This is a genomic window from Pseudomonas saxonica (assembly GCF_007858365.1).
In the GTDB taxonomy this organism is placed as follows: domain Bacteria; phylum Pseudomonadota; class Gammaproteobacteria; order Pseudomonadales; family Pseudomonadaceae; genus Aquipseudomonas; species Aquipseudomonas saxonica.
Genome location: NZ_VFIO01000007.1, coordinates 1 through 230686, shown reverse-complemented (window position 1 = coordinate 230686; position 230686 = coordinate 1). Strand labels below are relative to the sequence as shown.

Sequence of the window (230686 nt, the reverse complement as noted above, 5' to 3'; positions counted from 1 at the left end):
GAGCATCTCGCGAATGTCACGGATAACGTTCTTGTGAAGCTTTCCTGTCAACTCGGCAATCTCCGAGCTGCTCATGGTCACGGTGCGCGACACGTTTTCAGTTTCGACAAAACGTGTCGCGACACGTGAAGGGGTATTGACGAGATTCGATTGTGGATTCATTATTAACTCGCAGATTTAGCAATGAGCCGGGCCGTAATCCCGGCTTTTTTGTGTCTGAAATTCAGGCGACCTTCACTGACTCATCCATCACATCCAGGCTTTCTCGGATGTGGCTGATTTCGCGGCGAATGGTGGATTTGTCGAATTGGCACACCCGACCGTCTTGCAGGGCTTCGTGCACAGCGATGGTCAGGTCGGCAAACTCTTTGCCGACGCCAATCATTGATTTGGTGAGTTCTTGAGGTTTTGGAGCGTTCTTCGCGATCAAATCAAAACCAAACTCATGGGACAGAGCTATCAGCGGACGCATGTCGCCTGTGTGCAGCAAGATCCCGTACAGATGCTCAATCGTTAGGTGATGGGCATCGTTATCCGGGTTGGCACGCTGAAGTAGGCTCACATGCGCAACACCCATCTTTGCCGCCAGCGTCTTCGCCTCGTTATCCAGAACAGCGCCCTGGCAGGCCCGCAGAAAATCTTCCATTCGTAAAACCTCAATTCTGTTTCCGTGGCGCCCTGCCAAGGAGTCGGCGAAAATTTGTTCCGCAGCGCAGCTGTAGGAGTTGCTTTAAGCGGCGGTTTTTTGGGACGGAAACGGACGCTGCTCCAGCGCCGAAAGACTCCCGTCTTCGTTACAGGTCACGACTACATCGCGACCGACTCGGATAGCTTTGCTCAGAGCACCCTGGGTGCAGCCAAGCATCTGCGCAGCCTTGGTATGGCCGTGCTCTTTAGCGAAATCAGAAAGCGGGATACGACGCATGGCGACGCCCTCAACGTAATTACTAGCCATCAGTATGACCTCCGGTATTGTTTACAGTCAATACCGCCGATATTGGCTGGTTGAATACCGCAGGTAATAAGATTCACTAATGACTAAAGACTCTCGAAGACTCCCTCTTGCCGATTGGCAGCTGGAAGACAGTGACCGCCTGAAAGCAATTTTTCAGAAAAAACGCGGGCAGCTAAAACTCACCCAAGAAAAGATTGCGGCCGAGCTAGGCGACGGAGTGACGCAGGGTGCAGTGAGTCATTTCATGAACCGGCGGACAGCCTTGAGCCTGCGAGCTGCAGCAGTATTTGCTCGCATGCTTGAGGTTCCAGTGGCCGACTTCAGCCCTGTTTTGGCTGAGCAGCTTGAAAAGTTGAGTTCGTCCTTGACGCCTTCTCAGGGCTCATTCCCGCACAAAGATTCAGCACTAACTGCTCCCGCCAACACCCCCTTCCCTGCTGGTGATGATGTCGAGGCCGTAGAGGATAAATACGCCTTCATCCCTCAGTACGATGCAAGCGCAGCCGCTGGTCTGGGGAGTGAAAACCCGCACGTTGAGATTCGCACCACTCTTGCCTTCAAGCGTGACTGGTTGAGAGCGAAAGGGGCAAACCCACAAAACCTAATGGTCATCTACGCCGAAGGCGAAAGCATGTGGCCCACCATTAGCGATCGTGATGTGATGCTGATTGATAGGTCGAAAGTCGAGCCTACCAACAAACAAATTTATGTTCTGGTTGGTGCGGAAAAAGGCGCGATTGTGAAGCGCCTAATACAGACGCCAATCGGCGACTGGATTCTCCGCAGCGACAACAATGAATGCGGCGAATACCCAGATCGCGTTATTTCTCGAAGCGAGTTTAATGAGCATCGCATCCTCGGCCGAGTCATCTGGCGTGGCGGAGACTTGTAGGAGGCTCCATGCCCCTCACCAAGCCCAATCAAGAACTCAAGCGCGACCTGCGGGGTATCGCCTCAGACCTGAAGTGATCCGCCGCAAAGCTGAAGATGTGCGCCGTGTTTCAGGCTGGGGGGGATCGGCTGGCGGGGTATGCGGATGAGGTGAAGCCGGGAGGAATTATGCGCGCGGGAGGCTGACTAGGTAGCTTGAGCGTCTCAAAAAACGAATATTGGCCAAGACATTTTGCATAGATAAGATTCCTTTAAAGGTTTTTATTTTCCCATCAAGCAACACCTGCTTTCCAAATGCCATATCACTGCACTCAGCAGTTCATGGATGCGTCAAAGAAACAATTGTTGTGGTCGGCAGTCTAGTTGTAGTTCGCTTCGTTACCTGTGCCAGCTCTATCCACGGTAACTCATTCGATCCTAGGTACCGAAACAATGAGCATGGCTTATTGCATCATACAAATGCCGACGCCGTGCAGTCTGCATGAGTGCCAATAGCCACTATTACACCTAACGCTCTGATTTATAAGAATTTAGTACTCCCTCAACAATGGCACAGTTAATGCGAGACCTACGCAGACCTCGCCGACAGAGATTGGCGAAAAACATCCGTGATAGTGAGGCAGCAAATGAACGCCATTGATCTTTTGAAAGCCGACCATGAGAAAGTTAAAGCCATACTGACCCAGTTGAGCGAATCAACTGATCGCGCAGTCAAGACACGCTCCGATCTTCTAAAAAAACTTGAGATGGAAATTACTATTCATACTCAACTTGAGGAAGAAATCCTTTATCCAGCTTTTAAAGCAGCCGGCGGTAAAGACGAAGCGGAGATGTATTACGAGGCAAAAGAGGAGCACCGGACAGTCGATTCACTTGTGCTTCCCGACCTTAAAGAGACCGATCCAACATCACCTGAATTTGCAGGACGAGTAAAGGTGGTAAAGGAACTGCTTGAGCATCACATCGAAGAGGAGGAAACAGACATGTTTCCCAAAGCCAAAAAGCTATTAGGTCAGGCGAAACTCGAAGAGCTAGGTGAAGAAATGGTGACTATGAAAGCCTCTCTAAAAAAGACTCTTGCAGCAGCGTAGGTAATACTTATACAGAAACAACTCGAACATATGAGCCCGGCCCATCGCCGGGCTTCTTGTATCTCCCTTGCAATCCTCCACGCCCCGCCTAGAATCCAAACACCAAGTAGAGGGTCCAACCTCTCGGTGTTAGCCCGCCTGTTGCGCAGACGGGCCTTTTCTATGCGACAGATGCCCAGCCCGCCAGTTTCATGTTTCTGCCCTCAACCTCGACAGCGTTTCGCGCCTCTTGTGCGGAGACACCTCAGCTCACAAGCACAGCTCTACCCTGCTGAATCCATCGGACTTAGTGCGCGAGTACATAATTTTCTGCGCACTCATTAAAGATTCAAATGGTCTGTCCGACACATATAGTGGCACTTAGCCGTAATCTCGGGGAGCAGTAGATGGGAATCGTTCTGGCCATTTTGGTCGGCCTGTTTGGCCATAAATTGTTAAAAACAAATTTATTCGCTGGTAGATACACAGTAAGCCAAGCATTTTGGGGGTTTGGCGCGATTGGCGGAATTATTGTGCTCGGTATCGCCGGTTCCTACGTGTCGTATGTGTTGAGCGGGGACCAAAGCAGTGGCGCTGGCTGGACTTTGGCAGCCATTCGCGGCGTAGCCGTTCCGGTAGGTCTCTACGCCTTTGTCACATTCGTAGGGATATGGCGATCAGCCGCGAACTGTGAGACTTGGGTAAAGATCGTTGTCCGCTACTTCTCCGTATTCTTTCTCAGTACTGCAGCCGCTTGCGTGATGTGGGGCTGGTTCAATTTCCTCATTGCTGGCGGAGTTTACTGGTTGATGCAACGCTGGCAACGCAATCGCACCGTCAGCGTGACGTCGTAAAGCATTAAGCTCAAACGATTATAAGATCCTGATCAGAGCCCGCCTCGGCGGGCTTTTGACTGTCTAGCAGTTCTTGACCCAAATAAGCATCCTCCGCCCCCCCCCCACTCAATGGTGGCTGTGCGCCACGAATGGTAGAGTTCGGCATCACTTTAAGGAGCGGCACAATGAAAGGCTTCGGGATTTTCATTCTGATAGCGGGTTTCTGCTGGATGATATTCGCGCTGAACATGGATGTATCCGTTTCCACTGGTATGGGCAGAGTCAATAACCTCGGGCTTATGGCTGATCGCCAGGTACATACGATTGTGGGGGGAATGATTGCCTTGGCGGGCATCATGATGGTGATTTTTGGCGGCAAGGTATCGGTCTCGCCCGCTTCAATACCGGCTCAGACGGACACCCGACCCTGCCCTCTGTGCGCCGAAACCATCAAGAATGCAGCCATCAAGTGCAGGCATTGTGGCGCAGATATCGAGCAGGCTACGCGCTCAATTCCTGCTACAGGCTGGACAGTCCGCATACCTTGCCGGCCAGGTATGGAATTCGATGCAACACAGAAAATCGTCAGCGACGAAGGCCTGCCCTGCGAAAACCCTGATGGTGCAGTAGTGGTTATCGGCCCCTACGAGAAAAAAAATGAAGCCGTTGAGGTGCTAAAACTGATCAGAGTGAACCACTCCTTTTTTGGCGAGCTCTCATACAAAGGCTGATTTAGCCCAAAACAGACAATTCAAATTGCAGCCCGCTCAGTGCGGGCTTTTTTACGCCCGCTCAAAAATATATGACCGGAGGTATTGACCGGCATGCAATACCGGCGGTATTGTTTCTTCCATCGCAGCAGCACACCGCAGCGACCCGCTCTTTAACAGCCTGCGCAAGAAACGTAATACCAATAGACCGCATTGCCTCTACCGGCGACCGGCGATTAGACGGGTCAGATAGCCCGCCCACGACAGGAACACCCTGTACGGCTGATCGAAGGCGAAATGCCTTAACCGTATGAATGACCCGGCAAGCAGTGCGCTCCGCTCAATCCGGCGGTAATGGGATGGAATTTTTCACTGCTGCACCTGGGCAACCGGGTGCATTGGGAAAACCACCAACAAGGAGAAGGACCATGTTGATACTCACCCGCCGCGTAGGCGAAACCATCCGCATCAACGACGACATCAGCATCCAGGTGCTGAGCGTTAGCGGTCAGCAAGTGAAGATCGGAATCGTCGCGCCGGAAGATGTTGCGGTGCATCGGGAAGAGATTTGGAAGCGGATTCAGACGGAGCGCGAGACTGAAAGCGCGGCCTAAGTAGCAACAAAAAACCAGCGCCAACGACAGCCTGTCGCTAACTGCCCGATCCCTCACGGGAGGTCGCATCGATCTGAAACGCAGGCCGGAAGGTTCCCCGGACAACCGGCATGCCGGAGTAAGTTTAGGCAGATCACGCTCCGATGCGACCATTCATCAATCAAGGTTGAAGAAAATTTGAATTAGTAAGCGGCTAGCTCAGTCAAGAATTATGAACGCAGTAAATCTGACGAGGTAACAGCAATGACTATCCAAGCAGAGACACTCGTACAACTGACCGAAGAGTTACAAAAGCATGGCCTACAACTGGTTTCAGATGTCCATTTCACCCGCGCCCCGTATCGACAAAATCACCGCTGGATCTGCATCGTTGAGTAAAGCTTCATTTCGCTGACGGACTGGCTTGATAGCCAGCCGTTGGCACCTTAGCGAAATATTCCTTCCGCCCTACCCCCGAAATCACTCGCATGCATTCACTTCCGCGCCTAATGGCAACCAGCGGAACAGATGGGTGCATCCGAAATTTGTTGAATTCATACCGCCACTCTGGAGGCGACCATGCATCAAAGTATTCAATCGCGCCGCGACATTGTCGACGGCTTGCATCAGCGATCCCGCATCGCCACTAACGATTTCTTCAGGCTGATTGGGCGGCCGGCGCCGGTGGTCCCCTACCGGATGACAGTGAAGCCGGCGGGACGCGACTTCTTCCATGTGGTGGACAGCCGTACGGGTAAGGTCATGGGATTTCGCCGCCACCATAACGAAGCCTGCGCACTTGCTCGACGCCTGGAAGGAAGCGAATCATGACTGATTTTCTCGATACGCCAGAAGGGCCGGATTGGCTCCACGATGCAATCAATTCGCTGATCTGCGGCGACAATGTCACGGCGCCCCGAGCGCATCGCAAATCAGTTGCCCTGGTCACTCCGCAGTCGTTGTGGGAAGCGCTGGCCGAACACCTTGGCGCGCAGGAACACATCGCTCCGCTGCTGACCGACAACCGTGAGTATCCGATTGAGCGAATGATCTGCGAAGTCATCGCCGATGGCCGTCGAGCGCGCAGCCTAATTTATGACCTCGCCATTGCAGCGCTTGGACAGCCTAAAGGGAACCATCCAACTGCATTGCACGACGTCGCTGAAACGCTGATCCGACCTCACGCAAATGAGTATGGTCGGGCTCGCGCAGAAGAGCTGGACTCTGATCGCGCCGCTGACCTAGCGGAACAGCGTAAGGCAGATGCAGCATGACAGTCCGACAACGCGCCAGACGCTTCGTATTCTGGCGCAGCTCTTTCTTCGCACTCGGTACCTGCACCGCACTCATGTTGTTCGGCGCCCTCTCGGCGCCAATCCCTCAATAGCACAAATCTTTCGAAAGCTGCGCCAGTGCGCGGCAAGGAACTGTCATGTCCGCACAAAGCGTGGCGCCGGTGGCGCACGAACAAACCTTGCACATTCTCCCTAATGCTGCGACCAGTACCAGCGCTCTGGTGCTCGATGGCGACAGCTTGGACAAGATGATGCGCCTTGCCGACGTCATGGCCACCGGCCGCGCCACGGTACCGAAGCATTTCAACGGTAACTCGGCGGATTGCCTGGCGGTCGTCATGCAATCAATGCAGTGGAAAATGAACCCCTTTGCAGTTGCGCAGAAAACGCACCTGGTGAATGGCGTGCTCGGCTACGAAGCCCAGCTTGTGAATGCAGTTATCACCACCTGCGCACCGGTTCTGGATCGCCTGCACTACGAGTGGTACGGCACTTGGGAAAAGGTGATCGGCAAGTTCGACATCAAGACCAATAGCGAAGGCAAACAATACCGTCAGCCAGGCTGGAAACTCGAAGACGAGGAAGGCCTGGGCGTCAAAGTTTGGGCCACCTTCCGCGGCGAAGATGAGCCCCGCGTTCTTGAGTTACTGCTGGCACAGGCCCGCACCCGCAACAGCACGCTGTGGGCTGATGATCCTCGCCAGCAGCTGGCCTACCTCGCCACCAAGCGCTGGTCGCGCCTGTATTGCCCTGATGTGATACTCGGCGTGTACAGCCCGGACGAACTCGAAGAAGCCGCCCCGGTTATCCGCGATGTCTCGCCGCCTAAGGGCCGGGCCACCGCAGAGCTTCCACCCTACCCCGACGACAAGTTTGCCGAGAACCTGCCCAAGTGGCGCGTAGCGGTCGACTCCGGAAGGTCAGCACCTGACCACCTGATTGCAACCGTCAGCAGCAAATTCACACTGAGCGAAGAACAGATCGCAAAGATCAAAGCGCTAGCCCCCATTGAAGGAGAGCAAGAATGAAAATCCATAACGTCGCTCAGGGCTCCGAAGCCTGGCATGCGCTCCGCTCCAACTACCTCACCGCCTCCGAGGCGCCGGCCATGATGGGTGCTTCGAAGCAGATGAAGCGCACCGAACTGCTCAGCGCCAAAAAGACCGGCCTCGACCGCGATGTGTCGTGGTGGGTGCAGAAATACCTGTTCGACAAAGGCCACGAAGCTGAAGCGATGGCTCGTCCAATTCTGGAAGGTCGGATCGGCGAAGACCTGTTCCCCATTGTCGGAACTCACGGCGACCTGCTCGCCTCGCTCGACGGCTGCACCATGCTCGGCGAAACGCTGTTCGAGCACAAAATGTGGAACGAACAGCTCGCCGCCGATGTGCTGGCTGGGAACCTTGACCCGCACTATTACTGGCAGCTCGAGCAGCAGCTGTTGGTGAGCGGTGCCGAGAAAGTGATCTTCGTTTGCTCCGACGGCACAGAAGACAACTTCGTGTCGATGGAATACACGCCAGTGCCCGGCCGCGCCGCGACACTCGTTGCCGGCTGGAAGCAGTTCCAAGCCGATTTGCTCGACTTTACTCCGACCGAGGTCGTGCCCGAAACGGTTGGCAAGAAGCCGGATAGCCTTCCAGCGCTACGCATCGAAGTCACCGGCATGGTCACCGCCAGCAATCTGGAGCAGTTCAAGGTTCACTCGCTGGCTGTCTTCGCGTCGATTAACACCGAGTTGGAAACGGATCAGCACTTTGCCGACGCCGAGAAGACCGTCAAATGGTGCGGTGACGTCGAAGAGCGGTTGGCCGCGGCCAAACAACATGCGCTGAGCCAGACCGAAAGTATCGACGCCCTTTTCCGAACCATCGACGAGATCAGCGCCGAGGCGCGCGCAAAGCGCCTTATGCTCGACAAGCTGGTGAAGGCCCGCAAGGTGAGCATCCGCGAAGATATCGTCATGATTGCCGCGAAATCGTTGCAGGCGCACATAGACCAAATCAACACCTCGCTGGACGGAAAGGTCCGCATGCCGGTCGTTCCTGCCGACTTCGCCGGCGCCATCAAGGGTAAGAAATCGATCAGCAGCCTGCGCGACGCCGCCGACTCTGAGTTGGCACGGGCCAAGATTGCCGCCAGTCAGATCGGTGACAGCATTCGCGCCAACCTTGCCAGCTATGGCGAACTCGCCGTAGACCACACGTTTTTGTTCAATGACCTCCAGCAGCTTGTGTTGAAGGCCAACGACGATCTTGTGGCGCTGATAAAGGTGCGAATCGCTGACCATCAGAAAGCCGAACAAGTGACAGCAGAAGCCACTCGGACGAGGATTCGAAACGAAGAGCTGCAACGGATCGAGGATGAAGCCAAAGCCGCCGCCGTCGTCGAACCTGTAGTTCAGTCTGCACCTGTCGCGACGTCGGCCCCGACCAGAGCCGCTCTGGTATCACAGGCAGCCCAGAAGCCCACCGCAACGCAAACCACTCAAACTGTAGCGATGCAGGCTGACGTCTACGACTTAGATGCTTTGATCAAGGCTGTCGCCTTCGGCCAAGCCCCAATCTCGATGCTGAAAGTGGATTGGGAAAATCTCGACGCCCTTGTCACGGACCTGGGCGCCGAGTTCAGCATGGCCGGCGTGAGGCTGGTGAAGGTGGCCGCATAATGAGTAAACGTAAACCGCATAACCTCAAGGCCCGGATCGACCGATCATGCCGAGCACTGCTGGCCGCCAACCACGTCGCAGTAGTGAGCATCGACCCCAGCGGCCGCCAGGGCATGATCAATTACAAATCGCTGAAGAATATCGCTCCTGGGAAAATTGGGCAGGCTGTGTGCGGCATCGCCCACCGCTGGACGATCTACCTCAGCGCTCTCTGTATTGATGCTCGCGGTGAACGCTACAGCAAATCCATTGAGGTGGCGCCTGATGGTGTCTATCTCTCCGACCATCTGGAGGACGTAATCGAGCATTGCTACAAGCAACTGCGAGACGCAGCCAACCAAAACCAGATGGTGGCCTCGGGGTGGATCGCTATTCCAGAGTCGATATCGCTCGAAGAAGATCACGCAGCGCGGATCTTTGAAGCAGTCGGCGCCTGGAGCCAGCAAAAGGTTGCGGCATGAAACGCATAGTCCGCATCCAGCAACGCAAACGTCAAACATGGCTGGCACTGCCGGCCAGCGGAATTGAAGAGGTAGGCCATGGCCAAAACGGTACAGGAGCGCTCTGCCAAGGCTGCGCAGAAGCGAATAGCAGTACAGGAAGAAGAGCTGAGGCTTCGTGTCCGACCGGGTACTCGCCAAGCACTCGCTGACCTGATGAATTGGTCAGGCATTACTGAACAGGGAGAGGCTATGACGCTGATGATTCATCACCTCCATGCGCTGGGTTCCGCCAGTTGCCTGCCTCTGCTAAGCCCGCCGCGCCACGAAATCGAAATTTCGCAAAACGTGGCGCGGGAATTCCGCAATAAAAGCATGCTGGCCCTTCAGAAAGACCGTGGTGACGAGATCATCGAGCCTGACTAAACAGCTAGAGACCCTTTTCGAGCCTGCTCGAAAGATATTGCAAGTGGCCGGCCCTCTGCATTTCTGCCCAGTTATCGAAGTCAGTATTTGCATTGATGAACGCATCCCATTGGTCATCGGGTATTGCGGCAAAATCATCTGGACTATGGATTTTGAAACCGGACGCCGCAAAAAGAGAGTCGAGATCATCAAATTTGCTGTGAGCTGATACGAACTCGGGATTCAGCACATCGACCATCTTTACTTGATGCTTGCCGTCCAATTCCTTTGCATTTTTGATTAGTCGGTCGAGGCCACTGCGATCTATTTTTATTGGCATTTTTTCTCTCCTTGATCCGGCTCCATGCCGGTCACCCGTAATACCCCATATCAACGAAGCACGCCAGCCGGCGAGGTGCAGAAATGGTCGCTTACTACAACGAAATTGATCCATACGCCGCCCAGTGGCTATGAAACCTGATCGATGCCGGACACATTGCGCCCGGCATCGTGGATGAACGGAGTATTGAAGATGTCCTTCCAAACGAACTGCGTGAATTTACGCAGTGTCATTTCTTTGCAGGCATTGGTGTCTGGTCCCTCGCCCTTCGGCGTGCAGGCTGGTCAGATGATCGACCTGTTTGGACCGGTTCCTGTCCTTGCCAACCTTTCAGCTCGGCAGGCGCTGGATCTGGGTTTGAGGACGCACGGCACCTTTGGCCAACCTTCGCCTGGCTCATTAAGGAGTGCAAACCTGCAATCGTCTTTGGAGAGCAGGTTGCGAGCAAGGCTGTCGAACCTTGGGTCGACCTTGTACACGCTGACGTGGAAGCCTTGGGTTACGCCTTCGGGGCCGTCCCGTTTCCGTCTGCGAGCGTCGGTGCGCCGCATATCCGCGACCGACTCTACTGGGTGGCCGACTCCAAAAATGACCGATACGAATGGCCCGGGAAACTCAGCCAATCGTCAGGGCGGGATGGCCCTTCACACTTGCGCGCAATTGGGGGGGTGGCATACGCCAGTAGTTCGGGATCACAAGAACAGTGGGGGCAATGGAACGAATCCTCGGGATCTACCGCGACAGGTTTATTTAGCGGGCTGGAACACTCCCGACTCGACAATGATGCAAGCCAAGTCGAAACCGCCGGTAATTGGAAATCGAAAGCCGACAGATCCACAGATATCACTGGCGGATCAGGCATTCCATCTCGCGGGCTGGCCTACCTGCACAGCGACGGACGCGACCAAGGGCGGCAGTGTCAGTCCTCGACCGGGAATGATGGGGCTGAGCGAGACGGTGCCGCTGGCGGGCTGGCCGACACCAACTTGCAATGTGAAGAATCAGCCAACAACCAAACGGGGGCTGGAAACACTCGCGCGAGTGGCCAAGTCGTCGGGCCCAGCTCGACTAACGGCCTTTGGGCTAATGCTGACTGGCTTTTCTGCCGGGATGGAAAGTGGCGGGCAGTTGAACCCGGCACATTCCCGCTGGCTTATGGGGCTACCTCAAGAGTGGGACGATTGCGCGCCTACGGAAACGCCATCAATGCTGAAGCGGCGACGCAATTCATAGCTGCTTACGTAGAAATCTGAAAATCATCTTTCACTCTGCTGGGCATGACCCGGCACAGGACGAGTCATGCCTACAGAAAACCTGCCTGAACGCACGTTCATCGTGCTGAGCCTCAAACACACTCACCGCCGCCACAGGGCAATAACCCTCTGGCGCGCCAATGACAGCGGGTATTGCTGGCCGCTGGAGCGTGCCGGGGTCTACCCAGAATCATTGGTTCTGGAGCGATTGGGCTATTACAACAGCGGGTGTTCAAACATTGCGGTACCCACCGATCTGGTAAAGCGCTTGGTGGGCGACATTGAGTACGACACCAAAGAGTTCGGAATCTGCCTGCCCAACAAAGCCAACACGTGGAAGCAATTGCTGTCGGCAGTCATTCGCAAGCCAGTTTATCCGTCACGCCCAGAGTATCGCGGCGTTCGATATGCCAAGGAGGCAGCATGACGGCTTTACGCCGAACCGCCCGTTTAAACGGCGGCCCCATGCGGCCGCTGGATCTGCAAACAGTCTGCGACCAATGCAATAAGTCACGCGCCCACGGCAACCACACCAAATGCAGCAAGTTGCGTCAGGCCGAAGCGGTTGAGCGGCGCGCACGGGAGAAACAATGACCGCAAAGAACATCGGCGAGCGCATCGACGCCCGCTGCACCCGTTGCGGTGGCCGCAATATGCAAATCACCGAAGAACTTATCGGCTCAGGACACTACGAGGTACAGGCCGGCAAGATTAGCGCCGTGGCCTCTTCCGACTCACTTCAAGCCACAGGCCGCCTCTTTGGTCGTTGTCGTCAATGCGGTCACGACTGGGTATTCCGTAAGAATCCACTCACCTCTTAACTCTCCCAGCGCCCCGCACGGGGAAAGGAATCAGACATGGCAAAAGTTATTGCCCAGATCACTGCCCGCCTCCCTCGTTTGATGGAGGTAAGTGAGTACCGCAAATTACGTTACGCCGGGGGCAAGCCCAGCGTTCAACAGTTGAAAAAATGGATTGAGGAAGGCGAAATGCTGGGAGAGGTTAAAGGCGGGATGTATTTCGTCGATCTGCAAGCAGCGGTCATTGGTTCAACTGACCCGCTTCTGGCGAAGATGATGGAGGTGAGCTGATGGCTCCCCCGCGCGCGAGGACCTCGAAGAATCGCGATCTGCCTGCCAATTTGTACCCTAACGGCAAGTACTGGCAGTACAAAAACCCGGTAACTGGCAAGAAAGTCAGCATCAACAAGCCTATGAATGAGGCCATCCGCCTAGCCAAGGCCGCCAATGCCAAGCTGCTACCTCTGCTGACTGATGACGGGGCCTTGCTGGCCCTGCTCACGGGCGACACCGCCTCGCGCTTTGACAACCTGCTGGACCGTTTTGAGAAGGAATGGGTGACCAGTCGCGGCTATGCCGATCGCACTCTGCGAGAAATCCAGTTCAAGCTCGCACGTTACCGCGAAGATATGGGTGGGCTGCTGATGGGCCAACTGGATGTACTAACGATTGCCGAGTACCTGGACGGTTTTGAGAATAACGCTTACACCAAGCATCGCGGGCTACTGGTCCAGATTTTTGCTTTCGCGGTAGCCAAAGGTTTATGCGAGCGCAATTCGGCAGAGCTGACGCTGGTGAAGAAGGAGGCCGAGAAAAAGCGACAACGCCATACGTTGGATGGGCTGAACACAATTCTGAACTACAGCGGTACCCGGCCCTGGCTCAAACGAGCCATCCGCTTAGGGCTGCTGAGCCTGCAACGGCGCGAAGATATTGTGACGTGGCCGAAAACAGCCGTGGACCTTGAGCGAAACACCATCAAGGTATCCCCCGGGAAGACGCAGAACTATGGCACGCCAATTCACTTGGAAATCGTCATGGGACAAGCCCTTCGCGAGGTTGTATTGGAATGCGTCACCTCACCGGTGGTTTGCCCCTACTTGATTCACTACATCCCCAAAGCACGCAGGCGTAAACAGCTCGATACCAAACTGCACTGGAACGCGGTGACGCCGGACTATTTGACCAAGGCATTTAGCCAGGCGAGGGACGACTCAAAGGCTTATGACCACATTCCAGCAAATGAACGGCCGACCTTTCATGAGATTCGTGCGCTGGGTGCTTGGCTGTATGAGCAACAGGGATTTGCTCAGGATTACATTCAGGGTTTGATGGGTCATGCGGATGTGAAAATGACTGAGCATTATCAGTCTGGGCATGGGCCAGAGGCGGTGATTTATCACAAGGTCAAAGCCGACCTGAAACTGTAGCTCGGTGGTGGTTTGCCCAATGATTGCCCAAAGTTTTCCCAAACGAGAACAACAAAAAAGGGCCCACCTTTCGGTGAGCCCTTCTAGACCGCCCAGCAGAGCGGATTTTGTTTGGTAGGCGCGATTGGACTCGAACCAACGACCCCCACCATGTCAAGGTGGTGCTCTAACCAACTGAGCTACGTGCCTGCTGTGGGGTCGCATTCTATAGATTTGCGGAGGGGTGTCAACACCTTTTTTGCAGCTAACTCTATGAATAGTCGAATTATTTGTTTGAAGCGCAAAAAACCTCAATGGACAGTGGCTAGCCGCTGGTTTTCTTCTCAGGTAGCATCGGCCTCACTCGTAAAAAATATAAAACAGAGGCTGCAGAATGTCGAACACCCCCTACCCTCAGTCTTACTACGCGGCCTCGGCTAATTCGGCCCCTGAACGCCCTTTTTTGCAGGACGATATCGAAACGGATGTCTGTGTCATCGGTGCAGGCTACACCGGCCTCTCTAGCGCGCTGTTCTTGCTGGAGAGCGGTTTCAAGGTGACGGTGCTGGAAGCTGCCAAGGTGGGCTTTGGCGCTTCGGGTCGAAATGGCGGTCAGATCGTTAACAGTTACAGCCGCGATATTGATGTGATTGAGCGCACGGTAGGGGCTCAGCAGGCGCACTTGCTTGGGCAGATGGCATTTGAAGGCTCCAGGATTATTCGCGAGCGTGTCGCCACCTACAACATTCAGTGCGATCTGAAAGACGGCGGCGTCTTCGCAGCGATTACCAGCAAGCAGATGGGCCATCTCGAAGCGCAGAAAAAACTCTGGGAGCGTTACGGCAATACACAGCTGGAACTGCTGGACCAGCGCCGTATTCGTGAAGTGGTGGCCTGCGATCAGTACCAAGGGGGTCTGCTGGACATGAGCGGCGGCCATATTCATCCGCTGAATCTGGCGCTGGGTGAAGCCGCTGCGGTCGAGTCATTGGGCGGGACGATTTATGAACAGTCGCCCGCGGTGCGTATCGAACGCGGTGCCAGCCCGGTGGTGCATACGCCACACGGCAAGGTGCGCGCCAAGTTTATTATCGTTGCGGGCAATGCCTATCTGGGCAATCTGGTGCCTGAGCTGGCGTCCAAGTCCATGCCCTGCGGCACTCAAGTGATCACGACCGAGCCCTTGAGCGAGTCAGTGGCCAATAGCCTGTTACCGCAAGATTACTGTGTCGAGGACTGTAATTATTTGCTCGATTACTACCGTCTCTCGGGTGACAAGCGCCTGATTTTCGGTGGCGGCGTGGTCTATGGCGCACGAGACCCGGCCAATATCGAGGTAATCATCCGGCCGAAAATGCTTAAAGCCTTCCCGCAGCTCAAGGATGTGAAAATTGACTATGCGTGGACAGGTAATTTCCTGCTGACGTTGTCACGGCTACCTCAGGTCGGCCGCATCGGTGACAACATCTATTACTCGCAAGGGTGCAGCGGTCACGGGGTGACTTACACCCACCTGGCCGGCAAGGTGTTGGCTGAAGCCCTGCGCGGACAAGCTGAGCGGTTTGATGCCTTTGCAGACCTGCCGCACTACCCCTTCCCCGGCGGGCAACTGTTACGCACACCGCTTACAGCGCTGGGGGCGTGGTACTACAGCTTGAGAGACAAGTTCGGCTTCTAGGCAATAAGGGCTGGCGCACGTTGCGCCAGCCTCCGGTTCGTTATTGTGCAGCGCTGGTCAGCGTTTTGATGGCTTTGGCACCGGCCTGTTCCTGACCCGCACGGGATAAATCGTTGGCTGCCTTCAGCCAGCGTGCTTTATCTACCTGGGCAGGCAACTGATCAGGCGACAGAATCAGCACCGCCCACCCACCTGCGTCCTTCCAGGCGGACTCGAATGTATTGAAGTCCATCAACCGCCGACGCTCCATGCCTGCACGCAGCAGCACGGTTTGCTTGGCGCGGTTGTAGCCCACCAGCATCGCGTAACGCGGCTCGGACCACACGGTGCCGTCGCTAAAACGCAGCATGACCGGATGACCGGCTGCCACTTGGGTCAACAGCGCTTCGAGTGAGGTGTCCAGTGGATACACCACCAGCCCATAACCAGTGGCCAGTTGCTCCATATTGCCTTGCAAAGACGCCTCTGCGTCCGGCAGCTTCAAGGGCTTGACCAACAGGCCAGGGGTGACGCTGATCCGCTGTTCGCCGAGCATGCTGGCTAACACGTGCGGGCCGCTCTGATGAGCATTGCCCCGGTAAAAGGGCACGCCGTTGAGCTCGACCCTTTCAGGCAAATGGCGAATGCCTGGCGGCTCGACACTGGCGCATCCCACCATAACCAACGCAATTAATGACGCCAGCCAAAGTCGCACCGATCTCAATCCCGTCACTGCCTGCATGTTCCCTCGCTTTGAATAAGCGCCAGACCTGCGATCCGGCATGGCTGCAGATCATAGGACGGCCAACGGGTGAGGTATAGCCTTATAGGGCAGAGATTATGACGCCATAGAGCAAATCAGTTGGTGCAGCACGACCTTTGGTCAATAGACTGCAACACCACCCAAGCTAGACTGTCTCTTGCTTAATGTGTGTGCCCATTGGGGGCGAAGGAGGCACTGATGAGCCCGACATTAACCATTTTTTTGCTGATCTGCGGCTGGTTAAGCGTTGCCGGCGCGATGCTGTGGGGTTTAATGCGCATCAGCCGCCATCATCACCCGCAGGTGCAGCCAAAACCGAAAGTCAGCCTTGAAAAAGCGCCCGCCAGCCCGATCAACGCGCATTAAAAATGCCGTCTTCTGAGAGCAGTGCACAGGTCCCTACATTACGCTAGATCCGACAGCTGGATTAACGACTGCTCTGATGCCGGACGTAGCTTCGCGGAGCTCGTCAACTGCTACGGATCTTTATCGCGACCGCGTGATTTTGGGGCCCCCTTAAACCACGCGGGCCTGTGTGAGGGCACCAAACCGATCGCCGCCGTCGTTCCTCGTCAGCGGCTACAAGGGGTTCGTCACAGCAGCCTGACGTTTTTCACGTACCCGACGGGCCAGTATGTTCAGCGTTTCAACCGTCGCAGAGAACGCCATCGCCGCATACACATACCCTTTAGGGACGTGGGCACCAAAACCTTCAGCGATCAGCGTCATGCCAATCATGATCAAGAAAGCCAGAGCCAGCATCACCACGGTCGGGTTGTCATTGATGAACTTGGCCAAGGGCTCGGAGGCCAGCAACATCACCAGCACCGCCACGACCACTGCAATCACCATGATGGGCAAGTGCTCGGTCATACCCACCGCGGTAATAATACTGTCGATGGAGAACACCAAATCCAGCATCAGTATCTGACCAATCGCCGCCGCAAAGCCAAGCGTCACTTTTGACGACACACTCTCGGTTTTTTCTTCCGATTGCGGCGTCATGCTGTGATGAATTTCACTGGTGGCTTTCCAGACCAGGAACAAACCACCGGCTATCAAAATCATGTCCTTCCACGAGAAGGCCTTGCCCATCACTTCAAAGACAGGCGCGGTGAGCTGCACGATGTAGGCAATGGTGCCCAGCAGGCCCAACCGTAGAATCAGCGCCATACCGATACCGATTCGGCGGGCTTTGGTACGGTATTGCTCGGGCAACTTGTTGGTCAGGATCGAGATAAAGATCAGGTTATCGATGCCCAGCACGATTTCCATCACGATCAACGTGGCCAGCGCGACCCAGGCGGCGGGGTTCGTCGCCAGCTGTAAAAGATAGTCCATAGGTGTGTTCTGACTCTGGAGTGCAACAGGTTAAATGGCGTTCGAGGTTTCTTGGCTTTCGGGCTCAGGCTGCTTTTTTTCGATCAACCCGCCCGTTGCGTCGCTCAACGCCTGTTCCGCAGCCTTGTGGGTATCATCAATGGCCTGTTTGGCCGTTTCTGCGGTTTTGCTCAGCATCTGTTGCGCCGCTTTTTCAGCCTGATCACAACCACTGATCAGCAATAAGCCAGCGACCAGCAGGACCGCGACAGCTGTATTTTTAATGTTCATGGGGGTTTCCTCTTCAAAACGGCGGCCACTAGGGTGGCTCGCTAATAACGCGCGATTCTAGAGAGGCAAACAGTTCAGGAAAATTCGTATTTTCAGGCGCTATACTTCGTTTTTTACGAAGTGTTGTCCGTCCGATGCTCAATTACCGTCAACTCCATTATTTTTGGGTCGTTGCCAAGACCGGCAGCATTGTCCGCGCCTGCGAACAATTGAACCTCACGCCGCAAACCATCAGCGGGCAAATCAGCTTGCTGGAAGAGACCTACGGTCTGCCGCTGTTTCGTCGGGTCGGACGTCAACTTGAACTGACTGAAACCGGGCGCCAAGTGCTGCCATACGCCGAGCAGATCTTCCAGCTCGGTAGCGAACTGGAAACCATGCTGCGCATGGCACCCAAGGAGCAGCAGATTCTGTTTCGGGTCGGCGTGGCTGACGTGGTGCCCAAATCGATTGTCTTTCGCTTGATTGCACCGACCATGGCGCTGGATGAGCCCATTCGTATTACCTGCCGCGAAGACAAGCTCGACAGGCTACTGGGAGACTTGGCGATTCAACGTTTGGACCTGGTTATTTCCGACAGCCCGATGCCTTCTCACCTCGATATAAAAGGCCTGAGCCAAAAGCTCGGCGAATGCGGCATCAGCTTTTTTGCCACTGCGGCGCTGGCAGCTTTATATACGCAGAACTTCCCCCTCAGCCTGCAAGGCGCTCCCCTGCTGATCCCCGGCCCGGAAACCGTGCTGCGTAGCCGCCTTTTGCGCTGGCTGGCTGAACAAAAGATCCAGCCGCGTATTGTCGGCGAGTTCGATGACAGCGCCTTGATGCAGGCATTTGGGCATTCAGGGATCGGGGTCTTTATTGCCCCCAGCGTGATCGCTGAAGAGGTCATGCGCCAGTTCAACGTTGTACTGATCGGTCAGACCGACGCGGTGACCGAGTCGTTTTATGCCATCACCGTAGAGCGTAAAATCAGGCACCCCGGCATCATTGCGATTACCGAAGGTGCCCGGCGCGAGCTGTTTACGGATTAAGCGCAGGCGGCGGCGTGGGGTTTTGCCGTCATCAGCCACAACGCGAGCACAATCGACACCAGGATGAACCCCGCAGCGGCGAAGCCCAGATTGCCCAAGCCGTAGCTGTCGATCACGCGCCCGCCCACCATCGCGCCCAGGCCAATGCCAAAATTGGCCCCGGCAATGTTAAGCGACGCCGCAAAAGCAGGCGCATGCGGTGCGACTTTCATCAGGCGCACATGGCTGACCAGAAACAGGGCTGACTGGGTGATCCCCCACACGGCCATCGCGGCCGCCAGCCCCAGCGTTGAATGAATACTCGGTACCAGCGCGACCATTCCGCCGATCAGGAAAGCGCAAAACACCATCGAAGCGATCAGCGGGTGACGGTCGACCATGCGCCCGCCCAGCGAGTTGCCGATCAGGCCGACCGCACCAAAGCCCATCAAGCACCAGCCCACCACATTGCCGTCGAAACCCGCCAGCCGCTCAAGGATGTCCGCCAGATAGGTGTAAGCGGTAAACATGCCGCTGAACACCAACACTGACAGCACAATATGGCCAATCATCAGGGGACTGCGCAGCATGCCGAACTGTGAGCGCAAGGTAACGTGCGCTTTGACCACCTGAGTGGCGGGCAAATACATCCACAAAAGCAGTGCTTTGGCCAGCGCGACCACGGCCAGAATGCCGAACGCACTGCGCCAGCCCCACGCATCAGAAATCAAGGTGCCCACCGGGATACCAAAGACCGTCGCACAGACAATGCCAAAACCGATTTTGGCAATCGCACGCCCCGCATACTCGGGGCCTACGATATCCACCGCCGTTTCGCTGGCCAAGGCCCAGAACACCGGCAAACCCAGTGCCGGCAGTAACCGCGCGAAGGCCATGACCCAAATATTCGGGGCCAGTGCGGCCACGGTATTGGCGAAAGCAAACATCAGCAAAATCGCGATGAACAGACGCTTGCGCGGGAAGCGGGCGAAGTACGCTGTGAGAAACGGCCCCAATGCCGCCACCGTAAAAGCAAACAATGTAACCAGCAAACCCGCTTGGGGCACGCTGACCTCCAGGTCGCGGGCAATCGCCGGCAACAGGCCGACGATGATGAACTCGGTGGTGAGCACGGTGAAACCGGCCGCAGACAGCAGCAGGATGGGCAACAGCATGAATAACTCCAGAAACGGCGCTGCCAGCGAATGCCGAAAGGGGCTCGCTGACGAAGGTAAGAATGGATACGCGCAATAGTAACAGAATGATTCAACGCAAGAACATGCACTAAAAGAAGATCGATGGCAGGTGTGACAGATTGACTGCTGTAGGAATGCCCCTACATCACTATGTTAAAGTCCGCCCCCAAACATGAACGTTGTCACACTGACGCGCTCAGCGCACACGACTATCCTCGTCCGCTGACTCTGCTTTACTCAAAACGTTTTCCCAAGATCTGCGTGCATCAGCCTGCTCGTTTTGCTGATTCCCTGAGGTATTGCCATGCGCTATCCAAAACAACTAGAGATGCCCTTATGAGTGATGTTGCACCTACCCTCCTGCAAAAGCTGTCACGCACCAGTCTGGTCACCCAGATCGTGATCGGCCTGATCGCCGGCATTGTTCTGGCCTGGCTGGCACCGGCAGCGGCTCTGTCTGTGGCTTTTATCGGCAAACTGTTCGTCAGCGCTTTGAAGGCCGTGGCACCGATTCTGGTGTTTGTGCTGGTCATGGCCTCGATTGCCAACCACAAGCACGGCCAGGAAACCCATATCCGCCCCATTTTGGTGCTCTACCTGTTCGGCACCTTTGCCGCTGCCGTTGTGGCGGTGATCGCCAGCATGATGTTCCCGTCGCATCTGGTGCTGGCCACTGAGAACGTGACTATTTCCGCCCCGGGCGGGATTGGTGAAGTGCTGCAGAGCCTGCTGTTGAGTGTGGTCGACAACCCGGTCAGCGCACTGATGAACGCCAACTTTATCGGCATTCTGGCGTGGGCAATCGGCATCGGCATTGCCATTCGCCATGCCGGTGACACCACACGCACCGTGCTCAGTGACCTGTCCAACGGCATCACCCTGATTGTGCGCGTCATCATCCGCTTTGCACCCGTGGGCATTTTTGGTCTGGTGGCATCGACCCTCGCCAGCTCAGGCTTTGGCGCCCTGCTCGGCTACCTGCACCTGCTGGTGGTTTTGATTGGCTGCATGCTGTTTGTGGCGCTGGTGGTCAACCCGCTCATCGTGTTCTGGAAGTTGCGCCGCAACCCATTCCCGCTGGTATTTCTGTGCCTGCGTGAAAGCGGGATCACCGCATTCTTTACCCGCAGTTCAGCCGCCAACATTCCCGTCAACATGGCATTAAGCGAACGTCTGGGCCTGCATGAGGACACCTACTCGGTGTCGATCCCGCTGGGTGCCACCATCAACATGGCGGGCGCAGCCATCACCATTACGGTGTTGAGTCTGGCGGCCGTGCATACACTGGGGATTTCAGTCGATATTCCTACCGCCATATTGCTCAGTCTGGTGGCGGCTATCTGCGCCTGTGGCGCATCGGGTGTGGCAGGAGGGTCGTTGCTGTTGATCCCGCTGGCGTGCAGCCTGTTCGGTATCCCGAGCGAGATTGCCATGCAAGTAGTGGCAGTGGGTTTCATCATCGGTATTTTGCAGGACTCGGCCGAGACCGCGCTCAATTCGTCCACCGACGTTCTGTTTACCGCTGCAGCCTGCCTGGCCAAAGAAGAACGCAACTGAGGGTGTAGCGGCTGGCGAGGTACGCCGTACCTCGCCAGCCATTGCGAGCTAAATCAGAACGCGCCCATGTAGTCACGTTTGCCGATTTCGACGCCGTTGTGGCGCAGAATCGCGTAAGCAGTGGTCACGTGGAAGAAAAACTGCGGCAGGCCGTAGGTCAGCAGGTACGACTGGCCAGTGAAGCGTTTTTCTTTGGGTGTGCCCTGACGCGTGATGATTTCGATACCTTCCTTGCCGTCGATTTGCTCGGGCTTGATTGCATCGACAAAAGCCAACACCTTGCTGATCAGCGCTTGCAGGTCGGCAAAGGTCACTTCAGCGTCGTCGTACTTCGGCAGTTCGATTTCAGCCAGACGCCCCGAAACACCCTTGGCAAAATCAACCGCGATTTGCACCTGACGCACCAACGGGAACATGTCCGGCGCCAGACGCGCTTGCAGAAATACGCTTGGCTCGATGTTTTTGGCCGTCGCATGCGCTTCGGCCTTGGTCAGAACACCGCTCAGGGCGTTGAGCATTTGCTTGAACACAGGAACAGAAGCAGCGTACAGAGAGATAGTCATAAAGGTCTCGACAGTCTGTGGGCAGGAATGGAATGTGCGGCGATTATAGACATGCATTCCAACTTCTGGCGCACCGCTCTCCTCTCATCCTCCCATCTTTCATTAATCTCCGGTTCGCCTGACGCCTGACCTGGCCCCAGCCGCGGCATCACCACCCGCGCACCGGGCCGGCGATAGGCCGAGCCTTCAACCCTGATCACGGTGGCCAGTACCACCTCGTCCTTGTTACTGTCGGCCTCGTCCAATGCCTCGAGTACGCCACATAGTCACTCATCGCCGCCGCCCCCAATGTTTTTTAAGTGAATTGCCGTACCATCGACGGCAGTTTTTCCGCCATCCACCGCGCTACGCGTAATCGTGAAGGACAACAGCGTGAACAAAAAAACCGGTGTCCGGGCTCATCAGGCCGATCAGACCAAGGCGCGTATTCTCAAGGCTGCCATCACCGTGTTCGCCCGGGATGGCTACGCCGGTGGGCGCATCGAGCAAATCTCCAAAGAAGCCGAGTCCAACGACCGGATGATTTATTACTACTTCGCCAGCAAGGAAAACCTGTTCCTTCACGTGCTGGAACACACCTACGAAGCGTTCAATCAGGCCGAAAGCGGGCGCCGTCCAGACCTGAGCAAACCGGTGGAAGCCTTGCGCCAACAGGTGGGATTCTTTTGGGATTACTACGTGGCTCACCCCGAGTTCGTGGCCATTCTGACGATCGAAAACCTGCACAAAGGCAAGCACGCCAAGCAATCGCGTGAGCTGAGCCGGCTTTCGGCGACCACCGTCGGGGTGATCAAGCCGATTATCGAGGCAGGTCAGCAGCAAGGCCTTTTTCGCCTGGACGTCGACATCAATCACGTCTACTTGATGATCGCCTCGCTGTGCTACTTCTATAACTCCAACCAGCACACGCTCTCCTCATTTCTGGGCCAGAACCTCGCCGATCCTGGCCAGCAGCAAGACTGGCTGGCGTTCATCAGCGATCTGGTGATACGCGGTGTCAGGGTGCTGCCAATAGACACCGCCGATCAGTGAGTGCCAGGGTTGGCACGCAGGTGCGCAACCCTTTGTTCCAACCCTTGCCACGCGGGCTCGGCCGGGGCGAATCGCTGACGCAGATACGCCACCAGCTCACTGAGCTGGCGATTCGACAGACTGTCCTTGAAGGCGGGCATATAACCCAGGTCCGCCGTTGCCGGAACCGGAATGCCCTGCATGATGATTTTGAGCAGGTTGTCAGGCAGCGCGCTGTGCACATTGCTGTTATTGGCCAGAGACGGGCTGACCCCAAACAGCGTTGGCCCGGCCCCGTCGGCGTGACAGGCCTGACACGCCCCCTCGAACACTCGCTGGCCGTTGCTTAGCGACACGGCTTGCGCACTCGCCTGCGCTGCTTGCGGGGTCTCGACCGGCTCGGCCTGAGCCTGATCAGTAAGCGACGCCAGGTAAACCGCCATCGCCCGCCGATCGGTATCGGGCAGCTTGGCCAGCTCAGTGACCACCGGCCCCATCGGCCCAGCGGCCACACCGTGAGCATCGGAATAACCCGTGCTCAGGTAGGTAAACAGTTGATCCTCGGTCCAGGGCGTTGGCGCTTTGGACAAACCGTTCAGCGCTGGCGCCTCCCAACCATCCACCGTACCGCCAGCCAAAAATGCCTGACCGCCCTTTGCTGCGCCCATGAAATTGCGCGGCGAATGGCAGGCCGCGCAGTGGCCCAAGCCATTGACCAGATACGATCCGCGATTCCATTGCGCGCTGCGCTGCGGTTGCGCCTTGACCTCCCCCGAGCGCAGAAAAATCGCATTCCAACCCGCCATCAGCGGCCGCATGTTGAACGGGAATTGCATGTCGTTAGCCTTGGCTGGCTGACTCACCGGGTCTTGTGACATCAAGTAGGCATACAGGGCCTGCATGTCGGCATCGTCGATATTTCTGAAAGACGTGTATGGAAAAGCCGGATAGAGATGTTTTCCGTCCCGACTGATGCCCTCGCGCATGGCCCGCTCGAACGCCGTGTATGACCACTTGCCAATGCCTGTTTCCGGATCGGGGGTGATGTTGGTGCTGTACAGCGTGCCGAAAGGCGTTTGCATCGCCAGCCCGCCCGCATTGGTGACGCCGCCCGGCGTGGTGTGGCACACCGCGCAATCCCCCACCGCCGCCAGCAAACGCCCGCGCTCCAGAGTTGCGGCCGACCAGGTGCCGAGCGCCGGTGGCGCAATGGGGGCGATTTCCGCCCGCCACGGCAACGCCGTTGCCGCCATCCCGATCAGCGCACCGAACCCCGCCACCACAGGTGCAAACCACCATTTTGAACGCTTGGGTTTGGCCGCTTCAGGCGCTGGAGCCGCTTCACCTTCTGATTGCTTGAGTGCCGCCAATACCCGCTCGGGGGTGATCGGCAGTTCGCGAAAGCGAATACCGGTTGCATCGAAAATGGCATTGGCAATGGCCGCCGCACTGGGCACACCGGCCGATTCCCCGGCACCCATCGGTGGCTCCTGTTGACGCGGCATCATCATCACATCGATCTTCGGCACTTGCTTGAAGGTCAAAATGGGATAAGCGCCCCACTCTTTGCTGCTGACCGTCGACTCTTCAAACGTCACACGCTCTTTCAGCACGCGACTGGTGGCCTGAATGACATTGCCGTGGATCTGATGCTGCACCCCCGCCGGATTCACCAATATGCCCGCGTCATGACCGATCACCACCCGGGTCACCGAGACTTCGCCGCTGACCCGGTCGACCGCCACATCCGCCACCCACGCTGCCCACGCCGCGCCAAAGCCGGGGAATTTACTGTGGATATAGCGCGCGTACGCAAAGCCCCGACCGCGCAAAATAGTGTCTTGGCCGGGTGTCTGCATCGGTTCGGTGCGTGCTTGCCAACCAGCGCGCGCAGCCGTGGCCTTGACCAGCTCCGAGGCGCGCTCATCGTGCAAATAGCGCAAACGGTATTCGACCGGATCGACCTTGGCGGCAAAGGCCAGCTCATCGATATACGACTCGTGGGCAAAGGTATTGGGCAACGCCGACACACCGCGCATCCACGACGCCCGCACCATCGGCGCCATGTCGTTGATGGTGACGCGCATGTGTTCAAAGTCATAGGGCGGAATCGACGTCCGATCGCCCATTTCAAACATCGCCGCCACCGGCTCGACCCGCCCGGTCAGCAGCAAAGCCAGGGTCGGCGCACCATTGGAGGGATAACTGGTCTGGAAGTCATAGCCCGCAACCCCACCATCGGCATTGAGACCACCATCCACTTCCATCAATTGCGCCGAGCCTTTGGGCTCCCACACATGTTCCTGTTCACGGGTCAGTTGCACCCGCACGGGCAAGCCCACGGCGCGTGACAACAACACCGCATCGGCACACACGTCATCGGCACAGTTGCGCCCATAACAGCCGGCCGCTTCCATGCGAATAATTTCGATCTGTTCTTCCGGGTACTCCAGCAGCCAAGCCAGATCTGCGCGCAACAAGTGCGGGTTTTGCGTGCCTGACCATACGCGTATGTGCTCCGGGTGATAGTGCGCCAGCCCGCAGGACGGGCCGATGGAACCGTGAATCTGATAGGGCCACAGGTAGCTGCGAGGCATTCGTTCAGTGGCCTGCTCCAATGCCTGCTGCACATTGCCCTTGTCCAGAACAACACGCTGGATACGCGGGTTGTCACGAATGGCCTGCTCGACATCCGTCATGTCGGGGAGTTTTTGATTCCAGGGTTTCCACGTCACCGTGAGTGCCTGTGCGGCTTTTATAGCCTGCTCTTCACGCATCGCCACAACGCCCACAAAGTCGCCGATCACCACCACTTTGACCACGCCGGGAATATGCGCAATGGATGACTCGTCCACGTGCAACAAGCTTTTACCGACAAAGTCGCCACTGTCCAGCCCGGCATAGGGCGGGCGAATCACCCGCCCGTGAAGCATGTCGGGCAGGCGCATGTCATGCACGTAGGTCAACTCGCCAGTGGCCTTGGCGGGAATGTCTACCCGCGCCGAAGATTGGCCCACCAGCCGATAATCGTGCACTGACTTGAGCGGCGCATCGCCGGTAATACTCACCACGTGGTGCTCGCCGGCTACCAACTCGGCAAAGCTCAGGTGACGGCCATCACTGCTCTTGACCACACCGTTTTCAATCTGCAATGACTGCGCTTCGACACCCCACAGCCGGGCCGCTCGGGCCAGCAGAAAACGGCGTGCTTCAGCCGCCGCATTGCGCAAAGGCACGGCGGTAATTTGCAGCGTGGCACTGGCGATGGTTGCCCCCTGATTGGGTGCATTGTCCGTGTCACCCAACATCATGCACACCTGTTCCAGCGCCAGATCCAGCTCCTCCGCGACGATTTGCGCCAGCGCTGTGCGGACCCCCGTGCCCAGATCGACGTGGCCATTAAAGCCATACACCTGACCGTCATCGTTAACCGCAATAAATAGCCCCTGCTCCTTGGGCTTGAGCACCGGTACGCCGCCTTTAGCGACCGGCCCGGAAGGCGGCTGAATCTGATCCACCACCAGCAAAACGCCAGACTTGGCCAACAACTGATCACGGGTGAGCGTGGTAAGGGTCATAGTCATTATCCGTTCAAGGCTTTTGACGGGCGGCACGCATGACCGCTCGAACAATTTCGATATGGGTGCCGCAACGGCACAGGTTGGCTGACAGCTCGTTCAGCACCTGCTCTTCGCTGGGATGGGGATTGCGATCAAGCAGCGCCTTGGCCGTCATGATCATGCCGTTCATGCAATAGCCGCATTGCGCGGCCTGCTCATCGATAAAGGCTTGCTGAACCGGGTGCAGCCGCTCGCGACTGCCCAGACCTTCAAGGGTGGTAATCATTCGGCCTTCGGCACCCGACAGCGGGAACACACAGGAACGTGCGGCTACCCCGTCGATGATCACTGTGCATGCCCCGCACTCACCCAGGCCACAGCCGTATTTAGGGCCATTGAGCTGCAAATCGTTGCGCAATATCAGCAATAACGGTGTATCGGCCATGGCACTGACGACGACGCGCTGGCCGTTGACGTCGAGTGTTACCGTTTTCAGCGGCGCAAGGGTTTGATCGCTCATTCAAGGCTTCCCCAGGTAGCAATGTCCGCGCTGTGTTGTGCGGATCTTATTAAGTGTTTACTTCATGAAACGGGCGGAACAAAGCGCTGCACACGCAGAGACAAGAGGTTTATCGGTTTGATGAAGTAACTACTTAATCAAACCGGGAGCAAGAACGATGCCAAGCACGTCAATCAGCTTATTCGCTGCCGTCATCGACCATTTTTCGCAGTAGATACAGCATGGCGACCCGCTCAGCGGGGTTGAGGTTGGCCATGGTCAGTTCGCTCACTTGCAGTGCGTGGGGCTGGGTTTCGCGCACCAATTGCTCGCCGTCCTGAGTGAGGCTGACGATTACTTTGCGTTTGTCGTGTTCGGCAGGCGCCAGACTGATCAGATTGCGCGCCTGCAAACGCTCGACAATGCCGCGAATCGTGGCCTGGTCGACCGCAGTGGCTTTGATCAACTCACTTAATGAGCTGGGGCCGTGATTGTGGACTGCACACAGGGTAATGAACTGCACGGCGGTCAATTGTGAGTTGCCAATGTTCTGCTGAAAAATGGCCATATGGCGCTGGTAGGCTTTGCGCAATAAATGGCCCACCTGCTCGGAAAAATCGTAATTCATGAGGCTCTCAGGTTGCATGTCTGTTGGGAAATGGGGTGTGACCTTAACCTGCGCAGGCTCCTGCACATAGTGCGTAGCAGCTGACGAGCTCTGCGAGGCTGCGTTCGGCGGCGCAGCCGTCGTGAAACCGCTCAAGCCCAAACGCCAGGCAGATACAAAGCCCGGGCTTGGGAATTCAGATACATCGCGCGCATAGATCTTGCGACGATTGCATCGTCGAACGCAGCCTCGCAAAGCTCGTCAGCTGCTACGAGATTTGCGGTCGCGGCATTGGCATCTCGTTAACCACCCCGCCCGTGACCACAGCCACGTCATCCAGATACACGTCGCAATGACGCAGCGGAATGTCGAGGTGACACGGGGTTTTGCGGGTGCCACCCACTTCGGTATTGGGCCCGGTTGAAAACAGAAAATTACCTTCAAATGCCCGTGCGTCCATGCACATGCCATCATTTTTGTCGTGCAACCCCATGGCGGTCCATTGCGCACGCGGCTGCAAGCCCCAACCAATGTGGGAGATGCCATACACTTCAGGGTCATTGAAATACTTCAAGTAATCACGCAGGTATTCGGCTTCGAAGCCTCCGTGGATAGACGTAATGAACCCCTTGTCGATCTCCAGCGTTATTTGCTCGCGCGAGTAGTTTTTGAACGGCAGCACAATGTCGCCCACGTCGATCACCAGCACGCCCTGGGCGGTCTCTTCGTTGGGCCAGGAAAACAGAAATCCGCTGGGCCAGTGATCCCAACGGCCCGGCTCATCGGCAAAGCCATACTCAGTCACCGCCGGGTACTGACCCAGCAACGCCTTGAAGTCACTGCCCGCCCTGGAGCGCACGTGGATGGAGCGCGCTTGTTTGAGCAGCTTTTCAGCCGCCAGCACACGGGCCTTGTCCGCCAGGGTGGGCAACATGCGCGCCAGCACTTCCGGCGGCTCAACTGCCAGCAAGATGCGTGTGCCCGTCTTGAGAATCTGCTCCTGCTCCGGCGAATGCAGCAGCATCATGGTGTCCACGATCAGGTCTGCCGCTTCCAGCGCCCGCTGGGCGGCTATGTTGCCTGTCAGGGCCGTATCGCCACAGTAGGCCGTCATGTCATTGCCCATGGCCATTGGATGGTTGAACGAAGGCAGCTCCACGGCATACACCTTGGCCCCCAGCCGTTGAGCGGCCTCCATCGCCGCCCGCACGGTGCGCGGGTTGGAATAATGACTCTTGAGCACCGCAACGCTTTGGGTCGCATCCACTTTTGACAGTGACAACACGTGCTCAAACATTTGAGTCAACTCGCAGTCGCTTACCGGCATTCACTCATCCTCTCAATTGACTGGCTGCATAGGGCAACACCCTCACTCGCTCGCTCCGCAGAATTCAAGCGAGACGTTAGCCCCTCGAAACTAGAGCGTACACGCTATTTATGACTTCACGTAAATTATTTTTCCCTCTGGATTCAAACCCAAAGACTCCAGTAATTTCCTGCATTTAAAGGCTTTCACCCATTGAAAAGCTGGCGACTCAGTCAACATTTTTTTATCGAAGGGTCTATGCAGAATAAAAATATATAGCGTATACACTGTAAATATCTGGACGAAGCCGCACGCCTAGCGCCAGTCATTTTCAGAATAAAAGGAAGCCTTGCATGCCCACACAACAGAAAATCGCCATCGTCGGCGCCGGCCTGGGCGGTGCTGCCGCCGCCACGCTGCTGCAGAAAGCCGGATTCCAGGTCGATGTTTATGAGCAGGCCCCGGCGTTTTCCCGCATCGGTGCGGGGATTCACATGGGCCCCAACATCATGAAGATTTTTCGCCGTATGGGCATTGAGCAACAGCTCAGCGAGATGGGCTCGCACCCTGACTTCTGGTTCAGCCGGGACGGCGCCAGCGGCGACTACCTGTCGCGCATCCCGCTGGGTGAGTTTGCCCGCAAGGAATACGGCGCGGCCTACATCACCGTGCACCGGGGTGACCTGCACGCACTGCAAATGTCGACCATCGCCCCCGGCACCACTCACTTCAAAAAATGCCTGACCCGCCTCGAAGAAACCGACACCCACGTCAACCTGTTCTTCAGCGACGGCACCCGCACCCAAGCCGATATTGTCATCGGTGCGGACGGCATCAATTCGAAAATTCGTGAAGAGTTGCTCGGCGCAGAAAAACCGCTGTACAGCGGCTGGGTCGCCCACCGCGCCCTGATTCGCAGCGAAGACCTGACCCGCTACAACCTGAACTTCGAGAACTGCGTTAAATGGTGGAGCGAAGACCGCCACATGATGGTTTACCACACCACCGCCAAGCGCGATGAGTACTACTACGTTACCGGCGTTCCTCACGCCGCCTGGGATTTTCAGGGCAATTTCGTCGACAGCAGTCGCGAAGAAATGTTTGACGCCTTCCAGGGTTACAACCCGACCGTTCAGGCTCTGATCCACTCCAGCGAAAGTGTCACTAAGTGGCCGTTGCTCAATCGCAACCCGTTGCCGCTGTGGAGCCGTGGCCGACTGGTACTGCTGGGGGATGCTTGCCACCCGATGAAGCCACACATGGCCCAAGGCGCCGGCATGGCCATTGAAGATGCCGCCATGCTCACCCGCTGCCTGGAGGAAACCGGGCTGAGCGACTACCGCACCGCCTTCAACCTGTACGAAGCCAACCGCAAAGACCGCGCCTCGCGCGTACAAGCCGTCTCCAACGCCAACACCTGGCTGCGCACCCAGGAAGATCCGGCCTGGGTCTATGGCTACGACATCTACAGCCACGCGCTTGAATCGGAAGTGGTCGCATGAGCACGTTTATAGAGGGCGGCAACGTTCAGGCCAACGGCATTCGCCAACACTACTTGCGCTACGGCGGCCAGCAGAATGGCGCTAAACCGGTTCTGCTGCTGATACCCGGCATCACCAGCCCGGCGATTACCTGGGGGTTTGTCGCTGAACGCCTGGGCGCTCAATTCGACACCTACGTGCTGGATGTGCGCGGGCGTGGGCTGTCTTCAAGCGGACCTGAACTCGATTACAGCAGTGACGTGTGCGCCGACGACATCAACGCGTTTGCTCACGCCATGGGCTTTGACCACTACCACCTGGCCGGCCACTCGATGGGCGCGCGCTTTGCGGTGCGCAGTGCAGCGCAGCACCCCGCAGGCGTGAAAAGCCTGGTGCTGATCGACCCGCCGGTGTCCGGGCCGGGTCGTCGCGAGTACCCCAGCAAACTGCCGTGGTACGTGGACTCGATTCGTCTGGCTCAACAAGGCATGGACGCACAGGCCATGCGCGCCTTCTGCCCAACCTGGACGCTGGAGCAATTGCAACTGCGCGCCGAATGGCTGCACACCTGCTATGAGCCTGCCATTGTTCGCGCCTTCAATGACTTCCATGACGTGGACTTTCATCAAGACTTGCCCGCACTCACCGTCCCGACGCTGTTGATGGTGGCCGGGCGTGGCGGCGTGATTCAACCCGAAGACGAAGCCGAAATACTTGACCTGCAACCGCGAATCCAGATCGCACGCGTCGAAAACGCCGGGCACATGATCCCGTGGGATGACCTTGAAGGGTTCCTGACTGCCTGCATCGCCTTCCTCGCCCACCCTCAAAGGAGTCACCCGTGATCAAGCCTTACCGTATCGGCCAGATTGTGCCGAGCTCCAACACCACCATGGAAACCGAGATTCCGGCGATGTTGACCGCGCGCCAGTTGATCCGCCCCGAGCGCTTTACCTTTCACTCCAGCCGCATGCGCATGAAGCAGGTCCGCAAAGAAGAGCTGGCCGCCATGGACGGTGAGTCCGACCGTTGCGCCATCGAACTGTCCGACGCCCGAGTGGACGTACTGGGCTACGCCTGCCTGGTGGCAATCATGGCGATGGGCCTGGGTTATCACCGTCAATCCGAGAAGCGCCTGACCCGGGCCACGGCTGAAAATGACGGCAACGCCCCCGTGATCACCAGCGCGGGCGCCCTCATCGACGCACTGAAGGTGATGGGCGCGAAAAAAATCGCTATTGTCGCCCCCTATATGAAACCGCTGACCGAACTGGTGGTGGACTACATCCGCGAGGAAGGCTTCGAAGTGGTGGACTGGCGTGCGCTGGAAATCCCCGACAACCTGCAAGTGGCCCGGCATGACCCGGCCAACCTGCCCGGCATTGTCAGCGGCATGAACCTTGAAGGCGTGGACGTCATTGTGCTGTCGGCCTGCGTGCAAATGCAGTCGCTGCCCGTGGTGCCGCAAGTTGAAGCGCAAACCGGCAAGCCCGTACTGACCGCTGCCATCGCCACCACTTACGCCATGCTTAAGGCCCTCAATCTGGAGCCGATTGTTCCGGGTGCCGGGGCATTACTTTCAGGCGCGTATCAATAGGAGCTGAACATGTCTGAAGAGCTTAGTGCCGACGCCAACTATCAGGGCGTATGGGGCCAACGCATCGGTTTCGGTAAAAAATCGGCGCTGCTGATGATCGACTTTATGCAGGGCTACACCCTTGAGGGCGCACCCCTGTTCGCTCCCGGTGTGGTCAGTGCCGTAGCCGAAAGCGTCGAACTGCTGGCTTGCGCCCGCGATCAGCAGATACTGGTGGTGCACACCAACATTCGTTATCACCCGGGGCATTTTATCGACGGTGGCATCTGGGTTAAAAAAGCCCCGGTCATGAAAGACATGGTTGAGGGCAATCCACTGGCCGCCTTTTGCGAGGCCGTGCAGCCCACCCCGGACGAAATAGTGATCAGCAAGCAGTACGCCAGTTCGTTTTTCGGCACCAGTCTGGCATCCCTGTTGCACGCTCAAGGCGTCGACACCGTGGTGCTGGCCGGTTGCTCGACCAGCGGCTGCATCAGGGCCACGGCGGTGGATGCGGTGCAGCACGGATTTCGAACCATCGTTGTGCGCGAATGCGTCGGTGACCGTCACAGCGCACCTCATGAAGCCAATCTGTTCGATATCGACAGCAAATACGGCGACGTTGTCAGCAAGCAGGAGGCCATCAAGCAATTCAAAGTCAGCCAATAGATTGACCGGCGGACAGGGTAGTCCGCCACAGAACCGGGCCACAGAGCACTGGTCGCCACTACTGAGCAAGGGCCTGATTCTAGGCCTGCCCAGTCTTCTGACTCTGCCTTTGGAAGCCGCAGTACGAGCCTGCCAAAGCACTGATCGCGGCTACATACCATAACAATACGTCACCGCCAGGAGACACACATGCCCTCTGCAAATGCTGGTACTACCCTTGCGACCCCTGTTGCAGACCCGCTACAGGTGCTCTATCGCAAGATCACCTGGAAGCTCATTCCCTTTCTTTGCTTTTGTTATCTGGCCTCTTATCTGGACCGGATCAACATTGGCTTTGCCAAGCTGCAAATGCTCGGCGACTTGCAGTTCAGTGAAACAGCGTTCGGCCTGGGTGCGGGCCTGTTCTTTGTGGGCTATATCCTGTTCGAAGTACCGAGCAACCTGGCCCTGGAAAAAGTCGGGGCCAAAGTCTGGATCGCCCGGATCATGATCAGCTGGGGCCTGCTGTCAGCCTGCACCATGCTCGTCACCACACCGACCCAGTTCTATATCGTGCGCTTCCTGTTGGGCGCGGCAGAAGCGGGCTTTCTGCCGGGCGTGCTGTATTACCTGACCACCTGGTTTCCGACCCATCGGCGCGGGCGCATCATTGCCCTGTTCATGATCGGCATGCCCTTGTCCAGCGTCATCGGCGGGCCGCTGTCGGGCTGGATCATGGGGGCGTTCGACAACACGGCGGGCCTTCGCGGCTGGCAATGGTTGTTTATCCTCGAAGCGGTGCCCACCGTACTGCTAGGTATCTTGACGTTCTGGGCATTGCCCAACAGTCATCACTCGGTCAAATGGTTGAGCCCCGAAGAAAAGACCCTGCTCGAAACAGAGCTGCGCCTGGACGACGCCGAAGGTAAACACAGCAAACACAGCTTTCGCGACGGCTTCTTCAACCTGAAAGTCTGGATGCTCGGCGGTATCGATTTTTCCATTCTGCTCAGCGCCTACGCGATGGCCTTCTGGATGCCCACCTTCATCCGCAATGCGGGTGTGGCGGACAACTTCCATATTGGCGTACTGACTGCCCTGCCCAGCGCTGCCGCCGTGATTGGCATGCTGATGATCGGCGCCAGTTCTGACCGGCGCCGCGAACGCCGTTGGCATATCATCGTGCCGTTCCTGATTGGCGCGGCCGCGATGGCTGGCACCACCTTTTTCAGCCATAACGTGTTTGCCACGGTGTTGCTGTTCGGCATTGCCTCGGCGGCCATTATCGGCGCCGTACCGGTGTTTTTCAGTTTGCCGGCGACCTTCCTCAAAGGCCGCGCCGCAGCCACCGGCTTTGCCCTGGCCTGCTCGCTGGCCAATATTGCCGGGCTGGTGAGCAACTCATTGATGGGTATTGCCATCGACGTCACCGGCAGCGGCAACGGCGCGTTGTGGTTCTTCGCGCTCTGCCTGCTGCTGAGCAGCCTGCTGGTAATCGCACTCCCGGCGAAGCTGGTTAACCGTTAACCCAACACGCAAAAACCTCGTAGCAGCTGACGAGCTCTGCGAGGCTGCGTTCGGCGGCAAAGCCGTCGTAAAACCAGTAAGCCCGGTACGTCAGATGCAAAACGGCCAGCTTTTTTGCTATTCGTTACTCCGCACCCGCAGATCTTGCGACGATTGCATCGTCGAACGCAGCCTCGCAGAGCTCGTCAGCTGCTACGAGGCGACGAGTGATGTTATTCAAGTGCATGACAGTCGCTCTGGCGCACAAAAAACTCCACAATGGCCGCTGGCTATAAATGGAGAAGAAAAAATGGAAGCCCCTTCAAGTCAGTCCTCAGACAGCACCCTCCTCGACGACCTCAGCGAACCCCGGCTCGACGCCATCGAAATTCGCATTCTCGGCGCTCTGATCGAGAAACAAGCCACCAATCCTGAAACCTACCCACTGACGCTCAACGCGCTGGTACTGGCGTGCAACCAGAAAACCAGCCGCGAGCCGGTGATGAGCCTGACCCAGGGGCAAGTCGGACACAGCTTGCGCGCACTGGAAGGTCGGGGTTTTACCCGACTGGTGATGGGTAGCCGGGCAGACCGCTGGGAACATCGAGTCGACAAGGCGCTGGAGCTGGTGCCCGCACAAGTGATCCTGCTGGGCCTGCTGTTTCTGCGCGGCCCACAAACCCTCAACGAGCTGTTGACGCGCAGTTCGCGCATGCACGACTTTGAAGACACCGAACAAGTGCAGCACCAGCTCGAACGCTTGATCGCGCGCGATCTGGCACTACTGGTGCCACGCCAGAGCGGCCAGCGCGAAGATCGCTACATGCATGCACTGGGCGATCCGGCGGATATCGACACCCTGATGGCTGCCCGTCAGCAACCTGCAGAACGCAGCAGCGGCTCAAGTGTTTCGCTGGAGCGTTTTGAAGCGCTGGAGGCGCGCATTGCCGCACTGGAAGCGCGCCTGGCAGAGCTGGAGTAAACCTGCGAACGGGCGAGGAGACTCGCCCGCCACCTTGTCAGCTGCGAGCAAAGGCCACAGCCGCCTGAAACTGCTCAGGGGTGGGGCGAACGCCGGTATACAGCACAAACTGCTCTAGCGCCTGAATCGCGATCACTTCCAGACCGGTGATTACCTGCTTAGCCTGTGCACGCCCGCGCTTGATCAACGGTGTTTCGACAGGAATTGCCACCACGTCGAAAACAATCTCGGCGCGGTCTACCGCATCCTCCCCAAAAGCCAAATCATTCGCTTCAGCCCCGCCCGTCATACCCACCGGCGAAACGTTGATCAGCATTTGCGGCCTGTGTGCGCCCAATTGCGCCTGCCACGGGTAGCCACAACTCGTCGCCAGCGCGGTCCCGGTCTGCTCATTGCGTGCAACCACCAAACCGTTGCGATAACCGCCATCGCGCAAGGCGCTCGCCACGGCCTTGGCCATGCCGCCGCTGCCCAGCAGGGCAAAGGTCGTTTCTTTGGGTACCTGATGGTGCTCAAGCAACTGCGCGATAGCGATGTAATCAGTGTTGTAGGCCTTGAGATGCCCGTCGGTATTGACGATGGTGTTGATCGACGCAATCGCCTGCGCTGAGGCGTCCAGTTCATCCACCAGCGCGATGCAGGCTTCCTTGAATGGCATGGACACGCCGCATCCGCGAATCCCCAACGCCCTGATACCGGTCACGGCCCCCGTAAGGTCCTTGGTGGTAAAGGCCTTGTAGTAAAAATTGAGGCCCAGTTGCTCATACAGATGATTATGAAAACGCAGTCCGAAGTTACCCGGTCGACCCGACAGCGATATGCACAACCGGGTGTCTTTATCCGGATTCATTTGCATGCCCATCTCCTTTCTGAATGTTTTTCAATGATAGGGTTGGCTGGTACGTGAGGTGCAGCGCTTAAACGTGTCAGCCCCGCAAGACCTTACACAAAATTTACTCACGGGCTTCGCAGTTTTTTCCAAAACCGCTGTCTGATGGTTATCCCCGCACGCTTTATGCGGGCCGTGAAGTTCGAGGAATCGTCATGATGCGTACTCTCCCCGCAGTCGCTTTACTTATTGGCGCATTGGCTGTCACAGGCCCGGCTTCAGCCCATGGCGGCTGGGGTGCCGGCCCGGCCATTGTCGGCGCAGTAGTCGGTGCTGCCGTCATCGGCTCGGTGCTTGCCGGCCAGCAAGAACGTCCGGTGTATGTACAACAACAACCCGTCTATGTTCAGCCGCAACCCGTGTATGTGCAGCCCGCGCCCGTGTATTACCAGCCACAGCCGGTGTATGTACAAGCGCCGCAGCCGGTCTACTATCAAGGTCATTACGGTCGGCCGCAGCCGATGTACTACGGCCCGCCACGGGGCTACTACGGCCCACCACCTCGCTGGTAATCGGCTCGCGGGCTGAGGGCACAAATTCAACAAACTGGCATGAAAGTCGCTTGTGAATCTGCTAACCCGCTGCAAATGCGGCATTAAGTAACGCCCTGCAGCGGTATGCACCAAGACCACGACACGCAATAAAAACAAGGACGCCTGGTATGCCAACTCAAAACCCGCACCGCATTGTAGGCTTGTGCACCTCCAACAAGGTCTACAACACCCTGACGGAACTCAAGCAGCTGGAAGGCCATCGCAACGCAAAAATGTTGTCCCTGCTGGCCCAGCATCTTGTCCATCAGGGCCTGTTGAGCGAAGAGGACGTCATGCACATGCTTGACCAAGTGGTCGACTGATCCACACTGACATCAATGGCGACTATCACCCGCAATGATTTTTTGCACGGTGGCCACCGCCGTAAGCTAACCCCATTGTTAGCCGGAGGTGTCTATGCCCAACGTTCATGTCATGTCAGTCATTGGCAGCGCTGTTCCCGCCCCACTCAGGGCTGACGGCCTGCTCGCCTGTTGGTACGTCGTCAGCGATGGCGTTACCGTCAGCGGCCCCTTCTCTACCCGTGCTGCTGCCGAGGTCATAGCCACCAGCGAAACAGGTAAAACAACGCCACACTTAACACGACACTGAGCAACACGTTGCGGGTCCAGAGCATCAGCCCTATCGCGCATAGCCCCGCCAGCAGATAAGGGTTGCCTGGACTCAGGTTCAAGGTGTGATCCTTGATAAAAATGATCGGCCCGCAAATCGCCGTCAGCATTCCTGGTACAGCAAACCCCAGGAACTCCTTGACCCCGCGATTCAGGCGAATCGGCAAGCGCGGCTCCAGAAACAGGTAGCGGTTGAAAAACAAAATCAGTGTCATCCCGCCAATAATCACCCAGATCATGCCAAGTACCCTCCTACGCGCTTGCACACATAGCCCGCGCTCATGCCGGCAAGGCCCGCCAGAACAATGGCCGACTCCCAATGCCAATGGCTGAACAGCACCACGCACAGCAGTGAAACCGCCACGCACACCACCGTGGGAAGGTTGCGCACTATCGGGGTAATCAGCGCAATAAAGGTCGCCGCAATCGAGAATTCAAGTCCCAACTGATCCAGCCCCGGAATACTTTTGCCCAGCACCACACCCAGCAAAGTGAAAATATTCCAGCCTACGTACATGCACAGGCCCACGCCCAGCGCGTACCAGCGATTAAAGGTCTGACGGTCAAACGGGCTGACCAGCGCAAAAAACTCGTCCGTCAGCAAGAAACCCAGCCCTAGACGCCACTTGCCAGACAGGGGCGCCACCAACGGGCGCAGGTGCATGGCGTACAACAGGTGTTGCGAGGTCAACAGCAGCGTGGTCACCAAAATCGAAATCACACTGGCGCCGCCCTTGATCATGCCAATGGCCACCAACTGGGCAGCGCCGGCAAACACGAACAAAGACAAGCCCTGACTTTGCATCGGGGTCAGTTGGGCATCAATCGCCGTCGAGCCTGCAAGCAAGCCCCAGGGCGCGCACGCCAACGTTAAAGGAAGACAGGCAATCGCACCGCGGGTAAATGCAATGCGAGGAACAGTAGTAGGCATCTAAAAGCATCCGGGCAGTCAGCAGCGTCAAAGGGTCGCAGTTCGAGTGAAAAAAGTCTTGAACGATCGTGTTATTTCGGGAGTCGATGAGTGTAACCGCTGAGGTGCAGCGGTCTGACAGGTTTGACGGAAAACTGATCGTGGTCTTTAGTCAGCGGGCATACCCCACCTGTTTTCATTCACAGCCATCACGAGGAACCACCATGAAAGACCTGAAATCCGCCAAGGAAAGCAGAAAGGCCGATCTGCGGACACCTACGGCGCTGAGCGAAGAAGCCTGCATCAATATTGCGGCTGAAGTGAATGCTCTACTGGCAGACACCTTTGCCATCTACATCAAAACCAAAAACTTCCACTGGCACATGTCCGGCCCACACTTCCGTGACTTCCACTTGCTGCTGGACGAACAAGCCGACCAGATTTATGCCACAACCGATGCCATTGCCGAGCGCGTGCGCAAGCTGGGTCGCACCACCATTCGCTCGATCGGCCATATCAAACGACTTCAGCGCCTGCTGGACAACGACGCCGACTTTGTAACCCCGGAAGACATGCTGGCAGAGCTGCGCGAAGACAATATCCAGCTGGCCGGCTACATGCGTGAAACCCACGACATGTGCTCCGAGCTGGGCGACGTCGCCACCACCAGCCTGCTGGAAAACTGGATCGACGAAGCTGAAGAGCGCGTCTGGTTCCTGTTCGAGTCGTCACGCACCAAGTAACACTCGATTCGTGTAGCCCTGCGCGTGCGCCAAAGGCCTTCAGCAGCGGCTACACACATGAAATTTGTTTCACAGTCTTTGCAGGTAACGCGCGCTATATTCGCGTTGCTCATTTAATGAACCCTTCGCCCGCACCCTCCCCCGCGGGCTTTTTTTTGCCTGTCAAATGCCCTGTTTGAATACCAGTGCCTTCAAGCCGCACTCAGCATCGGCGTCAGGAAATTCCGGCGGGTTGTCCAGACGCTGTACAAACCTCAAGGCGGGGGCATCGACGGTGATGCCTTCAATCAGGAAGTCCGAACCCAACGCCGGATCATTCATGCAAGCCAGCACCGTGCCGTTCTCCGTCAGCAGTTCGGGCAAACGGCGCACCACGCGCTGGTAGTCCTTGGTCAACAGAAAGCTGCCTTTCTGAAAGGACGGCGGATCAATGATCACCAGATCATACGGCCCCATGCTTTTGACCTTGCCCCAGGACTTGAACAGGTCATGCCCGAGAAAGCTCACCTTGCTCATGTCGTGCCCATTGAGCCGGTGGTTATCACGACCCCGACTCAGTGCGGCGCGAGACATATCGAGGTTGACCACATGCTGAGCGCCCCCTTCGATGGCCGCGACCGAAAAACCGCAGGTGTAGGCAAACAAATTCAAGACTCGCTTACCCTCGGCATGGGCCCGCACCCAATCGCGGCCATAGCGCATATCCAGAAACAAGCCGTTGTTCTGCTTGCGGCCCAGGTCGACGCGATAACGCAACCCACCCTCGGTCAGCGTCCACTCGTCAATCGCCTCCCCCACCAACCATTCGGTATCACTTTGCAGGGTATAGCGATGCTGCATGACCAGCGTGTGCGCGCCACTGGCTTGCCACACGGGCTGCTGTGCAAGGTCAAGCAACAACTGCTTCAGCGCTTCAAGCTGCTCAGGTTCGGGCTCTTTGAACAGCGAAACCAACACCACGCCTTGCAACCAGTCCACCGTCAATTGCTCAAGCCCCGGCCAGCAACGACCACGGCCATGGAACAAACGCCGGGTTTCTGCCGGCGCAGCCTCCAGCGCGGTCGATAAATGCTGGGTGAGAGTGCTTAACGCTTCAGGAGTCATCGGTCGGGCCGGTCAATTCAAGGGGCCGGCATTTTACACAATTGCCAGGCACTGAGTGTTGCACGACCTTTCAGCGCCCGTTCAGTTAGCGCTCAGGTTCAGACTGCTACCCTTCTACCGCGCCGCCGTCTGTGCGAGAAACAGCCATCGGCTTAACGCCCAAAAAAAGATTATTTACATCAAATACATCGTGTAAACCCCCGCAAATACAGGAATTTCAAGCAATCTTGGTCCATACTCGGCAAATGTAACCCGATGTGTAAATCAACCTTCGGGTAGCAGCACTCACCCACCCTTTTTGAGTCAAACTGCGTGAAAATTCATCTTTCTATGTTAAGCCTGATTCTTGTTCTGACAGGCACCGCCGCTTCTTCAGTTGCCGCAGCGACTGAAAGCACATTAGCGCCCCGCGACACTTCACAACTGCACATTGCTTCAGGCAGCGCCATGCTGGTTGACCTGCAAACCAATAAAGTCATATTTGCCAGCAACCCCGACGTCGTCGTCCCCATTGCCTCGGTCAGCAAGCTAATGACCGCCATGGTGGTGCTGGATGCCAAGCAGTCGATGGACGAGTACATCTCAGTCAATATCAGCGACACGCCGGAAATGAAGGGCGTGTTTTCCCGCGTCAAGCTGGGCAGCGAGTTGTCGCGTCATGAAATGATGCTGATCACCTTGATGTCTTCGGAAAACCGCGCCGCCGCGAGCCTCGCCCACCACTACCCCGGTGGTTATGTGGCGTTTATCGCTGCGATGAATGCCAAAGCCAAGAGCCTGGGCATGATGAACACTCACTACGTAGAACCGACCGGCCTGTCGATGCACAACGTGTCCACGGCTCGGGACTTGAGCAAGCTGCTGTCGGCAGCCCGCAAATACCCGATGCTGAGCCAGTTGAGTACCACCAAAGAAAAAACCGTGGCGTTCCGCAAACCCAATTACACCTTGGGCTTTCATAACACCGACCATCTGGTCAACAAAGACAAGTGGAACATCAAGATCACCAAAACCGGCTTTACCAATCAGGCAGGCCACTGCCTGGTACTGGTCACCGAAATGGGTAACCGCCCGGTGTCGCTGGTGATTCTGGATGCCTTTGGCAAATACACCCACTTTGCTGATGCAGGGCGTATTCGTAACTGGGTAGAAACCGGGAAAAGCGGCAGCGTGCCCGATGTGGCCCTGCGCTATAAAGCGGATAAAAACCTGAAAGCCCGACACGAAGCCGGTAAATAAAAAAGCAGGCACTCGCTTTGGGGAGAGGGTTCAAAGCAAATGCCTGCGTACTGCTCTTTAGTGCGTCTCGGGCCAGCGCCCGGACGGGTTGAGAAGAACCCCGTCCAAGGACGGGGTTCCTGTCAGACGCTCACTCAGATCAGTTTTCCAGAGTGGCTTGTTGACCCCCATTGATAGGGATGCGTTTTGCTTTCGCTTCTTCTGGCACGACCCTCTGCAAGTCAATGCTCAGCAAGCCGTTGCTCAGGTTTGCGCCTTTGATCTCGATATGGTCATCGAGGCGGAAGGACAGTTTGAATGCCCGTTGCGCAATGCCCTGATGCAAGAAGGTCACGCCTTCTTCACTGCTGGTGTCGCGTTTGCTGCCGCTCACGGTCAGCACACCTTTCTCTACTTGCAGATCCAGGTCTTCTTGCTGGAAGCCTGCGGTGGCTACGACGATGCGATAGCTGTCTTCACCGCGTTTTTCAACGTTGTAAGGTGGGTACCCACCGCTCGAATCATTGCGAAGCGCGGTTTCAAACAAGTCACTAAAACGGTCAAAGCCGACAGAATTACGGAACAGTGGCGCCATGGAAAATGCGTTGCTCATAATTTAGCCTCCTGATTTCAGCGAGATTTTGTTTCTGCGACCCGGTTTCGGCATCGCTTAACCCCTAAATAGGGACCACCAAATCCATTTCAAGGGCTTTTTTTCAATTTTTTTTAATTTTTTTTTGCCCGCCTCAGGCAGCGTTCTGGGGCGGATTGTTGACCATATGACGGACTTTTTCGCAGTCGGTTTCACGGCGCATGGCATTGAACAACACCACCGCTTCGGGGTAGTTGCGGGTCAACATCGCCAGCCACTGCTTGAGCCGGCCCGGCGCTGACCGCGGGGTCAATTGCGCCTCGGCCTGCGCCCAGAAATCACGAATCATGGGCTGCAAATCGGCCCACGTCATCGGCACCACCTCTTCACCGGCACGTGCCGCCGCAATCTGGCGAGCCAGATCGGGGCGCGACACCAGACCACGACCCAGCATGATGTCTTCGGCCCCACTGATTTCGCGGCAACGGCGCCAATCTTCAACCGACCAGATATCACCGTTGGCAAATACCGGCACTTTGACCGCGTCTTGCACTTGGGCGATGTACTCCCAATGCGCAGGCGGCTTGTAGCCATCCATCTTGGTTCGCGCATGCACCACGATCTGGCTGGCACCGCCTTCGGCAAGGGCAATTGCACATTCATTAGCGCTGTCAGGCGTGTCAAAGCCCAGACGCATTTTCGCCGTGACCGGAATATGCGCAGGCACGGTGCGGCGCACTTGCAGCAAAATGGCGTGAAGCAATTCCGGCTCTTTGAGCAACACCGCACCGCCGCGGGATTTATTCACCGTTTTGGCCGGGCAGCCGAAATTGAGGTCGATCACCTCGCTGCCCAACTGGCAGGCCAGCGCTGCGTTATCGGCCAGACACGCTGGATCGGAACCCAGCAACTGCACGCGCAGCGGCACACCGGCGCGGGTTTTGGCACCGTGCTGCAACTCAGGGGCAAATTTGTGGATATAGGCTTCAGGCAGCAGCCGCTCGGTGACGCGAATAAATTCGGTCACGCACCAGTCAATACCACCGGTGCGGGTCAACACATCACGCAGGATGTTATCGACCAACCCTTCCATCGGCGCCAAGGCAATTTGCATGGGGACTCTCATAAAAAACGTGCGGCAGTTTACGGGGTTCTGCCGCGATTCGGAATCAGCGACTTGCTCGGGTCAGCGTCCTACGACAGCCGGCCCGTAGCCTTCCAGAAACTCGGCCGGTAAACGCTTGGCCTTGCCGCTGGACAATTCGATGCAAACAAACGTGGTTTGTGCCCGCAGCAAAGTTTTAGCGTCGCGGGGGCGAATCAACTGAAAGTGACGGGTCATGCGCAAGCGCCCATCGCATTCAACAATCCAGGTGGCCAGTTGCAACTCATCGCCCTCATAGGCGCTGGCGAGGTAGTCGATCTCATGGCGGGCCACGGCCATGGCGCGATCCAGACGCCGGTACTCGCTCAGGTCCAGCCCCAGGCGCTGCGAGTGACGCCAGGCGCAACGCTCAAGCCAGACCACATAAGTGGCGTTGTTGGCATGACCAAATCCGTCAATGTCCTCGGCCTGCACTTTCAGGTCAATGATGAACGGTGTTGCCAAGTCCCAGCTCATACCCTCTCTCCACATACCCATAAAGCGCGCAGTGTAACGCACACGGTCTGCGCAAAGGCACAGGGCATCTATTGATCAAGGGAAAGGGTCATGCAGGACGTAAACGACAGACAAACAAAAGGGCCATTCAATAATTGAATGACCCTTTAAAATCCCGCAAAGCGGGTAATCGTGGCGTCCCCTAGGGGACTCGAACCCCTGTTACCGCCGTGAAAGGGCGGTGTCCTAGGCCACTAGACGAAGGGGACACAAACCCTTCTAACAGTGATCAGCGCTGAGTGCTGATCGATTCAATGCCAGTGTGGCCCGGCATTGAACTGTAAATTGGTGGAGCTAAACGGGATCGAACCGTTGACCTCTTGCATGCCATGCAAGCGCTCTCCCAGCTGAGCTATAGCCCCGATTTATCGCCTGGCGGCGGAGCAACATCGAAATGCTGCTTCTGTGAAACTGGCGTCCCCTAGGGGACTCGAACCCCTGTTACCGCCGTGAAAGGGCGGTGTCCTAGGCCACTAGACGAAGGGGACATAAACCTTCTAACTGATCAGCGCTGAGTGCTGATCGATTCAATGCCGGTGTGGCCAAGCATTGAACTGTAAATTTGGTGGAGCTAAACGGGATCGAACCGTTGACCTCTTGCATGCCATGCAAGCGCTCTCCCAGCTGAGCTATAGCCCCAAACAGTCAGTGTTGCGTGTTGCTGTGTGGACGGGGCGCATATTAAGACCGGATCGGTAGGCTGTCAAACTTATTTTCAAAGTTTTTTGAAAAAAATCATCGTGAGAACAACCACTTACCCTCACACCCCCGAAAACACGGACTTTCGCAGACCTACTCACCCGTAGCAGCTGCCGCAGGCTGCGTCCGATTGCGCAGCGATCGTAAACCCTGAACTCGCGGACTTTCAGTAAAACTCCGGAATTAGAACTTACGACGGCTAAGCCGCCGGACGCAGCCTGCGGCAGCTGCTACGGGTGTTTCAACGCGTATCAGCCGATTGCGTTGAACAGCTTTTCCCACTCTTTGTTTTCTTTCTTCGACACGCCACCCAGCAGGTCAAGCGCCTGACGCAGACGGAAGCGGGTCAGGTCCGGCCCCAGAATCTCCATCGCGTCCAGTACCGACACCGAGCTGGCCTGACCCGTGATCGAAGCGAACATCAGCGGCATCGCATCGCGCAGCTTCAACTCAAGAGACTCAACCACCGTCTGAATACAGCCGGTGATGGCGTCTTTTTCCCACTGACGCAAGCTCTCCAGCTTCCACAAGATCAATTGCATCAACTGACGCACTTGCTCGTTGGACAGCTTCTTGTGCTCAAACAGCTTGGCATCCAGCTGCAAGCCACCCGAGAAGAAGAACCCGGCCAGCGGGGCAATCTGGCTGAACGTTTCGACACGGCCCTGCACCAGCGGTGCGATTTTCATCATGTACTCAGGGTTGAGGGCCCATTGCTGAACGCGGCTGGCGAACTCGTCCAGCGGCAAATCACGCAACCACTGACCGTTCAACCACGACAGCTTCTCGACGTCAAAGATAGGCCCGCCCAGCGACACACGGCTGAGGTCAAAGTTATCGACCATTTCCTGCAACGAAAACTTCTCGCGCTCGTCCGGCATCGACCAGCCCATGCGGCCCAGGTAGTTGAGCATTGCTTCGGGCATAAAACCCATGCGCTCGTAGAACGTGACCGATGTCGGGTTCTTGCGCTTGGACAGCTTGCTCTTGTCCGGGTTACGCAGCAGCGGCATGTAGCACAGCTGCGGCTGTTCCCAGCCAAAGTATTCGTACAGCAGGATCAGCTTGGGTGCCGACGGCAGCCATTCTTCGCCACGCAATACGTGAGTGATGCCCATCAAATGGTCATCGACCACGTTGGCCAGGAAGTACGTCGGCAAGCCGTCGGTCTTCATCAGCACTTGCATGTCCATGCGATCCCACGGGATCTCAACGTCACCACGCAGCAGGTCAGGCACCACGCAAACGCCCTCGGTCGGCACTTTCATGCGGATCACGTGGGGTTCGCCTGCCGCCAGACGCTGGGCAACTTCTTCTTTGGACAGCAACAAAGCACGACCGTCGTAACGCGGGGTTTCGCCCTTGGCCATTTGCTCGGCGCGCATCTGGTCAAGCTCTTCGGCCGTGCAGAAGCACGGGAAGGCGTGGCCCATGTCAACCAGTTGCTGGGTGTACTTTTTGTAGATGTCGCTGCGCTCGCTTTGACGGTACGGGCCGTGCGGGCCGCCAACATCCGGGCCTTCGCTCCAGGTAATACCCAGCCAGCGCAAGGCGTCGTAGATCTGCTGCTCGGACTCACGGGTCGAACGCAACTGATCGGTGTCTTCAATACGCAGAATAAATTCGCCGCCATGCTGCTTGGCAAAGCAGTAGTTGAACAAAGCGATGTAAGCGGTGCCGACGTGAGGGTCGCCGGTAGGCGATGGCGCGATGCGCGTGCGAACGGTGGTCATGGGCGGTCTCGAACTGGAGATAAAACAAAGGGCGAATGGTAACAGGCCGACCCGGCTTGGCTCCAGCGTGAGACTTGACCCAACTGCCACACGGTTGAAAAAAGCAGAAATAGCGTACTTGTATCGAGTTGATACAGGGAAAAGCTGCCGACAGCAGTGTTAATCTCAGGCCATTCTCGACTTTTCTTGGCTGGAGATAGGTATGTCCCGCGTTGTGCTGGTGCTGGTTGAAGCGGTAAACGATTACTTGCCCCTGCTGGAGCAGGCCGGTTTTGAACTGATTCGCGCGCCGACCCCGGCCAGTCGCGCCGAAGCCATTGCTACCCAAGGCGAGCGTATTGACGCCGTACTGACCCGCGGCCCGCTGGGCTTGTACGCCGCTGAAATCGCCGCCCTGCCCCACTTGAAAATCATTTGCGTGATTGGCGCCGGTTATGAACACGTCGACTTGCAGGCCGCCAGCAATCGCTCAATCACCGTGACCAATGGCGCGGGTGCCAATGCCCCGACGGTTGCTGACCATGCAATGGCGCTGCTGCTGGCACTGGTGCGCGGCATCCCCCAGGCGGACGCCAGCGTTCGACGTGGCGAATGGCTCAAGCCCATGTGCCCTACCCTTGAAGGCAAGCGGCTGGGCATTGTCGGCCTTGGCGCCGTGGGGCTGGCCATTGCCCGTCGTGCCGCCAACGGCTTTGACATGAGCGTCAGCTACCACAACCGCCAACCCCGGCCCGATGCGCCCTACACCTACCAGCCCAGTGTGCGCGAACTGGCAGCAGCGGTAGATTTTCTGATCGTGGCTGCCCCCGGTGGCCCGGCGACTCACCATCTGGTAGACCAGCAGATACTTGAAGCGTTAGGCCCACAGGGCTACCTGATCAATATTGGCCGTGCCAGCGTGGTCGACACGCACGCACTGGTTGCAGCCTTGACCGAAGGCCGCATCGCCGGTGCCGGACTGGATGTATTCGATGACGAACCGCGCGTGCCCGACGCGCTCAAACTGCTGAGCAATGTGGTCTTGACCCCACATATCGCCGGACAGTCGCCGCAAGCGGCCCAAGACACCGTGCAACTCGTGGTATTGAACCTGCAAGCGTTCTTCAGCGGCCAACCGCTGCTCACGCCCGTGCGCTTACCCGCCCCTCAGTAACGGAGCACGCGCTTGAAATTCAGCCTGCCGAAAATCGCCACCGCGCCCTTCTGCCCTCCCGAAGTCAGCGGCAGCATCCCTGTCGACCCCAGCGCGCCATTCTGGAAACGCGTTCTGCGCTTTGCCGGGCCGGGCCTGCTGATCAGCATCGGTTACATGGACCCCGGCAACTGGGCGACGGCGATCGAAGCGGGATCGCGCTATGGCTACAACCTGCTGTTCGTCGTACTGCTCGCCAGCCTGGCCGGCATGACCGTGCAATGCCTGTGTTCGCGACTGGGCATTGCCACCGGCCGCGACCTCGCGCAACTGTGCCGCGAGCGCTACAGCAAGCGCTCGGCGCGGGTGCAATGGCTGCTGGCAGAGATTTCGATCATCGCCACCGACCTGGCCGAAGTGCTCGGCTGTGCACTGGCCTTTCACTTGTTACTCGGGTGCTCGATGACCTTCGGCATCGCCCTGACAGCCTTCGACACCTTGCTTATATTGGCCTTGCAAGGCAAAGGCTTCCGCCGCCTGGAAGCCATTATGCTGGCGCTGGTACTGACCATCGTCGCGTGTTTCTTTGTCGAACTGGTGCTGATCAAACCGTACTGGCCGGACGTGTTCCAAGGGTTCAAACCCTCACTGTCAGCCATCAACGACGCGGCGCCGCTGTACATCGCCATCGGCATCATTGGTGCCACCGTCATGCCGCACAACCTGTACCTGCACAGCTCCATCGTGCAAACCCGCCTGACGGGCAAGGACTACGCCAGCAAACTGGACGCCGTGCGCCTGTCGCGCATCGACACCATGGGTTCACTGGCACTGGCACTGCTGGTCAACGCCTCGATCTTGATACTGGCGGCCGCCGCCTTTCACCACACGGGCCACACCGACGTTGTCGAAATTCAGGACGCGTACCGCATGCTCGACCCGCTGGTAGGCGGGGCCATGGCCAGCATCTTGTTCGGCGTGGCGCTGCTGGCCTCCGGACAAAGCTCGACCTTCACCGGCACCATCGCCGGGCAAGTGATCATGGAAGGCTATCTGGACTTGCGCATACCCTGCTGGCAGCGGCGCTTGATTACCCGCGGGCTGGCGTTGATACCCGCCTTTGTGGGGGTATGGCTGATGGGTGACGATGCCGTGGGCAAACTGTTGATCCTCAGTCAGGTAGTTCTCAGCCTGCAACTGCCCTTCGCGCTGTACCCGTTGATCCGCATGACCAGCGATAAAAAACTGATGGGGCCGTTTGCCAACCGCCTGCCAACACGGTTATTGGCGTGGTTTCTGTTTGCCGTGATCAGCACGGCCAATGTGTGGTTGATTGCGCAGATAGGTTCGATCTAAGGCCCTGAAAAGGCCGTTCTAACCCTCTCCCTCCGGGCATAGGTATCGACACATTTTTAGATACCTGACGATTAATGTGCCTGGAAGCTGATGAATGCTGCGGTATTGGTGTTTGCCAGATGGATCCGGTATTCAGAAGACGTAGCCTCGCGGAGCTCGTCAACTGCTACGGATCTCGGGATCTTGCGCGATCTGTTGACCTGGCTTTTGATCTATCAGCCCCCTTAAATCACGCTGGCCACACACAGGTTTTGCGCATTGACGCACCAAACCGATCGCAGCCTTCGTTCCTCGTCAGCGGCTACAGGAACTGCATGCGCAGCCAGGCTGTAGTCCATCAGATACAACTCGCACAATATCGAGCAACGTACTACATCAGGATTAGAACTTACGGATAGACCTCTGAGCTGACAATTCTTCTTACTGATGTGCCCTGCAACCTGGGGCCATATAACAACAAGAGGTGTCAGCGATGAACCCAGCTATCAGTCCCGTACGTATTGCCGTTGTGCAGTTCGACCCACAAGTGGGTACACAACACTGCCAAACCAATCTGCAAAACAGCCTGCAACTGGCCCAGCAAGCCGCCAAAAACGGGGCGAATCTGATTGTGCTGCCGGAACTGGCAAACACCGGCTACCTGTTCTCCAGCCGTCAGGATGCTTTCAAGCATGCCGAGGTGGTGTCTGATGGCCCAAGCGTGCGTGCCTGGATCGACTTTGCCAGGCAACATCAGGTGTATCTGGTCGCAGGGCTGGCCGAGCAGGAGGGTATGCAGTTGTTCGATACCGCTGTTCTGCTCGGCCCGGACGGATTTATCGGCAAGTACCGCAAAGCCCATTTATGGAACAAGGAAAAACTCTGGTTCACACCCGGCGATCTCGGCTTTCCTGTGTTCGAAACACCCATCGGGCGTATCGGCCTGCTGATCTGTTGGGACATCTGGTTTCCCGAAGTGCCGCGCCTGCTGAGCCTGCAAGGCGCCGACATTATTTGCAGTCTCAACAACTGGGTCTGGACACCCCCGCCGCTGTTCGATAACGCCGGAAAATGCATGGCGTCCTATCTGACGATGACCGCAGCCCACGTTAATAATGTGTTTATCGCCGCCGCCAACCGTATCGGCGAAGAACAAGGCGAGCGTTATCTGGGGTGCTCGCTGATTGCCGGCACCAATGGCTGGCCTATCGGCGAAGTCGCACCCGCCGATGAGCAAACGATTCTCTACGCCGACATAGACTTGTCGACCGCCCGCAGCGCGCCGATCTGGAACAATTTGAACGATTTGTGCCGCGACCGACGGGTGGATGTATATGAGTCGATGCTCGGTTATCACCAGCATCCTTGCTTGCCGCGTTGATGGGGGTGCAACCATGCAATCCTTATCTGAGAAAGCCCCCTCTGTATCGCCCTCTCGTTTACTGACCCTGTGGATTGTCACTGTATTGATGGTGGCGCTGGCGACCACATGGGTCGCATTGAACTACTCAAACAACGGTGCAGGCTATTGGCCCGGTTACAACGACATGATGGCGAGCCTGCCTTCACCCTTGGCCTGGTTGCGCTGGGTGCTCGGTGACATCAGTGAAGTAGCCTTTTACAAGCATGAACTCGCGTCGCTGGGCCTGTTGCTCGGCGGTGCGTTGGGTTACTGGGCCAGCCGTTACGCAGGGGCGTGGCAAGGTTTTAGCATCTGCTACGGCACAGGCCTATGGCCTTGGCTGGTCAGTAGTTCGCTGCTGGGGCTATTACTGAGCAATGCGCTGTGGGGCTGGACCCTGACCGCAGACACGTGGCAACCCACCTTTGCCGCTTTTGTGTCACTGCCTGCCGCCATGGTGCTGTTCTTTGGCGGCGGCTGGAAAGTCACGATCAACGGGGCAATCCTCGGTGCCTTGCTGGTCACACCGGCGTGCTTGCTCATCGTCAACTTTGTGTGCTTGCCGCTTGGCCTGCCCGTAGTGGTCGGTAATGTACTGGGCATGGCGGTGGGCAGCGTCTTGGCCTTTGTGCTGTGCCGTGCTGTTCCAGCTCTGGTCAGCCCCCGGCCGCACGTGACAGCAGACCCGCCTGCTATTTCCGAAAAAGCGCCTGACTACGGGGTGATCTGGACGATACGCCGCGTTCTGGCAGACTTTTCCGAAGCCCCGTTCTTTGGCAATGAGTGGGCCAGCCTGGGCATGCTGGCAGGTGTATTGATCGCGTGCGCATTGAACCCGCTCAGCCCTGCCTATGGTTCGGGCCTGCTGCTGCACATGGTCGCCGCTCAAGCCTTGACCTCGTTGGTCGGGATCATTGTGTGGCGTCATCAATGGCGAAAGCGCGGCTGGTATCCCACTTACGTGCCACTGGTCTCAGTGGTGCCCGCTGCCGTGTTGACCTATGGTGGCAGCGCCAGTGTCATGCTGTGCAGTGCGGTACTGGGCGCTTTGATAGCCCCGCCACTGGCGTGCGCCATCGCCCAGCGGCTGCCTTCATACCTGCACCCTTATATTGGTAATGTCCTGTCGATGGCGATCAGCACCTTGCTGATTATCCCCCTGATCGGCGTACTGATTGGATAAGCGTTAATCACCCTGCGTGGCAGGTTATGCCTGCCACGCCGCTGACCTGTGAGAACGAACATGTTGCGAGCAAAAATGTCCATTGCCACCTTGGGTGGCACCCTTAGCATGCAACGCACCACGCCTGGCGCAGGCATCACACCCGTTCTTGGCGGCGAAGCCTTGTTGGCTTCAACCCCAGCGCTCAAAGAGCTGGCAGATGTGCATGTCGAAAGCCTGAGCCTGCTCCCCAGTGCATCGATGGACTTTGACTTCCTGCTGACCGTTTTGAGCTGGGCCAAACGTCAGGTCGCACAAGGCGCGCAAGGCGTGGTGATCACTCAGGGCACCGATACGCTGGAAGAGACGGCCACTTTTTTTGAGTACCTGTGGGACCTCGACCAGCCCTTAGTGCTGACCGGTGCCATGCGCGGAGCCGACCAACCCGGTGCAGACGGCCGGGCTAACGTGCTGGATGCCTGCCGCGTCGCCCTGAGTGAAGACAGCGCAAAACGGGGTGTACTGGTGGTGATGAATGCAGAAATACATCAAGCCCTGACCGTTCGTAAAACCCACAGCCTGGCCTTGCAGGCTTTTGCCTCACCCAACGTCGGCCCTGCGGGAATGATCATCGAACATCGCGTCCACTTTTCAAGGCCTGCCGCTGCCCGCAAAACGGTGCCCTGGCCCGTGCGCACGACGCAAAAAGTCGCCCTGCTCGAAGCCGTACTCTCGGCCGACACCACTCTTGTTGAGCAGCTTGTACCGCTGGGTTATGAGGGTTTGGTCATCGCAGGGTTTGGTGCGGGGCACGTCAGCGAGCAATGGAGCACCGTGCTTGAACCGATTGCCGCTCAAATGCCCATTATCGTCAGCACACGCTGTGGTGCCGGGTCGACCGCATCCGATACTTATGGATTCAAGGGCGGCGAAATCGATCTGATCAACAAGGGCCTGCACATGGGTGGGTGCTTGTGCCCGCGCAAGGCCCGAATTCTGTTGTGGCTTCTGATTGGCAGCGACAGCGCTCACGAACTGTCGCGCTTTGTGTAATTACGGCTTCAGCAGCTGCTCATCCAGCCACCCCGCCACCCGCCCATGAATGCCTGCCACTTCCTCCAGCAGCCCGCTCATGCGCATGAAGTCGTGGGTCATGCCGGGTTCTTGCAGCAACAACACCGTATTGCCCGCCGCCATGAGTTTGTCGGCATACGCCAACCCTTCGTCATACAACGGGTCATACCCTGCCAGGTAGACCAGCGCCGGGGCCAACCCGCTCAGGTCTGGCGCCAGCAACGGCGAGATGCGCCAGTCATGCAGGTCAGCTTCATGACGGGTGTAGTGTCGATAGAACCAGTCCATGCTCGCGGTTTCCAGCAAGTAACCTTCTGCAAACGCGGCATGGGAGGCGCGCTTGCAGCTGCCATCGGTTACCGGATACAGCAGCACTTGCGCACGCGGTACGATGGCCACTTCCTGCGGGTCTCGCACTGCCAGAATCGACAAGACGGTACTCAAGGTGCCGCCCGCGCTGTCACCAGCAAAGGCCACCCGCGATGCATCCAGCCCATGTTTGGCGCCGTCACGCAGGAGCCAGTTGACCGCATCGCAGGCGTCATGCACGGCGGTGGGAAACACCCACTCCGGAGCTAGACGGTACTCCACGGCCATCACGGCAAACTGCCCCGCTGCGGTTAACCGGCGGCACAAGGCATCATGGCTGTCGAGACTGCCGATCACATAGCCACCGCCGTGGAAGTACACCACCACCGGCAAGGGGTTGATCTCCAGATCGGGGCGCCGATACAGCCGCGCCGCCAGGCTGACGTTGTCCCGCGCCGGGATACGCACGTCGTAGCTGTCGATCTCGGGCACCGGCACGTCAAACACGGGCGAGCTGAGTTCAAACTCGCTGCGGGCCTGTGCCGGGGTCATTTCATGCATCGGCTGGCTCTTGCCAGTCATGCGGCTGAATTCAGCCAGTTCCAAAAACGCTTCCAGTTCGGGTAATACCGACATTTCGATTTCCTTGTATTCAATGCAGCGCGCAGCCGTCGTAAAACCATTCAATCCGGTGCTGCCTGGCACACCGTGCTCTTAGCGTTTGCGACGATTGCATCGTCGAACGTAGCCTCGTTCTACTCGTCAACGGCTACAACAGCAGACCTGTGCGTCCAATAACACACATCCTGTAACCGCTGCCGAGGCACGAAGGCTGCGATCGGCGGCGCAGCCGTCGTAAACGGTGCTTGCCTGACACACCGTGCTCTTAGCGTTTGCGACGATTGCATCGTCGAACGTAGCCTCGTTCTACTCGTCAACGGCTACAACAGCAGAGCTGTGCGCCCAATAACACACATCCTGTAGCCGCTGCCGAGGCACGAAGGCTGCGATCGGCGGCGCAGCCGTCGTAAACGGTGCTACCTGCCACACCGTGCTCTTAGCGTTTGCGACGATTGCATCGTCGAACGTAGCCTCGTGCTACTCGTCAACGGCTACAACAGCAGAGCGTACGTCCAATAACACACATCCTGTAGCCGCTGCCGAGGCACGAAGGCTGCGATCGGCGGCGCAGCCGTCGTAAACGGTGCTACCTGCCACACCGTGCTCATAGCGTTTGCGACGATTGCATCGTCGAACGTAGCCTCGTTCTACTCGTCAACGGCTACAACAGCAGAGCGTTCGTCCAATAACACACACTCCGTAGCAGCTGACGAGCTCTGCGAGGCTGCGTCCGGCGGCGCAGCCGTCGTATATCCAGCACCTCTGTGTATCAGACGAACAGAAGGCTACGGATTTACAGGCGTTGCCCGTTCGCAGCCTTCGTGCCTCGTCAGCGGCTACGAGGATTGACGTTCAACCGCGTGTACAGCCAATAAGTCATCCAACTCCCCCAGTAAGGTCGTGTTACGCAGCAGGTCGTAATGCCCGCCGCTCAACACACCATGACTGGCACCCGCGCCGATTTGCGCCGCATGCACCCGACGTTCGTCTTCACGCCCGGCTACCCACCAGTGGTGCGCCGCCACTCGTGTGTGCGGCAAGGCGCATTGCCCCAACGCTAATTGCTTGAGGCGGGTGCCCACGGCGAATATCTGGCTCAATTCGGCCGCATCCAGCAGCCCGTGTTCGCCCAGTTGGCTGCGCGGCTTGGCCATTGCTGCGGCAATGGCCTCTTCGGCCCCCGTTTCGTCCACCACTGTCTGCGCTTCGTCTTGCGACAGCCCCAGCACAAAACGCAAGAAATCCTGCAAGTCTTCGCGCTCATCACTGGCTTGCGCGGTGCCCGCCACGTAGCTGTCGACCAAGCCGGCAAACGCAACGGTCTGGCCCTGGGCCTCCAGCGCTTGCGCCACCAACAGGGTCAACGCCCCGCCCAACGACCAACCCAGCAGGTGATACGGCCCACTGGCCTGTTGCTGGCGAATGCGTTCAGCGTATGCCTGCGCCATTGCCTGCAATGAGTCGTCCTGCCACTGCGGGTCGAGCAACATGCGGCATTGCACGCCATAGACGCTGCGGCGCCCGTCAAGTCGACGCGCCAGCGGCTCATAATCGAACACCGTGCCAAAGCCGGCGTGCAGACAGAACAACGGCGGCACATGGTTGACCCGGCTGTTGAGGGCCAACAAGGGATCAGGTGCCTGCGCACTGATCAGCGGCTCAAAACCGCTGAGTTCGGCAATACAGGGTTTTTGCATCAGATCGCGCAGTTTCAAGCTGATACCCAGCTGCGGCTGATTGCGCACCCGTGAAATCACCTTGAGCACCTGCAAAGAGTCACCGCCCAGTTCGAAGAAGTTATCGTCGATGCCCACCTGCTCCAGCCCCAACACCTCTTGCCAGATAACGGCCAAGGCGTGTTCCAGCGCGTTACGCGGTGCCCGGTACTGACCCTGCGCAAGCTGCGGCTCGGGCAAGGCCCGACGGTCGAGCTTGCCGTTGGCCGACAGCGGGAAACGGGCCAGCACAACGATCTGCGTCGGCACCATGTAATCCGGCAATTGACCTTGCAGGTGTTCTTTCAGCACCCGCTCCAGTCCGGCATTCGGGGCCGCCACCACATAGCCCACCAACTGTTTGCCGGTGACACCTTCCAGCACCTTGACCGCGGCATCCTGCACGCCCTCGCATTGACGCAAGCGCGCTTCGATTTCACCCAGTTCGATCCGGAAGCCACGAATTTTCACTTGCTGATCCAGTCGCCCCAGGTAATCGACCAAGCCGCACTCGCGCAGGCGCACCCGATCTCCGGTGCGGTACATGCGCCCGCCTTGGGCGTTGAACGGATCGGGCACAAAGCGCTCGGCACTCAACCCTGGCTGGCGGTGATAACCACGGGCCAGGCACTCACCGCCCAGATACAACTCGCCGCTGACGCCCACCGGCAACGGATTCATGTCGGCGTCCAGCACATACACGCCACGCCCGGCGACGCTGCGGCCAATCGGCGCGTACGCCGCCTCGCAGCATTCAGTCACCTCGGCACGCCAGAGCAACGGCGTGACCACGGTTTCAGTCGGGCCATAGCCATTGATCAGACGCTGAGGTTGCAGCGCTCGCTTGACCAGCTCAAAGCTGGCGTCCGGCACCGCATCGCCGCCAAAGCAGTAGGTATGAACCGCAGGTGGCGTGCCCTGTGTCAGCGCCACTTCGGCCAGTTGTTGCAAGTAGGCCGGCGGGAAGCACGCCACCGTCACCCGGTGCTCATGCAAGACCTGCAAGGTCTGCTCCGGCGTCCACAGCGTGTCGTCGCGAATCACCAAACTGCCCCCCGCCAACAGCACACTGAGCCAGCGCTCTTGAGCGCCGTCGAAGGCGAACGACATAAAGTGCAGCTCGCGGCTGGCCGAGGTCAGTTCATACAGATCAATGATGCCTTGACAATGCCGCGCAATCGGCTCGCGGGCCACCGCAACACCTTTGGGCTGGCCGGTGGAACCGGAGGTGTAAATCAGATACGCCAGCTGCCCGGCCAGTGCCTGGACTCGCTGCGGCTTGCCCTGAAGGTCGGTGAGTTGATCCAGCAACAGACGCGGCGTATCCGCGCTAAAGCGGACACGCTGATCCACATCACTGTTGCACAGCAGCAGGCTCGCGCCCGAGTCGTCGAGCATGAAGCCCAAGCGCTCGGCCGGGTAATCGAGATCCAGCGGCAGGTACGCCGCACCGGCCTTGAGCACCGCCAAAAAGGCCACGATGGTCTGTTCGGAGCGCGGCAAGGCCACCGCCACTATTTGCTCTGGGCCAATACCCTGCGCCTGCAACTGCATCGCCAGCGCATCGGCTTGAGCGTCAAGCGCGGCATAGCTCAGTTCGCGGCCGTCACAGAGCAACGCCGGGGCCTGGGGTTGGCGCACCACCTGCGCCGCAAAGCTGTGCAGCAGATCACGCACAGGCGCGGTGTCCTGCGGCAATTGAACCTGTGGCGCCGGCAGGCCGATATCACCGATCAGGCACGCGGCGTCCAGCGGCAATTGCGCCAGCAGGCCTTCCAGCTGGGCACGAATACGCTCCACTTGCTCGGCTGTAAAGCGTTCACGCAGGTACAGGTATTCCACCTCCAGCCCTTGCTCGGTAGCGCTGACCATCAAGTCCATCGGGAAGTTGGTCACGCCGCCACTGCCGACTTCGGCAAACGTCAATTCGCCGTCCTGCTCACCGCGCAAGGCGCGGTCAACCGGATGGTTTTCGAACACGATAATGCTGTCGAACAGCCCTTGGCCGCCCTGCCCGGCCCAACGCTGAATGTCCGCCAGCGGTGTGTGTTCGAAGTCGCGAATCGCCAGGTTGTAGGCCTGCAACTGACGCAGCCAGTCTCCCAGCGCTTGCTGCGGGTCGAGGGTCTGGATGACCGGCAAGGTATTGATAAACAGCCCGAGCATGTCCTGCGCTCCGGCCAGCTGGGTCGGTCGCCCGGCCACGGTTGCGCCGAAAGCCACGCTGCGCTGCCCGGTGTGACGCTGCAACAGCAGCAGCCATGCGCCCTGAATCAGCGTGTTAAGCGTGACCCGCTGACTGCTGGCAAAGCGCTGCAAACCGCGTGTCGCGTCGCTGTCCAGGTAGCTGTACAACACCCCGTGGCCGCTGCCCTCGGTATTGGCCGCATTGGCCAGAATCGTCGGTGTTTCAAGTCCGCTCAAACGTTCACGCCAGAAGCCTTCGGCGCTGCTCGCGTCTTGACGCTGCAACCAGTCGATATAGTCGCCATAGCGCCCGGTCAGTTCCGGCAGGCGTTGCTTGCCATACAGGCGCAGCATTTCACCCAGCAGGCGCGAGGCACTCCAGCCGTCCAGCAACAGGTGATGGTAGGTCCAGATCATCTGGAACTGGTTGTCGCCCAGACGCACCAGAGTAAAGCGCATCAGCGGCGGGCAGCTCAGATCAAAGCCACGGGCCTGATCGTCTGCGGCCAACGCCAGCAGCGCAGCCTCGGGGGCCGTGTGATCACGCCAGTCCAGTTCAACAATCGGTAACTGTGCGTGTCGATACACCGCTTGCAGCGGATCAGCCAAACCGTCACGCCACATAAAGGCGGCGCGCAGCACTTCGTGGCGTGCCAGCAGTGTGTCCCAGGCCGCGCGGAAACGCTCGACCTGCAAGCCCTCCACCGCCACGCTGAGCTGGTTGACATAGAGGTTCAGTTCCGGCGACTCGATGCAGTGGAACAACATGCCCTGTTGCATCGGCGACAGCGGGTACAGGTCATCCAGCTCGCTGCGATCCACTTGTACCGTCACCGGCACCTGCGCAAACGGCGCGGTGGCCACGCGGGCCTGCGCTTGCGGCTCGGCATTGACTGCCACGGCGGCCAACCCACGGATGGTCTGCGTCTCAAACAATTGCTTGGGGGTAAAGGCCAGCCCGCATGCCCCGGCACGGCTCACCGCTTGCAACGAGATGATCGAGTCGCCGCCCAGCTCAAAGAAGTTTTCGGTCACACCAATCGTGTCCAGCCCCAGCAGTTCCTGCCAGATGCCCACCAGCAACACCTCAGCCGGTGTCGCCGCTGGCACCCGATCCGCCACCTGACGATTGGCTTCGGGTTCAGGCAGTGCCTGCCGGTCGAGCTTGCCATTGGGGGTCAGCGGCAATGCCGCCAGGCACATCAGATGCGCCGGCAACATGTGCGCGGGCAAGCGGCTGCGCAGGTGGGCGATCAAGGCTTCGCGCAGTTGGGCCTCGTCGGCCAACGGATCGCGGGCCACGATATAGCCCGCCAATTGCCGGCTGACCGGGCCATCACGATCCACCACAAAGGCTTCGCGCACCCCCTCATGCTCCAGCAGGCAGGCTTCGATTTCGCCCAGTTCAATGCGGAAACCGCGAATCTTCACTTGCTGGTCGATGCGCCCCAGATACTCCACCACACCGTCTTCACGCAGCCGCGCCAGATCGCCACTGCGATACAACCGCGCACCCGGTACAAACGGGTCGGGTACAAAGCGTTCGGCGGTCAGCTCCGGGCGCTGGTGGTAGCCCCGGGCGATGCCTTCGCCACCCAGGTACAGCTCACCGGCAACCCCCACCGGCAGCAGTTGCAGGTTGGCGTCGAGTACATAGGCGCTGCGCTCGCCGACCGGACGGCCGATGGGCAGAAACGCCGAATCAAATTGCGTGTCGGGGTACGCGCACCAGATCAGCGGCGTGATCACGGTTTCGGTCGGGCCGTAGCCGTTGATGATGCGCGGCGGCTGCAACACCCGCTGCACTTCATCAAAGGCATGTTTGGGCATGCCTTCACCGCCTACGGTGTACGAACGAATCGGCAGAGTGCGCCCCGCTTCGCCGATGTAATCGGCCATCTGCAGCAGGTAGCTGGGAGTAAAGCAGGCAATGGTGATGCCGTGGCGCTGGATCTCTTCGCAGGTGCGTTGCGCGCTCCAGACTTCATCGTCACGGGGCATCAGCGCCGAGCCGAACACCAGCGGGGTCAACCAGCGCTCGTGGGCACCGTCAAAGCTGATGGAGGCAAATTGCAGTTCGCGGTCGTCCGGGGTCATGCCGTACAGCGCGCCAATCGACAAGCAATGCATGGCCAGCGGGCCGTGGGCGACGCTGACGCCTTTGGGCCGGCCGGTGGAGCCAGAGGTGTAAATCAGGTAGGCCAGATTGCGGGCATCGGTCAGGTTGACCGGGTTGCTTGAGGGCAGATGCCCCACCGCTTCGCGGTCCAGTTCCAGCACCGGCAAGCCGTCGATCTGTGGCACGGTATTGCGCAGCCATGACTGGCTGAGCAACAGCGCAATGCCGCTGTCCTGCATCAAATAGCTCAGGCGCTCGGCCGGGTAAGCCGGGTCGAGCGGCACATAGGCGCCCCCCGCCTTGAGAATCGCCAGCAGGCCAATAATCATCTGCGGTGAACGTTCCACTGCCAGACCGACCCGCACCTCAGGGCCAACACCCAGCTCTCGCAGGCGATGAGCCAGACGGTTGGCACGCTGGTTGAGGTCAGCGTAGGTGAACTGCGCGTGATCAAACATCAGCGCCAGCGCCTCGGGCCGGGTCGCGGTTTGCGCCTCGATCAGCTGATGCACGCACTGCTCGGTGACGGCCCCCGGCGCGGGGTTCCAGTCGTGCAGTTGGCGGGTTTGCTCCACAGCGCTCAACAGCGGCAATTGCCCGAGACTGACCTGCGGCGCGGCCACCATAGCGTGCAGCAGGCAGGCCAGATGCTCGCTCATGCGAGCAATGGCGGTCGGCTCGAAATGGCTGAGCAAAAAGCTCCAGGTCAGGCTCAGTTGACCTTCGCTGACCGCCGCCAATGTCAGCGGGTAGTTGGTGCGCTCATGATTGTCCGGCAGCGAGAAGCTCAAACCGTCCGGTGCGCCTTGCTGCAAGGCCTCGCTGATCGGGAAGTTTTCAAACACCAGCAGGCTGTCGAACAGCGGCTCGCCCGCACGACCGGCCCAGCGCTGTACATCGCTCAGGGCACTGAATTCATGCTCGCGCAGTTCAAGGTTGTGCGCCTGCAAGCGGCCCAGCCACTGGGCCACGCTTTCGGCCGCCTGCGGGCGAGTGATCACCGCCAGGGTATTGATAAACAGGCCCAGCTGGGTTTCAGCCCCCGGCAGGTCCACCGGGCGGCCTGACACCGTGGCACCGAACACCACGGTGTGCTGACCGCTGTAACGTTGCAACAACAGCGCCCATGCGCCTTGTACCAAGGTGTTGAGGGTGATGCTGTGCTGGCGGGCAAAGCGGTTAAACGCCTCGCTGCTCGCGGCATCGAACACCTGCCGATGATCGGCGTAAGCGCTGTTGTCCGAAAGCGTATGGGGAAGACTTTGGGCCAGCAGGGTCGGGTTCTCCAGCGTCGCTAACTGCGCGCGCCAGAAGGCTTCATCCGCCTGTGCGTCCTGCTCTTGCAACCAACCGATGTAATCGGCGAAGCGGCCTTGATGAGGGGCCACCTCGACGCCGGCATAGCGCTGCAGCACCTCGCCCAGCAGCAAGGCGTTGCTCCAGCCATCCAGCAATAAATGGTGGTGGGTGTAGATCAATTGCTGGCGCTGTTCGTCGAGGCGCACCAGCGCCAGACGCAGCAACGGCGGGTGGGCTGGGTCAAATTGCAAGCGCTCGCTGCGGGCCAGCAATTCCAGTTCGGCGGTCTGATCGGCTCGGCCGCGCCAGTCGAGTACGGTCAGCGGCAATTGCAATGAACGCTGCACCAGTTGCAGCGGTTCGCTGGCCCCTTGCGGCCAGTGGAAACCGCTGCGCAAGATCGGGTGGGCATCCAGCGTGGCTTGCCAGGCGCGTGCCAGACGGGCAGCGTCCAGGCCGGTGGCTTCAACGCTGAGTTGATTGACGTAAGCCCCCGCCTGCGGCTCATACAGGCTGTGAAACAGCAGGCCGTTTTGCATGGGTGACAGCGGATACACATCCTCAATCTGGCGAGGCGTGACCGGCAGTTGATCGAGCTGGGCCTGAGTCAGGCGGGCCAGCGGGAAGTCGGCCGGGGTCACGCCGCTGTGTTGCGGGTCAATGCAGTGCGCCACCAGCGCCTGCAAGTGCGCTTGAAAAGCCGCCGCCAGCGCTTCAATCACGGGCTTGTCGAAACAGTCCTGACTGAAGCTCAGGTCCAGTTTGAGTTCGCCGCCAAACACCTGACCGTCCACCGACAGCCAGTTGGCCAACGGTGAGTCCAGACTTTGCGCCGCGCCGCTGGCCTGCTGTGCCGGAACAAACAGCGCGTCGTCGCTGAAGCTCTGATCGAACTGCCCCAGGTAGTTGAACGTCACACGGGGCGCGGGTAACGCCGCCAGGCTGGCTTGCACCTCGGCATCGCCCTGAAAGCGCAACACGCCAAAGCCCAGGCCTTTGCCGGGAATGTCGCGCAATTGCTGTTTGATCGACTTGATCGAGGCGGCCATGTCCGCCGCCGGGGTCAATTTGACCGGGAACAAGCTGGTAAACCACCCCACGGTGCGGGTCAGGTCGAGGGTTTCAAAGACGTCTTCACGGCCGTGGCCTTCGAGTTGAATCAGCGCTGACGCCTCGCCACTCCAGTCGCACAGGGCGCGGGCCAGCGCCGTCAGCAACAGGTCGTTGACCTGCGTGCGGTACGCTGCCGGTGCGTGTTGCAGCAAGTGGCGGGTCTGCTCACGGTCCAGACCGAGGCTGACCACCTGCCGATGACGCAGCGCCTGACTGCCGTTTGCACGGGCATCGGGCAACGCGCCGCTGACGTCGTTCAACTGCTGCTGCCACCACTCAAGCTCTGCCGCCAGTTGTTCGCTGCTGGCGTAGGCGCTCAGTTGCGTCGCCCAGTCTTGCAGGGCGCTGGTTTTTTCCGGTAACGCCTGATCGGCGTAGGCTGCTTGCAGGTCTTCGAGCAGCACCCGCCACGACACGCCATCGACCACCAAATGGTGGATCACCAACAACAACCGCTGACCGCCGTTTTCATGGTCGATCAGCACGGCGCGCAGCAACGGGCCGTCGTGCAGCGAGAGGCTGCGCTGGGCTTCATCGCACAGCCCTTGCAAGGTGTCGTCGCTTTGCACCTGCGCCGTCCACAGCACATCCGTGGCGGCGGCGCTGTCCAGTGGCACATAGCGCGCCGTCCACTGCCCGTCCTGCTGGCGGAATTGCAACCGCAGGGCATCATGCTGTGCCAGCACTCGTTGCAGCGCGGTTTGCAGGCGCAGCAAGTCCAACGGTTGGCGCACGTCCAGCAACACCGACTGATTCCAGTGTTGGGGCTGCACGGTCTGGTTGGCAAAAAACCACTGCTGCACCGGGGTCAGGGTTTGCGTACCCACGACGGGGCCTTGGGCAATCTGCGGCGCGGCCTGCTGGCTGACCACAGCGGCCAGTGCGTGCAGTGTCGGTTGTTGAAACAGGTCGCGGGGCTGCAAGCGCAAACCGGCGCGACGGGCGCGGCTGACCACTTGAATGGAGATGATCGAATCCCCGCCCAGCTCGAAGAAGTTGTCCTGCCGACCGACCTGTTCGACACCCAGCACGTCTTGCCAAATGGCTGCCAGTTGCCGCTCGTTGTCGCTGCGTGGCGCTTCAAAAACACGCTGGCTGACGCTGACCTCAGGGCTCGGTAATTGCTTGCGGTCCAGTTTGCCGTTGGGGCTGAGCGGCATGTGGTCGATCAACATCAGGTGCGTCGGCACCATGTAGTCGGGCAAGGTGTGCAGCAGGTGCGCCTTGAGTGCTTCGCGCCATGCCGGCAGATCAAGCACGGCCTCGACCGGCACCAGATAAGCGACCAACTGGTTGCCCAGCGCCAACACCACGGCTTCCTGCACCTGCGGGTGTTCTTGCAGGCGCGCTTCGATTTCGCCCAGTTCGATGCGCAAGCCACGGATTTTTACTTGGTGATCAATTCGCCCGCAGTACTCGATGGCGCCATCGGCACGATAGCGGGCCAGATCGCCGGTGCGGTACAAACGCTCACCACGGCCAAATGGATCAACCACAAAGCGCTCGGCGGTCAGCGCCGGACGGGCATGGTAACCCCGCGCCAGCCCGGCACCAGCCAGGTAAAGCTCGCCGATCGCACCGCTGGGCAAGGGCCGTAATTCGGGGCTGAGGATATAGGTGCGCAGGTTGGCGATGGGGCGGCCAATCGGCACGTTGTCGCGGCCCTCTTCTACGCAGGTCCAATGGGTCACGTCGATGGCCGCTTCGGTCGGGCCATACAGGTTGTATAGCCGGGCCTGCGGCAGGCAGTTGAAGGTCTGGCGCTGCAAGGTCATCGGCAAGGCTTCGCCACTGCACACGATGCGTTGTAAGGACGTACAGCGAGCGGCTTCGTCGGCGCTGATAAAGGCTTGCAGCATCGACGGCACAAAATGCAGGGTGGTGATCGCTTGTTCGACGATCAGGGCCGCCAGTTGTTGCGGATCGCGGTGGGCGCCAGGGGCTGCGACCACCAAAGTGGCGCCGTGCATCAACGGCCAGAAAAACTCCCACACCGACACATCAAAACTGAACGGGGTTTTCTGCAACACCCGGTCTTCGGGAGTCAGGTCATAGGCCTGTTGCATCCACGCCAGACGGTTGTACAGCGCGCCGTGACTGTTGCCAGCACCTTTGGGCTTGCCCGTGGAACCGGAGGTGTAAATCACATAGGCCAGGTTTTGTGCGCACGCGGTGTTGGTCAGGTTGTCCGCACTGACATCGCTGAGCCAGTGGGCTGACGACTCAAGGCACCGGTGTGCCAGCCCAGCCGGCACAGGCAAAGCGGCCAGCAGGTGCGCTTGAGTCAACAGCAGGCTGATACCGCTGTCGTCGAACATATAGGCAAGACGTTCAGCCGGGTATTCCGGGTCCAGCGGCACATAGGCACCGCCTGCCTTGAGAATCGCCAACAGACCGATCACCAGCTCCAGCGAGCGCTCACAAGCAATACCCACCCGCACTTCGGGGCCGACGCCCTGCTCGCGCAATGTATGCGCGAGACGGGTGGCCCGCTGATTCAACTCGGCGTAAGTCAGGCGTTGCCCGGCAAATACCAGCGCGCAGGCATCCGGGGTGGCCGCCGCTTGTGCTTCGATATGCAGATGCACGCACTCGGGGCCGTGATAGTCCTGTTGTGTGGCATTGAGGCCATAGAGCGTGGCCTCGCTTTCGCCCGCCGAGAGCATCGGCAACTCGCCAATGGCGCACTCGGGGTTGGCCACAATCGCGCCCAGCAGGTTGCGCCAGTGGCGGGCCAGGGTGTCGATGCGCGCGGCGTCAAACAGGTCGGTGGCGTAGGTCAGGCTGGCCAGCAACCGCTCGCCTTCTTCGTGGGTGTCCAGTTGCAGGTCGAATTGAGCGGTGCGGCCTTGCCACTCCAGGCTTTCGACTTCAAGACCGGCGAGCATCCCGCCCAGCGCGCCGGGACGACTTTGCTGGTGGTTGAACATCACCTGAAACAGAGGGCTGTGACTCAGGCTGCGCTCGCCTTGCAGGGCATTGACCAGACGCTCGAACGGCACGTCCTGATAACCTTGGGCATCCAGCGAGCGGTCGCGGGTTTGCTCCAGCAAACGGGCAAACGGCAGGCGCCCGTCCAGCTCGGCGCGCAGTACCTGGGTGTTGACGAAAAAACCGATAAGGCCATGGGTTTCGGCACGGTTGCGGTTGGCCACCGGCACGCCGATACGCAGGTCGGTCTGGCCGCTGTAGCGATGCAGCAACGCCTGAAAACTGGCCAGCAACAGCATAAAAGGGGTCACGCCGCGTTGGCGCGCCAGCGTCATCAAGCCCTTGGCCAGTGCGGGCTCAAGCGCAAAGTCCAGCCGCGCGCCATGCTGGGTCGGTTGCGCGGGGCGCGAACGGTCGCCGGGCAGTTCAAGCACGGGCTGTTCAAGCACGGGCTGTTCCGTGCCCAATTGCGCGCGCCACCAGTCCAATTGGCGCTCCAGCTCGCCTGCCTCCATCCAGCGCCGTTGCCACAGCGCGTAGTCGGCGTATTGAATCGGCAAGGCCGGCAACTCGGCGCTGCGGCCTTGGGCATGGCCGGCGTAGAGCGCAGAGAACTCTTCGATCAGTACGCCCATCGACCAACCATCGGCGACGATATGGTGCAGGGTCAACACCAGCACATGATCGTCGTTGTCCAGTTGCATCAGGCTGACGCGCAGCAACGGGCCGTGTTGCAGATCGAAAGGTTGGGCGATGTCCTGCTCGACCTGACGCAACGCACAGGCCATGCGCTCTGGCGAGGGTTGATCGCGTAAATCATGCTGCGTTAAGCGCAAGGTCGAGCCGTGCAACTGTTGGCGCACTTGCCCGTCTTCTTCGGTGAAGCCGGTGCGCAAGCTGTGATGACGCTCCAGCAGCGCGTCAAAACTCTGTTGCAAGGCCTCGACGTTGAGCGTGCCGCGCAACCGCAGGGCGGCGGGGATATGGTAGGCCGCACCCTCGGGATCAAGCTGCCACAAAAACCACTGGCGCTGCTGCGCATAAGACAGTTCGCACGGCTCATTGGCGGGTGCGGTGGGCGGAATCGGCAGTTGACCAAAACTGACGCCCTGCTCCTGCATTTTTTGCAGAAATTCGCGGCGCTGCTGCGGCGCAAGGCTGGCGAAACGGTTGGCAATGCGCCAGGCGGTTGCGTTTTCCATCAGTTGATCTCCATCTCGTCGAGCAGCGATTCAAGCGCGCTCAAACGAACAGCGTTATCCGCAGGCGTTTGGGCCTGTGCCAAAGCGGCATAGGTGTGCAAGTCAGTGGCCTCGAACAGCGCACGCAGCGCCAGTTCGATGCCCAATTCAAGTTCGACCCGGGCACTGGCCTGAGCCGCGAGCAACGAGTGCCCGCCCAATTCAAAGAAGTTGTCGTCACGACCGACACGCTCGACCCCCAGCACGCTGGCCCAAATCGCCGCCAGTTGGGTTTCCAGCTCGCCCTCCGGGGCCCGGTAAGGTCGCTGCCATACCTCGGCGTCGGGCAGGGGCAAGGCTTTGCGGTCGAGTTTGCCGTTGCCGGTCAGGGGCAGTTCGTCGAGCAGCAGCCAATGGCTCGGCACCATGTAGTCCGGCAGGTCGACTTTGAGCGCCGCCCGCAGTTGCTCGCGCCACAGCAGCGGATCGACCGGCGTGTGATCCGCCACCACGTAGGCGCACAGCTGGTCTTGGTGCACGCTGAGTACCGCTTCGGCCACGCCGATTTGCTGCTTGAGGCAGGCTTCGATTTCACCCAGCTCGATACGGAACCCGCGAATTTTCACTTGCTGGTCGATGCGGCCCAGATACTCGATATTGCCGTCCGCCCGCTGACGGGCCAGATCGCCGCTGCGGTACAGGCGCTCACCGGCCATAAAGGGGCTGGCGACAAAGCGCTCGGCGGTCAGCCCGGCACGCCCGTGATAGCCCCGCGCCAGACCGGCACCGGCGATATACAGCTCACCCGCGCAGCCTTGCGCAACGGGCTGCAGCTGACTGTCGAGCAAGTACCAGCTGAGGTCGTTGAGGGGCCGGCCAATCGGGCTTTGCACCTTGGCATCAAGGTCGCTCGGGCTCAGCGCACGGAAGGTCACATGCACCGTGGTTTCAGTAATGCCGTACATGTTGACCAGGGTGGTCTGATGGCTGCCAAAACGCTCATACCACGGGCGCAGGCTGGACACTTCCAACGCTTCACCGCCGAAGATCACCCAACGCAACGCCAGCGGTTGCGGGCTGTTGCAGGCAACCGGCAGCAGTTGGCGGAAAGCGGTGGGTGTCTGGTTGAGCACCGTCACCTGTTCGTCGCACAGCAACTGGTGAAACGCCTGCGGCTCACGGCTGATGTAGTACGGCACGATCACCAGACGCCCGCCGGTGCACAGCGCGCCAAACAACTCCCACACCGAGAAGTCGAAAGCGTAGGAATGGAACAGCGTCCACACATCGCTCGGGCCGAAATTGAACGACCCCTGTGTCGCGCTGAGCAAGCGGGTGACGTTGGCGTGGCTCAACAGTGCGCCTTTGGGCCGACCCGTAGAGCCGGAGGTGTAGATCACATAGGCCAGGTTGTCGGCGTGGGTCAGGTTGCCAAGGTTTTGTTCGCTGAAACCGTCCAGCACCAGATGCTCCAGGCACAGGGTCTGCACGCCCACCCGTGGCGGCAGGTTTTCCAGCAAGTGCTCTTGGGTCAGCAACAGGTGAATGCCGCTGTCTTCAATCATGTAGCTCAAGCGTTCCGCCGGGTACTGCGGATCGAGCGGCACATAGGCGCCGCCCGCCTTGAGAATGGCCAGCAGGCCGACCACCAGCGGCATCGCCCGTTCGGTGGCAATGCCCACCCGCACGTCCGGGCCTACTCCCAGTTCGCGCAGTTTGCGCGCCAGCCGGTTGGCTTGCGCATTCAGCTCGCCGTAGCTCAGGGACGCGTGCGCACAACGCAAGGCCACGGCCTGCGGCTGTAGCGCCGCCTGTGCTTCAAACAGCTGATGCAGGTTGAGGCTTTGCACCTGAGGTTCCAGCACCGGGTTCCAGTGTTCGATCAAGCGAAGTTGTTCAGCGCTGTCGAGCAGCCCCAGTTCGGCAATTCGCTGCTGCGGCTCACTGACCACGGCGCGCAGCAGATTGAGCCAATGCCCGGCCAGACGCTCGATGGTGGCCGCGTCATACACGTCACGGGCGTAGGTCAGGCTGGCGCGCAGATGCTCGCCCTGCTCTTCGGTGTCCAGCGCCAGGTCGAACTGGGCGGTGTGCTGCTGCCAGTCCATGCGCTCCACGGTCAGCCCTTCGAGCACCCGTTCAACGCTGTCGCCGATGGCCCGCTGATGGTTGAACAGCACCTGAAACAGCGGGCTGTGGCTCAGGCTACGCTCGGGTTGCAAGGCGTCTACCAGTTGCTCGAACGGCAGGTCTTGATGGGCCTGTGCCCACAGCGACGAGCGCTTGACCTGCTGCAACAGGCTGGCAAAGGTTTGTTGGCCGTCGATCTCGGCGCGCAGTACCTGAGTGTTGATAAAGAAGCCGATCAGGCCTTCCGTTTCAAGCCGCCCGCGTCCGGCATTGGGCACGCCGACATTGATGGTCGACTGGCCGCTGTAGCGGTGCAGCAGCGTCTGATAGCTGGCGAGCAGCAACATAAACAGGGTCACATTGTGCTGCTGAGCCACTTGCCGCAGCCCGGTGGCCAACGCCGGTTCCAGCGCCAGTTCCAGACGCGCGCCGCGCTCGCTGCGAATCGCCGGGCGAGTCAGTTCGCTGGGCAGTTGCAACGGTGTGTGGTGAGTGCCCAGTTGCTCGCGCCAGGCGCTGAGCTGACGCTCGCCCTCGCCCGCTTGCAACCACTCACGCTGCCACGCCGCGTAGTCGGCATAGCTCACGGCCAAGGCTGGCAACCGGGCTGCCTGCCCTTGTACATGGGCCTGATACAGCGCACTGAATTCATCGACCATCACCTGCATCGACCAGCCATCGGCGGCGATATGGTGCACGGTCAGTACCAACACATGCTCGTCGGCCGCGACCTTGAGCAACAGCACCCGCAGCAGCGGGCCATTGCGCAGGTCAAAGGGCTGACGCATTTCTTCGGCCACCTGCGCCTCGATCTGCGCCGCGTCGGCGCTATCCAGCGTCAACTCACGCAGGGCCAGCGGCAGATGGGCGTGCAGCACGCCACGGGCCTGTTCGCCGTCCTGAACAAAGGTGGTGCGCAACGTGGCATGACGCGCTTGCAGGTCGTTGAAACTGTGCAGCAAAGCGTCGCGATGCAGCGTGCCCTTGAGGCGCAACGCTGCCGGGATGTTGTACGCGGCGCTGTCCGGGTCCAGTTGCCAAAGGATCCACTGACGTTGCTGGGCGTAAGACAGCACACCGGGATGGTCCGCCGCCAAGCGTTGCAACGGCGGTTGGCTGACGGCGCGGGGCTGCGCCGCACAGCGCGCAGCAAACTCGCTGAACACGCTGGTTTCAAACAGGCTACTCAGGGGCAATTCAATGGCCAGTTGCTGACGCACGCGGGACACCACTTGCGCCACCAGCAAGGAATGGCCACCCAGCTCGAAGAAATTGTCGTCGCGGCTCACCGCCTCCAGTTTGAGCACTTCCTGCCAAATCGCCGCCATCACGGTTTCGACCCCCGGCTGCGGGGCAATCACCTCGCGCTGCCAGTCTGCCGCTTGGGCCTTTGGGAGCGCCTTGCGATCCACTTTGCCGTTGGCATTGCGCGGCAGGCCGGGCAAGGCCAGCCATTGCAGCGGCACCATGTACTCGGGCAACTGGGCTTTTAGCCCGGCCTTGAGGTGTTCACGCAATGCGCTCCAGTCGCGGGCGTCATCGTCGGGCACGACAAAGGCCACCAGCGCTTTGCCGGTCGGCCCGTCCTGCACCACAACGGCGGCTTCGCGCACGCCATCCAGGTCACGCAGGCGCGATTCGATTTCTCCCAGTTCGATGCGGAAACCGCGCACTTTGACTTGCTGATCGATACGGCCCACGTATTCCAGTTGGCCGTCGACCCGGCGCCGCGCCAGATCGCCAGTGCGGTACAACCGTTCGCCCGCCTGTTGCGCAAACGGGTTGGGCAGGAACACCGCCGCACTGCGCGACGGGTCACTGAAATAACCGCGACCAACCCCCGTGCCGGCGACATACAGCTCACCCACCACGCCCGCAGGCACCGGCGACAAGCCGCCGTCCAGCACGTACAAACGGTTGTTATCGGTGGCCAGACCAATCGGCAAGTAAGCCCCGGCCGCCGACTCTGCATCCACGCGAAACAGCGCCACGTCGTCCGAACACTCTGCGGGGCCATAAGCGTTGACCAGACCGATCTGCGGGTGGCGCTGCAACCAGCGCCGCGCCAGTTCCGGCGGCATGGCTTCGCCGGTCGGGAGCATCCAGCGCAAGCTGTGCAATGAGCCATGCGCCTCGTCGAGCAGGCTGTGAATCAGCGACGGCACGCTCTCCAGCACGCTGATGCCGCGTGCGTCGACATGGGCCAGCAAGGCCGCCGGATCATGGGCGATGGCGTTGGGCACGATGTCGACCTGGGCGCCAAACAACGGCGCGGCGAGGAACTGCCACACCGATATATCGAAGCTTTGCGAGGCGGTCTGGGCGATCACGTCAGCGCTGGCGAGGTCAAAGTACGGCTTTTTGCTCAGTTGGTTATTGAGCATGCCCGCCTGTTCGACCATCACCCCTTTGGGCGTGCCGGTGGAACCGGAGGTGAAGATCACATAGGCCAGCGCGTTTGGCGCGGTATAGATCCCCGGCTGTTCGACTGAACAGGCACCGCTCTGCACCTCGTCCCAGACCAACAGCTGAGGACGCTGCGCCGGTGCCAGCAGCGCCAACATCTCCACAGCCTGATCGCGGCAGGCGCTGCTGGCCACCAGCGCAGGCACCTTGCCCAGTTGCAGCAGGTCGAGCAAACGCTGGGTTGGCAATTGCGGATCCAGCGGCAAGTACGCCGCACCCGCCTTGAAACTGCCGAGCATCATGCCGAGCAGCGTCAGGCTGCGCTCTGTCAGCAAGGCCACGGGCTGATCAACGCCAATTCCGACGCTTATCAAGGCCCAACCAAGCCGGTTGGCGCGGGTATCGAGATCGCTGTACGTCCACTGTTGCTCAAGGCAGGTGGCAACCACTTGGTCAGGATGGGCCGCCACCTGCTTTTCAAACAAGCGCACATAGCCCTGTTCCAGCGGGTAGTCACGAGCGGTGTGGTTACCCGCTTGCAACAAGGCGTCGCACTCGGCACGGGCAACTACCGGCAGGTCTGCGAACTGGCCCTCGGCATGTTCACCAATGGCCAACAGCAGGCGCTTGAAGTCAGCCAGCAAGCGCTCGGCGGTGGCGTCGTCGAAGAAGCGTTTGTCGTACGACAGGTGCAAGCCGAGCGCATCGCCGGGGTACACCACCACGGTCATCGGGTAGTTGGTGTGGGTGCGCGCGCTGTCTGACTTGGCGTTGATTTGCGCGGCGCCACTGGCCACGGCGCTTTCCACCGGGGCATTTTCATACACGAACAGGCTGTCGAAAATGTTTTGGCCTTTCTCCAGCGCGCTGCACGCCTGAATGTTCAGCAACGGCAAATGCTCGTGCTCACGCAGCGCCAGATTGTGCTCGAACAGTCCTTGCAGCCATTCACGCACGCTGACGTTCTGACCGGCACGGGGCAAACGCATCCGCAACGGGATGCTGTTGATAAACAGCCCCACGGTGTCCTGCATTTCCGGGCGATTGATCGGGCGACCCGCCACGGTAACGCCGAACAGCACTTCATCCAGACCGCTGTAACGCTGCAACACCAGCGCCCACGCAGCTTGAGTCAGAGTGTTGACGGTCAACTGGTAACGCTGGGCCAGTTCACGCAGGGCTCGGCCTTGCGTCACTTCCAGATCGGCATACACATCGCCGATCTCGGAAAAACCGCCCTGACGGCGCAGTGCACGGTCAAACGGCAGCGGCGTCGGCTGCTCAAAACCGGCCAGCTCGATGGCCCAGGCGTCCAGCGCCTCACGCTCGCCTTGCTCTTGCAGCCACTGGATAAAGTCGCGGTAGCGCGCCGCCGGGGCCAGAGTGCGTTCGCCGCTGTACAACGCGAAGAAATCTTGCAGCAGCAGCGAGCGGCACCAGGCATCAATCAGGATGTGGTGATTACTGAGGATGAACCAGTAATGCCCGGCGCTGCGTCGGATCAGACGCAGGCTGAAAGGCGGCGTGTCAAGCAGGTCAAAACCCTGCGCCCGGTCTTGCGCCAGCAAGGCTTGCAGCGCGGCCTCGTGTTCCGCTTCGGGGCGTTCGCTCCAGTCATGCACCTGCACCGTGGGGGCGGCGTCACGGTGGATGATTTGCAGCATGCGGCCGTCATCGTCGAGGCTGAAAGAGGCACGCAGGGCATCGTGCCGCTGGGCCACGGCGTGCCAGGCCGCCGTAAAGCGCGGCAGGTCGATTTCACTGTCGATGATGTAGCGGTCTTGCATGAAGTAGATGCCGGAACCGGGTTCCAGCAAGGTGTGCACCAGCAGACCTTGCTGCATCGGCGACAGCGGGTAGATGTCTTCGATGTCGCGGGCCGGCACCTTGAGCATGTCCAGTTGGGCCTGGGTCAGTTGCGCCAGCGGGAAGTCGGACGGGGTCATGCCGCCCTGTTCATGGTTTACGCAGTGTTCGATCAAGGCGCTCAGTTCACGCTGGTAGTCATCGACCAGCGCCTGAATAGTCGCCGCGTCGTACATCTGCTCGCTGTACGTCCATTGCAGGCTCAACTCGCCGCCATACACCTGCCCTTCGATGCTCAGCCAGTTGGCCAGCGGCGCCTGTTCATCCTGTGCCCGCCCGGCGCTTTCGGTGGCCGGGGTGAACAGCGCCTGCTCGTCAAACTGACGGTCAAACTGGCCCAGGTAGTTGAAGGTAATGCGCGGTGTGGCCAAGGCAGCCAGTTGCGAACCCACTTCGGCGCCCGCCAGATAACGCAGCAGGCCATAGCCCACACCTTTTTCCGGGACGCTGCGCAGTTGTTCCTTGATCGATTTGAGCGAGTCACCAAGGTCTGCGGTCGGGGTCAGTTGCACCGGGAACAGACTGGTAAACCAGCCCACGGTGCGTGACAGGTCGAGGTCGGCAAACAGCTCTTCGCGGCCGTGCCCTTCCAGCTGAATCAGGCTGCTGGCCTGCCCGCTCCAGCGGCAGATAACCCGTGCCAATGCGGTCAACAGCAGGTCGTTGACCTGGGTGCGATAGGTCGCCGGGGCCACTTGCAGCAGTTGGCGGGTCAGCTCGTGATTGAGCTTGAGTTCGAGGGTGCGACCGTCACGGCTGTGCAATCCGGCCTCGGCCCGGTCTTGGGGCAATGCGCTGGAGGCACCGACCAATTGCTGTTGCCACAGCGCAAGCTCATCCACACGGGCCTGTGCGGCGTCTGACAGGCGCGCCGTCCAGGCTTGATAGGCGCTGGTTTTGGCCTGCGGCGGTTGAGCGGGTGAGCTGTAAAACTGTTGCAGGTCTTCAAGCAACACGCGCCATGACACGCCATCGACCGCCAGGTGATGCACCACCAGCAGCAAACGCTGACTGTGATCCGGCAGATCGACCAACAGTGCGCGCAGCAACGGGCCGTTTTGCAGGTCGAGGCTGCGCTGGGCTTGCTCGCACAGACTGTGCAGTTCATCACTGGAGGCTGCCTGTTTATGCCACAACAGGGTATCGCCCGGCAGTTCGGCATAGGCTTGCTGCCAGCGGCCGGCGTGCTGCTCGAAGCGCAGGCGCAAGGCGTCGTGATGGCTTAACAGGGTGTGCAGGGCCTGCTCTAGCTGAGCCGCCTCAATGGGCTGACGCGGGTGCAGTAACAGGGACTGGTTCCAGTGCTGGCGAGCGGGCATCGGCTGGTCGAAAAACCACTGTTGCACCGGGGCCAATGCCACAGCACCGGTGGCGACTCCCTGATCAATCTGACTGTGGCTGCTCAATTGAGCGACACGGGCCAGGCTGCGGATGGTCTGGTGCTGGAACAGATCACGCGGGCTAAAGGCGATACCGGCCTGACGCGCACGGCTGACCACTTGAATGGAAATGATCGAGTCGCCCCCCAGGGCGAAGAAGTTGTCATCAACGCCGACCTGCGCCACGCCCAGCACGTGCTGCCAGATGTCGGCCAGGCACTGTTCCAGTGTGTTGTTCGGTGCCGCATAGCCTTGCTGCACCGCACTCAGGTCGGGCCGTGGCAATGCTTTGCGTTCCAGCTTGCCGTTGGGTGACAGCGGCAAGCGCTCAAGGCTGACCCAGTGACTGGGCACCATGTATTCCGGCAGCCCGGCTTGCAGGTGAGCGGTCAGCGCCGCTTGCCAATCCTCGGCGCTGGCCGGGTCTTCAAGCACTACGTAGGCCACCAGTTGCTTACCGTCGAGTACCAGCACCACGGCCTCGCGCACGGACGGCTGTTCGACCAGCCGCGCTTCAATTTCCCCCAGTTCAATGCGCAAACCGCGCAATTTGACCTGATGGTCGAGACGGCCCAGATACTCAATCACCCCGTCGACCCGCTGGCGCACGAGGTCGCCGGTGCGGTAAAGACGCTGCCCCGGATTGAACGGGCATGGCACAAAGCGCTCGGCAGTGAGTGCCGCGCGACGGTGGTAATTGCGCGCCAGCCCGGCACCGCCCAGGTACAACTCACCCGCCACGCCCACGGCCACCGGCGACAGGTCGGCGTCGAGCACCAGGGTGCGCAGGTTGGCGATCGGCAAGCCAATCGGCACGCTCGCGCTGCCTTCGTCCACACAGGTCCAATGGGTCACGTCGATGGCGGCTTCGGTAGGGCCATACAGGTTGTACAGCTCAGCCTTGGGCAACTTGCCGAACACCTGTTGCTGCGCATCCACCGGCAGCGCTTCACCGCTGCACACGATGCGCCGCAGACTGTGACACTGCTCGACGCCCGTCTCGTGAATAAAGGCCTGCAACATCGAGGGTACAAAGTGCAGCGTGGTGATGCGTTGCTCGCGAATGGTGTCGATCAGGCGCAGCGGTTCACGGTGCTCCCCAGGTTGCGCCAGCACCAGCCGTGCGCCGGTCAGCAACGGCCAGAAAAACTCCCACACCGAGACGTCAAAACTGAACGGGGTCTTTTGCAACACCGCGTCTTCGGCGGTCAGCGTGTAGGCCTGCTGCATCCAGCTCAGGCGGTTGACCAGCGCCGCGTGGGTGTTGCCTGCGCCCTTGGGACGGCCCGTGGAGCCGGAGGTGTAGATGACATAGGCAAGGTGCTGCGAATCCTGAGCAACCACCAGGTTGTCGTCGCTGTAAGCGTCGAGCCATTCAGTGTTCTGATCGAGGCAGATGACCGTGACCCCGGTCACCGGCAATTTTGTCAGCAGCGCAGTCTGGCTTAACAGCAGGCCAATGCCGCTGTCTTCAATCATGTAAGCCAGCCGCTCCTGCGGGTAATCCGGGTCGAGCGGCACATAGGCTCCGCCCGCCTTGAGGATGGCCAGCAGGCCAATGACCATCTCCAGCGAGCGCTCGACCGCGACACCCACCAGCACATCCGGGCCAACGCCCTGCTCGCGCAACGCGTACGCCAGTTGGTTGGCGCGGGCATTGAGCTGGGCGTAGGTCATGGCCTGTGCGCCAAATATCAGAGCGCTTGCCTCAGGCGTACGGGTGACCTGTGCTTCGATCAGCTGTTGCAGGCAGGTGTGGGTCGGGTAATCGACCTGAGTGCTGTTCCAGTCGTGCACCTGAGCCTGTACTTCACCGGCATCAAGCATCGGCAATTCGCCGACACGGCGCTCGCTGTTGTCTACCAGTGCGCGCAGCAGGTTGCTCCAGTGACGCGCCATGCGGGTGATGGTGCTGGCGTCGAACAGATCATTGGCATAGGTCAGCGCCGCGTGCAGACGGCCGCCTTTTTCGTAGGTGTCCAGGCTCAGGTCGAACTGCGTGGTGCGCCCTTGCCACTCAATCAGCCCCAGCTCCAGGCCCGACGCCGTGCTCACCGCTTCTATATCCGCCACGTTTGGCTGGTGGTTGTACATCACCTGAAACAGCGGGTTGTGGCTCAGGTTGCGTTCAAGCTTGAGGGCTTCGACCAATTGCTCGAACGGCAACTCCTGATGCGCCTGAGCACCGAGTGCGGTTTCTTTGACGGCGCTTAACAGCTCGGCCACTGAGGTCTGCGCAGTGAGTTGGGTGCGCAGCACCTGGGTGTTGACGAAAAACCCGATCAGCCCTTCGACTTCACGGCGATTGCGGTTGGCAATCGGCACCCCGACACGCAGATCACTCTGGCCGCTGTAGCGGTGCAGCAGAATATTGAAGGCCCCCAGCAGCAGCATGAACAGGGTCACTTGATGCTGCTGTGCCAGTGCTCGCAGTTGTTCGACCAACTCCGGCGCCACGGCGAACTCATGACGGGTGCCTTGATAACTTGGCATCGCGGGGCGCGGGTAATCGGCGGGCAACGCCATGACCGGGTGTTCATCACCCAACTGGGCTTGCCAGTACGTCAACTGCCGCGCCTGCTCACCCGCCTCCAGCCAGCGGCGCTGCCACAGGGCGTAATCGCTGTATTGAATGGGCAAATCAGCCAGTTGCGGGGTATGCCCGCGCTCAAAAGCGTCATAGCTGCGGATGAACTCGTCGATCAGCACATTCATCGACCAGCCGTCCGAGACGATATGGTGCAAGGTCAGCAGCAGTACGTGCTCGCACGGGTCCAGCTTGAGCAGCTTGATGCGCAGCAACGGGCCGCTGGCCAGATCGAAGGGTTGCAGCGATTGCTGCTGAGCCTGAGCGGCAACTGCCTGTTCGCGCTCGATCACGGGCAACAGGCTCAGATCCACCTGTTCGACCACAAGCGGGGCACTTAACGGCGCCTGTTCGAGGCTGTCATCCGGGTTCTGGCGAAACACCGTGCGCAGGGTTTCGTGGCGCTGCACCACGTGGGTGAAGGCTTGCTCCAGCGCGGCAATGTTCAGCGCACCCTTGAGGCGTACCGCACCCGGCAGGTTATAGGCGCCGCTGAGTGGGTCGAGCTGCCATAAAAACCACATGCGCCGCTGCGCGTAGGACAAGGCATGGCGGTCGGCCTGTGGCACATCGGCCGGGATGGGGAACTGCGAAAAGTCGATCCCTTCCGCACGCAGACCGTCGAGGAATAACTGACGTTTTTCCAACGGCAACTCGATGAACCGGCGGGCAAGTTTGAGGGACTTCTCAGCATTCATCTGGGGGCTTCCGTAGGTATTGGCTATCGAGCTTTGGCTCGGCTATCCCTACGGAACGGATGGGGTGGGGGGAAAATTAAAGCAATGCCCCCGTAGCAGTTGCCGAAGGCGACGTTCGATTGCGCAGCGATCGTAAAACCTGCGTGCGCGGTTTACCTGACGCACCGAGCGCTCTGGTTTTACGACGGCTGCGCCGCCGGACGTCGCCTTCGGCAACTGCTACGCCTTAAATTCAGTGCAACCTCACGACCCGGTGTATCAGATACATCGAGCGTCCAGCGCTTGCGACGACTGCATCGCCGATCGCAGCCTTCGTGCCTCGGCAGCGGCTACAGAGATCGCCCGTGAGTGTTCTTGTTCGCCTTAAATTCAGCCCTCGGCTTCTCGTTATACCAAGTGAATCCTGCCTATTTAGGTATTGTTTATGTCTGCCGCCGCCACGCTGGTCAACCACCTGCGCAAACGCCTGAGTAAACCCTCCGGTTATCAATTGTTCGACATTCAGCTCAAGCAACGTATTGCCTTGAGCCCTACCCTGACGCGCTTTGTGTTTAACGGCAAGGATGTGCCGCTCATGCGCACGTTGGCGCCTGACCAGCGCGTGAAGCTGTTTTTCCCGTCTGCCAGCGGCGCCCCACCCCAGTTGCCCAAACACGGCGACTGGCAGGCCGCACGCCGTGGCTTGAGCCCCGAGCAGACACCGGCGATGCGCACGTACACGATTCGCGATCTGCGCCCCGACACCGGGGAGCTGGACATCGACTTTGTCCTGCACGGCGAAACCGGCCCGGCCTCGCGCTGGGCAGTTCACGCCACACCGGGCGACTGCCTGCAAATCGTCGCGCCCAACGCGGCTTATCGCGATGATCCAGGCGGTTATGAATGGCTGCCCCCACAGGGCGTACGCAACGTGCTGTTGATCGGCGATGAAACGGCGTTGCCGGCCATCGCCGGAATTCTCCAGCAGTTGGCCGGCCAGCCCGATGCGCCTCAGGTGCAGGCCTTTATCGAAGTGCCTGAAGAGTCCGACTGCCTGCCCTTGATCTGCGGCCTGAATACCAAGGTGCACTGGATGCCACGTGCCAGCCTGAGTCAGCCACACGGCGCGGGCATGATCATGGCCGCGCGCGAACTGGCCAGCTTGCCTCCCACACCTGAGCAAATTCGCAGCGCCATCGCTCTCGACGTGCTGGACCTGGACACCCAGCGCCCCTGGGAACTGGCCAGCGCCAAGCAAAGCGAGTTTTATGCCTGGGTGGCCGGCGAATCCTCAGCCGTCATGGCCATTCGCTCGTTTTTTATCAATGATCTCGGGCTGGACCGCAAAGGATTGACCTTGATGGGCTACTGGAAACGGGGCCGTTCGCTGGAATGAATGTATCTGGAAACACTTCTTTACAACTCCGTCTTCGGGTTTTGTCTGTCTGATTCGTCCTACATGGATAAGCAATCGCTTCCCATTGGCGATTAGACACCCGCTCAGACGTGAGTTTGCCGTTCCCCATGTCCAAAAAGTCCCGTTCAAAGCTTTGGTTTCTGGTGCACAGCTGGCTGACACTGCCCATCTGGTTCTTTGTCTTGATTGTCTGTGTGACCGGCACACTGGCGGTGGTCAGTCAGGAAATCGTCTGGCTGGCCACCCCGCAAGCCCGTGCCACGCAGCCCTCTGATGATGCCCCCTTGCTGACCTATGATCAGGTGCTCAGCGCGATTCACGCGGCCGAGCCCAAGCTTGCGGTGCAGTCGATCAGCCGCCCCGACGAATCGCATTTTGCGCTGGTGGCCGACGTGGTGTACCCGGACGGCCGCTCGCCGTCGCTGTATATCAACCCGTACACCGGGGCGATTCAGGGCGAAAGCCCCAGCTTTGATTTCAAGGCTTTTACCCGCGCCCTGCACGGCTGGTGGCTGGTGCCGTTTACCAATGGCTATAGCTGGGGCTGGTACCTGGTGTCATTCCTGGGCCTGCCTTTACTCGGCTCGCTGATTACCGGGCTGGTGGTCTACAAAAAATTCTGGAAAGGCTTTTTTAAACCCAACTTGCGCTTTAAACACGGCGCGCGGATTTTTTGGGGCGACTTTCACCGCCTGTGCGGTATCTGGTCGATCTGGTTCATCGCCGTCATTTCCATCACCGGCCTGTGGTTTTTGATTCAGGCCATCCTGTTCGACAACCAGATTTCAATCTCCACAGCAGGCAATCCGCCGGTGGTGGCCCGTCAGGATGTACCGATCATGCCGGACGGCAAACCCGCACCGCAGATCAGCCTCGATCAAGCCGTGAACATCGCGGCTCAGAACATCCCCGGCCTTGAGGCCAGTTTTGTCAGCCTGCCGAGCAATGCCTACGGCCATATCGAAATCGGCGGCCCCGGCTGGTATCCGCTGCTGTACCAAACTGCCGATATCAACCCGTACAACGGCGCCATTGAAGGTTCGCGGATGATCGCCGACCGCTCCGGGCTGGAGCTGGTAACCGAATCGATGCGGCCGCTGCACACCGGCGATTTTGGCGGGTTGTGGGTCAAGCTGATCTGGTTCTTCTTCGGCCTGATCCTGAGCATGATGGTGCTCAGCGGCCTGCTGATCTGGACCAAACGTACGGCGTTGGCCACCGCTCACGCGCTTAAGCGCAGCCACAAACAGCCGCTCGTCCATAAACAAACGGTCACCGCCCGACACGAACACACCGAAGAGGCCAATGTATGAGCAAGGCAGTGACGGCAGCTCCCGCTTCCCGACTGGGCCGGCTGTGGCACAAATGGCGCTTTCACATCAACATCCTGCTGCTGCTGGTGCCGCTGGGTTTTATGCCCAAGTACTTTGCCGATGCCTCGTTATTTCGGGGCGACAGCGGCCTGGGCGAGCGCGACATCGGCACCGTGCAGGTCGGCCCCTGGAGCCTGCAACTGGCCGAAATGCGCAACGAAGCGCCCACCCCCGATGGCCCGGCCGGCTATATGAAAAGCTTTAACGCCGCGCTCTGTGAGACCTGTATCGAACAGGTCAAGGCCGCGTATCTGCGCATCGGCAAGCCGCGCAGTTTACGAGCCGCCGGGGTGATTTTCTTCGGCACGCCCTATCGCCTTGGCGCCACCTTGCCGATCCCGGAGCGCACCCAGGCTGACGCCGAACTGTGGATCACCCTTGAAGGGTGGGACGGCTCCATGCACCAGGCATCCATTCCCCTGAGTCAGGCGTCACCGGCCACGGTCGCCTGGCTGGCTCAACGAGGAGGCAAGTAATGCGTTCACACCTGTTTAAAACCCCTGTCATAGCGGCCGGGATGATTGCATTGATCGGTTTCAGCGCCGGCGCACTGGCCCATAACCCCATGTGTGAGTGCAAGGACATCGGCGGCGGTTTGATCCGTTGCTCCGGCGGCTTTTCAGATGGCAGCGGCGCGCCGGGGGTGACGCTGGATGTGATCGGCTACGACGAAACCATTCTGGTGGCGGGCAAGTTGGGCACAGATTCCAGCCTGACCTTCAAGCGCCCGGATGCCGAGTTTTATGTGCTGTTCGATGCGGGCCCCGGCCATATCGTTGAAATCGACCAAGCCGATATCGAGGGCTCATGAGTACTCATGTCGTGCGCCCGGCCGGTGCCGGGCATGAAACCCTGTATGTGCTGCTGTTATGCCTGTTGATTCTGTGCGTCGCCGGGTCAATTGTGGTCTGGCGCCATGAATCCGCGCAGGTGACGTCAGTGGCCGACCATCAACTGGATGCGCGCCGCGACCTGAACGCCGCCGAGCAAGGCATTTACGCCGATCTGCGGGTCACGCTGGATGAAATCCAGTTACTGCGTGAAGAGTCGAACATCCTGCCGAGCCCGGTGCAACTGGCCGAGGAGGGTTTTGCGCCGTTTGCCAGCGATGCCAGTTCGATCAGCCGGGGCAATCACGCCTGGCAGTTGCTGGGCGAGCAGGCCTATCTGGGCATCAGCCCCAATCCTGAGGTTGCGGGTTCTTTTTTGATGCGCCTCGGCGCTCAGCCCGACGTCTGGCTCAATCGCCAACCAGGCGTTAGCCCGCCCGCTGATTTAAGCGATGCCGCCTTGAGCCAGCACGGCTGGCAACAAGTGATCGCGCAATTCGATGCCGGAGTGACTCGTCAGCACCGGCACTGAACCCCTTTTTTGACCTGAGAGAAGACTGCTCGCCATGTCGATTTCATCTGTTGTGCGCCGCCGCACCCTGTTGCTGGCCGCCCTGCTCTGCGCCTGCCTCTGCCCCCTCGCATTTGCCGACACCCCGGCAGCACTGGCCAAGCCGCTGCGCATTGGTATCACCTTGCACCCCTATTACAGCTATGTGAAAAACATCGTCGGCGACAAGGCCGAAGTGGTGCCGCTGATTCCCGCAGGCTTTAACCCGCATGCCTACGAACCGCGCGCAGAAGACATCAAACGCATCGGTACGCTGGACGTCATCGTGCTCAATGGCGTCGGCCATGACGATTTTGCCGACCGCATGATCGAAGCCAGTGAAAAACCTGATATTGCCGTGATTGAAGCCAATCAGAATGTGCCGCTGCTGGCCGCCACCGGCACCGCCGCCCGGGGCGCAGGCAAAGTGGTTAACCCGCACACCTTTCTGTCGATCAGCGCATCCATTGCCCAGGTCAACAACATTGCCCGCGAACTGGGCAAGCTTGACCCGGCCAATGCCAAAACCTACACCGCCAATGCCCGCGCCTACGGCAAACGTCTACGTCAGATGCGCGCCGACGCCCTGGCCAAGCTGACTCAAGCTCCCAACGCTGACTTGCGTGTCGCCACCGTGCACGCCGCGTATGACTACCTGTTGCGCGAGTTCGGTCTGGAAGTCACCGCAGTGGTGGAACCGGCGCACGGGATCGAACCCAGCCCCAGCCAGTTGAAAAAAACCATCGACCAGCTGCGCGCACTGGATGTGAAGGTGATTTTTTCGGAGATGGACTTCCCTTCGACCTATGTGGAGACCATTCAGCGCGAATCAGGGGTCAAGTTGTACCCGCTGTCGCATATCTCCTATGGCGACTACAGCGCCGACAAATACGAAAAAGAGATGACCAACAACCTCAATACCGTGGTCAAGGCGATTCAGGAGTCCGGCGCATGACCGCTGCCGAATCGCTGTGTGTGAAAGCCTGCGGCCCCGCTGTCGAGTTCGATCAGGTGACGCTGACGCTGGGGCGCACGCTCATTCTGGATCAGGTCAGTTTCAGCATTGCCCCCGGCTCAGTGCATGCGCTGGTCGGCCCGAACGGCGGTGGTAAAAGCTCACTGATCAAGACCCTGCTGGGGCAAATGCCCCATCAGGGCCGCTTGAGCCTGAACTGGCCGGGCGAACCCGGGCTGATCGGGTATGTGCCCCAAGCGCTGGAGTTTGATCGCGGGTTGCCGATGACAGTCGACGACTTTATGGCTGCCATGTGCCAGCGTCGCCCGGCCTTTATGGGTTTGTCACGCAAGGTGGCCCCGGCCATCGGCGAGGCATTGGAACGCGTGGGCATGCAAGACAAGCGCAAGCGGCGCATGGGCGCTTTGTCCGGCGGTGAACGCCAGCGTGTGCTGCTGGCCCAGGGTCTGATCCCGGCCCCGCAATTGCTGGTGCTGGATGAGCCCATGTCGGCGCTGGATGAAGCCGGGGCACAGGTGTTCGAGCGCTTGTTGACTGACTGGCGTAACGCAGGCGTGACCGTGGTGTGGATCGAGCATGATCTGGCGGCGGTCAAACGTCTGGCCGAGCGCGTCACCGGGCTTAACCGCAAAGTCTTGTTCGATGGTTCACCTGAGCAGACCCTTAGCCCCGAGCGTTTGCTCAGCCTGTTCTCTACCCATCCCAAGGCCCTCGCAGGTGTTTACCCATGAGTTATGAAGCCTTTCGTTTGATGATTCAGGGCTGGGCCAGCGCCGGGTATCTGCCCGAGATTCTGGCCTATGGCTTTGTGGTCAACGCGCTGATCGCGGGTGTGATGATCGGCCCGGTGCTGGGCGGGCTGGGCACGCTGGTGGTGGTCAAACGCTTCGCGTTTTTCTCCGAAGCCGTGGGCCATGCCGCACTGACGGGCGTGGCCATCGGCATCCTGCTGGGCGAACCCTACACCGGGCCTTATGGCAGCCTGTTTGGTTACTGTCTGCTGTTCGGCATCTTGCTCAATTACCTGCGCAATCGCACCGGCCTGGCGCCGGACACCTTGATCGGCGTGTTTCTGTCGGTGTCGCTGGCGCTGGGTGCCAGCCTGCTGCTGATTCTGGCGGGCAAGATCAACGTGCACATCCTTGAAAACGTGCTGTTTGGCTCGGTGTTGACGGTCAACGGCAACGACTTGCTGGTGTTGGCGATTGTCGGCGCACTGGTACTGGGCCTGAGCCTGCCGCTGTACAACCGCATCATGCTGGCCAGTTTCAATCCGCAATTGGCGGCGGTGCGCGGGGTGGCGGTAAAGACTCTGGACTATCTGTTTGTGATTCTGGTCACGCTGATTACCGTGGCCGCCGTAAAGGTCATCGGGGCGATTCTGGTGGGTGCGTTGCTGGTCATTCCCGCGGCGGCGGCCCGTTTGCTCAGTCAGTCATTGAAGGGGTTTTTCTGGTTGTCGGTGCTCATCGCCACGGTCAGCACCCTGTGCGGGATCTTGCTGCCCATCGTCTTCGACCTGCCGATTCCGTCCGGTGCGGCAATCATTTTGATGGCGGGTATCGCCTTCGCCTTTGCTGCCATCGCCCGTGGCGTGGTGCCCAGCCTGAAAGGGAATATTGGATAAATGATCACTCTGCGCAAGTTGACCCTCGCTCTGGCCATCACCGGCCTGCTAAGCACACCGTTGCAGGCGGGCGAAACCACCCTCCTCGCCAGCCTGCCGATTACCTATGGCTTGAGTGACCTGCTGCTCAAAGACAGTGGTGTGAAGCTGCAACGTGCCGTACCGGCCAACCTGCCGGGCAGCCGCCAGAGCGCCTATTTCAGCGGTCGCGGCGCGCCCGCCCTGCACACGCTGGCGCAAAACGCCGATGCGGTGGTAGGCGTGCGTTCGCTATGGAGTGACGACCCGCTGTATCCGATGGCGCGGCGCAGCAATATCCGTATTGTTGAAATCGACGCCGCCCGCCCGGTAGACGGCAGCTTGCCGGGTATCGCTGTGCAGCCGGGCGCCAACCGCGATGGCCTGAACAGCCAGCCGTGGCTGGCGAGTAACAATATGGGGCGCATGGCGGATGTGATTGCGGCTGATCTGGTGCGCTTGGCGCCGGATGCAAAACCCAAAATCGAGGCCAATCTGGCGGCCCTCAAGCAACGCTTGCTCAAGCTCACGGCCGACAGTGAGGCGCGTCTGGCTCAGGCCGATAACCTGAGCGTGGTCAGTTTGTCAGATCGGCTGGATTATTTGATTGGCGGGTTGAATCTGGAGCGGGTTGAAGTGGCACACAAAGGCGATGAGCCGTGGACGCCGCAGGCGCTTGAAGCGTTGACCCGGACGCTGAAAGACAATGAGGTGGGGTTGGTGCTCGATCATCGTGAGCCGAGTGCTGAGGTGAAGGCTGCGATTACCGAGGGCGGTGCTCAGTTGGTGGTGGTAGGCGCGGAGGGGGAAGATCCGGTGGCTGAATTGCAGGGCACGATTGATTCAATCGTTAAGGTGTTGAATAAGGGTTGAGCTTGAAAAGCCCCTCACCCTAACCCTCTCCCAGAGGGAGAGGGGACTGATTTTGGTGAAGTCTCAGATTTATGTACTAACGCAAATCGGCCCCTCTCCCTCCGGGAGAGGGTTGGGGTGAGGGCCAACACTTAATGCGCAACCACCGCATCCATCTTCTGACGCAGGCTCAACGGCCTCATGTCCGTCCAGACTTCTTCGATATAGGCCAGGCACTCAGCCTTCAGGCCACTTTTGCCCACCGCGCGCCAGCCTTCTGGAATGGCCTTGTAATCCGGCCAGATCGAATATTGATCCTCGTGGTTAACCACCACTTGAAAGAGGATGTCGTCGCGGTCAAATACTGAACTCATGTGCGGGTCTCCGTCGCAGAAAGGGATATACAACTAACGTTTGGCCGGGGCCCGGAATTACAGGCGAGCAAGCGCCGCGGACAGCGCGTTGCCAAAAATGGCCGCAACTTCGTCGATTTCGCCTGCGGTGATGATCAGTGGCGGCAGGAAGCGCACCACGGCACCCTGTCGGCCGCCCAGCTCCAGAATCAGCCCGCGCTTAAGGCATTCGCGTTGCACCAAAGGCGCCAGACCCGCAAACACCGGTGGATGGCCCAGACTGTCAGGCGTGCCCGCCGGATCGACCAGCTCAACACCCAACATCAAACCGCGCCCGCGAATATCACCCAATTGCGGGAAGTCACGCTGCAAGATGCGCAGGTGCTCACTCAGGCGCTCGCCCATGGCTGCCGCGTGGTCGGCTACGTTGTGTTCCTTGAGGTAGCGCATCACCGCAGAACCCGCCGCCATCGCCATCTGATTGCCACGGAAGGTGCCGGCATGGGCGCCCGGCAACCAGGTATCGAGCCATTCGCGGTACACCACCACCGCCAACGGCAGGCTGCCGCCGATGGCTTTGGACAACACCACGACGTCAGGAATAATGCCCGCATGCTCAAAGGCAAACATTTTGCCGGTGCGGGAAAAACCGCTCTGGATTTCATCGACTATCAAGGCCACACCGGCCTGTTCGGTGATGCGGCGCAGGCCGCGCAGCCAATCCAGATCGGCCGGAATAACACCGCCCTCGCCCTGCACCACTTCTACAATCACCGCAGCGGGCAATTGCACGCCCGCTTCCGGGTCGGTGAACAGGGTTTCAAGGTAATGCAGGTTGGCCTGCACGCCCGCCTTGCCCCCCAGCCCGAACGGGCAGCGGTAATCGTAGGGGTATGGCATGAACTGCACGCCGTTGTTGAGCAACGCGGCGAGGGGTTTTTTCGGCCCCAGACTGCCCATCAGGCTCAAGGCCCCTTGGCTCATGCCGTGATAACCGCCCGAAAACGACACCACGGTGGTACGCCCGGTGGCGGTGCGCACCAGTTTTAGCGCCGCTTCCACCGCGTCGGTGCCGGTAGGGCCGCAGAACTGGATTTTCGCTTCGCGAGCCAACGCTTCGGGCAACAGGCCAAACAGGTCCTGCACGAATTGATCTTTGACCGGCGTGGTCAGGTCGAGGGTGTGCAGCGGCAAGCCGTCCGCCAATACCTGCTGGATCGCCTGGATCACTACCGGGTGGTTGTGCCCCAGCGCCAGGGTGCCGGCGCCAGCCAGGCAGTCGATAAAACGACGGCCTTCCACGTCTTCGACATACAAACCCGAAGCGCGCTTGAGCGCCAGCGGAATGCGGCGCGGGTAGCTACGGGCGTTGGACTCCTGACGGCTCTGGCGGGCCAGCAGCGCGGACTCTTCGAATTCATACAGGGTGTCGGCCGGACTGATCCTGACCGGCTGATCTTCAACAAGGCTGGTGGCAACTGACATTCCCGGGACCCTCAATACGCTGATGAGATTGACCAAAACTTTCCTGCTTTGGAAACGCATCAGCGCACTGAGGATTTAGCCTTGCGGGCAATTACCGCCCTGAGTCGGCCTGTAACTTGCTCTTGCGCACCGAACGGTAAGCCAGACCCAGCACCGCAAACCACACCGGCACCATGTACAGCGCCTCACGGGTGTCATTTTCCAGCGCCAGCAAGGCCAGGATGAACACAAAAAAGCCCAGGCAAACCCAGACCATCACCTTGCCACCCGGCATTTTGTACTTCGACGCGCGGTGCAGGTGATCGCTCTTTTTGCGATACGCCAGGTAGGACAGCAGGATCATGGTCCACACAAACATAAACAAGGTGGCCGAGACGGTGGTGATCAGGGTGAAAGCTTCCATCAGGTTGGGCACCAGATAGATCACCAGGGCACCGGCCAACAAGCAGATGCAGGAAAAAATCAACCCGTTGGACGGCACGGCCTGCTTGGACAGATGCTTGAATTGACGCGGGGCATCGCCCTCCACCGCCAGCCCGAAAAGCATACGGCTGGTGGAAAACACGCCGCTGTTGGCCGAGGACGCCGCTGAAGTCAGCACGACAAAATTGATGATGCCCGCCGCCGCTGGCAGACCCGCCAGCATAAACAACTCAACGAAAGGACTTTTATTGGCCACCACGTCGCGCCAAGGGGTCACGGCCAAAATCGCAATCAACGCACACACGTAGAAAATGATGATGCGCAGCGGAATCGAATTGATCGCCCGTGGCAAGTTGTGTTCCGGGTTTTTGGTTTCGGCGGCGGTAGTGCCCACCAGTTCGATGCCGACAAACGCAAATACGGCAATCTGGAAACCGGCAAAGAAGCCCATCAGACCATGGGGAAACATACCGCCGTCATTCCACAGGTTGCTCAGCGATGCGGTGTTGCCGGTCGGTGACTGGAACGACGTCACGACCATATACAGCCCGGTGCAGACCAGCCCGCAGATGGCGATGATTTTGATCATGGCGAACCAGAATTCCAGTTCGCCGAACATTTTCACGGTCAGCAAGTTGAGCGACAGCAGCACCGCCACACAGCCAATAGCCGGCATCCACAAAGGAATGTCGGGGAACCAGAACTGGGTATAACCGGAGATGGCAATGACATCGGCAATACCCGTGACGATCCAGCAGAACCAGTAGGTCCAGCCCGTAAAGTAACCGGCCATGGGGCCTAGCAGATCAGTGGAGAAATCAATGAAAGACTTGTAGTTGAGGTTGGATAACAGCAACTCGCCCATGGCCCGCATGACGAAAAACAGCATAAACCCGATGATCATGTAGACGAAGATGATCGCAGGGCCAGCCAAACTGATGGTCTTGCCTGAGCCCATAAACAGACCGGTGCCGATAGCACCGCCAATGGCAATCAGTTGGATATGACGGTTGGACAGACTGCGCTTAAGCTCCGGTTCATCCCCATCAGAATGGGGAGCAAGTGGTGCGTCATTCATTGTTTTCATACCTTGCAATGACTTTTACAAAATGTCATTAAACAGAAGGCATTGAATTAAAACCAGAAAAACGAGCGGCCTAAACGCCGCAGGGGGCAACGGGAACCCGTAGCAGTTGCCGAAGGCGACGTCTCCTGAGTCCTGAATTCGCGACGACTGCGTCGCCGGACGCAGCCTTCGGCAGCGGCTACGAGGGGGACGACAAGGGCATGCGCAGCTCCACCCGCAAGCCATCCGGCTGGCTGTCAAATTTCAATTCGCCGCCGCAGCGCTCGACAATGGCCTGCACGATCGCCAATCCCAACCCACAACCGTTGCTGTTGCCATTGCGCCAGAAGCGCTGAGTCATGTGCTGCAAGGTGTCTGGTGAAATACCCGGCCCGTGGTCGCGCACCACAAAACAGACCTGGCGCCCTTCCATGCGCACCGCCAGCTCCACCTGAGTCTCGGCAGGGGCATGGCGCAACGCATTGTCCAGCAGGTTACGCAAGGCCGCGATTGCCAGCACCGACGGCACCTCCAGCGGCGTTGTCGGCAAATCATCCGGCAGGCTCAAGGTGACCCGCTCGGCCGCGTCACTCGCGGCATCGTGTATCGCCAAACGGGCCACTTGCTCGGCCGAACATTGCACGCCGTCGTCGAACGACAGGCTACCTTCGACCCGGGCCAGTAACAGTAACTGCTCCAGGGTGCGGTGCAGGCGGTCGGCTCCGGCTTCGGCGTGGGCCAATGATTGTTCACGCGCTTTGCCGTCGGTCATGCGCGCCACTTGCAGGTGGGTTTTGATCGCGGTCAGCGGGCTGCGCAACTCGTGGGCCGCATCGCCAGTCAGGCGCCGCTCACGTTCAAGGGCTTTGGCGATACGCGCCAACAGTTGGTTCTGGGAGTCGAGCAGAGGTTTCAACTCGCTGGGCAGCGGGTCTATCTGCAAGGGTTGCAGCGAATCGGCATCACGTCGCATCAAGGCATCGCGCATGCGTTTAAGCGGCGCCAGCCCTTGGCCGATGCCCAGCCACAACAGGAACAAACAGACGATCAAGGCCATGCCCACCGGCACCGACGCGGCGAGCAGTACCGACAGGTTCAATGCCTCGCGTTCCACCTGGCGGTCAGCCGTGGTGATGCGTACATCGCCACGATCCAGCGTAAAGGTGCGCCACACGGCGCCATCAATCACTTGATCATGAAACCCGGTGGCTTCTGATTGCATCGGCTGGTCGGGATGGTTGTGACTGCGCGCCAGGATTTCACCGCGCAATGAGCTGACCTGACAGGCCATGCCGCCTGGAATGGTCAGTTGTTCGGCGCTGAAATGGGTGCCCTCGCCTTTTACCGGCAAAGGTGGCAGTTGCTCCAGCAAGCCCGCGACCATGCGCGCCGAAGCGACCAGCCGCTGGTCGAGGGAAAACATCATTTGCTGGCGCAAGTCACTGAGCATCCAGGCCGCCGCCAGTGCCCAGACGAGCACAAAGGCCGAGCCGATGGTCAGGCTTAAACGCAGGCGCATGCTCATGGTTGAGGAGGCTCAGTGCCGTCAGCATGACCGAGGCGATAACCCAGGCCGCGCACGGTCTCGACAATGCCGTTACCCAGCTTGCGCCGCAGGTGATGGATATGAACGTTCAGGGCATTGCTCTCCAGTTCGTCGCCAAAGCCATAAATGCTGTCTTTGAGTTGTTCGCTCGACAACACACGCCCGCGGTTATGCAGCAAGGCTTGCAACAACGCTTGTTCGCGGCGAGACAAGTCTACCGGTTTGCCCGCCAGCTTCGTCACCCGACTGCTGGGGTCATAGCTCAACGCGCCATGTTCGATCAAGTTGACGCTGCGCCCCGCTACGCGACGCAGCAAGGTGTGCAATCGGGCAGCAAGCTCACGCAGATCGAAGGGTTTGAGCAGGTAATCGTCAGCACCGGCTTGCAGGCCATCGACCCGGTCAGTCACCGAGTCCCGGGCCGTCAGCACCAATACCGGCAGATCAAAGCCTTGTTGACGCAATTGTTGCAGCAGCTTGAGACCGTCTTCATCGGGCAGCCCCAGGTCAAGCACCATGACATCGAACTGTGCGGCCTTGAGCATGGCCCGCGCCGCACTGGCGGTGCCAACATGTTCAACGGTCAGGCCCTGGGCGGTGAGACCGGCCACAATACCGCTGGCGATCAGTTCGTCGTCTTCACAAACCAGTACATGCATGCTGATACCCGCGTAAATGGCCCGATTAAAAGGCGATGGGATTAAGGGCAGATTATGCCGCCAATAGTCCGATAGTAGGACAGCGGACGCGTCAGGGGTTAATGATCGGTTAATCGCTGGCTTGCACTGTGGCCGCACTTGTTTTTGTTTAAGGTTGTTAAACATGCGTGTGTTGTTGACCTTGCTGCTGGTATGCCTGGCCAGCCTGGCCCATGCCGGGAGCGCGGGCGACCCCTTCGGCCAGCCAGATTTCCTGCCCGTCAAGAAAGCCTTTGTGTTCACCTCCCAAGCGCTTCCTTCGGGCGAAACCCGCCTGCACTGGAAAATCGCCGATAGCTACTACCTCTATAAGAAGCGTTTCAAGTTCGACGGCCTGGATCCGGCCCATCAGCCTGAGTTGCCCCAAGGGCTTGAGCACAGTGATGAGTTCTTTGGCGCTACACAGGTGTATCGCGATCAGGTTGAAGTGTTGATTCCGGCCGGCGCCAGCGGTGAGGTCAAGGTCAGCTGGCAAGGCTGTGCGGATGCCGGCCTGTGTTACCCGCCGCAAACTCAAGTGGTGGATCTGGGCGGCACGCAGGCCGGAGCTGCCACCGGGCAGGCGCAAGACCAGTCGCTGGCGTCCAGCTTGCAGCAACGCTCGCTGGGCTGGAGTTTATTGCTGTTCTTCGGCTTGGGCCTGTTGCTTGCCTTCACCCCCTGCACCCTGCCGATGTTGCCTATCCTGGCCGGCCTGGTGGTCGGTAGCGGTGCCAGCGCCGGTCGTGGTTTTGCCGTCGCGGGCAGTTACGTGGTGAGCATGGCATTAGTGTATGCAGGGCTTGGCGTGCTGGCCGCGATGCTGGGTGCCAACCTGCAAGCCATGTTGCAACAACCCTGGCTGCTGGGCAGTTTCGCGGCGCTTTTCGTGGTGCTGGCCCTGCCGATGTTTGGCTTTTTTGAGCTGCAATTACCCTCTGCCCTGCGTGACCGCCTTGAAACGGCCAGCCGCGGACGCAAGGGCGGCAGCTTGCTGGGCGCGGGTATTCTCGGCGCGCTGTCCGGTTTGCTGGTCGGCCCGTGCATGACCGCGCCATTGGCTGGTGCCCTGCTGTTTATTGCCCAGAGCGGCAATGCGCTGCAAGGCGCTCTGGTGTTATTCGTCATGGGCGTCGGGATTGGCGTGCCGCTGTTACTGCTGGTGACGGTGGGCAGTCGCTTCCTGCCCAAGCCCGGCGCGTGGATGGACTTGATGAAAGGTCTGTTCGGTTTCCTGTTTCTGGGCACTGCCTTGCTGTTGGTGCGCCCGGTGCTCGATGAGTCGCTGTGGGTCGGTTTGTGGGGCGTATTGCTACTGGTACTGGCCAACAGCCTATGGCAACAATCGACTCAATTTTTGCGCGCCAGCCCCCTGTTTAGACCGCTGAGTTTGCTGGCGGGTCTGTGGGGCGGCCTCTTAGTGGTAGGCGCGGCCGGTGGCAGCGCCGATGTCTGGCAACCGTTGCAGGTGTACACCGCCAAAACAGTCGCGGGCAGCAACGCAGCAACGGCCCACGATGCGTTTATCACCGTCAACGACCCTGCCAGCCTTGAGCGCGAGTTGAACACCGCCAAGGCGCAGGGCCAATGGGTACTGCTCGATTATTACGCCGACTGGTGCGTGTCATGCAAAGTCATGGAGAAACAGGTCTTTGGTCAACCGCAGGTGATGGACGCTTTGCAGGGTGTACGCCTGTTGCGTCTTGACGTGACCACCGATACTGTCGCCAGCCGCGAATTGCTCAGCCGTTATCAGGTGCCAGGGCCACCGAGTTTTATCTGGATCGGCCCCAACGGCGTTGAGCGTCGCGCGCAGCGGATTACGGGCGAAGTCAACGCCCAGACCTTTTTGAATAACTGGAACGCCACCCGGGAACGCCTCTGAATGCTGACACTGACCATCGGTTCGTTTGCGCTGGCAATCAACCATTTGCTGATGATACTGGCCCTCGCTCTGGCGACGCTGGTGGGCTGGCGAGTGGCCAAACGCGGCGGCGATAATCCGGAGTCAGTGCTATTCGGGCTGTTTATGCTCGGGTTAGTGGTTGCCCGCTGCGCTTTTGTTATCGCGTACTGGCACTTGCTCAAGGATGACCTGCTGCAAGTGCTCGACGTGCGAGACGGCGGTTTCCTGCTGTGGCCCGGATTGATCGCGGTGGTCGTGGGTGCGCTGATCATCGGCTGGCGTCGTCCGGGACTGCGCCGCCCACTGAGCTGGGGCCTGATCAGCGGCCTGGCGTTCTGGCTGCTGGCAACCTTCTCTTCCAGCCTCTATGAACAGGGTACGCAAATGCCGGAAATGGTATTGCGTGACGCCAATGGCGAGTCCGTGGAACTGAGCAGTTATCAGGGCGGCCCGTTGGTGATCAATTTGTGGGCAACCTGGTGCCCACCGTGTCGACGTGAAATGCCCGTGTTGCAAAAGGCACAGACACAGAATCAGGACATAACCTTTCTGTTCGTCAATCAGGGCGAAAGCATGCAAAGCGTCAGCACCTTCCTTGAAACACAAGGTCTGAACCTCAATAACGTGTTATTCGATAGCGGCGGCCAACTGGGCCAAAAAGTCGGCTCAATGGCCCTGCCAACCACTCTTTTCTATAGCCCGCAAGGCCGCCTTTTGAGCAGCCATCTGGGCGAATTGTCCGAAGCCAGTCTGGCCCGTGCGCTGGAAAGCTTTGACGCCCTTAATTCGAGGAATCTGCAAAAATGTTCAACCGCAAACTGCTGACCCTGGGCATCACCACCCTGCTTGGCGCGACCCTGTTGCAATCGCCGCTGCTGCACGCTGAAGAATGGCCGGCACCGATCAAAAAGATCGAAGCCAAAGGGGCAAAAATCATCGGCAGTTTCGACGCGCCGAGCGGCATGCGGGGTTACGCTGCGCAGTATCAAAACCGTGGCATGGCCTTGTACCTGACCCCGGACGGTAAAAACGTGCTGGTCGGCAACCTGTATGACGCGCAAGGCAATGACTTGAGCCTCGCTCCGTTGCAAAAGCTGGTGTACGAGCCAATGGCCAAGCAAGTCTGGGGTGAAATGGAGAAGAGCAACTGGATCGCGGACGGCAAGAAAGATGCACCGCGTATCGTCTACTTGTTCAGCGACCCGAACTGCCCTTACTGCAACATGTTCTGGGAGCAAGCGCGCCCTTGGGTCGATTCAGGCAAAGTGCAATTGCGCCACATTATGGTCGGCATCATCCGCGAAGACAGCCCGGCCAAATCCGCCGCGTTGCTGGCCGCCAAAGACCCGCAGCAAGCGCTGCATGACCATGAGAAAGCCGGCAAGGCCAGCACACTCAAGGCCCTGGACAAAATTCCGGCCGACGTTCAGGCCAAGCTGGACGCCAATGCGCAGTTGATGACCGAACTGAATGTGGCCGCGACCCCGGCGATTTTCTATCTGGATGAAAACGGCAACTTGCAGCAACAGCAAGGTGCGCCATCGCCGGATAAATTGGTGAAGATTTTGGGGCCCAAGTAAGGGTAAAGCGAAGATCAAAGCGAAGAGCACCCTCACCCTAACCCTCTCCCAAAGGGAGAGGGGACTGATTGGGGGATGTTGACTATCGGCTTCAACCTCAACGCCAAGCGCTGAATCCAAAACCACCCCAATCAAGCCCCCTCTCCCTTCGGGAGAGGGCTGGGGTGAGGGGCTGCTGACTATCGGCTTCAACCTCAACGCCAAGCGCTGAACCCCAAACCACCCCAATCAAGCTCCCTCTCCCTATGGGAGAGGGTTGGGGTGAGGGGCTGCTGACTATCAGCCTCATCCTCAACGCCAAGCGCTGAATCCAAAACCACCCCCAATCAAGCCCCCTCTCCCTCCGGGAGAGGGTTGGGGTGAGGGGCTGCTGACTATCAGCCTCAACCTCAACGCCAAGCGCTGAACCCGAAACCACCCCCAATCAAGCCCCCTCTCCCTCCGGGAGAGGGTTGGGGTGAGGGGCTGTGACTATCGGCTTCAACCTCAAAGCCAAGCGCCGAATCCCAAACCACCCCCAATCAAGCCCCCTCTCCCTCCGGGAGAGGGTTGGGGTGAGGGGCTGCTGACTATCAGCCTCAACCTCAACGCCAAGCGCTGAATCCCAATCCACCCCAATCAAGCCCCCTCTCCCTCCGGGAGAGGGTTGGGGTGAGGGGCGGTTGATTTACAACCCTTCCAGCTCCGCCATCAGATCACTCAGGCGATCGACCTTCTCCTCGTTGATTTCGCTGCTTTCCAGCCCTTCGATATAAAGCGCCAATTGTTCGACACAGCTGCACTCAAACATCGCCCGCAGCGGCACGTTGCGTTGCAATACCTTTTGCACCCGTGACGCGATTTGCGTGGCCAGTAAAGAGTGTCCGCCCAGTTCAAAAAAGTTGTCCCTCACCCCCACTCGCTCGACGTTCAATACGTCCGACCAGATGTCAGCCAAGGTCTGTTCCAGCGGCGAACGCGGCGCCAGATAGTCGTCACGTTGCTGTTGACCGATTTCTATCAACGGCAACGCCCGGCGATCCAGCTTGCCATTGGCGTTCAGCGGTAAACGCGCCAGCCACTGCCAATGCAAGGGCACCATGTACTCCGGCAGCTCAGCGCGCAGCCGCTGCTTGATGTGCTCCAGGCACTCGCTCTGACCCGGATCAGCGACCGCCGCCACCAGATAACCCACCAGGTACTTGCCGTTTGGCCCCTGCTGCACGCTGACCGCGGCATCACGTACCCACGGATGATCGTGCAGGCGCGCTTCAATTTCCCCCAGCTCGATCCGGTAACCGCGAATCTTGACCTGATGGTCGATGCGTCCGACGTACTCCAGCACACCGTCCATGCGGCGCCGCGCCAGATCGCCAGTGCGATACAAACGCTCACCCGGTGCGCCGAAAGGATGCGGCACAAAGGCGCTCGCAGTACGCAGCGGGTCACTGACATAACCCCGGCCCACGCCAGTGCCAGCGACACACAACTCCCCTGTCGCACCCAGCGGCACCAGTTGCAATGCCTCATCGAGCACGTACAAACGGTTGTTGTCAGTGGGCGTGCCAATGGGCAAATAACTGCCTTGGGTCGACGCTTTATCAACCAGGAAGAACGCCACGTCATCGGAGCACTCTGCCGGGCCATAGGCATTCACCAGTCCCATCTGCGGGTAGCGCAGCAGCCATTGCTGGGCCAGTTCGGGCGGCATCGCTTCGCCGGTAGGCAGCAACCAGCGCAGACCGTCGAGTGGCACGGTGTCTTCTGCCAGCATGCCCTGAATCAGGGACGGCACACTTTCCAGCACGCTGATACCGTGGGCATTGACGTGTGCCAACAAGGCCTGCGGATCATGGGCCAGGGCGTTGGGCACGATGTTGACGCTGGCACCGAACAAGGGCGCAGCAAGGAACTGCCACACCGAAATATCAAAACTTTGCGACGCCGTCTGCGCGATCACATCCCGCTCGCTGAGGTGCAGGTAAGGCACTTTGCTCAACTGGTTATTGAGCATGCCGCGCTGTTCGACCATGACCCCTTTGGGCAGGCCGGTAGAACCGGAGGTGTAGATCACATACGCCAGATTGTCCGGCTGGCTATACACCTGCGGATCGTGCTCGGCCAGCGTCTGGTCTTGTACCTCTTCCCAGACCAGCAAACGCGGACGGTTCGCGCAACCCGACTCATCCAGCAAGGCCTGGGCCTGCTCGCGGTAAGCCGCCGTACACACCAGCAATGGCGTGCGGCTCAATTCGATGATGCGGCTCAACCGCGCTTCAGGCAGGCCCGGGTCGAGCGGCAAGTAAGCCGCCCCGGCCTTGAAGCTGCCGATGATCATGCCCAGCAGTTCCAGGCCGCGCTCGGCCAGCAGCGCGACCGGCTGATCCGCTTTGATATCCGCGCCAAGCAAGGCATGGCCCAGTCGGTTGCTGCGCTGGTTGAGGTCGGCATAGCACCACTGCTGATCCAGACAGCGGGCTACCGTTCGTTGTGGGTGCGCCGCCACCTGCGCTTCAAACAGCTCGATATAACTTTGCTGCAACGGATAGTGGCGCTGGCTCTGGTTGCACCCGTCGAGCAAGAAGTGCCGCTCGGCTTCGCCCAACAAGGGCAGTTCAGCCATGTCGCCTTCGATGCCTGCCATCAAGGCCAGCAACAGGCGTTTGAACTCGGCCAGCAAACGCTCGACGCTGTCGTGCTCGAAGAAGCGCTGGTCATACGACAGGTGCAGACCCAGGTCATCGCCGGGGTAACACACCGCCGTCAACGGGAAGTTGGTGTGCGTGCGCCCCGAATCCGAAGTCGCGTTCAGGTGCTGGGCACGGTCCATCACCGAGATGTCCACGGGTGCGTTTTCAAACACAAACAGGCTGTCGAACAGCGGCTGCCCCTTGGGCAGCTCACTGCGCTCCTGAATCGTCACCAACGGCACGTATTCGTATTCGCGCAGCTCCATATTGTGTTCGAGCAACCCGCTCAGCCATTGCCGAACCCCCAGCGCCTGACCGTCTGCGGGCATTTTCACGCGCAGGGCCACACTGTTGATAAACAAGCCAACGGTCTGTTGCATCTGTGGCAACTCGACCGGCCGCCCGGCCACGGTGACGCCGAACAGCACATCGCGCTCGCCGCTGAAACGGCGCAGTACCAAGGCCCACGCTGCTTGCGCGAAGGTGTTGATGGTCAGCTTGTGCTGCTGGGCCAGCTCCCGCAGGCGCACGCCGTCTTGCACCTCAAGCCGGGTGTAGCAGTCACCCACCCGCATGCCGCCGCTGTCACCCGCGTGTTCACGCAGGAACGGACGGTCGCTGGGGATGTAGGTGGTCTGCTCGAAACCCTGCAAGTTGCGCTGCCACCAGGCATTGGCCTGTTGCAAATCCTGATGTTGCAGCCAGCCAATGTAGTCGCGATAGCGCGGCGGCGCGGCCAGTTGCGCGGCGCGTTGCTCGCCCAGCGCGCTGTAGATTTCGAAGAAGTCACTCATCAGCAACGAGCGGCACCAGGCATCAATCAGAATGTGGTGGTTGCTCATCATGAACCAGTAACGGGCTTCATCGACACGGATCAAGCGCAGGTGGAACGGTGCCTGATTGAGCAAATCAAAGCCGGCTTCGCGCTCCTCCTTGAGCAACGCTTGCAGACGTGGCTCGTGGCTGTCCTGTGGCTCGCCACGCCAGTCAAGGAAGTCGATGGCGGCGGCACCGGGCCGATGGATGATTTGCAGCATCTGTTCGCCGACATTCCAGCAGAACGACGCACGCAAGGCTTCGTGACGGGCAATCACCGCCTGCCACGCCTCGGCAAACCGCTGCGGGTCGAGGTCGCTGTTGATGCGGTAGCGGTCCTGCATGAAATACAGCCCGGTGCCGGGTTCGAGCAGCGTGTGCACGAGCATGCCCTCCTGCATCGGCGTCAACGGGTAGAGGTCTTCAATCTGTTGCGCCGCCACCGGCAGCGCGTCCAGTTGCACCTGACTGAGGCTCGTCAGCGGGAAGTCGGACGGGGTCAAACCGCCCGCGTCAGCGCTCAGGCAATGCGCAATGAGTGTTTCCAACTCGCTGATATAAGCGTTGGCCAAGGTGGCGATGGTCTGCGGAGTAAAGCGCTCGGCACTGAAGGTCCAGCGCAACTGCAATTGGCCGCCATAGACCTGACCGTCAATGCTCAGCTCGTTGGGCAAAGGGGCCAGCGGGTCGTGGGCGGCTCCCGTGGCTTCATCCAACGGGCGGAACAGGGCGTCAGCGCCAAAGCTCTGGTCGAACTGGCCGAGGTAGTTGAACGTCACCGCCGCTCCTGGCAGATCCGCCAGCGCCTGACGGGTGGGGCTATCGGTCAGGTAACGCAACACGCCGTAGCCCAGCCCTTTGTGCGGGATGCTGCGCAGTTGTTCTTTGATGGCCTTGATCGAAGCGCCCTGCCCGCCTTCTGCCTGCGGGGTCAGGCGCAGCGGGTAGGCACTGGTAAACCAGCCCACGGTGCGGCTCAGGTCGATGTCGTCAAACAGCGTTTCGCGGCCGTGGCCTTCGAGCTGGATCAACGCCGAAGGCTGCCCGGTCCAGCGACACAATACCCGCGCCAGAGCGGTCAATAACAGGTCATTGACCTGAGTGCGGTAAGCGCTGGGTGCTTGCTGCAACAGTTGCGTGGTGCGTTCAGCGTCCAGGTGCACGCTGACGGTATGGCCATGGCGATTTTGCCCGCCGCCGTGCGGGTTGTCACACGGCAAGTTCACCGGCGACCCGCTGAGTTGTTGTTGCCACAGGCTGAGTTCTTCGCGCAGGGAATCGCTGCTGGCATAGGCCTGCAACCGCGTGGTCCAGGCCCGCAAGGCGCTGGTCTTGCCCGGCAATGACGGCGGTTGCTGCTGCGCCAGTTGGCGATAAAGGGTTTGCAGGTCTTCGAGCAATACGCGCCAGGACACGCCGTCGACCGCCAAGTGATGGATCACCAACAACAAGCGTTGCTGACCCTGCGGGGCGTCTACCAGCACTGCACGTACCAGCGCGCCTTGCTGCTCATCGAGGCTGCGCTGGGCCTGCTCGAACAGGTCGAGGCTGTGTTGCAGATCCGTCACGGTGGCGTGGCTCAGCACGTTGCCTGCCCCATCCGCGCGGTAGTCGGCGCGCCATTGGCCGCCCACCTGATGGAAGCTCATGCGCAAGGCGTCGTGCTGCTGCAGCAAGGCGTTCAGTGCTTGCTCCAGCAGCGGAGCCTCCAGACGTTGCACAGGTTCGAGCAACAGGGTCTGGTTCCAGTGATGACGCTGCGGTATGGCTGTTTCAAAGAACCAGTGCTGGATCGGCGTCAGGCCGACCTCGCCGGTGAGTACCCCCTGTTCAGCGAGGGTCTGTTCGGTAAGGGTGGCGACACTTGCCAGCGCCTGCACGGTTTGATGCTGGAACAGATCACGCGGGCTGAAATGGATACCCAATTGGCGTGCGCGGCTGACCACTTGAATCGACAGAATCGAGTCGCCACCCAGCTCAAAGAAGTTATCGTCCAACCCCACCTGGCTCAGGTTCAGCACGTCACACCACACCTGCGCCAGACTCTGTTCCAGCGCATTGCTTGGGGCCACGTACTGTTGACGGTTGAGTTCAATATCGGGCGTCGGCAAGGCGCGCCGGTCCAACTTGCCGTTGGCGGTCAGCGGCATGCTGGCCAGCAACACCAGATGGGTCGGCACCATGTAGTCGGGCAGCTGGGTTTTGAGCTGACGCTTGAGGTCATCGCGCAAGGCTGCTTGCGCCTGCTCGTCGTGCTGCGCCGCGCTGCACACCAGGTACGCGGCCAATTGCTTGCCCCCGGGCATGTCCAGCGCCAGCACCACCGCTTCGCGCACCGCAGGGTGATCGAGCAGGCGGTTTTCGATTTCCCCCAGCTCGATACGGAAACCGCGAATTTTCACTTGATGGTCGATGCGTCCGACATATTCGACCAGCCCGTCAACACGCTGGCGTACCAGATCGCCGGTGCGGTACAGGCGCCCGCCGTTGCCGGCAAACGGGTCGGCGACAAAACGTTCGGCGGTCAGACCGGCACGCTGGTGATAGCCCTGAGCCAGACCGGCGCCACCGATGTACAACTCACCGACAGCCCCTTGCGGCACCAGCGCCAGGCCGGCATCGAGGATATACGCGACCCGGGCACCAATGACCTGTCCGATGGGCACACTGGTGGCGCCATCTTCCAGTTGTGCCGGGGCCAGACTGGCCAGCGGCATGACCACGGTTTCGGTCGGCCCGTAGGCGTTGAAAAACACCTCGGGGCTGAACGCGGCGCGAATGCGCTGCAAATGCTCCCCGGTGAGCGCTTCACCGCCGGTGATGCACATGCGCACGGGCAAGGTCTGCTCGCGACTGGCCAACCATTGCGCCAACTGGCTGCCATAGCTGGGCGTAAAGCCCAGAATGCTGACCTGTTGCTCGTCGATCAATTGGCAGATTTGCTCGGCATCCCATTGCCCTTGGGCTCGCAGCACCACCCGCGCGCCGCACAGTAAAGGCGCCAGCAAGCGCTCGGTGGCGGCGTCAAAATTGATCGAGTAAAAATGCAATTCGCAGTCATCGCTACGCATGCCGAAGCGCTCAATCACAGCTCGGCAATGCATGGCAATTTCGCCGTGGGACACCATCACGCCTTTCGGCTGCCCGGTAGAACCCGAGGTGTAAATCAGGTACGCCTGATGCTGTGCCAGGCTGATAAACGGCACTTCGCCGGTCGGGTAAGCGGCCAAGGTTTCTCGATCATCTTCAAGACAGCCGCGCACCACGCCAGCAGGCAACTCGCCCAAGGCTTCGAACAATGCGCGATGGCTTAGCAGCACGCCAATACCGCTGTCTTCGATCATGTAATGCAGGCGTTCGAGCGGGTACTCCGGGTCCAGCGGCACATAGGCGCCACCGGCCTTGAGGATCGCCAGCAGGCCGATCACCATGTCCAGCGAGCGCTCCAGCGCCAGCCCCACGCGCACCTGCGGGCCGACACCGCGTTCACGCAGCATCCAGGCCATCTGATTCGCGCGGCGGTCAAGCTCGCCGTAGCTCAGGTGCTGCCCGGCAAAAGTCAGGGCGATGGCGTCAGGGTCTGCCTGCGCTTGGTCGGCAAACAGACGGTGAATGCACAGGTCAAGGTCATGCCCGGCCGCAGATGGCGCCAGCCCGTCAAGCAAGCGCTGTTGCTCGGCGTCTCCCAATAACGGCAATTCACTGAGGCGTTGTTGCGGGTCGCCCAGCAAGGCTTCCAGCAGATTGCGCCAATGCTCGGCCATGCGCGCAATGCGCGGTTGGTCAAACAAGTCGGTGCTGTAGGTCAGGCAACAGCCCAGGCGATGGTCGAGGTCGGTGACTTCCAGATTGAGGTCGAACTTGGTCGCCCGCGCATCGTTGGGCAGAAACTCGACGGTCATGCCCGCCAACTGGCGGCTTTGCTGGAACTCCCAGCGCTGCACGTTGCACATCACTTGAAACAACGGGTTGTACGCGGCACTGCGCGGCGGTTGCAGCGCGTCGACCAGATGATCAAACGGCAAGTCCTGATGGGACTGGCCCTCGATCACGGTATTGCGCACTTGCTCGAACAGGTCGGCAACACGCATCTGCCCGTCCAGCTCACAGCGCAGCACCTGGGTGTTGAGGAAGGCACCGATCAGCCCTTCGCTTTCCGGGCGAATGCGGTTAGCCACGGGGGCACCGATGCGCAAATCGTTCTGACCGCTGTAGCGATGCAGCAGCACCGCCAATGTCGCGGTCATGGTCATAAACAGGGTCAGGCCGTGCTGGGCATTGAACGCCCGCACGCGCGCGGCCAGGTCATCGCTGAGGTCGAAACGGTACAGTTCACCCTTGTGGCTTTGCACCGACGGCCGTGGTCGGTCGGCGGGCAGCTCCAATAGCGGATGTTCGTTGCCCAGTTTTGCCATCCAGTAATCGAGCTGACGCTGACGCTCGCCCGACTCCAGCCACTGACGCTGCCACACGCTGTAGTCCAGGTATTGCACAGCCAGCGGGGCCAGCGGCGACTGGCGATCATCCAGAAAGGCTTCGTACAGTTCGGCCAGTTCGCGGGCGAAGATGTCCATCGCCCACCCTTCGGTGACGATGTGGTGCAAGGTCAGTACAAAGTAATGCTCACGCTCGCCCGCCTTGACCATGCAGGCGCGCAGCAACGGCCCGCTCTCAAGATCAAATGGCTGGTGCGCTTCGTGATCGGCCAGCGCGTGCAGGCGCTGCTGACGGGTCTGCTCGTCGAGGCTGCTCAAGTCCAGCCAGGCCATGTCCACACCGGTTTGGGCCTGGACGGTTTGACAGGCCACGCCGTCCACACTCGGAAAGGTGGTGCGCAGGGTTTCATGGCGCAGCAGCAGGGCTTGCAAGGCCGCCTCGAAGCGCCCGACATCCAGCAGGCCTTTGAGGCGCGCCATGCCACCGACGTTGTAGGCCGGGCTGTCGGGCTCCATTTTCCAGAGAAACCACATGCGCTGCTGGGAGTAGGACAAGGGCACCGGCTGGCTACGGTCAACGAGGCCGATCGATTGCTGGGTGTTGCGCTGCCCCGCCGCCTGAATCTGCGCGACCTGAGCGACAAACGCGCCCAGTTCGCTGGCTTCAAACAACGTGCGCAGCCCCAGCTCCACGTCACAGGCCTGACGCACACGGGAGACGATTTGCGTGGCCAGCAAGGAGTGCCCGCCCAGGGCAAAGAAGTCATCGCGCAGGCCGATGTGCGTCTGCCCCAGCACGTTGCGCCAAATCGCGGCGATCTGTTGCTCAAGCTCGGTGGCCGGCGCCACAAACTCGCTGACCTGCCACTGCGGCTCGGGCAAGGCGCGGCGATCCAGTTTGCCACTCGGGCTCAACGGCATCGCGTCCAGACGCAGTAACTGCGCCGGCACCATGTAGTCGGGCAATTGCGCGGCCAGTGCGGCCTTGAGTTCGTTGCTCTGCGTCTCTTCGGCCAGCGTGCACTGCAGCGCTGTGTAGTAGCCGATCAGTTGTGGCCCTGCGCCAGTGTCGCGAATGACCACGGCCGCCTGTGCCACGTGTGGCAATGCCAGCAGGCACGCTTCGATTTCCTGTGGCTCGACCCGAAAGCCACGCAGTTTGACTTGCTGATCGAGCCGCCCGAGGTATTCCAGCACGCCTTCGGTGTTCCAGCGCACCCGGTCACCGGTACGGTACAGGCGCGCGCCCGGTTCGCCCAGCGGGTCGGCAATAAAGCGTTCGGCAGTCAGCCCCGGACGCGCCAGATAGCCGCGCGCAAGGCCGCTTCCGCCAATGCACAATTCGCCCGGCACACCGATGGGCAGCGGATTGAGCTCGCTGTCGAGCACCCGGCACAACACGTTGCCCAAAGGGCGGCCGATCGGTGAGCGCTCACCGTCTTCAACACGGCAATGCCAATGGGTGACATTGATCGCGGTTTCGGTCGGCCCGTAACGGTTGTGCAACTGCGCGTTCGGCAGGTGCTGCAGGACGCGATTGCGCAGCTCGGCCGGCAATGCTTCGCCGCCGCTGAACACCCGACGCAAGCTGGTGCAGTGGACGCTCTGCGGTTCATCGACGAACAGGCTTAACAAGGGCGGCACAAAGTGCAAGGTGGTCACGCCAAACTGTTGCACCAACTGCGCAATGCGCTGGGGGTCGCGATGCTCACCGGGGCCGGCCAGCACCAGACGGCAGCCGGTAATCAGCGGCCAGAAGCACTCCCACACCGACACGTCAAAACTGATCGGGGCTTTTTGCATCAGCACGTCATCGGCTTGCAGCGCGTAGGTGGTTTGCATCCATTGCAGGCGCTCGCTCAGCGCGGCGTGAGTGTTGCCCACCCCTTTGGGCTGACCAGTGGAACCGGAGGTGTAGATCACATAGGCGAGGTTATCACCGTGCAGGTGCAAACCCGGTGCGTGGCTGGGCCAGTTATCGAGCTTGAGACAGTCCATCGCAATGGCGCTGACGCTGCTCAGGTGCGGCAAGCCGTCCAGCAGGTGGCTTTGCGTCAGCAACAAGGTGGCGCCGCAGTCTTGCAGCATATAGTTCAGGCGTTCTGGCGGGTAATCCGGGTCCAGCGGCACGTAGGCACCGCCCGCCTTGAGAATGGCCAGCAAACCGATCAGCAGGTGCGGCGAACGCTCGACTGCAATGGCCACGGGTACATCCGGCCCCACGCCCTTGTCCCGCAAGTAATGCGCAAGGCGGTTGGCCTGTGTGTGCAGACTGGCAACGTCGAGGCTGCCACCGTCCCAGACCAGCGCGATGCGCTCAGGGGTCAGCTGCGCTTGCTGCTCGAGTAAGTGCGGCAGCCAGTGCTGGGCCGACTCACAGGGTGCAGCCCCCCATTGCTGCTGTTCGGTTAACTGCTGCGCGCTCATCCCTTGTAAATCACCTAGGGCCTTCTCGCTGTCCTCGCTGACTTGGCGCAACAGGCTGACAAAGTGCTCGGCCAGTCGCTCAATCGTGGCGGCCTCGAACAGTTCATCGGCGTAATCAAAGGACAGTTTCAGGCGGCCCTGATGGTCTTCTTCGCTGTGCAGTTGCAGGTCGAACTTGGCTTCGCGGCTGTGCCAATCCAGCTCATCGGCCAGCAGGCCCGGCAAGCGGCGCAAGGCGCTGAGGTCGCGCTGTTGGTGGTTGAACATGACTTGGAACAGGCCATGCTCGCGGGCCTGGGGGAACGCTTCGAGCACTTGCTCAAACGGCACGTCCTGATGGCCTTGGGCATCCAGGGTGGCCTGACGGGTTTGCGCCAGTAATTGGGTGAAAGGCAAACGGCCGTGTAACTCCGCGCGCAGCACCAGGGTATTGATGAAGAACCCGATCAGGCCGTGGGTTTCCTGACGCCCACGGTTGGCGCTGGGCACGCCGATACGAATATCGCACTGGCCCGTGTAGCGATGCAGCAATGTTTGAAAGGTCGCCAGCAGCAGCATGAAAGCGGTGCTGTCGTGGGCCTGCGCGGTCGAACGCACGGCGTCGCACAGCGCGGCATCCAGTTTCAAGCTGTAGCGTGCCGCGCTGCGCCGCTCTAGGGCGGAGCGCGGATGGTCAGTGGCTAACGAAAGTACCGGATGCTCATCGCCCAGTTGTGTTTTCCAGTAATGCAGTTGGCGCTCCGCTTCACCTTGCGCCAGCCACTGACGCTGCCAACTGCCGTAGTCGGCGTACTGCAGCGCCAGTGGCGTCAGCGCCAGCGGCTGGCCGAGGCAGGCCGCAGCGTACAACCGGGAAAACTCGTCGATCAGCACGTTCAGCGACCAGCCATCGGCAATGATGTGGTGCAGGGTCAGCAGCAGTTGGTGGTCTTCATCGTCCAGCTTGAGCAGCATGACCCTGAACAGCGAACCGTTGTCGAGATTGAATGGAACCTGTGCTTGTTCTTCACGGATCTGTTGCGCACGCAGCTCACGCTCAGGGGCTGGCAGGTCGCGAAGATCGATGACGTGCAGGTCAACCTCTGCGGCCTTGTCGACCCGTTGCAAGGCGTGCTCGTCACGCTGATAAAAGCCGGTACGCAGGCCTTCATGGCGCTCAATCAAGTGCGTGAAGCTGCTGCGCATCGCGGCTTCATTCAGCTCACCGCGCAAGCGCAACGCGCCGGGGATGGTGAAGGCGCAGCTGTCAGGGGCCAGTTGCCACAAAAACCACAGACGGTTTTGCGCCAGCGACTGTGGCAGTTCGTCCTGCCGGTTCAGGTGCGGGATATTGCCTTGGGCCAACCCGCTGTCCTGTTGCAGTGCGCCGACCTGCGCGACGAAGGCGCCGAGGGTCGGCGCTTCAAACAACAGACGCAGATTAAGTTCGAGCTTGAGTTCTTCCCGCAAGCGGGCGATCACTTGGGTGGCCACAATCGAGTTGCCGCCCAACAGGAAAAAATGGTCATCGGCGGCCACTTGCTCGACGTGCAAATGCTCGCACCAGACCCAGGCGATCAGCGCTTCCAGATCACTGGCGCGATGCTGCGCAGCGGGCAGCGAGTCCGCTGGCTGCGGGGCCGGAAATTGCGCGTAAGTGTCGAGACTGCCATCGGCCAGCCGGCTGCGGCAGGCCGAGCGCTGCAGCTTGCCGCTGGAGGTCTTGGGCAGCGCACCGGGGTTGAGCAGCACGACCACGCTCGGGGCTTGCTGGCAAGCGTCGGCCACGGCCTGGCGAATGGCAGTGATCAGCGCTTCGGCAGGCAGTATTTTTTGCACGCTGCGGCTGATTTCTGCGGCGATACCAATGCCCTCCTCACCTTTGACATTGACCGCAAAGGCCGCCACCCGGCCTTTGCGCACGACGTCAACTTCACGCTCAATGACTTTTTCAATGTCTTGGGGGTACAGGTTGTGGCCGCGTACGATCAGCAAGTCTTTCAGGCGACCGGTGATGAACAGCTCGCCGTCACGCATAAAGCCCAGATCGCCGGTTCGCAACCAGGTTTCGCCGTCACGTTTGACGAACGTTTCGGCGCTGGCCTTCGGGTTACGCCAGTAGCCGTGGGCGATGCTCGGGCCGCTGGCCCAGACTTCACCGACAAGGTTGTCTGCCAACGCGTTAAGGCTGTGCGCGTCGACAATGCGTACCGCATGTTCTGGCTGGTGGGTGCCGCAACTCATGACCGCGCAGCCTTCGCCCGGCACGATACGGTTGTTGGCCAATTCCAGTTCGTTCAGGCACAAGGCCGGGATGCCCTTGCCACGCTGCCCGCCGGCAACAAACAAGGTGGCTTCGGCCAGCCCGTAGGAGGCGAAATAGCTGTCCGGGGTAAAACCGCATGGGGCAAATTTTTCGGCAAAGCGTTCAAGTGTGTCCTGGCGGATAGGCTCGGAACCTGAATAGGCCACCCGCCAGCGGCTCAGGTCCAACCCGGCCAGAGCGGTTTCACTGACTCGTTCGCTGCACAGCCGATAGGCGAAGTCCGGGCCGCCACTGATGGTGCCGCCGTATTCACTGATGGCTTCGAGCCAACGCAGTGGGCGGGTAAGGAAATACGCCGGGGACATCAACACGCACGGCACACCGCTGAAGATAGGTTGCAGTAAACCACCGATCAGGCCCATGTCGTGGTACAGCGGCAACCAGCTGACAATCACGTCATCGGGGTTAAGGTCGATGCCGAACCCCCGGCGGATCAGCACCTCATTGGCGACCAGATTGCCGTGGGTCACTTGAACGCCTTTGGGCAAGGCGGTGGAACCCGAGGTGTATTGCAAGAAGGCCACGTCATCAGCCTGCAAGGTAACCGGTCGCCAGGCCTGCACGGCTTCGGGTTCGATTTCGTCGACACAGAGCAAGTGCGGGGCATCGGTCGCGCAGAGCTCGCTCATCTGCAACAAGGACTGGCGCAAAGTGCTACAGGTCAGCAGCAGGCGCGGTTCGGCATCGTCGAGGATCGACAGCAAACGCTCTTGGTGATGACGTTTGCTCGACTCGGGTGGATACGCCGGCACGGCGATGATGCCCGCATACAGGCAAGCAAAGAATGCCGCGACGTAGTCCGGGCCGCTGGGAAACAGCAGCACCGCCCGATCACCCACTGCCGCATGGGCCTGCAAGGCGGCGGCGATGGTACGCGCCCGAAGGTCCAGGTCATGGTAGGTGAGCACTTGGTTGGCCGCCGGGTCATCGGCCAGAAAGCGCAGCGCCTGACGATCAGGGGTCAGGGCTGCACGTTGCGCAAGGGCTTGAGCCAGAGTGCCGGGGAGTTCGAACGCGTCCATCATGGGGTTTCCTGCCTGGGGTCGGCTTGAAAGAAATTCGGTGTGTTTGTAACGGCGGGTGGCGCTTACACAGACAGGCGAGCCTGTTGATTGCGCCAGCGCGTCAAATGCTCTTCGGCATAACGGCGCAGGCAGCGCAGCAGCGGCAATTCTTGCTGCACCAGAAAGAAGTGATGCCCTTCAAACAGGTCGAGGGAAAACTTGCTGCTGGTATCGGTTTGCCAGTCCAGCAATTGCTCGGCACGCACACTGTCCTGCTTGCCGCCAAAAACGTGGATGGGCATGGGCAACGGCGCACGTTGGCCGTAGCTGAAACTGCCGCACAACAGGAAGTCGGCGCGCAGAATCGGCAGCATCATCTGCATCAATTCGGCATTGGCCAGCACCTCTTCACCGGTGCCTTTGAGTTCGCGCAGGCGCTCGATCAATTGCTGATCGGTTTTAGCCACTGCGTATTCGCTGACATCGCGCCGCGACGGCCCGGCGGTGGCCGAAGCAAACAGCGCAAGCGGCGCAGGCAGCCCTCGCTCGCGCAGTGCATGAGCCAGTTCAAACGCCAGCAAGCCGCCCAGGCTATGCCCAAACAAGGCATAAGGACGGTCAAGTTCGGCACTGATTTCGTCCGCCAGTTGCGCCGCCAGACGGCGTATGTCGCTTTGCAACGGCTCGTCCATGCGCATGCCGCGACCGGGCAGTTCGAGCGGTCGCACGTGCAACCATTCGGGCATTGAACGACGCCAGCGGCTATAGGCCATGGCACTGGCGCCGGAGTAAGGCAGGCAAAATAAGCGCAGCATGATGGGCTCACTCATCCGCCATTGCTCCGACACTTGAATGCCACCTGTCCACGATCAAAAACATCCCGCCCTCCTGTGCCCACTCATTCGTCACCGGCTTGCATCACCGGCTGTAATCCATTGAGAACGGTTAACTCAGGCAAATAATTAGTCAGGGCAATAGTGGCATTTTGAATCTGGCTGAGACGGATGTGAGGCATGTCTCAATCTTCTGTCAGACACGGCATTAGTTCTTTTTCTCATTTGACAATCATTATCATTCAACCTAATTTGTTGCCAGCTGTGTAGGTGGCCTCACAAGGGCCCGCACTCATTCATTTGCAGCAGGTGATCTCCATGACGGAACAAGTGTCGACAAGCAGGTGCGACTCACCCTTACTTCAGGCCTTTGTTGATAATCGGATTATTCTGGTCAAAATCGCGGCACGCATTACCGGCTGCCGATCCAGGGCAGAAGACGTGGTGCAGGATGCTTTTTTTCGCTTGCAGTCGGCGCCGCAAATCACTTCTTCGTTCAAGGCTCAACTGAGTTACCTGTTTCAGATCGTGCGCAACCTTGCGATTGACCACTACCGTAAACAAGCCCTGGAGCAACGCTACTCGGGCCCGGAAGAAGAAGGTTTGAATGTGGTCATTCATGGCGCGTCGCCCGAGACTTCACATATCAATTTTTCGACGCTGGAACATATCGAGACTGCGCTGAACGATCTGCCCAGCCGTACCCGCTATGCGTTCGAGATGTACCGCCTGCACGGCGTCCAGCAAAAAGACATCGCCAAGGAACTGGGCGTTTCGCCTACGCTGGTGAATTTCATGATTCGCGATGCACTGGTGCACTGCCGCAAGGTCTCAGGCACGCAGGCGGATACCTTTGCCCGGCGCTGAACACCCGCGCCACCGAAGCGCTTTGGTCAGCGACTTGGCAAGCAATCATCGCTGACCAGCCACTCGCACTCAGCCCAGTACACGCCCCTCAAAAAAATCTTCGCGACTCTGCATCATCAAGGCCGCGCGCTTGTGCGGAAAATCGAATTCCTTGACGCAGTGATAGCCCTGCGATTGCATGTAGCTGATCATTTTGTCGTTATCGGCACGCGGTTCAGCCACCACGCGCTGGGTGCGCGGCTCATCCTCGAACAGGTAATGGGTCAGGGCCTGCATCCAGCTGGCCACTTTGTGCGGCCCCCGATGGGCCTGCTCACCCACCAGCATATGAATGCCCCGGTCGTAATCGCCTACGTCGTAGAACGGCGCAATACGATCTTCCTTGGCCCAATACGCTTCGAAATAAGCAAACGGCTGGTCATCGAAGCAGCCGATCAGGGTCAGCGTATGCGGGTCTGCAGCGAGTTTTTCGAGGTAGTGGCGATGTTGTTCCAAGCTGCCGCCCTCCTCCCAGAATGCCATTACCCGCGGGGTGTTTTGCCAACGGCTGAAGCGCTCAAGGTCGACGGCGATATCCAGCGTACGCAACGAGACCCACGCGCCGAGCTGCGGATCAAAGCGCCGGTACACTTCGCCTGCTGGTTTGGCCGGTCGCTGAGGGTGGTCGGCCCCTGAACGGGCAGTGGCTGGCAGTGGTGTCGATGAGGGAGATGTCATGGGCAAGGGCTCGCATTAGTCGTCAACAGATAGGCTGTGTGACGTGGGCCGCGCCTTGAAATTTAGGGCACCCTAGCGCCTGCGGTTGGCTCGGGTGTCACAACTTCGATTTGGTAAGGCGCAAAAATGGCCTTCAGTTGACCATTGTTGCGAAGAATTTCCATGAGCTGAGCAAACTGCTGGCCCTGGATCGGCGCTTGAGGTCGTAGTAACGCGTAATGGTGATAGATGTGATCGACGCGGTCAGACACCAAGACCTGGTTGCTGAATTGCGGTTTATTGTTCAGCAAGTCAACGAGGTGGGAACGGGTGATCAAGGCAATGTCCACACGCCCGCGCATGACCATCTGCAAGTTGCTCAAGTGGGAGTACGTCAGGCTTACATTGAATGTATCGGACAGGAATTTCGGATCGGTGTTGTAGCCGGCAAAGGCATAGTGATAACCGTTGAAGAGCGCCAGTCGTTTACTGCCCGGGTTATCAAAATAACTTTGCTGACGCCCCTCTTCCTGCTTGGCGACAAATACTTCGGCATCTCTAAGGCCCATATCCACAGGCGTTTGCGCTATTCCCTGCCATCCCCAGGCGGGATTTTCAAACAACACCATGTCCATTTTGCCTTGCTTGAACTCACGAAAGCGGCGCGCATTGGACGTAGGCACAATGACGAACCGAAAATCGCTTTGCAACGCGTTCAGGGCGGCCAGCAGTTGCGGTAACAGGCCGGTATCGACACCGATCTCGGGCCGGACCGTATACGGAGGGAAGTGCGCAGCTCCAACCCTGACTTCCTGGGCAGCCCAGACAGGTGTCAGCAGAGTTGCACCAAGAACCATCACTACGCCGCGGGCCATCCACATTGGCAGACACTTCAAAGCCGTGTACCTCTGGGGGTTGCCCATCACTGAACTTATTAATTGGCACACGACCAGAGAGTTGTGTGCCGAGGTAATTTAAGCGGGCACAGAATATCAAGCAAGCACTTGGCTGGCACACTGCAAATTAAGTAGGTGCAAGTCGATGCCTTGGCTACTCTCCACCACCAACGCCAATGCTGTTTAAGGAAGCTGCACATGCCTCACTGGCTGGTCATTGACCTGGAAGCGACAACCGATGATGGCGGCTGGCCTTTATCCGATATGGAAGTGATCGAACTCGGCGCCAGCGTGGTCACTCGCTCGGGTCGGGAAGTGGATCACTTCCAACGGTTTATCCGCCCCCAGCGGCGGCCGCTGCTGACCCCTTTTTGCCGTCAGTTGACGCGCATCAGCCAACCAGACATTGATAGCGCCGCCCCGATGCTGAAGGTGTGGCCGCAATTCGAACGCTGGCTCGGTCAACACCTGCCCAAGCTTGAAGGCTGGGCCAGTTGGGGCGACTACGACCGCAAGCAACTGGAACAGGAGTGGCAGCAAAAAAATCTGGACAGCGCGTTGGCCCGGCTGCCGCACATAAACCTCAAGCAGCAGTTTGCTCAGGCCCGCCAGCTAAAGCATGCGCTGGGACTCAACAGTGCATTGCAACTGGCCGGCATGCAGTTCAACGGGCAACAACACAGGGCGCTGGAAGATGCCCGCAATACAGCCCGTTTATTACCACTGGTTTTCGCGGTTTAGGCTCAAGGGCAAGCGTTATAAAGGGCGTGACGGGATATACCGGCTTCTGCATACTGGCCAGCCTTTTTGAGTCCATTGCGAGGAAGCGCCATGTTTAAAGTCAACGAATACTTCGACGGTACCGTCAAGTCGATTGCCTTCGCACAAGCCGATGGCAGTGCAACTATTGGCGTCATGGCCCCGGGTGAATATGAGTTCGGCACAGCAGAGCGTGAAATCATGCATGTGGTGTCGGGTGAACTGAGTGTGAAGCTGCCAGGCAGCGACGCGTTTGAAACGTTTAAAACCGGCAGCCAGTTCAATGTGCCCGCCAACAGCAAGTTTCAGCTCAAAGTGGCTGTTGATACGGCTTACCTGTGTGAGTACCGCTGAGAATTCCGACCCCTCCAGTACCTTGAGCAGACCATAAAAAACCCGGCTTTCGCCGGGTTTTTTGTGAGTCACGATAACGTGTTACTCAGCCGCAGGGGCTTCTGGCTTGCGGCGCTTGAGCGGCGCCATGCCGTCTTTGCTGACCAGCGACAGCGCGTCGGTCTTTGGACGGTTGGCGATTTTGCGCTTTGTCGGTGCCTTGGCGCCGGTCTTCTTCTTGGCGCCTTTGGCGTCGGTCTTTTTCTTCTTGACCCCTACCGCTTTACCCGACGCTTTGACGTTTTTAGGGCCGCCGTAGACGCCTTTGACTTCCTTGATCACGCGGCGCTCGAAGCTCTGCTTCAAGTAACGCTCGATGCTGGACATGAGGTTCCAGTCACCGTGACAGATCAACGAGATCGCCAGGCCATCATTACCGGCACGGCCAGTACGGCCAATACGGTGAACGTATTCGTCGCCGCTGCGGGGCATGTCGAAGTTGATCACCATATCCAGACCTTCTACGTCCAGACCACGGGCAGCCACGTCTGTGGCCACGAGGATTTTGACGCCGCCTTGCTTGAGGCGGTCAATGGCCAGCTTGCGGTCCTTCTGGTCTTTCTCACCGTGCAAGACAAAAGCCTTGTACTCCTGCGCCACCAGACGACCGTAGATACGGTCAGCCATGGCACGGGTATTGGTGAAAATAATGGCCTTCTGATAAGTCTCGTTGGCCAGCAACCAGTTCACGATTTGTTCTTTGTGCTGGTTGTGGTCGGCGGTGATGATTTGCTGACGCGTGGTGGCGTTCAGCTGGCTGACCTGATTGAGCTGCAAGTGCTCAGGGTTGGTCAGCACCTTGCCGATCATCTCGCGCAGGCCGGAACCACCGGTGGTGGCCGAGAACAGCATGGTTTGCTGACGGTTCGGGCATTCGTCGACCAGACGCTGAACGTCTTCGGAGAAGCCCATGTCGAGCATACGGTCGGCTTCGTCCAGCACCAGCACTTCAACCTCTTTGAGGTCAAGGTTGCCAGCGTTCAGTTGCTCCAGCAAACGGCCGGGCGTACCGATAAGAATGTCCGGCACCTTGCGCAGCATGGCGGCCTGAACCTTGAAGTCTTCACCGCCGGTGATCAGACCGGACTTGATGAACGTGAACTGCGAAAAACGCTCAACTTCTTTCAGCGTTTGCTGTGCCAGCTCGCGGGTCGGCAGCAAAATCAGCGCTTTGATGCTCACGCGAATTTTGGCCGGGCCTATCAGACGATTGAGGATCGGCAGGACGAAAGCAGCTGTTTTGCCGCTCCCGGTTTGAGCTGTAACCCGCAGGTCACGCCCTTCGAGCGCGAGCGGGATGGCCGCTGCTTGCACAGGCGTAGGCTCGACAAATTTAAGCTCGGCCACAGCTTTAAGCAGGCGTTCGTGCAGGGCGAAATCGGAAAACACGGGTGCTACCTCGAAGAAATACAAAAAATCAGCGGCATAGAGTAACGGTTTCGAGCGCGCAGGCCGAGTTACTTTGCACGAACGGCATGAAACAAATGGTTTTTTAGGCTCTTTAGTCCAATCGAGTGCCCTAAAACGCCCTGAAGTGCTCTAATTCCATCGTCATTTATTACTGAGATAACGTTTTAGCTTATGGATACTCAAGCACTCTGGGGCAAAATCCAGGACCTGTGGGCCTCTTTGGATCAACATCCCTGGATCACGGCCTTGATGGGACTGATCGTTCTGGTGGGCGTTGCCCTGCTCGCAGGCCACGTCGCACGCATCATTATTTTGCGCGTGACCAAAATCCTCGCTCGCCAGCCAGCCCTGCACTGGGTCAATGATCTGCGCGAGCACAAGGTTTTCGATCGCCTGGCGCAAATGACACCTTCGCTGATGGTGCAGTTTGGACGCAACCTTGTACCGGACATGAGCGACACCGGCCGGCACTTCTTGGGCAACCTGGCACTGGCCATCACTATTTTTGCGCTGACACGGGTTATATCGTCCCTGCTGGACGCTTTGCTCGACATCTATTCGCGCACCAATTACGCCAAGACACGCCCGATCAAGGGTTATATCCAGCTGGCTAAAATGCTGCTGTATGTGTTTTCGGCCATCATTATTGTCGCCACCCTGATCGACCGCTCGCCCATGTTGCTGCTGTCGGGACTGGGTGCCATGTCGGCGGTGATTTTGCTGGTCTACAAAGACACTCTGTTGTCGTTTGTGGCCAGTGTGCAATTGACCAGCAACGATTTGCTGCGGGTGGGTGACTGGATCGAAATGCCGCAGGTGGGTGCCGATGGTGACGTGATCGATATCACTTTGCACACGGTCAAAGTGCAGAATTTCGATAAAACCATTGTGTCCATTCCAACCTGGCGCTTGATGTCCGAGTCGTTCAAGAACTGGCGCGGCATGCAGCAATCCGGCGGTCGACGCATCAAGCGCAGCCTGTTTATCGACGCCGGCGATATTGGCTTTTTAAGCGATGCACAGGAACAACGTCTGGAGCAGGTACGCCTGTTGAGCGATTACCTGGTGCGCAAAAAAGTTGAGCTCAAGCACTGGAACGAAGCCCAGGGCAATGTCGCCGCCCTGTCCGCCAACCGTCGGCGCATGACCAATATCGGCACCTTCCGCGCTTATGCACTGGCGTATCTGAAGAGCCACCCCGATATTCAGCCGAACATGACCTGCATGGTTCGCCAACTGCAAGCCACACCACAAGGCGTGCCGCTGGAGGTGTACTGCTTTACCCGCACGACGGTATGGGACGAATACGAGCGTATTCAGGGGGATATTTTTGACTACCTGCTGTCACTCTTGCCAGAGTTTGGCTTGAGTGTGTACCAGCAACCCAGCGGCAATGACCTGCGCCAGGGCTTGCAGGCCAAGTCTCAAGCGCCGTTGGTGGTGACTGAACCGGTAAGCGAAGATTCTCGTAGCAGCTGACGAGTAATGCGAGGCTGCGTTCGACGATGCAATCGTCGCAAGGGTTAGCGACGGCTTCGCCGCCGATCGCAGCCTTCGTGCCTCGTCAGCGACTACAGAGGCACAAAGGCTGCGATCGACGATACACGAATAAAACCAAGTTCCCGTCTTCTAGCTGTTGAACTGGGGGTCGCCTGTCAGTTTGAACAACAGCTCAATCCCTTCTGGCCAGGCACCCACGCCACCCTCGGCATTGATGTGGCCAGCATTTTCCAGCCACACCAGTTCACTGCCCCACGCATCGCTAAAGGCGGTAGCCCGTTCGCGGCTCACGTAAGGGTCATTGGTGCTGGCCACGGTAATCGCATTAAAAGGCAGTGTTTTCAGCGGCATGGGGGTAAAGCCCGTGGTTCCAGCCGGGTAACTTTGCGCTTCGGTGTCACTGGGTGCCACCAGTAAAGCGCCGCGAACATGCTTGGTTTGCCCGGGGTACTCCTGCGCCCAGCGGGCAATCAATGCGCACGCCAGACTGTGCCCCACCAGCACCACCGGTCGCTCGCTTTTGCTGATCTTTTTTTGCAGGTTATTTACCCAGTCGGTACACACGGGGGTTTCCCAGTTCTCCTGTTTAACCCGGTGCAGCCCGCTGTAGCGCTTTTCCCAGTGAGATTGCCAATGCTCTGTTCCTGAATTGAACAGACCCGGCAAGATCAACACCCTGACTGTCATTCCGTCTCTCCTTGAAGGTGGTTGCTCGACTGGATTGACCTTAGACCCTGATAGCTCTGCGGTCTAGGCGACTGATCCAGACCGCCAGAGCAATCACCAGACCGCCAATCAGCAAACGCGCCAACGGCTCGTGCTGGTTCCAGATCAGCAGGTTGAGCAACAACCCTACCGGTACATGCAGGTTATTCATTACCGCCAGCGTTGCGCTGCTGACCATGCAGGCACCTTTGTTCCACCAATACATCCCCAACGCTGTCGACACCAGGCCCAGAAACACCAGCACGCCCCATTGCAACGGCGCATCGGGCAGAAAGTTGGCTTTGCCAAACAGCATGAAGGCCGGCAACACCACCGCCAGCGCACCCACATAGAAGAAGCCGAAACGCCGGTAGTGCGGCACGTCACTCGGGTAACGCGCCACCAACCTGCGGTACAAGACCTGACCGGCGGCATAGGTGAAGTTGGCCAGTTGCAACAGCAGGAAGCCCTTGAAAAAATCCGGGCTGATGCTGTCAAAGCGAATCACACCCGCCCCCGCTACCGCGACCAATGCTGCCACCAGCGCCCAGGGATTGAACCGACGGTTGAGTGCGTCCTCGATCAAGGTCACGTGCAATGGCGTAAGGATGGTGAACAGCAACACCTCTGGCACTGTCAGGACACGAAAGCTCAAATACAGGCACACGTAGGTGATCCCGAATTGAAGCGCCCCGATCAGCAGCATGCCGCGCATAAAGCCGGGTTCAACCTGTCGCCAGCGAGTCAACGGGATAAACACCAACCCTGCCAGCACCACCCGAACCAGTACCGCAAAGTAGCTGTCGACGTGACCCGCCAGGTACTCGCCAATCAGGCTGAAGGAAAACGCCTGTATCAGCGTGACAAATAACAAATAGCCCATGGATTTTCGTCCGTAAGTAGCGCAGATCGCGCGGCGCAAGCACCGGCGAGCCAAAAGGAATGTGCGCGACCTTAGCGGTTTTTGACGGCCAGTAAAATGATCGCAAAAAAAAACCCGATTCAGCGCAGGGGCTGATCGGGCAGGAGCACTCACTTAAAGTGCAAAGGGAGGTTCGATGCGCGAACCGCATGCTTGAAGGAGCAATGGACTGATTAAGCCAGCGTTCAATTATCTCCCGATTAAATAAGTGCTTAACTGATCAGAAATTTCGACATTCTGATTAGGAATAATCGCGGACTGATACAACTCAATGAGGCCTAGGCTATAGGACAACGCCTCGATAAAAAATACTGAAATTCTGCTACAACCTATCAAGAAAACTGTTTATAAAGTCACCACACAACAGGCAACCCCAGAGGATTCCATCGTGAAAGCGCCCCGTGTGACCCTTGATCAGTGGCGCACCTTACAAGCCGTGGTCGACCATGGCGGCTTCGCCCAGGCCGCCGAAGTGCTGCATCGCTCGCAATCGTCTGTCAGCTATACCGTGGCTCGCATGCAGGACCAGCTCGGTGTGCCGTTGCTTCGTATCGACGGGCGCAAAGCCGTGCTGACTGAAGCCGGAGGCGTCTTGTTGCGCCGCTCCCGACAACTGGTGAAGCAGGCCAGTCAACTCGAAGATCTGGCCCATCATATGGAACAAGGCTGGGAGGCCGAAGTACGGCTGGTGGTGGATGCCGCCTACCCCAATGCCCGGCTGGTTCAGGCGCTGACCGCTTTTATGCCGCAAAGCCGGGGCTGTCGTGTCCGCCTGCGCGAAGAAGTGCTTTCCGGTGTCGAAGAAGTCCTGCTTGAAGGCGTGGCTGACCTGGCCATCAGCAGTTTCAGCATCCCCGGTTATCTGGGGGCCGAATTGAGCGCTGTGGAATTTGTGGCGGTGGCTCACCCTGATCACCCGTTGCATAAACTGCAACGCGAGTTGCACTTTCAGGATCTCGAAAGCCAGTTGCAGGTGGTGATTCGCGACTCGGGTCGCCAACAGCCACGCGACATGGGCTGGCTGGGCGCAGAACAGCGCTGGACCGTTGGCAGTCTCGCCACTGCCGCCGCCTTTGTCAGCAGCGGGCTGGGTTTTGCCTGGCTGCCCCGCCACATGATCGAACGCGAGCTTAAAGACGGCACTCTCAAACCCCTGCCGTTAAATCAGGGCGGCAATCGCCATCCGCTGTTTTTCCTGTACTCCAACAAGGACAAGCCGTTAGGCCCGGCCACCCAAATACTGGTCGAGTTGCTGCGCACCTTTGATACCGCGCCGCTGAAAACCTGATCATCAGCTCTGTAACTATCACAAGGGTGGGCAGGAACATCGATCACGAATATCCTGTCCAAGGTTCGCCGGCTTGTATTGGCTGGCTCGTGAATTCCTATTTTCGTCGTGAGTGAGTTTCCTCACCCCGTTGCAACCACTGTTCAGGATTACTGACCCATGTTGAAAAAAATCGTCCTCGCTGCCGCAGGCCTGATCTTCGCTGCCAACCTGATGGCCGCCCCTGCGGTTAAAGCCCCGCACGTTCTGCTGGACACCAGCTTTGGCAAGATCGAAATCGAGCTGGACCCGGTCAAGGCGCCGATCAGTACCAAGAACTTTCTGGAATATGTCGACAGCGGCTTTTACACCAACACTATTTTCCACCGTGTGATCCCGGGCTTTATGGTTCAGGGCGGCGGGTTTACCAAGGAGATGGTCCAAAAACCGACCCGCGACCCGATCAAGAACGAAGCCAGCAATGGCCTGCATAACGTTCGCGGTACGCTGGCGATGGCACGCACTTCAAACCCGAACTCGGCCACCAGCCAGTTCTTTATCAACGTTGCCGACAACGCCTTTCTGGACCCGGGCCGCGACGCGGGCTACGCCGTATTCGCCAAAGTCGTGAACGGCATGGACGTGGTAGACCAAATCGTCAACTCGCAGACCACCACCAAACAAGGCATGCAGAATGTGCCGATCGACCCGGTGCTGATCAAGTCCGCCAAGCGTATCGACTGATAAGCCGAGTTTCGCAAGGAGCACGACCGGCCCAGCCCCTCACGGCCCTGTTAACGGGCCGGTCATACCACTAAAGGAGAGTCCGCGCAGCGGGCGTCAGTGAACATGCTTTATCGTCGTTTTGAAAAACTGATCGATATTTTCCGCGAAGCACCCACCGCCGCCCCGCCCAGCACTGTCTGGGCGTTTTACCTCTACTACCTGCGTCAGGTGTGGCCCATCTTCGCCGCCTTGCTGGTAGTAGGTCTGATCGCGGCCTTGATTGAAGTGTCACTGTTCAGCTACCTGAGTACGTTGATCGACCTGACTCAGGGCACGCCCAGTACCGACTTTTTCAAAGTCCATAGCGGTGAACTGATCTGGATGGCCGTGGTGGCGTTGATCATCCGCCCGGTGTTCTTCGGCCTGCATGACCTGCTGGTTCACCAGACCCTGAGCCCGAGCATGACCAGCATGATCCGCTGGCAAAACCACAGCTACGTGCTCAAACAAAGCCTCAACTTTTTCCAGAACGATTTCGCTGGCCGTATTGCCCAACGCATCATGCAAACCGGCAACTCATTGCGCGATTCGGCGGTGCAGGCCGTGGATGCCCTGTGGCATGTAATGATCTACGCCATCAGTTCGCTGGTGCTGTTTGCCGAAGCCGACTGGCGCCTGATGATTCCGTTGCTGACTTGGATCGCGTGCTATGTCGGCGCGCTCTATTACTTCGTACCGCGGGTCAAAGAGCGCTCGGTGGTGTCGTCCGATGCACGCTCCAAACTGATGGGCCGTATCGTTGACGGCTACACCAATATCACCACGCTCAAATTGTTCGCGCACACCAACTTCGAGCAGCAGTACGCCCGCGAAGCGATTATCGAACAAACCGAAAAAACCCAGCTGGCCAGCCGCGTTGTGACCAGCATGGACGTGACCATCACCAGCCTTAACGGCCTGTTGATTGTCACCACCAGTGGCCTGGCCTTGTGGCTGTGGAGCCAGTCATTGATCAGCGTGGGGGCCATTGCACTGGCCACCGGCCTGGTGATCCGGATCGTCAACATGTCCGGCTGGATCATGTGGGTCGTCAACGGTATTTTCGAAAACATCGGTATGGTCCAGGACGGTTTGCAGACCATTGCCCAGCCCGTGGCCGTGAATGACCGTGAAGGTGCACCGCGCCTGGAAATCAAACACGGCGAAGTGCGTTTCGAGCATGTCGACTTTCATTACGGCAAACGCAGCGGCATCATCAGCGACCTCAACCTGGTGATCAAACCCGGTGAGAAAATCGGTTTGATCGGCCCTTCGGGTGCTGGCAAGTCCACGTTGGTGAACCTGCTGTTGCGCCTGTATGACGTGCAAGGCGGCAGAATTCTGATCGATGGCCAGAACATCGCCGACGTGACACAAGAAAGCCTGCGCGAGCAAATTGGCATGATCACTCAGGACACCTCATTGCTGCACCGTTCGATTCGCGACAACTTGCTGTATGGCAAGCCGGACGCCACCGACGAAGAGTTGTGGGAAGCCGTGCACAAAGCCCGCGCTGACGAATTCATCCCGCAGCTGTCCGACGCTCAAGGCCGCACCGGCTTTGACGCGCATGTCGGCGAGCGCGGGGTCAAACTGTCAGGCGGGCAACGCCAGCGCATCGCCATTGCTCGCGTGCTGCTTAAAAATGCGCCGATCCTGATCATGGACGAAGCCACCTCGGCGCTGGACTCCGAAGTGGAAGCAGCCATTCAGGAAAGCCTGGAAACCCTCATGCAAGGCAAAACCGTTATTGCCATCGCCCACCGGCTTTCAACCATTGCGCGAATGGACCGCTTGGTCGTGCTCGAAAAAGGTCATATCGCAGAAAGCGGCACCCACGCAGAACTGCTCGCCCACGGCGGTTTGTATGCACGTCTGTGGCAGCATCAAACGGGCGGTTTTGTCGGCATAGACTGACAAAAGTGCGAGGGTCAGGCCTGCCGGTAGGGCAGCGCCGCCCTCGCCTCTTCGGCATACGCCAGCACACCGACCCGCTCACGATCCAGAAAATCACTGACCGCGGCTTTCAACCCTGGATGGCGCAAGTAATGCCATGAATGAGTGATCACCGGCTCAAAACCGCGTATCAGCTTGTGCTCACCCTGTGCGCCCGCATCAAAACGCTGTAGGCCGTGCGCAATGGCATAGTCCATTCCTTGATAGAAACACGTTTCAAAATGCAGCCGGTCAAACTCCCCCAGACAGCCCCAGTAGCGACCATAAAGACTGTCGCCACCCAACAGGCTAAATGCCATTGCCACGGGTGTTGCGCCTTGTCTGGCCAGTACCACACGAATGGACTCGGGCATGCGTTCAGCCAGCAGGCTGAAAAACGCTCGCGTCAGATACGGGGTCTGGCGGCGCACCGCATAGGTATTGGCATAACAGGCGTAGACGAAATCCCACTGCGCCTCACTGACCTGCTGACCTTCGAGCCACTCAAACTCAAAACCCTGCCCCGCCACCTGCTCGCGCTCCTTGCGCATCTGCTTGCGCTTGCGTGAACTCAGCGCATCCAGAAAATCCTGAAAGTCGCGGTAATCGCGGTTCTGCCAATGAAACTGACAGCCGATGCGTTGCAGCCACCCGGGTTGTTGCGCCAACGCTGTATCGGCCAAAGGGTCGGTAAAGTTGATGTGCGCACTGGATAAGCCTTCGATCTCCAGATAGCCCGGCAAGGCCGCCAGCAACTCAAGGCCGTCCTCGCTTCGCGCTGCCAACAACCGGGGCCCGCTGACCGGGCTAAACGGAACGGCCGTCAGCAGTTTGGGGTAATAGTCGATACCCGCCCGCTCACACGCATTTGCCCATTCGTGGTCGAACACATATTCGCCGTAGGAATGCCATTTACGGTAACTGGGCAACGCCGCGAGCAACTGACCGTTTTCATAATGCAGGAGGTGCTCGGGCTTCCAGCCCGAATGCGGGCCAAGGCTGCCGCTGTCTTCCAGCGCACTGAGGAAGGCGTGACGCAAAAACGGTTGTGCCAGCGGCACCAACGCATCCCATTCCTGGGCCGAAATGCCAGCAAGACTGTCCAGACGGTGTAACGGCATTGAAATCCCCAACCCACGCACAAGAGCGGCGATGGTAGCACCAGAACCCCAGAAGCCGATTGCGCCGCCTGCAACTATCGCGAAAACGACTCTTCCAGAGCGTTCGAATGCTGTCACAGACTTGCTATCAGATTGCCACTTTTTTGTCATATCCAGCCGCGATACTGGCGCCGCTTCTTAGAAGACAGGGTTATGAGCGGTCAGCCTGCCAACACGCTAGCGTCACGCTCAACCCCTTATTAGCGAGCCCATCAAGGGCCGATTGTTTCTGCGGTGGCCAAGGCCATCTCACTATTGGGAGATTCATATGCGTCTTGTTTCTACACGAGTTGCGGCGGGACTGTGTGGCACACTGGTATTGGCCATGAGTGTTCCGGCCAGCGCTGGCGTCGATGCAAAACTGCTAGAAATGCTCAAAGCCAACGGCTCCATTTCACCTGCTCAGTACGCCGAGCTGCAAACCGAGCTGACCAGCGAGAAACAAGCTCAACAAGAAGCCGCCGCAGATCAGGTGAAGAAATCCGACCTGAGCGCGTTTGAACAAAAAGTGGCCTGGGCCGCCAAGACCGAATTCAAGGGTGACGTTCGGGTACGCCACGAAAACGTCAAGATCGACGGCGAGTCCGACGGCAAGAACAAGGATCGCCAGCGTATCCGTGCTCGTCTGGGCGCCTACACTGAAATCAATCCGCAAGTGAACACCGGCATTCGTATTGCTACCGGTGGTGGTGACGATGCCCGCTCAACCAACCAGGACCTGGACAACTACTTCGACAAGAAGCAGCTGTGGCTGGATCAGGCCTACATCGACTACCACCCGACAGCGCTGGCCAACCTGCACCTGATCGGCGGCAAGATGCCACAACCGTGGGTCAGCATGGGCGATGTGATCTGGGATAGCGATATCAACCCGGAAGGTCTGGCGGCGACCTATAAACACAACTTGGGTAACTCGGGCGTAGAAATGTTCGGCAGCGCCGGTTACTACACCCTCAAGGACAACGTCGACGGTGAAGGTGTGCAGTTCCGCCACGACCTGCGTCTGTATGCGGGCCAACTGGGTGCCAAATTCGCCCCGACTGACAGCCTGAAAGTGACCTTGGGCGGCAGCGTTTACAGCTACGACAACGACAAGGACAGCAACTGCCCGACAACTGGCACCAAGACCACACCCTGCGCTCTGGCGGTTAACGGCAACAGCACCGACGAATTCCGTCTGTACGAAGGTTTTGGTCAGGTTGATATTGCCAACCTGCCCGTTCCTTTGTCGCTATACGGCCAATACGTGCACAACGCTGCCACTGACAGCGATCAGGACGACGCCTGGCTGGTGGGTTTCAAAAGCAAGCTCGACGCGTTCAGCCTGGACTACAACTACCGCGATATTCAGCGTAACGCGGTGGTGGGTGCCTTCACTGACTCCGACTTTGCCAACGGCACTACCGGTTCCCGTGGACACAAGTTCAAAGTGGGTTATGAAATCGACAAGAACTTCGGTGTGGGGGTGACGTACTTCCTGACCAAAGCCGACTATGCAACCTCAACGCATAAAGATGCCGACGCCAATACCCTGCAGTTGGACGTGGAAGCCAAGTTCTAAGCACTACGGTTCCCGGAAATAAGCAAAACGCTGAATCAGCAGCTTTTTGTGTGTTACCTGCAGAGCGTGGAAACCTTCGGCCCCCTTCAAATCCACCGAAGGTCTCCACGCTTTGGACTTACTTGCGCCGTTCGCGCATCATCCGCTCCACCATCACCTCCACATCACCCGGTAACGGTTCATCAAGTGCTTTTACGGTCGCACCCAACACACGCATTTGCCGGGTAAATCGGCGGCAATTAGGGCAAAAAAGTAAATGATGACGCGCGACCAAGCGCTGTCGAAAGGTCAACTGGCCATCCAGATAATCACTTGACTGCGCAACGTACTGTTTGCAGGTCAACATTCTCCTGTTTCCTCAAAATGCTCCACAGTGGCGAAGACTTTGAGCCTCGCCCGGTGCACCAGCACCCGAGCATTAGAGAGCGATATTTCCAGAAGATTACAAATCTCTTCCAGTTCCAGTCCTTGACGTTCGCGCAACACCAGCACACTGCGCTGTAATTGCGGCAGGCTGAGCAGGGTGTGCTCCAGGCATTCGCGCAATTCATCTTCAGTCAGCAACGCTTCCGGGGTGTCCTGATGCCAGGCAAAGGGCGCCAGCAGCCAATGACCATCGCTGGCGAAGCGGTCATCGTCAATGCGGCCATGAGGCGAAGGCAAGTCGTCGAGCAGGACTTCGCGCCGGTTCTGCTTATATCGGTTTTTTGCGGCATTGGCGGTAATGGTCAGCAACCAGGTTTTCAGGCTCGAACGGCCCTCAAAGGACGACAGATTGCGCACCACCGACAGCCAGGCATCCTGCACGACCTCATCGGCATGGCGGTTACCTACAATTGCGTAGGCAACCGCCTGCATGGCACCTTGATAGGTACTGACCAGCACCCGAAACGCCTGCTGCTCACCTGCCAACAGACGCTTGAGCAAATCGGTGTCGTCAGCTGTCAGCATTCGCACCCCGCAAAGTAGCGATATTTAACGCTTGCGCAGAATCACACTGCCGATTGAATAGCCGGCACCGAACGAACTCAGCACTGCCAGCGCTCCGCTCGGCAGATCGTCCTGGTACTTATGAAATGCAATCACCGAACCCGCCGAGCTGGTGTTGGCGTAAGTATCGAGAATGACCGGTGCTTCTTCGACTGACGCTTCACGGCCCAGCAGGCGTTTGACGATCAGGTGGTTCATGCTCAGGTTGGCCTGATGCAGCCAGAAGCGTTTAACGTCATTGACGTCAATGGTGTTTTCCTCAAGATGCTGACCGATCAATTCGGCCACCATTGGGCACACATCGCGGAAAACCTTGCGACCTTCTTGCACAAACAGTTTGTCCGGGCTGTCGGCGGGTGTATCCGAGGCGCGATTGAGGAAGCCGAAGTTATTGCGGATGTTGTTCGAATAGGTGGTCAGCAGTTTGGTGCTGACAATATCGAACTGGTGCGCAGACGTGGCCAGGTCGGCACGTTCAACGACCACCGCAGTGGCGGCATCACCAAAGATAAAGTGGCTGTCACGGTCACGGAAATTCAGGTGGCCGGTGCACACTTCAGGGCTGATCAGCAGTACCGCACGGGCCTGGCCCAATTGCACACTGTTGCTGGCTGTTTGAATGCCAAAGGTTGCCGAAGAACAGGCCACGTTCATGTCAAAGCCAAAACCCTGAATGCCCAAGGCATGTTGCACTTCGATGGCAATGGCCGGGTACGGACGTTGCAAGTTGGAGCAGGCGACAATAACCCCGTCGATATCGGCGGCTGTTTTGCCCGCACGTTCCAACGCCTGATGGGCTGCGCCCACCGCCATTTCGCAGAGCACCGACATTTCGTCGTTGGAGCGCTCCGGCAAGTGCGGGCGCATGCGTTGCGGATCAAGAATGCCTTCCTTGTCCATCACAAAGCGGCTTTTGATTCCTGACGCCTTTTCAATAAAGGCAGCGCTGGATTCTGCCAATGGCTCAACATCGCCCGCCTCGATGGCTGCAGCGTTGTCGGCATTGAACTGCTGTACGTACGTATTGAAAGATTGCACCAGCTCTTCGTTGGAGATGCTGTTGGCCGGGGTGTACAGGCCTGTGCCGCTGATGACGACGTTATACACGGTCGTTCCTCTATTCTGATCAAGCAGAAAATACTGGTACGGTCGTACCAAGTCATAAAAAGGCTGACCCCTGATAGAGAGAGGAAAAGCCCGAACTACATTCGCTTAAGGTATTTATAGCCGCGAAGTCTGCCATAAACGCCAGCATTTGGCCTTCTTTAGCAGAAGAAAGTCCTTTACGGAATTGAGCAGCATGCCTGCCTGAAGCATTTCTGTGGATACTGTCTTGATCCTCAGAGCACAACCAGTTGCTCGTATGGGGAGGTTTGGGCTTGAGCTTTTAGCTTCTAAAACAATCCCCCTGCCGCCACCGAAACTATGAAACCAACACTGGGGCCCATCACAGGAGGCTGAACGCAGGTGCTGTTATGGGGGTGGCGAGGCAGGACGCCGAGCCAGCCGCGATCGGGCCAAGGATGGCCCGTCGCGGCGGGCCCCCATAACAGTGCCGGAGTGAAGGCACCGGGCGAGCCTAGGCGAGCTCGGCCGTATGGTAGGGCAAGGACCTTTTGGTTCCTTTTGGGGCTGTTTGCCAAAAGGAACTCGCCGTAAGGGCGAAACCATAACTTCAACTAGACGCTAGTAATGGATATGTACTCGAAGCTTTTAATAGGCCCGTGTACATATCCATTGAATGCGTTAAATCTATCTACGGGTTCCGCCCTTACGGCGGCTCACTTTTGTCAAACAGCCACAAAAGTAAGCAAAAAGGCCTTGCCCCTGCGTACGGCCCTCGCTTCGCTCAGGTGTCCCTCACTCCGGTCCCGCTCCGTGGGCACGCTGCGACGGGCCATCCATGGCCCGATCGCAGCTCTCCCGGCATCCATGCCGGTCGACCCACTCCGCAGAACCTCCACTCGGCCTCCCGACGGGGCGGCAGATCAAAAGCCAAGTCAAAAACCAGATCACAAGCCAGATCAAAAACTCGTTGGCGATCATGCTTGCGCTGACGAAGGCTGCGATAGAGCGCGAAGCGATCGCAAAACAGAGCACCTCAGAGTGCCAGGTTTTACCGCGGCTTTGCCGAAGATCGCAGCCTTCGTTCCTCGTCAGCGGCTACACCTTACCTGTAGCCGCTGCCAAAGGCTGCGATCGAGCGCGCAGCGGTCGCAAGATGGGACGACTCGGTGTGTCAGGCTTTGCCGCAGGTCGCAGCCTTCGTTCCTCGTCAGCGGCTACAGCGTTGGGATTGGTTCGCTAAGCCTCCACCACACTCCATTGTTTGTTCAATCGTTTGTCCGATATCGGCACCTTGGTGCCCAGTTGCTGGCCAAACAGCGACACGCGGTACTCCTCAAGCCACCAGCGGTACAGCTCCAGTTGCGGATCACGCTTGCCTTCCTGGGCATGCTTGGTGGCCCGGGCCTGATACTGCGCCCACAGGCCACTCAGCTCGCCACTCCAAACACGATCCTTCTGCACCTGACTGGGCAGTTTTTCCAGCCGCAATTCAATCGCTTTCAAATAACGCGGCAGCTCCTTGAGCCACATGGCCGGGGTTTCGCGAACAAAACCCGGGTAAACCAGATGGCTCAACTGCTGCTTGATGTCATTCAGGGCAACCGCCTGAGCCAGATCAATCTTGCCCTTGAAGCGTTTTTGCAGGCCATGCCACAGCTTGAGAATCTCCAGCGTCAGCTTTGCCAGTTTTTCAGCGTGTTCGGTCCAGGCTCCGCGTTTACGCTCAGCCAGGGACGCCAGTCCGGCACCGTCACGTGGCAGGCTCGCTTCACCTTCGAGGATGCACGAGTCCAGGCTGGCCAGCAGAATGTCTTCAACCAGACTCTCAACCCGTCCCAACTCACGGTACAGCAAGCCCAACTCGGTCAGACCCGGCAGTTTGCCGCGCAAGAACTTGGCGGGTTCGGCCAGTTGCTGCATCAATAAGCGCTGCAAGGCACGGCGGTGTTGATACTCCGCTTCAGCCGGGGTCGAAAAACGCCCCTCCTTGACCGTATTGCCTTCTTCCACCAGCGCCGGGTAAACCGTCATCGACAAGCCAGCGATCTTCTGCTGGGTTTTTTCTGCCACAGGGGCGAACACCTTGGCCTCGACCGGCTGCTGGCTTTTTGCCGTTTGCGGCACAGCAAGAGCCGCCTGACTGGCTTGCGCAAAGCGCGCCGTCAACTCGGCCAAATCACGGCCTTCGCCGAGAAACTTACCTTCGCCGTCGACCACTTCAAGGTTCATCTTCAGGTGGTTTTCGACCTGCTGCGCGGCTTCGGCCCAGGCGTCATCGCTGACCCGAGCACCGGTCATGCGCAACAACTCGCGACCCAGTGCCTGAGGCAACGAACCTTCGGCAAACGTCATGCGCTGCAAGGCGGCTTTGACAAAGTCCGGCACGGGTACAAAGTTTTTACGCAACGCCTTGGGCAGACTGCGCACCAGTGCAATGCATTTGGCCTCGATCATGCCCGGCACCAGCCACTCAAGACGCTCAGGCGGCAATACCGGCAATAACGGCGCTGGTACTTTGACCGTTACCCCGTCGCGCGGGTGGTTCGGTTCAAAGTGATAGCTCAGTTCAAGGGTCAAATCGCCCAGATGCAGGGTGTCCGGGAAATGCTGGGCGGTGATTTCGGTGGCTTTACGCGCCAGCACATCCTCCTCGCGCATGATCAGCAGTTGCGGGTCTTTCTGACTGTTGACGCGATACCAGCTATCAAAGGTCGCCGTCTGATGGATCTCAGCCGGAAGCCGCGCATCGTAAAAGGCGTACAGGGTTTCTTCGTCAGCCAAAATGTCGCGGCGTCGGGCCTTGGCTTCCAGTTCGTCGAGCTGTTCGAGCAACTTGGCGTTGGCCGTCAAACACTTGGCCCGTGACTGAATCTCGCCCCGCACCAGGCCTTCGCGGATAAACAGCTCGCGCGACAATACCGGATCAATCGGCCCGTAATGTACGGCACGGCGACCAACCACGATCAAGCCGAACAAGGTGATTTGCTCGTAGGCCACCACTTGCCCGCGCTTCTTCTCCCAGTGCGGCTCGAAGTAATTCTTTTTGATCAAGTGCCCGGCCAGCGGCTCAATCCAGTCCGGTTCGATTTTGGCGACCATACGCGCATACAGTTTGGTCGTTTCAACCAGCTCGGCGGTCATCAACCATTGAGGGCGTTTTTTGCCCAGGCCCGATGACGGATGAATCCAGAACCGGCGCTGACGCGCGCCAAGGTAATCGCCATCCTCAGTTTTTTGCCCGATCTGACTGAGCAAGCCAGACAACACCGCCTTATGCAGTTTGGGGTAATCCGCGGGCTCTTTATTGACGGTGAGTTGCATGTCGCGGCAGATCAGACTCAATTGACGGTGCGAGTCGCGCCACTCGCGCAACCGCAAGTAGTTCAGGAAATTCTTGCGGCACCAGTTACGCAACGGGCTGGCCGTCAACGCCTGACGCTGCTCTTCAAAGCCACGCCAGACATTGATCAGCGCGGCAAAATCGGAGTCGACATCTTTCCATTGCGCGTGCGCCTGATCTGCGGCTTGCTGACGCTCGGGCGGACGTTCACGCGGGTCTTGCACCGACATCGCGCTGGCAACGATCAACACTTCCTGCAAGCTGCCCAACTTGGCCGCTTCCAGCAGCATACGCCCCATCCGCGGGTCGACCGGCAAGCGCGCCAACTGGCGACCCAGTGGCGTCAGCTGATTCTCACGGTTAACCGCCGACAACTCTTGCAGCAGGTTAAAACCGTCAGTAATGGCCTTGCCATCTGGCGGCTCAATAAACGGAAACTGAGTAATTTCGCCCAGACGCAGGTGCAGCATTTGCAAGATAACGGCGGCCAGGTTGGTACGCAGAATCTCCGGATCGGTAAATTCGGGGCGCCCGTTAAAGTCTTCTTCGCTGTACAAGCGCACACAAATACCCGGCTCAACCCGACCACACCGACCTTTACGCTGGTTGGCGCTGGCCTGAGAAATGGCCTCAATGGGCAAGCGCTGAACTTTGGCCCGATAACTGTAACGGCTAATGCGCGCGGTGCCGCTGTCGATCACATACCGGATGCCTGGCACCGTTAGCGACGTTTCGGCGACGTTCGTCGCCAGCACCACACGGCGACCGGCATGGGACTGGAAAATCCGCTGCTGCTCGGCCGGTGTCAGTCGTGCATATAAAGGCAGGATTTCGGTGTGCTTGAGCTGGGCTTTGCGCAGCATGTCAGCGGCGTCACGAATTTCGCGCTCGCCGGGCAAAAATACCAGCACATCGCCAGGGCTTTTGCGTTCGCTGCGCTCGAACGCAGCGATTTCATCCAGGGTCGCAAGAATCGCCTGATCGACGCTCAAGTCCTCCTCGACGCTGTTGCCCTCCTCGTCTTGCTCAGAGGTCAGCGGCCGATACCAGGTTTCAACCGGAAAGGTTCGACCTGACACCTCAACAATCGGTGCATCGTCAAAGTGCTTGGAAAAGCGCTCAAGATCGATGGTGGCCGAGGTGATGATGACTTTCAGATCGGGGCGTCGCGGCAGCAGGATTTTCAAATAACCCAGCAGGAAGTCGATGTTCAGGCTGCGTTCATGGGCTTCGTCGACGATGATCGTGTCATAGCGTTCCAGGTAACGGTCGTGCTGGGTTTCGGCCAGCAAGATGCCGTCCGTCATCAGTTTGACCAGCGTATTGGAATCGCTTTGATCTTCGAACCGCACCTGATAGCCGACCAACGCCCCCAGCGGCGTGGCCAGTTCTTCCGCCACCCGACTGGCGACACTGCGTGCTGCAATGCGTCGCGGCTGTGTGTGGCCAATCAGGCCATGCTGGCCACGGCCGATTTCAAGGCAGATTTTCGGCAATTGAGTGGTTTTACCCGAGCCGGTTTCACCGGCCAGAATCAACACCTGATGCTTGAGCAGTGCCGCCTTGATCTCGTCACGCTTGGCGGCAATCGGCAGATTTTCGTCATAACGAATCAACGGCACGCTCACCGCCCGCGCCTTGACCTGTTCGCACGACGCCTGCACGCGCTCTGCCCATGCGGCCAACTTGGCGTCATCAGGCTTTTTGCGCAGTTCATGCAATTGCCGGCGCAGCTTATGCCGGTCGGCAATCATGGCGTGATCAAGATTTTTCAACAGTTGCTCGATAGCAGGCGATTCGTCAGTCATCAGGTGCGCAGTAGTCTTGGTAAAGGCAGGGGGCGGATTGTCGCAGATTTAGGCGCTTATGCACGAATCTGTAGGGATTGATGACACCTGATTGCGACTCGACTCACATGATCATGCTCAGCGTAGCGGTGAAAATCCGACTCACCTGAATCGCGGCATCACTTACACTGCTCGGCTTGAACTTTGTAGGGATACTGCCGTGAGACTTGTCGATATCGTCCGAATGCTGTCATTGGCAGGTATTTGGGGCGCCAGCTTTTTGTTTATGCGCATCATCGCACCGGTTCTCGGGACTGTCCCTACTGCGTTTTTCAGGGTTTCCATTGCGGCCACTGGCTTGCTGGTGATACTGGCGCTGATGCGGGTGCGTTGGAATTTTGACGGTAAATTCAAGGTTATTTTAATCCTCGGGGTCATCAACTCCGGGGTTCCGGCCACGTTGTACTCGGTGGCGGCCCAGGTATTGCCCGCGGGTTACTCGGCTATTTTCAACGCGACTACGCCACTGATGGGCGTATTGATTGGCGGTCTGTTTTTCAGTGAAAAACTGACCCTGACCAAAATGGCCGGGGTGTTTCTGGGGCTGCTGGGTGTGGGCGTTTTGACCCGTGCCGGGCCGGTAGCCTTCGACCTGGACTTGCTGATGGGCGCCCTTGCCTGCCTGCTGGCCACGACGTGCTATGGCTTTGCCGGTTTTCTCGCGCGCCGCTGGCTGGACCAGCAAGGCGGCCTTGACCCACGATTGTCAGCGCTGGGCAGCATGCTGGGGGCTACGTTGTTCTTGCTGCCGCTGTTTGCACTGAGCGTGGTTAATCAGCCTCCTGTCAGCTGGGGCGGGATGAGTGTCTGGTTGTCGTTGTTGGGGCTGGGGTTGGTGTGTACGGCATTTGCGTACATTCTGTATTTCCGCTTGCTGACCAGTATTGGCCCGGTCAAGTCGATGACGGTGACGTTTATGATTCCGCCGTTTGGCGTGCTCTGGGGGGCGTTGTTCCTGGGCGAGCCATTGTCGATGGCCCATGTGTATGGCGGGGTGTTGATTGCGGTGGCGTTGTGGTTGGTGCTTAGGCCGGGGGTGGTTACGAAGGGATAAAGTCTGGCGGCAAGCCTCTAGCCTCTAGCCTCTAGCTTCTAGCTTCTAAAACAATTTCACTGCCGCCACCGAAACAGTGGGAACGACGCTGGGGCCCATCACAGGAGGCTGAACGCAGGTGCTGTTATGGGGGGTGGCGAGGCATGACGCCGAGCCAGCCGCGATCGGGCCAAGGATGGCCCGTCGCGGCGGGCCCCCATAACAGTGCCTTCGTTCTGGCACCGGGCGAGCCTAGGCGAGCTCGGCCGTATGGTAGGGCAAGGACTTTTTGGGTACTTTTGTGGCTGTTTGACAAAAGTGCCTCGCCGTAAGGGCGAAACCTTTATTGCAGTTAAAAGCATGTAATGGATATGTACTCGAAGCTTTTAATTGGCCTGCGTACATATCCATTGGATGTATTAAGACTTTCTACGGGTTCCGCCCTTACGGCGGCTCACTTTTGTCAAACAGCCACAAAAGTAAGCAAAAAGGCCTTGCCCCTGCGTACGGCCCTCGCTTCGCTCAGGTGTCCCTCACTCCGGTCCCGCTCCGTGGGCACGCTGCGACGGGCCATCCTTGGCCCGATCGCAGCTCTCCCGGCATCCATGCCGGTCGACCCACTCCGCGAAACCTACACTCGGCCTCCCGACGGGGCGGCAGATCAAGATCAAAAGCCAGATCAAGATCAAGATCTACGGCAACAGCAACAGCAACAGCAACAGCAACAGCAACAGCAACAGCAGTTGCTGTTAATTATCCAAACAACCAACGCACCAATAGCACCAGCACGATAACCGCCAATACCGGGCGGGCTACTCGGTATAGCTTGGGATGACGGCGCTTCCACTGTTTAACCACACCACTGAACCGGTCACTGAAGGTTTTGCTCCAGGCATAGGCTTTGTTGATACCGCCTACACGCTCATCGTCGGTGTTTTGCGGTGCAGTCGCTTTGCCCAGTTGAGCACTGACCCAGCGGTTGATGCGGGTCATCAGGCGGCTGGTCAAGGGCCGCTCAATGTCACAGAACAGGATGACGCGGGTAATGTCGGTTTCGTTTTTGACCCAGTGAACGTAGGTCTCATCGAACATGACGTCTTCGCCATCGCGCCAGCTGTATTCTTCTCCGTCAACAAAGATGCGGCACGCATCGGAGTTGGGCGTGGTCAGCCCAAGGTGGTAACGCAACGAACCAGCAAACGGGTCGCGGTGTGGGTTGAGGTGGCTGCCACCCGGTAACAGGGCAAACATCGCTCCCTTGACGTTCGGGATGCTGTTGACCAGTTCAACTGTTTTAGGGCACAGCAATTCGGCCGATGGCAGCGGCTTGTCGTACCACTTGAGGTAAAAACGCTTCCAGCCTTTTTTGAAGAACGAACCGAATCCAGCGTCGTTGTTTTTTTCCGCCGCGCGAATGTAGCCTTCGTCGAACAGGTGCATGGCTTCTTCACGAATGACCTGCCAGTTGTTCTTGAGCACATCCAGCTCGGGGAACTTGCTGCGGTCCAGGTAAGGCTTGGACGGCACAGCAGAAAACAGGTACATCAAGGCGTTGTACGGCGCAAAGAACGCGGAGTGGTTGACGAACTGACGCAGCACGGGCAAACGCGCTTTACCGCGCAAATGCACGTATAGGATGCTGGCAACAAACAGCAGTATCAGCCCTGCCTTGATGGCGAAGGATAAGGTCATGCAACAACTCCTCGAAAATAGGCAACCTGCAGCGGGTCGGTCACGCAGCGTGGCAGCCGGTCATGATAAACATTACCGGCGTAGGACAAAACCCGCGTCTTCCATCATTCAGTGTTAAGGAACAGGTAATAAACGATTAATTATGCATAAGCGTAAGGGGACGCTGTTTGATTTGAGTCAGGCAATAAAGGGTAGCCGCTGTTGCAGCGGCTACCAGGCATCGATTTACTGATGCAATTCTTGCTCGCTGAAGATGTCGCTAAACAGGAAGCTCGACAGGTAGCGCTCACCCGAGTCAGGGAGGATCACAACAATGGTCTTGCCTTGCATTTCCGGGGTCTCGGCCAGGCGCACCGCTGCGGCCATCGCCGCTCCGCACGAGATGCCGCACAGAATGCCTTCTTCATGCATCAAGCGCAGGGCCATCGCTTTGGATTCGTCATCGCTGACCAGTTCCACTTTGTCGACAATCGACAGGTCGAGGTTTTTCGGTACGAAACCGGCACCAATGCCCTGGATTTTGTGCGGCGACGGTTTGATTTCTTCTCCCGCCAGCGCCTGGGTAATAACCGGCGAGGTAATGGGTTCTACCGCGACTGACAAAATCGGCTTGCCCTGGGTGTGTTTGATGTAGCGCGAAATGCCAGTGATGGTGCCACCCGTGCCCACGCCCGATACCAGCACGTCCACGCTGCCGTCGGTGTCGTTCCAGATTTCCGGGCCGGTGGTCTTTTCGTGAATGGCCGGGTTGGCAGGGTTTTCGAACTGTTGGGGCATAAAGAAGTTGTCCGGGTCAGTGGCCTGAATTTCAGCCGCCTTGTCGATCGCCCCTTTCATGCCTTTGGCCGGCTCGGTCAGTACCAGTTCAGCTCCTAACGCCTTGAGCACTTTGCGTCGTTCAAGGCTCATCGATGACGGCATGGTCAGCATCAACTTGTAACCGCGCGCCGCCGCGACAAAGGCCAGGCCAATGCCCGTGTTACCCGACGTCGGTTCAATGATGGTCATACCCGGCTTGAGCACACCCCGGCTTTCTGCGTCCCAGATCATATTGGCGCCAATGCGGCATTTCACCGAATAGCCGGGGTTGCGCCCTTCTATCTTGGCCAGGATGGTCACGCCACGGGGCGCGATGCTGTTGATCTGGACTAAAGGCGTGTTTCCGATGGATTGGGCGTTATCTGCAAAAATGCGGCTCATGACGGGATCCTTATGCACCTTCTGGAAAGGCCTCAGGGTAGGCTTCGTGTTCTCAGGCGTCCAGTCATGCGAACGTCTGGCGCGCAGTGCAGTCCATTTTGTACTGAGGGAGGCAAGATCATGAAAGCGCGATACAGATGGCCATTGTGTACGGTAGGTGTGTTGGTGGTACTGCTGGTGGTGGCTCACATCGCCCTGCCCTATGTGGTGCGCAACTACTTGAACGACAAACTGGCGCATATGGGTGACTATAGCGGGCATGTCCATGACGTGGATCTAGCCTTGTGGCGCGGTGCCTATCGGATCAATGACCTGGAAATCGTCAAGGTGTCAGGCAAGGTTCCCGTGCCTTTCGTCCAAATTCCGACGCTTGAGCTGGCGGTCAGTTGGCACTCACTCTGGTACGACCGCGCAGTGGTCGCCGAGGCCGTGTTTGTCAGGCCGCACATTAATTTTGTCGATGGCGGCGTTAATAAATCTGCCACGCAAACGGGTGAAGGCACCGACTGGCGCGAACAATTACGCAAATTACTGCCCATCACCCTCAACGAGGTGCGCATCCAAGACGGGCAAGTCACCTTTCGCAACTTCAATTCCAAACCGCCCGTTAACCTGAGCGCCACTGACATTAATGCCAGCGTGTTCAATTTAACCAACGTGGTGGACGTCGAAGGCAAGCGCGATGCGCGCCTGGAGGGCAAAGCCCTGTTACTGGGACAGGCCCCCATGGAAGTCAGCGCGACCTTCGACCCGCTGAGCAACTTTGAAAACTTTGAGTTTCGCCTGCGCGCCACGAATATTGAATTAAAACGCTTTAACAGCTTCGCTTCGGCCTACGGCAAATTTGACTTTAATGCCGGCAATGGCGACTTGGTGATTGAAGCTCAAGCCGATAAAGGGCGTTTAAAGGGCTATATCAAACCGCTGTTACGCAACGTGGAAGTGTTCAACTGGCAGCAGGATGTCGAGAACAAAGACAAGGGGTTCTTTCGTTCTATCTGGGAGGCCGTGGTGGGCGGCACCGAGACGGTGCTGAAAAACCAGCCTAAAAACCAGTTCGCGACTCGGGTCGAACTGAGCGGCAGTGTGCATCGCCAAGACATCAGTGGGTTTCAGGCGTTCTTGCAGATTTTGCGCAATGGGTTTGTCCAGGCATTCAATGCCCGTTATGAACAACCCGCGCCCAAGTCAGAGTGAGTCAGTTCGTGACGATCCATTCATAATCTGAATAAAGCGCTTACGTTCCCAGCCTGCGGCGCGTCGCGTTATAGTCGGACATACTTTTTCTCCCGCCCTGCCCTCGCAGGCCACGGGCCATGGCTTGAGGATTTACCGATGAAGTTTGAAGGCACCCGCGCCTATGTCGCCACCGACGACCTGAAACTGGCGGTCAACGCGGCCATTACCCTTGAACGCCCATTGCTGGTCAAGGGTGAGCCGGGCACCGGCAAAACCATGCTGGCCGAACAATTGGCCGAATCCTTTGGCTGCAAGTTGATCACCTGGCACATCAAGTCCACCACCAAAGCGCATCAAGGCTTGTATGAGTACGACGCGGTAAGCCGCCTGCGTGATTCACAACTGGGCGTCGATAAAGTCCACGATGTGCGTAATTACCTGAAGAAAGGCAAGCTCTGGGAGGCTTTCGAAGCTGATGAGCGGGTGATTTTGCTGATCGATGAAATCGACAAGGCCGACATTGAATTCCCGAACGACCTGCTGCAAGAACTCGACAAGATGGAGTTCTACGTTTACGAGACTGACGAAACCATCAAGGCCAAAGTCCGTCCGATCATCATCATTACGTCGAACAATGAAAAGGAATTGCCGGACGCTTTTCTGCGCCGCTGTTTCTTCCATTACATCAACTTTCCGGATCGCGTCACGCTGCAGAAAATTGTTGATGTGCACTTTCCAAACATCAAAAAAGATTTGGTCAGTGAAGCGCTGGACGTGTTCTTCGATGTGCGCAAAGTGCCTGGCCTCAAGAAAAAACCTTCAACTTCCGAGCTGGTGGACTGGTTGAAACTGCTGATGGCCGACAATATCGGCGAAGCGGTATTGCGCGAACGTGACCCCACCAAAGCCATTCCACCACTGGCGGGTGCTCTGGTGAAAAACGAGCAGGACGTGCAGTTGCTTGAACGTCTGGCCTTTATGAGCCGTCGCGGCAATCGCTGATTTTTCGAGAAGGCGATAAGCATGTTGCTTAATCTGTTCAATGAAATGCGGGCGGCCAAAGTGCCGGTTTCAGTGCGCGAACTGTTGGACTTGATCAACGCATTGAAAAACCGTGTGACCTTCGCCGACATGGATGAGTTTTATTATCTGGCGCGCACGATTCTGGTGAAGGACGAGCGCCATTTCGACAAGTTCGACCGTGCGTTTGGTGCGTATTTCAACGGTTTGCAAAACCTCAATGAGCATCTTGAAGCATTGATCCCAGAAGACTGGCTGCGCAAGGAGTTCGAGCGATCATTAAGCGATGAGGATCGCGCTCAACTCCAGACGCTGGGTGGGCTGGACAAGCTGATCGAAGCCTTCAAGCAGCGCCTTGAAGAGCAAAAGGAACGCCATGCCGGTGGCAACAAATGGATCGGCACCGGCGGCACCAGCCCATTTGGCTCGGGCGGCTACCACCCTGAAGGCATTCGCGTGGGTGATGCCGGCCTGCGTCAGGGCAAGGCGGCCAAGGTATGGGAGCAACGCGAGTACAAGAACCTCGACGATCAGGTTGAATTGGGCACACGCAATATCAAGGTGGCGCTACGACGCTTGCGCAAGTTTGCGCGTCAGGGCGCAGCCGAAGAGTTTGATATTGATGGCACCATCGACCAAACGGCACGCGATGGTGGCTTGCTGAATATTCAGATGCGTCCCGAGCGCCGTAACAACATCAAACTGTTGTTGCTGTTTGATATTGGCGGCTCGATGGATTCGCACGTGAAGATTTGCGAAGAGCTGTTTTCGGCCTGCAAAACCGAGTTCAAGCACTTGGAGTATTACTACTTTCATAACTTCATTTATGAATCGGTATGGAAGAACAACCAGCGCCGACAGGTTGAGCGTATTTCTACCCAGGATCTGCTCAATACCTATGGGGCTGACTACAAGGTGATTTTCATCGGCGATGCGTCCATGGGGCCTTATGAAATCACCCACGCGGGGGGCAGTGTCGAACACTGGAATGAAGAGCCGGGTTACAAGTGGATGCAGCGCTTTATGGAGAAATACAAAAAGCTCATCTGGATCAATCCGTATCCCAAAGACACCTGGCATTACACCGCTTCGACAGGGATTGTCAGGGATCTGATTGAAGACCGCATGTACCCGCTGACACTCGACGGGCTGGAAGAAGGCATGCGGTTTTTGGCGAAATGAGCGTGGGGGCTGGCGACCCTCACCCTAGCCCTCTCCCAAAGGGAGAGGGAACTGATCAGTGGTGAGCACAAAGCCGCGTGCGGTCAGTCCCCTCTCCCTCTGGGAGAGGGTTAGGGTGAGGGGCTTTCAAATTGCCGCACATACCCCACATGCTGACGCTGCGCCGCCTCCTGCGTAACAGGCCGCAAGTACACCTGCTCTCCCGGCAAACACTGCGCCAGCCGCGCCAACGCCAGCGGGGTCAAAGCTCCCAGCCTCGGGTAACCGCCAATGGTCTGGCGATCATTGAGCAACACAATCGGCTGGCCATCTGGCGGTACTTGAATCGCCCCTAACGGGATGCCTTCCGAAATCATCGGCGCGCCCTGATACACCAACGCAGGTCCCAGCAAGCGAATGCCCATGCGGTCTGCCCGACTGTCCAGCGTCCACGGGCGATTGAACGCATCAAAGGTACTTTGGCCACTGAAGGCACCGAGTTGCGCCCCCATGACCAGGTCAAGCCGTGGATTGGCGCTGAACACAGGCTGCATTGGCACTTCCAACTCACGCAAAGGCGCAGCCACACCGTCGTAGCTCAACTCATCACCGGCCAGCAGCGCTCGACCCAACCCGTCCGGCCCACCCAACTGTTCACGCACCACCGTTGCGCAGCTGCCCAAGACCTGCGGCGCCGCAAACCCGGCTGGCGCGGCCAGGTAAGCCCTCGCCCCGGTCAATGGCTGGGTAAAGGTCAAGGTTTGGCCTTTGCTCATCGAAAAACTGCGCCAGGGTTTCAGCGGTTGCCCGTCTATTGCCGCCGCTAAATCGGCGCCCGCCAGTGCCAGTGTGCAATCGTCCTGGGCCACCACGGTCAATCCGCCGAGGGTGATTTCAATCACTGCAGCACCAGGCGTGTTACCCAGCAGACCATTGGCCCTGGCCATTGATAACCAGTCTGCCGCGCCGCCCTGCGTCACCCCCAGATGGCGGACACCAAACCGCCCTGCGTCCTGCAATTGGCACAACGGATTGCTGGCCTGAATCAATAAACGGCTCATGCCAAGGCCTCCTGAGGGGTATCGTCGCCGCCCAGGCGGATGAATTCTGCATGAGAAACGGCCACGAACTGCACGGTATCGCCGGGTCGCAGGAGGCTGTAACCCTCACGATCCCGGTCAAACAAGGCACTCGGGGTGCGGCCGATCAGGTTCCAGCCTCCCGGCGACTGCGCCGGGTAAGCCGCCGTCTGACGCTGCGCAATGCCAACGCTGCCCTTGGCCACCCGTTTACGCGGTGTATTTAGACGGGGCGCGGCCAATGCTTCTTCGACCAAACCCATAAAGGCAAAACCGGGGGCAAAACCCAACGCGAACACTTGATATTCATGCTCGCTATGACGACGAATGACCTCACTTACCGATCCACCCGTGCGTTGGGCTAACAAGGTCAGCTCAGGGCCAACGCTCAAGTCATACCACACCGGTAGCAGATGACGCTGCCCACTGTTTTGAGTGTGCGGGCGCAGGTCTGTCAGCGCTTGGGCAATCCGCTCGCGCGCTTGCGCCGGGGTCAGCGCCAGCCCGTCGTAGTGCACCATCAAGGTGGTGTAGGACGGCACCAGATCCGTCAGGTGCTCAGCAAAACAAATGCGCAGCTGTTCGCTGGCGGCGAGCATCCACGGCATATTGGTTTCGGCAATGTCATCGAACAAACGCACCATCAGGGCGTCGATGGCCACCACTTCGATACGCACCTTCATGCCTGAGCCTGCAGGTTCAGGGCTTCACGGATACGCTGTACGGCGTTCACTGAACTGGCGTTGTCGCCATGCACGCACAAGGTATTGGCGTGTAAATACAAGGCGCTGCCGTCGTTGCTTTGCAACGGCTTGCCCGCTGCCAGGGTCAGCGCCTGTTGCACGATAACGTCGGGGTCGTGATGCACCGCACCTGGCAGTTGCCGTGATACAAGCCGACCAGCACTGTCATAAGCACGGTCAGCAAAGGCTTCGAACCACAAGGTCACGCCGAACTCATCGCCAATGGCTTGGGCTGCACTGTTGTCCCGTGTGGCCATCAGCATCAGCGGCAAGTTGCCATCGTAGGCGGCCACGGCTTGCACCACCGCTCGCAATTGCGCGGGGTTGGCCATCATGTCGTTGTACATCGCCCCGTGGGGTTTGACGTAGCTGACGCGGGTGCCTTGAGCGCGGCAGATGCCGTCCAGCGCACCGATCTGATAGTGCAGCAGGTCTTGCAGCTCTTGCGTCGAATAGGCCATTGAGCGTCGACCAAAACCGGCCAGATCCTGATACGCCGGATGGGCACCGATTTTGACGTTATGCGCCAGTGCCAGCGCCACGGTGTTGCGCATGATGCCCGGGTCACCCGCATGAAAGCCGCAGGCAATGTTGGCGCAATCAATAAACGGCATTACCTCGGCATCCAGGCCCATGGTCCAGCTACCGAAACTCTCACCAATATCGCAATTCAATAACAGGCGGCTCACGGTCATGCTCCTGTGGTTTTTTTGTAGTGTAGGTGGCGAGCATTTTTCGACAGGCACAGGCCCTTCGTCCAACTAATAAAAGCCGGACTCGGACATAAGAAAAAGTTGATTGCTTAAATGTTAAGCCAAGGCAGCGGCTTAGCTGTAGCGTTCACGCCGGGCAATACGTTCGCGCTGACGTTTGCCCCCCAGCACCACCCAGTCCACCAGCCGCACAAAGCCTTCAATAATGAAGGAGAACAGCAGCGCACCCGCCATTGCCCAGCCGATAGCCACCGGAGAAAGCAGTACCTGATAGGTGTACGTGTTGTAGGTTTCTTCGCGAATAGCCGGGTCGGCGGCATAGGCCACTTGCAGGGCACGCATGTACCACGGACCTTGCATGGCCTGGAACTGCTCATCGAGCAGGCGCTGACGGTCCAGCAAGGTGCTCAGGCTGTTGGCATCGCTGCGAAAGACCGGGTCGTCGCTGGCCTGATAATGCGCCACCAGGGCTTGCAGGTCGCCCTTGAAGAACTGATTGGCGGTGTTCTGGAAACCCGCCAGCCCGGTCTGGGCTTCAATAAGGTGAGCCTCGACGCGATTGGCGTAGTCATTGATGAACCCCGGCACTTGTACGCCGATCAACAAGCCCAAAGTGAACAACACCAACCGCAGGTAGCTCAACCACATATTCGCCCATCCTTATTCGGTTGTGCCCTGACTGACGCATTCGCCACGCCGCCACAGGCTCCATTGGCCGGGCTCGTAGCGAGTCCAGGTTTCGTTTTCGGTCAAGGGTTCGGTGGCAATGACTGTGACGACATCATCCGGCGTGGTTTCAGACTGAAAATCGACGATAACGTCGACATCTTTCAAGCGTGCCGGGCCAAACGGCGCGCGACGGGTGATGTGCGCCAACTTGGTCGAGCAATAGCAAAATAGCCAGTCGCCATCACTGAGCAGGCAATTGAACACCCCTTTGCTGCGAAATTCGGCACAGGCGGCCACCAGCACCGGCAGGATACGCTCCACCTCGACCGGCTCCGGGAAGGCTTCGCGTACCCGGTTGAGCAACTCACAAAACGCCGCTTCACTGTCGGTATCACCTATGGGGCGATAAAAACTCGCGCCCGGCGCAAAATCGGCCAGTTGACCGTTGTGGGCAAAACACCAGTTACGGCCCCACAGTTCCCGGACAAACGGATGAGTGTTGGACAGGCATACTTTGCCGACGTTGGCCTGGCGGATGTGGCCAATCACCACTTCGCTTTTTATCGGGTAACGCTGTACCAGCAACGCCACTTCGGAATCGCAGCTGGCCCCAGGGTCCTGAAACAAGCGCAGGCCACGGCCCTCGTAGAAGGCAATGCCCCAGCCATCACGGTGCGGGCCGGTTCGTCCGCCACGCTGCATCAGCCCGGTAAAACTGAACACAATGTCAGTCGGGACATTGGCGCTCATGCCCAATAATTCACACACGCTCGTACTCTCGCATTCAAGCCCAACGTAAAAGGGTTACAACCGCGGCTCTACACGTGAAGGGGCAGCCGCACGGGGCGGGACGCGACGACCATAACGGTCATCGCCTGCCGAGCCGAAAGGCTGGTCATCTTCAGGATCACCGCCCTGTGATTTTTCAGCGGCAGCGATTTTTGCCAGACGCGCCTTACTGGCACGCTCGATGGGCCAGCGGATCAGCACAAACACGGCATACAGCACAAACGCGAACAGCGTGTACATCAGCAGGTCTGATACGGCACGCCAGGCGTTGTTGCCCACTTTGAAGGCCAGGTCCAGTGCGGTGATCGCCATGGCAGGGGCAAATTTTTCTTTGACCGGGTCGATGATGGTCGGGCTGAACAGCAGCACGGCCATCAAGACACGCAACGGCTCACGTAACCAGCGCCACATGAATCGGGTCAGGCGGCACCACACCAGCAGGCAGCCTAAAGCGGCAAAGGCGTAAAGGCCCCAGGCGATCAGATAGTCGTTCTCGGTCATGGTATCCATGGTCGGCAGGCAATGAAGCGCTATGATAACGGCTTTTAGACAGTGCGGCTGCCCCGCCTTCAACCTCCCTTCTTTTCATTCAAATCTTCGAGAACGCTCAATGACCGAATCAGCCTACGCAAACAGCGCACCTATCGCACACAGGGTGGAGGGTTCTGACCCCTACTCATGGTTACAAAATCGCGATAGCGAAGAGGTCCTGGACTACTTGAAAGCGGAAAACAGCTATCAGGAAGCGCAGCTGGCCGATCAGGCTGAATTGCGTGAGACGCTGTTTCAAGAGATCAAGGGCCGTATTCGCGAGACTGATTTGTCACTGCCCTCCCCTTGGGGGCCGTACCTGTATTACACGCGCACGGTGGCGGGTGATGAGTACGCCCGCCATTTCCGCTGCCCGCGTCCGGCTGATGATAGCCAGCAGGTCGACGAAAGCGCCGAGCAATTGCTGCTCGACCCCAACGCCTTGGCCGAGGGTGGTTTCATTTCGTTGGGCGCTTTCAGCATCAGCCCCGATCACCAGCGCCTGGCTTACAGCCTGGACACCAGTGGCGAAGAGACCTACCGCCTGTTCGTCAAAGAGCTGAGCAATGGCACTGTGACCGAACTGCCGTTTGAAGACTGCGATGGCAGCATGACGTGGGCCAATGACAGCCAGACGCTGTTTTTTGCCGAGCTGGACGACACGCACCGTCCACACAAGCTGTATCGCCACACGCTGGGTGAAGTTTCGGCAAACGAGGTCTTTCATGAGCCGGACGGACGTTTTTTCCTGCACTGCTACCGCTCCAGTTCCGAGCGCCATCTGATTCTGTTGCTCAACAGCAAGACCACCAGTGAGAGCTGGGTACTGGATGCCGATCACCCGCAACAGTCGTTCAACTGTCTGGCACCTCGGGTTGAGGGGCACGACTACAGCGTTGACCACGGCTTGTACGAAGGGCAATGGGCCTGGTTTATTCGCACCAATCAGGACGGGATCAACTTCGCCTTGTATTACGCGCCGGGCGATGTCCCTGCCCGCAAAGACTGGCAGTTACTGATCGCGCATAACGATCAAGTCATGCTGGAGGGGATGAGCCTCAACGCCCATGCCCTTTGCCTGAGTTTGCGCGAAGGTGGCCTGCCGATCATCGAAATCCGACCTAATGGCCTGACACCTTATCGCGTGCAATTGCCCGATGCGGCCTACAGCCTGTATGTACAAGACAGCCTGGAATTTGACAGCCCGTATATCCGTCTTCGCTACGAGTCACTGAACCGTCCGGCTCAAGTTCGCCAACTGACGCTGGCGACCGGCGAGCAAAGCGTGCTCAAGGAAACCCCGGTGCTGGGGCCTTTCGATGCCGACGACTACGTCAGCCAGCGCTTGTGGGCCACCGCCCCTGATGGCACCCGCGTGCCCATCAGTCTGGTGGTCAAACGCTCAGCACTGGGCAAGCCTGTACCGCTTTACCTGTATGGCTACGGCGCCTATGGCGAAAGCCTTGACCCGTGGTTTTCCCACGCCCGCCTGAGCTTGCTTGATCGCGGCGTTGCTTTTGCCATTGCCCATGTACGCGGTGGCGGCGAGTTGGGCGAAGCCTGGTATCGCGCAGGCAAACAGGAAAACAAGCACAACACCTTCAGTGACTTCATCGCTTGTGCCGAACACCTGATCGACACTGGCCTGACGCGCTCCGACCAGTTGGTGATCAGCGGTGGCAGCGCAGGCGGCTTGTTGATAGGTGCGGTACTCAATCAGCGCCCGGAACTGTTTAAAGCCGCGATTGCTGAAGTGCCCTTTGTGGATGTGCTCAATACCATGCTCGATCCCGACCTGCCGCTGACGGTGACCGAGTACGACGAATGGGGCAACCCGCAAGAACCAGAGGTGTACGCGCGCATCAAGGCGTATGCGCCCTATGAGAACGTCACGGCTCAGGACTACCCGGCGATGCTGGTGATTGCCGGTTATAACGACAGCCGCGTGCAGTACTGGGAAGCCGCCAAGTGGGTGGCTAAATTGCGCGCCACCAAGACTGACGATCATCTGCTGTTGCTCAAGACCGAACTGGACGCCGGCCATGGTGGCATGAGTGGCCGCTATCAGGGCCTGCGTGACGTGGCCCTGGAGTATGCATTTGTGTTTAAAGTGCTGAACATCTGATGCGCCAGACGTATCGTTGACCACGCGACGGAACAAGCATTTCGTAGCAGCTGTCGAGTCATGCGAGGCTGCGTTCGACGATGCAATCGTCGCAAGCTTAATGCCTGCGGGGTATCTGAAACCCCGCACCAGCGATGAGCCTGAAGCCTGGGACTGAAAGGTTTCACGACGGCTGCGCCGCCGAACGCAGCCTCGCGGAGCTCGTCAGCGGCTACAGGTAAAGCGTCTTAATCAGTCTTGAGGCTGGCTTTGGGCTCTTTGACGTCAAGGCCCGGCAGCGGCTGGTCTTTGGGCGGCTGCGGCAAGTTGATCGGGGGCAATGGCAGCAGACTACCATTGGCAGGCGGCCTGGATACCGCACGGGGGGTGATTTGCGGATACGGCGTGGGCGTGGCAGTGCCTGGTGAACCCGGCGCGGGTGTTACCGGCACCACAGGCACTGGCGTCAGCTCAGCGGCATGAACCGCACTTATCAGGAGCGCGCTGTACCCAATGACCGTTAGAATAGTGCGTTTCATCAATCACTCCGTTGCCAGACCGGCTCGTCAGGCCCTCAGGCTACTCGTAACTCGATGATTTTGTCCCCTTCTATGAGATACCCATGAAACGTTTTGTTTTGCTCGACACCACCCCTATCCCGGAAAATGGCGGTGCCTTGTGCCTGTTCGAGTACGGCGAAGACTTCGTGATCAAAATTCAGGGCGGTGACGGCGGCCAGCTTATGAACACCCGCATGCACGGCTCCGAAGATGCACTGGCCGAGATTCCTTGCCGTAAAGTCGCCGGCCGTGCGCAATCGCGGGTGCTGATTGGCGGCTTGGGCATGGGTTTCACGCTGGCTTCGGCGCTAAAACATCTGGGTAAAACCGCAGAAGTGGTGGTCGCAGAGCTGGTTCCGGGCGTCGTCGAGTGGAACCGTGGCCCGCTGGGCGAGAAATCGGGCAACCCGTTGCAGGACCCGCGTACGGTGATTCGCATGGAAGACGTGGCCAAGGTGTTGCAGGCTGAACCCAATGGCTTTGATGCAATCATGCTTGATGTCGACAATGGCCCCGAGGGGCTGACCCAAAAGGCCAATAGCTGGTTGTACTCCGCGGGTGGCTTGAGCGCTTGCGCCAAAGCCTTGCGACCTAAAGGCGTGCTGGCCGTATGGTCGGCCAGTGCCGACAAACAGTTTTCTGAAAAACTGCGCAAAGCCGGCTTCAAGGCCGAAGAAGTTCAAGTGTTTGCCCACGGCAACAAGGGCACGCGTCATACCATCTGGATTGCTGAAAAAATCAAAGGCTGATCAACAGCTAAACTTCACACGACCTGACCGTCATTTGTCTTAAAAGGTGAACCCATGAGTTCGGCTAACCCACCGTCCCACACCGCCAAACTGGATCGCATCCTGGCGGATGCCCAGCGTGACCGCGAGATGGGCTATCGCGACAAAGCGCTGAAAATGTACCCCCACGTGTGCGGCCGTTGCGCCCGTGAATTTGCGGGTAAACGCCTGAGTGAGCTGACCGTTCACCACCGCGATCACAACCATGACAACAACCCGCAGGACGGCTCCAACTGGGAGCTGCTGTGCTTGTACTGCCATGACAATGAACACTCGCGCTACACCGACCAGCAGTACTTTTCAGACAGCTCCACCAGCAGCCCTAAAATCGCCAAAGCCACTCATAACCCGTTTGCCGCATTGGCGGGGCTGATGAAAAAAGACGACTGAGCCAACGCCACCCAGTGTGTGGCGCGCTTCAATCAGTCTTTTTGCGAATCCAGTACAGATAGGTGCCCGCCTCCTCTTGTTGCCCGACCAGTTCGTGGTCCAGGAACACACAAAACTTGGGGATGTCGCGGCGGGTTGATGGATCGGTCGCGATCACTTTCAACAGGCCACCGGGCACCAGATCACGGATGTGCTGGTGCAACATCATCACCGGCTCGGGGCAATTCAGGCCGGTGGCATCCAGGGTGCCGTCAACCGGCAAATCGGCAAAACTCATCAGTAACTCCTGAATCAACGAGATTTAGGTTTTTTCACGTCCAGTCGACGCAAATGGCAGGTGACTTCTTCACGGTCGTGGTACAGCTGCTTACAGCCAATTTCAACTTGAATACCGCGTGCCTTGAAGCCATCGGCAATTCGATCCAGCAAACGACGCACTTCGGCGTAGCGCTGTTTCATCGGCAACTTGAGGTTGACCACCGCTTCGCGGCAATGCCCTTCGCCAATCCACTCTTCAAGCATGGCCGCGTTACGGGCCGGCTTTTCGACAATATCGCAGACCATCCAGTCCACAGGTTGCTTGGGCTTGAAGGTAAAGCCGTCCGCCATCAAGTGCTGCACCAGCCCCGTGTCCATCAGGCTTTCGGCCATTGGCCCATTGTCGATGGCAGTGACAATCATGCCGCGATTGACCAATTGCCACGTCCAGCCACCCGGAGCTGCGCCAAGGTCGACGCCGGTCATGTCGCTGTGCAGGCGCTCATCCCATTGATCACGGGGGATAAAGTGGTGCCAGGCTTCTTCCAGTTTCAGGGTTGAACGGCTCGGCGCTTCACGCGGGAACTTCAGGCGCGGGATACCCATGGGCCACATTGCCGAATTGTTCGACTCTGCCAGCCCCAAAAACACTTCACGGCCACTTTTGAAGGTCAGCAACAGACGGGGTTTATCGGCGTCGTCTTCCACCAACTTGCCAGCGTTGATAAGCGCTTTGCGCAGGTGCGCATCAAACTTCTTGCAGAAGTTAGAAAGCTCTTTGCCATCATTGGTGTCGACCATTTCCAGCCACAGACTGCCGCATACCGGGAAGTCGGCCATGTGTTCAAGAATGACGCTAATACGGTCAGTTTCCGGCAGCTCGATAAAACCACCCCGCGCCCATTGACGCGGAAAGATCAGGTCGGCAAAACGCAGGCCACGCATCAAGCGCTGGGCGCCGCCCTCTTCGGTACACACAAACTCGGCACAGGCAGTGCTTGGTTTGGCCTTGGCATAACCGGCCACATTGAGACGGGCGGCATGTTCGGCGATCTCCGAACAAACTTCACCTTCAAAACCCGGCCGGCAGTGCATAAAAACGGTGTTCATTGAATTACTCCTGGGCAACTGGCAGGGATTGGCCAGCTGCGCATCCTTGATTTGGCGCAAGGACTGTCACGAAAAGGCCGGCATGATAGCCGAGTTCGGAACCTTGAACCCGTATAGACAGTCCAGTTATTAGCCAGAGCACCTTTTCAGGTCTAGGTTAGAAGCTCTACCCGTGTACTACAGGAGTCATTTCATGTCCTCCCTTGATAGCCTGAACACCCTTTGCACCTTAAAAGTCGACGACAAGACTTATCACTATTTCAGCCTGCCCCATGCCGCCAAGACTCTGGGGGATTTGAGCAAGCTGCCGATGTCACTCAAAGTATTGCTGGAAAACCTGCTGCGCTGGGAGGACGGCAAGACCGTTACCGAACCTGACCTCAAGGCGCTGGCCGCCTGGCTCAAAGAGCGGCGCAGCGATCGGGAAATCCAGTACCGCCCGGCACGCGTATTGATGCAGGATTTTACCGGCGTGCCCGCGGTCGTCGACTTGGCGGCCATGCGCGCAGCGATGGCCAAGGCTGGCGGCGACCCGCAACGCATCAACCCGCTGTCTCCGGTCGATCTGGTGATCGATCATTCGGTCATGGTCGACACCTTCGCCAGCGCCAACGCCTTTGAGCAAAACGTTGACATTGAAATGCAACGTAACGGCGAACGGTACGCGTTTTTACGCTGGGGTCAGGATGCGTTCGATAATTTCAGCGTCGTACCCCCCGGCACCGGTATTTGCCATCAGGTGAATCTGGAGTACCTGGGCCGCACCGTCTGGACCAAAGAAGAAGACGGTCGCACCTACGCGTTCCCCGACACCCTGGTCGGCACCGACTCCCACACCACCATGATCAATGGCCTCGGTGTGCTGGGCTGGGGCGTCGGCGGGATTGAAGCCGAGGCAGCGATGCTCGGCCAACCGGTGTCGATGTTGATCCCGGAAGTCATCGGCTTCAAGCTCAGCGGTAAACTCAAGGAAGGCATTACGGCCACCGACCTGGTGCTTACCGTCACCCAAATGCTGCGCAGCAAGGGCGTTGTGGGCAAGTTTGTCGAGTTTTATGGTGACGGGCTGGCTGAGCTGCCGCTGGCCGACCGCGCGACACTGGCCAATATGGCCCCCGAATACGGCGCCACCTGTGGTTTCTTCCCGGTGGATGACATCACGCTGGATTACCTGCGGCTGTCCGGGCGCCCGCACGCCACTGTCAAACTGGTCGAAGCGTATTGCAAGGCTCAGGGTCTGTGGCGCGAACCGGGTCAGGAACCCGTCTTTACGGACACACTGGCGCTCGACATGGGCACCGTGGAAGCCAGCCTCGCAGGCCCCAAACGCCCGCAAGACCGCGTGGCATTGCCCGACGTCGCGAAAGCGTTTGATGACTTCGTGGGCCTGCAATTCAAACCCGTCAGTAAAGAAGAAGGCCGGCTTGAAAGCGAGGGCGGTGGTGGCGTCGCCGTGGGCAATGCCGACCTGATCGGCGAAGCGGAGTACAGCTACAACGGTCAGACTTACCGCCTGAAAAACGGCGCCGTGGTCATCGCTGCCATCACCTCATGCACCAACACCTCCAACCCCAGCGTGATGATGGCTGCCGGGTTGGTGGCGAAAAAAGCAGTCGAAAAAGGCCTAAAAAGTCAGCCTTGGGTGAAAACCTCGCTGGCGCCGGGCTCCAAAGTGGTGACCGACTACTACAAAGCAGCGGGCCTCACTCAATACCTTGACCAACTGGGCTTTGCCTTGGTCGGCTACGGCTGCACCACCTGCATCGGTAACTCCGGGCCATTGCCAGAACCGATTGAAAAAGCCATCACCCAGTCCGACCTGACTGTGGCCTCAGTGCTGTCGGGCAACCGCAACTTTGAAGGCCGTGTTCACCCCTTGGTGAAAACCAACTGGCTGGCCTCGCCGCCCTTGGTAGTCGCCTACGCCCTCGCGGGGACCGTGCGCATTGATATCAGCCGGGAACCGTTGGGTGTGGGTTCAGACGGTAAGCCGGTGTACCTGCGGGACATCTGGCCCAGCCAAAAAGAAATCGCCGACGCCGTCTCACAAGTGACCACCGACATGTTCCACAAGGAATACGCCGAGGTGTTCGCCGGTGACGAACAGTGGCAGGCCATTGAAGTGCCAAAAGCCGCGACCTATGTGTGGCAAGCGGATTCCACCTATATCCAGCACCCACCGTTCTTTGATGACATCAGCGGGCCATTGCCGGTGATCAGCGACGTTAAAGGTGCCCGGGTGTTGGCGTTGCTGGGGGATTCGGTGACCACCGACCACATCTCCCCTGCGGGCAATATCAAGGCGGACAGCCCGGCGGGTCGCTATCTGCGCGAAAAAGGCGTGGAACCCCGGGACTTCAACTCCTATGGCTCGCGGCGTGGTAATCACGAAGTGATGATGCGCGGCACCTTTGCCAATATCCGTATTCGTAACGAAATGCTCGGCGGTGAAGAAGGCGGCAACACGATTTACATCCCCACTGGCGAAAAAATGTCGATTTACGATGCGGCCATGCGCTATCAGGCGGCGGGCACGCCTCTGGTGGTGATTGCCGGACAGGAATACGGCACGGGTTCCAGCCGCGACTGGGCCGCTAAAGGCACCAACCTGTTGGGAGTAAAAGCCGTCATTGCCGAAAGTTTTGAGCGTATTCACCGCTCCAATCTAGTGGGCATGGGCGTGCTTCCCTTGCAGTTCAAGCTCGATCAGAACCGCAAAAGCCTGAACCTTACCGGCAAGGAAACACTGGATATTCTCGGTTTGACCAACACCTCGTTGCAGCCTCGCATGAACCTGACGCTGGTTATCACCCGGGAGAACGGTCAACAGGAAAAAGTCGAGGTACTCTGTCGGATCGACACCCTCAATGAGATTGAATACTTCAAAGCAGGCGGGATTTTGCATTACGTGTTGCGCCAGTTGATTGCCTCTTAAGAGGCGTCTTCCTACACATTCTGCCAGTCATTTCTTTGTCGATAGATCGTTATACTGGCCAGCCCCGAACCTGTTTCGGGGCTTTTTTATGCCGCCAACAAGGAATGACATGCCCGTTTTGCCCTGGCCCTATCTGGCCCTTCTAACCCTCGGCTACTGCCTGGCCCTGAGCTATGGTCAACTGGGCGTTCAAGCCATTGCCCCACTGCTGGCGCTGGTCCTGACCGGTATGGCGGCCTACCCGTCGCGCCCTCAATGGTTGCGCTACACCGCTCACGCCGTGTTTATTTTGCTGGCCGTTGCCTTAGCCCTGCACGGGTTGCCCGGTTTCAATAATGGTCGCGCCATCGCTCCGGAACGCATCACCGCCGATGCCGTGCCTTTTTCGATGTACCTCAATCTCGACAAGCCTTTGATAGGTTTTTGGCTGCTGCTGGTATGCCCCTGGATCGCCCCGCGCTTTGCCTGGCGGGTGACGTTGAGAGCCACGCTGATGGCGCTGGCGCTTGTGGCCCTTGCCGCACTGGGCGGGGCAATGATGCTGGGCATGATTGCCTGGGCGCCAAAATGGCCAACATCCGGCTGGATATGGATGCTCAATAACCTGTTGCTGGTCACCGTAGTCGAAGAAGCACTGTTTCGAGGCTATATACAGGGCGGCCTGAGCCGCTGGTTCAAGGGCTTGCCTTATGGTCGGGCGTTGGCACTGGTGATAGCCTCGGTGCTGTTCGGTCTTGCCCATATGGCTGCAGGCTGGCAGTGGGTGTTACTGGCGGGTATTGCCGGGCTGGGTTATGGCCTGGCCTATCGATTCGGCGGGCTAGGTGCAGCGATTGCCACGCACTTTGGCCTGAACCTGCTGCACTTCGTGTTTTTCACCTACCCCATGCTGGCTTAGGTCTCCTGCGGTTCTTGCCGCCGACGAGGAACGAAGGCTGCGATCGGTTGGATGCGCCATTGCGATGAAGCGCCGCACACCATCCCGCTCGGTTTTTTTGGGTGTAAATCCGTTGCTCATTAAAGATGGGTAGACGCCAGGATTTAAATTAAACAAATCCTCAGGTCCGCCGACACCCTGTCAAAGCCTTGCGGATTGACATGACATGCGTAACAACCAGCCCATCACCCAGCGCGAACGGACGTTCCCCGCGCAACAACGGTTGATTTCCACGACTGATGCCAGAGGCGTTATCAATTACTGTAACGACGCCTTCATGGAGATCAGCGGGTTTTCTCGTGACGAGCTGATCGGGGCGCCGCACAACCTGGTGCGCCATCCCGATGTGCCTTCTGCGGTGTTCGAACACATGTGGAGCACCCTGAAAAAGGGGCAGCCGTGGATGGGTATCGTCAAGAACCGCTGCCGCAATGGCGACCATTACTGGGTCAATGCGTACGTGACGCCGGTGTTTGAGAACGAGCGCGTGGTGGGCTATGAGTCGGTGCGCATCAAGCCGACGGCCGAACAAATTCTGCGCGCAGAAGGCCTTTACTCCAGGTTGAACCGCGGCAAACCGGCCGTACCGCGCCGTGACCAGTGGTTGCCGGTATTGCAGGACTGGCTGCCGTTTATTCTGGTTAGCCAGTTGAGCTTCATGATTGGTGTTCTGCTTAATTCCAGCTGGGGGTTTGCCTTGGCCGCCCTCCTCTCGATTCCACTGGGGTTGCTGGGCCTAAGCTGGCAACAACGCGGCATCAAGCGTTTGCTGCGACTGGCCGAGCAAACGACCTCCGACCCGCTGATTGCCCAGATGTACACCGACAGTCGTGGCCCGCAAGCGCGCCTGGAAATGTCCATCCTGAGCCAGGAAGCTCGTCTCAAAACCTGCCTCACCCGCCTGCAAGACACCGCCGAGCACTTGAGTGAGCAAGCCCGGCTATCGGATTCTCTGGCGCACAAAAGCTCACTGGGGCTGGAGCGCCAGCGTGTTGAAACAGAGCAAGTGGCCACGGCGGTCAACCAAATGGCCGCGACCACTCAGGAAGTTGCCAGCCATGTACAGCGCACGGCTGACGCGACCCAAGAGGCCAATCGTCTGACCAGCCGGGGCCGTGACATTGCTGGTGAAACCCGCGAAGCCATTGAACGCCTGTCTGTCGTTGTCGGTGAAACCGGAGCCACGGTGACGCAACTGGCCAAGGACAGTGACGAAATAGGCGGCGTAGTTGATGTGATCAAAGGCATTGCTGACCAGACCAACCTGCTGGCCTTGAACGCGGCCATTGAGGCGGCCCGGGCTGGCGAAATGGGTCGCGGTTTTGCCGTGGTCGCCGATGAAGTCCGCCAACTGGCGCAACGCACCAGCACCTCGACCGGACAGATTCACAGCCTGATTGCCAAGCTGCAACAAACCGCCTCAACCGCCGTGCAAACCATGGACGCCGGCCATCGTCAGGCACAGGAAGGCGTGGCGCGGGTGATGGAAGCGGATCAAGCGCTGGTGGGCATCAGTGAAGCGGTGGCGAACATCACCGACATGACGACCCAGATTGCCGCGGCCACCGAGGAACAAAGTGCCGTGGCTGAAGAAATCAGCCGCAACATCAGTACCATCGCCGACCTGGCTGACCAAACCTCTGAGCAAGCTCAGCATTCAGCGAAACTGAGCGAAGAACTGACCCAAACCGTGAACACTCAGTATTCGCTGGTGGAGCGGTTTAACCGCTAAGGCGAGCGGCGGCTGTCGCCGCTTTGGCCTGCTCGATCCACAGGCGTTTTCGCTCCTCAAGCTCCTCGGCTTCCAGCAAGCGGCGTTTATCTTCCGGTGTAAGACTGGCCTGGTACGCCGCCTCTTCTTCGGCTTTTCGCACGGCCGCCGCAGCAAGCGCGGCGGCTAACACTTCTTGCAGGGCTGGGGTGGTCGCGGTGGTTTCGTCGAGGGCTGGCGGTAAAGGCAGTGAATCCAGCAGTTTCAGCTTGCTGCCCGTCTCCTGAGTAAAGGCGCGAACGCCCTGGGTGTCTTCCAGCATCGGCAAGGCTATGCCGGTCAGGGTGTCGATGGCGCTGAATTCAGGCGCCCCGACTTTGCCGCGAAACACCGGAAGGCCCAATGAAGGCATCAACAGCCCGACCAGATAACGCGGGTCACGCCGCTTGATGCTCAAGCCCACACTGGCAATAGCGACGGCAACCCCCACCACCTGCCCGGCCCGGGCCAGCAACGACAGCGCCTTGTTGCTCTCGTCGTCGAAGAAAATCGTGCGGTAGCGAAAGTAGTCGCTGAACGGTTCACGCTCGCCCAGCGATGAATGCATAAACCATGCGCGGGAATCGTGCACATAGTCATCGAACAGCGTCAGCACTTGCCTGGCCTCATCATTGAGCGGTTGATGGTCCTCGGTGAACAGCCGGAAGTAGGACCAATAGCCCGCCCTGCGCAGGTCATTGTACTGCTGGGCTTCGTCCTCTTCGTTGGTCAGATACACCAGCCCGCCGGCGGCCATATTGACGAACCGGCCCCAACTGAACATCTCGGAGTTTTCCGGCAATTGCCATTCGGTCAGGTAATCAATGCGGAATTCGTTCATGGCGGCCCTCAGCTGGGTATGGTCCAGCGAGGGCTCAAAAACTTTGGCGGTGTTGATGGCCGTGGGGGTGGACGCACCGATGCGCTGTTCGAAGGCCAGCTTGGTCTTCTCATGCTCCACACGCTCTTCGCGCTCGCTGTCCGACCATTCGGGTAACGGCTGGCCGGAGCGAGCGGCCTGATCTTCTGCCAGCTGCATCCCGTGCAACGCCTCGAATGCCTCGCGCTCTTTAGCGGTCATGTCGGGGCTTTCCCCAGGGTACTTACCGGAGACATGAGAGAAAGCGGCTGAATCCTCGAACCAGTAACTGGCGTAACGGTGGATGCGCCAACCGGTGATCAGCCCGGCCTGATGTTCCATGGCGGTTTCCAGCGGGCCAGGAATCAGGGTGGCGCGCCAGGTGTTGAAATATTGGATGAGGGTTTCGGAAACGTCGTAGGACTCCAGGGTTTCATCCTCCATGATCAACCAAGGGCTGCGCTCCCGTTGGTCAGCGTGAAGCGCCTCTCTGGGGGCCTGCAACGGCGCACCTACTTTGTAGGCTTCACTGAACATATGGTGCAAGGCGATTTGCGACAAAACGTCCTGACTGCCCTCCCGTGATTTGCCCTGATCCCCCGGCGGATAGCCGCCGCCTACATCCGAGTGCATGCCTGGGTACAGGTATTCAATGGTGCCATTGCGGTAGGTCGAGGGGCACAGCGGATCGTCAGGTCGCGCTTTGCGCCGTATCGAATCCAGTGGGAAACAGGCGCGCTGCTCATGGGCCGAAACCAGATGCACGCAGCGCTCCAGAAACACTTCCGAATCCGACAGCCGCAGCGAGTCGTCAGCCCAGCCCATATGCCCGCTGGCAAACGGCGCCAGATACGCCACCCCCACTGACGCCACCGTATCGAACAGCCCCATAAAGGCAATGCTGATGGGCAACCCGGCAAACAGGTAGCAGGTTTCACCCTCGACCTCGACCTTGGTCAACGCCTCCAGCCAATTGGCAAACGCCCGCGCTTCGGCAGCACCACGAGAAAAGCCGTACACGTACAGGCGCATGGCTTTGATCAGCGGGGCGGTTTTCAGGCGGTTCTGCAATTCGACCTTTTGTTGCAACTCGCGAATCGGCGCTTCAAGAACTGCCTTGCGGCGAGCATAACCGTCGCTGACAAGTGAAGCCCCCAAGGCATCCATGCCCACAGACGTGCCCATTTTCTGGATAAGTGCGTAGGCAGCTTTGGGGAGAAGAGGTCCTTCATTACAAGCGACCTTCAATACATCCAGCAGCCGGGTCAGCCCCCAGTTAATACGATTTTCGCCTCCGGTGGCCATGCTCAGCCCCGAATCACTCGGCCCGAACTCATGGATTTCCTTGAACTCAGTCCCGACCCCGGGGATGTAATAGCGAAAGAAAGCCTCATCGCTGACAGGGGTTGGGGGCTGACCTTCCATATCACCCAGGCTGGCGTGAAATAAACGCGCCACATTGCTGGTCGTGGGTGGCTTACTCAATTTATCTGACGGCTCATGGTTATTGGTGCCGTCAAAGCACAGCGTAATGTTCAGCACATCCATACACGGCGGACCAACATAAAACCGGCGTGCAGCCCGCGCAGCCCGCTCGGTTTCAATCGCGATCTGACGTTCCACTTTGCGCTGCGCGATGCCGTTATCGGCCACCTGCTGAGGATGCGAAGGTAACAACCCCTTTAAGGGGAATTCCGGGGTCATCGCCAGAGGTTCCGCTGGCGGGCGTTTATGGAGCGTGTTTAAGGAGTCGGACATGTGCTGGGCACTTCCATTCGGCGGGGAAAGTTATAGGGGTGATCCCTGAGACCTTCATAGGTCGGGCTGGCAGAAACCTTGACCTGATCGCATGGCAAGAAATGCACGGTGACCAGCCCCAGTTGTTTGTAAGGCGCTACTTCAACAACGGCTCGATGGCGAGTGTTTTTCTTCCTCATTTCCTTCATTCGTACACGCCAAGCATCAGTAAATAAGGGCTCTGACAAAGAGGCGTAATCGTAAGGCGACGGATCCTTCTCCCACTCCACCACCACCGTCAGCCCTTCGCGCCATTGCACTGGCAACATCGCACAGCACATCTGGCTACGCGGGCCACCGCCGAAGGGGCCGATATTCGGTCCGCCACCGCCGTTTACGCTGAAATGATTGATGGCGGCTGAAGTGTGGTTAACCCCAGAAATCGAAGCCCCCAACATCGTCGGCTGCGACTCGACACAGCCTTGCAACAACAGGCTGGCCGCCAGCATCCAGTGGCCTGCGGCTGTCATGACGAATGCCCGTAAGCAGCTTTGATCGGGCGCCTAAAAAAGAGGAGTGACGGCAAGAAAGCAGGCAGAGAGTGGGCATCCATTTCCCTCAATGTAATGGCTGTGAGGGAATGCGGTACTCGAATCCCCCGTCATGGCTGACAGGGAGGAATTAGATGAGAATACAAAACTCTTGTATGTCGGACTGTTCCGTCTGAGACGACAGAAGCATGCTGTTTTGTTGAAACTCGTCTCTGACAAAAGTCGCTAAGGCGCGAGCGCTATTCCAGTGTACGCGGGGAGAACGTCAGTCCCCGTAGCAGCTGACGAGTCGTGCGAGGCTGCGTTCGACGATGCAATCGTCGCAAACGTGATCAACACCGTGGACCTGAAACACCCAGGCTGAATGGCTTTACGACGGTTTCACCGCCGAATGCAGCCTTCGGCAGCGGCGACACGACTCCTGACGCCGCCGATAGTGCGAAAACAGCACGCTACACAAACCGCGCAATGTGATCGGCCGCCGCATCCCGATGCTGTACATGGGTAAAGCCCGAAGCTTTTAGCGGCTTCAAATCATGATCGCCCGCCACCAACCAAAACAGTTCAATGCTCGGCGCCAGCGTGTAGGCCTCAACCGCTTGGCGGTTGCCCAATGCATCGCGTTCGCCCTGAATAATAAGCGTCGGTGTGTGCAGTTCAGCCAAATGCGCCACACGCGGTTTTTCCGGTTTGCCCGATGCGTAAAACGGATAGCCCAAACACACCAGTGCATCCACCCCCAGTTCGTCCGCCACCAGACTGGCCATTCGCCCACCCATGGATTTACCGCCAATGGCCACGCGCCCAGCGACATGCCGTCGCACCTCGGCGTACACCTCACGCCAGCACTCGAGCAACTTGGCCTGTTGGTTTGGCGGCCTTTTGCCACCCTCGAGTCGACGCTGCGCCATGTAAGGAAACTCAAAGCGCAGCACGTTGAGCCCGCGCGCGGCAAGGCGTTCAGCCATGCCGGTCATCCAGTCGCTGTCCATCGGTGCACCCGCGCCGTGAGCCATTATCAGCGTGGTCGGTTCGCCCGTTTTGTGCACGTCAGCCGCTGCATTCCATAACCAGCCCCGATCCTGCACGCACTGCACCCATTGATCCCCGTCAATACCGCCGCCCCTTGCTACGCCCATGCTTGCCTCGCTTTTAGTCTGCCAATAACTCCAGGCGTGCACATGTACTCGCCTGAACCGTGGATGGGGAACCATGAACACTTCAATCAGTACCGCCTACAACTATAAGGTGGTCCGCCAATTTGCCATTATGACGGTGGTTTGGGGCATCGTCGGTATGGGGCTCGGGGTTTTTATCGCCGCGCAGTTGGTCTGGCCCGAACTCAATTTCAATTTGCCCTGGACCAGCTTCGGCCGTCTGCGCCCGCTGCACACCAACGCAGTGATTTTCGCCTTTGGCGGTTGTGCATTGTTCGCGTCCTCCTTCTACACGGTGCAACGCACGTGTCAGGCCACGCTGTTTGCGCCCAGGATTGCGGCCTTTACCTTTTGGGGCTGGCAGTTGGTCATTTTGCTCGCCGCCATCAGCCTGCCCCTGGGCTTCACCAGCTCCAAGGAATATGCCGAGCTGGAATGGCCGATCGACATTTTGATCACCATCGTCTGGGTCGCTTACGCCATCGTGTTTTTCGGCACGATCATGAAGCGCAAGACCAAACACATCTACGTGGGCAATTGGTTCTTCGGCGCGTTTATCGTGACGGTGGCGATTTTGCACATCGTCAATAACCTCGAAATCCCGGTCAGCCTCACCAAGTCCTACTCGCTCTACGGTGGGGCAACGGACGCGATGGTGCAGTGGTGGTATGGCCATAACGCGGTAGGGTTTTTTCTGACAGCGGGCTTTTTGGGGATGATGTACTACTTCGTGCCCAAACAGGCCGAGCGCCCGATCTACTCGTATCGCCTGTCCATCGTGCACTTCTGGGCGCTGATTACCCTGTATATCTGGGCCGGCCCGCACCACTTGCACTACACCGCGCTGCCGGACTGGGCGCAGTCACTGGGCATGGTGATGTCGCTGATTCTGCTGGCCCCCAGCTGGGGCGGCATGATCAACGGCATGATGACGCTCTCGGGCGCCTGGCATAAGTTGCGCAGCGACCCGATCCTGCGCTTTCTGGTGGTGTCGTTGGCCTTCTACGGCATGTCGACTTTCGAGGGCCCGATGATGGCCATCAAGACCGTCAACGCCCTCTCCCACTACACCGACTGGACCATCGGCCACGTTCACGCCGGTGCTCTGGGGTGGGTGGCGATGATTTCGATTGGTGCGCTCTACCACATGATCCCGAAAATCTTCGGGCGCCCGCAGATGTACAGCATTGGCCTGATCAACGCGCACTTCTGGGTGGCCACCATCGGCACCGTGCTTTACATCGCCTCGATGTGGGTCAACGGCATCGCTCAAGGCCTGATGTGGCGCGCAGTGAACGAGGACGGCACGCTGACCTACTCCTTCGTCGAAACCCTGGTGGCCAGCCACCCGGGCTATGTCGTGCGCCTGATCGGGGGCGCGATCTTCTTCAGCGGCATGCTGCTGATGGCTTACAACACGTGGCGCACGGTGCGTAACGCCGAGCCCGCTGAAGTCGTTGCCGCCGCGCAGATGGCCTGAGGAGTTCGCCATGAAACATGAAGTGATTGAAAAAAATATCGGCCTGATGCTGTTGCTGATGATTCTGTGCGTGAGCATCGGCGGCCTGACGCAGATCGTCCCGCTGTTCTTTGAAGACGTGACCAACACCCCGGTTGAAGGCATGAAGCCCTACACCGCATTGCAACTGGAAGGTCGCGACATCTACATCCGTGAAGGCTGCGTGCAGTGTCACTCGCAGATGATTCGCCCGTTCCGCGCTGAAACCGAGCGCTATGGCCACTATTCGGTGGCCGGTGAAAGCGTGTGGGATCACCCCTTCCTGTGGGGTTCAAAACGCACCGGCCCGGATTTGGCACGGGTGGGTGCGCGCTACTCGGATGACTGGCACCGCGCACATTTGTACAACCCGCGCAACGTGGTGCCGGAGTCCAAAATGCCCGCCTACCCCTGGCTGGTCGAATCCCCGGTCGACAGCTCCCACACCGAAACCAAGCTCAAGGTGATGCGCACCCTCGGCGTGCCTTACACCGATGAAGACATCGCCAACGCCAAACAGTCCGTTCAGGGCAAAACCGAGATGGACGCACTCGTGGCCTATCTGCAAGTGCTCGGCACTGCCATCAAGAGCAAGAGGTGAAGGATGGTTCTGGAGATGAGTAGTGGAATGATTCGCGGCCTGGGCACGTTGCTGGTGGCCGTGGCGTTTATCGGCCTGGCACTCTGGGTGTTCAGCCCGCGCCGCAAATCCGAGTTTGAAGACGCCACATTGCTGCCCTTCAAGGACGACCCGCAAGCCCTGAAACACGTCGAGCAAGAGCAAGCGTCGAGGAGTGACAAAGCATGACGACTTTCTGGAGTATCTATATCTGCGTGCTGACCATCGGCACGCTGATAGGCCTGACGTGGCTGCTGGTGGGGACACGCAAAGGCGAAAATAAAGGCGACACCGTCGAGACCATGGGCCATAGCTTTGATGGTATTGAGGAATACGACAATCCCCTGCCCCAGTGGTGGTTTATGTTGTTCGTCGGCACGCTGGTCTTCGGCGTCGGCTATTTGATCCTCTATCCCGGCCTTGGCAACTGGAAAGGCCTGCTGCCGGGTTACGAGAATGGCTGGACAGGGGTTCACGAGTGGCAAAAGGAAATGGACAAGGCGGATGCCCGCTTCGGTCCGATTTTCGCCAAATATGCCGCCATGCCCGTGGAAGAGGTGGCACAAGACCCACAAGCGCTGAAAATGGGCGGTCGCCTGTTTGCCTCAAATTGCTCGGTGTGCCACGGCTCAGATGCCAAGGGTGCCTATGGCTTCCCTAACCTGACTGACAGCACCTGGCGTTGGGGCGGCGACGCCGACACCATCAAGGCTTCCATACTGGGCGGGCGCATTGCCGTGATGCCCGCCTGGGGGCCGGTATTGGGTGAAGACGGGGTCAAAAACGTCGCCGCTTACGTGCGTCACGATCTGGCCGGTTTGCCATTGCCCCAAGGCACCTCGGTCGATCTGAATGCAGGCAAGCAAGCCTTCGAGACCACCTGCGTGGCATGCCACGGCGCCAACGGCAAAGGTATGCAGGCGATGGGCGCCCCGGATTTGACAGTGCCCGAAGCCTATATCTACGGCACCAGCCTGGGGCAATTGCAGCAGACCATCCGCCACGGCCGTCAAGGCCATATGCCGGCGCAAAACGAACTGCTGGGCAACGACAAGGTGCAGTTACTGGCCGCGTATGTGTTCAGCTTGTCACACGGTAATAAAGAGGAAAAAAACGCCGAATAATGCCTGACTCGCTATAGAAGCATCCGTGGGGTGCTTCTGTAGAGTTGTATACAACTCTGTGAACAATCTCTGGACATTTGTCCCCGCCTCTTTTACTTTCCTCCCCAGTATCGCCCCGCCAATAGCCTTCGCCATTGCCCTGAATGCGACGTGTCTTAGAGGTCGTCTTGACCTTACTCACCGCATGAAAAGGCCGCAGGACCTGCGTTGGCGCTCAGTCGACGATGCTACGTTGCGTTGCAATACCCCTATGCTTTACCCATACTTGCGCCGCTTTTTTACCCCTAAAAAATATAAAACCGTGGAACCTTAGAATGAGCACAGCAATCAGTCCGACTGCTTATAACTATAAGGTAGTCCGCCAGTTCGCCATCATGACGGTGGTCTGGGGAATCCTTGGCATGGGGCTCGGGGTCTTTATCGCGTCACAGCTCGTGTGGCCTGAATTGAACTTTGGCCTGGAGTGGACGACTTTCGGCCGCCTACGTCCGCTGCACACCAACCTTGTGATTTTTGCCTTTGGTGGCTGTGCTCTTTTTGGTACGTCTTATTACGTCGTACAGCGCACCTGCCAGACCCGCCTGATCTCTGATTCGCTGGCCTCGTTCACCTTTTGGGGGTGGCAGGCGGTCATTGTCGGCGCGATCATCACCTTGCCCCTGGGTTACACCACCACTAAAGAATACGCAGAGCTGGAATGGCCTTTGGCGATTTTGCTGGCCATCGTTTGGGTGGCTTACGGCATGGTGTTCTTTGGCACCATCACCAAGCGCAAAACCAAACATATCTACGTCGGCAACTGGTTCTACGGGGCCTTTATTGTGGTCACGGCGATGTTGCACATCGTTAACCACGCGTCGTTGCCAGTCAGTTTTTTCAAGTCCTACTCCGCATACGCCGGTGCGACCGACGCCATGATTCAGTGGTGGTATGGCCACAACGCAGTAGGGTTTTTCCTGACAACAGGCTTTCTGGGCATGATGTATTACTTCGTGCCCAAACAAGCTGAACGTCCGATCTACTCATATCGCTTGTCCATCGTGCACTTCTGGGCGCTGATCACCCTGTATATCTGGGCCGGCCCGCACCACCTGCACTACACCGCGCTGCCGGACTGGGCTCAATCGCTGGGCATGGCCATGTCGATCATCCTGCTGGCACCCAGCTGGGGCGGCATGATCAACGGCATGATGACCCTGTCGGGGGCCTGGCATAAGTTGCGCACCGACCCGATCCTGCGCTTTCTGGTGGTGTCACTGGCCTTCTACGGCATGTCGACCTTCGAAGGCCCGATGATGGCCATCAAGACCGTCAACGCCCTCTCCCACTACACCGACTGGACCATTGGCCACGTACACGCGGGGGCATTGGGCTGGGTCGCAATGATTACGATCGGCTCCATGTACCACATGATCCCGAAAATCTACGGCCAGAAGCAGATGTACAGCGTCGGCCTGATCAACGTGCACTTCTGGCTGGCGACCATTGGTACCGTGCTGTATATCGCCTCGATGTGGGTCAACGGCATCACTCAGGGGTTAATGTGGCGTGCGATCAACGAAGACGGCACGTTGACCTACTCATTCGTCGAAGCCCTGCAAGCCAGCCATCCGGGCTTTATCGTTCGCGCACTGGGTGGGGCCATTTTCGCCAGCGGCATGCTGTTCATGGCGTATAACGTCTGGCGCACCGTCCGGGCATCGAACCCGGTAGAAGCAGAAGCAGCGAGCCAGATCGCTGTCGTGGGAGCCCACTGATGAAGCACGAAGCAGTCGAGAAAAATATCGGCCTCATGGCGTTGTTGATGGTCATTGCCGTCAGCATCGGGGGCCTGACCCAGATTGTTCCGCTGTTTTTCCAGGACGTCACCAATAACCCGGTCGAAGGCATGAAGCCGCGTACCGCGCTGGAACTGGAAGGCCGCGATGTCTACATCGCCAACGGTTGTGTGGGCTGTCACTCGCAAATGATACGGCCGTTCCGAGCCGAAACAGAACGCTATGGCCACTATTCCGTGGCCGGTGAAAGTGTCTGGGATCACCCCTTCCTGTGGGGCTCCAAGCGCACCGGCCCAGACCTGGCCCGTGTCGGTGGGCGTTACTCCGATGACTGGCAGCGAGCCCACTTATACAACCCGCGCAACGTGGTGCCGGAATCGATCATGCCGGCTTACCCGTTTCTGGTGGAACGCACCCTGGACGGCAAAGACACGGCCAAAAAAATGGAAGTCTTGCGCACCCTGGGCGTGCCTTACACCGACGAAGAGATCGCCGGAGCCAAGGATGCCGTCAAAGGGAAAACCGAAATGGATGCGCTGGTGGCCTACCTTCAGGGCCTGGGCACTCTGATCAAAAGCAAACGGTGATCTGAATGGATATCGGGATGATTCGTGGCCTGGGCACTGTGGTCGTGATGGTGGCTTTTATCGGTTTGGCCTTGTGGGTATTCAGCCCCAAGCGCAAATCGGAATTCGATGACGCCACCCTGTTGCCGTTCAAGGACGACCCTGAAGCCATCAAGCACATCGAACAAGAACAAGCGTCCAGGAGTAACAAAGAATGACTAGCTTTTGGAGCTGGTACATCACCGTCCTCACGCTGGGCACCATTTTCGCGTTGACCTGGTTGTTGCTGGACACCCGCAAGGGACAACGCAGCGAGCAGACCGATGAGAAAGTCGGGCATGCCTACGACGGTATCGAAGAGTTCGACAACCCGCTGCCCAATTGGTGGTTCTGGCTGTTTGTGGGCACCATCGTATTCGCCTTGGGGTATCTGGTGCTCTACCCCGGCTTGGGTAACTGGAAAGGCATCCTGCCCGGCTATGAAGCGCTGGACACCAAAAATGACACGGCGTTTGCCAATGGCCAGACCGGCTGGACGGGCGTGCATGAGTGGGAAAAGGAAATGGCCAAAGCGGATGCTAAATACGGGCCGATCTTCGCCAAATTCGCCGCCATGCCCATAGAAGAGGTCGCCAAAGACCCGCAAGCCCTGAAAATGGGCGGTCGGCTGTTTGCCTCCAACTGCTCGGTGTGTCACGGCTCCGATGCAAAAGGTGCCTATGGCTTCCCCAACCTGACCGACGCTGACTGGCGCTGGGGCGCTACCCCCGACAAAATCAAGGAAAGCATCATGGCCGGGCGCCATGCAGTAATGCCTGGCTGGTCAGAGGTCATTGGTGAACAGGGTGTCAGCGATGTTGCCGCGTATGTATTGACCCAGCTCGATGACCGCAAACTGCCTGAAGGGGTGAAGGCTGACCCGGCCAAGGGGCAAGCTCTGTTCGCCACCAACTGCGCGGTTTGCCACGGCCCCGAAGGTAAAGGCAACCCACTGATGGGCGCGCCAGACCTGACGCATCCGGGCGCTTTTATCTACGGATCAAGCTTCGCTCAATTGCAGCAGACCATTCGTTATGGCCGTCAGGGTCAGATGCCTGCTCAAGCGCAGTTACAAGGCAATGACAGGGTTCACCTGCTGGCGGCCTACGTCTACAGCCTGTCTCATGGCGAAAACGCCAAAGCCGAAGAGTAGAAAGTCAGTTATCGCACTGAAAACGGCTCCCCGTTGCGGAGCCGTTTTGTTACAGGCTGCTTTTTCAGTTGCAACACAAACGTTAAGAGTAGTAACGTTTCTACATTATCAGCTTAGGGAGGTTTTCCTCATGGCTATCACCACCATTTCAAGTCGCGAATTCAATCAAGACACAAGCGGTGCCAAAAAAGCCGCCCAGCAAGGGCCTGTTTACATCACCGATCGTGGCCGCCCTGCTCATGTACTGCTATGCATGGAGGAGTACCAACGACTGACCGGCCTGAATACCAGCATCGTCGACCTGCTTGTCATGCCTGATTCGGCGCCGGTTGAATTTGAACCCGAACGCGCAGCCATCACGCCGCGCTCCCTGGATTTTTAATGTTCTTACTCGACACCAATGTGATCTCGGAGCTTCGTAAACCCCAGGCTGACCCGGCAGTGGTTGCCTGGGCGCATGGCGTTGAGGCGTACAAACTGTATATATCCGCCATCACCTTGCTTGAAATCGAAACAGGCATATTGCGCCTGGAACGGCGCGACACAGCGCAGGCAGCCATCTTGCGTACCTGGCTTGAAGGTCATGTGATTCCCGCCTTCGCAGGCCGTGTGCTGTCGATTGACAGTCATGTTGCGCGCCGTTGCGCCCGCCTGCATGTCCCGGACCGCGGCAACGAGTGCGATGCCCTGATCGGCGCCACAGCACTGGTTCATGGCATGACCCTGGTCACTCGCAACGCCAAGGATTTCTGCTTCGAGGGCGTTCGCGTGATCAACCCCTGGGAGCTTTGAATCAAGCCTTTCGACCCTCGGTCAGTGCACGAAGTCAATTGATCCACGTCATCACTTTGAGCAATCGCTACACCAAACTTGCACCCCCGTGAACGCGACCAAAGGTCGCACCCCTGCACTGGATTCACGCAGGTATCATTACGCCACTGCACCACCTTCTGACCGCGGTTGGCATGTACTGACCGAGGCATTTTCCACTGCCGTGGGACGACCCAATGAGCAACCAGATTCCTGCCAACGATGTCACTGCATCTGCTGAAAAAACACCGCAGACCGTCGACCTTTACGCGCCCCGAGAGAAGATTTATACCCGAGCCTTCACCGGTTTCTTCCGCAATCTGCGCATGGTCGGTGGCGCATTTCTGTTCTTGCTGTATTTCGGCACGGTCTGGCTGAACTGGGGCGGTCACCAGGCGGTGTGGTGGAACCTTCCCGAGCGTAAATTCTTTATTTTTGGCGCAACGTTCTGGCCACAGGATTTCATCCTGCTATCGGGCCTGCTGATCGTCGCCGCCTTTGGCCTGTTTTTTATTACGGTGTACGCCGGGCGTGTGTGGTGCGGCTATACCTGCCCGCAAAGCGTGTGGACATGGGTCTTCATGTGGTGCGAAAAGGTCACAGAAGGCGACCGCAACCAGCGTATCAAGCTCGACAAGGCGCCCATGAGCGCCAACAAGTTCCTTCGCAAACTCGGCAAACACAGCCTGTGGCTACTGATCGGCTTTGTCACCGGCATGACCTTTGTCGGCTACTTCTCGCCCATTCGCGAACTGGTCATCGAATTCTTCACCGGCCAGGCCGATGGCTGGGCGTATTTCTGGGTCGGCTTTTTCACTCTGGCCACTTACGGCAATGCCGGCTGGCTGCGCGAACAGGTGTGCATTTACATGTGCCCCTATGCGCGTTTCCAGAGCGTCATGTTCGACAAGGACACGCTGATCGTCTCGTATGACCCACGGCGTGGCGAGCAGCGCGGCCCGCGCAAAAAAGACAGCGACTACAAGGCCCAGGGTCTGGGCGACTGTGTCGACTGCACTTTGTGCGTGCAAGTCTGCCCTACCGGTATCGACATTCGCGACGGCCTGCAAATTGAATGCATAGGCTGCGCGGCCTGCATCGACGCCTGTGACAGCATCATGGACAAGATGAACTACCCACGCGGGCTCATCAGCTACACCACTGAACACAATCTTTCGGGGCAGAAAACCCACACACTTCGCCCACGCCTGATCGGCTATGCCGTGGTGTTACTGGCCATGATGGGCCTGCTGGCTGCAGCATTTTTCACCCGCTCGCTGGTCGGGTTTGATGTCAGTAAAGACCGGGTGCTCTACCGCGAAAACGCACAAGGCCGGGTCGAAAACGTCTATAGCCTGAAAATCATGAACAAAGACCAGCACGACCATACGTACGTGCTGGAGGCCACAGGCCTGCCTGATCTGAAACTGCAAGGCAAACGCGAAATCCAGGTCGCAGCCGGCGACATTGTCAGCCTGCCGGTCGAGCTGTCGGTTGCACCCGAGCAGCTGCCGTCCAGCACCAACGAGGTGTTTTTCATCCTCAAGGATGCCGACAACCCCGACATCTACGTCAAAGCCAATAGCCGCTTCATCGGCCCACTCATCAGATAAGAGAAACTGTCATGCCCGCAGCAAACGGCTCCAGCCCTTGGTACAAGCACATTTGGCCGTGGATCATCATTGCCATTCTTGCCTGCTCGGTGACCTTGACCCTGTCGATGGTGACGATCGCCGTCAATAACCCGGACCACTTGGTCAACGACAACTACTACGAAGCCGGTAAAGGCATCAACCGCTCATTGGATCGCGAGATGCTCGGCCAGACGCTGCAACTGCAAGCCAAGCTGCGTCTGGACGAAATGACCGGAGAAGTGGTGTTGCTGCTCGAAGGCAACAGCCACCCAGCCATGCTGGAGCTGAACCTGATTTCACCGACACAACCGGAAAAAGACCGCCGCATCAGCCTCAAACAAAGCCCTTCGGAGCCGGGGCGCTACACCGGCCAACTGGATGACAAGGTTGAAGGGCGCCGCTTCGTTGAATTGCTGGGTGTCGAGAATGGCAAGACCTGGCGCCTGTTCGAAGAAGAAGAGGTCGATCACGACAAAGACCTGATGCTGGGTGATGAGCCGATTCAAGGCGCCGAAGTTCATCACTAACAACACCCCATCGCGAGCCTGCTTGCGCCCCCCTTTCGCGAAAGAGCGCCATGACCACTCCTGTTACCTGCTACCACTGCGCCCTGCCTGTTCCATCCGGCAGCCAGTTTACGGCTGTCGTATTGGGCCACATTCGCGAATTTTGCTGCCCGGGCTGCCAGGCTGTGGCCGAAGCCATCGTGGCTGGCGGACTCGAAAGCTATTACCAGCACCGTAGTGAAGCCTCTGCCAACCCTCAAGCGCTCCCCCTGCAACTGAGCGAAGAACTGGCGCTGTACGATCGCCCCGAGGTGCAACAGCCCTTTGTGCGACACACCGATGAACAGGCCGAAACAACCTTGCTGATGGAGGGCATCAGTTGTGCCGCCTGCGGCTGGCTCATCGAAAAAGACCTGCTGCGTCTGCCCGCTGTCAGCGAGGCGCGGCTTAACCTGACCAATCACCGCCTGCATGTGCGCTGGAATGACCGCCAGTTACCACTGAGTGAAATACTCCGCGAGCTGCGCCATATCGGTTATGCCGCGCACCCCTATCAGGCGGATCGAGCTACCGAGCAACTGGCCAGCGAGAACCGGCGGGCCTTGCGCCAGCTGGGGGTGGCCGGGCTACTGTGGTTTCAGGCAATGATGGCAACCATGGCCACCTGGCCCGAATTCAACACCGACCTCAGCCCCCAGATGCACACCATCCTGCGCTGGGTGGCGCTGTTTCTCACCACACCTATCGTGTTCTACAGCTGCGCGCCCTTTTTCAAAGGCGCGATGCGCGACCTGCGCACCCGGCACCTGACCATGGACGTCTCGGTTTCACTGGCCATTGGCAGCGCCTATATCGCGGGTATCTGGACCGCGATCACCGGGGTCGGCGAGCTGTATTTCGATGCAGTCGGCATGTTCGCCTTGTTTTTGCTGGCCGGGCGCTATCTGGAACGCCGCGCCCGCGAGCGCACCTCGGCGGCCACCGCACAACTGGTTAACTTGCTGCCCGCTTCTTGCTTACGCGTGAGCGAAGACGGCCAGAGCGAACGCATCCTGCTGAGCGAACTGAACGTCGGCGACACCGTATTGGTTCACCCCGGAGCGACGCTGCCGGCCGACGGCAAGATTCTCGAAGGCGTGACCCGCATTGACGAATCCGTACTGACCGGCGAATACCTGCCGCAACCCCGTGGCGCAGGCGATGCCGTGACCGCAGGCACGTTGAATGTCGAAGGGGCCCTGACTGTTGAAGTGTTGGCACTGGGTCAAGACACTCGCCTGTCGGCCATTGTGCGCTTGCTGGATCGCGCCCAGACCGAAAAACCACAGCTCGCTGAAATTGCTGACAAAGCTGCGCAATGGTTCCTGCTGTTTTCGTTGATTGCGGCACTTGTGATTGGCCTCCTGTGGTGGCAGCTCGATCCCACGCGAGCCTTCTGGATTGTACTGGCCATGCTGGTAGCCACCTGCCCTTGCGCCTTGTCCTTGGCGACTCCGACCGCCCTCACTGCTGCCACTGGCACCCTGCATAAACTGGGGTTGCTGCTGACCCGCGGGCACGTGATCGAAGGTTTGAACCAGATTGATACGGTGATTTTCGACAAAACCGGCACCCTCACCGAAGGCCGTCTGGCCTTAAGAGCCATCCACCCCTTGCGTGAGCTGGACAGCGAGCAGTGCCTGAGTCTCGCCGCAGCCCTCGAAAACCGTTCCGAACACCCTATCGCCCGCGCTTTTGGCCGCGCCCCGCAAGCCGCCGAAGACGTGCTTAGCACACCCGGGCTGGGCCTCGAAGGCCGGGTCGGTGAACAGCGCTTGCGTATCGGCCAGCCGGCGTTCGTCTGCGAACTGAGCCACGACGTCGTACCGGCCCTGCCAGATGAGCCCGGTCAATGGCTGCTGCTGGGCGACACCCAGTGGGCCCTGGCCTGGCTGGTGCTCGATGACCGCCTGCGGGCTGATGCACCTGCCCTGGTAGCGGCGTGCAAGGCCCGCGGCTGGCATACGCTACTGCTCTCCGGGGACAGCTCGCCTATGGTCGCCAGTGTGGCCAACACGCTGGGCATTGATGAAGCACTGGGCGGGATGCGCCCCGATGACAAATTACAGGTACTGCAACGCTTGCATGCCCAAGGCCGCAAAGTTCTGATGCTGGGTGACGGGGTGAACGATGTGCCCGTGCTGGCGGCTGCCGACATCAGCGTAGCGATGGGTTCAGCCACTGACCTGGCCAAAACCAGCGCCGATGCAGTGTTGCTGTCCAATCGTCTGGAGGCGTTGGTGCAAGCGTTCAGTCTGGCTCGGCGCACGCGCCGGGTCATCATCGAAAACCTGCTGTGGGCCGGGCTGTACAATGGCCTTATGCTGCCCTTTGCAGCGCTCGGCTGGATCACCCCCGTCTGGGCCGCCATCGGCATGTCGATCAGTTCGTTGACGGTTGTGCTCAATGCCTTGCGCCTGATCCGCCTGCCGGATCAGGCGCCCACCGGACCCACCGCAGAGGCCCGCCCGCAAGCGGCCTGAACCCGTAGCTTGGAGCCTCTATGCCAGCGCTTTACATCATGATTCCGGCGGCCTTGTTGATTGTCGCCATCGCGATCTACATCTTCTTCTGGGCGGTGGACAGCGGCCAGTACGACGACCTGGACAGCCCGGCGCACAGCATCCTGTTTGATGAACAGGACCCCCAGCACACGGCGGCTGTCGAAGAAGCCAGGCGCCAGCATCCTGCGCCCGCTCAGGACAACGACACCTCAGCGCCACCCCATGCTTGATCTCGGTCCCCTACTGGTATCGGCAGTGATACTGGGGCTGCTGGGCGGCGGCCATTGCCTGGGCATGTGTGGTGGCTTGATGGGCGCTTTGACAATGGCCATTCCCAAAGAGCAACGCAGCCGACGCTTCAGGCTGTTGCTGGCGTACAACCTGGGCCGAATTCTCAGCTATGGGTGCGCAGGTTTGCTGCTGGGGCTGGCCGGGTGGGCGGTCGCCAACAGCCCCGCAGCCCTGTTCATGCGCCTGCTGGCCGGGTTACTGCTGATCTGCATGGGCCTGTACCTGGCCGGTTGGTGGAGCGGACTGACCCGCATCGAACGTATGGGCCGCGGCCTGTGGCGACATATTCAACCCGTGGCCAACCGGCTGCTGCCGGTATCGAGCCTGCCCCGCGCCTTGTTGCTGGGTGCACTGTGGGGCTGGCTGCCGTGCGGGTTGGTGTACAGCACCCTGATCTGGTCAGCCAGCCAAGGCAACGCGATGGATAGCGCCTTGCTCATGCTCGCGTTCGGCCTTGGCACATGGCCTGTGTTGCTCGCCACCGGGCTTGCTGCCGAGCGGGTCACGGCGCTGTTGCGCAAGCGCAGCGTACGCATGGCCGGAGGTTTGCTGGTCATTGCCTTCGGTATCTGGACCCTGCCCGGCCCACACCAGCATTGGTTGATGGGCCACTGATACACATCAGCCGTTGATGCATATCAAGGCCTGACCCATTTCCAGCCCCTAGAATCCAGAGCATTGACAGCCATCCCAGGGGAATGCCCGCATGCTCGACGCCATTCGTTGGGACTCAACTTTAATTCGCCGCTACGATATTGCCGGGCCCCGCTACACCTCATACCCGACGGCGGTGCAGTTCAATAATCAGGTCAGCCCCTTCGACCTGTTGCATGCTCTGCGCGAAAGCCGCAAGGCGCTGCGCCCGCTGTCGCTGTATGTGCACGTGCCCTTTTGCGCCAATATTTGCTACTACTGCGCCTGCAACAAGGTCATCACCAAAGACCGTGGTCGAGCGCAGCCTTACCTGCAACGACTCGAACAAGAAATCCAGAAAGTCGCCTGCCACCTTGACCCCAGACAAAAAGTCGAACAGTTGCACTTTGGCGGGGGCACACCGACGTTTCTCAGCCACGATGAGCTGCGCCAGCTGATGCTGACATTGCGCAAACATTTCAACTTGCTGGATGACGACTCGGGCGATTACGGCATCGAAATCGATCCGCGAGAAGCTGACTGGTCAACCATGGGCCTGTTGCGCGAGCTGGGTTTCAACCGCGTCAGCATCGGCCTGCAAGACCTCGACCCGCAAGTGCAGCGCGCCGTGAATCGCCTGCAAAGCATGGAAGAAACCCGCGCGGTCATCGACGCGGCCCGCACCTTGCAGTTTCGCTCGATCAATATTGACCTGATCTATGGGTTGCCCAAACAAACCCCGCAAGCCTTCGCGAATACCATCGAAGAAGTGATCAACCTGCAGCCGGATCGTTTGTCCGTATTCAATTACGCGCACTTGCCCGAGCGCTTCATGCCACAGCGGCGGATCAACCCTCTGGAGCTGCCCTCACCTGCTGAAAAGCTACAGATGCTTGAGCACACCATTGAGCAATTGACCCGCGCCGGTTACCGCTACATCGGCATGGATCATTTCGCCCTGCCGGACGACGAACTGGCCATCGCTCAGGAAGAATCAACACTGCAACGCAATTTTCAGGGTTATACCACCCACGGCCATTGCGACCTGATCGGGCTTGGCGTATCGGCCATTAGCCAGATCGGCGACCTGTACTGTCAGAACAACAGCGACCTGACGCAGTACCAGCACGCCCTGAGCAGCGGTCAGCTCGCCACCAGCCGCGGGCTGGTGTGCAATCAGGATGATCGAATTCGCCGCGAGGTCATTCAACACATCATCTGCAACCTGCACCTGCCGTTCGCCCCTGTAGAACAAGCCTTCAACATCGACTTTCGGGGTTACTTTGCCCCGCAGTGGCCCGCCTTGCAGCGAATGGCAGCCGATGGCTTGATCGCCCTGGACGCTGAACAATTGACCGTGCTGCCCGCAGGCCGGTTACTGGTGCGTTCTGTGTGCATGGTCTTCGATGCGTACCTGGAAAAGGCCAATCGAGAACGATTTTCGCGAGTGATCTAAGTGCTTTTAACGTTCATCAACCTGTTAATCCTGCGTGATGCCGCCATGAGACTTAGGTCGCGGCACCGCTATGGTGCACTGGCCTCGACCTCGTGGCTGAGTTACCCTTGCAACTTATGTGTGTTTTCCCACAAGGATTGAAGAAATGTCCGAGCCAGTAAAACTGCGCGCTCATAGTCAGGCCAACTGCAAGGATTGCAGCCTGGCCCCTCTTTGTTTGCCACTTTCGTTGAATCTGGAAGACATGGATGCGTTGGAGGAAATCGTCAAGCGCGGTCGTCCCTTGAAAAAAGGCGAGTTTCTGTTTCGCCAGGGCGATCCATTTGGCTCGGTCTACGCGGTACGCTCCGGGGCACTGAAGACATTCAGCCTGAGCGACTCGGGCGAAGAGCAAATCACTGGCTTTCATCTGCCCAGCGAGTTGGTGGGTTTATCCGGCATGGGCACAGAGGCGTACCCCGTCTCCGCACAGGCACTGGAGACCACACCTGTATGCGAAATACCCTTTGAGCGTCTGGACGAACTGTCCGTACAACTGCCGCAACTGCGCCGCCAGCTGATGCGCATCATGAGCCGCGAAATTCGTGACGATCAGCAAATGATGTTGTTGCTCTCGAAAAAGACCGCCGATGAGCGGATTGCCACCTTTTTGGTGAATCTGTCGGCGCGCTTCCGGGCTCGCGGCTTCTCTGCAAACCAGTATCGTCTGAGCATGTCGCGCAATGAAATCGGTAACTACCTGGGCCTGGCCGTTGAAACTGTTTCTCGCGTGTTTACCCGCCTGCAAGAAAACGAGTTGATCCAGGCAGAGGGCAAAGAAGTCCATATTCTTGACCCGATCAAGCTATGCGCCTTGGCCGGTGGTTCACTGGAAGTCTGAATTCGTCACGGTCCGGGTTATACTGACGCGCTTAACGCACACCAGGATAGCCCGACCATGGTCGCCGACGATTTTTGCCTCAAACCCTTGATTCGCCCTGTAGTTGACTTCCCTAAAAAGGGCGTCATTTTCCGCGATATCACGCCGCTGTACCAATCACCACGCGCCATGCGTGTCATCGCCGATACCTTTATCCACCGTTACGTCGAGGCTGATTTCAGCCACATCGGCGCAATGGACGCGCGCGGCTTTCTAATCGGTTCGGTGCTCGCGCATCAGCTCAACAAACCGTTAGTTCTATTTCGCAAGCAAGGGAAGTTGCCTGCTGACGTATTGGCCGAAGGCTATCAGACAGAATATGGCGAAGCCTTTCTTGAAGTGCACGCTGACAGCTTGTGTGAAGGCGACTCGCTGCTGATCGTCGATGACCTGATCGCTACGGGCGGCACACTGATCGCCGCCGCCAACCTGGTACGACGCATGGGGGCGCAGGTGTTTGAAGCCGCCGCCATTATTGATTTGCCAGAACTGGGCGGCTCCAAGCGCTTGCAAGAGATGGGCGTGCCCACCTTCTGCCTGACCGAGTTCTCGCTCACAGAATGATTGAAGGCACCTTCACTCTCGTGCTCAAGGCATACAGTACGGTTTCTTGTGTTTGCCGAGAGATCCCCCAGGCAGGAGACGTAGCCTCGCGGAGCTCGTCAACTGCTACGGATTTCGGGATCTAGCGCGCTTTGTTGATCTTGATCTGGCTTTTGATCTATCAGCAACCACGCTGGCCTCACACAGGTTTTGCGCAGCGGGTGACCCCAACGCAAAACGCCCATGGCGTATCAGGCCATGGGCGTTTTGATCGTACCGCTTGAAGCGTGAAGCCTGTTCTTTACGGCCGATAGATAATCGCCGAGCCCCACGACAAGCCCACACCGAAGCCGCTGAGCGCAACGCGCTTCCAGGTGGCGTTCATCACGTGTTTTTCCAGCAGCAGCGGAATGCTCGAAGACACGGTATTGCCGGTCTCGACCATATCCTTGATGAACTTCTCAGGCTCACCCTCAAAACGACGGGCGACCGCATCGACAATCGCCGCACTGCCCTGATGGATGCAGAACGCGTCGATGTCTTGAGAGGTCAAGTTCGACTCTTGCATCAGCTCATGCAAGTGCGCAGGCACTTTAAGCAGCGCAAAATTGAACACCTGACGACCGTTCATAAAGAACACGCCATCTCTGACCTTCAAGTGCGGCGCCCCGGAGCCGTCGGTGCCGAACTTGGCCTTGCCCAACTGCCAGGGAGCGTCTTCACCCATCCAGGTAGCCGTGGCGGCGTCGCCAAACAGCATGGTGGTGTTGCGGTCTTCAGGGTCGACGATTTTCGAATACGGGTCGGCAGTGATCAGCAGGCCGTTTTTAAGGCCTGTGGCTTCCATGAAGCCTTTCATCGCGTAAATGCCGTAGACGTAACCCGAGCACCCCAGGGAAATATCAAAGGCGGCGACGTGGGTCGGCAGACCGAGCTTGTCTTGAACGATGGCAGCGGTATGTGGCAAGCCTTCTGCATCACCGTTTTGGGTAACGACGATCAGCGCGTCGATGGATTCGCGCTTGAGCTGCGGATTGTTGGCGAACAGCGCATTGACAGCTTCGACACACAGATCCGAGGTTTCCTGGTCAGCACCTTTGCGCGGCAGGAAGGCCGAGCCAATCTTGCCCAGAATGAATTCTTCGTCCTTGGAGAATTTCGCGCCTTGAGCGTAGTTGTCTACGCCGTCTGCAGGCACGTAACTGGCGATGCTTTTAATGCCAATCATTGTGGCTTCCCAATACTGAATAGCTGGAGATCACCGCTCGAACAATCGAGGGGCGTTAACAATAAAAGGGCTTGAATGGGCGCCTGAAAATACAAAAAATAGCCCGTAAATGGCTCGGCACCCGCCCGTATGCTGCACACGATACAGTGAGATGCGCGTTGTGACTCACAGGTCACGCTATTTTGTATGGTTTTTACAAAACATTTCGCGCGATCCCTGGCGATTCGTAGCAGCTGCCGCAGGCTGCGTCCGATTGCGAAGCGATCGCAAAACCTGCCAGATGTGTGCGACGCACCCTTCAAATCGCTGAATTTACGACGGCTTCGCCGCCGGACGCAGCCTGCGGCAGCTGCTACGTATTTGAGTGCGTTAGAGCTGGTTAAACAGGCTCAACTGGGCGATTTTGACGAACGCCAGTTGCGAGGCTTCCAACATGGCTTTCTGGAACGCCAGATCAACCGACGCACTGGCCATATCGGTATTGCCAATGGCCGACATGGTGGTGTCGTTGGCCAGCCCCATGCTGGTGTTGGCGTCCGCCTGAATATCAATGGCATTAAGGCGCGAGCCAATGGAACCACGCGCTATGTCCACGTGCTCGCTGGCATTGCTCAAATTACCGATGGTAGCGCTGAGCACATCGCGCTGCTTGAGCTTGGCCACCGGATCATTATCGGTGGGTACCAATAGCGCCTTGCGAATCTCGCTGAGTGTGTCCAGAGCACTCTGGTTTTTGTGGTTATCAGCACTCACCACAAATTGGTCGCCCGCCTTGGGCGCATCTGAGAAATCAAATTTAACCCCGGCCGCCGTCACCGAAGTGCCGGTCATGGTGCCTTCGGCCAGCGGCTTGCTGTTGGCGCTCAATGGCTGCGCAAACACTTGATATTCGGTGTCGCTGGTGAATTTGATCACCGCCCCGCTGCTGGGGAAGCTGTCACTGTACTTTTTCGTGTCAGCGATACTCGCACTGGTCAATTGCGCCGTAGAGGTATTGCTCGGGGTGCGTGACACATTGAAGCTGTCGGGCTTGGCTTCAAGCGTAAAGGCCTTGTTCTTGGCCAGTGCATCCTGAGCCACAGTGTCTTCAGCGCCGCTGAAATCCATGCCGATATCAAACTGAACGCCGCGCAAGTTGACGCTGTGAGCGCCTTCTTTGGTTGAATCGAACGTCCCGTTACCGGCTATTTCAGAGGTAATGTCCTTACCCGCGCCATCAGTCAAGGTGAACTGATTGCTGCTGGTGAACGTCAAGGTGTAGGGCTGACCTGCCGTAAACCCCTGGTCATACACCGCCGTTGAAGTCACCGTGCCCGCTGTAATAGACACCTTGCCGTCATTGACCGCCGGAGGCAGCAGCGTTGCTTGAGTGCGCCCGGTATTCGGGGAGCCTTCCAGAAAACTGCGGGCAGTGTCACTGCCGGCCATCGTGATGGTGTCCGAGACCTTCAGGTTCAGCTGAATGTCATCGCCCTGGTAGGTATAGGTGCCGTCATTGTTGCGCGCATACGGCGGCGTTGAGGTTTTGGAACCCGAAAACATGTAGTTGCCGTCGGCATCCTTGCTGTTAAGCAAGCTGAAGACTTGTTCTTCGATGCCGCCAATTTCATTGGCAATAGAAGAACGGTCGGCATCACTGATAATGCCACCCGCCTGAATGGTCAGGTTTTTAGCCTTTTGCAGCGCCGTATTGATGCTGTCCAGAATGCTTTCCTGATTGTTCAGGGAAGCCTTGATGGTATTCATGTTGGTGCTGTACTGCCCCAGCATGTCTTTTTGCTGCTGCAACAATAACAACTGCGCAGCACCGGCCGGGTCATCACCTGCGGACTGGATGCGCACACCCGAGTCAATCTGGGTCTGGGTTTTCACCACCGACGAAAAATTGTTCTGATAGGTCGCGCTGGTCGACTCATAAAACTGGGATGTGGAAATGCGCATCGTCGAAGGCTCCCTTAAAGGCTGTTGATCAGCGTGGTGAAGGTTTCTTGCGCCGCTTTAATGATCTGCGACGAGGCGGTGTAGTACTGCTGAAACTTGACCAGATTGGACGCTTCTTCATCCAGGTTGACCTGAGACACCGAGTTGCGCACTTCCTTGGCATAGGACAGCGCCGCCGTGTTGGCCGTGGCATCCACTTTCGCCTGGCTGGCCTTGCCACCCACCGATGAAACCAGTTGGGTGTAAGCCCCCGTCATGCTCACCCCGCCGCCCCCGGCAGTCACCCCAACGGTGGCTTTGGTTTGCAGGTCCAGCAGCAAGTTGGCGTTGGTGTTGTCGGCCTTGGCGTCCTTGTTGAACTTGATGTCAAAGCTGTCGCCCTTGCCCGGCGAGCCGCTGAAGGTGGTGTCAAAAGCGATCTGGGTCTTGGTGCCGTCAGCATTGGTGACGGGCACATTGATCGTTACTTTGTTGCCTTGGCCCGGCACGATGGTGCCCGTGCCGATCTCATCGCCTTTTTCATTCAGTACGCGGTAGCCCTGCGTGCCATTGACCGCTTCGTCAAAGGCAATGCGAACCGGCATTGCGCTTTCAATCTGCGACTGCTTCAGCCCCAAAGCTGCCCCGCCGTAGATATCCAGCGCCGCAGACAGGCTCGGCGTGCTCACAGCGCCGGTGCCGGTGTTCGAGCTGCCTACACTGGCCACCAATGGCGCAGCAAAGGCCAACTGACTCGAATCGGTCATTTGCACGCCGATGGCGCTGGCGCCATTACGGGTGGGGCTGACTTTGAACGTATCGCCCTTGCTCAAATCCCCGCCATTGAGGGTCATCGTAAAACCGTCGATCACGGCGGCCGGTTTTTGATCCAGCTTGAACGAGCCCATGCTGGTGCCGTCCGAGCGCTTGACGGTGTAGTCGTTGTCGCTGCTGAACGTGACTTGATAATCGTAGGTGGTCAGCGCACCGCTGTCGGTAATGCTCACGTCCAGGTTGCCAGAGTTCACATTGTTGCTGGACGAAGCCAGGCTGCGCTGGCTGATGGCCTGCGCGCTGTTGATGTTATTGAACAATGACGAGCCAAACTCGCCATTGGCATCCAGCCCCTGACCCAACTGCGTGTTGATCGCGTCGGCCACCACCATCGCGGTGCGCCCCAGATCATTCATGGCCGGCGCCAGCACGTCTTCGCGATAGCGCAACAGACCGCCGATCTTGCCGCCACTGATCACCGAGGTCACATCGGAGGTGGACTGCGGGTAGTTGATCTGAATGGTGAACTGGCTCTTGTCGACTTTGCCCGGTACCGCCGAAATCGTGTTGGAGGTGCTGCCCTGCACCAGCGACTGGCCCGTCCCCAGCGTCACGTCGTAAACGTTGTCGTGCTCCTGAACTGTCACCCCGACCAGCTCATTGAGGCTGCGAACGGTTTCGTTGCGCGCATCCAGCAGGTCGTTCGGTGTATTGCCGGCGGTGGTCGCCTGAGCAATCTGCTTGTTCAACGAGGCAAGGGTCGCCGTGTGCTGGTTAACCAGAGAGGTCAACGTATCGAGCTGACTGTTGATGCCCTCGTTCTGCTGGTTGAGCTGGGACGAAATCGAGTTGAAGCGGTTGCTCAACGTCTGCGCACTGGTTAGCAGCAACTGGCGTGACGAGGTATTGCCGGGCGCCGCGGCCGAGGTTTGCAGGGCGGTAAAAAAGCTGCTCAACGCGGCCGATACGCCGGTGCTGGAGTCAGACAGCAACTTGTCGACCGAGCCAATCTGATCGAGATAGGCCTGAGCGTCGCCGTTGAGCGAGGTGGTGGTTTGCAACTGGGCGTCGAGGTAGGCGTTGTACACACGGCGCACATCGGCCAGGGTGGTGCCGGTGCCGATAAACACCCCGCCCACTTGCTGAGAGGCCGCCGTGCCCTGCACGATCTGCTGACGCGAGTAGCCCGAGGTATTCGCGTTGGCAATGTTGTTGCCCACCGTCGCCAAAGCCCCCTGGCTGGCATTGAGCCCCGACATCCCGATGTTGATCAAACTCGCCATGGTTCAAACCTTATAAATTCGTTAAAGAACCCGTCGAGACGTAGCTCTGGTAGGTCTTCATTTGCTTGGCTATCTGCGAAATCTTGCTCGCATACTCGGGGTCGGTCGCGTAACCGGCCTTTTGCAACTCTCGAACAAACTGCTCTGGTTTATCGGCCGAGCTCAGCACTTCTTTATAACGATTGTTGCTTTGTAACAGCGTGACCAGATCGTGGAAGCTGTCTTGATATGAGTCGTAGGAACGGAAGTCCGCCGTTTCCTTGACCATCTGCCCACCCTTGAATTCGCTGGTGATGGCTCGCGCCTGCGCGCCTTGCCAGTTGCCCGTGGCTTTGATGCCGAACAGGTTGTGGCTGCTGCTGCCGTTTTGCTGGCGCATCACCGATTTGCCCCACCCGGTTTCGAGCGCGGCCTGGGCCACCAGATACAGCGGGTCCACGCCGATACGGTCGGCTGCCTGTTGCGCCATCGGCAGCATCGTGGCGACAAAGGCATCCGGCGACTCGAACGCTTGCTTGGCCGGCGCCAGCGGGGGCTGCGCCACGGCACGCCCATAAATCTGCATACGCCCTTGCACGCCGTTGGCACTCAGCATGGGCTGGCGACTGCCTTTGAGCACGGCGTCCAGACCCGGCGAGGTACGCCCCGGCACCGTGCCGGTATTGAGGGTCGAGCGCGCCGGGTCGGCAGAAGGCACGATGCCCGCCAGCAGACGATCGGTCAGCTTGCTCGGCAAGGCCAGGCGGCGCTGATTGATCTTGACCATGTCATTTTGATGACCCCCTTCGGCCGCAGCAGGCGCGGCTACCCGCGCACTCCACAAGGCACGCTGCCCCGAGGCGCGAACGAACGGGCTGGTGGTGGTCGCCGCCGCCGTCGTTGGCGCAGGTGTTTTGGCTTCGTTTGTCAGCGCCGTGGTCACCACGGCATCGCCCGGCGCAGTGGGCTTGTTCTTAGACATCTGGCGCATCAAGACGTCGGCCAGACCAATGCCGCCGCCCTGTCGGGATAACGTCACCGACAATTGCTGGTCGTACATCTCTTGATACTGCTTGGCGGCCGGGGTATTGAGCGGGTTGTCCTTGCCCAGCACCTCGTTGGCCGAGCGCATGGACTTGAGCATTTCATTGAGGAACAGCGACTCGAACTCCTGCGCCACCTTGCGCATATTGCTGTCGCTTTCGCGATCACCCACTTTCAGGCTGTTGAGCCGGTTCAGGTCGGTAAACGCCCCCGAATCGCTGCTACTGACGCCGCGCTTGCTCAAGTCCATAACGTCAGCCTCAAATCACGATCAGGTCGGCTTGCAACGCACCGGCCTGTTTAAGCGCTTCGAGAATCGCCATCAAATCTCCTGGCGCCGCACCCACCTGATTTACCGCCCGGACAATTTCGTCCAGGGTGGTGCCCGGGCCGAACTTGAACATCGGCTTGGCTTCTTGCTGAGCGTTGATGCGTGAACGCGGCACCACCGCCGTCTCGCCGTTGGACAGCGGGCCGGGCTGGCTGACAATCGGATCTTCGGTAATGGTGACGGTCAGGCTGCCGTGCGTCACGGCGGCCGGCGACACTTTGACGTTCTGGCCAATCACGATAGTGCCGGTGCGTGAGTTGATGATGACCTTGGCCACCGCCTGCCCCGGATCGACCTCAAGGTTTTCCAGAATCGACAGGTAGTCGACCCGCTGGCTTGGGTCCAGCGGTGCGGTCACGCGCACCGAGCCTCCATCAATCGCCTGCGCCACACCGGGGCCGAGCAAGTCGTTGATTTTGTCGACAACGCGCTTGGCCGTGGTGAAGTCGGAGCGGTTAAGGTTCAACGTCAGGCTATTGCCCTGATTGAAACCGCTGGGCACGGCCCGTTCAACCGATGCACCGCCCGGAATACGCCCGGCTGACGGCACGTTAACGGTGATTTTCGAGCCGTCGCGGCCTTCGGCATCAAACCCGCCCACCACCAGATTGCCTTGCGCCACGGCGTAAACATTACCGTCAATGCCCTTGAGCGGTGTCAGCAACAGCGTGCCGCCGCGCAGGCTTTTGGAGTTGCCGATGGAGGACACGGTGATGTCGATCACTTGACCCGGCTTGGCGAAAGCGGGCAAGTCGGCGCTGATGGACACCGCCGCGACGTTTTTCAACTGCACAGTACCGGTGCCTGCGGGCACCTTGATGCCGAACTGCGACAGCATGTTGTTGAACGTCTGCAAGGTGAACGGGGTTTGCGTGGTCTGGTCGCCCGTACCGTTAAGTCCGACCACCAGGCCATAACCAATCAATTGGTTGGAACGCACGCCGGAAATGCTGGCAATGTCTTTCAACCGCTCGGCGTGAACACCCAGTGAGGTCGATAACAGCAATAGCGCTGCCAGCAAATGCTTGAGGTTGGACATGGAGGCCATCACCTAGAACGGGAACAGTGGGCTAAGGAAGAAACGGTCGAACCAGCCCGGCTGGCTCGCATCGGCAAACGAACCGGTGCCCGAATAGGTAATGCGCGCATCGGCCACCCGGGTCGAAGACACCGTGTTGTCGGTGGCGATGTCATCGGCGCGCACCAGCCCGGCAATACGCACCAGCTCGTCACCGGTATTGAGGGTCATCCACTTCTCACCCCGTACCGCGATGATGCCGTTAGGCAACACATCGGCCACGGTCACGGTGATTGAGCCGGTCAGGCTATTGCCCTGCCCGGCCTTGCTGTCGCCCTTGGTCGCACGGCTGCCGCTGTAACCGGCATCCAGGCTCAAGTCACCTCCGCCCAGCGGGTTGTTAGTGGTCAGACCGCCACCAAACAAAGACGTCAGGCCGATGCTGGTGTTGCTGTTTTTACCAATGGCCGAGTTGGCGTTTTTGCTCGCCTGAGTTTTCTCGTTCAGGGTAATGGTGATGATGTCACCGATGCGAAACGCCTTGCGGTCGCTGTACAGGTTCTGTTCAAAGCCTGCCTGGTAAATCGAGCCGTTGTTAGCCGCTGCCGGCAGCGGCGTGCGCGGCAGTACAGGGGCATAGTACGGATCGTTAGGGCGTGGCGGCGGGCTGACACAGCCTGCCAGAAATGTGACAGCACCCAGTGCCAGAACAGAATACAAGCGCTTCATGACCTCTCCCGCTTTTACGTAATTACAGATTTTGCGTAACAAACGACAACATTTGATCGGCGGTGGAAATCACTTTGGAGTTCATCTCATAAGCACGCTGCGTGGTGATCATGTTGACCATCTCTTCCACGGTGCTGACGTTCGAGGTCTCAAGGGTGCTCTGCATGGTCAAGCCAAAACCGTTGAGGCCTGGCGTACCGATTTGCGGCGCGCCGCTGGACGCGGTTTCAAGGAACAGATTGCCGCCCTGAGCCTGCAAACCGGCCGGGTTGATAAAGTCGGCGGTCTGCAAGTTGCCAATCACCTGTGCTGCCGGGTTGCCGGCAATGGTGACGGATACCGTGCCGTCCTGACCGACCGTAAAGGTCTGGGCATCCGCCGGCACCACAATCGCCGGCTCAAGGGCAAAACCGTTGGCAGTCACGATCTGGCCATTGGAGTCCAGATGGAAGGTGCCGTCGCGCGTGTAAGAGGTTGTACCGTCAGGCTGCATGATCTGGAAAAAGCCCCGGCCATTGATCGCCATGTCCAGCGGCTGGTCGGTGGTTTGCAGGCTGCCCGTCGAGAAGTTCTTCTGGGTACCGACAATCCGCACCCCGGTGCCCACTTGCAGGCCGGACGGCAGTTCGCTGTCCTGGGTGGACTGAGCACCCGGCTGGCGTTTGATCTGATACAGCAAGTCCTGAAACTCGGCGCGATCACGTTTGAAACCCGTGGTCGAAACGTTGGCCAGGTTGTTGGAAATTGTCGTCAGGTTGGTGTCTTGTGCAGCCAAACCGGTTTTTGCAACCCACAGTGCTGGAAGCATCGTGCTCTCCTCGCGCGCCAGTTTTTCGGCGCAGCGTTTAAGTTATTAGCTCATTGCCAGGACGCGGGTCATGGCTTGATCGTCTTCTTTGGCGGTGTTCATCATTTTGATGTGCAGTTCAAACTGCTTGGACAAGGCCAGCACCGAGGTCATCTCATCGACGGCATTGACGTTGCTGGCCTCCAGAAAGCCCGACACCACCTTCACATTGGCATCGGCCACCGCCGGTTGACCGTTGTTGGTATGGATCAGACCATCAAGGCCTTTGCTCATGGTCTTGAGGTCGGGTTGAACCAGCTTGATACGGTCGACCTGAGCCATGACCTGCGGGCCTTCACCTTGGGCACGGATCGAAATGGTGCCGTCTTCGCCGACTTCGATTTGCTGCTGGGGCGGCACGGCAATAGGCCCGCCATTGCCCATGACCGGCATGCCATTGCCCGCACGCAGAATGCCCAATGCATCGACATTCATGCTGGCCGTTCGCACATAGGCTTCACTGCCATCGGGCGCCTGTATCGCCAGCCAACCGTCGCCAGAGACCGCCACATCCAGATCACGACCGGTTTCGACCATTGCACCGGGGCTGAAATCGGTGGCCGGCCGTTCGCTCAAGGCGAAGGCACGTGCCGGGAAGCTGTCGCCAAACACCGGCATGGAGCGCGCTTGCTCAAGGTCGCGTTGAAAACCGTTGGTCGAGATGTTCGCCAGATTGTTGGCATGCGCCTTTTGCGCCAGTGCGTTCTGACTGGCGCCGGTCATTGCCACATAAAGGTACTTGTCCACAGTCTTTCCTCTGTCTGACGGACGCTTGCCGCCCACCGCTGTACTACAGAGCGTCTAGCAATTTGCGCACCAACTTTTTTTTGACGGTAGTAAAGGCTTGTGTGGCGGGGTTATGGCGGATTGTGCGAGGCACGGAAGGCAGGTCAAAGACAGAAAAACGGCGGGGTTATGCCGGTTGCGGCAAGGGATGTCCTGGTGGAGACCGCTAAACCCTCACCCTAACCCTCTCCCAGAGGGAGAGGGGACTGAATTGTGGTGTGGTCACGATTAGCGACTCGCCTCGATCAAGCCCCCTCTCCCTCTGGGAGAGGGCTGGGGTGAGGGTCTCGGGTCATCACTCCCTGCCCGGCTTGATAATCTCGTGCTCGCGCAATTTATTGGCGATGGTCGTATGCGACACCCCCAGCCGCTTGCCCAGCAGGCGACTGCTCGGGTGCTCGAGATACAACTGCTCAAGTACCGCTTTTTCAAATCGCCCGACTATCTGGTCCAACCCGCCGTGCAGCGAAAACTCACCCAACGGCTGCTGCACACCGTAATCAGGCAGGCGTATATGCTCAGCCTTGACCACCCCGCCGTCGCACAATGACACCGCCTGAAACAGCACGTTTTCCAGCTGGCGGACATTGCCCGGCCAATGGTAATGACTCAGGCGTTCCATCGCAGCAGGCGCCAGACGCGGCAGCGGGCAACCAATCTGGCGACTGGCCTGATCCAGAAAGTGCTCGACCAAAGGCTCCAGCCCGTCCAGGCAATCACGCAACGGCGGAATGTGCAGCGACAACACATTAAGCCGATGGTAAAGATCCTGACGAAATTCACCGCGCGCACACAGCTCCGACAAATCAACCTGGGTGGCGCACATCACCCGCACATCGAGGTAAACCTCTTCGTCGCTGCCGACCCGGCGAAAGCAACCATCCTGCAAGAACCGCAAGAGTTTGACCTGCAACCGCGGGCTCATTTCCCCCACACCATCCAGAAACAGCGTACCGCCCGCTGTCAATTCCAGCAGCCCCAACTTGCCTTCTGCCCGCGCACCTTCAAAGGCGCCCGGCCCGTAGCCGAACAGCTCGGTTTCGGCCATCGACTCCGGCAACCCCGCGCAATTAAGCGCCATCAGCGGCGATTGCCCGCGCGGGCTGGCCAAATGACAGGCCCGGGCCAACAGCTCTTTGCCGGTGCCGGTTTCGCCTTCTATTAACAGTGGCGCATCCAGGGGTGCCATGCGCCGGGCTTCACGCACCACCGCCGCCATGACTTTCGAGCTTTGGAAAATACTGTCGAACCCGCGCAATTCCTGCTTGCGCACGTTATAGATCTGCTCACCGACGCGGTCAGCGCGGTGCAACGTCAACACCGCACCCGCCATCGCCTCGCTTTCGTCGTGCTCCAGCTGCAAGGGGGCAATGTCGGCCAGAAATACCTGCCCTTTGATTTTGACGCGCAAGCCATTAATCCGCGATTTATTGGCGCGCACCAGCTCGGGCAAATCAAAATCTTCGGCATAGCGCGACAGGGCAATGCCCGGCACTTCATCCACGCGCACCCCGAGCAACTGCGCAGCTGCCCGATTGGCCGCGACGATGGAGCCGCCCATATCGATGGACAACACCGGAAACTCCAGCGCACCAAGCAGCGCATTAAGCTCCATATGCCTGCGTTCGCTGGGCATCAAACCCACCCGCTTGACCCCAAACACACCGGCAATGGTTTCGAATTTGGGACGCAATGCCTGAAATTGCAGATTGATCAGGTTAGGGCAGAACAGGTAAATCGCATTGCCTTGATCACCGCCCACCTCCCCGCGCTTGACGTTGATGCCATAGGCAACCAACAAGTTAAGAATGTCGCGAAGAATGCCAATCCGGTTTTGGCAGTGGACTTTGATACGCATGGGGCATGGCTCGGGTGAATAGATAAAGGGTCGGGCATTAATTACAGCGTGAATCTGTTGCACCTTGTTTTTAAGCGGCACGATTTTTTGACAGTAAGTGTGGCTGAATTCGCAAGCACACCAACATAACGGCGCATTCGTAACGAAAACTTTACGCCATAACCGCATCATCCCAGCATTCAAGGCTTTAGGCCAGCTGCACGTCACCAAGACCTGAGGTATCAATAAGGCATCGCACACCACCGAATAATAAGAACGATTGCCTTGCGGAGAGCCCCATGAAGCAAACGAAATACGTCGCTCGCGAGCCGGATGCCAATGGCTTTATCGACTACCCCGCCGCTGAACACGCGGTGTGGAATACCTTGATTACTCGCCAGTTGAAGCTGCTGAACGGTCGCGCTTGCCCGGAATACCTGGAAGGCATCGAAAAACTCGCCCTGCCCCACGATCGCATTCCCCAGCTCAGCGAAATCAATGAGGTGCTGGCCGCTACCACTGGCTGGCAAGTGGCCCGTGTGCCCGCGCTGATCCCTTTCCAGACCTTCTTTGAATTGCTGGCCAACAAGCAATTTCCGGTGGCAACCTTTATTCGTACCCCCGAAGAACTGGATTACCTGCAAGAGCCCGATATTTTTCACGAGATTTTCGGCCACTGCCCATTGCTGACCAACCCGTGGTTTGCCGAGTTCACCCACACCTATGGCAAGTTGGGCCTGCAAGCGAGCAAGGAGCAGCGCGTGTACCTCGCCCGCCTATACTGGATGACCATTGAGTTTGGTCTGGTCGACACCCCCGAAGGCAAACGCATCTACGGTGGCGGTATTCTTTCGTCGCCCAAAGAAACCATTTACAGCTTGTCCGATGAACCCGAACATCAAGCCTTCGACCCGCTCGAGGCCATGCGCACGCCTTACCGCATCGATATTTTGCAGCCGCTGTATTTTGTCCTCCCTGACTTGAAGCGGCTGTTTGATCTGGCTCACGAAGACATCATGGGCATGGTCGAGAAAGGGATGACCCTGGGGCTGCACACCCCCAAGTTCCCCCCTAAACCCAAAGCCGCTTGAAACGCTTTCAACTCATCAATAAAAAACGATTTCAGGAATACATCATGAACGCACTGAACCAAGCCCACTGCGAAGCCTGCCGCGCTGATGCTCCACAGGTCAGCGATGAAGAGCTGCCTGTCCTGCTCAAGCAAATACCAGACTGGAACATCGAAGTTCGCGACGGTGTGATGCAATTGGAAAAGGTATTTGCATTCAAAAACTTCAAGTTCGCACTGGCCTTTACCAATGCGGTGGGCGAGATCGCCGAGGCTGAAGGCCATCACCCGGGCCTGTTGACCGAATGGGGCAAAGTCACCGTGACCTGGTGGAGCCATTCAATCAAAGGCCTGCACCGCAACGACTTCATCATGGCCGCACGCACCGATGAAGTCGCCAAAACAGCCGAAGGCCGCAAGTAATGCACTTTGCAGCGATTGGCCGAGTACCGGGCGATCCGATTCTGGGGTTGATCGACGCTTACAATCAGGACCCGAATCCGGACAAATTCGATTTGGGTGTGGGCGTGTACAAGGACGCGAAAGGTCAGACGCCGATTCTGCCGTCAGTCAAGCGAGCCGAGCAACGCCTGGTCGATCACCAACAAACCAAAACCTACATCGGCGGCCATGGCGACAGCCATTTCGGTCAACTGATCAGTGAGCTGGTGCTCGGCAGCCACTCGCCTCTGCTGGCCAGCAAACGCGCAGGCGCCACACAAACACCCGGCGGCACCGGTGCGCTGCGTCTGGCCGCGGACTTTATCGGCCACTGCTTGCCGGGGCGCGGTATCTGGTTGAGCGATCCGACCTGGCCGATTCATGAAACCATTTTTGCCGAGGCCGGCCTTAAAGTCAGTCACTACCCGTATGTCGGCAATGACAACAAGCTCAATGTCGCGGGCATGCTGCAAGCGCTGGAAGCAGCCCCCAAAGGCGACGTGGTGCTGCTGCATGCCTGCTGCCACAACCCGACCGGTTTTGACTTGGCTCAGGCTGACTGGCTGCAGGTGCTGGAAGTGGTACGTCGGCGTCAATTGCTGCCGTTGATCGACTTTGCCTATCAGGGTTTCGGTGACGGCCTGCAAGAAGATGCATGGTCCACACGCCTGTTCGTACGCGAACTGCCAGAAGTGTTGATCACCAGTTCCTGCTCGAAAAACTTTGGCCTGTACCGTGAACGCGTGGGTGCATTGATTGTGTGCGCGGGCGACGCCGAAAAACTGACGGACGTGCGCAGCCAATTGGCCTTTCTGGCTCGCAATCTGTGGTCCAACCCGCCCGACCACGGCGCTGCTGTCGTCGCCACCATCCTGGGCGATGCCGAATTGAAATATCAGTGGACGCAAGAAGTCGAGACCATGCGCACTCGTATTGCGCAACTGCGCAGCGGTTTGGTCGAAGCCCTCGCCTCATTCGGGCTGGCCGAGCACTTTGCCCATATCAATGAGCAGCGCGGCATGTTTTCTTACACCGGCCTTACCGCCGATCAGGTCAAACTACTGCGTGAGAAACACAGCGTGTACATGGTCGGCTCTGGTCGAGCCAATATGGCCGGCGTGGACGGCACGCGCCTGAATCAACTGGCCAAGGCGATTGCGCAGGTGTGTACCCGCTAAAGGCATAACCCGTCATCGCTGCCTGCAACAGCGATGACATTCAGGCGGACAACATAAAAATGAAAAGTTCGACATAATTCCTGCCAGACGCAAGAAAAAGACAAATTGTCACACTCCCTCCTGTATCCTTAGCCAGCTACTTAATGCACAACCAGCGAGGAGCGCGACGATGCACGAAATCCCAAACCTCCCCTTCCCAAGCCTGCACGAACCCGAGCAGCCAACCCCGCAACACACCAGTGGCGAAAACCCCGCACTGGATGAGGCTCAAGACAGCCTCAAAGCCGACAGCGAAGACTGAACGCTTGCCTATCAGGCGGTGCGAAAAGCCAACGGTTTTTCACACCGTCTGACACAATTGCTGCCCGTTCCCTCCAGGATTTAAGCGTGACCGATACTTTCAGTGAAACCCAGGCCAGCGTTCTGATTGGCACAGCCGAACAAATGATTGAGCTCTGGGAGCGTCTAACCCCCGAGAAACAGGCTACTCTGCTAAAACGTTTTGGCACCCAAGAGAATGCTCTGGCGGCCTTGATCGCAACCCGCCTGGTTGCCCCGCTTTAACCTCGCACCCGCAGGACCTTCGCCCCATGCCTGAAACACAACGTCCACTGGCGGTCACACTGCAAGTGGTGTCCATCGTTCTGTTTACCTTTATCGGCTATCTGAATATCGGCATCCCGCTGGCTGTACTGCCCGGTTATGTACATAACCATCTGGGTTACGGCACGGTCATCGCAGGTCTGGTGATCAGCGTCCAGTACCTGGCGACATTGCTGAGTCGCCCTTACGCCAGTCGCATCATTGACACCCAAGGCAGCAAGCGGGCCGTAATGATCGGACTGGCCGGCTGCGGCTTGAGCGGCGTGTTCATGCTCGCCTCCAGCTGGCTGACCGCCGTCCCTGCACTGAGTCTTGCCAGCCTGTTGATCGGTCGCCTGGTATTGGGCAGCGCGGAAAGCCTGGTAGGCTCGGGCTCCATCGGCTGGGGCATTGGTCGGGTGGGCGCCGCCAACACCGCCAAGGTCATTTCCTGGAATGGTATCGCCAGTTACGGGGCAATTGCCGTTGGCGCGCCACTGGGCGTGGTGATGGTCGCCCATCTGGGCATGTGGAGCTTGGGCGTAAGCATCATCGCCCTTGCAACACTGGGTTTATTGCTGGCATGGCCCAAGCTGGCGGCACCGATCGTCAGCGGCGTACGCTTACCGTTTCTGCACGTCCTGGGCCGCGTCCTGCCCCACGGCACAGGGCTGGCGCTGGGCTCAATTGGCTTTGGCACCATCGCGACCTTTATCACGCTTTACTACGCGACCAACCAATGGGAAAACGCCGCCCTGTGCCTGAGCGTGTTTGGTGCCAGCTTTATCAGCGCGCGCTTACTGTTTGGTAACTTGATCAACCGCATTGGCGGCTTTCGGGTCGCCATTGCTTGCTTGAGTGTCGAAACTCTCGGCCTGCTGCTGCTCTGGTTGGCACCCAACCCGCAATTGGCACTGGCCGGTGCGGCACTGAGCGGCTTTGGTTTCTCACTGGTATTTCCGGCATTGGGCGTGGAAGCCGTCAATCTGGTGCCCGCCTCAAGCCGGGGGGCGGCCGTTGGCGCGTATTCGCTGTTTATCGACCTGTCTCTGGGGATTACCGGGCCTTTAGTGGGCGCGGTTGCAGCGGGCTTTGGCTTTGCCTCGATCTTTCTGTTCGCGGCTCTGGCTGCGTTTAGCGGGCTGCTGTTGAGCGTGTATCTGTATCGGCAAGCCAACCGCGCAAGGCTCAGCCCTCACCCCAACCCTCTCCCGGAGGGAGAGGGCACTGAATAGCGTCTGGCCAACTCGTTCGAGTCCCCTCTCCCTCTGGGAGAGGGTTAGGGTGAGGGTGCTTTGACAATTAAAAATCCACTTTCCCACGCCCGGCCTTAATACTGCCGCGCTTGGTCTTGGATTCCAGTCGACGTTTTTTTGAGCCCAGCGTCGGTTTGGTCGCACGGCGTTTCTTTTCAACCTTGGTGGCGCTGAGAATCAACTCGGTCAGCCGCTCCAGCGCATCGGCCCGATTCTGCTCCTGTGTACGGTACTGCTGGGCTTTGATGATCAGCACCCCCTCACTGGTGATGCGACTGTCACGCAGCGCCAGCAAGCGCTCCTTATAAAAAGGCGGCAACGACGAATTAGGAATGTCGAAGCGCAAGTGCATGGCACTCGAGACCTTGTTAACGTTCTGCCCGCCCGCACCTTGCGCCCGAATCGCTGTCAGCTCGATCTCGGCATCGGGAATGTGCACGTTATTGGAAATCACCAGCATTGAAAATCAGTCCTCTTCAAGGCGTGCAGGATACCCCACAAACAACAAACCCGGCGCAATGGCCGGGTTTGTGGGTCTTTCGCTGCGCTTACTTGGTCGCTGAACTATAGCTCGCTACCGAAGCCTGCCCGGCGCGCTTGTTTTTGATCAGATAACACACCCACATAAACACCACCCAAACCGGAATCGCGTACACCGACACACGAATACCCGGAATCATCAGCATGATGATCAGGATAAACACCACGAACGCCAGGCAAATGTAGTTGCCGTACGGATACCACAGCGCCTTGAACAGCGAGGTTTGCCCGGTTTTATCCATGTGCTGGCGGAACTTGAAGTGCGAAAAGCTGATCATCGCCCAATTGATAACCAGAGTCGCCACAACCAGCGACATCAACAGCTCCAGGGCATCGTGGGGCATCAGGTAGTTGAGCAACACGGCAATCACCGTCACCGCAGCCGACGCCAGAATCGAGTTGACCGGCACGCCACGCTTGTCGATTTTGGCCAACACTTTCGGCGCATCGCCCTGTTGAGCCATGCCCAGCAGCATGCGGCTGTTGCAGTAAGTGCCGCTGTTGTACACCGACAACGCAGCGGTCAACACCACAAAGTTGAGGATGTGTGCCGCGGTATTGCTGCCCAGCATCGAGAACACTTGAACAAACGGGCTGCTGCTGTAGCTGTCGCCACCGGCATTAAGGGTTTCAAGCAGCGCATCCCACGGGGTCAGAGACAACAGCACCACCAGTGCGCCGATGTAGAAAATCAGGATCCGGTAGATCACCTGGTTGATCGCCTTGGGGATCACGGTACGCGGCTGGTCCGCCTCGGCAGCTGTGAAGCCGAGCATTTCCAGACCACCAAAGGAAAACATGATAAAGGCCATCGCCATCACCAGCCCGGTGATGCCGTGAGGGAAGAAACCGCCGTGCTCCCACAGGTTACTGACTGAAGCCTGAGGGCCGCCGCTGCCGCTGACCAGCAAATAGCTGCCCAGTGCGATCATGCCAACAATGGCAACGACCTTGATGATAGCGAACCAGAACTCAGCCTCGCCGAACACTTTGACATTGGTCAGATTGATCACGTTGATCAAGACGAAGAAGGCCGCGGCCGAGGCCCAGGTCGGGATCTCGGGCCACCAGTAGTGCACGTATTTACCGACGGCCGTCAGCTCTGACATGCCCACCAGAATGTACAACACCCAGCAGTTCCAGCCCGACATGAACCCGGCGAAACCGCCCCAATACTTGTGCGCAAAATGGCTGAAAGAGCCAGCCACAGGCTCTTCGACGATCATTTCGCCAAGCTGGCGCATGATCATGAACGCGATAAAGCCGCAAATGGCATAGCCCAGAATCATCGACGGGCCAGCAGACTTAAGCACCCCGGCCGAGCCAAGGAACAAGCCAGTACCAATCGCGCCACCCAGGGCGATCAGTTGAATATGACGATTTTTCAGGCCGCGTTTAAGCTCGCCCGAATGCGAGGAATTTGCACTCATTGAAAAAGGTCCCACACAAGGTTTGATGGCGTTCAGTGCGATGTAGCTTGAGCACCAGAGGCAGTGATCGAAGGGTCTACAACACAAATCAAACCCCAGCGCAGACGCCAGGAATCCAAGGTTGTTTCACGAGTCATGCGTCACCTGTTTGTTTTTATCTGTGACGGAATCGAACCCGCAATGCTTGTGGCATCACGGAATTGGCAAGGCGGATATGCCTTCGAGTTCTGGCCGATCAACGCAGCATGAGCGGCGCAGAAGGCGCGGGTACGCCAATGAGTCACAGTTAAAACGCGGCGCATTGTACACCCGCACGCAAGCAAGATCCCATCACACCGCTGCTGGCAAGACGAAACAAGCCAAGAAATCCGTAGGAAGCGTCCAAAAAGCTGAATAAGCGGAAGTATTTCATTACAGATGGCAGATATAGATCGTATTTAGCCGATAAGTGCTTGAATTTGTATAAAATTATTTACGAGCCGTAAAGAAATCTTTCCGCTTATTTAAGCGCTAACTTGTAGCCGCTGCCGCAGGCTGCGCCCGGTTGCGCAGCAAGCGCAAATCCTGAGTGCGAGGTCTTTCTGATTCACCGCGATAAATGATTTCACGATTGCTTCGCAACCGAACGCAGCCTTCGGCAGCGGCTACACCGCAGGCAAAAAAAAACGCCAACCCCTGGGGGTTGGCGTTTTTTGGGTGACGCTAAAGCCTGTTATGGCTTGCGACGACCGAAGCCCGGACGCTGGCCGGAACCGGTCGGTGCGCCACGACGCTTGCCCGACGGTGCATCGTCAACCAGCTTGGGGCCCGAACGGCTCGGCTTGGTTGGACGCTTGTTGATTTCGCTCGGACGCTCGGCCACAGGTGCACCGCGACCCGCAGGCACACGGTCGGTACGACCCGACGGTTTGCGCGCAGGACGTGCAGCTTCATCACGGGCCGGACGACCAGGGCGCTCGCCTTCGATGTGTGGCTGACGCGCTGGACGCGGAGCCAACGGAGCACCTTCGGCCGGACGCAGGGTGCGTGCAACGCGATCAACGCGAGCCACCGGACGCGACGACTTGCGCTGCATACGCTCAAGCTTGTCTTTGCTCTTGGCATTCATCTCCGGCATGGCAACTGGCGTCAAGCCAACTTCAGCACTGAGAATGTCGACTTCGTACTGGCTCATTTCGCGCCAGCGACCCATCGGCAGGTCGGAGTTGAGGAATACCGGGCCGAAACGCACGCGCTTCAGGCGGCTAACCACCAGCCCCTGGGACTCCCACAAACGACGCACTTCACGGTTACGGCCTTCCATCACCACGCAGTGGTACCAATGGTTGAAACCTTCGCCGCCCGGTGCTTGCTTGATGTCGGTGAAGCGCGCAGGGCCGTCTTCCAGCACTACGCCCGCCTTGAGGCGCTCGATCATCTCGTCATCCACTTCGCCACGCACACGCACCGCGTATTCACGGTCCATTTCGTAGGAAGGGTGCATCAGGCGGTTAGCCAGCTCACCGTCAGTGGTGAACATCAGCAAGCCAGTGGTGTTGATGTCCAGACGACCGATGTTGATCCAGCGGCCTTCTTTTGGACGCGGCAGCTTGTCAAATACGGTCGGACGGCCTTCAGGGTCGTCACGGGTGCAGATTTCGCCGTCAGGCTTGTTGTACATGATCACGCGGCGAACCGACTCGGCGGCCTCTTCACGCTTGATCACTTTGCCATCGATGGAAATGGCGTCATGCAGGTCGACACGCAGACCCAGAGTTGCATCTTTGCCATTGACCTTGATGCGGCCCTGGCTGATCCAACTCTCAACGTCGCGACGCGAACCCACGCCAATACGGGCGAGAACTTTTTGCAGTTTTTCGCCTGCTGGGCCAATTTCCTGGCTGTCTTTAGGGTCTAGATCTTTCATCTGGGCACCTCCCGGTGTGTCGATTCAGGCATAAGCCTGAGGTCTTAAAAAGGGTCCTGGCGCTCGAACGAGCGCCGAAGGGTCGCGAATCATACGCTGATGTAGCGCTTTGCGCATCAACGCTTACTTCTTTTTCCGCCGGCCGGTGGCTTGCAGCGCGAGCAAGCGCAAGGCCGATTCCGCCACTACAGTTCGCTTCTCATCCTTGTCGAGCGACTTCCAGGCTTTGACTTCACGCTTGGTCCGCCCGCACCCCAGACAAATATCGTCGGCGAATTTGCAGACGCCGATACAGGGGTCTTTGATTGAACTCATGGTTAACCTCCCAGATGCCAGGATCGCAAACTTCGTAGCAGCTGCCGCAGGCTGCGTCCGATTGCGAAGCGATCGTAACTTCGCCCCCCAAAATGACCTGTCATACGCCAGCGCTTGAATTTACGACGGCTGCGCCGCCGGACGCAGCCTTCGGCAGCTGCTACGACGTACGGCGGTCAATCTTCCAGCTCGCGGCGCTCCTGTTCGATGGCGTCGGCCAACGCCCGAGCCTCAAGCTCTTCGTCACTCAAAGCGGCTCGCTGCTCAAGGGCATCCACGGCTGCGCGCAACCGCTCGCGGGCCAGCTCGGCCGCAGACGGTTGCTGCGGTTGTGGCTGTGCCTCTGGTAGTGATTGAGCCTCTGGCACAGGCATTGGTTCATCACTTGCCACTTGCGGCTCATCACTGGCAACTGGATCGCGCAGCAGGTCATCAAAGTCGGTTTTAAGACCTTCTTCCATCGAGTCCAGTTCCGTCAGCAACGTACGGAAACTGGTCTCGTCTTTCGGCTCTTCCGGCTCCGCACTTTCGTCGGCCAACGCCTGCAAATGGGCCGGTACCGGGGCATCGTCGAAGTCGAGGATGGGGTCCGGTTCCAATTCGCGCAGCTCTGCCAGAGGCGGCAAGTCGTCGAGGTTTTTCAGGTTGAAGTGATCCAGAAAGCCCTTGGTGGTGGCAAACATCGCCGGTCGCCCCGGAACTTCGCGGTAACCCACCACACGAATCCATTCACGCTCCAGCAGGGTTTTGACGATGTGACTGTTAACCGCCACACCTCGCACATCTTCAATCTCGCCACGGGTGATGGGCTGACGGTAAGCAATCAGGGCCATGGTTTCGAGCATCGCGCGCGAGTAACGCTGCGGGCGCTCTTCCCACAGACGGCCTACCCACGGCGAATACTTTTCGCGGATTTGCAGGCGATAGCCCGACGCAACTTCTTTAAGCTCAAACGCCCGCCCCTCACAGGATTTACGCAGTAATTCGAGGGCTTTCCTGAACACGGGCGGCTCAGGGCGCTCGCCCTCTTCAAACAGCTCAAACAGGCGTTCAAGGCTTTGCGGCTTTCCCGAGGCCAACAAAAAGGCCTCAAGCAAGGGGGCCAGCTCGCGGGATTCAGTCAAATTCATGGTTTCAGCTCTTTATTCGGCTTTCGCCCGCACATGGATCGCCGCATAGGGCTCGTTCTGCACCAGTTCAATCAGTTGCTCTTTGACCAGTTCCAGAATGGCCATAAAGGTCACAACGACGCCCAGCTTGCCTTCTTCGGCCGTGAACAGCTCAACAAACGGCACAAAACCGCCGCCTTTGAGGCGTTCCAGCACATCACTCATCCGCTCACGGGTGGACAATGCCTCTCGGCTGACCTGATGGCTCTCAAACATGTCACTGCGGCGCAACACGTCAGCCATGGACATCAGCAACTCTTCGAGCGCCACATCCGGTACCAGCTTGCGCGCTCGCGCTTCGGGCGCATCCAGTTTGGGCACAATAACATCGCGCCCTACCCGGCTTAACCCGTCCAGACCTTCTGCGGCGGCCTTGAATCGCTCGTACTGCTGCAAACGCCGGATCAATTCAGCACGCGGGTCGCCTTCGTCTTCTTCGACTTCGGCTGAACGCGGCAACAGCATGCGTGACTTGATTTCCGCCAGCATGGCGGCCATCACCAGATATTCGGCCGCCAGTTCCAGACGCACGGTTTTCATCAGCTCGACATAACCCATGTACTGACGGGTAATTTCTGCCACCGGAATATCGAGGATGTTGATGTTCTGCTTGCGAATCAGGTACAGCAGCAAATCAAGCGGGCCTTCGAACGCATCGAGAAATACCTCCAGCGCATCCGGCGGGATGTACAGGTCCAGCGGCATCTCGATAACGGCCTGGCCGTACACCATTGCAAACGGCAGTTCTTGCTGGGCGCCCGCTTGATCGTGCTCAACGGTTTCTACGTCAGACATCAGGCCTCAACCATAAACGGCGTTGGATCACCGCACCCGACACGCACGACATAGGGATCATCCGCATCCACCAGGTTGATGACCGTGGAGGCCTTATGACCACCAAAGCCACCATCAATGATCAGGTCGACCTGCTTGTCCAGCTTTTCACGAATCAGATCCGGGTCTTCCAGCGGCTCCGTTTCGCCCGGCAGAATCAGCGTGACACTCATCAGCGGCTCACCCAGTTCCTCCAGCAACGCCAAGGCAATCGGGTGATGCGGCACCCGCATGCCGATGGTGCGGCGCTTGGGATGCAGCAGCAAGCGGGGTACTTCGCGGGTAGCGTTGAGGATAAAAGTGTAAGGCCCTGGCGTATGGGCTTTGAGCAAGCGGAACACGCCGGTTTCGACCTTGGCAAACAACCCCAGTTGCGACAGGTCGCAGCACATCAGGGTGAAGTTATGCTTGTCGTCCAGATTACGCAGGCGTTTGATGCGGTCGATGGCGTGCTTGTCACCGATCTGGCAGCCCACGGCATAAGACGAATCGGTGGGATACACCACCACCCCACCCTTTTTGATAATTTCAACGGCTTGTTTGATCAACCGCGGTTGCGGATTTTCCGGATGAATCTGGAAAAATTGGCTCACAGTGTTTCCCTGTTCAGACGTTGGCCACGGGCGGTTCTAATTTGAATCGACGCCACAAGGGCGGCAAATCTTCCGGAATGGGGCGGTACTCGCCGATCTCGGACCATCCACCCGGGCCATGAAAGTCACTGCCGGCACTGACCAGCAGACCGAACTCACGCGCCAGGATCGCCAGACCACCGACTTGTTCTGCCGGCTGGTGCCCGTTGACCACTTCAATCGCGTGACCCCCAGCTTGAATATAGTCGCCAATCAGGCGACGACGCTTGCTGCGGGTGAAATCGTAGTGCGACGGGTGCGCCAGGCTGATCCACGCGCCCGCCGCACGCAAGGTGGCAACGGTGTCTTCAAGGGTCGGCCAGTGTAATTTGACGTCGCCCAGCTTGCCCGCGCCCAGCCACTTGCGAAACGCTTCGGCACGGTCCTTGACGTAACCAGCCTCGACCAGAAAGTCCGCGAAGTGCGGGCGGGCTGGCGCATTGCCGCTGTCACCCAAGGTTTGCTGGATGGCTCGCGCGCCTTCCAGTGCGCCGGGCATGCCTTTGAGCGCCAGCTTGCGGCTGATTTCTTCAGCCCGCAGCCAACGGCCGTCATGAAGCTTGGCAATAGCCTCGACCAGCGCCGGCGCATTCACGTCAAAGCCGTAACCGAGCACATGAATCGTTGCACCGCCCCAGGTGCAGGACAATTCAACGCCATTGATCAATGTCATGTTCAACGCCAGCGCGGCTTCGCGGGCCTCGTCCAGACCTTCAAGTGTGTCGTGATCGGTCAGGGCCAGGACTCGCACACCTTTCTCGAACGCACGCGCAACCAGTACGGCGGGCGCCAACGCGCCATCAGACGCTGTGCTATGGCAATGCAAGTCAATTTCCACGGGAATTTAATAACCTCTAGCTGACACTTTCGCTGTCATTGATGTTTGTTATTATGCCGCCACATCCTGCTTCTGGCTGCCACTGTGAAACAATTCATCGACTTCATCCCGCTGCTACTGTTTTTCATCGTTTACAAAATCGAACCACGCATCGTCGATATTGCAGGCCACAACCTGTCAATCGGGGGCATTTACAGTGCCACGGCCATGCTGATCATCAGTTCCGTGGTGGTTTACGGCTTTTTGTTTTTCAAACAGCGCAAGCTGGAAAAAAGCCAATGGCTGACGCTGATTGCCTGCCTCGTGTTCGGCAGCCTGACGCTGGCTTTCCACAGCGAAACCTTCCTCAAGTGGAAAGCTCCGGTGGTGAACTGGCTGTTTGCACTGGCGTTTGCCGGTAGCCACTTTATCGGCGACAAATTGCTGATCAAACGCATCATGGGCCATGCATTGACCCTGCCCGATGCCATCTGGACTCGCCTGAACCTTGCCTGGATCGGTTTTTTTCTGTTCTGTGGCGCGGCCAACCTGTTTGTGGCCTTCACTTATCAGAGCATCTGGGTCGACTTCAAGGTATTCGGCAGTCTGGGCATGACCGTGCTATTCCTGGTCGCTCAGGGTATCTACTTGTCTCGTCACCTGCATGACGCCGATTCTGCACCGACCAACTCAAAATCCGAGGACTGACATGCTCTACGCAATCGTTGCCACTGACGTCGCCAACTCGCTCGAAGCCCGTATGGCTGCGCGCCCGGCCCACCTTGAGCGTTTGCAACAGCTTAAAGCCGAAGGCCGCATCGTGCTGGCGGGCCCGAACCCGGCCATCGACAGCAATGATCCAGGTGCAGCCGGTTTCAGCGGCAGCCTGATTGTGGCCGAGTTCGAGTCCCTGAATGCAGCCCAAGCGTGGGCAGATGCTGATCCTTACGTTGCCGCGGGCGTTTACGCTTCTGTCAGCGTCAAGCCTTTCAAGCAAGTCCTGCCGTAGTCCGCGGCCTCCCTGACGGCGCCTGCGTAATGAACGCGGCGCCGGCTGAATTGAGTACGCCATGAGCGACCTGTTACTGATAGATGATGACCAGGAGCTGTGTGAGCTTCTGAGCAGCTGGTTGAGCCAGGAAGGCTTCCAGGTCCGTGCTTGCTACGATGGCCAGAGTGCACGCAAGGCGTTGGCTGAAACCAGCCCGGACGCAGTGGTATTGGATGTGATGCTGCCGGACGGCAGCGGTCTTGAGCTGCTCAAACAGCTGCGCAGTGATCACCCCGACTTGCCCGTGCTGATGTTGTCAGCCCGTGGCGAACCGCTGGACCGTATTCTGGGGCTGGAACTGGGGGCCGATGACTATCTGGCCAAGCCCTGTGACCCCCGCGAGCTGACCGCCCGCCTGCGCGCCGTACTGCGCCGCAGTCACCCGCCCGCCGTGTCCAGCCAACTGGAGTTGGGCGACCTGTGTTTCAGCCCGATGCGTGGCGTGGTCACGATCAACAATCACGACATTACCCTGACGGTTTCCGAAAGCCGCTTGCTTGAGGCGTTGCTGCGTCAACCCGGCGAGCCACTCGATAAACAGGAGCTGGCACAAGTCGCCTTGGGCCGCAAACTGACCCTGTATGACCGCAGTCTGGACATGCATGTCAGCAACTTGCGCAAAAAGATCGGCCCGCACGCCGATGGCAGCCCGCGCATTGTGGCGCTGCGTGGCCGTGGCTATTTCTACAGTGCGTAACCGGTGTAAAGCCCTGGGGTGGCACCAAAGGGTCTGGGACGCCAGCGCAACGCATTGTAAATTCAGAAAAAATCCTCTTTACATAACCTTTACGCATGATTGACAGCGGTTGACCTTGCGCGCTCTACACTGAGCACATCCGGATTCACCGGAACCGTACGAAAGGAGACACACCATGCGTAAGACTCTAATTGCTCTGATGTTTGCTGCAGCACTGCCAACCGTCGCAATGGCCGCACCAGGTGGTGATTGCCCAATGGGTCCACGTCACGGCGGTGACCACCACGGTCGCGGTGACGCCCCTTACAGCCAGCTTGACCTGACCAGTGAACAGCGTCAGGAAATTCGCAAGCTGATGGGCGAACAAATGCACGACCGTAAACAACTGGTCGAGAAGTACCTGGAAAAACTGCCAGCGGCAGATCAGAAAGCCCTGAAAGATGAAATGAAGGCCAAGCACGACAAAACTCAGAGCGAGATCCGTGCCTTGCTCAAGCCTGAACAGCAAAAACAGTTCGACGAGATGCAAAAGCACCGTGCTGAGCGTCAAGCCGAGTGGAAAGAGTTTAAAGACTGGAAAGCATCGAAAGCCCCTAAAGCGCAATAATCCCTGCGCTGACAAAGCCCAACGGCCTCCGGTCGTTGGGCTTTACTCGTTTACGCCCATGACCTGAGAGGAATTACCGTGCGATCACTGTTCTGGCGCATTCTGGCCAGCTTTTGGCTGGCAATAGCCTTGGTCGCAGGGCTTTCGATCCTGTTAGGGCACATGCTGAACCAGGACACCTGGATTCTCAGCCGCCACCCTGGCATCGCCAATCTGGCGCAACAATGGACTGAACGCTACGAAACCCAAGGCGCCGATGCGGCGCAAGCATTTCTCGAGCGGCGCAAGCATCACTACCACATCGACGTACAAGTACTGAACGAAAGTGGCGATCCGGTGGTGCGTGGCACCTTCCCGCGCCGTGCGGCCGCATGGGAAGCCCGCCAGCAGCCGGGCGAGCAGCAATTGCCCTGGCGCCGTCTGACCGTTGAATACACCAGCCCGAAAACGTCAGAAACCTATTTGCTGATTTACCGTATCCCAAACCCCGAACTGGACGCCTGGCATCGGCAAAGCCTGATCTGGCCACTGAGTGCGCTGGGTATTGCGTTGGTGGTGCTGACGCTGTTCAGCTTGTTGGTCACACTGTCGATCACCCGTCCGCTGAGCCGCCTGCGGGTAGCCGTGCATGATCTGGGGCAAACCACCTACCAACAAAACAGCCTGGCGCAATTGGCGTCGCGACGCGATGAGTTTGGCGTACTGGCCACCGACTTCAACCGCATGGGCGCACGCCTGCAAAGTCTGATCGGCAGCCAGCGCCAGCTACTGCGTGACGTGTCCCATGAGTTGCGCTCGCCTTTGGCCCGTTTACGCATCGCGCTGGCCCTGGCCGAGCGCGCCAGCCCTGAGGAGCGCGAAAAGCTGTGGCCGCGACTGACCCGCGAGTGCGACCGCCTGGAGTCATTGATCAGTGAGATTTTGACGCTGGCGCGGGTCGATGCTGATCAAGCGAGTGCTGAAGCTATTGACCTCAACGGGCTGCTCAATACCGTGCAAAAAGACGCCTCGCTGGCTGCGCCTGAACAACGTGTTGAACTAAACGCCGAACCCGGCTTAAGCCTCACAGGCTGGCCGACCATGATTGAACGCGCGGTCGATAACCTGCTGCGCAACGCGCAACGCTTCAACCCGTCAGGCGAACCGATTGAGTTAACGGCATTGCGTAAAGGCGAGCACATTGAGATCCGTGTGCGCGATCGTGGGCCGGGGGTGGCTGAGGAGTATCTGACGCAACTGGGTGAGCCGTTCTTCCGTGCTCCCGGCCAGACGGCTGCGGGACATGGCCTGGGGCTGGCAATTGCACGCCGCGCTGCCGAACGTCATGGCGGGCGACTGGTGCTGGGCAATCATCCAGAGGGCGGCTTTGTGGCTACGCTGGAACTGCCGCTAGAGCCTAACGGTAGCGTTTGAGGTCAAAACCCTCACCCCAGCCCTCTCCCAGAGGGAGAGGGAGCTTATTTGTGTGCCGTTACACCTATCTGCTTTTGCTTTAGTCCCCTCTCCCTCTGGGAGAGGGTTAGGGTGAGGGAATCAAGGCTTACACCGACCACGCCTGCACAAACTCAGCGATTTCAACCTTCGGCGCCGTGCGCAGTTCATTCTGCGGTGTGCCCAGGTACAAGAACGCGACCACTTCCTCTCCTTCGGTCAAGCCCAGACCTTTAGCCACCAACGGTGCATACGACAACTCGCCCGTACGCCATACCGCACCAATGCCCTGAGCATATGCGGCCAGTTCAATGGCATGGGCGGCACAGCCCGCCGTGATCAATTGCTCCGACTTTGGCACCTTGAAATGATCCTGCAAGCGCGCGACCACTACGATCACCAACGGCGCACGCAATGGCATGGCGCGGGCCTTGTCCAGCGCGGCCTGAGTCACCTCCCCCGCTTGCGCCTGCACCGCTTGCGCAAGGATTTCACCTAACTGATGACGCGCATCGCCTTCTACCGTCAAAAACCGGTAAGGCCGCAATTGACCATGGTCCGGAGCGCGCAAGGCAGCCGCAAACAGCACTTCACGTTGCTCAGCGGTGGGCGCTGGATCGAGCAGGCGCGGGGCAGAAACACGGTTGAGCAAAGCGTCGAGAGCCTCCATGGGCTACCTCCTGAAGAAAATGTGCAGCTATTCTAACGGTAACTCCTCACAGGCAGGCGGTTTACATAGCCCACCTCACAGGTAGAATGGCGCCCCACTTCAATCCCGAGCTGAATTCATGGCGTTGCCGACCTTACGCATCATCGGTTTTATCATCGGCATCTTCCTGATTACGCTCGCCGTCAGCATGTCAGTGCCAATGCTGACGCTGGTCATTTTCGACCGCATGGGCGACCTGCCCTCTTTTCTGTGGGCCAGCCTGATTACTTTTCTCGCCGGTCTGGCCCTGGTACTCCCCGGTCGTCCTGAACAGGTTCACCTGCGCCCGCGGGACATGTACCTGTTAACGGTGACAAGTTGGGTTGTAGTGGGCATTTTTGCCGCGCTGCCGTTTTTGTTGACTCAGCACATCAGCTACACCGACTCATTCTTCGAAAGCATGTCCGGCATCACCGCCACCGGTTCCACCGTACTCAGCGGGCTGGACACCATGTCCCCCGGCATTTTGATGTGGCGCTCAATGTTGCACTGGCTGGGAGGCATCGGCTTTATCGGCATGGCCGTGGCCATTTTGCCGCTGCTGCGAATCGGCGGCATGCGTCTGTTCCAGACAGAATCGTCTGACCGTTCCGAAAAAGTCATGCCCCGTTCGCACATGGTGGCTCGCCTGATTGTGGCCACGTATGTCGGCATCACCATTATGGGCAGTCTGGCGTTCTGGTGGGCCGGCATGAGCGTGTTCGACGCGATCAACCACGCCATGTCCGCGATCTCCACCGGCGGCTTTTCGACCTCGGACCTGTCGTTGGCCAAGTGGTCACAACCCGCCGTGCACTGGGTCGCCATCGTGGTGATGATATCGGGCAGCCTGCCCTTTACCCTGTATGTCGCAACACTGCGTGGCCATCGCCGGGCATTGATCAAGGATCAACAGGTGCAAGGGCTGCTCGGCCTTCTGGTGGTGACCTGGTTTGTACTCGGCACCTGGCTGTGGTGGACCACTAACATGCCGTACTGGGACGCCTTCCGCCATGTGGCGCTGAACGTCACCTCGGTCGTGACCACCACCGGCTTTGCCTTGGGCGACTACAGCCTGTGGGGCAACTTTTCGCTGATGCTGTTCTTCTATCTGGGGTTCATCGGCGGGTGCTCGGGTTCGACGGCGGGCGGAATCAAGATTTTCCGCTTTCAAGTCGCTTATATTCTGCTCAAGGCTAACCTTAACCAACTGATCCACCCGCGTGCCGTGATCAAACAGAAGTACAACGGCCACCGCCTCGATGAAGAAATCGTGCGCTCGATTCTGACGTTCTCGTTCTTCTTCGCCATCACCATCTGTGTGATTGCGCTGGCGCTGTCGCTGCTGGGTCTGGACTGGATGACCGCCCTGACGGGCGCGGCCAGTACAGTGTCAGGTGTTGGGCCGGGGTTGGGCGAAACCATCGGCCCGTCTGGCAATTTCGCCAGCCTGCCGGATGCGGCCAAATGGATTCTGTCACTGGGCATGCTGCTCGGACGTCTGGAAATCATTACCGTGTTCGTGCTGTGTATACCGGCGTTTTGGCGGCACTAATTCAAGGGCGGCGAGATCACCATGGGCTCAATACTGTCACTGCGCAATTACCGTCATGACGTTTTAACCCACAGCCATGAGCATGCGCAGGTGGTGATCAGTCTGTCCGGCAAGCTGGATTTCGAGGTGGAAGGTCGCGCCAGCGTGCTGCAACAGCAACACCTGATGGTCATCCCCGCAGGCGCTCACCATACCTGCGGCAGCCCTCAAGGCAGCCGCTGCCTGGTGCTCGATGTGCCAGGCGAGAACTGGCTCGGTCAATCCCTGGGGGCCCATGCGCAGGCCAGCCGCCGCCTGCTCGATACCCCCGGCCACTTGCCCCTCGATCATGGGCAACACACGCTGGTCAACTGGCTCGCCAGCAGCCCGGTAAGTGATCCGCTGATTGCCCGCCAAGGCGCGATTCTGTTGCTGGCCAGCCTCAACAACCTGGCCACTGAACAGGCGCAACCGAAACGCCTGCCCTTTGCCGCGCTGGATGCCTACATCGAGCAAAACGCCGCTTACCCCTTGCAGGTCGCTGATCTGGCCCGTATTGCCGGCTTGTCCTGCGCCCGCTTACACAGTCGCTTTGTCAGTGAATGCGCGCAAACACCCATGGACTACCTCCGTCAGCGCCGCCTGCGCAGCGCCTTGACGCTACTGCGCCAGAGCACACTGCCCATTGGTGAAGTCGCCAGTCGGGTCGGATACGCTTCGCAAAGCGCCTTTGCTGCGGCCATGCTGCGTGAGTTCGGGGCCTCGCCCAGCGTGTTGCGCCGCGAGTCTGGCGACAACTGACGCCAGTCTCGCGACAGACAGCCGCCCTCCCCGCGCTTTAGACTGCTTGCCTTGCCTGTATCGATTTAAGGATTGCAATGACTCCCCGTACCGCACTGGGCGCCCTGCATATTGGCGCGTTGATGTTTGGCCTCACCGGCGTATTCGGCAAACTGGCCGCCGCCTCAGCCTCGATTATTGTGTTTGGTCGCGCCGGGTTCGCGGTACTGGCACTGGCGTGCTTTGGCGCACTGGCCAAACAGACGCGCTGGCAAAGGCCATCACTGCGCGATGCTCGTGGCTTGCTGATCAGCGGGCTGTTGCTGGCCGGGCACTGGGTCAGCTTTTTTGTATCGGTCAAAGTGGCCGGGGTGGCCATTGCTACCTTGGGGTTTGCCAGCTTTCCAGCATTCACCGTGGTTCTTGAAGGGCTGATTTTTCGCGAACGCATCCGCGCCAACGAAATCCTGCTGGTGCTGGCGGTCAGTGCCGGGCTGATTCTCGTCACCCCGACCTTTGACATCGCCAGTCAGGCCACTGAAGGTCTCTTATGGGCCGTGGCTTCAGGCCTATTGTTTTCGCTGCTGTCGCTGAACAATCGCGCCAACTCGGGACGTTTGCCTGCCGTGCAGGCAGCCCTGTGGCAAAACGCCGTGGTTGCGCTCTGCCTACTGCCCTTCGCGGCACCCGGCCTGACAGAGGTGCGCCCTCTGGACTGGGTGTGGATAGGCTTACTCGGCGTCTTTTGCACCGGTGTGGCCCATAGCCTGTTTGTCGCCAGCCTGGCGGTGATCAAGGCGCGCACCGCCGCTGTCGTATTTGCCATGGAGCCGGTGTACGGCATCACATTAGCCTGGTTGTTGTTCCACGAAACCCCGACTGTACGCATGCTGCTGGGCGGCGTGCTGATCATTGCAGCCATTGTGGCATCGAGCCGCATGGGCAGCGGCGCGCCTGCCAAACCGGTGCTGGACGCTGGCGCTCACTGAACCCGGTCGTTGTGCCCAAGGTCACGCTGTGGGTCTATCTGGTCGCGCACCCGCTGCTTGAGCACCTTGGCTTCAGGGAAGCCACCATCGGTTTTGCGCTCCCAGATTTGCACACCATCACAGGTAATGCGAAAAGCTCCGCCCGTCGCGGGTTCCAGCGCGACCCGGCCCAAGTCTTCGGCAAAGGTGCTAAGCAGCTCCTGCGCCAGCCAGGCCGCACGCAGTAGCCATTGGCACTGGGTGCAGTAGGTAATCACGATTTCGGGTTTGCTCACGGGCATCATTTCACAGGCTCCTGAAAGAAAGGCGCCGCTATAATAGCCGCCTTTGTCGCTTGCCCAGAGATTCATGATGCGCCGCCTGCTGAGTTGCCTGCTTCTGTGTTTATGCCCTATGGCACTGTTTGCCGTCGAAAAGCCCCAGCCGAAAATCGGCCTGGTGCTCTCCGGAGGCGCAGCCCGTGGTCTGGCCCACGTCGGCGTGCTCAAGGCTCTTGAAGAGCAAGGCATCCGTGTCGATGCCATCGCGGGCACCAGCATGGGCGCGGTGATCGGCGGCCTGTATGCCTCGGGCTACAAGATTGATGAACTGGAAAAACTCGCACTGGGCATCGACTGGCAAGAAGCCCTGTCAGACGATCCGCCTCGCGAAGACATTCCCTTCCGACGCAAGCAGGATGACCGCGACTTTCTGGTCAGGCAAAAACTGAGTTTCCGCGACGATGGCAGCCTCGGCCTGCCATTGGGGGTCATTCAAGGGCAAAATCTGTCGCTGTTGCTTGAAAGCTTGTTGGCCCACAGCAGTGACATTCGCGACTTCGATAAACTGCCCATTCCCTTTCGTGCCGTAGCGACCGATATCGTCAACGGCGACAAAGTGGTGTTCCGCAAAGGTCACCTACCCCAAGTGATAAGGGCCAGCATGTCTATTCCTGCGGTGTTTGCGCCGGTGGAAATAAACGGCCAGTTACTGGTTGACGGCGGCATGGTCGACAACATCCCGGTGGACGTGGCCCGCGAAATGGGGGTAGACCGAGTGATTGTGGTGGATATCGGTACCCCGCTGCGCCCGCGCAAGCAACTCACCACGGTATTCGACATCCTCAACCAGTCCACCACCTTGATGACCCGCAGCAACTCCGAGGTTCAACTGGCCTCGCTGACGCCTGACGATATTTTGATCCAGCCGGCACTGAGCAGTATTGGCGCGACAGACTTTGGCCGCTCGCAAGACATCATCAGCGCCGGTTATCGCGCGACACAGGCGCTGGCACCGCGCCTGGCCGATTTGCGTCACCCGGCTGACGTGCAACTCGACATTGCCCGCACAGCGGAAGAACGCACCCCGGTGATTACCCAGATCAAGATTGAGAATGACTCGAAAATCGACGACGCGGTGATTCGCTATTACATTCGCCAACCCGTGGGCGAACCGCTGGATCTGGGCCGTTTGCAACGGGACATGGGCACCCTGTACGGCCTCGACTACTTTGATCAGGTGCAGTACCGCGTCGTGCACAAGGGCAAGGAGCGCACGCTGGTGATCAGCGCCCGGGCCAAACGCAGCGGCACCGACTTTCTGCGCCTGGGGCTCAACCTGTCGGACGACATGCGCGGCGACAGTGCGTTTAACCTGGGCGCCAGTTACCGGGTCAATGGTATCAACCGGCTCGGCGCAGAGTGGCTGACGCGGGTGCAGATCGGCGACAAACAAGAACTGTACAGCGAGTTCTATCAACCCCTGGATGTGGGTTCGCGCTACTTTGTGGCGCCGTACATCAATGCACAATCACAGAACGTCGAATCCATCCTCGACAACGACCCCATCGCTGAATACCGGCTGGAGCGTTACGGGTTCGGGTTGAATCTGGGACGCCAGATCGGCAATAGCGGTGAGATTCGGGTGGGCATTGGCGAGGCGTGGGGCAAGGCCGACGTACGCATTGGCGATCATGATTTGCCGAGCACCAGCTTCAATGAGGGGTTTTATGACATCAAATACTCATTCGATTCACTGGATAACGTCTATTTCCCGCACTCGGGCTATGACATCGGTCTGAGTGTGCGCCAATTCGACCCGGCGCTGGGTTCCGACGACCGTTACCGACAATGGGAATTTCATCTGGACAAAGCCTTGAGCTACGGCCCCGACACCTGGATTCTGGGCGGCCGTTACGGGCGCACGCTGGACAAGGCCGAAGTCGTGACCTCCAGCTTCCTGCTGGGTGGCGCACGGCAGCTGTCAGGGTTCAGGCAAGACGCAATCTCCGGACAAAACATCAGCCTGATGAGGGCCGTGTATTACCGTCGCCTGACACCGCGTTCATACCTGCCGTTTGATTTCCCGTTGTATGCCGGGGCCTCACTGGAACGCGGACGGGCATGGAACAACGATAACGACTTCGACAGCGGCTATATCAATGCGGCGAGCATTTTTATCGGTTTCGACACACCGCTGGGCCCGCTCAATTTCAGCTACGGGTTCAACGATGATGATCAAAAAGCGCTGTACCTGAATTTGGGCCAGACGTTTTAATACGGCTTGATGTGCGCCGCTCTTGCCAGAGCGGCGCTGGCTTGCAGCAGCCGATCAATGCTTTTCGAGGTTTTCCAGAATGCGCTTGTGAACACGCTGGCAGATGCGCTGTTCTTCTTCATCAACGCCCACAAACAGCTCTTCACGCAATGCTGAAGCAATGGCTTCGATCTGGGCGATCAAAGGCCGCGCGGAATCACTCAGAACGATTTTTTTAGCGCGGCGGTCTTCAGCCACGGCATGACGCTGAACCAGCCCCTGAGCCTCAAGGCTGTCGAGCAGGCGCGCCAAAGTCGGGCCTTCCACCCCGACACTTTGTGCCAGCTCACGCTGAGTCGGGGCTTCTTCAAATCGCGCAAGGTGCAACAGCACTAACCAGCGAGCCTGCGACAAACCCAGACCGGCTAGACGTCGATCGAGTTCGGCACGCCAGCCACGGGACATTTGGGCCAGCTGCATGCCAAAGCGGTGTTGATCGGTTAAAGGCATAAAAAACTCAATGATTAGACTAAAAATTGATTGAAACTAATTATTAGCCAGCTAAGCATGGAGTTTGTTCATAGGCAAGTCCCGCAAGTCAATGATTCGTTACAAATCACTAAATCATTACATCTCAAACTCGGCTTGCAGGGCAGCACGCACGCAATACAGCACACCTTCCGGTACGCGCCCCTTGAATTGCTCTGCAATGCTGGCAACGCTTGGCAGTTCACCCTCCCCATCCAGGAAGGCATCTTGAACTTCAGCCATCAGCTCTTCCGGCAAGTCCAGCGCCTGTTCCAACGACAACTCCTGACGCCCGATGGCCTCAGCCAACATCGTGTAAACGTTCTTTTCAGAACACTGCAATTGCCCGGAAATTTGCAGGGGGGTCATACCGGCGCGGGCCAGGCTGATCAATTCGTGACGGATATCGGCCACGACTTTCGGCGTTTCGGCCTGACCGGCCAGCACTTCGAGGAACGCCTCGCCGTATCGTTCCAATTTGCGCGCGCCCACACCGCTGACGGTGGCCATTTGGGACAGCGTGCCGGGTTGGCTGCGCAACATTTCGAGCAAGGTCGAGTCGGGGAAGATGACGTAAGGCGGCACGCCGTGCTCTTCGGCCAGCTTGCGGCGCAAGGCGCGCAGGGCTTCCCATTGTTCGCGCTCTTCACCACGTACCAGCTGGCTGGCCGGGCTGGCGGAGGTGCTTTTAACCGATGTTTGCGGTTTAAGCTCGCGGCGCAGCTCAAGGCTGACTTCGCCGCGCAGCAACGGCCGGCAGCTGTCGCTCAGGCGCAAACCGCCATAGCCTTCTATATCAATATCAGCCAGACCGCGGGCCACCAACTGGCGGAACAAGGTGCGCCACTCACCTTCCGCACGAGCTTTGCCAACACCGAAAACAGCCAAACGCTCATGGCCCATGCTGCGGATTTTTTCGTTTTCGCGGCCCAATAACACGTCGATCAGGTGGCCGGTGCCATAACGCTGACCTGTGCGGTAAACCGCTGACAATGCCTGACGCGCCGGTTCGGTGGCGTCCCAGGTCTGCACACCGTCAACACAGTTGTCACAATGGCCGCAAGGTTGCGGCATTTCTTCATCGAAATAGGCGAGCAAGGTCTGACGGCGACAGCGGGTCTCTTCGCACAACGCCAGCATGGCATCGAGCTTATGGTGCTCCAGGCGCTTGTGTCGCTCGTCGCCTTCGGAGTTTTGCAGCATTTGCTTGAGCATCACCACGTCTTGCAGGCCGTAGGCCATCCACGCATCGGCGGGCAAGCCATCACGCCCTGCCCGGCCGGTTTCCTGATAATAAGCTTCAAGCGACTTGGGTAAATCCAGATGCGCAACAAAGCGCACGTTGGATTTGTCGATGCCCATACCGAACGCAATGGTGGCCACCATGATCAGCCCTTCCTCATTGAGGAAGCGCTTCTGGTTGGCCGCACGGGTTTCGCTGGGCAGGCCTGCGTGATAAGGCAACGCCGGGAAGCCCTGGGCGCAGAGAAATTGCGCCACTTCGTCGACTTTTTTACGCGACAGGCAGTAAACAATGCCCGCATCGCTGCGCCGCTCCGACAGAAAAGCCAGCAACTGTTTGCGCGGCTGCTCTTTAGGCACGATGCGGTAAAAAATATTGGGACGGTCAAAGCTCGACAAAAAGCGCTCGGCGTTTTGCAAGTGCAACCGGGTAACGATTTCTTCGCGGGTACGCTTGTCGGCGGTAGCGGTCAGGGCGATACGCGGAACCGTGGGGAAAACCTCAGCCAACTGGCCCAGTTGCAAATACTCAGGACGGAAGTCATGCCCCCACTGAGACACACAGTGAGCTTCGTCGATGGCGAACAAGGCAATATCCAGGCTCTGCAAAAAAGCCATCATGCGCGGTTGCACCAGACGCTCGGGCGCCAGATAGAGCATTTTGACTTCACCGCGCTTGATCCGGCTGGCCAGGTCACGCTGCTGTTCGGCACTCAGGGTCGAATTCAAAGCGGCCGCAGCCACCCCCAACTCTTCCAGCGTGGCCACTTGATCGTCCATCAAGGCAATCAGCGGCGAGACCACGACGGCCAGGCCGTCGCGCAACAGCGCCGGCACCTGGAAGCACAAGGATTTGCCGCCGCCGGTGGGCATTAACACCAAGGCGTCGCCACCGTTGGCCACGCGCTCAATGATGTCACCCTGACGGCCACGGAAACTGTCGTAGCCGAAGATGTCTTTGAGTACGCGTTGAGCCTGTTCGAGCATAGAAACTCCAGAAATCGCCGAAACACCCCTGCAAACAGGCGACCCGGCCGGCCGCAAGCCCTGTTAAAAGCTCGGGCACGAGACGCGGGGTATGCCGGATTGATCGCAGGGCATCACAAAACGCGGCAGTATACCCGAGCGCTCCTGCGTGCAGGGCGCTGTAATTGCCCTGCCGATCGCCGGGAAGTCACAGCAAATGTGCGCTGCGACTGGCTTGAACGCTCAAGAAAGCCTAGAATTCGGCATTGTTTATTTACTAGGTAGTCCTTTAATGTCCTTCGCTGAGCAACTAACCCGCCTGCAAGTCTTCCTCGACGCCGACGAGCTGCATGACGAGGCGCTGGACTACGTGGCCACTCACGGCTTCCTGACTGCCTTGTCCATCTGCTCTGAAGAAGTGCCGGAGCGCGAGTGGATTGATGCAATCTTCTCCGAAACCCCGCACTACAAAGACGACGCCCAGCGCGAAGAGATCGAAGCGACCCTGATTCAACTCAAGGCGCACATTGCCCGTCAATTGGCGGCGGACGAAGAGTTCGAACTGCCGTGTGACCTGGATCTGGGCGACGAGCCGGATGACTCCGACCTGCGCGGCTGGTGCATCGGCTTTATGGAAGGCGTATTCATGCGCGAAGCCGCCTGGTTTGAAACCGCTGAAGAAGAAGTCAGCGAAATGCTGCTGCCAATCATGGTGGGTTCGGGCCTTTTCGACGATCAACCTGAGTTCGCCGACATCGCTCAGGACGCCAACCTGATGGACGACATGATCGTGCAAATCCCTGAAGCGCTGACCGCCCTGTTCCTGCTGTGCCAGGCACCTGACGAGAAGCCGGCGATCCTCAAGCCACGTCACCACTGATTCTGTGGCACCGCCCTCTCCAGGCAACCGTTCGCGGTTGCTGCGTTACGTTCTGTTTGCCATCGGCTGGCTGAGCGTAACGCTGGGGGTGATTGGCATCTTCCTTCCGGTTTTACCCACCACCCCCTTTCTGTTACTGGCCGCCGCGTGTTTTGCGCGCAGTTCGCCGCGTTTTTATCAGTGGCTGGTCGACCACCCGCGTCTGGGCCCCTGGATCCGCGATTACCTGGACGGCAATGGCATCCCTCTCAAGGGCAAGGTCTATGCCATTGGTCTGATGTGGCTGAGTATCGGGCTGTCTTGCTATCTGGTGCCGCTGTTATGGGCGCGAGGCTTCATGCTGACCAGTGCCGTGTGTGTCACGATCTACATCCTGCGCCAGAAAACCCTCGAAAAGCCTTGACCCTCCCCCATTCGTAGCAGCGGACGAGTGAAACGAGGCCGCGTTCAGGTGCGAAGCAGCCGTAAAACCTGTTTCGCAGTTTTTCAGCTCTGACTCGACCCTGTGCATCACGAGGACTTCGTCCTCGAACGCAGCCTCGCAGAGCTCGACAGCTGCTACGGAAATAACGAGCTATTAGGCTTTATCGCCATGATTGCGTTCATAAGTCTCAGCGCCCATGGCCTCAATCTGACCCTCGATCAACGCTTCAAACGGGCGCAGCAGCGGTGCAAACGACGTCGGCGCTTCAAGGATTTCCAACGCTTGCACGATTGCTTCCAGCGTCGACAGCGCACCCGGCCCTGGTGCCTTGCGCAGCCGATAACGCGACACCGCGCCTTGCGGCAACGTGACCCGAGGCAACTGCGCCAGCAACGGGTTGAGGTGCAGCAGCTTGCGCACCTTACGCCAGGTGCCATCAGGCACCACTAACAACAGCGGCAGGCTTGCCTCAGCTGATTCATGCGCAGGGAGCACCTGCGCGTCATCACCCGGAAACAGCAATCGCGCCTGATACCCCGGCACGTTAATCAACTCATCAAGATCATCGAACACTTCGCCAACGCGCAATTGCGCATTGGTTAATCCCAATGCGGCCAGTCGCGCCGTGTTCAGCGCATGACTGACTTCACTGGGGTGCTGCAACAGCAACACCCGTGTGCGGCTATCCAGTTGCGGGATCAAGGCACACAAGCAGTGAGTCTGCGGGCGCATGCAACGAGAGCATTGAGCTCGGGACATGGGAGTAAAACTCTCGATCAAAGTGGGTTGAGTTGCGCTTTCAAAAGGTCGCGGAACGTCTGGATCAGCGGCTCACGGCTACGGCCTCGGCGCACGATCATTGAAAACGGCGCCTGATAGCCAAAGGTCGCAGGCAACAGCACGCGCAAGTCGCCCTTTTCTACCCAAGGCTCGGCGTAGTGTTCGGGCAAGTAACCGATATAAGCACCTGACAGCACCAAAATCAGCTGTGCTTCCATGCTGTCGACCGTGGCGGCGCTGTGCTTGAAACCATGTCGCGCCAGCTCGGCCTGACTCCAGTAACCCCGGCCGACCATACGCTGCTGGGTGATCACGGGTTCGGGGATGCGACGCTCAGTAAACAGCGGATGCCGCGAACTGCAATATAACCAGTGCTGTTCGCGGTACAGCGGCTGATAGACCAGCCCGCTCATTCGCGACGAAAACGCGCCAATCGCTAAATCCAGGCGGTTGTCCTGTACCCCCAGTTGCAGCTCATAGGGGCTCATCACCGACAAATGCAGGTGAACGGCCGGGTGTTCCTGGCTGTAGGCACCAATCGCCTGAGCAAAAGGCAACGCTTTGTCGCTCACCGTTGAGTCGATGACACCCAGGTTCAACGTGCCACGCAGTTCGCCCTTGAGCGCCGCCGCGTACTGTTCAAAGCCTTCCAGCTCGCCCAACAGGCGCAAGGTCTCCTGATGGAACAGCTCACCTTTGCTGGTCAGACTAAAGCCACCCCGGCCACGATGGCATAACACCAGACCCAGACTGGACTCCAGTTGACTCATGTAGGTGCTGATGGCCGAAGTGGACAAGTTGAGGGCCTGCTGTGCATTGGCAAAACCCTGATGGCGAACAACGCTGGTAAATATTCGCAATAGTTTCAAGTCGGGCAAAGCGTTGGCCATAAGGGCTCCGGGCTTATTTCAGTTCGGCGGTGTGGCTTACCCTCTCCCAGAGGGAGAGGGGGCTGATTTGAGGCGTTCTTGAAGCCGCGTGCGGTCAGTACCCTCTCCCTCCGGGAGAGGGTTAGGGTGAGGGCAAAGGCGCAAAGTCTACCCAGATCCCGCCCATTAGTTTAGAAAAACCTGAACTAAGTATTTGCCCACAGCGATTCTTTCCGCCTCGTACCTTTCGCAGAATCGGCCGCCATAACCACAACAAACGACGAGGCCCTTACCGTGGACAAAATTCTTCATCAACCACTGGGTGGCAATGAAATGCCACGCTTCGCCGGCATCGCCACCATGATGCGTTTGCCTCATTTGCAATCCGCCGCCGGGCTGGACGCTGCCTTTATCGGTGTGCCTCTGGACATCGGTACGTCGCTGCGCGCCGGCACCCGCTTCGGCCCCCGCGAAATCCGCGCCGAATCCGTGATGATCCGCCCCTACAACATGGCCACCGGCGCCGCCCCCTTCGACTCGCTGTCGGTCGCCGATATCGGCGATGTGGCCATCAACACCTTCAATCTGCTGGACGCCGTGCGCATCATCGAAGAAGCCTACGATGAAATCCTTGAGCACAATGTGATCCCGATGACACTGGGCGGAGACCACACCATCACCCTGCCGATCCTGCGCGCGATCCATAAAAAACACGGCAAGGTCGGGCTGGTGCACATCGATGCCCATGCCGACGTCAACGACCATATGTTTGGCGAAAAAATCGCTCACGGCACCACCTTCCGCCGCGCTGTGGAAGAAGGCCTGCTTGATTGCGACCGTGTCGTGCAAATCGGTCTGCGCGCTCAGGGATATACCGCTGAAGATTTCAACTGGAGCCGCAAACAAGGCTTCCGCGTGGTGCAGGCCGAAGAGTGCTGGCACAAATCCCTCGCCCCACTGATGGCCGAAGTCCGCGAAAAAGTAGGGGACGGCCCGGTGTACCTCAGCTTCGACATCGACGGCATTGACCCGGCGTGGGCCCCAGGCACCGGCACCCCGGAAATCGGCGGCCTGACCACCATCCAGGCCATTGAAGTGATTCGCGGCTGCCAGGGCCTCGACCTGGTGGGCTGCGATCTGGTAGAAGTCTCGCCGCCTTACGACACCACCGGCAACACCTCGTTGCTGGGGGCCAATTTGCTCTACGAAATGCTCTGTGTGCTCCCCGGCGTGACGCACCGCTGAGGGTTGAACATGAGCGATCGCGATGAGGTGCTTGGCGCTGCGGCTGATTTGGTTTCAGCGTTTGCGCGCAACGACCGCGAAGCCTATTTCGGCGCGTTTAGCGCCGATGCCAGCTTCGTGTTTTACACCCTGCCTCAGCCTTTGCTGAACCGCGACGCCTATCAGGCACTGTGGGACAGCTGGCGTCGGGACGAGGGCTTCGAGGTGCTGAGCTGCACCTCGAGCAACGCCTTTGTCAGCCTGCACGGGGACATGGCGGTGTTTGTGCATGACGTGGCCACCGAGCTGCGCATGCACGGGGAGCAACTTTTTAGCCAGGAACGCGAGACCATTGTCTTCAAGAGACAAGCATCGAGCGCACAAGAACAACAAGGCCTGTGGCTGGCCTGTCATGAACATTTATCCGCAATGCCGGAAGGGCTGCCGCCCCATTAGCCAATGTGATCGGAGCTGATCATGAATAATAAAAATAACCATAAGAATGTGCGTCAGATAGAAACCCACGGGGTCGAACAGATCCCGGACAACGAGCGCAGTGCCGGACCGGGCGATTTGTTTCGTTTGATTTTCGGCGGCGCCAATACCTTTGCCACAGCGGTGCTGGGCAGTTTTCCCGTGCTGTTTGGCCTGTCGTTTGAAGCCGGGCTCTGGGCCATTCTGCTCGGGGTGGTGCTGGGCTCGCTGATACTGGCGCCGATGGGGTTGTTCGGCCCCCTCAATGGCACCAGTAATGCGGTGTCTTCCGGGGCGCATTTCGGCGTACACGGGCGCATTGTCGGCTCGTTCCTGTCGCTGCTGACGGCGATTGCCTTCTTCTCACTCTCGGTGTGGAGTTCAGGGGATGCCTTGATCGGCGGTGCCAAGCGCATGGTCGGCCTACCTGAAACCGATCTCAGTCTGGGCCTGGCCTATGGCGTGTTTGCGATCTTGGTGTTGACCGTCTGCATCTACGGCTTCCGCTTTATGCTGTGGGTCAACCGCATTGCAGTGTGGGCCGCAAGCCTGCTGTTTCTGCTGGGGATTTTCGCGTTTGCTCCGGCTTTCGACAGCCATTTCGCTGGCAGTGTCGCTCTCGGTCAAACCGGTTTTTGGGCCGCCTTTATTGGGGCTGCACTGGTAGCCATGAGCAATCCGATTTCCTTCGGTGCGTTCCTCGGCGACTGGTCACGCTATATACCCCGCCACACACTCAAGCGCCGCATCATGCTGGCAGTGATTGCAGCGCAGCTCGCAACGCTGATCCCGTTTGTGTTTGGACTGGCCACCGCCACCATCGTTGCCAGCAAAGCCCCGGACTATATCGCCGCCAACAACTACGTCGGTGGGCTGCTGGCTGTGGCGCCGAGCTGGTTCTTTCTGCCGGTGTGCCTGATCGCGCTGATCGGCGGCATGTCCACCGGTACAACCTCGCTGTATGGCACCGGGCTGGATCTGTCCAGCGTGTTCCCACGGCTGCTGTCGCGGGTAAAGGCGACGCTGCTGATCGGGGTGATGTCGATTGCCTTCATCTTTATCGGCCGCTTCGCCGCGAATCTGGTGCAAAGCGTCTCGACCTTTGCCGTCTTGATCATTACCTGCACCACACCGTGGATGGTGATCATGATCATCGGCCTGATCACACGGCGCGGCTTCTATTGCCCGGATGACTTGCAAGTGTTCACCCGTGGCGAGCGCGGCGGGCGCTACTGGTTCAAGCACGGCTGGAACTGGCGTGGCCTTGGCGCCTGGGTTCCCAGCGCGCTGGTGGGTCTGTGCTTCGTCAACTTGCCGGGCCAGTTCGTCGGGCCGCTGGGCAATCTGGCACAAGGCATCGACATCAGCCTGCCGGTCACCCTCGGTTTGGCATCGTTGATGTACCTGGCCCTGCTCAGCCTGTTCCCGGAACCCGGCGCAGTGTTTGCGCCTGAAGATCCGCGCCGTCAGCGCACCACTGCCCTGGAACCTGCCGTGATGCCTCGCATCGCCTGAGCGCCTCATAACAATAAACTGGAGACTCGCCCCCATGGCTTTAGATCTACTGGTCGTTCTTATCTACGCTGCGGCAATGCTGGTGCTGGGTTACTACGGCATGCGCAAGGCTAAAACCCACGAAGACTATCTGGTGGCAGGTCGCAACCTGGGCCCGACGCTGTATATGGGCACCATGGCCGCCACCGTGCTGGGCGGTGCTTCAACGGTCGGCACCGTGCGCCTGGGTTATGTACACGGGATTTCCGGCTTTTGGCTCTGCGCTGCACTGGGCTGCGGGATCATCGCGCTCAACCTGTTTCTGGCCAAGCCGCTGCTCAAGCTCAAGATTTTCACCGTCACCCAAGTGCTTGAAAAGCGTTACAACCCGATGGCCCGCCAGGCCAGCGCAGTAATCATGCTGGCCTACGCACTGATGATCGGCGTGACCTCGATTCTGGCCATCGGCACCGTGCTGGAAGTGCTGTTCGGCCTACCCTTCTGGGCGTCTGTTCTGCTGGGCGGCGGCGTGGTCGTGGTGTACTCGACCATTGGCGGCATGTGGTCGCTGACCTTGACTGACATCGTGCAGTTTGTGATCAAGACCGTTGGCCTGATGTTTGTACTGCTGCCTATCTGCCTGTACCGAGTAGGCGGCTGGGATGAACTGGTAAGCAAACTGCCCGCTTCCAGCTTCAGCTTTACCAGCATCGGCTGGGACACCATCATCACGTACTTCATGATCTACTTTTTCGGCATCCTGATCGGGCAAGACATCTGGCAGCGCGTCTTTACCGCCAAAACCCCAAAAGTGGCCCAATATGCCGGCACCGTGGCAGGCCTCTATTGCATTGTGTATGGCCTGACCTGCGCCTTGATCGGTATGGCCGCCCACGTGCTGATTCCGGATCTGGGCAACGTCAACAACGCCTTTGCCGCCATCGTCAAAGTGTCGCTGCCGGACGGTATTCGCGGGTTGGTCATTGCTGCTGCACTGGCCGCCATGATGTCCACCGCCAGCGCAGGTTTGCTGGCGGCTTCCACGGTGCTGACCGAAGACCTGCTACCCAAATTGCGCGGCGGCAAGCAATCGAGCCTGGCCATCAATCGGTTGTTTACCTTGTTGACCGGCTTTGTCGTGCTGGGGATCGCACTGGTGGTCAATGACGTGATCAGCGCCCTGACCCTGGCCTATAACCTGCTGGTCGGCGGTATGCTGGTGCCATTGATCGGGGCGATTTTCTGGAAACGCGCCACCACTGCCGGCGCCATTACCAGCATGGGCCTGGGCTTTATCACGGCCTTGGTGTTTATGTTCAAGGATGGGCTGGAAGCCAACACGCCGATTTATTACAGCCTGGGTGTGGCTTTGGTCAGTTTTGTACTGGTCAGCCTGATGGCTCGACGGCCTGCCACGTTGGCAAGCGCGGTCTGAAACTCAACCTGCAGGAGCAACCGGGTGTTGCTTCTGCAGGAGGGTGCCAACTTAGCGACGACGTTGTGGCCGGCGGCGCGGATCTTCGACCGGAATCGGCACAGGCTGCATGGGCGGCTCGAGCAAACCCAAGGCAACGCCGAGGTCATGGAGCCAAGTTTGCAATTTGTCTTTCATATTTCCCCCTTGGGGTCACGCTGGCGACGTTAATTCTGCGATCGCTTCAGACAGATAATAGCCCTAAGTCCTACAAGATGCTTGCTTAAGGTCAATGAACTTTAGGCTAATCTCCTACATATAGGCGCTACACCGAAACGCCAGGTTGCAACGCTGAAACGCTGTCGGGCCGTGCCTGCTGGAGCTCGATCCAGGCGTTCAGGTTGGCGCCAAGTCGCCCTTTTCGCCACATCAGCCACGTGGTGGCGCTGGCAAAAGGTTGTTGCAAAGGATGTACACGCGCATTTTCGCGCCCCGGCAAGCTGGCCAGCATCGACGCGGGCATCAACGCGACCCCTGAACCGGCTACCACACACGCCAACATACCCTGATAAGACTCGATTTCCATGACCCGGCCCATCGCCGCCCGATCGCTGGCATACCAGGCCTCAAGGCGTGCCCGATACGAGCATCCCTGGCGGAAGGCAAACACCTCGCTGCCCTGTACATCCAGAGCACGGGAAATCGCAGGGCGGTCAAGATCACTGATCAAGACCAGTTGTTCCTGGCAAAACTCGACGCCATCCAGACCAGCCAACTCCAGCGGGCCATCGACCAGTGCAGCATCCAGTTCTCCGGTCAGTAGGCCCGTGAGCAATTCGCCACTGGGTGCTGACTGCACCTGCAGGTTCACCGCCGGATACGTCCGGTGATAGTGCGCCAACAGGCTGGGCAGATGAATAGCCGCCGTGCTGTACATCGTCCCCAACGTAAACGTGCCGGACGGCACACCCCCTTGAACGGCACTCAAGGCCTCATCGTGCAGGGCGAAAAGACGCGCGGTGTAATCCAGCAGCACTTTACCCGCGGGCGACAACTGCAAGCGTTGCCGTTCTCGCACAAACAGATCAACGCCCATCTGCTCTTCAAGTTGCTTGAGACGGGTCGACAGATTAGAGGGCACACGGTGCAAGCGCTCAGCCGCACGGGTGATCGAGCCTTCTTCGGCCACCGCCTGAAAAATCCGCAATTGGCTGAACTCCATTGCATTCTCCAAAACTGAATAAGTCACTCACTATTATTCATTTTTAATGAAAGTCAATGCTCGATAGCCTGACGGTCATTGTCTTCAGTCAGGAATCAGCAACCATGTCTCCCCTCTCACGCTTGATCGCAAGCTTTATCGCGCTCGTTATGGCGATGGGCATTGGCCGTTTCTCACTCACCCCACAACTGCCCCATTTGATCAGCGAAGGCCAGATTGACCTCACCGGTGCCGGCCTGATTGCAGCCGCCAACTACCTCGGGTATTTAGTCGGCGCATTGGATGCGATGCGCGCTAAACGTCCCGATCAAGTGCGCGCACGCTTGCACACCGGCTTGTGGCTGTGTGTCGGGCTGACGCTGGTGTCATTCTGGGCGCACGGCTTTTGGCCTCATCTGCTGCTGCGCTTCGGCGCGGGTATCGCCAGTGCCTGGGTTATGGTGATGATCACCTCACTGAGCCAGCAACTGGCAGTCAGTGCCAATCGCCCCCGCCTGGGTGCACTGGTGTTTGCCGGGCCGGGCGCGGGTGTATTGCTCACCGGCCTGCTGGCGCTGGGATCTAACCTGCTCGGACAAAGCTCGGCCACGTTGTGGCTGATTTACGCTGCGGCGGCGCTGATCATGGTGCTGGGTATTAGTCCTTTATTGCCCAAACCGGCTGTGCTCCCCACTCAGGCGCAGGTGCACTCCCACGGCGCCCGCCAACCAGGCATCAGCCGGCTGGGCGCCATTTATGGGCTGTATGGGTTGGGCTATATCATCCCCGCCACCTTTTTGTCGCAGATGGCCAGCGCACAGTTTCACGGCCAGTGGCAAGCCGACTTGTTTTGGCCCGCCTTTGGGTTGTGCGCAGCGATTGGGGTGGTGCTGATCAGTCTGCGCCGCCCTCATCCGGGCACCACCCGCTGGTGGTTAATGGGCGCTTTATGGGTTCAGGCGCTGGGCGTGTTGGCCTGCCTGCTGCCGAGCAGCGCCGGGCTGGCGCTGGGTGTGATCCTGTGCGGCACGCCATTTTTAGCCTGCATGCCGCTGGTGATGCAAAGCTCGCGAGAGTTGGCACCCCACGCCACGCAGCGCAATGCCGCTCTGCTGACCGCTTGTTTCGCCGTCGGTCAACTCTGCGGGCCATTGCTCGCCGCCCTCAGCAGTCATTTCAGCGGCGGGTTGCAGCCGGCATTGATGATCGCCGCCAGCGGACTGGTGCTGGCCGGGCTGCTGGCCGGACAGCGTGTCAACGCTCCAGTAACGCTCGCACCTTGCGACGGATCCACTGCTCGGCGCTGACACAGGTAATACCCAACAACACCAATACCGCGCCCGCTATGAAGTTGGCGCTCAAGGGCTCTTTAAGCACCAGTACGCCAAACGTGACGCCGAACATAGGCGTCATAAACGAGAACACCGCGAGGTTGGAGGCCATATAACGCTTGAGCAGCCAGAACCACACCAAGTAACTGAAAAATGACACCACCAGCCCCTGAAACAGCACGCTGGCGACCGCCACACCGGTCAGGCTGACATGGCTGATCTGACCGGTGATAGCAGCAATCACCAGCAGCCCGATAAAACCGACCATCAATTGGTAAAACAACGTCAGCGTGACCGGTGCCTCAGACAAGCGCGAGCCCCTCACCACCACGGTGGTTGCGCCCCACGCCATGCCCGCCAGAATCCCGCAGGCATCACCCAGCAACATGTTGCGATCCATATCAGCAAAAGACATCCCCCCGGCAAACGAGAAGGCGATGCCTACAAACGCTAGAAAAATCCCCAGCCACTGCAACGGCCGCAGGCGTTCGCTGGGCAACAGCCAGTTGACGCCAAGGGCGGTAAAGATGGGCGCGGTGTAGAGGAACACCGACATATGGGCGGCGCTGGTCAACGCCAGGCCTTGAGCGATAAAGAAGAACTCCAGACCAAACAACGAACCCGCCAGCAAACCTGCGCGCCAGGTGGCGGGCACTTGGTCCCAGCCACCTTTCCAGCAGATCAGCCCGGCCACCAGCAGCGCGGCGATGCCGGAACGCGCGGCTGCTTGCATCACCGGCGCGATGTCTGGGGCTGCAATTTTGATAACGACCTGTTGCACGCCCCAGATAAGGCACAGTCCCAACATGACCTGCAGTGCGAAAGCATCCGGTGCTCGCCGCGAAACACTCATAGTACTACCTGAAAAAGCTCAACAGCTCAGTTGTAAACTGGGAGGGATTAAAACGGATCAAGCCGCCATTTTGCGAGCGGTCCAATAACCCGAGAGTGAGGCGAGACAGGTCAATAAACCGCCCCATGCCATATCCATCAAGGCCAACTGGGCCGACCAGCCTTGCAGCGTCGCCCAGTTGGTCATGTCGTAAGTGCCATAGGCCACCAACCCAAAGAACGCACCGCCCAGTGCAGCTCTGCGCGCACTGCCTCGGCTCAGGGCCGGGAGTACCACAAAATACACTGCGCCCAATACGTACATCAGGTAGAAGACAATGGCTGGCCCCCACTTGGGCTGGGCCAGCATCAGTGGACCCAGCAGCTCTTTATAGGTAGAGCTCATGAGCACACCCAACCACAGGCCGTCGAGCACCAGAAAAGCCAGTAACGCACCGCTATACGCCCACACTGCCTTGCTCATGCCGACCTCCTTGGGTTGTATTCAGATCAACTCGATGCGGTCCGGGTGGATCGCGATCTTGCCTTCCTTGTAGAGCGCACCAATGGCTTTTTTGAAGTTGCCTTTGCTGACACCGAACAGATTGCTGATGACCTCAGGCGCACTTTTGTCGCTGACCGGCAACACGCCGTTGTTGTCACGCAACTGGCTGAGGATCTTGGAGTTCAAGCTGCTGGAGGCTTCTTGCCCGACAGGCTGCAAGCTCAGGCTGATTTTGCCGTCAGCACGAATCTCCTTGATATAGCCTTTCTCTTGCTTGCCCGCACGCATGAACTTGAAGATTTCGTTCTTGTGGATCAAGCCCCAGTGCTTGTTGTTGATCACGGCTTTAAAGCCCATGTCCGTGGCTTCTGCCACCAACAAATCCACTTCCTGGCCCACTTGATAGTTGGCCGGGGTTTTGTCCAGGTAACGGTCAAGACGAGCCGTCGCGGTAATGCGGCGCGTGTGCTTGTCGAGGTAGACGTGAACCACGACATATTCGCCGGCGGTCATCTGGCGTTTTTCTTCGGAGTACGGCAACAGCAAATCTTTCGGCAGGCCCCAATCCAGGAACACGCCAATGCTATTAACTTCCACGACTTTCAAGCTGGCAAATTCACCGACCTGAACTTTAGGTTTTTCAGTGGTGGCAATTAACTTGTCAGCACTGTCCAAATAAACAAAGACGTTAAGCCAGTCTTCATCTTCACTTGGAATATCTTTAGGAATATATCGGTTAGGCAACAGTATTTCGCCGTCTGCCCCACCATCCAGATACAAACCAAAGTTTGTATGTTTAACCACTTGCAAACTGTTGTAGCGACCGATTAAAGCCATGTCCAATACCCTCATTACGTGGGCGCATTCTACCCGAGTTTAGGTGGGCACATTGGCGCGGTGCCGCCCGGCCATCAAAAAAACGCTGAGACGCCTGATATATCAGGACTTTTTGTCGCACCCTGGATGCCATTCGTCAGTCAAAGGCCGGTCAGCAAGGGTTGAAGCCAGCCCCGCCAGCGTCTGAAAAGTGATGGGGTTATGAATTAAAACAGCGAGTTATAGAACTCTCAGGTGGACGACTATATGTATTCACTGCGCGCCCCAGTTATTTTAGAAAGATATTTAACAAGCATTTGTCAAGCCTTTCAGGTACTATCACCGACCTAGTTATTTTCTACAGGTCAATAGCCGCCATGCGCGTAAAAGCATCCGCCAGCAAAGCAAAGCCAGCTCCCGCTGTTGAAACCAGTGATTCCATCAATGCTCAAATCGAAGCATTCTTGAAGTCCGGCGGCGAAATCCAGCAAATCAACAAAGGTGTCAGCGGCCAAACTTTCGGCCCTTCCAAGCAAATTACGCTCGGCAAAAAGTAACACTCCCCGCGTCATCCGGTCCTTATGCGCTTTGCCCCCCAAGGCGCTAGGACTCTCGCCTGACCCTGTTTATTTCGCACAAAACCTTCTGATCACACAAAAAACTGACGAACGGCGTTCGTCGGCCGGCATTCATCCGTATGCTCTGAAGCGTCTAAATCAAGCCTTCCAGCTGCCAAGGAGGTCACTATGCTCACAAAGGCGTTACTGCTGACCGGCACGCTGCTGGCCAGCACGGCAGTGAATGCGCAAGTGTTTTCCCGCGAGCTGGGTGATTTCGACCTCAAGCTCGCCACGCAACCGACCCGCAGCATGGCCCAGGGCCTGGTGAAGCCCACCAGTCCCGGCTCGACCTTTCACGGCGGCCTGGATGTGACCCATGAAAGCGGCTGGTATGTGGGGCAATGGGCCCCGACTATGGGCATAAAACCCGGCAGCAACCTCGAAGTCGACTCCTACCTGGGCTACAAACACCCTTTCGACCAAAGCCTGAGCTACGAGCTGGGGTTGATTCATTACAGCTACCCCAAAGTTACCTCTCTCGACAGCCAGCAGATTTTTGCCGGGCTTACCGTGCTGGGCACCCGCTTTGGTGCGGCCTTCAGCAATGACCCGGACCGGCACGACAGCACGCTGTTTGCCGACCTGGGCGTCAATCAGCCGTTCGGCGTCGGGGTGCGCATGAAATACACCACCCACCAACTGGGCACCCCCGTGTCCATCGCCGAAGGTGGCAGCGTGCGCGCGTTCAATGACTGGTCGGTGACCTTCTCGCGCCCGTGGATGGGCATTGACCTGAACTTGATCTACAGCGACTCCAGTCTCGATGGCGCCGAGTGTTCCGCCTATTCAGGGCAAAACAGCCAGTGCGACGGACTGCTGACCTTCAAGGCCGAGCGTACCTTTTACTAGGCGTCAAAGCCTGTTCACGGACGCTTTGGCCTGCTCAACCCACTGGCATTTGCTTTACTCAAGCTGCTCGGCCTTCAGCAAACGGCGCCTATCTTCCGGGGTCAGACTGGCCTGGTAAGGCGCCTCGTGCCTCTCCTCGGAATACGAAGCAGACATGCCCTGCTCCCCGTCAGTTTTGACTGGGGAGTTATTAGATAAGGCAAAGAGCATCAATGTAGCCGCTGCCAAGGCACGAAGGCTGCGATCGAGCGCGAAGCGGTCGCAAACGATGCCACTTCGCAGTGTCAGGTTTTTAAGACGGCTCTGCCGCCGATCGCAGCCTTCGTGCCTCGTCAGCGGCTACAGGTTGTTATAGGTGCCTGCAGCTGCTTATACGCTTTCTGCCACCCCGCCATTAAATTGCAACGCCGCCAACCGCGCATACAGCGCATTACTGGCGATCAACTGGGTGTGGGTGCCAATGGCGACCAGCTTGCCTTGGTCCATGACCGCAATCCTGTCAGCGTTCTGCACTGTCGCCAGACGGTGGGCAATGACCAGCGTTGTGCGACCTTTCATCAAGCTGGGCAAGGCTTGCTGGATCAAATGTTCGCTCTGAGCATCCAGCGCACTGGTGGCTTCGTCCAGCAACAGTATCGGTGCATCCACCAACAGCGCCCGGGCTATCGCCAACCGTTGACGCTGCCCACCGGACAAGCCCTGACCGCCATCACCCAAATGGGTTTGATAGCCGTCAGGCATTTGCAAAATAAAGTCATGGGCATGGGCGATACGCGCCGCGGCTTCAACTTGGTCGGCGCTGGCGTGAGCATTGCCATAACGGATGTTGTCTTCGATGGTGCCAAAAAATAACGCCGGGGTTTGCGACACCCAGGCAAAACAACGCCGCAGGTCTTGCGGGTCTAGCCGGGCGATGGGCAGACCTTCGAGCAGAATCTGGCCACGCTGCGGGTCATAGAAACGCAGCAGCAAATCAAACAAAGTGGATTTACCCGCCCCTGAAGGCCCGACCAGTGCCAGAGTTTCACCCGCTTTGATCGTTAAGCTCAGCCCTTCAATCGCATGGTTGTCCGGGCGAGAAGGGTAGGCGAAATACAGGTCTTCAAGCTGCAAGTTGCCCTGCACACGCTCAGGCAAAACCTGCACATCACTCGCGGGAGGCTCAATCAGGCTTTTCGATTGCAACAACTCATCAATCCGTTGAGCCGCACCGGCTGCCTGCTGCAATTCGCCAATCACTTCACTCAGGGTGCCAAACGCACTCCCCACCACCAGGCTGTAGAACACGAACGCCGCCAATTCACCGCCGGTTATACGCCCGGCAATGACATCCATACCGCCGACCCAGAGCATCACCCCGACCGCACCAAGCACCAGCAAAATCACCAGAGTAATCAGCCAGGCCCGCTGCACGATTCGCTTGCGTGCGGTGGCAAAAGCGCTTTCTACAGTGGCTGCAAAACGCTGCTGGTCTTGCTGCTGATGGTTGTAGGCTTGCACCGTTTTGATCTGGCCCAAGGCTTCGGCCACATAACTGCCAACATCAGCGATCCGGTCCTGACTCTGGCGCGAGAGGTTGCGTACCCGTCGACCGAAAATAAGAATGGGGGCCAGTACCAGCGGCAGCGCCACCACCACAATGCTGGTGAGCTTGGGGTTGGTAACAAACAGCAGCACCACACCGCCAATCACCATCAAACTGTTGCGCAAGAACAAGGACAGGGACGAGCCAATCACCGACTGCAACAGTGTGGTGTCGGTGGTCAGGCGGGACTGGATTTCGGAACTGCGATTGTTCTCGTAAAACCCTGGATGCAGATCGATCAGGTGGTTAAACACCTGTCGCCGAATATCAGCAACAACCCGCTCACCAATCCAAGACACCAGATAGAAACGCACAAACGTCCCCACCGAAAGCCCCAAAACCAGCAACAGAAAAAAGCCAATGGACTGATTGAGCAAGTGCGGTGATTGGGTCATGAAACCCTTGTCGACCATCAGCTTGATGCCCTGTCCCATTGACAGGGTGATACCTGCAGTGACGATCAGCGCCAGCAAGGCACCCACAGCGTGCCAACGGTACGGCGATACAAAATGAGCCGCCAGACGAATGGCACGGCGTTGACGAGATGAAAGCATTCGGGGCATCCAGAGGGTGAATGTGCGTGAAAAGTCTAAGGCCTAAGTCAGGGAATATTTCTCACTCGCTTTGAATATGACCCATGACAACCAAGCCTAGGCCTTAATGTTCTAAAGTGAGGGTGGAAGTTTCAGGATATTTCTGTTGGACTGGGTTGGCCGCCAAGTTGTGTCACAACCTGGTCACTAAACGGAACTACATTAGCGCTACACCCTGATGAGGAGACAGGCCATGGATTTGCAACACAATGCTCAAGCGATTCCAGTGATTCGAACCCAACCACAGCAGTCACTGGGGTGCGCGATGATTGATGAACATGGAAAAGAAATTCTGATCACGGAAAAAATGATTCAGGACGCCTGCCACGAACTGGACAAGCGCTTGGTCAAGCCTTTTGGTAAAGACTGATTCTCATCTAACGCTGTGACGGCCCTCACCCTGACAGTGGCTGCCGTTACAGCGTTCGTTTCACCTCACACCAGCACAGCCCCCAAGGCCTTGACCAATTGCTTCAAGGCGACTGACTCACCTTCGACGTGCACCCTCAAACCCTCGATCTCACGACGTACCGGGTAGTTTTTGCGCAAAGCATCAAAGGCCAGTTTTTGCTCTTGGGCACTGCCCACGAGACTGCGGCGAAAGTCTGCATCGTCGCGACGCGGGTCGTAGACTCCACGACACAGCATGGCCAGCGCCCAAGCCGGGTCGCTGTCGGCACTCAAGTGAACACTCGCCAACCACGGTGCGGGCAGCAAGTCGACAAGCTGCACCTCTGCGGGCCGAGCGAGAAACTCACACAGCGCTTTATACACCTGCGCCGTTCCGCGCTGCTTGCCATCAAGGCTATAGCCCGCAATATGCGGGGTTGCCAGCACACACAAGTCCGCCAGCTCGACATCGACCTCAGGCTCACCTTCCCAGACATCCAGAACGGCTTGCAGGTCATCGCGCCGGGTCAGCACATCACGCAATGCGCTGTTATCCACGACAGCGCCGCGACTGGCGTTAATCAGCCACGCACCGGGCTTGAGCTGATTCAAGCGTTCAAGATCCAAGAGATGCCAGGTTGCATCACTTGCGCTTTTAGTTAAGGGGGTATGCAGGCTGATCACATCACACTGCTCGATGATGTGGGCCAAGCTTGCAAAATCGCCGCCTTCCTCTCTCTGACGCGGCGGATCACAGACCAGTACCTTGAAGCCCAACGCGCGTAGCACCTCGACCAGACGCCCGCCAACCTCACCGGCCCCCACCACGCCATAAGTACGCTGTACCAGGTCAACGCCTTCGATTTCGGCCAATGTCAGGAGGCTGCCGAGCACATAGTCCACCACGCCACGGGCATTACAACCCGGAGCACTGGCCCACTGAATGCCTGCCTGATCAAAATAATCCAGCGCCAAGTGATCGGTGCCGATGGTGCAGGTGCCAACAAACCTCACCGCGCTGCCTTCCAGTAACTCACGATCGACTTTTGTCACCGAGCGCACCAGCAGCACATCCGCATCATGCACATCGGTGCGGGTAATCTGGCGCCCCGGCAACCGGCGTATTTCACCGAATCCAGCAAAGAACGCTTCGATCAGCGGAATATTTTCGTCAGCAACAATCAACATGGCAGGCTCCTTTCGCGGAGAAGCAGTGTAGGCCTTGTTGTACGTCATGAGCCAGCAGGCTGTGGCTCATATGTTTCGCATGAAAGTTGATTAGTCCTACGCAACTACCGTTATTAACCTTGAAATCACGGGACGCATCCTACATCCAGAATGTAATCAGGATTGTTACCTTTCGCGACTCATTGTTCTGACGCGAGTCAGTTCGCCTTCGCGTAAGGAGTCGCTCATGGCAAGCGTTCTACCCCGTTTTCACTTCAGCCTAGACGGCCTGACCGACGACTTGCACGTACTGGCCTTCCAAGGCAAAGAGGCCATCAGCGCACCCTATTCCTTTGACATTGAACTGATCAGCGAAAACCCTAGCCTGGACCCTGAAGGCCTGTTGCACAGACCGGGGTTTCTGGCTTTCGGGGCACCGGGCGGCGGTATTCACGGGCATGTATACGCCGTTACCTTCAGTGATGAACACGCACCTCTGACGCACCTGATCATCACGCTGGTGCCGCAACTGGCCTTACTTGATCTGCGCACAAATCAGCGTATTTTCCAGCAACTTACGGTTGAGCAAATCATCAGTCAGCTGCTTGAAGAACATGGCATTTTCAGTGACGCTTACGCGTTTACGCTGGATGTGCAGTATCAACCGCGTAATTACTGCGTGCAGTATCAGGAATCCGATCTGCACTTCATCCAGCGCCTGTGCGAAGAGGAAGGCATTCACTACCACTTCCAGCACAGCCCGCAAGGCCACCGCCTGGTTTTTGGTGACGGCCAGAGAGCGTTTCCAAAACTTGATGAGCCTGTGCTTTACCACCCTGACAGCGGCATGGTTGCCGAAGAGCGGGTGGTCAATAGCTTCAAAGTGGCGCTGAAAACCCGCCCGACTCGCAGCACACTGCGCGATTACAACTTTGAAACTGCCAGTCGGGAGGTAAAGGCAGACAGCCATCCTGACAACCAACGCCGTGGCCCGGACTTGGAAGACTATGTTTACCCCGGCCATTTCAAGCTGCAAACGCGCGGCAGACTGCTCAGCCAGCGCACACTTGAACGTCACCGGATCGACTGTCGCCAGGCCACCGGCAAAAGTGATCAGCCGGCCTTCGCAACCGGCCATTTAATGGCGCTAGGCGGGCATCCCAACACCCTCAACAACAACCTGTGGCTGCTAAACGAAATCACCCATCAAGGCAAACAGCCTCAAGTGCTGCGCGCCTATGGCACGTCCGCAGCCAAACCGTCTGCGGACGGCTTTGATCAGGGCTATCGCAACGACTTTATCGCCACCCCGTGGGACGTGCCTTTTCGCCCCGCCTTAAAACACCCGAAACCCCGCGTTCTGGGTATGCAAACCGCCCGCGTGACCGGCCCGCAAACCGATGAGATCCACTGCGATGAATATGGCCGGGTGAAAGTTCAATTTCACTGGGACCGCCAAGGGCAATACAACGATCACAGCAGTTGCTGGTTGCGGGTGGCCTCGTCTTGGGCCGGTGACACGTTTGGCGCGGTCACGGTGCCGAGAGTCGGCATGGAAGTGCTGGTTTTATTTTTGCAGGCCGACCCTGACCACCCGGTCATCAATGCGTGCCTGTCAAACAGCTTGACCCCCCCGCCCTACCCATTGCCAGCCAACAAAACCCGCAGCGTATTGCGCAGCCGCAGTACCCCGGACAGCACCGGTTATAACGAACTCCACTTGGAAGACCGCAAAGGCCAGGAACGGATCTACCTGCATGCCCAGCGCGATATGGAGCAACGTATCAACAACGATTGGCGCGAGCAGATTGAGGGCGAACGCCACCAGCTCATCACCGGCAACAGCGTGTTGATGCTCAAAGCCGAAGATCAACTCACCGTGAGCGGAGATCGCAAGGTGCAACTGCTGGCCAACGACCATTGCGAAGTCGCCAACAGCAGTCATACCTTGGCCGGCAAGCTCATCGCCATCGAAGCCGGCCAGGAAATCACCCTCAAATCAGGCGCCAACCTAGTGGTGACAGCAGGCGCCACGCTCACATTGATGGCCGCAGGGCAGCACATTGTGATCAATTCAGGCGGCATATTCAGCAGCACACCGATTCAGTTGGGAGGTGCTCCTCTACCGGGCACTGCCGCCAACCCTCTTACGCCCATGACCGTCGAAGCTTTGGCCAGCGTACTGCAGCTGCCGCTTTCAACCCCGTCTTCTCCGTTGAGCGCCCTACCGGGCCAAAAGACAGGCAAAAGTACGTTTAACTCAGAGAAGAATCAGGGGTTGAGTATCAACCTCAGACCGATGCCCGACTTACCGGGGTATGAGAGCGAGCCTTACCGACTGCTGGCTGACGGAGTTCAGATACAAGAAGGCATAACCGGGCCTGACGGGCTCGTCGAGTTCAAGCCGGTCGCCAACTGCGTGACCTACAGGGTTGAGCTCGACAACGGCCATCATTTCAGCATGAGCCTCGACTCCCCATCCATAGAGTTGCCGGTTGATCCGTACTTGGCCCAACAAGGCCATCGCGCTTATCCGACGAGCGCCGATCCTCAGCATAGAGCCCGCAACTTGCCCGAAGACTATAGGGGGCACGCCGCGCTACCCGGAAAACCTAACGAGGAGCCGGACGCATGAGCTATCCCTACTCCCCCGAATCTTTCAAATTCGATCCCAACCAACCTATCAACCTGACGATGGACTGGTTCGCCAACACCTCCTATTACCCGCCCCGCGCCGGAGTGCTCACCGAGCCGCTGGTCAATGGCCAAGCTGCCTTTGGCGCGGTTCATGACGCCATCGAGAACGCCCGGCACAGTGTCGACATCATCACCTGGGGCTTTGACCCAGCCATGCGCCTCAAGCGCCCCGGCGGCTTGCGAGTGGGTGACTTACTGGCGGCCAAAGGCAAGCAAGGCCTCGCTGTGCGGGTGCTGGTGTGGCGTAATGTGCTGGCCGATTTCGTTGAAAAAACCCTGCCCGGCATCGGTCTGGGCGGCTCAGGCGGCACCGCTTTGGGCTCGGGGATCATGAACGGCACCGCCGCCGACAACGAAGTGTTTCGCCTGGATAAACGCCGCACCCAAAATCTGCAAAAAATCGGCCTGCTCGGTCAAGACCTGCTGCTGGCTGAGTACCTGCGCAAAAACAAATCCCCCAGCTACGACCCGGTTTTCGTGGCAAAAGCCGCCCTGCGCCTAAAGGAATGGCAAGACGAAAACGCCGAAATAAACCGCCTGGCGGAAGAACAGGAAAGCGCACAGGGTTACAACAAAATCTCCGGTTCCGGCGGCACCCAACACGACCCCTGGGGGCAGATCTACACACGAGACTGGTTCAAGAACGTCAATAGCTCGCGCATGAACAACGTCGAGTTCCGCACCCGCGACTTCGACAGCACCACCGAAACCGTCATGAATGACGAGC

General features: G+C 58.6%; 199 protein-coding genes, 5 tRNA genes and 1 pseudogene (1 of these 205 cut by a window edge). 114 read left to right on the top strand and 91 right to left on the bottom strand.

The window, feature by feature from the left end; all coding sequences use genetic code 11:
- The 3 genes from FJD38_RS17685 to FJD38_RS17675 form a co-directional block, all read right to left on the bottom strand.
- Positions 1-162 carry the start of a phage antirepressor KilAC domain-containing protein gene (locus FJD38_RS17685; RefSeq protein ID WP_146386603.1) on the bottom strand. Its footprint begins 600 nt before the window's first position, so only the first 162 of its 762 coding nucleotides appear in the window; the start codon lies at positions 160-162; the stop codon falls past the left edge of the window.
- 61 nt (positions 163-223) lie between these two features.
- Positions 224-646 (bottom strand): phage regulatory CII family protein, encoded by a 423-nt coding sequence (locus FJD38_RS17680; RefSeq protein ID WP_146386601.1) that lies wholly within the window; start codon positions 644-646, stop codon positions 224-226.
- Between the two features lie 84 nt (positions 647-730).
- On the bottom strand, positions 731-955 hold the full coding sequence (locus FJD38_RS17675) for a Cro/CI family transcriptional regulator (protein ID WP_425281170.1): 225 nt from the start codon (positions 953-955) through the stop codon (positions 731-733).
- 79 nt (positions 956-1034) lie between these two features.
- Here FJD38_RS17675 and FJD38_RS17670 point away from each other — a divergent pair, with 79 nt between their 5' ends.
- The 12 genes from FJD38_RS17670 (at position 1035) to FJD38_RS17620 (ending at position 9884) form a co-directional block, all read left to right on the top strand.
- A complete protein-coding gene (locus tag FJD38_RS17670; RefSeq protein WP_146386600.1) occupies positions 1035-1847 on the top strand; it encodes a LexA family transcriptional regulator in 813 nt (270 codons plus the stop codon).
- A 625-nt stretch (positions 1848-2472) separates the two neighbouring features.
- The gene (locus FJD38_RS17665; protein ID WP_146386598.1) at positions 2473-2937 is read left to right on the top strand and encodes a hemerythrin domain-containing protein; all 465 of its coding nucleotides are present in this window, start codon (positions 2473-2475) and stop codon (positions 2935-2937) included.
- Positions 2938-3323: 386 nt separating this feature from the next.
- Complete coding sequence (locus FJD38_RS17660; RefSeq protein WP_146386596.1) at positions 3324-3770, top strand: hypothetical protein; 447 nt, start codon at positions 3324-3326, stop codon at positions 3768-3770.
- A gap of 167 nt (positions 3771-3937) precedes the next feature.
- The gene (locus FJD38_RS17655; protein ID WP_146386594.1) at positions 3938-4483 is read left to right on the top strand and encodes a hypothetical protein; all 546 of its coding nucleotides are present in this window, start codon (positions 3938-3940) and stop codon (positions 4481-4483) included.
- Positions 4484-4890: 407 nt separating this feature from the next.
- Complete coding sequence (gene csrA / locus FJD38_RS17650; protein ID WP_146386593.1) at positions 4891-5076, top strand: carbon storage regulator CsrA; 186 nt, start codon at positions 4891-4893, stop codon at positions 5074-5076.
- A gap of 243 nt (positions 5077-5319) precedes the next feature.
- Entirely contained in the window at positions 5320-5454 is a 135-nt protein-coding gene (locus FJD38_RS25010; protein WP_280116032.1) for a hypothetical protein, read from the top strand.
- 180 nt (positions 5455-5634) lie between these two features.
- Positions 5635-5886: a hypothetical protein gene (locus FJD38_RS17645; protein WP_146386591.1), complete on the top strand. Its 252-nt coding sequence runs from the start codon at positions 5635-5637 to the stop codon at positions 5884-5886.
- Entirely contained in the window at positions 5883-6329 is a 447-nt protein-coding gene (locus FJD38_RS17640) for a hypothetical protein (RefSeq protein WP_146386588.1), read from the top strand. Before FJD38_RS17645 ends, FJD38_RS17640 begins: the two co-directional genes overlap by 4 nt.
- A 158-nt stretch (positions 6330-6487) precedes the next feature.
- On the top strand, positions 6488-7378 hold the full coding sequence (locus FJD38_RS17635) for a RecT family recombinase (protein ID WP_146386586.1): 891 nt from the start codon (positions 6488-6490) through the stop codon (positions 7376-7378).
- Positions 7375-9018, top strand: a complete 1644-nt coding sequence (locus FJD38_RS17630; RefSeq protein ID WP_146386584.1) for a YqaJ viral recombinase family protein — start codon at positions 7375-7377, stop codon at positions 9016-9018. Before FJD38_RS17635 ends, FJD38_RS17630 begins: the two co-directional genes overlap by 4 nt.
- Entirely contained in the window at positions 9018-9479 is a 462-nt protein-coding gene (locus tag FJD38_RS17625) for a hypothetical protein (RefSeq protein ID WP_146386582.1), read from the top strand. Before FJD38_RS17630 ends, FJD38_RS17625 begins: the two co-directional genes overlap by 1 nt.
- A 78-nt stretch (positions 9480-9557) precedes the next feature.
- Positions 9558-9884, top strand: a complete 327-nt coding sequence (locus FJD38_RS17620; RefSeq protein WP_146386580.1) for a hypothetical protein — start codon at positions 9558-9560, stop codon at positions 9882-9884.
- A gap of 4 nt (positions 9885-9888) precedes the next feature.
- Here FJD38_RS17620 and FJD38_RS17615 read toward each other — a convergent pair whose 3' ends face one another.
- Entirely contained in the window at positions 9889-10203 is a 315-nt protein-coding gene (locus FJD38_RS17615) for an SDR family oxidoreductase (protein ID WP_146386578.1), read from the bottom strand.
- Between the two features lie 170 nt (positions 10204-10373).
- Here FJD38_RS17615 and FJD38_RS24800 point away from each other — a divergent pair, with 170 nt between their 5' ends.
- From FJD38_RS24800 to FJD38_RS17590, 6 genes are read left to right on the top strand one after another with little or no spacing between them, the layout of a single operon-like run.
- Entirely contained in the window at positions 10374-11456 is a 1083-nt protein-coding gene (locus tag FJD38_RS24800; RefSeq protein ID WP_244302752.1) for a DNA cytosine methyltransferase, read from the top strand.
- Positions 11457-11502: 46 nt separating this feature from the next.
- The gene (locus FJD38_RS17605; protein WP_146386576.1) at positions 11503-11883 is read left to right on the top strand and encodes a hypothetical protein; all 381 of its coding nucleotides are present in this window, start codon (positions 11503-11505) and stop codon (positions 11881-11883) included.
- On the top strand, positions 11880-12050 hold the full coding sequence (locus FJD38_RS24590) for a hypothetical protein (RefSeq protein WP_167654284.1): 171 nt from the start codon (positions 11880-11882) through the stop codon (positions 12048-12050). The genes FJD38_RS17605 and FJD38_RS24590 overlap by 4 nt, the downstream gene beginning before the upstream one ends.
- Complete coding sequence (locus FJD38_RS17600) at positions 12047-12277, top strand: hypothetical protein (RefSeq protein WP_146386574.1); 231 nt, start codon at positions 12047-12049, stop codon at positions 12275-12277. The genes FJD38_RS24590 and FJD38_RS17600 overlap by 4 nt, the downstream gene beginning before the upstream one ends.
- Positions 12278-12313: 36 nt before the next feature.
- Positions 12314-12547 (top strand): hypothetical protein, encoded by a 234-nt coding sequence (locus FJD38_RS17595; protein ID WP_146386572.1) that lies wholly within the window; start codon positions 12314-12316, stop codon positions 12545-12547.
- Positions 12547-13686: a tyrosine-type recombinase/integrase gene (locus tag FJD38_RS17590; RefSeq protein WP_146386570.1), complete on the top strand. Its 1140-nt coding sequence runs from the start codon at positions 12547-12549 to the stop codon at positions 13684-13686. Before FJD38_RS17595 ends, FJD38_RS17590 begins: the two co-directional genes overlap by 1 nt.
- A gap of 112 nt (positions 13687-13798) precedes the next feature.
- Here the strand turns inward: FJD38_RS17590 and FJD38_RS17585 are convergent.
- Positions 13799-13875, bottom strand: a tRNA-Val gene (locus tag FJD38_RS17585).
- Between the two features lie 184 nt (positions 13876-14059).
- Here FJD38_RS17585 and FJD38_RS17580 point away from each other — a divergent pair.
- Entirely contained in the window at positions 14060-15343 is a 1284-nt protein-coding gene (locus tag FJD38_RS17580; RefSeq protein ID WP_146386568.1) for an NAD(P)/FAD-dependent oxidoreductase, read from the top strand.
- Positions 15344-15383: 40 nt separating this feature from the next.
- Here the strand turns inward: FJD38_RS17580 and FJD38_RS17575 are convergent, their stop codons facing one another.
- Positions 15384-16064, bottom strand: a complete 681-nt coding sequence (locus tag FJD38_RS17575) for a peptidase C39 family protein (protein ID WP_208727525.1) — start codon at positions 16062-16064, stop codon at positions 15384-15386.
- Positions 16065-16283: 219 nt separating this feature from the next.
- On the opposite strand from FJD38_RS17575, the gene FJD38_RS24585 reads away from it, so the two are divergent.
- On the top strand, positions 16284-16451 hold the full coding sequence (locus FJD38_RS24585; protein ID WP_167654283.1) for a hypothetical protein: 168 nt from the start codon (positions 16284-16286) through the stop codon (positions 16449-16451).
- Positions 16452-16664: 213 nt separating this feature from the next.
- On the opposite strand, the gene FJD38_RS17570 is transcribed toward FJD38_RS24585, so the two are convergent.
- The gene (locus FJD38_RS17570) at positions 16665-17426 is read right to left on the bottom strand and encodes a TerC family protein (RefSeq protein WP_146386566.1); all 762 of its coding nucleotides are present in this window, start codon (positions 17424-17426) and stop codon (positions 16665-16667) included.
- Positions 17427-17456: 30 nt separating this feature from the next.
- Positions 17457-17696, bottom strand: coding sequence for a hypothetical protein (locus FJD38_RS17565; RefSeq protein ID WP_146386564.1), 240 nt, complete (start codon positions 17694-17696; stop codon positions 17457-17459).
- Positions 17697-17830: 134 nt separating this feature from the next.
- Here FJD38_RS17565 and nhaR point away from each other — a divergent pair, with 134 nt between their 5' ends.
- Positions 17831-18727 carry a transcriptional activator NhaR gene (gene nhaR / locus FJD38_RS17560; RefSeq protein ID WP_146386562.1) on the top strand — a complete coding sequence of 299 codons (897 nt, stop codon included), beginning with the start codon at positions 17831-17833 and terminating at the stop codon, positions 18725-18727.
- Here nhaR and FJD38_RS17555 read toward each other — a convergent pair.
- Positions 18724-19881, bottom strand: a complete 1158-nt coding sequence (locus FJD38_RS17555; protein WP_146386560.1) for an MFS transporter — start codon at positions 19879-19881, stop codon at positions 18724-18726. The two genes, nhaR and FJD38_RS17555, sit on opposite strands and share 4 nt — an antisense overlap.
- Before the next feature lie 357 nt (positions 19882-20238).
- Between FJD38_RS17555 and sstT the strand changes: the two genes are divergently transcribed.
- Positions 20239-21459 carry a serine/threonine transporter SstT gene (gene sstT / locus FJD38_RS17550; RefSeq protein WP_122785610.1) on the top strand — a complete coding sequence of 407 codons (1221 nt, stop codon included), beginning with the start codon at positions 20239-20241 and terminating at the stop codon, positions 21457-21459.
- A gap of 53 nt (positions 21460-21512) precedes the next feature.
- On the opposite strand, the gene FJD38_RS17545 is transcribed toward sstT, so the two are convergent.
- Both FJD38_RS17545 and FJD38_RS17540 read right to left on the bottom strand, forming a co-directional pair.
- The gene (locus FJD38_RS17545) at positions 21513-22022 is read right to left on the bottom strand and encodes a DUF1993 domain-containing protein (RefSeq protein ID WP_122785611.1); all 510 of its coding nucleotides are present in this window, start codon (positions 22020-22022) and stop codon (positions 21513-21515) included.
- A complete protein-coding gene (locus FJD38_RS17540) occupies positions 22019-22237 on the bottom strand; it encodes an XdhC family protein (protein WP_280116033.1) in 219 nt (72 codons plus the stop codon). Before FJD38_RS17540 ends, FJD38_RS17545 begins: the two co-directional genes overlap by 4 nt.
- Positions 22238-22394: 157 nt before the next feature.
- Here FJD38_RS17540 and FJD38_RS17535 point away from each other — a divergent pair, with 157 nt between their 5' ends.
- A complete protein-coding gene (locus tag FJD38_RS17535) occupies positions 22395-23054 on the top strand; it encodes a TetR/AcrR family transcriptional regulator (protein WP_146386557.1) in 660 nt (219 codons plus the stop codon).
- Here the strand turns inward: FJD38_RS17535 and FJD38_RS17530 are convergent.
- The 4 genes from FJD38_RS17530 to FJD38_RS17515 all read right to left on the bottom strand — a co-directional run bounded on the left by FJD38_RS17530 (position 23048) and on the right by FJD38_RS17515 (position 29026).
- The gene (locus FJD38_RS17530; RefSeq protein ID WP_146386685.1) at positions 23048-26611 is read right to left on the bottom strand and encodes a molybdopterin cofactor-binding domain-containing protein; all 3564 of its coding nucleotides are present in this window, start codon (positions 26609-26611) and stop codon (positions 23048-23050) included. The genes FJD38_RS17535 and FJD38_RS17530 overlap by 7 nt on opposite strands.
- Positions 26612-26624: 13 nt before the next feature.
- Positions 26625-27113 carry a (2Fe-2S)-binding protein gene (locus FJD38_RS17525; protein ID WP_122785615.1) on the bottom strand — a complete coding sequence of 163 codons (489 nt, stop codon included), beginning with the start codon at positions 27111-27113 and terminating at the stop codon, positions 26625-26627.
- A gap of 178 nt (positions 27114-27291) precedes the next feature.
- A complete protein-coding gene (locus tag FJD38_RS17520; protein WP_233609056.1) occupies positions 27292-27720 on the bottom strand; it encodes a MarR family winged helix-turn-helix transcriptional regulator in 429 nt (142 codons plus the stop codon).
- A gap of 247 nt (positions 27721-27967) precedes the next feature.
- Entirely contained in the window at positions 27968-29026 is a 1059-nt protein-coding gene (locus FJD38_RS17515; RefSeq protein ID WP_122785617.1) for a 2,5-dihydroxypyridine 5,6-dioxygenase, read from the bottom strand.
- Between the two features lie 332 nt (positions 29027-29358).
- On the opposite strand from FJD38_RS17515, the gene FJD38_RS17510 reads away from it, so the two are divergent.
- From FJD38_RS17510 to FJD38_RS17480, 6 genes are all read left to right on the top strand, one after another.
- The gene (locus FJD38_RS17510) at positions 29359-30507 is read left to right on the top strand and encodes an FAD-dependent monooxygenase (protein ID WP_146386555.1); all 1149 of its coding nucleotides are present in this window, start codon (positions 29359-29361) and stop codon (positions 30505-30507) included.
- The gene (locus FJD38_RS17505; RefSeq protein WP_122785619.1) at positions 30504-31331 is read left to right on the top strand and encodes an alpha/beta fold hydrolase; all 828 of its coding nucleotides are present in this window, start codon (positions 30504-30506) and stop codon (positions 31329-31331) included. The genes FJD38_RS17510 and FJD38_RS17505 overlap by 4 nt, the downstream gene beginning before the upstream one ends.
- Positions 31328-32083, top strand: a complete 756-nt coding sequence (locus tag FJD38_RS17500; protein WP_146386552.1) for a maleate cis-trans isomerase family protein — start codon at positions 31328-31330, stop codon at positions 32081-32083. Before FJD38_RS17505 ends, FJD38_RS17500 begins: the two co-directional genes overlap by 4 nt.
- A gap of 9 nt (positions 32084-32092) precedes the next feature.
- Entirely contained in the window at positions 32093-32731 is a 639-nt protein-coding gene (locus tag FJD38_RS17495; protein ID WP_122785621.1) for an N-carbamoylsarcosine amidohydrolase, read from the top strand.
- Between the two features lie 189 nt (positions 32732-32920).
- The gene (locus tag FJD38_RS17490) at positions 32921-34237 is read left to right on the top strand and encodes an MFS transporter (protein WP_122785622.1); all 1317 of its coding nucleotides are present in this window, start codon (positions 32921-32923) and stop codon (positions 34235-34237) included.
- A 289-nt stretch (positions 34238-34526) separates the two neighbouring features.
- A complete protein-coding gene (locus tag FJD38_RS17480) occupies positions 34527-35198 on the top strand; it encodes a YceH family protein (RefSeq protein ID WP_146386550.1) in 672 nt (223 codons plus the stop codon).
- Positions 35199-35235: 37 nt separating this feature from the next.
- Here FJD38_RS17480 and FJD38_RS17475 read toward each other — a convergent pair whose 3' ends face one another.
- On the bottom strand, positions 35236-36054 hold the full coding sequence (locus tag FJD38_RS17475; RefSeq protein ID WP_122785624.1) for a shikimate 5-dehydrogenase: 819 nt from the start codon (positions 36052-36054) through the stop codon (positions 35236-35238).
- Between the two features lie 188 nt (positions 36055-36242).
- Between FJD38_RS17475 and FJD38_RS17470 the strand changes: the two genes are divergently transcribed.
- From FJD38_RS17470 to FJD38_RS24795, 3 genes are all read left to right on the top strand, one after another.
- Positions 36243-36599, top strand: coding sequence for a hypothetical protein (locus FJD38_RS17470; RefSeq protein ID WP_146386548.1), 357 nt, complete (start codon positions 36243-36245; stop codon positions 36597-36599).
- 149 nt (positions 36600-36748) lie between these two features.
- Entirely contained in the window at positions 36749-36943 is a 195-nt protein-coding gene (locus tag FJD38_RS17465) for a hypothetical protein (protein WP_122785626.1), read from the top strand.
- A 94-nt stretch (positions 36944-37037) separates the two neighbouring features.
- Positions 37038-37232, top strand: a complete 195-nt coding sequence (locus tag FJD38_RS24795; RefSeq protein WP_122785627.1) for a hypothetical protein — start codon at positions 37038-37040, stop codon at positions 37230-37232.
- Here the strand turns inward: FJD38_RS24795 and FJD38_RS17455 are convergent.
- Together FJD38_RS17455 and FJD38_RS17450 are read right to left on the bottom strand one after the other, a co-directional pair.
- On the bottom strand, positions 37180-37491 hold the full coding sequence (locus tag FJD38_RS17455; protein ID WP_122785628.1) for an AzlD domain-containing protein: 312 nt from the start codon (positions 37489-37491) through the stop codon (positions 37180-37182). The genes FJD38_RS24795 and FJD38_RS17455 overlap by 53 nt on opposite strands.
- Positions 37488-38183, bottom strand: coding sequence for an AzlC family ABC transporter permease (locus FJD38_RS17450; protein WP_122785629.1), 696 nt, complete (start codon positions 38181-38183; stop codon positions 37488-37490). Before FJD38_RS17450 ends, FJD38_RS17455 begins: the two co-directional genes overlap by 4 nt.
- A 203-nt stretch (positions 38184-38386) precedes the next feature.
- Here FJD38_RS17450 and FJD38_RS17445 point away from each other — a divergent pair, with 203 nt between their 5' ends.
- Positions 38387-38905 (top strand): Dps family protein, encoded by a 519-nt coding sequence (locus FJD38_RS17445; RefSeq protein ID WP_122785630.1) that lies wholly within the window; start codon positions 38387-38389, stop codon positions 38903-38905.
- Between the two features lie 162 nt (positions 38906-39067).
- Here the strand turns inward: FJD38_RS17445 and FJD38_RS17440 are convergent, their stop codons facing one another.
- Positions 39068-40009: a class I SAM-dependent methyltransferase gene (locus tag FJD38_RS17440; RefSeq protein WP_122785631.1), complete on the bottom strand. Its 942-nt coding sequence runs from the start codon at positions 40007-40009 to the stop codon at positions 39068-39070.
- 312 nt (positions 40010-40321) lie between these two features.
- Here FJD38_RS17440 and pbpG point away from each other — a divergent pair, with 312 nt between their 5' ends.
- Positions 40322-41248: a D-alanyl-D-alanine endopeptidase gene (gene pbpG, locus FJD38_RS17435; protein WP_122785632.1), complete on the top strand. Its 927-nt coding sequence runs from the start codon at positions 40322-40324 to the stop codon at positions 41246-41248.
- Positions 41249-41387: 139 nt separating this feature from the next.
- On the opposite strand, the gene FJD38_RS17430 is transcribed toward pbpG, so the two are convergent.
- The 8 genes from FJD38_RS17430 to gltX all read right to left on the bottom strand — a co-directional run bounded on the left by FJD38_RS17430 (position 41388) and on the right by gltX (position 45911).
- Positions 41388-41840: an Hsp20 family protein gene (locus tag FJD38_RS17430; protein ID WP_122785633.1), complete on the bottom strand. Its 453-nt coding sequence runs from the start codon at positions 41838-41840 to the stop codon at positions 41388-41390.
- Positions 41841-41973: 133 nt separating this feature from the next.
- On the bottom strand, positions 41974-42933 hold the full coding sequence (locus FJD38_RS17425; protein ID WP_122785634.1) for a tRNA dihydrouridine synthase: 960 nt from the start codon (positions 42931-42933) through the stop codon (positions 41974-41976).
- 72 nt (positions 42934-43005) lie between these two features.
- Positions 43006-43440: an acyl-CoA thioesterase gene (locus tag FJD38_RS17420; protein WP_146386546.1), complete on the bottom strand. Its 435-nt coding sequence runs from the start codon at positions 43438-43440 to the stop codon at positions 43006-43008.
- Between the two features lie 172 nt (positions 43441-43612).
- Positions 43613-43688, bottom strand: a tRNA-Glu gene (locus FJD38_RS17415).
- A gap of 77 nt (positions 43689-43765) precedes the next feature.
- Positions 43766-43841: transfer RNA gene (locus FJD38_RS17410), tRNA-Ala, on the bottom strand.
- 50 nt (positions 43842-43891) lie between these two features.
- Positions 43892-43967: transfer RNA gene (locus tag FJD38_RS17405), tRNA-Glu, on the bottom strand.
- Between the two features lie 75 nt (positions 43968-44042).
- Positions 44043-44118, bottom strand: a tRNA-Ala gene (locus tag FJD38_RS17400).
- A gap of 311 nt (positions 44119-44429) precedes the next feature.
- Positions 44430-45911, bottom strand: coding sequence for a glutamate--tRNA ligase (gene gltX / locus FJD38_RS17395; protein ID WP_122785636.1), 1482 nt, complete (start codon positions 45909-45911; stop codon positions 44430-44432).
- Positions 45912-46113: 202 nt separating this feature from the next.
- On the opposite strand from gltX, the gene FJD38_RS17390 reads away from it, so the two are divergent.
- From FJD38_RS17390 to FJD38_RS17370, 5 genes are all read left to right on the top strand, one after another.
- Positions 46114-47064, top strand: a complete 951-nt coding sequence (locus FJD38_RS17390) for a 2-hydroxyacid dehydrogenase (RefSeq protein ID WP_146386545.1) — start codon at positions 46114-46116, stop codon at positions 47062-47064.
- 12 nt (positions 47065-47076) lie between these two features.
- Complete coding sequence (locus FJD38_RS17385) at positions 47077-48399, top strand: Nramp family divalent metal transporter (RefSeq protein ID WP_122785638.1); 1323 nt, start codon at positions 47077-47079, stop codon at positions 48397-48399.
- A 472-nt stretch (positions 48400-48871) separates the two neighbouring features.
- Positions 48872-49759, top strand: coding sequence for a nitrilase family protein (locus FJD38_RS17380; RefSeq protein WP_146386543.1), 888 nt, complete (start codon positions 48872-48874; stop codon positions 49757-49759).
- 88 nt (positions 49760-49847) lie between these two features.
- On the top strand, positions 49848-50963 hold the full coding sequence (locus tag FJD38_RS17375; protein ID WP_244302755.1) for a hypothetical protein: 1116 nt from the start codon (positions 49848-49850) through the stop codon (positions 50961-50963).
- A gap of 60 nt (positions 50964-51023) precedes the next feature.
- Positions 51024-51995 carry an asparaginase gene (locus tag FJD38_RS17370; RefSeq protein WP_146386539.1) on the top strand — a complete coding sequence of 324 codons (972 nt, stop codon included), beginning with the start codon at positions 51024-51026 and terminating at the stop codon, positions 51993-51995.
- Here FJD38_RS17370 and FJD38_RS17365 read toward each other — a convergent pair whose 3' ends face one another.
- From FJD38_RS17365 to FJD38_RS17355, 3 genes are all read right to left on the bottom strand, one after another.
- A complete protein-coding gene (locus FJD38_RS17365) occupies positions 51996-52961 on the bottom strand; it encodes an alpha/beta hydrolase (RefSeq protein WP_146386537.1) in 966 nt (321 codons plus the stop codon).
- Positions 52962-53782: 821 nt separating this feature from the next.
- The gene (locus FJD38_RS17360) at positions 53783-65512 is read right to left on the bottom strand and encodes a non-ribosomal peptide synthetase (protein ID WP_146386536.1); all 11730 of its coding nucleotides are present in this window, start codon (positions 65510-65512) and stop codon (positions 53783-53785) included.
- The gene (locus FJD38_RS17355) at positions 65512-76557 is read right to left on the bottom strand and encodes a non-ribosomal peptide synthase/polyketide synthase (protein ID WP_146386534.1); all 11046 of its coding nucleotides are present in this window, start codon (positions 76555-76557) and stop codon (positions 65512-65514) included. The genes FJD38_RS17360 and FJD38_RS17355 overlap by 1 nt, the downstream gene beginning before the upstream one ends.
- 424 nt (positions 76558-76981) lie before the next feature.
- Between FJD38_RS17355 and FJD38_RS17350 the strand changes: the two genes are divergently transcribed.
- The 9 genes from FJD38_RS17350 (at position 76982) to FJD38_RS17310 (ending at position 84200) form a co-directional block, all read left to right on the top strand.
- Entirely contained in the window at positions 76982-77932 is a 951-nt protein-coding gene (locus FJD38_RS17350) for a siderophore-interacting protein (RefSeq protein WP_146386532.1), read from the top strand.
- Between the two features lie 128 nt (positions 77933-78060).
- Positions 78061-79266: a PepSY-associated TM helix domain-containing protein gene (locus FJD38_RS17345; RefSeq protein ID WP_146386530.1), complete on the top strand. Its 1206-nt coding sequence runs from the start codon at positions 78061-78063 to the stop codon at positions 79264-79266.
- On the top strand, positions 79263-79802 hold the full coding sequence (locus FJD38_RS17340) for a thiamine pyrophosphate-binding protein (protein WP_146386528.1): 540 nt from the start codon (positions 79263-79265) through the stop codon (positions 79800-79802). Before FJD38_RS17345 ends, FJD38_RS17340 begins: the two co-directional genes overlap by 4 nt.
- A gap of 41 nt (positions 79803-79843) precedes the next feature.
- Positions 79844-80137 (top strand): hypothetical protein, encoded by a 294-nt coding sequence (locus FJD38_RS17335; RefSeq protein WP_208727526.1) that lies wholly within the window; start codon positions 79844-79846, stop codon positions 80135-80137.
- Positions 80134-80688, top strand: coding sequence for a DUF6162 family protein (locus tag FJD38_RS17330; RefSeq protein WP_146386524.1), 555 nt, complete (start codon positions 80134-80136; stop codon positions 80686-80688). The genes FJD38_RS17335 and FJD38_RS17330 overlap by 4 nt, the downstream gene beginning before the upstream one ends.
- Positions 80689-80722: 34 nt before the next feature.
- A complete protein-coding gene (locus tag FJD38_RS17325) occupies positions 80723-81661 on the top strand; it encodes a metal ABC transporter substrate-binding protein (protein ID WP_122785650.1) in 939 nt (312 codons plus the stop codon).
- On the top strand, positions 81658-82413 hold the full coding sequence (locus FJD38_RS17320) for a metal ABC transporter ATP-binding protein (protein ID WP_146386522.1): 756 nt from the start codon (positions 81658-81660) through the stop codon (positions 82411-82413). The genes FJD38_RS17325 and FJD38_RS17320 overlap by 4 nt, the downstream gene beginning before the upstream one ends.
- Positions 82410-83309: a metal ABC transporter permease gene (locus FJD38_RS17315; protein ID WP_122785652.1), complete on the top strand. Its 900-nt coding sequence runs from the start codon at positions 82410-82412 to the stop codon at positions 83307-83309. The genes FJD38_RS17320 and FJD38_RS17315 overlap by 4 nt, the downstream gene beginning before the upstream one ends.
- Entirely contained in the window at positions 83310-84200 is an 891-nt protein-coding gene (locus FJD38_RS17310; protein ID WP_146386520.1) for a metal ABC transporter solute-binding protein, Zn/Mn family, read from the top strand.
- Positions 84201-84331: 131 nt separating this feature from the next.
- On the opposite strand, the gene FJD38_RS17305 is transcribed toward FJD38_RS17310, so the two are convergent.
- From FJD38_RS17305 to FJD38_RS17285, 5 genes are all read right to left on the bottom strand, one after another.
- Positions 84332-84553, bottom strand: coding sequence for an MbtH family protein (locus FJD38_RS17305; protein WP_122785654.1), 222 nt, complete (start codon positions 84551-84553; stop codon positions 84332-84334).
- Between the two features lie 57 nt (positions 84554-84610).
- Positions 84611-86017: an aspartate aminotransferase family protein gene (locus FJD38_RS17300; RefSeq protein WP_146386518.1), complete on the bottom strand. Its 1407-nt coding sequence runs from the start codon at positions 86015-86017 to the stop codon at positions 84611-84613.
- Positions 86018-86108: 91 nt separating this feature from the next.
- Complete coding sequence (gene cycA, locus FJD38_RS17295; RefSeq protein ID WP_146386517.1) at positions 86109-87518, bottom strand: D-serine/D-alanine/glycine transporter; 1410 nt, start codon at positions 87516-87518, stop codon at positions 86109-86111.
- A 187-nt stretch (positions 87519-87705) separates the two neighbouring features.
- Positions 87706-89031: an ATP-binding protein gene (locus tag FJD38_RS17290; protein ID WP_122785657.1), complete on the bottom strand. Its 1326-nt coding sequence runs from the start codon at positions 89029-89031 to the stop codon at positions 87706-87708.
- Positions 89028-89711, bottom strand: coding sequence for a response regulator (locus tag FJD38_RS17285; protein ID WP_146386515.1), 684 nt, complete (start codon positions 89709-89711; stop codon positions 89028-89030). The genes FJD38_RS17290 and FJD38_RS17285 overlap by 4 nt, the downstream gene beginning before the upstream one ends.
- Before the next feature lie 163 nt (positions 89712-89874).
- Here FJD38_RS17285 and dsbD point away from each other — a divergent pair, with 163 nt between their 5' ends.
- The 3 genes from dsbD to dsbG are packed head-to-tail and all read left to right on the top strand — an operon-like array spanning position 89875 to position 93215.
- Positions 89875-91614: a protein-disulfide reductase DsbD gene (gene dsbD / locus FJD38_RS17280; protein WP_146386512.1), complete on the top strand. Its 1740-nt coding sequence runs from the start codon at positions 89875-89877 to the stop codon at positions 91612-91614.
- Positions 91615-92460 (top strand): TlpA disulfide reductase family protein, encoded by an 846-nt coding sequence (locus FJD38_RS17275; RefSeq protein ID WP_122785660.1) that lies wholly within the window; start codon positions 91615-91617, stop codon positions 92458-92460.
- Complete coding sequence (gene dsbG / locus FJD38_RS17270) at positions 92439-93215, top strand: thiol:disulfide interchange protein DsbG (RefSeq protein WP_146386510.1); 777 nt, start codon at positions 92439-92441, stop codon at positions 93213-93215. Before FJD38_RS17275 ends, dsbG begins: the two co-directional genes overlap by 22 nt.
- A 667-nt stretch (positions 93216-93882) precedes the next feature.
- Here dsbG and FJD38_RS17265 read toward each other — a convergent pair.
- Both FJD38_RS17265 and FJD38_RS17260 read right to left on the bottom strand, forming a co-directional pair.
- Positions 93883-106893, bottom strand: a complete 13011-nt coding sequence (locus tag FJD38_RS17265) for a non-ribosomal peptide synthetase (RefSeq protein ID WP_146386508.1) — start codon at positions 106891-106893, stop codon at positions 93883-93885.
- Between the two features lie 62 nt (positions 106894-106955).
- On the bottom strand, positions 106956-107702 hold the full coding sequence (locus FJD38_RS17260) for a thioesterase II family protein (protein ID WP_122785663.1): 747 nt from the start codon (positions 107700-107702) through the stop codon (positions 106956-106958).
- A gap of 321 nt (positions 107703-108023) precedes the next feature.
- On the opposite strand from FJD38_RS17260, the gene FJD38_RS17255 reads away from it, so the two are divergent.
- Complete coding sequence (locus FJD38_RS17255; RefSeq protein ID WP_122785664.1) at positions 108024-108572, top strand: RNA polymerase factor sigma-70; 549 nt, start codon at positions 108024-108026, stop codon at positions 108570-108572.
- A gap of 69 nt (positions 108573-108641) precedes the next feature.
- On the opposite strand, the pseudogene FJD38_RS17250 reads toward FJD38_RS17255, so the two are convergent.
- Both FJD38_RS17250 and FJD38_RS17245 read right to left on the bottom strand, forming a co-directional pair.
- Positions 108642-109244, bottom strand: a pseudogene (locus tag FJD38_RS17250) (GNAT family N-acetyltransferase); the annotation flags it as partial.
- Between the two features lie 107 nt (positions 109245-109351).
- Positions 109352-110125: a substrate-binding periplasmic protein gene (locus tag FJD38_RS17245; protein ID WP_146386683.1), complete on the bottom strand. Its 774-nt coding sequence runs from the start codon at positions 110123-110125 to the stop codon at positions 109352-109354.
- 237 nt (positions 110126-110362) lie between these two features.
- Between FJD38_RS17245 and FJD38_RS17240 the strand changes: the two genes are divergently transcribed.
- Positions 110363-110905: a 3'-5' exonuclease gene (locus FJD38_RS17240; protein WP_146386504.1), complete on the top strand. Its 543-nt coding sequence runs from the start codon at positions 110363-110365 to the stop codon at positions 110903-110905.
- Positions 110906-110995: 90 nt separating this feature from the next.
- A complete protein-coding gene (ppnP, locus tag FJD38_RS17235; RefSeq protein ID WP_122785667.1) occupies positions 110996-111277 on the top strand; it encodes a pyrimidine/purine nucleoside phosphorylase in 282 nt (93 codons plus the stop codon).
- Between the two features lie 81 nt (positions 111278-111358).
- Here the strand turns inward: ppnP and FJD38_RS17230 are convergent, their stop codons facing one another.
- Positions 111359-112705 (bottom strand): DEAD/DEAH box helicase, encoded by a 1347-nt coding sequence (locus FJD38_RS17230; RefSeq protein ID WP_122785668.1) that lies wholly within the window; start codon positions 112703-112705, stop codon positions 111359-111361.
- A gap of 192 nt (positions 112706-112897) precedes the next feature.
- On the opposite strand from FJD38_RS17230, the gene FJD38_RS17225 reads away from it, so the two are divergent.
- Positions 112898-114205 (top strand): mechanosensitive ion channel family protein, encoded by a 1308-nt coding sequence (locus tag FJD38_RS17225; RefSeq protein WP_146386502.1) that lies wholly within the window; start codon positions 112898-112900, stop codon positions 114203-114205.
- Between the two features lie 150 nt (positions 114206-114355).
- Here FJD38_RS17225 and FJD38_RS17220 read toward each other — a convergent pair whose 3' ends face one another.
- Complete coding sequence (locus FJD38_RS17220) at positions 114356-114913, bottom strand: RBBP9/YdeN family alpha/beta hydrolase (protein ID WP_146386499.1); 558 nt, start codon at positions 114911-114913, stop codon at positions 114356-114358.
- A 40-nt stretch (positions 114914-114953) separates the two neighbouring features.
- The gene (locus FJD38_RS17215) at positions 114954-115814 is read right to left on the bottom strand and encodes a carboxylate/amino acid/amine transporter (protein ID WP_146386497.1); all 861 of its coding nucleotides are present in this window, start codon (positions 115812-115814) and stop codon (positions 114954-114956) included.
- A gap of 427 nt (positions 115815-116241) precedes the next feature.
- Here FJD38_RS17215 and FJD38_RS17210 point away from each other — a divergent pair, with 427 nt between their 5' ends.
- From FJD38_RS17210 to FJD38_RS17200, 3 genes are all read left to right on the top strand, one after another.
- Positions 116242-117141 carry a PA3225 family LysR-type transcriptional regulator gene (locus FJD38_RS17210; RefSeq protein WP_122785672.1) on the top strand — a complete coding sequence of 300 codons (900 nt, stop codon included), beginning with the start codon at positions 116242-116244 and terminating at the stop codon, positions 117139-117141.
- A gap of 159 nt (positions 117142-117300) precedes the next feature.
- On the top strand, positions 117301-117864 hold the full coding sequence (locus FJD38_RS17205) for a peptidylprolyl isomerase (RefSeq protein ID WP_146386495.1): 564 nt from the start codon (positions 117301-117303) through the stop codon (positions 117862-117864).
- A gap of 105 nt (positions 117865-117969) precedes the next feature.
- Positions 117970-119802: an ABC transporter ATP-binding protein gene (locus FJD38_RS17200; RefSeq protein WP_146386494.1), complete on the top strand. Its 1833-nt coding sequence runs from the start codon at positions 117970-117972 to the stop codon at positions 119800-119802.
- A 14-nt stretch (positions 119803-119816) separates the two neighbouring features.
- Here FJD38_RS17200 and FJD38_RS17195 read toward each other — a convergent pair whose 3' ends face one another.
- Positions 119817-120941: a GNAT family N-acetyltransferase gene (locus FJD38_RS17195; protein ID WP_122785675.1), complete on the bottom strand. Its 1125-nt coding sequence runs from the start codon at positions 120939-120941 to the stop codon at positions 119817-119819.
- A gap of 307 nt (positions 120942-121248) precedes the next feature.
- Between FJD38_RS17195 and FJD38_RS17190 the strand changes: the two genes are divergently transcribed.
- On the top strand, positions 121249-122541 hold the full coding sequence (locus tag FJD38_RS17190) for a putative porin (protein WP_167654282.1): 1293 nt from the start codon (positions 121249-121251) through the stop codon (positions 122539-122541).
- Positions 122542-122659: 118 nt separating this feature from the next.
- On the opposite strand, the gene FJD38_RS17185 is transcribed toward FJD38_RS17190, so the two are convergent.
- The 4 genes from FJD38_RS17185 to hrpA form a co-directional block, all read right to left on the bottom strand.
- Positions 122660-122887, bottom strand: a complete 228-nt coding sequence (locus FJD38_RS17185; protein WP_146386492.1) for a zf-HC2 domain-containing protein — start codon at positions 122885-122887, stop codon at positions 122660-122662.
- The gene (locus FJD38_RS17180; protein ID WP_146386490.1) at positions 122881-123492 is read right to left on the bottom strand and encodes an RNA polymerase sigma factor; all 612 of its coding nucleotides are present in this window, start codon (positions 123490-123492) and stop codon (positions 122881-122883) included. Before FJD38_RS17180 ends, FJD38_RS17185 begins: the two co-directional genes overlap by 7 nt.
- A gap of 24 nt (positions 123493-123516) precedes the next feature.
- The gene (locus FJD38_RS17175; RefSeq protein ID WP_146386488.1) at positions 123517-124638 is read right to left on the bottom strand and encodes a beta-ketoacyl-ACP synthase III; all 1122 of its coding nucleotides are present in this window, start codon (positions 124636-124638) and stop codon (positions 123517-123519) included.
- A gap of 1197 nt (positions 124639-125835) precedes the next feature.
- Positions 125836-129747 (bottom strand): ATP-dependent RNA helicase HrpA, encoded by a 3912-nt coding sequence (gene hrpA, locus FJD38_RS17170; protein ID WP_146386487.1) that lies wholly within the window; start codon positions 129745-129747, stop codon positions 125836-125838.
- Between the two features lie 199 nt (positions 129748-129946).
- On the opposite strand from hrpA, the gene FJD38_RS17165 reads away from it, so the two are divergent.
- Positions 129947-130840 carry a DMT family transporter gene (locus tag FJD38_RS17165; RefSeq protein WP_122786105.1) on the top strand — a complete coding sequence of 298 codons (894 nt, stop codon included), beginning with the start codon at positions 129947-129949 and terminating at the stop codon, positions 130838-130840.
- A 732-nt stretch (positions 130841-131572) separates the two neighbouring features.
- Here the strand turns inward: FJD38_RS17165 and FJD38_RS17155 are convergent.
- The gene (locus tag FJD38_RS17155) at positions 131573-132511 is read right to left on the bottom strand and encodes an aspartyl/asparaginyl beta-hydroxylase domain-containing protein (protein ID WP_146386485.1); all 939 of its coding nucleotides are present in this window, start codon (positions 132509-132511) and stop codon (positions 131573-131575) included.
- A gap of 225 nt (positions 132512-132736) precedes the next feature.
- The gene (gene cysK / locus FJD38_RS17150) at positions 132737-133711 is read right to left on the bottom strand and encodes a cysteine synthase A (protein ID WP_122784086.1); all 975 of its coding nucleotides are present in this window, start codon (positions 133709-133711) and stop codon (positions 132737-132739) included.
- Between the two features lie 120 nt (positions 133712-133831).
- Here cysK and FJD38_RS17145 point away from each other — a divergent pair, with 120 nt between their 5' ends.
- The 3 genes from FJD38_RS17145 to FJD38_RS17135 all read left to right on the top strand — a co-directional run bounded on the left by FJD38_RS17145 (position 133832) and on the right by FJD38_RS17135 (position 137092).
- On the top strand, positions 133832-134908 hold the full coding sequence (locus FJD38_RS17145; protein ID WP_122784085.1) for a DUF748 domain-containing protein: 1077 nt from the start codon (positions 133832-133834) through the stop codon (positions 134906-134908).
- A 138-nt stretch (positions 134909-135046) separates the two neighbouring features.
- On the top strand, positions 135047-135892 hold the full coding sequence (locus FJD38_RS17140) for an AAA family ATPase (RefSeq protein ID WP_122784084.1): 846 nt from the start codon (positions 135047-135049) through the stop codon (positions 135890-135892).
- Between the two features lie 21 nt (positions 135893-135913).
- Positions 135914-137092 (top strand): vWA domain-containing protein, encoded by a 1179-nt coding sequence (locus FJD38_RS17135; protein WP_146386483.1) that lies wholly within the window; start codon positions 135914-135916, stop codon positions 137090-137092.
- Between the two features lie 110 nt (positions 137093-137202).
- Here FJD38_RS17135 and FJD38_RS17130 read toward each other — a convergent pair whose 3' ends face one another.
- The 6 genes from FJD38_RS17130 to FJD38_RS17105 form a co-directional block, all read right to left on the bottom strand.
- Positions 137203-138132: a 5-oxoprolinase subunit C family protein gene (locus tag FJD38_RS17130; protein WP_146386481.1), complete on the bottom strand. Its 930-nt coding sequence runs from the start codon at positions 138130-138132 to the stop codon at positions 137203-137205.
- Positions 138129-138833 carry a 5-oxoprolinase subunit PxpB gene (pxpB, locus tag FJD38_RS17125; protein ID WP_146386479.1) on the bottom strand — a complete coding sequence of 235 codons (705 nt, stop codon included), beginning with the start codon at positions 138831-138833 and terminating at the stop codon, positions 138129-138131. Before pxpB ends, FJD38_RS17130 begins: the two co-directional genes overlap by 4 nt.
- On the bottom strand, positions 138830-139582 hold the full coding sequence (locus tag FJD38_RS17120; protein WP_146386477.1) for a 5-oxoprolinase subunit PxpA: 753 nt from the start codon (positions 139580-139582) through the stop codon (positions 138830-138832). Before FJD38_RS17120 ends, pxpB begins: the two co-directional genes overlap by 4 nt.
- Positions 139583-139720: 138 nt before the next feature.
- Positions 139721-140254, bottom strand: a complete 534-nt coding sequence (locus FJD38_RS17115) for a DUF2937 family protein (RefSeq protein ID WP_122784080.1) — start codon at positions 140252-140254, stop codon at positions 139721-139723.
- A gap of 12 nt (positions 140255-140266) precedes the next feature.
- Positions 140267-141043: a class II glutamine amidotransferase gene (locus FJD38_RS17110; RefSeq protein WP_122784079.1), complete on the bottom strand. Its 777-nt coding sequence runs from the start codon at positions 141041-141043 to the stop codon at positions 140267-140269.
- A gap of 36 nt (positions 141044-141079) precedes the next feature.
- The gene (locus FJD38_RS17105; protein ID WP_146386475.1) at positions 141080-141574 is read right to left on the bottom strand and encodes an MFS transporter; all 495 of its coding nucleotides are present in this window, start codon (positions 141572-141574) and stop codon (positions 141080-141082) included.
- Positions 141575-141674: 100 nt separating this feature from the next.
- On the opposite strand from FJD38_RS17105, the gene FJD38_RS17100 reads away from it, so the two are divergent.
- On the top strand, positions 141675-143720 hold the full coding sequence (locus FJD38_RS17100) for a S9 family peptidase (RefSeq protein ID WP_122784077.1): 2046 nt from the start codon (positions 141675-141677) through the stop codon (positions 143718-143720).
- A 227-nt stretch (positions 143721-143947) separates the two neighbouring features.
- Here the strand turns inward: FJD38_RS17100 and FJD38_RS17095 are convergent, their stop codons facing one another.
- The gene (locus FJD38_RS17095; protein WP_146386473.1) at positions 143948-144238 is read right to left on the bottom strand and encodes a hypothetical protein; all 291 of its coding nucleotides are present in this window, start codon (positions 144236-144238) and stop codon (positions 143948-143950) included.
- Positions 144239-144321: 83 nt separating this feature from the next.
- Between FJD38_RS17095 and FJD38_RS17090 the strand changes: the two genes are divergently transcribed.
- Entirely contained in the window at positions 144322-145008 is a 687-nt protein-coding gene (locus tag FJD38_RS17090; protein WP_146386471.1) for a spermidine synthase, read from the top strand.
- 54 nt (positions 145009-145062) lie between these two features.
- Complete coding sequence (locus FJD38_RS17085; protein ID WP_122784074.1) at positions 145063-145437, top strand: YajD family HNH nuclease; 375 nt, start codon at positions 145063-145065, stop codon at positions 145435-145437.
- A gap of 28 nt (positions 145438-145465) precedes the next feature.
- On the opposite strand, the gene tusA is transcribed toward FJD38_RS17085, so the two are convergent.
- A complete protein-coding gene (tusA, locus tag FJD38_RS17080) occupies positions 145466-145714 on the bottom strand; it encodes a sulfurtransferase TusA (protein ID WP_122784073.1) in 249 nt (82 codons plus the stop codon).
- A gap of 14 nt (positions 145715-145728) precedes the next feature.
- Positions 145729-146805, bottom strand: coding sequence for a 23S rRNA (cytidine(2498)-2'-O)-methyltransferase RlmM (rlmM, locus tag FJD38_RS17075; RefSeq protein WP_122784072.1), 1077 nt, complete (start codon positions 146803-146805; stop codon positions 145729-145731).
- Positions 146806-146998: 193 nt separating this feature from the next.
- On the opposite strand from rlmM, the gene acnA reads away from it, so the two are divergent.
- From acnA to FJD38_RS17060, 3 genes are all read left to right on the top strand, one after another.
- On the top strand, positions 146999-149740 hold the full coding sequence (gene acnA, locus FJD38_RS17070; protein WP_146386469.1) for an aconitate hydratase AcnA: 2742 nt from the start codon (positions 146999-147001) through the stop codon (positions 149738-149740).
- Between the two features lie 109 nt (positions 149741-149849).
- Complete coding sequence (locus tag FJD38_RS17065) at positions 149850-150638, top strand: CPBP family intramembrane glutamic endopeptidase (RefSeq protein WP_146386467.1); 789 nt, start codon at positions 149850-149852, stop codon at positions 150636-150638.
- Between the two features lie 205 nt (positions 150639-150843).
- A complete protein-coding gene (locus tag FJD38_RS17060) occupies positions 150844-152409 on the top strand; it encodes a methyl-accepting chemotaxis protein (protein ID WP_146386465.1) in 1566 nt (521 codons plus the stop codon).
- Here FJD38_RS17060 and FJD38_RS17055 read toward each other — a convergent pair.
- The 3 genes from FJD38_RS17055 to FJD38_RS17045 all read right to left on the bottom strand — a co-directional run bounded on the left by FJD38_RS17055 (position 152399) and on the right by FJD38_RS17045 (position 156713).
- The gene (locus FJD38_RS17055; RefSeq protein WP_244302750.1) at positions 152399-155044 is read right to left on the bottom strand and encodes a T6SS phospholipase effector Tle1-like catalytic domain-containing protein; all 2646 of its coding nucleotides are present in this window, start codon (positions 155042-155044) and stop codon (positions 152399-152401) included. The two genes, FJD38_RS17060 and FJD38_RS17055, sit on opposite strands and share 11 nt — an antisense overlap.
- Positions 155029-155553, bottom strand: a complete 525-nt coding sequence (gene tli1a, locus FJD38_RS17050) for a Tli1a family immunity protein (RefSeq protein ID WP_146386463.1) — start codon at positions 155551-155553, stop codon at positions 155029-155031. Before tli1a ends, FJD38_RS17055 begins: the two co-directional genes overlap by 16 nt.
- A 473-nt stretch (positions 155554-156026) precedes the next feature.
- Positions 156027-156713 carry an alpha/beta family hydrolase gene (locus FJD38_RS17045; RefSeq protein ID WP_146386462.1) on the bottom strand — a complete coding sequence of 229 codons (687 nt, stop codon included), beginning with the start codon at positions 156711-156713 and terminating at the stop codon, positions 156027-156029.
- Positions 156714-156786: 73 nt separating this feature from the next.
- On the opposite strand from FJD38_RS17045, the gene ccoN (FJD38_RS17040) reads away from it, so the two are divergent.
- The 18 genes from ccoN (FJD38_RS17040) (at position 156787) to FJD38_RS16955 (ending at position 172864) form a co-directional block, all read left to right on the top strand.
- Positions 156787-158211, top strand: a complete 1425-nt coding sequence (gene ccoN, locus FJD38_RS17040; RefSeq protein ID WP_146386460.1) for a cytochrome-c oxidase, cbb3-type subunit I — start codon at positions 156787-156789, stop codon at positions 158209-158211.
- Positions 158212-158221: 10 nt separating this feature from the next.
- Positions 158222-158830 (top strand): cytochrome-c oxidase, cbb3-type subunit II, encoded by a 609-nt coding sequence (gene ccoO / locus FJD38_RS17035; protein WP_122782182.1) that lies wholly within the window; start codon positions 158222-158224, stop codon positions 158828-158830.
- A gap of 15 nt (positions 158831-158845) precedes the next feature.
- Positions 158846-159037, top strand: coding sequence for a cbb3-type cytochrome oxidase subunit 3 (locus tag FJD38_RS17030; RefSeq protein WP_122782186.1), 192 nt, complete (start codon positions 158846-158848; stop codon positions 159035-159037).
- Positions 159034-159972, top strand: a complete 939-nt coding sequence (gene ccoP, locus FJD38_RS17025) for a cytochrome-c oxidase, cbb3-type subunit III (protein ID WP_122782181.1) — start codon at positions 159034-159036, stop codon at positions 159970-159972. The genes FJD38_RS17030 and ccoP (FJD38_RS17025) overlap by 4 nt, the downstream gene beginning before the upstream one ends.
- A 314-nt stretch (positions 159973-160286) precedes the next feature.
- Positions 160287-161729: a cytochrome-c oxidase, cbb3-type subunit I gene (ccoN, locus tag FJD38_RS17020; protein ID WP_146386458.1), complete on the top strand. Its 1443-nt coding sequence runs from the start codon at positions 160287-160289 to the stop codon at positions 161727-161729.
- The gene (gene ccoO / locus FJD38_RS17015) at positions 161729-162337 is read left to right on the top strand and encodes a cytochrome-c oxidase, cbb3-type subunit II (protein ID WP_146386456.1); all 609 of its coding nucleotides are present in this window, start codon (positions 161729-161731) and stop codon (positions 162335-162337) included. The genes ccoN (FJD38_RS17020) and ccoO (FJD38_RS17015) overlap by 1 nt, the downstream gene beginning before the upstream one ends.
- Before the next feature lie 5 nt (positions 162338-162342).
- On the top strand, positions 162343-162534 hold the full coding sequence (locus FJD38_RS17010; RefSeq protein WP_122782178.1) for a cbb3-type cytochrome oxidase subunit 3: 192 nt from the start codon (positions 162343-162345) through the stop codon (positions 162532-162534).
- Positions 162531-163508, top strand: a complete 978-nt coding sequence (gene ccoP / locus FJD38_RS17005; protein WP_146386454.1) for a cytochrome-c oxidase, cbb3-type subunit III — start codon at positions 162531-162533, stop codon at positions 163506-163508. Before FJD38_RS17010 ends, ccoP (FJD38_RS17005) begins: the two co-directional genes overlap by 4 nt.
- Before the next feature lie 130 nt (positions 163509-163638).
- Complete coding sequence (locus tag FJD38_RS17000) at positions 163639-163890, top strand: type II toxin-antitoxin system Phd/YefM family antitoxin (protein WP_122782176.1); 252 nt, start codon at positions 163639-163641, stop codon at positions 163888-163890.
- Complete coding sequence (locus tag FJD38_RS16995; protein WP_122782175.1) at positions 163890-164300, top strand: type II toxin-antitoxin system VapC family toxin; 411 nt, start codon at positions 163890-163892, stop codon at positions 164298-164300. The genes FJD38_RS17000 and FJD38_RS16995 overlap by 1 nt, the downstream gene beginning before the upstream one ends.
- A 215-nt stretch (positions 164301-164515) precedes the next feature.
- Entirely contained in the window at positions 164516-165931 is a 1416-nt protein-coding gene (ccoG, locus tag FJD38_RS16990; RefSeq protein WP_146386452.1) for a cytochrome c oxidase accessory protein CcoG, read from the top strand.
- A gap of 11 nt (positions 165932-165942) precedes the next feature.
- Complete coding sequence (locus tag FJD38_RS16985) at positions 165943-166479, top strand: FixH family protein (protein ID WP_122782173.1); 537 nt, start codon at positions 165943-165945, stop codon at positions 166477-166479.
- Positions 166480-166529: 50 nt separating this feature from the next.
- Positions 166530-168980, top strand: a complete 2451-nt coding sequence (locus FJD38_RS16980) for a heavy metal translocating P-type ATPase (protein WP_146386450.1) — start codon at positions 166530-166532, stop codon at positions 168978-168980.
- A 20-nt stretch (positions 168981-169000) separates the two neighbouring features.
- Positions 169001-169231, top strand: coding sequence for a cbb3-type cytochrome oxidase assembly protein CcoS (ccoS, locus tag FJD38_RS16975; RefSeq protein WP_122782171.1), 231 nt, complete (start codon positions 169001-169003; stop codon positions 169229-169231).
- Positions 169224-169907, top strand: a complete 684-nt coding sequence (locus FJD38_RS16970) for a sulfite exporter TauE/SafE family protein (protein WP_122782170.1) — start codon at positions 169224-169226, stop codon at positions 169905-169907. Before ccoS ends, FJD38_RS16970 begins: the two co-directional genes overlap by 8 nt.
- A gap of 91 nt (positions 169908-169998) precedes the next feature.
- A complete protein-coding gene (hemN, locus tag FJD38_RS16965) occupies positions 169999-171381 on the top strand; it encodes an oxygen-independent coproporphyrinogen III oxidase (RefSeq protein WP_146386448.1) in 1383 nt (460 codons plus the stop codon).
- A gap of 145 nt (positions 171382-171526) precedes the next feature.
- Positions 171527-172261, top strand: a complete 735-nt coding sequence (gene fnr, locus FJD38_RS16960) for a fumarate/nitrate reduction transcriptional regulator Fnr (protein WP_122782168.1) — start codon at positions 171527-171529, stop codon at positions 172259-172261.
- Positions 172262-172318: 57 nt separating this feature from the next.
- On the top strand, positions 172319-172864 hold the full coding sequence (locus tag FJD38_RS16955) for an adenine phosphoribosyltransferase (RefSeq protein ID WP_146386446.1): 546 nt from the start codon (positions 172319-172321) through the stop codon (positions 172862-172864).
- Between the two features lie 280 nt (positions 172865-173144).
- On the opposite strand, the gene FJD38_RS16950 is transcribed toward FJD38_RS16955, so the two are convergent.
- The 9 genes from FJD38_RS16950 to FJD38_RS16910 all read right to left on the bottom strand — a co-directional run bounded on the left by FJD38_RS16950 (position 173145) and on the right by FJD38_RS16910 (position 184640).
- On the bottom strand, positions 173145-174071 hold the full coding sequence (locus tag FJD38_RS16950) for a ketoacyl-ACP synthase III (protein ID WP_146386444.1): 927 nt from the start codon (positions 174069-174071) through the stop codon (positions 173145-173147).
- 369 nt (positions 174072-174440) lie between these two features.
- Entirely contained in the window at positions 174441-176012 is a 1572-nt protein-coding gene (locus FJD38_RS16945) for a flagellar hook-associated protein 3 (RefSeq protein WP_146386442.1), read from the bottom strand.
- 14 nt (positions 176013-176026) lie between these two features.
- The gene (gene flgK, locus FJD38_RS16940) at positions 176027-178048 is read right to left on the bottom strand and encodes a flagellar hook-associated protein FlgK (RefSeq protein ID WP_146386440.1); all 2022 of its coding nucleotides are present in this window, start codon (positions 178046-178048) and stop codon (positions 176027-176029) included.
- A 10-nt stretch (positions 178049-178058) separates the two neighbouring features.
- On the bottom strand, positions 178059-179321 hold the full coding sequence (gene flgJ, locus FJD38_RS16935) for a flagellar assembly peptidoglycan hydrolase FlgJ (protein WP_146386439.1): 1263 nt from the start codon (positions 179319-179321) through the stop codon (positions 178059-178061).
- A gap of 10 nt (positions 179322-179331) precedes the next feature.
- On the bottom strand, positions 179332-180441 hold the full coding sequence (locus tag FJD38_RS16930) for a flagellar basal body P-ring protein FlgI (protein ID WP_122782162.1): 1110 nt from the start codon (positions 180439-180441) through the stop codon (positions 179332-179334).
- A gap of 12 nt (positions 180442-180453) precedes the next feature.
- Positions 180454-181149, bottom strand: a complete 696-nt coding sequence (flgH, locus tag FJD38_RS16925; RefSeq protein WP_122782161.1) for a flagellar basal body L-ring protein FlgH — start codon at positions 181147-181149, stop codon at positions 180454-180456.
- 22 nt (positions 181150-181171) lie between these two features.
- Complete coding sequence (gene flgG, locus FJD38_RS16920; RefSeq protein WP_122782160.1) at positions 181172-181957, bottom strand: flagellar basal-body rod protein FlgG; 786 nt, start codon at positions 181955-181957, stop codon at positions 181172-181174.
- A gap of 45 nt (positions 181958-182002) precedes the next feature.
- Positions 182003-182743 carry a flagellar basal body rod protein FlgF gene (locus tag FJD38_RS16915; RefSeq protein WP_146386437.1) on the bottom strand — a complete coding sequence of 247 codons (741 nt, stop codon included), beginning with the start codon at positions 182741-182743 and terminating at the stop codon, positions 182003-182005.
- Between the two features lie 334 nt (positions 182744-183077).
- Entirely contained in the window at positions 183078-184640 is a 1563-nt protein-coding gene (locus FJD38_RS16910; protein ID WP_122783829.1) for a sigma-54-dependent transcriptional regulator, read from the bottom strand.
- Between the two features lie 278 nt (positions 184641-184918).
- Here FJD38_RS16910 and phhA point away from each other — a divergent pair, with 278 nt between their 5' ends.
- From phhA to FJD38_RS16890, 6 genes are all read left to right on the top strand, one after another.
- Complete coding sequence (gene phhA, locus FJD38_RS16905) at positions 184919-185710, top strand: phenylalanine 4-monooxygenase (RefSeq protein ID WP_146386435.1); 792 nt, start codon at positions 184919-184921, stop codon at positions 185708-185710.
- Positions 185711-185754: 44 nt separating this feature from the next.
- Positions 185755-186111 carry a 4a-hydroxytetrahydrobiopterin dehydratase gene (locus FJD38_RS16900; RefSeq protein ID WP_122783831.1) on the top strand — a complete coding sequence of 119 codons (357 nt, stop codon included), beginning with the start codon at positions 185755-185757 and terminating at the stop codon, positions 186109-186111.
- A complete protein-coding gene (locus FJD38_RS16895; protein WP_146386433.1) occupies positions 186111-187307 on the top strand; it encodes an amino acid aminotransferase in 1197 nt (398 codons plus the stop codon). Before FJD38_RS16900 ends, FJD38_RS16895 begins: the two co-directional genes overlap by 1 nt.
- Positions 187308-187476: 169 nt before the next feature.
- Positions 187477-187608: a hypothetical protein gene (locus FJD38_RS25005; RefSeq protein ID WP_267903982.1), complete on the top strand. Its 132-nt coding sequence runs from the start codon at positions 187477-187479 to the stop codon at positions 187606-187608.
- Between the two features lie 86 nt (positions 187609-187694).
- A complete protein-coding gene (locus tag FJD38_RS24575) occupies positions 187695-187871 on the top strand; it encodes a hypothetical protein (RefSeq protein WP_167654281.1) in 177 nt (58 codons plus the stop codon).
- A gap of 26 nt (positions 187872-187897) precedes the next feature.
- Positions 187898-189124 carry an MFS transporter gene (locus tag FJD38_RS16890; protein WP_146386431.1) on the top strand — a complete coding sequence of 409 codons (1227 nt, stop codon included), beginning with the start codon at positions 187898-187900 and terminating at the stop codon, positions 189122-189124.
- 67 nt (positions 189125-189191) lie between these two features.
- Here FJD38_RS16890 and arfB read toward each other — a convergent pair whose 3' ends face one another.
- The 8 genes from arfB to FJD38_RS16850 form a co-directional block, all read right to left on the bottom strand.
- On the bottom strand, positions 189192-189605 hold the full coding sequence (gene arfB, locus FJD38_RS16885; RefSeq protein ID WP_146386429.1) for an alternative ribosome rescue aminoacyl-tRNA hydrolase ArfB: 414 nt from the start codon (positions 189603-189605) through the stop codon (positions 189192-189194).
- 88 nt (positions 189606-189693) lie between these two features.
- Complete coding sequence (locus FJD38_RS16880; RefSeq protein ID WP_122783835.1) at positions 189694-191115, bottom strand: amino acid permease; 1422 nt, start codon at positions 191113-191115, stop codon at positions 189694-189696.
- Positions 191116-191827: 712 nt separating this feature from the next.
- Positions 191828-193021 (bottom strand): 23S rRNA pseudouridine(2605) synthase RluB, encoded by a 1194-nt coding sequence (rluB, locus tag FJD38_RS16875; protein WP_122783836.1) that lies wholly within the window; start codon positions 193019-193021, stop codon positions 191828-191830.
- Positions 193022-193144: 123 nt separating this feature from the next.
- Positions 193145-193336 carry a DUF1289 domain-containing protein gene (locus tag FJD38_RS16870; protein ID WP_146386427.1) on the bottom strand — a complete coding sequence of 64 codons (192 nt, stop codon included), beginning with the start codon at positions 193334-193336 and terminating at the stop codon, positions 193145-193147.
- 176 nt (positions 193337-193512) lie between these two features.
- Complete coding sequence (gene scpB, locus FJD38_RS16865; RefSeq protein WP_146386424.1) at positions 193513-194466, bottom strand: SMC-Scp complex subunit ScpB; 954 nt, start codon at positions 194464-194466, stop codon at positions 193513-193515.
- Between the two features lie 12 nt (positions 194467-194478).
- Positions 194479-195177: a segregation and condensation protein A gene (locus FJD38_RS16860; RefSeq protein ID WP_199750859.1), complete on the bottom strand. Its 699-nt coding sequence runs from the start codon at positions 195175-195177 to the stop codon at positions 194479-194481.
- A 122-nt stretch (positions 195178-195299) separates the two neighbouring features.
- Positions 195300-195932, bottom strand: coding sequence for an L-threonylcarbamoyladenylate synthase (locus FJD38_RS16855; RefSeq protein WP_122783840.1), 633 nt, complete (start codon positions 195930-195932; stop codon positions 195300-195302).
- Positions 195933-195945: 13 nt separating this feature from the next.
- Positions 195946-196809 carry a PHP domain-containing protein gene (locus tag FJD38_RS16850; RefSeq protein ID WP_146386420.1) on the bottom strand — a complete coding sequence of 288 codons (864 nt, stop codon included), beginning with the start codon at positions 196807-196809 and terminating at the stop codon, positions 195946-195948.
- Positions 196810-196893: 84 nt separating this feature from the next.
- On the opposite strand from FJD38_RS16850, the gene FJD38_RS16845 reads away from it, so the two are divergent.
- The 5 genes from FJD38_RS16845 to FJD38_RS16825 all read left to right on the top strand — a co-directional run bounded on the left by FJD38_RS16845 (position 196894) and on the right by FJD38_RS16825 (position 200556).
- A complete protein-coding gene (locus FJD38_RS16845; protein WP_122783842.1) occupies positions 196894-197496 on the top strand; it encodes a septation protein A in 603 nt (200 codons plus the stop codon).
- Position 197497: 1 nt separating this feature from the next.
- A complete protein-coding gene (locus tag FJD38_RS16840) occupies positions 197498-197797 on the top strand; it encodes a YciI family protein (protein ID WP_122783843.1) in 300 nt (99 codons plus the stop codon).
- 61 nt (positions 197798-197858) lie between these two features.
- Positions 197859-198536 carry a response regulator transcription factor gene (locus FJD38_RS16835; RefSeq protein WP_146386418.1) on the top strand — a complete coding sequence of 226 codons (678 nt, stop codon included), beginning with the start codon at positions 197859-197861 and terminating at the stop codon, positions 198534-198536.
- Between the two features lie 175 nt (positions 198537-198711).
- Positions 198712-199143 carry a Spy/CpxP family protein refolding chaperone gene (locus FJD38_RS16830; protein ID WP_122783845.1) on the top strand — a complete coding sequence of 144 codons (432 nt, stop codon included), beginning with the start codon at positions 198712-198714 and terminating at the stop codon, positions 199141-199143.
- A gap of 78 nt (positions 199144-199221) precedes the next feature.
- On the top strand, positions 199222-200556 hold the full coding sequence (locus tag FJD38_RS16825) for a sensor histidine kinase (protein WP_146386416.1): 1335 nt from the start codon (positions 199222-199224) through the stop codon (positions 200554-200556).
- A 127-nt stretch (positions 200557-200683) separates the two neighbouring features.
- Here FJD38_RS16825 and FJD38_RS16820 read toward each other — a convergent pair whose 3' ends face one another.
- Positions 200684-201244, bottom strand: a complete 561-nt coding sequence (locus tag FJD38_RS16820; RefSeq protein WP_146386414.1) for an NAD(P)H nitroreductase — start codon at positions 201242-201244, stop codon at positions 200684-200686.
- A 118-nt stretch (positions 201245-201362) separates the two neighbouring features.
- Between FJD38_RS16820 and FJD38_RS16815 the strand changes: the two genes are divergently transcribed.
- From FJD38_RS16815 to FJD38_RS16805, 3 genes are all read left to right on the top strand, one after another.
- Positions 201363-202817, top strand: coding sequence for a TrkH family potassium uptake protein (locus FJD38_RS16815; protein WP_122783848.1), 1455 nt, complete (start codon positions 201363-201365; stop codon positions 202815-202817).
- 21 nt (positions 202818-202838) lie between these two features.
- A complete protein-coding gene (locus FJD38_RS16810; RefSeq protein WP_146386412.1) occupies positions 202839-203597 on the top strand; it encodes an AraC family transcriptional regulator in 759 nt (252 codons plus the stop codon).
- Between the two features lie 77 nt (positions 203598-203674).
- Positions 203675-204565, top strand: a complete 891-nt coding sequence (locus tag FJD38_RS16805; protein WP_146386410.1) for a DMT family transporter — start codon at positions 203675-203677, stop codon at positions 204563-204565.
- On the opposite strand, the gene FJD38_RS16800 is transcribed toward FJD38_RS16805, so the two are convergent.
- The gene (locus FJD38_RS16800; RefSeq protein WP_122783896.1) at positions 204559-204846 is read right to left on the bottom strand and encodes an Rdx family protein; all 288 of its coding nucleotides are present in this window, start codon (positions 204844-204846) and stop codon (positions 204559-204561) included. The two genes, FJD38_RS16805 and FJD38_RS16800, sit on opposite strands and share 7 nt — an antisense overlap.
- Positions 204847-204916: 70 nt before the next feature.
- On the opposite strand from FJD38_RS16800, the gene FJD38_RS16795 reads away from it, so the two are divergent.
- Entirely contained in the window at positions 204917-207100 is a 2184-nt protein-coding gene (locus tag FJD38_RS16795; protein WP_122783851.1) for a patatin-like phospholipase family protein, read from the top strand.
- 54 nt (positions 207101-207154) lie between these two features.
- On the opposite strand, the gene FJD38_RS16790 is transcribed toward FJD38_RS16795, so the two are convergent.
- Complete coding sequence (locus FJD38_RS16790; RefSeq protein WP_122783852.1) at positions 207155-207589, bottom strand: MarR family transcriptional regulator; 435 nt, start codon at positions 207587-207589, stop codon at positions 207155-207157.
- 117 nt (positions 207590-207706) lie between these two features.
- On the bottom strand, positions 207707-209836 hold the full coding sequence (gene recQ, locus FJD38_RS16785) for a DNA helicase RecQ (protein ID WP_122783853.1): 2130 nt from the start codon (positions 209834-209836) through the stop codon (positions 207707-207709).
- A 271-nt stretch (positions 209837-210107) separates the two neighbouring features.
- On the opposite strand from recQ, the gene FJD38_RS16780 reads away from it, so the two are divergent.
- The gene (locus FJD38_RS16780) at positions 210108-210695 is read left to right on the top strand and encodes a UPF0149 family protein (RefSeq protein ID WP_122783854.1); all 588 of its coding nucleotides are present in this window, start codon (positions 210108-210110) and stop codon (positions 210693-210695) included.
- Between the two features lie 4 nt (positions 210696-210699).
- The gene (locus tag FJD38_RS16775; protein WP_146386408.1) at positions 210700-211098 is read left to right on the top strand and encodes a YbaN family protein; all 399 of its coding nucleotides are present in this window, start codon (positions 210700-210702) and stop codon (positions 211096-211098) included.
- Between the two features lie 174 nt (positions 211099-211272).
- On the opposite strand, the gene FJD38_RS16770 is transcribed toward FJD38_RS16775, so the two are convergent.
- Both FJD38_RS16770 and FJD38_RS16765 read right to left on the bottom strand, forming a co-directional pair.
- Positions 211273-211878, bottom strand: coding sequence for a tRNA-uridine aminocarboxypropyltransferase (locus FJD38_RS16770; protein ID WP_146386406.1), 606 nt, complete (start codon positions 211876-211878; stop codon positions 211273-211275).
- A 17-nt stretch (positions 211879-211895) separates the two neighbouring features.
- A complete protein-coding gene (locus tag FJD38_RS16765; RefSeq protein WP_122783857.1) occupies positions 211896-212789 on the bottom strand; it encodes a LysR family transcriptional regulator in 894 nt (297 codons plus the stop codon).
- 273 nt (positions 212790-213062) lie between these two features.
- Here FJD38_RS16765 and speB point away from each other — a divergent pair, with 273 nt between their 5' ends.
- The 4 genes from speB to FJD38_RS16745 are packed head-to-tail and all read left to right on the top strand — an operon-like array spanning position 213063 to position 217395.
- Complete coding sequence (gene speB / locus FJD38_RS16760; protein WP_122783858.1) at positions 213063-214013, top strand: agmatinase; 951 nt, start codon at positions 213063-213065, stop codon at positions 214011-214013.
- A gap of 9 nt (positions 214014-214022) precedes the next feature.
- Entirely contained in the window at positions 214023-214448 is a 426-nt protein-coding gene (locus tag FJD38_RS16755) for a YybH family protein (RefSeq protein WP_122783859.1), read from the top strand.
- 21 nt (positions 214449-214469) lie between these two features.
- On the top strand, positions 214470-215981 hold the full coding sequence (locus FJD38_RS16750; RefSeq protein WP_146386404.1) for a purine-cytosine permease family protein: 1512 nt from the start codon (positions 214470-214472) through the stop codon (positions 215979-215981).
- A gap of 34 nt (positions 215982-216015) precedes the next feature.
- A complete protein-coding gene (locus FJD38_RS16745; protein ID WP_122783861.1) occupies positions 216016-217395 on the top strand; it encodes a sodium:solute symporter family protein in 1380 nt (459 codons plus the stop codon).
- Positions 217396-217446: 51 nt separating this feature from the next.
- Here FJD38_RS16745 and FJD38_RS25000 read toward each other — a convergent pair whose 3' ends face one another.
- Both FJD38_RS25000 and ptrR read right to left on the bottom strand, forming a co-directional pair.
- A complete protein-coding gene (locus tag FJD38_RS25000; protein ID WP_267129116.1) occupies positions 217447-217572 on the bottom strand; it encodes a PA1414 family protein in 126 nt (41 codons plus the stop codon).
- Positions 217573-217699: 127 nt separating this feature from the next.
- Entirely contained in the window at positions 217700-218596 is an 897-nt protein-coding gene (ptrR, locus tag FJD38_RS16740) for a putrescine utilization regulator PtrR (RefSeq protein WP_122783862.1), read from the bottom strand.
- A gap of 104 nt (positions 218597-218700) precedes the next feature.
- Between ptrR and FJD38_RS16735 the strand changes: the two genes are divergently transcribed.
- Positions 218701-219882 (top strand): MFS transporter, encoded by a 1182-nt coding sequence (locus FJD38_RS16735; protein ID WP_146386402.1) that lies wholly within the window; start codon positions 218701-218703, stop codon positions 219880-219882.
- On the opposite strand, the gene FJD38_RS16730 is transcribed toward FJD38_RS16735, so the two are convergent.
- The 3 genes from FJD38_RS16730 to FJD38_RS16720 are packed head-to-tail and all read right to left on the bottom strand — an operon-like array spanning position 219830 to position 222079.
- The gene (locus tag FJD38_RS16730) at positions 219830-220759 is read right to left on the bottom strand and encodes a DMT family transporter (RefSeq protein ID WP_146386400.1); all 930 of its coding nucleotides are present in this window, start codon (positions 220757-220759) and stop codon (positions 219830-219832) included. The genes FJD38_RS16735 and FJD38_RS16730 overlap by 53 nt on opposite strands.
- A 57-nt stretch (positions 220760-220816) precedes the next feature.
- On the bottom strand, positions 220817-221221 hold the full coding sequence (locus FJD38_RS16725; protein WP_146386399.1) for a DUF2177 family protein: 405 nt from the start codon (positions 221219-221221) through the stop codon (positions 220817-220819).
- Between the two features lie 21 nt (positions 221222-221242).
- A complete protein-coding gene (locus FJD38_RS16720; protein WP_122783865.1) occupies positions 221243-222079 on the bottom strand; it encodes a CvfB family protein in 837 nt (278 codons plus the stop codon).
- Positions 222080-222435: 356 nt separating this feature from the next.
- Here FJD38_RS16720 and FJD38_RS16715 point away from each other — a divergent pair, with 356 nt between their 5' ends.
- Together FJD38_RS16715 and FJD38_RS16710 are read left to right on the top strand one after the other, a co-directional pair.
- On the top strand, positions 222436-222615 hold the full coding sequence (locus tag FJD38_RS16715) for a hypothetical protein (RefSeq protein ID WP_003441690.1): 180 nt from the start codon (positions 222436-222438) through the stop codon (positions 222613-222615).
- Positions 222616-222804: 189 nt separating this feature from the next.
- Positions 222805-223527 (top strand): TorF family putative porin, encoded by a 723-nt coding sequence (locus FJD38_RS16710; RefSeq protein ID WP_146386397.1) that lies wholly within the window; start codon positions 222805-222807, stop codon positions 223525-223527.
- Between the two features lie 369 nt (positions 223528-223896).
- Here the strand turns inward: FJD38_RS16710 and FJD38_RS16705 are convergent, their stop codons facing one another.
- Positions 223897-225675, bottom strand: a complete 1779-nt coding sequence (locus FJD38_RS16705) for an ABC transporter transmembrane domain-containing protein (RefSeq protein WP_167654280.1) — start codon at positions 225673-225675, stop codon at positions 223897-223899.
- Positions 225676-225898: 223 nt separating this feature from the next.
- Between FJD38_RS16705 and FJD38_RS24570 the strand changes: the two genes are divergently transcribed.
- On the top strand, positions 225899-226075 hold the full coding sequence (locus FJD38_RS24570; protein ID WP_167654279.1) for a PA1571 family protein: 177 nt from the start codon (positions 225899-225901) through the stop codon (positions 226073-226075).
- A gap of 65 nt (positions 226076-226140) precedes the next feature.
- On the opposite strand, the gene pdxB is transcribed toward FJD38_RS24570, so the two are convergent.
- Positions 226141-227283, bottom strand: coding sequence for a 4-phosphoerythronate dehydrogenase PdxB (gene pdxB / locus FJD38_RS16700; protein WP_146386395.1), 1143 nt, complete (start codon positions 227281-227283; stop codon positions 226141-226143).
- Between the two features lie 226 nt (positions 227284-227509).
- Here pdxB and tssI point away from each other — a divergent pair, with 226 nt between their 5' ends.
- Together tssI and FJD38_RS16690 are read left to right on the top strand one after the other, a co-directional pair.
- On the top strand, positions 227510-229897 hold the full coding sequence (tssI, locus tag FJD38_RS16695; RefSeq protein WP_146386393.1) for a type VI secretion system tip protein TssI/VgrG: 2388 nt from the start codon (positions 227510-227512) through the stop codon (positions 229895-229897).
- A partial coding sequence (locus FJD38_RS16690; RefSeq protein WP_482822459.1) for a phospholipase D-like domain-containing protein occupies positions 229894-230686 on the top strand: 793 nt, incomplete at its 3' end. The genes tssI and FJD38_RS16690, both read left to right, overlap by 4 nt.

Coding starts and splice junctions, on each gene's coding strand:
- FJD38_RS16820 (WP_146386414.1), bottom strand. CDS start 201,244: ATGGAGGCTCTCGACGCTTTGCTCAACCGTGTTTCTGCCCCGCGCCTG.
- FJD38_RS17430 (WP_122785633.1), bottom strand. CDS start 41,840: ATGAGCAACGCATTTTCCATGGCGCCACTGTTCCGTAATTCTGTCGGC.
- FJD38_RS17185 (WP_146386492.1), bottom strand. CDS start 122,887: ATGTTGACCTGCAAACAGTACGTTGCGCAGTCAAGTGATTATCTGGAT.
- FJD38_RS17320 (WP_146386522.1), top strand. CDS start 81,658: ATGACCGCTGCCGAATCGCTGTGTGTGAAAGCCTGCGGCCCCGCTGTC.
- rluB (WP_122783836.1), bottom strand. CDS start 193,021: ATGAAAGATCTAGACCCTAAAGACAGCCAGGAAATTGGCCCAGCAGGC.
- FJD38_RS16985 (WP_122782173.1), top strand. CDS start 165,943: ATGCCCGCAGCAAACGGCTCCAGCCCTTGGTACAAGCACATTTGGCCG.
- FJD38_RS17515 (WP_122785617.1), bottom strand. CDS start 29,026: ATGCCGGTAAGCGACTGCGAGTTGACTCAAATGTTTGAGCACGTGTTG.
- FJD38_RS17290 (WP_122785657.1), bottom strand. CDS start 89,031: ATGAGCATGCGCCTGCGTTTAAGCCTGACCATCGGCTCGGCCTTTGTG.
- FJD38_RS17255 (WP_122785664.1), top strand. CDS start 108,024: ATGACGGAACAAGTGTCGACAAGCAGGTGCGACTCACCCTTACTTCAG.
- FJD38_RS17575 (WP_208727525.1), bottom strand. CDS start 16,064: ATGCAGGCAGTGACGGGATTGAGATCGGTGCGACTTTGGCTGGCGTCA.
- FJD38_RS17510 (WP_146386555.1), top strand. CDS start 29,359: ATGCCCACACAACAGAAAATCGCCATCGTCGGCGCCGGCCTGGGCGGT.
- FJD38_RS17445 (WP_122785630.1), top strand. CDS start 38,387: ATGAAAGACCTGAAATCCGCCAAGGAAAGCAGAAAGGCCGATCTGCGG.
- FJD38_RS17095 (WP_146386473.1), bottom strand. CDS start 144,238: ATGAAACGCACTATTCTAACGGTCATTGGGTACAGCGCGCTCCTGATA.
- FJD38_RS17440 (WP_122785631.1), bottom strand. CDS start 40,009: ATGACTCCTGAAGCGTTAAGCACTCTCACCCAGCATTTATCGACCGCG.
- FJD38_RS17225 (WP_146386502.1), top strand. CDS start 112,898: ATGGATACTCAAGCACTCTGGGGCAAAATCCAGGACCTGTGGGCCTCT.
- tssI (WP_146386393.1), top strand. CDS start 227,510: ATGGCAAGCGTTCTACCCCGTTTTCACTTCAGCCTAGACGGCCTGACC.
- FJD38_RS17205 (WP_146386495.1), top strand. CDS start 117,301: ATGTTGAAAAAAATCGTCCTCGCTGCCGCAGGCCTGATCTTCGCTGCC.
- FJD38_RS24795 (WP_122785627.1), top strand. CDS start 37,038: ATGCCCAACGTTCATGTCATGTCAGTCATTGGCAGCGCTGTTCCCGCC.
- FJD38_RS25000 (WP_267129116.1), bottom strand. CDS start 217,572: ATGAAAGACAAATTGCAAACTTGGCTCCATGACCTCGGCGTTGCCTTG.
- cycA (WP_146386517.1), bottom strand. CDS start 87,518: ATGAATGACGCACCACTTGCTCCCCATTCTGATGGGGATGAACCGGAG.
- FJD38_RS16980 (WP_146386450.1), top strand. CDS start 166,530: ATGACCACTCCTGTTACCTGCTACCACTGCGCCCTGCCTGTTCCATCC.
- FJD38_RS17345 (WP_146386530.1), top strand. CDS start 78,061: ATGTCCAAAAAGTCCCGTTCAAAGCTTTGGTTTCTGGTGCACAGCTGG.
- dsbD (WP_146386512.1), top strand. CDS start 89,875: ATGCGTGTGTTGTTGACCTTGCTGCTGGTATGCCTGGCCAGCCTGGCC.
- FJD38_RS16730 (WP_146386400.1), bottom strand. CDS start 220,759: ATGAGTGTTTCGCGGCGAGCACCGGATGCTTTCGCACTGCAGGTCATG.
- FJD38_RS17215 (WP_146386497.1), bottom strand. CDS start 115,814: ATGGGCTATTTGTTATTTGTCACGCTGATACAGGCGTTTTCCTTCAGC.
- FJD38_RS17420 (WP_146386546.1), bottom strand. CDS start 43,440: ATGAGCTGGGACTTGGCAACACCGTTCATCATTGACCTGAAAGTGCAG.
- ccoO (WP_146386456.1), top strand. CDS start 161,729: ATGAAGCACGAAGCAGTCGAGAAAAATATCGGCCTCATGGCGTTGTTG.
- FJD38_RS16725 (WP_146386399.1), bottom strand. CDS start 221,221: ATGAGCAAGGCAGTGTGGGCGTATAGCGGTGCGTTACTGGCTTTTCTG.
- rlmM (WP_122784072.1), bottom strand. CDS start 146,805: ATGAACACCGTTTTTATGCACTGCCGGCCGGGTTTTGAAGGTGAAGTT.
- FJD38_RS16945 (WP_146386442.1), bottom strand. CDS start 176,012: ATGCGCATTTCCACATCCCAGTTTTATGAGTCGACCAGCGCGACCTAT.
- nhaR (WP_146386562.1), top strand. CDS start 17,831: ATGCTCAATTACCGTCAACTCCATTATTTTTGGGTCGTTGCCAAGACC.
- FJD38_RS17455 (WP_122785628.1), bottom strand. CDS start 37,491: ATGATCTGGGTGATTATTGGCGGGATGACACTGATTTTGTTTTTCAAC.
- FJD38_RS17470 (WP_146386548.1), top strand. CDS start 36,243: ATGATGCGTACTCTCCCCGCAGTCGCTTTACTTATTGGCGCATTGGCT.
- FJD38_RS16750 (WP_146386404.1), top strand. CDS start 214,470: ATGAATAATAAAAATAACCATAAGAATGTGCGTCAGATAGAAACCCAC.
- FJD38_RS17665 (WP_146386598.1), top strand. CDS start 2,473: ATGAACGCCATTGATCTTTTGAAAGCCGACCATGAGAAAGTTAAAGCC.
- FJD38_RS17115 (WP_122784080.1), bottom strand. CDS start 140,254: ATGTGGTTGAGCTACCTGCGGTTGGTGTTGTTCACTTTGGGCTTGTTG.
- FJD38_RS16735 (WP_146386402.1), top strand. CDS start 218,701: ATGTCTCCCCTCTCACGCTTGATCGCAAGCTTTATCGCGCTCGTTATG.
- FJD38_RS17055 (WP_244302750.1), bottom strand. CDS start 155,044: ATGTCCGACTCCTTAAACACGCTCCATAAACGCCCGCCAGCGGAACCT.
- dsbG (WP_146386510.1), top strand. CDS start 92,439: ATGTTCAACCGCAAACTGCTGACCCTGGGCATCACCACCCTGCTTGGC.
- csrA (WP_146386593.1), top strand. CDS start 4,891: ATGTTGATACTCACCCGCCGCGTAGGCGAAACCATCCGCATCAACGAC.
- FJD38_RS17325 (WP_122785650.1), top strand. CDS start 80,723: ATGTCGATTTCATCTGTTGTGCGCCGCCGCACCCTGTTGCTGGCCGCC.
- FJD38_RS17000 (WP_122782176.1), top strand. CDS start 163,639: ATGGCTATCACCACCATTTCAAGTCGCGAATTCAATCAAGACACAAGC.
- FJD38_RS17570 (WP_146386566.1), bottom strand. CDS start 17,426: ATGGACTATCTTTTACAGCTGGCGACGAACCCCGCCGCCTGGGTCGCG.
- FJD38_RS17100 (WP_122784077.1), top strand. CDS start 141,675: ATGACCGAATCAGCCTACGCAAACAGCGCACCTATCGCACACAGGGTG.
- FJD38_RS17655 (WP_146386594.1), top strand. CDS start 3,938: ATGAAAGGCTTCGGGATTTTCATTCTGATAGCGGGTTTCTGCTGGATG.
- FJD38_RS17425 (WP_122785634.1), bottom strand. CDS start 42,933: ATGCAAATTGCCTTGGCGCCGATGGAAGGGTTGGTCGATAACATCCTG.
- FJD38_RS24585 (WP_167654283.1), top strand. CDS start 16,284: ATGAGCCCGACATTAACCATTTTTTTGCTGATCTGCGGCTGGTTAAGC.
- ccoP (WP_146386454.1), top strand. CDS start 162,531: ATGACTAGCTTTTGGAGCTGGTACATCACCGTCCTCACGCTGGGCACC.
- FJD38_RS17620 (WP_146386580.1), top strand. CDS start 9,558: ATGGCCAAAACGGTACAGGAGCGCTCTGCCAAGGCTGCGCAGAAGCGA.
- FJD38_RS17245 (WP_146386683.1), bottom strand. CDS start 110,125: ATGGTTCTTGGTGCAACTCTGCTGACACCTGTCTGGGCTGCCCAGGAA.
- FJD38_RS16995 (WP_122782175.1), top strand. CDS start 163,890: ATGTTCTTACTCGACACCAATGTGATCTCGGAGCTTCGTAAACCCCAG.
- FJD38_RS17305 (WP_122785654.1), bottom strand. CDS start 84,553: ATGAGTTCAGTATTTGACCGCGACGACATCCTCTTTCAAGTGGTGGTT.
- ccoS (WP_122782171.1), top strand. CDS start 169,001: ATGCCAGCGCTTTACATCATGATTCCGGCGGCCTTGTTGATTGTCGCC.
- FJD38_RS17495 (WP_122785621.1), top strand. CDS start 32,093: ATGTCTGAAGAGCTTAGTGCCGACGCCAACTATCAGGGCGTATGGGGC.
- FJD38_RS17530 (WP_146386685.1), bottom strand. CDS start 26,611: ATGACCCTTACCACGCTCACCCGTGATCAGTTGTTGGCCAAGTCTGGC.
- FJD38_RS17680 (WP_146386601.1), bottom strand. CDS start 646: ATGGAAGATTTTCTGCGGGCCTGCCAGGGCGCTGTTCTGGATAACGAG.
- FJD38_RS17195 (WP_122785675.1), bottom strand. CDS start 120,941: ATGCCGTTACACCGTCTGGACAGTCTTGCTGGCATTTCGGCCCAGGAA.
- FJD38_RS16790 (WP_122783852.1), bottom strand. CDS start 207,589: ATGCCTTTAACCGATCAACACCGCTTTGGCATGCAGCTGGCCCAAATG.
- FJD38_RS17300 (WP_146386518.1), bottom strand. CDS start 86,017: ATGTCAGTTGCCACCAGCCTTGTTGAAGATCAGCCGGTCAGGATCAGT.
- sstT (WP_122785610.1), top strand. CDS start 20,239: ATGAGTGATGTTGCACCTACCCTCCTGCAAAAGCTGTCACGCACCAGT.
- FJD38_RS25005 (WP_267903982.1), top strand. CDS start 187,477: ATGCACGAAATCCCAAACCTCCCCTTCCCAAGCCTGCACGAACCCGAG.
- FJD38_RS17390 (WP_146386545.1), top strand. CDS start 46,114: ATGTCCCGCGTTGTGCTGGTGCTGGTTGAAGCGGTAAACGATTACTTG.
- ccoG (WP_146386452.1), top strand. CDS start 164,516: ATGAGCAACCAGATTCCTGCCAACGATGTCACTGCATCTGCTGAAAAA.
- FJD38_RS16710 (WP_146386397.1), top strand. CDS start 222,805: ATGCTCACAAAGGCGTTACTGCTGACCGGCACGCTGCTGGCCAGCACG.
- FJD38_RS16910 (WP_122783829.1), bottom strand. CDS start 184,640: ATGCGTATCAAAGTCCACTGCCAAAACCGGATTGGCATTCTTCGCGAC.
- FJD38_RS16815 (WP_122783848.1), top strand. CDS start 201,363: ATGGCGTTGCCGACCTTACGCATCATCGGTTTTATCATCGGCATCTTC.
- FJD38_RS17140 (WP_122784084.1), top strand. CDS start 135,047: ATGAAGTTTGAAGGCACCCGCGCCTATGTCGCCACCGACGACCTGAAA.
- FJD38_RS17350 (WP_146386532.1), top strand. CDS start 76,982: ATGTCTGCCGCCGCCACGCTGGTCAACCACCTGCGCAAACGCCTGAGT.
- FJD38_RS17365 (WP_146386537.1), bottom strand. CDS start 52,961: ATGTCGGTATTACCCGAACTGGAAGCGTTTTTGGAACTGGCTGAATTC.
- pxpB (WP_146386479.1), bottom strand. CDS start 138,833: ATGAAGGTGCGTATCGAAGTGGTGGCCATCGACGCCCTGATGGTGCGT.
- recQ (WP_122783853.1), bottom strand. CDS start 209,836: ATGCTCGAACAGGCTCAACGCGTACTCAAAGACATCTTCGGCTACGAC.
- FJD38_RS17375 (WP_244302755.1), top strand. CDS start 49,848: ATGGTGGCGCTGGCGACCACATGGGTCGCATTGAACTACTCAAACAAC.
- FJD38_RS17105 (WP_146386475.1), bottom strand. CDS start 141,574: ATGGATACCATGACCGAGAACGACTATCTGATCGCCTGGGGCCTTTAC.
- FJD38_RS17635 (WP_146386586.1), top strand. CDS start 6,488: ATGTCCGCACAAAGCGTGGCGCCGGTGGCGCACGAACAAACCTTGCAC.
- FJD38_RS16880 (WP_122783835.1), bottom strand. CDS start 191,115: ATGAGTGCAAATTCCTCGCATTCGGGCGAGCTTAAACGCGGCCTGAAA.
- FJD38_RS17090 (WP_146386471.1), top strand. CDS start 144,322: ATGAAACGTTTTGTTTTGCTCGACACCACCCCTATCCCGGAAAATGGC.
- FJD38_RS16970 (WP_122782170.1), top strand. CDS start 169,224: ATGCTTGATCTCGGTCCCCTACTGGTATCGGCAGTGATACTGGGGCTG.
- FJD38_RS16840 (WP_122783843.1), top strand. CDS start 197,498: ATGCTCTACGCAATCGTTGCCACTGACGTCGCCAACTCGCTCGAAGCC.
- FJD38_RS17525 (WP_122785615.1), bottom strand. CDS start 27,113: ATGAGCGATCAAACCCTTGCGCCGCTGAAAACGGTAACACTCGACGTC.
- FJD38_RS17565 (WP_146386564.1), bottom strand. CDS start 17,696: ATGAACATTAAAAATACAGCTGTCGCGGTCCTGCTGGTCGCTGGCTTA.
- FJD38_RS17505 (WP_122785619.1), top strand. CDS start 30,504: ATGAGCACGTTTATAGAGGGCGGCAACGTTCAGGCCAACGGCATTCGC.
- FJD38_RS16705 (WP_167654280.1), bottom strand. CDS start 225,675: ATGCCCCGAATGCTTTCATCTCGTCAACGCCGTGCCATTCGTCTGGCG.
- FJD38_RS17065 (WP_146386467.1), top strand. CDS start 149,850: ATGCCCGTTTTGCCCTGGCCCTATCTGGCCCTTCTAACCCTCGGCTAC.
- FJD38_RS16795 (WP_122783851.1), top strand. CDS start 204,917: ATGCGCCGCCTGCTGAGTTGCCTGCTTCTGTGTTTATGCCCTATGGCA.
- scpB (WP_146386424.1), bottom strand. CDS start 194,466: ATGAATTTGACTGAATCCCGCGAGCTGGCCCCCTTGCTTGAGGCCTTT.
- FJD38_RS17520 (WP_233609056.1), bottom strand. CDS start 27,720: ATGAATTACGATTTTTCCGAGCAGGTGGGCCATTTATTGCGCAAAGCC.
- FJD38_RS17605 (WP_146386576.1), top strand. CDS start 11,503: ATGCCTACAGAAAACCTGCCTGAACGCACGTTCATCGTGCTGAGCCTC.
- flgK (WP_146386440.1), bottom strand. CDS start 178,048: ATGGCGAGTTTGATCAACATCGGGATGTCGGGGCTCAATGCCAGCCAG.
- FJD38_RS17370 (WP_146386539.1), top strand. CDS start 51,024: ATGTTGCGAGCAAAAATGTCCATTGCCACCTTGGGTGGCACCCTTAGC.
- FJD38_RS17155 (WP_146386485.1), bottom strand. CDS start 132,511: ATGACCTTATCCTTCGCCATCAAGGCAGGGCTGATACTGCTGTTTGTT.
- FJD38_RS17465 (WP_122785626.1), top strand. CDS start 36,749: ATGCCAACTCAAAACCCGCACCGCATTGTAGGCTTGTGCACCTCCAAC.
- hemN (WP_146386448.1), top strand. CDS start 169,999: ATGCTCGACGCCATTCGTTGGGACTCAACTTTAATTCGCCGCTACGAT.
- FJD38_RS17580 (WP_146386568.1), top strand. CDS start 14,060: ATGTCGAACACCCCCTACCCTCAGTCTTACTACGCGGCCTCGGCTAAT.
- cysK (WP_122784086.1), bottom strand. CDS start 133,711: ATGAGCCGCATTTTTGCAGATAACGCCCAATCCATCGGAAACACGCCT.
- FJD38_RS17670 (WP_146386600.1), top strand. CDS start 1,035: ATGACTAAAGACTCTCGAAGACTCCCTCTTGCCGATTGGCAGCTGGAA.
- FJD38_RS17615 (WP_146386578.1), bottom strand. CDS start 10,203: ATGCCAATAAAAATAGATCGCAGTGGCCTCGACCGACTAATCAAAAAT.
- FJD38_RS17315 (WP_122785652.1), top strand. CDS start 82,410: ATGAGTTATGAAGCCTTTCGTTTGATGATTCAGGGCTGGGCCAGCGCC.
- FJD38_RS16900 (WP_122783831.1), top strand. CDS start 185,755: ATGAACGCACTGAACCAAGCCCACTGCGAAGCCTGCCGCGCTGATGCT.
- FJD38_RS24590 (WP_167654284.1), top strand. CDS start 11,880: ATGACGGCTTTACGCCGAACCGCCCGTTTAAACGGCGGCCCCATGCGG.
- FJD38_RS17545 (WP_122785611.1), bottom strand. CDS start 22,022: ATGACTATCTCTCTGTACGCTGCTTCTGTTCCTGTGTTCAAGCAAATG.
- FJD38_RS17645 (WP_146386591.1), top strand. CDS start 5,635: ATGCATCAAAGTATTCAATCGCGCCGCGACATTGTCGACGGCTTGCAT.
- FJD38_RS17220 (WP_146386499.1), bottom strand. CDS start 114,913: ATGACAGTCAGGGTGTTGATCTTGCCGGGTCTGTTCAATTCAGGAACA.
- flgJ (WP_146386439.1), bottom strand. CDS start 179,321: ATGGACTTGAGCAAGCGCGGCGTCAGTAGCAGCGATTCGGGGGCGTTT.
- FJD38_RS17335 (WP_208727526.1), top strand. CDS start 79,844: ATGATTGCATTGATCGGTTTCAGCGCCGGCGCACTGGCCCATAACCCC.
- FJD38_RS16835 (WP_146386418.1), top strand. CDS start 197,859: ATGAGCGACCTGTTACTGATAGATGATGACCAGGAGCTGTGTGAGCTT.
- FJD38_RS16955 (WP_146386446.1), top strand. CDS start 172,319: ATGGTCGCCGACGATTTTTGCCTCAAACCCTTGATTCGCCCTGTAGTT.
- FJD38_RS17595 (WP_146386572.1), top strand. CDS start 12,314: ATGGCAAAAGTTATTGCCCAGATCACTGCCCGCCTCCCTCGTTTGATG.
- FJD38_RS16765 (WP_122783857.1), bottom strand. CDS start 212,789: ATGGCCAACGCTTTGCCCGACTTGAAACTATTGCGAATATTTACCAGC.
- fnr (WP_122782168.1), top strand. CDS start 171,527: ATGTCCGAGCCAGTAAAACTGCGCGCTCATAGTCAGGCCAACTGCAAG.
- hrpA (WP_146386487.1), bottom strand. CDS start 129,747: ATGACTGACGAATCGCCTGCTATCGAGCAACTGTTGAAAAATCTTGAT.
- tli1a (WP_146386463.1), bottom strand. CDS start 155,553: ATGACAGCCGCAGGCCACTGGATGCTGGCGGCCAGCCTGTTGTTGCAA.
- ccoN (WP_146386460.1), top strand. CDS start 156,787: ATGAACACTTCAATCAGTACCGCCTACAACTATAAGGTGGTCCGCCAA.
- FJD38_RS17640 (WP_146386588.1), top strand. CDS start 5,883: ATGACTGATTTTCTCGATACGCCAGAAGGGCCGGATTGGCTCCACGAT.
- FJD38_RS17200 (WP_146386494.1), top strand. CDS start 117,970: ATGCTTTATCGTCGTTTTGAAAAACTGATCGATATTTTCCGCGAAGCA.
- pdxB (WP_146386395.1), bottom strand. CDS start 227,283: ATGTTGATTGTTGCTGACGAAAATATTCCGCTGATCGAAGCGTTCTTT.
- FJD38_RS16805 (WP_146386410.1), top strand. CDS start 203,675: ATGACTCCCCGTACCGCACTGGGCGCCCTGCATATTGGCGCGTTGATG.
- FJD38_RS17475 (WP_122785624.1), bottom strand. CDS start 36,054: ATGCAAATGAATCCGGATAAAGACACCCGGTTGTGCATATCGCTGTCG.
- FJD38_RS17360 (WP_146386536.1), bottom strand. CDS start 65,512: ATGGAAAACGCAACCGCCTGGCGCATTGCCAACCGTTTCGCCAGCCTT.
- FJD38_RS25010 (WP_280116032.1), top strand. CDS start 5,320: ATGACTATCCAAGCAGAGACACTCGTACAACTGACCGAAGAGTTACAA.
- FJD38_RS17085 (WP_122784074.1), top strand. CDS start 145,063: ATGAGTTCGGCTAACCCACCGTCCCACACCGCCAAACTGGATCGCATC.
- ccoN (WP_146386458.1), top strand. CDS start 160,287: ATGAGCACAGCAATCAGTCCGACTGCTTATAACTATAAGGTAGTCCGC.
- FJD38_RS17045 (WP_146386462.1), bottom strand. CDS start 156,713: ATGGGCGTAGCAAGGGGCGGCGGTATTGACGGGGATCAATGGGTGCAG.
- FJD38_RS17145 (WP_122784085.1), top strand. CDS start 133,832: ATGAAAGCGCGATACAGATGGCCATTGTGTACGGTAGGTGTGTTGGTG.
- FJD38_RS17135 (WP_146386483.1), top strand. CDS start 135,914: ATGTTGCTTAATCTGTTCAATGAAATGCGGGCGGCCAAAGTGCCGGTT.
- FJD38_RS17060 (WP_146386465.1), top strand. CDS start 150,844: ATGCGTAACAACCAGCCCATCACCCAGCGCGAACGGACGTTCCCCGCG.
- FJD38_RS16895 (WP_146386433.1), top strand. CDS start 186,111: ATGCACTTTGCAGCGATTGGCCGAGTACCGGGCGATCCGATTCTGGGG.
- FJD38_RS16870 (WP_146386427.1), bottom strand. CDS start 193,336: ATGAGTTCAATCAAAGACCCCTGTATCGGCGTCTGCAAATTCGCCGAC.
- FJD38_RS17625 (WP_146386582.1), top strand. CDS start 9,018: ATGAGTAAACGTAAACCGCATAACCTCAAGGCCCGGATCGACCGATCA.
- FJD38_RS16745 (WP_122783861.1), top strand. CDS start 216,016: ATGGCTTTAGATCTACTGGTCGTTCTTATCTACGCTGCGGCAATGCTG.
- FJD38_RS16810 (WP_146386412.1), top strand. CDS start 202,839: ATGGGCTCAATACTGTCACTGCGCAATTACCGTCATGACGTTTTAACC.
- FJD38_RS16930 (WP_122782162.1), bottom strand. CDS start 180,441: ATGTCCAACCTCAAGCATTTGCTGGCAGCGCTATTGCTGTTATCGACC.
- ppnP (WP_122785667.1), top strand. CDS start 110,996: ATGTTTAAAGTCAACGAATACTTCGACGGTACCGTCAAGTCGATTGCC.
- ccoP (WP_122782181.1), top strand. CDS start 159,034: ATGACGACTTTCTGGAGTATCTATATCTGCGTGCTGACCATCGGCACG.
- FJD38_RS17180 (WP_146386490.1), bottom strand. CDS start 123,492: ATGCTGACAGCTGACGACACCGATTTGCTCAAGCGTCTGTTGGCAGGT.
- gltX (WP_122785636.1), bottom strand. CDS start 45,911: ATGACCACCGTTCGCACGCGCATCGCGCCATCGCCTACCGGCGACCCT.
- FJD38_RS17190 (WP_167654282.1), top strand. CDS start 121,249: ATGCGTCTTGTTTCTACACGAGTTGCGGCGGGACTGTGTGGCACACTG.
- FJD38_RS17275 (WP_122785660.1), top strand. CDS start 91,615: ATGCTGACACTGACCATCGGTTCGTTTGCGCTGGCAATCAACCATTTG.
- FJD38_RS17555 (WP_146386560.1), bottom strand. CDS start 19,881: ATGCTGTTGCCCATCCTGCTGCTGTCTGCGGCCGGTTTCACCGTGCTC.
- FJD38_RS17590 (WP_146386570.1), top strand. CDS start 12,547: ATGGCTCCCCCGCGCGCGAGGACCTCGAAGAATCGCGATCTGCCTGCC.
- ccoO (WP_122782182.1), top strand. CDS start 158,222: ATGAAACATGAAGTGATTGAAAAAAATATCGGCCTGATGCTGTTGCTG.
- FJD38_RS16770 (WP_146386406.1), bottom strand. CDS start 211,878: ATGTCCCGAGCTCAATGCTCTCGTTGCATGCGCCCGCAGACTCACTGC.
- FJD38_RS17240 (WP_146386504.1), top strand. CDS start 110,363: ATGCCTCACTGGCTGGTCATTGACCTGGAAGCGACAACCGATGATGGC.
- FJD38_RS16715 (WP_003441690.1), top strand. CDS start 222,436: ATGCGCGTAAAAGCATCCGCCAGCAAAGCAAAGCCAGCTCCCGCTGTT.
- FJD38_RS17480 (WP_146386550.1), top strand. CDS start 34,527: ATGGAAGCCCCTTCAAGTCAGTCCTCAGACAGCACCCTCCTCGACGAC.
- FJD38_RS24570 (WP_167654279.1), top strand. CDS start 225,899: ATGGATTTGCAACACAATGCTCAAGCGATTCCAGTGATTCGAACCCAA.
- FJD38_RS16780 (WP_122783854.1), top strand. CDS start 210,108: ATGTCCTTCGCTGAGCAACTAACCCGCCTGCAAGTCTTCCTCGACGCC.
- FJD38_RS17675 (WP_425281170.1), bottom strand. CDS start 955: ATGGCTAGTAATTACGTTGAGGGCGTCGCCATGCGTCGTATCCCGCTT.
- FJD38_RS17380 (WP_146386543.1), top strand. CDS start 48,872: ATGAACCCAGCTATCAGTCCCGTACGTATTGCCGTTGTGCAGTTCGAC.
- flgH (WP_122782161.1), bottom strand. CDS start 181,149: ATGAAGCGCTTGTATTCTGTTCTGGCACTGGGTGCTGTCACATTTCTG.
- FJD38_RS17285 (WP_146386515.1), bottom strand. CDS start 89,711: ATGCATGTACTGGTTTGTGAAGACGACGAACTGATCGCCAGCGGTATT.
- FJD38_RS17600 (WP_146386574.1), top strand. CDS start 12,047: ATGACCGCAAAGAACATCGGCGAGCGCATCGACGCCCGCTGCACCCGT.
- flgG (WP_122782160.1), bottom strand. CDS start 181,957: ATGCTTCCAGCACTGTGGGTTGCAAAAACCGGTTTGGCTGCACAAGAC.
- FJD38_RS16755 (WP_122783859.1), top strand. CDS start 214,023: ATGAGCGATCGCGATGAGGTGCTTGGCGCTGCGGCTGATTTGGTTTCA.
- FJD38_RS17310 (WP_146386520.1), top strand. CDS start 83,310: ATGATCACTCTGCGCAAGTTGACCCTCGCTCTGGCCATCACCGGCCTG.
- FJD38_RS17630 (WP_146386584.1), top strand. CDS start 7,375: ATGAAAATCCATAACGTCGCTCAGGGCTCCGAAGCCTGGCATGCGCTC.
- FJD38_RS17355 (WP_146386534.1), bottom strand. CDS start 76,557: ATGAATGCTGAGAAGTCCCTCAAACTTGCCCGCCGGTTCATCGAGTTG.
- FJD38_RS17265 (WP_146386508.1), bottom strand. CDS start 106,893: ATGATGGACGCGTTCGAACTCCCCGGCACTCTGGCTCAAGCCCTTGCG.
- FJD38_RS16890 (WP_146386431.1), top strand. CDS start 187,898: ATGCCTGAAACACAACGTCCACTGGCGGTCACACTGCAAGTGGTGTCC.
- FJD38_RS17490 (WP_122785622.1), top strand. CDS start 32,921: ATGCCCTCTGCAAATGCTGGTACTACCCTTGCGACCCCTGTTGCAGAC.
- FJD38_RS16830 (WP_122783845.1), top strand. CDS start 198,712: ATGCGTAAGACTCTAATTGCTCTGATGTTTGCTGCAGCACTGCCAACC.
- acnA (WP_146386469.1), top strand. CDS start 146,999: ATGTCCTCCCTTGATAGCCTGAACACCCTTTGCACCTTAAAAGTCGAC.
- FJD38_RS17260 (WP_122785663.1), bottom strand. CDS start 107,702: ATGAGTGAGCCCATCATGCTGCGCTTATTTTGCCTGCCTTACTCCGGC.
- arfB (WP_146386429.1), bottom strand. CDS start 189,605: ATGCTGGTGATTTCCAATAACGTGCACATTCCCGATGCCGAGATCGAG.
- FJD38_RS17330 (WP_146386524.1), top strand. CDS start 80,134: ATGAGTACTCATGTCGTGCGCCCGGCCGGTGCCGGGCATGAAACCCTG.
- phhA (WP_146386435.1), top strand. CDS start 184,919: ATGAAGCAAACGAAATACGTCGCTCGCGAGCCGGATGCCAATGGCTTT.
- FJD38_RS17030 (WP_122782186.1), top strand. CDS start 158,846: ATGAGTAGTGGAATGATTCGCGGCCTGGGCACGTTGCTGGTGGCCGTG.
- FJD38_RS16720 (WP_122783865.1), bottom strand. CDS start 222,079: ATGGCTTTAATCGGTCGCTACAACAGTTTGCAAGTGGTTAAACATACA.
- FJD38_RS16950 (WP_146386444.1), bottom strand. CDS start 174,071: ATGATTGGCATTAAAAGCATCGCCAGTTACGTGCCTGCAGACGGCGTA.
- FJD38_RS17130 (WP_146386481.1), bottom strand. CDS start 138,132: ATGAGCCGTTTATTGATTCAGGCCAGCAATCCGTTGTGCCAATTGCAG.
- tusA (WP_122784073.1), bottom strand. CDS start 145,714: ATGAGTTTTGCCGATTTGCCGGTTGACGGCACCCTGGATGCCACCGGC.
- FJD38_RS17450 (WP_122785629.1), bottom strand. CDS start 38,183: ATGCCTACTACTGTTCCTCGCATTGCATTTACCCGCGGTGCGATTGCC.
- FJD38_RS16800 (WP_122783896.1), bottom strand. CDS start 204,846: ATGCCCGTGAGCAAACCCGAAATCGTGATTACCTACTGCACCCAGTGC.
- FJD38_RS17010 (WP_122782178.1), top strand. CDS start 162,343: ATGGATATCGGGATGATTCGTGGCCTGGGCACTGTGGTCGTGATGGTG.
- FJD38_RS17660 (WP_146386596.1), top strand. CDS start 3,324: ATGGGAATCGTTCTGGCCATTTTGGTCGGCCTGTTTGGCCATAAATTG.
- FJD38_RS17340 (WP_146386528.1), top strand. CDS start 79,263: ATGAGCAAGGCAGTGACGGCAGCTCCCGCTTCCCGACTGGGCCGGCTG.
- ptrR (WP_122783862.1), bottom strand. CDS start 218,596: ATGGAGTTCAGCCAATTGCGGATTTTTCAGGCGGTGGCCGAAGAAGGC.